The following is a 228028-nucleotide window of genomic DNA, read 5'->3' as shown; positions in this document are numbered from 1 at the left end:
CGAGAACCTCGACGTCGACCGCAGCGTCCTGGAGAACATGAAGTCAGCAGCGCCCGAGCTCGGGGAGACCGAGGTCCGCAAGGTGCTCGGCTCGTTCCTCTTCTCCGGTGACGACGTCGACAAGCCCGCCGGCGTTCTCTCCGGTGGCGAGAAGACGCGACTCTCGCTGGCGCTGCTCGTCGTCTCGAGCGCCAACGTGCTGCTGCTCGACGAACCGACGAACAACCTCGACCCGGCCAGCCGCGAGGAGATCCTCGGGGCGCTCAACAACTACGAGGGTGCCGTCGTGCTCGTCAGCCACGACGACGGCGCCGTGGAGGCCCTCAACCCCGAACGCATCCTGCTCCTGCCGGACGGTGTCGAGGACCTGTGGGGTCCGGACTACGCCGACCTCGTCTCCCTCGCCTGATCGACGTGAGACCGTTCGCATGCTGAGGTCAGGAGCCGCGCCGTGTCGATGATGGGCCCGGGCTGGCAGATGATGCGCTCGATGTCGAAGGACGCCACGGTCAAGGACCAGCGCCTGGCTCCGGGCACGGTGCGTCGCGTCGGCGGATACGCCACGCGATACACCTCGACCATCGCGGTCTTCCTCGTTCTCGTCGTCGTCGACGCGGTGATGATCGTCGCGACGCCACTGCTGCTCAAGCACATCGTCGACGACGGTGTCGTGCCGCGCGATCGGCAGGTCGTCGTCACCCTCTCGCTCGCCGTGGCGGCCGTCGCAGTCCTCGGCGCGGGAGTGACCGTCGTGCAGCGATGGTTGTCCGCGCGCCTGGGCGAAGGACTCATCTTCGACCTGCGCGCCGACGTCTTCCGGCACGTGCTCGCCCAGCCCATCGCCTTCTTCACGCGCGCCCAGACGGGTGCGCTCGTCACGCGCATCAACAGTGACGTCGTGGGCGCTCAGCAGGCGTTCACGACGACGCTGTCGACGGTCGTGAGCAACGTCGTCAGCCTCGCCGTGCTCCTCGTCGCCATGACGTCCCTGTCGTGGCAGCTCACGGTGGCGGCGCTCGTGCTCGTGCCGCTGTTCCTCCTCCCGACGCGCCTGTTGGGCCGTCGTCTCGCCGGTCTGACCCGCGAACAGATGACTCTCAACGCCGAACTGGGCGCACGGATGACGGAGCGCTTCAACGTCGCCGGCGCCCTGCTCGTCAAGCTCTTCGGCCGGCGCAGCGACGAATCGGCGCAGTACGACGCCCGCGCCGCCCGCGTGCGCGACATCGGCGTGTCCATCGCGACGCAGCGCAGCATGTTCCTCGTCGCCCTCACGCTCATGGCGTCGCTCGCCACCGCACTCGTCTACGGCGTCGGCGGTCTGCTCGCTGTGGACGGCACCATGACGGTCGGCACGCTGCTCGCCATGGCCGCCCTGCTCGGACGGCTGTACGGCCCGCTCACCGCTCTGTCGAACGTGCGCGTCGACGTCATGGCGGCCATGGTCTCCTTCGAGCGGATCTTCGAGGTGCTCGACCTGCCTCCGCTCGTCCGTGAGGCGGATGACGCGGTCGCCCTCGGGCCGGGCCCGCTCGGCGTCCGCTTCGACGGTGTCTCGTTCGGTTACCCCAGCGCCGATGACGTGTCGCTCGCATCGCTCGAGACGACCTCGAGCGGTGATCGCGACGCCGGTGAGCTCGTGCTGCGCGACATCGACCTCGACGTCGCACCGGGCAGCGTCGTGGCGCTCGTGGGTCGCAGCGGTGCCGGAAAGACGACGCTCACCTCGCTCGTACCCCGGCTGTACGACCCGACGAAGGGGCGCGTCCTGGTCGGGGACCTCGACCTCACCGGGGTGAGCCTCGAGTCGGTCGCCCAGCGCATCGGCGTCGTGACTCAGGAAGCGCACATGTTCCACGACACCGTGCGGGCCAACCTCCTGTACGCACGCCCCGACGCCACCGACCGCGATCTCGAGCAAGCCCTTCGCGCGGCGCACGTCTGGGCCCTCGTCGAACGTCTGCCGCACGGTCTCGACACCGTCGTCGGCGATCGCGGACACCGGCTGTCCGGGGGAGAGAAGCAGCGGTTCGCCATCGCCCGGCTGCTGCTCAAGGCCCCCGACGTGGTCGTGCTCGACGAGGCGACGGCCCACCTCGACAGCGAGTCCGAGCGCGCGGTGCAGGCGGCGCTGGCGAACGCGCTCGTGGGGCGCACGGCGCTCGTCATCGCCCACCGCCTCTCCACCATTCGCCGCGCCGACAGCATCGTCGTGCTCGACGGCGGGCGCATCGTGCAGCAGGGAACGCACGCCGAACTGCTCGCCGCGGGCGGCCTGTACGCCGACCTGCACGCCACGCAGTTCAGCGACGACTGAACGCCGGTCGCCGACGCCCGGGCATCTTGCCGCGTACGCGTTCACCCGGTGGTGACGGGGCCGTCATGACCACCGCCCATGAGCAACGAGGGTTCGCGGCTCGCCAACGACCCGCCATGGGGGCGCCGGCCCCAGGCGGGGAAGCGCCGTCAGAGGGTGCGCAGAGATCCGCCGTCCACCGGTAGGGCGATGCCGGACAGGTACGACGCCGCCGGGCTGGTGACGAAGGCGGCGACGCGGCCGAACTCCTCCGGCGTGCCGTAGCGACCCAGCGGAATCGCGCCCTCGTTCTTCGCACGCGTGGCCTCGGCGTCACCGCTGCCTGCGTCGAGCGAACGGACACGGTCGGTGTCGATACGCCCCGGGAGCAGGACGTTGACGCGGCCACCGCGCGGGCCGTATTCGTCAGCCAGCGTCTTCGCAGCCATGGCGAGGCCGGGACGCAGACCATTGGAGATGGCGAGCCCCGGAATCGGCGACTTCACCGAGGACGATAGCACCATCGTCACGGCCATCTGAGCCTCCGGCTCGAAGGGTTCGTCGAGCACCGCGCGTGCCATGCGCAGACCGCCGAGGAACACGCTGTCGAAGGCTGCGCGCCACTGCTCCTCGGTCGTGTCACCGAGTTTGCCCGCGGGCGGGCCACCCACCGAGACGACGGCGCCGTCGAGGCGGCCGAAGCTCTCCTTGGCCACGGCGATGAGGCGAGCGGGGGTCTGCGGGTCGGCGAGGTCAGCCGCGACCGCGCGCACGTTCGCGCCCGTCGGGAGCTGCTCGGCCGCCGCGGCGATCCGCTCCTGGTCTCGTGAGGCGATGACGAGGTCAGCGCCGTCCGCCGCGAGCACCTTCGCCGTCGCGAGGCCCAGGCCGCCGGAGGCGCCGGTGACGATGTACGTCCGTCCGTTCAGTCCACAGTCCATGGCTTCATCCTGTCACTCGTCCTCTTCGTCCCAGATCCGCTGCTTGCGCTTCTTCTCGCGCCTCGGACGCGCGGCAGTCGCGCCCTCGTGTGCCTGCACCTCGCCGGCGGACGCGGGATCGGCCGTCTCGAGGCCGTCGAGGTACTCACGCCGGGCGCGCATCAGGACGAAGGCGTATCCGGCGACGATGCCGAGCCACCACTGGATGGCGTAGCTCAGATTGATGCCGGCCGCCATGCCCTGCGACGGCCGCTCCAGGGCCTGCGGTCGCGGGGGAGTCGTCCCGTCGGGCATCGACTCGGTGCGCATGCGGACGTAGCCGTCGACGAGTTGCTCACCCGTGGCCTTCTCGGCGTCGGCCGTCGAGATCGAGGAGAGCTGGCCTTCGACCGGCGGCCGGCCGAGGCTCTTCTCGCTCGGTCGCACCCAACCGGTCACCGTCACCTGGCCACGCGGCGACGCGGGAACAGAACTTGGCTTCGCCGCGCTCGAGCCGTTGGTCACCCACCCGCGGTCGACGAGCACTTTGATGCCGTCGACGGCGAAGACGTCCACGGTCTCGTAGCCGAAATCGCCGCCGGGCCCCGGCCTGTTGCGCACCATGTGGACATCACCGAGATAGGTGCCGGTTCCGCGAACCTGCTTCCACTCGTCATCCTTGGCGGGGGCCCGGCCGTCCTCGAGAACGTCACCGAACGGGACGGGTCGGGCGTCGTAGTTCGTGTCGATCCGCTCCTGGATCGTCGACTTCTCCTGCCAGCGATTCCACTGCCAGCGCCCTGCGACGAGGCAGATCGTGGCCCACAGTGTCGCGACGAGCAACCACGTGAGCCAGCGTTTGGTGGAGAGCAGTCGAAGCACCCCACCAGCCTAGTAGGGCTGTTCGCCGCCCTGACGCCGGGCATCAGGGACGAGCAGGTTCCCGCGAGGCGCCTCAGCCGTCGTGCGGATCCAGGGCGTCGGGCCGGACGCTGTCCCGGTAGAAGCCGCGCAGAGACAGGAAGTCGCGCAGCGTCACCTCGTGCTCGTCGCACGCGAGCCAGACCTTGCGTCGTTGCGCGTCGTGCAGCTTCGGGTTGTTCCACCGCAGAGCCCACGTCGCGTGGCGTCGGCACCCCTTCGCGCTGCAGATCAGCTCGGCGGGGTCATCGCTAAGAGCGGTCCGCAGATCCATGGATCTCCTTGGGAGGCACCGGAGGGGGAGTGACGGCACCCATGCGGTCGATGCGCCGCTTGCCCGTCGCGTTGGCGTACACGACGGCCGCGTAGGGCAGTACGGCAGCGAGAGCGAAGCACACGACACTGAGCGGGCGGCTGACCTGCCAGGTGGCGACGGCCGCGATGAAGCAGACCGTCCGGATGGCCATCGAGATGAGGTAGCCACGCATTCGGCGGTTCTGGTCGTCCTCGGCCGACTCGGGCAGGCTCGTCGCCGAGAGGCGGGGCTGTTCACCCTTGCCCGTCCGCGAGGAAGCTGCTCGTGCCATGGCTCCAGCTTACGACTCACCACGATTCGTCCCAATTGGAGTACCCGGGGGTAGTGGATACGTTGCTGAGCGAGGTTGATTCCGGCGCGCCCGCGCCCGACCACACGACATGCTGCGAACGAAGGACAGGGTGAATGACGAGCCGCAACGTACTGGTGACCGGAGGCAACCGAGGTATCGGTCTGGCCATCGCCGAGAGGTTCCGTGACCAGGGGGACGCCGTCGTCATCCTTTCGCGCGCCGGTGAGGACGTCGCGGGCATGCCCGCGGTTGCGGGCGACGTCAGCGACTCCGACTCGGTGAAGAAGGCGTTCAAGGAGGCCGAGGAGAAGCTCGGCGGCCCCATGGACGTCGTCGTCGCGAACGCCGGAATCACCGACGACGGTTTGCTCATGCGCATGAGCGACGAGTCGTTCGACCGTGTCATCGACACCAACCTCGCCGGTGCGTTCCGCTGCGCCCGCGCCGCGACGACCGGCATGATCCGCCGCAAGGGCGGGCGCCTCATCTTCGTCTCGAGCGTCGTCGGACTCTACGGGTCTCCGGGCCAGGCCAACTATGCGGCGAGCAAGGCCGGTCTCGTCGGTCTCGCCCGCTCCGTTGCCCGCGAACTCGGGGGCCGTGGCATCACGGCCAACGTCGTCGCGCCCGGCTTCATCGAGACCGAAATGACGTCCTCGCTGCCGGAGGACCGGCAGAAGGCCTACAAGGACGCCATCCCCACCGGGCGCTTCGCCCGCCCCGAGGAGGTGGCAGCCGCCGTCACGTTCCTCGCCTCGCCGGAGGCCGCCTACATCAACGGTGCTGTCGTACCCGTCGACGGCGGCCTCGGCATGGGCCACTGACCACTGACCCAGCCCGCATCCTCCACTCCGCTCCGCCCCGCACGAAAGGCACCACCATGGGTCTGCTCGAAGGTAAGAAGCTCCTCGTCACCGGCGTCCTCATGGACTCCTCGATCGCCTTTCACGTGGCGCGCCTGGCCCAGGAGGAGGGCGCCGAGGTCGTTCTCACGAGCTTCGGCCGCACGATGAAGATCACGCAGATGATCAGCCGTCGGCTGCCCGAGCCCGTCGAGGTGGTCGAACTGGACGTGACGAACACCGAGCACCTCGAGACCCTCGCCGAGCGCCTCAAGCCGATCATCGGTTCGCTCGACGGCGTCGTGCACTCGATCGGCTTCGCACCGCAGGGCGCGTTCACCTTCATGGACGCCACGTGGGAGGACGTCTCGACGGCACTGCACGCCTCGGCGTATTCCCTCAAAGCCCTCGCGAAGGCTGCCGAGCCCCTCATGAAGGACGGCGGCGCCGTTGTCGGGCTGACGTTCGACGCGAAGTTCGCCTGGCCCGTCTACGACTGGATGGGCGTGGCCAAGGCTGCGTTCGAATCGACGAACCGTTACCTCGCACGTGACCTCGGCCCGCAGGGGATCCGCTGCAACCTCGTCGCCGCCGGCCCGATCCGCACCACGGCGGCCAAGTCGATCCCGGGCTTCGAGCAGTTCGAGGAGACCTGGAACAACCGTGCTCCGCTGGGTTGGGACGTCTCCGACGCGGTGCCCGCCGCGCGCGCCTGCGCGGCACTGCTGTCCGACTGGTTCCCGGCGACGACGGGCGAGATCGTCCACGTCGACGGCGGCGTCCACGCGATGGGTCAGTAGGCGTCCAGCCCGTGTCGGGCGGATGCAGGTGAAGCACACCCGTTCTAGGGTGAATTTCATGACTGCAGACGGCACGCAGGCCGCAGGTGTCCGCCTGCTCGGCAACCGCGTTCTCGAGGGCCCGAACCTCTACTTCCCGCGCCCCGCGATCAAGACGACGATCGACGTCTCGGGGTGGCTGAGCAGTGAACCGGAACAGCTGAGCGAAGCGTTCGCCCTGCTTCGCGCGCGCCGCCCGCGACTCGGCGACGAGGGTTCTGCCGTCCGCGACCGCGCCGTCATGCGCCTCGTCGAGGTCGTCACGCGTCGTGTTGCCGCTGCGAGCGGCACGGGTCAGCTCGGTGTCCGGGTTCGCCACGGCGAGGAACCCTCGGAGTACGTCGTGGCCTTCCCCTGGAAGCACCTCGAACGCGGCCGCGCGTTGGGCCGCGCCGTGGCTGCGGCTCTCACCGATCTGCTCGACCCGGTGTCCTCCTCCGACGCCGTTCGACGTGCCGCCGACGCGGTTCTCGCCTCCGAACCGGGCCCCGCCGGAACCATGTCCAAGCCGAAGGTTCCGGTCATCTCGATCACCGGAACGAACGGCAAGACGACGACCACGCGCCTCGTCTCGCACATCTCGATGACCGCAGGGCGCAAGACGGCGTGGAGCTCCACCGACGGTGTGCTCGTCATGGGCGAACACGTCGAGAGGGGTGACTACTCGGGACCCTCGGGTGCTCGCACCGTGCTCGCCACCCCCGGCCTCGAGGTCGCCGTCCTCGAAACCGCGCGAGGCGGCTTGCTCAACCGCGGAATGGGTGTGCCGTACAACGACGTCAGCGTCGTGACGAACGTGTCGCCCGACCACCTCGGTACCGGCGGCATCGACACCGTCGACCAGCTCGCCGAGGTCAAGGCCATCATCACCAAGGTCACCCGACCGAGCGGTTGGTGCGTGCTCAACGGTGACGACCCCCGTGTCTGGGCGATGCGGGTCGGTACGCCCGCGCAGATCATCACCTTCACACTCGACCCGGAAGCGCCCGGCATCCGTGAGGCACGGGCCGCACACGGCAAGGCGTTCACCGTCATCGACAACGACATCGTGTGTATCGACGACTCGGGCGTGGACTCTCTCGTCTCCCTCGACGACGTGCCCATGACGATGGCCGGGCTTTCCGCCCACAACATCGCGAACGCTCTCGCCGGGGCGGCCGGTGCCCTGGCGCTCGGACTTCCGCGCAGCGCCGTCGTCGAGGGGCTACGCACGTTCTCCCCGGACGCGAACCTCAACCCGGGCCGCATGAACGTCTACACCGTGCCCAAGCCGAGCAGCCCCGACGAGTCGGTCACCGTCATCATCGACATGGCCCACAACGAGGGAGGTTTGGAGGCTCTCCTCGCCGTGGGTCGTGGTCTCGTCGCGCCCGGGGGGCGACTCCTGCTCGGCCTCGGAACCGGCGGGGACCGCAGCGACGAGATCCTCGCCAACCTCGGCGAGCTCGCAGGCCGTGGCGCAGATCTCGTCCACGTGGTGCACAAGGAGCACTACCTTCGCGGTCGCTCGATGGAGAACCTCGAAAGCCACTTCCGTGACGGTCTCGCGCGCGTCGGGGTGAGCCCGGAGGCGAGCCACCGCACCGAACTCGACGGCGTGCATGGCCTCCTCGACGCGGCACACGGGGGCGACGTCGTGGCGGTCATGACCCACAGCCACCAGGCGGAGATCCACTCCTGGTTGACCGAGACGGGCGCGTCGATGGACGACGCACGAACCATCGCCCGCAAGGCACGCACCGCTCGCGGTGTACCGAACGAGAAGATCGAGAACACCGGCTTGCCCGACGACGTTCAGGGCCACATCGGTGACGCCGTCGCGTCATTGCGTCGGGTGACCGCCTCCGGCCACGCACCCGCAGCACTAGTCGACGCTCTGGACCTGCTCACCTCACTGCCGCACCGCGAGTCCTGACACGCTCGCCGATCCGGCCTCGTCCCGACGACCAGTTGGCCCCTTCCCACCGCAGCGGTGGGAAGGGGCCAACGCGTTCGTTCCTCAGCCCTGAGTGTCAGCCGGGTTCGGCGTGACCGCCTCGGCCGCGGCGTCGTCCTCCTCGGCGCTGGCGAACCGCTCGTCCGGGCTGAAGTCGGGGTCGCCCGGCTGTTCCTCGTGGGTGTGCGCGCCCGGCGTCGCGAGGTGGGTGCGCTCCTCGACCGTGGCCATGACCCGGGCGTGCTTGTCGGCGCAGATGACGATGACGTCGTTGGGCCGCGCCCGATCGAGTGCCTTCGTCGTCGCCTCGAGCTCGTCGAGGACGGTGACGATCTTCGTCGCGCGGCCACCGTCGGCAGCCACGGCTCGCGCACCCTCCTCGATGATCCTGGCCGCTTCGCCGACCTCGCGGCGGCGCAGGTTCTCGTCCTCACGGATGATGACGGTGTCGAACCACTTGGCCGCCAGTTCACCCATCTCACGGATGTCCTGGTCACGACGGTCGCCGGCAGCTCCGACGACGACGGTACGGCGCACCCTCTGGGCACGGTTCTTTCCCGCGACATATCGGTCGACGAACTCGCCGAGCAGGTCGAGGCCCGCCGGGTTGTGGCAGTAGTCTACGAACACCTCGGCGTGGTCGACCTCGATGCGGTTGAGGCGACCGGGGGAGAGGTAGTAGCTCGTCGTGAAGGTGCGCAGGCCCTGACGGATGTCGTGCAGCGGCACACCGGCGGCGAAGGCCGCTCCCGCCGCGGCGAGCGAGTTGGCGACGTTCATGCGTGCGGCGCCGTTGAACGTGCTCGGCAGCAGGTGGGTCCAGGCGAGCTGCATCGAACGGCGGCCCTGCTTGAGGACGATCATCTCGCCCTTCTCCGTCGGCTCGAGGACGACGGCGCGGTCACCGCGAACGCAGCGCTCGTCGATGAACTGCCTGACGCGGCTGTCCGGGGCGTCCATCGAGAACCACACGATGGTTCCACGGCACACGTGGCGCATACGGCGCACGTACGGGTCGTCGGCGTTGAGGACTGCGAAACCGTCACGCGGCACGGCCTCGACGACGACCTGCTTGACGTCCGCGAGGTCCTTGAGGGACTTCACACCGCGCATGCCGAGGTGGTCGTTCTGGATGTTCGTGACGATGGCGATGTCGTTACGGTCGTAGCCCAGGCCCTCGCGCAGGATGCCGCCGCGGGCGACTTCGAGGATCGCGAAGTCGACTCGCGGGTTCTGAAGCACCATCTTGGCCGACTTGGGGCCCGACGCGTCACGGGTGATGAGCAGACGCTCGTCGACGATGATGCCGTCGGTCGAGGTCATGCCGACCTTCTTGCCGAGGCCCTTCATGACGTGCGCGAGCATGCGCGACGTCGTCGTCTTGCCGTTGGTACCCGTCACCGCGACAATCGGCACACGCGACGGCGTGCCGGGCGGGAAGAGCAGGTCGACGACCGGTTTGGCGATGAACTGCGGTTCCCCGACCGTCGGGTGGGTGTGCATGCGGAACCCGGGAGCGGCGTTGACCTCGCAGATCGCGCCGCCGGACTCACGCACCGGCACCGTGATGTCGGGGCAGATGAAGTCGATGCCGGCGACGTCGAGTCCGATGAGGCGCGCGGCCTCCTCGGCGATCTCGACGTTGTCCGGGTGGGCATCCATGGTGCGGTCGATGGAGATACCACCGGTCGACATGTTGCCGGTGAGGGCAAGCTTCACCATGACGCCAGCCTCAGGCACGGCGTCCATCGCGTAGCCCTGTTCCTCGACGAGTTCGCGGGCGGCGTCGTCGACCTTGATGCGCGTGAGCACCTTCTCGTGACCGTATCCACGACGCGGGTCGGCGTTCGTGATGTCGACGAGTTCGGCCACCGTGTGCTCGCCGTCGCCCATGACGTGGGCGGGCACACGCTCGGCGATGGCCGCCATCCGGCCGTCGATGATGAGGCAGCGGTAGTCCTTGCCCGTGACGAAGGACTCGACCTGCAGCACGCCGCGGCGCGACTGGGCCAGAGCGATCGGGTAGGCCTCGCGGACGTCCTCCTCGTTCTGCAGGTTGAGGCAGACACCACGGCCGTGATTGCCGTCGAGCGGCTTGACGACGACCGGGAAGCCGATCTCCTTGGCCGCCTCGACGGTGCCCTCCATCGTGCGCACGACGTCGGACTTCGGCACCGGCAGACCGGCCGACCCGAGCAGCTTCACCGTGAGGTTCTTGTCGCCCGCGATGTCCACCGCGAGCGCGGGGGTGCGCGACGTCATCGTGGCGCGGATGCGCTGGGCGTGGACGCCCTGACCGAGTTGGACGAGCGAGGCGCCGTTGAGACGGGTCCACGGGATGTCGCGCGAGACGGCCTCTTCGATGATGGCCTGCGTCGACGGGCCGAAGGCCTTGCGCTGCACGAGGTTGTGGAACCGCTCGAGCTCTGCCTCAACGTCGAACTCGGGGTTGTTCTGCACGAGGTGATTGACGATGTTGACCGCCAGTTCACCGGCTGCGAGACCGACGCTCTCGTCGAGGAAGGCGAAGATGACGTTGTACCAGCCCTCGCGGTCCTCGACACCACGCGTCTTGCCTCGACGGACGTCGTGGCCGGCCTCCTGCTGCAGCTGCAGCGCGAGGTGCTCGGCCACGTGACCGAGCCAGGTGCCCTCGTGGAGGCGCTCGATGAAGCCACCCTCACGCCCGCGCGAACACGAGTGACGCTGCAGACCGGGGAAGAGCTCGACGAGAGCCTCGGTGAAACCGGGCAGCGCGTGCGTCGGGTAGTACTCGAGCACGCCCAGATCGAGCACGAGGTGAATCGCCGGCTCGTAGGACCACACGTTGGGGCCGCGGTAGACACGCGTGCTTCGGATGCGCAGGCTCGGCTCGATGGGCCCGGGAGCTTGCGGGATCTCGACGACGGTCATGGAGTTCTCCCTCGTGGAAGGCACAGCGTCTCAGTGACGCAGTGCGGCTGCCGCCGTGGCGGTGTCGTGCTGATCCTTCGCGGCCGTGACGGCCACGTCGGCGTTCTGCTCGACGAAATCCGTCAAGGTCGCTGTGGTCAGGTCGAACGTCGCTCCGTACGGGAGCGAGTGAACGACCGCTCCCGTGACGAGCAAGGGCGCGTCACGGCGGGCTTCATGGGCGTCGGTCTGCGCCCGTCGGGCATCGACGATGAAGACGGCACCGGATCCGACGATCGTCATCTCGTGCCCGTTCGTGATCTCGGCGGCCGTGTCCTCGTCGATGCCCATTCCGAGCAGGCTGGGAGAACCGGCGACGAGCGAGAGCAGTCGGCCGTAGCGCGAGCGCTGGTCGAAGTGCTGGTCGATGATGACGCCCGGCACGAGGCCGAGACCCTGCGTGAGCTGGCTGGAACGCTGGCGAGGGGTGACGCCTTCCTCGCCCATGGAGATCATGAACTGGCTCATGATCGAGGCGCCCGCACTCGTGCCGGCGATGACGGCGCCACGCTCGTAGGCGCGCAGCATGGCGTCGCCGAGCGGGGTGCCGACGATGAGCTGGCTCAGCTTGAGCTGGTTACCGCCCGAGATGAAGACACCCGTGGCGTTGTCGATGCGCTCGACGAGCTCCGGCGACGACGACTCGAGCCGCGTCTGCGGGTCGACGCTCGAGACCTCGGGGCACCCCAAGCGCGAGAACACGGTGGAGTACACCTCGATGACCTCGGACGCCAGCGACGATGCCGTCGGGATGACGACGATGTTCGACTTGCGGCCCCCGGCCAGACGCACGAAGCGGCGCAGGATGGTCACGCGGCCGATCTTGTCCTCGGCCCCACCGATGATGAGCAGGGATCGACGGGGCTCGCTGTTCTCAGGCATGGGGGCTATGTTAGGCGCCCGTTCCGCTCATCGCAGCAGAGTCCACGTCGAGATTGTCGGCCTCTTCGATGTCCTCGCGGCTGATACCGAGCAGGAACAGCACACTGTCCAGGTAGGGCACGTTCACGGCGGCATCGGCCTGAGCCCGCACAACGGGCTTGGCGTTGAACGCAACGCCGAGACCGGCGAGCGCGAGCATGTCGAGGTCGTTGGCTCCGTCACCGATCGCGACCGTGCGTTCCAGGGGGAGACCTTCGTTCTGCGCGAAGTGCGCGAGAGCGCGTGCCTTGCCCTCACGATCGACTACCTCGCCGAGCACCCGCCCGGTGAGCTTGCCGTCCGCCACCTCGAGTGTGTTGGCCTGGGCATACGTGATGCCGAGGTCGTCGGCCAGGGGGCGCACGACCTCGATGAAGCCACCCGAGACGACGCCGACGGTGAAACCGAGACGCTTGAGGGTGCGCACCAGCGTGCGCGCGCCGGGCGTCAGGCGAATCGCGGCGCGGACGTCATCGAGCACCTCGACCGGAAGCCCTTCGAGAGCGGCGACACGTGCGTGCAGGGACTCGGCGAAGTCGAGTTCGCCGCGCATGGCCCGCTCGGTCACCTCGGCGACCTCGGCCTCACGGCCTGCGTGGGCCGCGAGCATCTCGATGACCTCGTCCTGGATGAGTGTCGAGTCGACGTCCATGACGACGAGACGTCGCCCTCGCCGCGCCAAACCGGCAGCGGCGACACTCGCGTCACAGCCGCTCTCCGCCGAGACCTCGGCCACGCGGCGTCGCAACTCGACGACCTCGACACCGGACACATCGAGCTCGATGGCCGTCACGGGGGTACGGGCGAGACGACGCACCCGGTCGATGTTTCCGCCGTGGTGCACGACTTCGGCGGAGATCTCGGCCAGTGCCTCGGCCGGCACGGTGTCCGCCAGCAGCGTGACGACGGCGCGCCCGGGCAGGCGGTGCACGTCATCCGCCATGCCGGGCGTCAGCGTGAGCGAGAGGCCACGCAGTTCGGCGAGGCGGCGCATCTCGACCTCGAAGTCCTCCGGATGCTGGGAGGAGACGAGGAAGGACAGCGTGATGCTCCCGCCGAGCACGGCCTGCCCGACGTCGATGATCTCGACGCCGAACCGGGTCATCGCATCGGCCAGTTCGTGGAAGAGCCCCGGGAAGTCGGTGCCCTGGAACGTCAGGCCGATGAGGTCGGTACGCGGGTTGTCGTTCGTCACAACCCCATTCATAGCGTGAACCACTCTCGCGTGCATCCGCCGCTCACGACGTGATGACCGTGCCCTTGCCGACGACGACAATGCCCGACTCCGTGACGGTGAACCCGCGAGCGCGGTCCTGCTCGTGGTCGAGGCCGATGTGCGTGCCCTCGGGCAGGTGCACGCCCTTGTCGATGATGGCGCGTCGGATGATGCACGAGCGGCCCACGTCGACGCCGTCGAGGAGGATGGACGAATCCACGTCGCTGAACGAGTGAACGCGCACGTTCGGCGAGAGCACCGACCGACTCACCGTGGCGCCGGAGATGATGCACCCGGGGGAGATGAGCGAGTTCACGCCCGTACCCGTGCGTCCGTGCTCGCCGTGGACGAACTTCACCGGCGGGAGGCTCATGCCCGACGTCGTGTGGATGGGCCAGTCGTCGTTGTAGAGGTTGAAGATCGGGTGGACCGACACGAGGTCCATGTGCGCGTCGTAATAGGAGTCGATGGTGCCGACGTCGCGCCAGTAGCCGCGGTCACGGTCCTCTGCGCCGGGGATCGTGTTGTCCTTGAAGTCGTAGACGTAGGCCTCGCCCCGGTCGACGAAGGCGGGAACGATGTCGCCGCCCATGTCGTGCTTGCTGCCCTCGAGGTCCGCGTCGCGGGTGACGGCATCGATCAGTGCGTCCGCCGTGAAGACGTAGTTGCCCATCGAGGCGAGCACCTCGTCGGGGCTGTCCGGCAGGCCCTGGGGGTCGGTGGGCTTCTCGAGGAAGGCCCGGATGCGCGACGGGTCCTCGGGGTCGACGTCGATGACGCCGAACTGGTCGGCCAGGGAAATGGGCTGACGGATCGCGGCGACGCTCGCCTTGGCGCCGGAGGCGATGTGCGCCTCGACCATGTCGGCGAAGTCCATGCGATAGACGTGGTCGGCGCCCACGACGACGACGTAGTCGGGCTTCTCGTCGTAGATGAGGTTGAGGCTCTGGTAGATCGCGTCGGCTGAACCGAGGTACCAGTTCTTGCCCACGCGCTGCTGTGCCGGGACGGGCGTGACGTAGTTGCCGAGCAAGGAACTCATCCGCCACGTCGTCGTGATGTGGCGGTCGAGGCTGTGCGACTTGTACTGGGTCAGCACGACGATCTGGAGGTAGTCGCTGTTGACGAGGTTGCTCAACGCGAAGTCGATGAGTCGGTAGATTCCACCGAACGGCACGGCGGGCTTGGCCCGGTCCGCGGTCAGGGGCATGAGGCGTTTGCCCTCGCCGCCGGCGAGAACGATGGCTAGGACCTTGGGGCCTCCACGATTTGGCATGCGACTGACAATAGGCGGATCGTGTCTTTCATCACACCCCCGGAGGGACTACCGTCTTGTCCCGTGAGAGTCGACATCCTGACGAAGGAATACCCGCCCAACATCTACGGCGGCGCCGGGGTCCACGTCGCCGAACTCGTCAAGGCCATGCGAGTGACAGGCACGCAGACCAAGGTGCGGGCGTTCGGCGAACCGGTGGGGGAGGCCGACACCGACGGATTTCCCGATCTGCCGCAGTTGGCCGAGGCCAACGGCGCGCTGAAGACACTCGGGGTGGACCTCACGATGGTGCCGGCCACCCAAGGTGCCGACATCGTCCACTCGCACACCTGGTACGCCAACTTCGCCGGGCACCTCACCTCGATGCTCCACGGCGTCCCGCACGTCGTGACGGCGCACAGCCTCGAGCCCATGCGCCCGTGGAAGGCGGAGCAACTCGGTGGCGGCTACGCACTCAGCTCGTTCATCGAGCGCACCGCCTACGAGGGTGCCGCCGCCGTCATCGCGGTCTCCGACGGCATGCGACGCGACGTGCTGCGCAGCTACCCCCAGCTCGACGAGAGCAAGGTCCACGTCGTCCACAACGGCATCGACGCAGACGCCTGGGCGCCGGATCACTCCGAGAAGGCGCTGGAGATCGTGTGCGGCCACGGCGTTGACACCGGCCGCCCGAGCATTGTGTTCGTCGGTCGCATCACCCGGCAGAAGGGCCTGCCGTTCCTCCTGCGCGCCATGCGTGACGTTCCCGCCGACGTGCAGCTCGTGCTGTGTGCCGGCGCCCCGGACACCCCCGAGATCCTTGCCGAGGTCGAGGGCCTCATCGCCGAACTGCGTGAGAGCCGTGACGGCGTCGTGTGGATCCCCGACATGCTGCCCCGCCACGAAGTCGTCGCGCTGCTGTCACAGGCCACCTGCTTCGTGTGCCCGTCCGTCTACGAGCCGCTCGGCATCGTCAACCTCGAGGCAATGGCGTGCGAGGCGGCCGTCGTCGGCACGGCCACCGGGGGAATCCCCGAGGTCGTCGTGGACGGCGAGACCGGTTGGCTCGTGCCGATCGAGCAGGTGAACGACGGAACGGGTACGCCCGTCGACCCCGATACGTTCGTCGCCGATCTGGCCCGCGCCCTCACCGAGGCGACCTCCGACGTCGAAGAGGCCCGCCGACGGGGTCGAGCCGGGCGTCAGCGCGCCGTCGAGCACTTCGGGTGGGACGCGATCGCCGAGCGCACCCAGCAGGTCTACGCGACGGTCCTCGAAGGCTCCCCTACGGCCTGATACATCATTGCCGGAGACACTCCGCTCTGAGCACACCGCAACGCGTGATCAACGTTGCCCGTCCTCATCGAGGGCGGGCAGCGTCGTGTGCGAGGCCGATGGCAGCCGCCGTCGCGGCCTGTGCGAGAGCGAGTTCGGCCTCGTCGAGCAGGGAGCGCAGCGTGCGCTCGCGCGCTGCGACGCTACCCGCGTCGAGGCCGCCGCTCGTCGTCAGCGCCTCGTCGAGGGCGGCGACGACGAGGCCGGCCGTCGTGATGATGCGCATCGCCCGCGGGTGCAGGCCCGGTGGCAACGCCCAGCGCGCGCCGTCGAGGCGTTCGTCGACGCGCTCGCGGGCCGAGGAGCCGAGGAACGGTGCGATGTGCAGGGATTCGAGCACCCCGACGTGCGCCAGCAACGCCTCGCGGAAGCGTCGGTCGATGTCGGCCAGTGCGAGTGCCTCGAGGCGGTGGATCGGCACCGGGTCGCTGTCGTGCGGTTCGAGCGTGAGCTTGAGGCCCTCGTCGCCGGCCGGCCCGTAATACTCCAGCCGCGGCACGAGCACCCCGCCGAGCGACGGCACGAACAGGCATTCTCCGACTTCGATCGCAGCCTGAGTCGCGGGTCCGCCGGGCGGCAGCAACCCGCCGTGGACCCCCGGGCGGGGCAGGTCGACGCAGACGATGCGTTCGCCGAGGTCACGCCACAGTTCGAGGCGCGGCAGGCCACCCTCGACGGCGTCGACGTCGGGCAGCGCGGTGCCGATCGCCTCGCTGAGCGGGCGATCGGCGGCGATGGCGTGCGTGGCCCACAGGGCCAGACGCACGGAGGCAGGCAGTTCGTACACGATCGCCCAGCCTAGTGGCGACGGGTCAGTGCGCCAGAGCCGTCGGAAGGTGCTTGCGCGAGAACATCAGGACGACGCCGAGGCTCAGCGCGGCGAGCACGACGCCACCGACGAACATCATGGGGTAGCTCAGCCAGTGGCTGACGACGGCGAGCGCGGCGGGCACGAAGAAGCCGAGGTAGGTGATCGAATAGTAGACAGCCGTCAGCCCCGCGAGGTCCTCGGGACCGGCGATGCGCTGCACCTCCTGCAGGCCGGAGACAAGCAGCATGCCGTAGGCGAGACCGAGGACGGCGGCCGCGACGAGCGCGAGCCACGGGCTGACGAGGCGCGCTGCAAGTGCGGCGATGCCGAGGCCGGGCAGCGTCATCGTCAGGGCGATGATGATGGCGCGCGCGGAGCTGACATCGTCGAAGCGCTTGCCGACCTGCTGGATGAACAGCCCGCAGCCGAGCGCGACGAGGCACAGCAGGCCCGAGAAGGCGATGCCGAACGAGCCGGTGCGATCACCCATGACGGCGGGCAGCACGGCATAGGCGCATCCCGCGCAGCCGAACACCCACGGCGCCATCGGCAGGACGACGAACAGGAAGCGACGGTGGCCCGCAGCGGGCACGCGCAGGTCGTCGAGGAAGCGTCCCGGCATCTCTTGCGCGGCATGCGTCTCGGGGGCGCGCGTCAGGAGCACATAGCTCGCCGCCGTGATGACGAGGTGGACGAGGTAGCACAACTCTGCGGGCAGCGGCGCGAACTGCGCGAGCGCCGCTGCGGTGGCGGCGCCGAGCGCGAATCCGGCCGTCAGGCTGATGGAGGCGCGACGCGCGCCCGCGGCGGCGTCGGCCTCGGCGTCGAACGGGGGGTTCGACAGTTCTTTGATCCACGAGCCGCCGACAACCATGGCGAGCCCGAGCGCCAGGCCGGAGAAGATGCGGCCGACGAAGAGCACGGCCGGCGAGCCGGAGCCGACGGCGAGCAGCACCGACGCGATGATCGCGAGGATCGGCGCGGGCAGCATGAGCGGGCGACGGCCCCAGCGGTCCGAGGCGGGCCCGCCGAGCAGCAGCGCGGGCATGATGCCGAGGACGTACGCACCGAGCAGCAGGTCGACGGCGCCCGTCGAGAGCGCGTCGATGTCACGGTAGAGCCCGAGCAGCGGCGTGAACTGATTGCCACCCCACGCGACGGTGAACATCGCCGCCCCGACCGGCAGCCAGGCGGCACGCGCGCCCCCGGCGCCGGCGCGCTGGGGGCTGTCGACGCTCGTCGTGACGCGTTCGTGGCTGGTGGTGCGGGTCGGGGTGTCGAGTGACACGCGGAGGCCTTTCGTCGGGTGTGGGTGAGTGGTGCGAAACTCGTGTGGTCGGAGGGCTCAGGGGAGCAGTCCGTCGTAGGAGTGGTGCAGGTGCGCCGTCAGCTCCTGCTCGAAACCGGTCGCGTCTCCCGCGGCGACGAGGTCGACGAGGCGGGCGTGGGCGGTGAGGACGTCGCGGCAGCGGCGGTCGTCCTTCCACAGGATGCGCGCGGCCATCCGGCGCTGACGTTCCCCGAGACGCTCGTAGAACTCGGTGAGGATGGCGTTGCCGCCGGCGGCGACGAGGTGGGTGTGGAAGACGCAGTCGGTCTCGGTGAAGTCGTCGTGGTCGCCGGTTTCGAGGCTCTGGCGCTGACGGCGCAGGATCTCGCCGAGATCGATGGCGACGTCGCGGTGCTCCTGCGCCTCGACGACGCTGCGCGCCGCACGCGACTCCACCGCGATGCGCGCCTCGACGATGTCACGCACCTCGCGCGGTTCAACGGCGCGCACGAGCGCGCCGCGCTTGGGGTACAGCGTCATCCACCCCTCGGCCTGCAGCCGGACGAACGCCTCGCGCACGGGGGTGCGGGAGACGTCGAGCAGCTCCGAGATCTCACCCTCGCTGATGAGGGCGCCCCCGGCGATCGAGCCGTCGAGGATGCAGCCCTTCACCTCGCGGTAGACCGCGTCGGCCGCGGAGATCTTCGGCTCGCTCATGCTCGCTCCTCGTTCAAGTGGTCGATGTGCTGCCCACGCTTGCAGGCGTTCGACGCAACATAGATACAAGTTGTAGCTTACACCCGTGTCGGCTGGGCGTCAGGCGCGTCCACGACGTCATCCGTGCCGTGTCGCGTAGCATTCGACCCCGTCGAGTCAGTAGGGTCACGGGTATGAGCGATGTGTTGTCCTTCTCCGGGGTCGGTGTCACGCGCGGCGCGCATAAGCTGCTCGACGACATCAACTGGGACGTCGAGGAGGGCGAGCGTTGGGTCGTCGTCGGCCCCAACGGCGCCGGTAAGTCGACGCTGCTGTCCATCGCGTCCGGGCGGATGCACCCGAGTGCCGGTGTGGCCGGCATCCTCGGCGAGGTGCTCGGCGCCGTGGACGTGTTCGAACTGCGTCCGCGTATCGGCCTGTCGGCCGCCACGATCGCCGACCGTATTCCGAACGCGGAGAAGGTTTCCGACGTCGTCGTCACGGCCAGCTACGGCATGGTCGGACGCTGGCGGGAGAAATACGACGAGTTCGACCACGGCCGTGCTGCGGAACTGCTCGAGGAGATGGGTGTCTCGCACCTCGCCGAGCGTCGCTTCGGGACGTTGAGCGAAGGTGAACGCAAGCGCGTTCTCATCGCCCGCGCTCTCATGACCGACCCGGAGCTCATGCTCCTCGACGAACCCGCCGCAGGGCTCGACCTCGGCGCCCGTGAAGATCTCGTCGGTCGCCTCAGCACACTCGCCGAGGACCTCGACGCTCCGGCGCTCGTCCTCGTCACGCACCACGTCGAAGAGATCCCGCCGGGCTTCACCGACATCCTCATGCTGCGCGAGGGGCGTGTCGTGGCGGCCGGACCGATCGAGTCGACCCTCACGGCGGAGAACCTGTCGGAGACCTTCGGCATGCCGCTCGAACTCGAGCAGCACGGTGAACGCTGGAGCGCCCGAGCCGCTCGCTGATTTCTTGGTGCGAAGGCCGCCCGCCTTCGTCCGTGTGCGGCACCCACGGCCCAACCGTGCCCACGCGCCCCTCCTCGTGGCCGTGAGAAGGATGTCGACATGGGTCTGTGGGAAGCGCTCGCCATCATCGCGGCGGGTATGGCTGCCGGCATGATCAACGCGGTCGTCGGTTCCGGCACCCTCGTCACCTTCCCTACTCTTCTCGCCCTCGGGTACCCGGCCGTCACGGCCAATATGAGCAACACGATCGGACTCGTGGCCGGCGGCATCACGAGCACTCTGGGTTACCGCGAGGAACTGCGCGGCAAGGCCGCCCGCCTCAAGCGGATCGTTCCGTTCTCCTTCTTCGGTGCCGTGGTCGGCGCGCTGCTCCTGCTCGTACTTCCCGAGTCGGCCTTCGACGCCATCGTCCCGGTGCTCATCGCGCTGGGCGTGCTCCTCGTGCTTGCCGGACCGTGGCTCAACAAGAAGGCCGCGAAAGCACACGAGGACGCCGACCCCACGCGTCCGCTCGCGGGGCCCCGCCTCGTCGCGCTGGCCGTCGGAATCTTCGTGGCCGGTATGTACGGCGGCTACTTCGGCGCGGCCCAAGGCATCATCCTCATGGGCCTCATGAGCGTTCTCCTGCCTGATCCGCTGCAGGAGATCAACGGCATCAAGAACGTTCTCGGCACGGTGGTCAACGGCGTCGCAGCCCTGACGTTCATCGTCGTCGCGACCGACCAGATCGACTGGGTTGTGGCGGCCCTCGTCGGCATCGGCGCCCTCGTCGGCGGCTTCGTGGGAGCGCGCGTCGGGCGCAAGCTCAACCCGTGGGTCCTGCGCGTCCTCATCACCGTCATCGGCATCATCGCGATCGTCAACATCCTGCGCTGATCCCGCCCGCGTACCCTTGTGCGGTGCCGATCGAGATCACGAGCCCCGACGACGAACGCGTCGCCGACTACTTCCGCCTCACCGACGTCGCGCTGCGCAAGAAGCTCGAGACCGAGCGTGGCCTCTACATCGCCGAGAGCGAGAAGGTCATCCGCCGGGCACTCTCCCGGGGTGACGTTCCCCGCAGCTTCCTCATGGGCGAGCGCTGGCTCACCGACCTGGCAGACGTCGTCGCCGACGCCGAGGCCCAAGGCGTTCCGGTCTACGTGGGGGAGGCCGACGTCATCGAGTCGATGACCGGCTTTCACCTCCACCGCGGAGCGCTTGCGTCGATGAATCGTCCGGCCCTCGCCGACCCCGCGGAGTTGCTCCGTGGGGCCCGCCGCGTCGTGGTGCTCGAGGACATCGTCGATCACACGAAGGTCGGTGCTCTAATTCGTAATGCCGCCGCGCGACTGGCGTCGAAGCGTTCCTCGTGACTCCACGTTGCGACGACCCGTTGTGCCGACGAGCAATCCGAGCCTCGATGGGGACCGTCTTCCAGTTCTTGCGGCCTCGTCTCCTCGAGCCGGCCTCGCTGGCGAGCTCGGTGCGGAGCTGGCTGACCGATTGCCAGTCAACCTCCATGACCAGTTCGCCTCGGCTGCCGCATTTGCTGAGGGTGACGACCCAGCGCGGTGGGCGCGCCGGGCGAGCAGCCTGTTCGACCTGATCAAGAATCCAGGCCGGGTACTGGCGGAGCTCGGCAAGGCTCAGCACCGACAAGTCTGAGCTTGAGGACATGGCCAGAGAAAATCCCCCAAGTGCGCATCGTGGAGAGGCGTGGGGGATGAAGTGCTCTCAAGTTAGCACAGGCTGGTCCTGGTCGACGCGGCATCAGCCCGATGTGCTCGCGCCTTCCGACGACCCTGAAGCTAGCTCTCTGGTGGAGCCTCAGGTCGGCAAGACTCTCGGGGAAGACCGAGGATTGGACCGTCCAGACGCCTGATCTGTCGACGAGGCCGAGGAGCACGAGGTCCGGACCTCAAGTCAGCTGGAGGGCGGTTAGGCAGGTGGGGTCGTCGAGGCGGGTCGAAATGTCCTGCTTCGCGGTGCGGTCTTCGGTGCTGACCGTGAGCGTCGCGTGAATGCCGCGGGGCAGCCAGAGTCCGATGAATCCGTTGTCGTAAGTCGTGAGTGTTGCGTCGAGGATGGTCTTGCCGGATGCCGCGTTGACCACTGTGACGTCGACGTCAGTGTTGGCGAGCTCGCCGAGGCAGGTAGTGAGGCTGTGGAAGTAGCACTCGTGGGTCTGCTCGGTATATGGGGCGACTGAGACGTAGAAGTCTTCCTTTGGCATCGGCAGCGTGGTTTGGTTGTTCTGATTGTCGGTGAGGACGAGTTCGTCGGTTTTGATCGAGGCCATGAGTTCGGTTGAGCGGTCTGTGACCGGCATCGTGTCAAGGCGCTTGATGATTTCCCGGGCGTCCAGGCCATCGAGGCCGTGCTCGATCAGCAGGGACTGATCGGATCCTGCGGAAGAAGAGGGACCGGGGTCAGCACCGGCGCAGCCGCTGAGTAGGAGGACGGCGCTGGCTGCCATCGCGGTTATGGTCGCGCCGAGTCCCTGCCGGCTTCTGGGAGGCCGGTTCGGTGCGGAAAGTGAAGGGAACATGTCGAGCTCTTCTCTCGGGTAGATCGTGTTCATGACGTCAGGCCCGATCTCCGCCTTCGCGATCGCGCCCAGGGGCCGAGGGCAAGGCGAAGCGCAGCTCACTACTGCGCGAGGCTGAATCCGATGGCGTCAGGAGCGGACGAGCCGGTTGATAGCATCGGTGGCTTCTTGGATCTTGGCGATGGCCGCGTCCTCATCACCTTGTTTTGCGGCGTCGAGCACGCAGTGCTTGAGGTGGTCATCGAGCAGGCCGGTCGCCACCCCCTGAAGGGCCCGGGTGAGGGCAGAGACCTGGGTGAGGATGTCGATGCAGTACTTCTCGTCGTCGATCATCTTCGTAATGCCGCGGGCCTGGCCCTCGATGCGCTTCATGCGGTTGCGGTAGCGGTCCTTGTCGCTGATGTAACCGTGCTGGTGGGCCCCGGTGTCGGTGCCGGTCTCATCGGTTGCAGTGTCGTTGGTCATGGGCGTGGCCTTCACTTCTGGCGCTCCAGGACAGAGCGGGTGCTGGCTTCGGGGGTGAGGTCAATGCGGCGCAGCAGCTGGGCGTTGAGCGCGACGACGACGGTGGAGATCGACATCAGTATCGCGCCGACCGACATCGGCAAGACAAAGCCGATAGGTGCGAGCACGCCGGCCGCGATCGGTACAGAGAACAGGTTGTACCCGGCAGCCCACCACAGATTCTGCTTCATTTTACGGTATGCGGCACGGGAGAGCTGGATAACTGAGAGCACGCTGCGCGGGTCGGAGCTGGCGAGGATGACGCCCGCCGAGGCGATGGCGACGTCGGTGCCCGCGCCGATGGCGATGCCGACGTCGGCCTGCGCCAGCGCCGGGGCGTCGTTGACGCCGTCGCCGACCATGGCGACTTTCTTGCCTTCGTCCTGAAGCGCGGCGACCTTTGCGGACTTGTCTTCGGGGCGGACGCCGGCAAAGACACGGTCGATGCCGAGTTCGCGGCCCACCTCGTTCGCCACGGCCTCGGCATCGCCGGTGATCATGACGACCTCAACGCCGAGCTCATGGAGGGCGTCGACGGCGTCGCGGGACTCGGGCCGGACCTCGTCGGCGAGCTTGAGGCCGCCGATCACTTGGCCGTCGCGGAGGACGTGCAGGATGATCGCGCCCTCGGCCCGCCACGCGTCGGCCGCGTCGATCTCGTCCTGCCCGGTCTCCTCGAGCAGACGAGGTCCGCCGACGCGGATCTCCTGGCCGGCCACAGTCGCGGTGACGCCGACCGCCGGGGAGGAGGTGAATCCACTGGCCGCCTCGATAGCGAGGCTCTTCTCCTTGGCGGCAGCGACGATGGCCTGGGCGAGCGGGTGCTCGCTGTCGGCCTCGGCCGCGGCGGCCAGGGCGAGGACCTGGTCGGCATCCAGCGCACCGGTCGGCTCGACGCCGGTGACGGTGGGCTCGCCCTTGGTCAGAGTGCCGGTCTTGTCGAAGAGCACCGCGTCGACCTGACGCATCGACTCCAGGGAGAGGCGGTCCTTGACCAGGACGCCGCCACGGGCGGCGCGCTCGGTGGCGATGGACACGACCAGCGGGATCGCCAGACCCAGCGCGTGGGGGCACGCGATGACGAGCACGGTGATGGTGCGAATGACCGCGTCGTCGGGCAGCCCGAACAGCGTCCAAACGACTGCGGTGATCAGGGCCGCACCGAGGGCGAACCAGAACAGCAGGGCGGCAGCGCGGTCGGCAATGCGCTGGGCGCGGGAGGAGGAGCCCTGCGCCTCGGCCACGAGCCGGTTGATGCCGGCCAGGGCGGTGTCGTCGCCGGTGGCGCTGATCTCCACGCGCAGGCCGGAGTCGGTGGCCACGGTGCCAGCAGTGACGTTCTCGCCTTCGCCGCGGGCGACGGGGCGTGATTCGCCGGTGATCATGGACTCGTCCATATCGGCGCGGCCGTCGACGATGGTGCCGTCGGCGGGGACGCTGCCGCCGGGGCGGACGATGACGAGGTCACCGACGCGGAGGTCGGCGGGGTCGACCTTGACCACGTCGTCGCCCTCGACGCGCTCGGCCTCGTCAGGCAGCAGCGCGGCCAGGGAGTCCAGCGCCGAGGTCGTCTGGGCCAGGGAACGCATCTCGATCCAGTGGCCTAGCAGCATGATGACGATCAGCAGCGCCAGCTCCCACCAGAACTCGAGCTCGTGGTGGACGAGCCCGAGAGTGGCGGCCCAGGAGGCGAGGAACGCTACGGTGATGCCGAGCGCGATGAGCAGCATCATCCCCGGCTGGCGGCTCTTCAGCTCGCTGATCGCACCGGTGAGGAACGGGGTGCCGCCCCAGGCGTACATGACGGTGCCGAGGACTGCGGCGACCCAGCCCGCCCAACCGGGCACCGAGTAGCCCAGGAGCATGGCAAACATCGGGGAGAACGCGACCACCGGGACGGCGATGACGAGGTTGATCCAGAACAGTCGACGGAACTGGCCCACGTGGTCACCGTGGCCGGCATGACCGCCGTGGCCGCCGTGCGCTGCGTGGTCGTCGTGCTGGCCGTGGCCCTCGTGCTCGCCGTGGCCCTCGTGCTCGCCGTGCGCGCCGTCCCCGTGGCCGAGCTCGGTGGTCGCGACGGCGTCGTGGTGATGTTGGTGCGCGTTCGGGTCCGTCATTGCTCTTCGCTTCCCCTCGTTCTTCCCCGGTCTTTCCTTCGATCGGGTCGTGTCTCGCCGCGGACCTTGAATGGGCCCGGGGCGACCGGCTCAGGAGGCCGGCTTGATCTCGCTCTCGACGACCCACTTGTGGTTGGTCATCGTCATGCCGTCGGACTCGTAGTCGACCATGTAGACGGTCTCGTCGGTGGAGGAGGCGATGGTCGCCTTCGCGCCCTTCATGCCCTCCATGTGCTCGGCCTCCAGGGTGACTTCGGTGCCGTCGGCGATTCGCTGGTCGCCGGCGTCCTCGATCTCCTCCTGCACGACCCACTTGTGATCCTTGACCGGATCCCCGCCGGTGGTGGGCGTGAAGTTCACCGCGTAGGTATACGTGTCAAAAGCGCCGGCGATGGTGGCCGGTGCGCCGTCCATTCCCTCCATGTGGTCGGCGGTGAGCGTCACCTCGGTGCCGACCGGGTACTTCGGCGACGCAGCCTTCTCGATGCCCTCGGGGGCGGGGCCGCCGTCCATCGGATGCTCCATCCCGCCGCTGTCAGAACTGCCGCCACTGCTCCCGTGGCCCTCGTGCTGACTGGTCGACGAGGGGGTCGCTTGGTCCTGATCCCCTCCGGTGCTGCAGCCGGAGAGCACGAGTGCTCCGCCGAGCACTCCCGCGGCGACGGTGGTCATGAGGCGCTTACGCATAAAATCTCCTATTCATTCTGGCCCGATCAACATTATACCCCTCTGGGGTATGGGTCAAATGTCGATCGGTGGGCGTGGAATCGCTCAGCTATGCTTTAGTCGCCCCGGGGCGGCAGCAGTGATGCTGCAGCCCCGGGGCGTCGAAGGATCAGGCCATGTTGGCGGCGTACTTGGCTGGGTCGGAGTCGAAGGTCGGTCCGCAGCCTGGGCAGCAGAGCCAGTAGCGTTGCCCGTCGAAGTCGCGGAAGAGGTCCTTTTCTTCGGCGTCCTGTTTGTTGACCGGATTGCCGACCATGACGGGGCAGGTGGTCACGTCGTCGCTTCCTTCGACGAGGAGGTTTTCGCGATGGCCGGAATCGGCGGCGTGGTTCTCTGCGCCGGTCGTGCCGCAGCAGCTGGAACCGTCGCTGACAGGTTCCTCGGCTGCGGATGTCTCGGTTGCAGGGGAGGTGCTGCAGCAGCTGGTGAATGCCTGGTCTTCGTTGCTCATTCTCGGTGAATGCCTTTCGTGTATTCGGATGATGGTCGATTCTGCGGCGTCACTGCCTGGCAACGCTGCGGAACCCGCGCAGGCGGAGGCTGTTGCCGACGACGAAGACGGACGAGAACGCCATCGCCGCGCCTGCGAGCATGGGGTTGAGCATGCCCAGCGCCGCGACCGGAATGGCCGCGACGTTGTAGGCAAACGCCCAGAACAGGTTGGTCTTGATCGTGCCGAGGGTCTTGCGGGAGAGTCGGATCGCGTCGACCGCGGCCCGCAGGTCCCCGCGCACGAGGGTGATGTCGGAGGCTTCGATGGCGACGTCAGTGCCGGTGCCCATCGCCAGGCCCAGGTCGGCCTGGGCCAGCGCCGGGGCGTCGTTGACGCCGTCGCCGACCATCGCGACGACCTTGCCCTCGTCCTGGAGTCCGGTGACGACGTCGACCTTGTCCTTGGGCAGGACCTCGGCGATGACCTTCTCGATGCCGACCTCGGCGGCGATCCGGCGAGCCACGGCCTCGTTGTCGCCAGTGAGCAAGACCGGGGTGAGGCCCATGTCCTTCAGGCCCTGGATCGCCTCGGCGCTGGTGGCCTTGACGGCGTCGGCGACAACGAAAATCCCGCGGGCCTGTCCGTCCCAGCCGACGGCGACGACGGTCTTGCCCTCGTCCTCGGCTGCGGCCTTAGTAGCAGCGACGTCGCCGGAGAGGTGCTGGGACCAGTCGGCCAGCAGGGACTCCCGGCCGACGAGCACGCCGCGGCCGTCGACGACGCCCTGGACGCCCTTGCCCTCGATGTTGGCGAAGTCCTCCGGGGAGGGCAGCTGGCCGATCTCCCCGACCGCGCCCTTGGCGATGGCCTGGGCGATCGGGTGCTCGGAGGCGTTCTCCAAAGCGCCGGCCAGGCGAAGCAGCTCGGTGCGGTCAGTGCCCGGCTCGGTGATTGCGTCGACCAGGGTCATCTTGCCGGTGGTGACGGTGCCGGTCTTGTCGAGGACGACGGTGTCGACCTTGCGTGTGGATTCGAGGACTTCGGGGCCCTTGATGAGGACGCCCATCTGCGCGCCGCGGCCTGTCCCGACCAGCAGTGCTGTCGGGGTGGCCAGGCCGAGGGCGCAGGGGCAGGCGATGACGAGGACCGCGACCGCTGCGGTGAAGGCGGCGGAGACGCCGGGTCCGAAGATCAGCCACGCGCCGAGCGTGCCGAGGGCGATGACGATGACGATCGGCACGAAGATGCCCGAGATCCGGTCGGCCAGGCGCTGGACGGCGGCCTTGCCGGACTGGGCGTCCTCCACCAGTTTGGCCATCTGCGCCAGCTGGGTGTCCGAACCGACCCGTGTCGCCCGGACAACAAGACGCCCGCCAGCGTTGACCGTGGCCCCAGTCACCGCGTCGCCTGCGACGACCTCGACGGGAACGGACTCGCCGGTGAGCATGGAGGCGTCCACGGCCGAGGTGCCGGAGACGACGGTACCGTCGGTGGCGATCTTCTCGCCGGGACGGACGGCGAACTCGTCGCCGACGGCCAACTCTCCGGTCGGGATCTTGGTCTCGACGCCGTCACGCAGGACGGCGACCTCTTTCGCCCCGAGGTCGAGCAGGGCGCGCAGCGCGGCACCGGCCTGTCGCTTGGAGCGCTTCTCGAAGTAGCGTCCGGCGAGGATGAACATCGTCACACCCGCGGCAGCCTCGAGGTAGATGTTGCCCGCGCCGTCAGACGGCGCGATGGTGAACTCGAAGGGATGCGTCATCCCCGGCATGCCGGCATGGCCGAGGAACAATGCATAGAGCGACCACAGGAACGCCGCGCTCGTGCCCATCGAGACGAGCGTGTCCATCGTGGCTGTGCCGTGCTTGAGGTTGGTCCATGCGGCCTTGTGGAACGGCCAGCCCGCCCAGACGATTACCGGCGCGGCCAGAGCCAGCGAGGCCCACTGCCAGTAGGTGAACTGCAGGACCGGAATCATGGCCATCGCGATTACCGGCACGGTGAGCACGATCGACCCGATCAGCCTCTGCTTGAGCGAGGTCAGTTCGGGGTCATCGGCTGGGTCCTGATCGTTGCCTTCGGAGTCCGTCGTCGCGGCTTCGGGCCGGGGCAATGCCGCGGTGTAGCCGGTCTTCTCGACCTCGGCGACCAGAAGAGCCGGGTCATAGCCGGCGGGCACGGTGACCTTGGCCTTTTCGGTGGCGTAGTTGACGCTCGCGGTGACGCCGTCAAGCTTGTTCAGCTTGCGCTCGATCCTGTTCGCGCAGGAGGCGCAGGTCATCCCTCCGACTTCCAGCTCGATGCCCGAGTCCGCGCTCAGTGGCGCTGGTGCGCTCATGCTGTTTCCTTCTCTCTGCTCTGCCGCGGCAGTGCAGTGCAGTGGGCCGCGAGGCTGGCCGGGGCTTTCATCAGGCGCGCACGGCCGAATAGCCGGCCTCTTCGACGGCGGCCAGGACCTGTGCGTCGTCGATCTCGCCGGAGGTGGTGATCACGAGCCTTCCCGTCTGGGCGCTGACCTCGATGGCGGTGACACCGGCGATCTCGCCGACCTCCTCGCGGACTGACGCCTCGCAGTGCCCGCAGGTCATGCCCGTCACTTGGTACTCGCTTGCAGTCATCGGATAGCCTCCTCTACTTGGATACCCCCGGTGGGTACTCTTTTGAGAACCTTATACCCGCACAGGGTATTCCCGCAAGGTCGGCCGGGATCGCTTCTGAACGGACCCGTCGTTTCGAAGTGATACGCCACCGGGGTATGCTGTGGCTGTGAAGTGCGCGACTCCTGAACCCTGCCGCGGCCGGCAATGGCTGCAGCTGGTCGTTCTTACGGTGCTGCTGATCACGGGTCTTCTCGGCATGCACGCGCTGGTCGGCGGCCCGGCAGCGGCGACGGCCTCGATGGCGTCGCCGGCTCACGCATCCCCGTCCTCGCCCGGCATGACGGGCATGTCGCCTACCGCCTCCATGTCGGCCGCGGCCGGAGCGCAGGGCCTGGTGCACGGCTCCGGCGGCTGCGCAGACGCCATGAACAGCGGCGACTCTACCTGTGTCTCCGCGCCCACGGCCGAGAGTATTCCGGCCCTTCCCGTTCCGTCCGTCGCGGATGTCCTCACGCCCGTCTCTGCGCCCCTGCCGACGCCGCTATCGGAGACGCCTCGCAGGTTTGCGCTGACGCATCTGGAACTGTCGATCTACCGAACGTGAGCAGACGGGAGCGCCGATGCTGCGCTCCTCAGTCAGCCACCTCGGCGGGTCCACTACCCTGCCGTGCCTGCCACGACACCGTGTCCCACAACGATGGCCCCCCTTCTGGGCTCATGCTGACCTGCGCCTCCGACCATCCGTGATCGTCGAGCGCGCAAGCGCGATGCCGTGGCTCCGCTCACTACCGACACACAAGGACATCACCCATGCATTCCACCCTGAACCGTCGACAGTTCCTGTCCGTCGGCGCACTGACCCTCACCGCCGCCGGCCTCGCCGGATGCAGCACCACTGCCACCAAAACAACCTCATTCGTGAGACCCAGCAGCACCGCGGTCACCGCCGCGGAGGCGAAGCGCCGCAGCACCGGTGCTGTCGTGCACCGCGCGCTGACCGCCGAGCCGGTCACCCTCGACCTCGGCGGGAAGACCGCGAAGACCTGGGCCTACCGGGGAGCCTCGGCGACCCAGCCGCTGCGCGGCAACGTCGGCGACACCCTGAAGGTCGCCTTCACCAACGATCTCCCTGATCCAACCAGCGTCCACTGGCACGGGCTGGCGCTGCGCAACGACATGGACGGCGTGCCGAGTCTCACCCAGGATGCCGTGAAGCCCGGCGGGTCGTTTGATTACGAGTTCACACTGCCCGAATCAGGCACATTCTGGTTCCATCCCCACGTCGGCACGCAGCAAGACCGTGGTCTGTACGCGCCGCTGATCATCGATGACCCGAACGAGAAGGGCGACTACGACAAGGAATGGGTCATCGTCGTCGACGACTGGCTCGACGGCATCACCGCAACACCGGACGAGGTGATGAAGGAGCTCGGCCAGGGAATGATGGACCACGATAGTGGGGGACACGGTGACATGGACATGGGCCCGATGCGAATGGGCAACACCCTCATGGGCGCGACCTCGCCTCTGCTCGGCGGCGACGCAGGCGACGTCTACTACCCCCTCTACTTGATCAACGGCAAGCCCGCCAACGACCCGCAAACCTTTGCCGCCAAGCCTGGAGAGCGGATCAGGCTGAGGATCATCAATGCTGGCGGCGACACCGCCTTCCGCTTCGGCGTCACCGAGCACGAGATGACGATCACGCACTCCGACGGATTCCCCGTCAAACCCCTCAAGGCAGAGAGCCTCGTTCTTGGAATGGGGGAGCGCTACGACGCAGTCGTCACTGCCGGCGACGGCGCATTCGCAGTCATCGCCGAAGCCCTTGGGAAGCAGAACCAGGCCCTTGCTATTCTGCGCACTGGGTCGGGAAGCGCGCCCGCGATGGACGTGAAGCTGCCCCAGCAGAAGACCCCCGCCACCGCGGACAGCCTCAAAGCAACCAGTTCAGTCGCTCTGCCGAACCGCGCTGTCGACCGCACCCTCTCACTTGAGCTGACCGGTGGCATGGAGAAGTATGACTGGGCGATCAATGGCAAGCGCATGAACATGGACAAGCCGATGCGCGACGCCCTCGGTATCGTCGAAGGGGAGCGGGTCGCCCTCGAGTTCAAGAACTCGACTAAGATGTGGCACCCGATGCATCTGCACGGACACACCTACCAGCATTCCGGGGGAGGGCCGCGCAAGGACACCTCGATCGTTGTTCCCGGCACAACGTTGCGGGTCGAGTTCGATGCCGACAATCCCGGACGGTGGCTCTCGCACTGCCACAACGTCTACCACGGGGAAGCCGGTATGATGACGACGATCGCCTACCAGGTGAACTGAAGCATCGGGGCCGCGCGCCTTACCGGCGCGGCGCAGGTCATCGCTGCTCCTCCCGGCCTGGGCAGAGAAGATCTCCGAAGTGCGCTTCGAGGTTGGTTCGGGAGCGAGCAGCCTGCGACGATAGTGGTATGCAAGGTGAACAAGTCGTCAAAATTCGCACGTCATATCGGTCCCTCCGAATAGCGAGCCCTCCTCCGTCGGCAGAGCGCGTATTTTAGAACACCCGACCAATGTCGGTGCCATCTTCCGTTCCGCTGCGGCACTCGGCGTCGATGCCGTGCTAGTGACGCCCCGGTGCGCCGACCCGCTCTACCGGCGCTCGATCCGCGTCTCAATGGGCACGGTGTTCCAGGTGCCGTGGACCCGCATCGAACCGTGGCCGGGCGGCATGGACGCGTTGCGCGAGCAGGGTTGGGCCTTCGCCGCGATGGCTCTCGGCGACGACTCGGTAACGCTCGACGAGTTGGCGGCCCGCGCGCCGGAGCGGCTGGCCCTCGTCATGGGTACGGAGGGCGACGGCCTCGGCAAACGAACGGTGGCCGGCTGCGACCTCACGGTGCGGATTCCCATGGCCGGCGGCGTCGACTCGCTCAACGTCGCCGCGGCGTCCGCCGTCGCCATGTACACGTTGCGCGCCTGACGTCGAACCCGCGCCGCACCACGGCCCCCCGGCCCAGCACTTCACTGGACAGCATCGACGACGCCCCACTCGAGCTTGGCGGGTTCTAGCAGTCCTCGCAACACCCAGACTTTTTGGGAGTTGCGAGGACTGTGTCGGTTGACGGGGTGAAGGCAGCGTTCCTGGCTGCGATGGATGCCCATGATGGGAACGTGTCGGCTGCTGCTCGCGCGGTCGGTGCGAATCGGAACTCGGCGTACGCGTGGGCGCGCCAAGCGGGCCTTCGCGGGCGTGGGAAAACCGGGGCCGGTCCGCACCCGCGCCGTGGTGAGTACGACTTGTTACGTGCTCGTGGAGTCTCGCGCCGGGAGGCTGCCGCCCTGGTCGGCGTGCATGCGCGCACAGCTCATGACTGGGATCGGGGGATTCGTCAGATCGGTCATAGCCGCCTGCACTCCGATGGGCGCCTGGTCGACTATCGCACTGGTACGACGACGATGGTCGGCATGGACACCTTGACGCCGACGTTGGCGGCGTTATCACGGCCCCTACACCCGCGATACGTGACGCTCGAAGAGCGGGAGAAGATCGCGGACATGCGCCGGGAGGGAGCATCATTGCGCACGATCGGGCGCGCACTGGGACGGCCTGCGTCCACGATCAAACGTGAGATCGACACCTACACCGATGAGGCGGGCCGCTATCGCCCGTATGCCGCGCACCGGGCGTGGACGCAGTCGCGGGCCCGTGCGAAGGAAGCGAAACTCGCCCAGCCGGGCCGGCTGCGTGACTACGTGATCGCGAAGTTGGGTGTGAAGTGGTCGCCCGAGCAGATCCACAATGTCTTGATCAAGGAATTTCCTGACGATGAGGACATGCGGGTGAGCACCGAGACGATCTACCAAGCGATCTACGTGCAAGCCCGCGGCGGATTGAAGCGTGAAGTCACAGCGGCGTTGCGCACGGGCCGCGCCCGCCGCCGCCCGCACCGCAGCCCGGATCAGCGCGCGAGCCGGTTCGTTGATCCGATGGTCATGATCAGCGACCGGCCACCCGAGGTCGCTGATCGTGCGGTGCCCGGGCATTGGGAGGGCGACTTGATCATCGGAAAGGATGGCGCGTCAGCGATCGCGACACTGGTGGAGCGTCACACCCGGTATGTGATGCTCGCTCATTTACCTGGTGGCGCGCATGACGCGTTGACCGTCAGGGACGCGCTCATCGCGACGATCGGTGGGTTGCCACAGCATTTGCGGGCGTCGTTGACGTGGGATCAGGGCGCGGAGATGGCGTTGCACAAGCAGTTCAGCATCGCGACCGGCACCAACGTGTACTTCTGTGACCCGCATTCACCGTGGCAACGCGGCAGCAACGAGAACACGAACGGATTGCTGCGTCAGTACTTCCCAAAGGGCACTGACCTGAGCGTGCACGGGCCCGCCGAACTGGAACTCGTCGCTGCCGAGCTCAACGGGCGCCCACGCAAAACGCTCAACTGGGACAACCCAGCCGAGCGCCTGCGTGATCTACTTCAAACCACGTGATCAATCAGGTGTTGCGAGGACCACGAGAATCAGCCCAAGCTCGAGTGGGGCGTCGTTGTGAGCCGGATCAGTGACCGTAGGTGGCCGTGATCGTTGCGCGCGCCGCGGTCTGGAAGACCGCGTTGAAGCTGAGGACCGCGGGGGTGACGCTGTCGTCGATGGCGAGCGGGTCGCCCTCGATGGCGTGCACCGCGAAGATGTAGCGGTGGGGACGATCGCCCTCGGGCGGAGCGGCGCCGGCGTAGCCGCGCGAACCCGTGTCGTTCGTCAGCTGGAAAGCACCTTCGGGCAGGTTCGTGCCGTCACCGGCGCCTTCGGGCAGTTCAGTGACGTCGGCGGGGATACCGGCCACGGCCCAGTGCCAGAAGCCGGACGGTGTGGGGGCGTCGGGGTCGAAGCACGTGACGACGTAGGAGGTCGTCGACTCCGGAGCGCCGCTCCAGCTCAGCTGAGGGGAGCGGTTGCCACCGGTGAAGCCCCAGTCGTCGAAGACGTGCGCGTCGGCGAGCGTGTCGCCGTCGGCGAAGTTCTCGCTCGTCACGGTGAACGACGGAACCTCGGGCAGGAGGGAGTAGGGGTCGGGTGCGACGGGTCGTTCGAGAGTCATGTTTCGACCCTATGCCGCGACCTCGGGCGTTGTCAGCCGCCCGACGGGGTGACGAGGCGCGACACAAGCCGATCGAGGGTGAGTGCCGGATCGTCGGTGACGCCGCCGTGCAGGGGGCCGGGCTGAAGGATCGTCGAACGAGGGGCGGTGATCCATCCGAAACGCTGCCCCAACTTCGGCATCGCCGGTCGGCCGGCGCAGGCCTCGCCACGCACAGCGGCACACATACCCTCGAGCGCGGCTTCGACATCAGCCGGGTCGAGGTGCGGTGCGAAAGCTTCGAGGCGCTGCGGCGCGAGATCGAAGCGGGCGTCGAGGAAATCGGCCATCTGCGCATAGACGACGACGCCGACGTTGAGGAACTCCTCGCGCTCGATCGACGGCACGAGACGCAGGAGGACGTACTGGTAGCCAATGCCGCTCATCGCGCACCCTCCGCGTGGGCGGGCGACCAGGCCTGCGGTGAGGCCAGCCGCGCGAGAAGGTTCTCGACGTAGGCCCCGCGGACGTCGGTCGGCGTCGGCATGGCATCGGTGGCTTCGAGCCACTCGTCCGGTACGAGGCCGAGGATGCGCTCGAGGAGCTGTGCATCGACCTGGGCGCTGAGCCGTTCGTGCGTCGCGGCGGCTTCGGTGGCCACGCCCCACATGATGTGCGAGGTGGCCTCGAAGCGTTGCGCGGCGAACCGCTCCGGGTTGGAGCCCTTCGACGGCCACGAGTAGTGGAAGTAGAGCGCTGCGCCGTGATCGATGCACCACGTGTTGCCGTGCCAGCGCACGAGATTCGGGTTGTGCGGCGTGCGGTCGATGTTCGCCGTGAACGCATCGAGCCAGAGGATGGTGGCGGCTTCGTCGGCGGGCGGCGGCTGCGAACCGTCGTAGGCGAACGCGCCGGGCAGCAGGTCCACCCCGAGGTTGAGCCCGAGGCTTGCCGTGAGCAGGTCCTGTACCTCCTCGTCCGCCTCGTACTTCGCGATGGGTTCGGGGAGCTCGACGAGCTTCAGCGCAGGAACCCGCAGGCCGAGGGTTCGTGCGAGTTCACCGACGACCACCTCGGCGACGAGAACCTTGAGCCCCTGACCGGCTCCGCGCAACTTGACGACCCACGTGCCGTCGTCACTTCCCTCGACGACGCCGGGCAGCGAACCGCCCTCCTTGAGGGGGACGACGTACCGCGTCGCGGTGATGGTCTCGAGCACCGCAACAGGGTAGCCGGGCCACTAGGCTGACTGCATGGAACCGGTCTACACCTCCGTCATCGGCCTGGCCCGCACTCTCTTCGCCGGCCAGGGCCTGAAGTTCACCCTCCTCGGCGAGGACAACGTGCCGCGCACCGGCGGCGCCGTCGTCATGATGAACCACCTGTCGTACATGGACTTCACATACGCCGGCTTCCCCGCGCGCAAGCACAAGCGCCTCATCCGCTTCATGGCGAAGAAGGAGGTCTTCGACAACAAGATCTCCGGTCCGCTCATGCGCGCCATGAAGCACATCGCCGTCGAGCGCGGCAACGGAGCGGCGAGCTACCGTGCAGCGGTCGACGCTCTCAAGGCGGGAGAGATCGTCGGCATCTTCCCCGAGGAGACGATCTCGCGCTCCTTCGAACTGAAGTCCTTCAAGTCCGGTGGCGTCCGCATGGCCAAGGAGGCCGGCGTTCCGATCCTTCCCATGATCATCTGGGGCTCTCAGCGCGTGTGGACCAAGGGCAAGCCCAAGCGCATGGGCCGCACGAACACGCCCATCACGGTCGCCGTCGGTGAGCCGATGCACTACGACGAGGCGCTCAGCCCCGAGGAGAACACCGAGCGTGTCAAGGGCGTCATGAAGACCATGCTCGACGAGATCCGCGCCGCCTACCCGAAGCTCAGCGGCAGCGACCTCGAGTTCCTACCGGCCTCCATGGGCGGAACCGCCCCGACGCTCGAGGAGGCCGAGGCCGAGGACGCCCGCGTCGCCGCCGAGCGTCGCCGCAAGTTCGTCGAGAAGCAGCGCGAGAAGCGCGACTGATCTCGGGCAGGTGCCGAGCGAGGCGCTGGCAGCCCCGGATTTCCGGGGTTGTCAGCGCCTCGCCCTAGGGTGAGGACATGTCGATCGACCACGTCGCCACTCGCGTCCTCGAAGCGCTCGCCGGCCCAGGTGCCACCCTCCGCGACGATCAGCGCACCGCCGTCGAAGCGCTGTCCCGTCCGGGTGCCCGCGTCGTCGTCGTGCAGGCCACAGGCTGGGGCAAGTCCGCCGTCTACTGGGTCGCCACGGCAGCCTCCCGCGAACGAGGTGACGGTCCCACCCTCGTCGTCTCGCCGCTGCTCAGCCTCATGCGCGACCAGGTCGCCGCCGCCTCCCGTGCGGGCCTGCGCGCCGCGGCCATCCACTCGGGCAACCTCGACTCGTGGAGCGAGATCGAGGCAGCCGTGGCCGCCGACGAACTCGACGTTCTCCTCGTCTCACCCGAACGCCTCGCGAACCCGACCTTCGGCAAGCGCGTCATGCGCGGCCTCGCCGGGCGCCTCGGTCTCCTCGCCATCGACGAAGCCCACGCAGTCTCCGACTGGGGCCACGACTTCCGGCCCGACTACCGCCGCGTCGCCGACGTCCTGCGCGAACTGAACCCCCGCACGCCCGTGCTCGCCACCACGGCCACCGCCAACGAGCGCGTCACCGAGGACCTGGCCGCCCAGCTTGGGGAGTCGTCCCTCGTGCTGCGCGGTCCGCTCGCCCGATCGTCCCTCCACCCCGCGGTGCTCCCGGAGATGACGGCGCTCCAGCGCTACGCGTGGGTCGTCGATCACCTCGCGTCACTGCCGGGCAGCGGCATCGTCTACACCCTCACCGTCGCGGACGCCGAGCGCCTGACGGCCGCCATCAAGGCGGCCCACGGCGATTCCCTTCCCGTCGAGGCCTACACAGGTCAGCTGGAAGCCGGTCAACGCGAGCACCTCGAGGACGCTCTGCGGCGCAACGAGGTCAAGGCCCTCGTGGCCACGTCGGCCCTCGGGATGGGCTATGACAAGCCCGACCTCGGCTTCGTCGTCCACCTCGGCGCACCGGCGTCGCCGGTCTCCTACTACCAGCACATCGGGCGAGCCGGGCGAGCCATCGAGCACGCCGTCGTCGCGCTGTTGCCAGCGGCCGGTGACGAACACATCTGGGATTACTTCGCCACGGCCACCATCCCGCGCAAGGACCAGGTCGAGTCCCTCCTCACCGCACTGCGTGCCTCCGACGGGCCGATGAGCGTTCCGGCCCTCGACGCCGAAACAGGCATTCGCCGTACCCGCGTCGAACTGCTGCTCAAACAACTCGCTGTCGACGGTGTGGTCGAGCGCAGGGCCGACGGATGGAGCGCCACCGGCGCCCCGTGGACGTTCGACGAGCAGCACTACAAGGGCGTCATCGCCACCCGTGAACGCGAGGCCGACATCATGCGCAGCTACATCGCAGGCCGCGAATGCCTCATGAAGCTGCTGCGCACGGCCCTCGACGACCCGCAGGCCGAGAACTGCGGCCGCTGCTCCGTCTGCCTCGGACATCTGCCCGAACCGCTGAGCGCCGACGTCGACGCCGCCACGGTCGAGCGCATCGCCGCCGTGCTGCGCGCGGAGACCATCACGCTCGAACCGCGCAAGATGTGGCCAGGCGGTCCCTTCGGGGCGCGCGGGCGCATCCCGGCGGAGCTGGGAGCAGATCCGGGGCGGGTCATCATTCACGCCGACGCTGCCGAGTGGGAGGACGAACGCCGCGAGGATGCCCGCGCCGGTGGAAGCGAGCCACCCTCGCAGGCGCTCCGAGACTCGGCGGTGCGTGTCCTCGCGGCCTGGGCGTCCACCTGGCGCCGCCGCCCGAGCTGCGTCATCGCGCTTCCCACACGCACCGCATCGGCCGCCGTCGCCACGGCGCGCGTCGAGGGCCTCGCCGAGCACCTGGGCGAGGTAGGCAAGCTGCCCGTGGCGACGTGGAACGGCGTCCCGCCGGACACCCAGGGTCTCTCCGGAGCACAGGTCGCTGCGGCGTGGCGCGACGCCTTGGCCACGACGGGTTTCCCCGACGTGGCCGGCGCGAGCGTTCTCCTCGTCGTCGACACGACAAACACGATGTGGGAGCCCACCGTCGCCGCGGCGAGCCTGCGCGAAGCCGATGCCGATGTCGTCCTTCCGCTAGTCATCCACCGCGCGGTCGGCTGACGTGGCGTGCGTCGAATCGCCGGTCGCCCGGCCTCGGTTCTAAGGTGACGTTCATGCGTGCACTCACCGTCGTACCCCTGAAGGCCGACTCCCTCGCCGTCACCGACATGCCCGACCCGAGCCGTGGTGACGACGAGCTCCTCGTCGAGGGCCTCGCGCTCGGCGTGTGCGGCACCGATCACGAAATCTCCGAAGGCGCCTACGGCTGGGCCCCCGACGGTGCCGAGCGCCTCATCCTCGGCCACGAGTCCCTCGGACGCGTCCTCGAGGCTCCCCAGGGCAGCGAGTTCGCACCGGGTGACCTCGTCGTCGGCATCGTGCGTATGCCCGACCCCCAGCCCTGCGTCGCGTGCGCCCACGACGAGTGGGACATGTGCCGCAACGGCGAGTACACCGAGCACGGCATCAAGCAGATCCACGGCTTCGGTTCGAGGCGCTGGAGCATTCCCGCCGAACACGCCGTGAAGCTCGCACCCAACCTCGAGAAGGTCGGTGTCCTTCTCGAACCGACCACCGTGGTCGCCAAGGCGTGGGAGCAGGTCGAGCGCATCGGCTCGCGCGCCTACTTCGACCCCAAGAGGGTTCTCGTCACCGGCGCCGGCCCCATCGGTCTCCTCGGCGCCCTCATCGGCGTTCAGAAGGGCCTCGAGGTCTACGTCCTCGACCGCGCCACCGAGGGCATCAAACCCGAACTCGTCGAAGCGCTCGGCGCGCACTACGTCACGGGCGATGCCGTCGAGCAGATGACCACCATCGCCCCCGACGTCGTCATCGAAGCCACCGGTGCCGTGCCCGTCATCTCGGCCGTGCTGGCCAACAACGTGCCCTACGGCATCGTCTGCCTCACCGGAATCTCGGCTCCGCACGAGTCCGAGGTCGACCTCGGGTTCATCAACCGTGACCTCGTGCTCGACAACGGCGTCGTCGTCGGCTCCGTCAACGCCAACCGCCGCCACTACGAAGAGGCCGCCGCAGTGCTCGACCGTGCGGACAACGCGTGGCTCGAGCGTCTGATCACGCGCCGGGTGCCGCTGGAGGACTTCGCGCAGGCCTTCGAGCGTCAGGACGGCGACGTCAAGGTGGTTCTCGACCTCACGTGAGAAGCGACCCCAGCATTCTGCACGTCGACCTCGACGCCTTCTTCGCGTCGGTCGAACAGCGGGACAAGCCCAGTCTGCGTGGGCGACCTGTCGTCGTCGGGGGCACGGGGATGCGTGGGGTCGTCTCGACGGCGTCGTACGAGGCCCGGGTCTACGGTGCCCGCAGTGCGATGAGCACGGCGGAAGCTCGGGCGATCTGCCCCGCCGGAACGGCGTTCCTCTCGCCGCGCTTCGAGGCATACCGCAAGTCGTCCCTCGTCGTCATGGATCTGCTGCGTGAGCTGTCGCCGCTCGTGGAGCAGGTCTCCATCGACGAGGCGTACGTCGATCTGCGGGGCGCCGACCTGGAGGATCTGGAGGTCGACACCGTCCGGAAGCGACTCGAGCGCCTCGACGCCGACATCCGGGAGGCAACCGGCGGCCTCACGGCCAGTGCCGGTGCGGCCACCTCGAAGATGCTCGCGAAGATCGGCTCGGACCTCGACAAACCGAACGGCATCACGATCGTCGCGCCGGGGGAGGAGGAGAGCGTCCTCGAACCGATGAGTGTGCGGGCGATCAGCGGCGTGGGGCCGGCCACGGCGGCCCGGCTGCGGACGTTCGGGGTCGAGACGGTCGGCGACCTGCGGCGCATGACCGACACCGACCTCGTCAGCGTGTTCGGCGAACGGCACGGGCGCTCCCTCTTCTCGCTGGCGCGGGCCCGGGACGACCGCGAGCTCACGCTCTCGCGCGAGGCCAAGAGCATCTCGAACGAGGAAACCTTCGAACGTGACGTGCACGAGCGTCACGTCCTGCACCGCGAGATCGAGCGCATCGCCGAATCGGTCGGGGCGCGCGCCGAGAAGGCCGGTGTCTTCGGCCGAACCGTCCACCTCAAGGTGAGGCTTCCCGACTTCACGGCCCTGACGCGCAGCTTCACGACCACCTCACCGACACGGGACGCCGACGTCATCGCGCGAACCGCCACACGCTTGCTCGACGGGCTCGATCTGCCTCAGGGTGTGCGCCTGCTCGGCGTCGGTCTCAGCGGGTTCGTAGCGCACGCCCAGACGGGACTGTTCGATCTCGAGACCTCGGCCGACGACGAGACCGAGTACCCGGAGGTCTTCGCACCGTCACCGCAGGACGAACCCGCCCCCGGCAGTGACGCCATCGATCTCTCGACACGCTTCAGCCCGTCGCCAGAGCGCCGCTGGCGTACCGGAATGGACGTCCACCACCCCGATCACGGCAACGGCTGGGTCTGGGGCTCCGGGCGCTCGCGCGTCACGGTTCGCTTCGAGGGGCCGACCACCCCGCCGGGACCGGTGCACACCTTCGCCGTGGACGACGAGGCCCTCTCACCAGCAGAAGCGCCGAGCTGGACGTAGATCACGTCTCAGCTGGGCGCTTCGCCGGTTGTTCTTCGGACTGTCAGTCGGCAGTCACGCCCAGGGCCGCCGCCAAAGCGGCCGGAGCCTTCGCCTCCTCCGCGCGCCCCTGCCGCTGCAGCGTTCGCGCGAGAAGCATGGCGGCGTAGCCGTTCGTCGGCTGATCGCTCATGACGGCACGAGCGGTGCTCTCGGCGAGATCCAGCCGGGCCGAGTGGTAGTAGGCGCGGGCGAGCAGTTCACGCACGTCACCGAGCCCGTGGCGGTGGTCGACCGGCTGGCCCAGGATCCATTCGAGCCGCTCGGCGGCATCGACGTAACGGCGGCGTTCGAAGTCACGCAGGGCACCCTTGTACTCGACGCGGGCGTCGGTGCGCACGGGGGTTAAGTCGCTCCACGGGTAATTCGTCATCGAAGGCCTCCTGACCGATCGGTCGATGTTCTGAGATGTAAGACAATCGTTAGGGTTTCGCATTCCCGACCCCAGTCGGACCACGTACGGTGGGCCGCAAGCGCATTGACGGCCAACCCTTGGGAGCGGAACACGATGAACGGCAGTGCATGGCTGATGTGGCTCGGCGTCGCGCTCGCGATGGCGGCCGTGGAGGCCGTCACGGTGGACTTCGTGTTCATCATGCTCGCGATCGGCGCTCTCGCCGGCGCCCTGGCCTCCTTCCTCGGCGCAGGGTTCGTCCTCAGCGCGGTCGTCGCGGTCGCTGTCGCAGTGGGCCTCCTGTTCACGCTGCGCCCGGCCCTGCGCAAGCGTCTGCGCCCCAAGCGTGACAACAGGGACATCGGTCCGACGTCCGTCGTCGGCCTCACCGGCTACGTCGTCGAGCCCGTGTCCGACACGGCCGGCCTGGTCAAGGTCCACGGTGACCTGTGGACCGCGCGTACCGACGTTCGCACGACGCTGCCGCTGGGCTCGTCCGTTCAGGTCGTCGAACTGCAGGGCGCCACCCTGCTCGTCGACCCGGCCAGCCCCGGCGCCCACTACTGATCGCGCGCCACCACAGTCCGAAGCACACACACTGCCGGGCACCCGAACCGGCGGGGGAGGGAACACCATGTCACCAGGACTCATCGCCGTCCTGCTGCTCGTCCTGTTCGTCGTCGTCGTCCTCATGCGGACGGTGCGCATCGTGCCGCAGCAGACGGCGCAGATCATCGAGCGCCTCGGTTCGTACAACCGCACCCTGACCGACGGTCTGCACATCCTCGTGCCGTTCATCGACCGCGTCCGCGCGAACATCGACCTGCGCGAGCAGGTCGTCACCTTCCCGCCGCAGCCGGTCATCACGAGCGACAACCTCGTCGTGAGCATCGACACCGTCATCTACTACTCGGTGACCGACCCGAAGTCGGCCGTGTACGAGATTGAGAACTTCATTCAGGGCATCGAGCAGCTCACGGTCACGACGCTGCGTAACGTCATCGGTTCGCTCGACCTCGAGCAGACGCTGACCTCGCGCGACCAGATCAACGGCCAGCTGCGCGGCGTGCTCGACGAGGCGACCGGGCGCTGGGGCATCCGCGTCAACCGCGTGGAGCTCAAGGCCATCGACCCGCCGGCTTCGGTGCAGGACTCCATGGAGAAGCAGATGCGCGCCGAGCGTGACCGCCGCGCCGCCATCCTCAACGCCGAGGGTTTCAAGCAGTCGCAGATCCTCACGGCCGAGGGTGAGAAGCAGTCCTCGATCCTCAAGGCCGAGGGCGAGGCCCAGGCGGCCATCCTCAAGGCACAGGGTGAGGCCCGCGCCATCCAGCAGGTGTTCGACGCCATCCACCGGGGCAAGCCGACGCAGCGTCTCCTCGCTTACCAGTACCTGCAGACACTGCCGCAGCTCGCTCAGGGCGACTCGAACAAGATGTGGGTCATCCCTTCCGAGGTCACGGACGCTCTGCGCGGCATCTCGAGCGCCCTCGGCGGCGACGCCGGTCGCCCGGGAGACAACGACGACGAGGAATGGGTCGACCCCGGCACGAACGACACCAACGCGTTCGCCGACACCACCCTCGAGGACCCGGAGGTCGCTCTGGCGAACGCCCGCGGTGAGGCCAACCAGGCCACGACCGAGGCAGAGCGCAACACGCAGACGGCCGCTCGCCCCGTGCGAGCTGCTGCTCCGTCAGCCGCCGAAGATGCCCCGAGCGAAGTCGAGCGCCCGCAGATCGCGCCCTCGCCGCACGTGGCTGCTCCCACGTTCGACGAGGCTGCTGGCTCGCCGGAGCCGGCACCGCAGGAGGTGCGCGAGGAGCGTCCCGTGCGCGCGCCGCTGCAAGGTGTGAACCGCGACGAGCAGGGGAATCCCAACGCCTGACGTATGACGTTTCGACGTCGTCGGCACGCGAACGGCCCGCCGACATCACCGTGTCGGCGGGCCGTGGCGCACCCCCAGGATCTCGATGTGCATTCGCCGGAATCGCCTGGTAGTGTTTTCCCTCGTTGGAAGGACGCGGAAGCGGCCGGAAAACACCACCTGTCCGGGTGGCGGAATGGCAGACGCGCTAGCTTGAGGTGCTAGTGTCCTTTATCGGACGTGGGGGTTCAAGTCCCCCCTCGGACACACCGCGAAGCGGCTCGATGAGAGATCATCGGGCCGCTTTTTCGTGCCCGGAAACGGGTGGCAGAGTAGGAGCATGACTTCTGCAGCCGCCGAAAGCGACGTCCTTCGTATCTGCCGTGACCTCATTCGCATCGACACGAGCAACTACGGCCCCGGGGTCGAGGGGCCGGGGGAGCGCGAGGCGGCCGAGTACGTCGTCGGTCAGCTGCAGGAGGTCGGCCTCGAGCCCGAGTTGTTCGAGAGCGAGAAGGGCCGCGCTAACGTCGTCGTCCGCATCCCCGGTGAGGACTCCGAGCGCGGGGCTCTCGTCGTCCACGGGCACCTCGACGTCGTTCCGGCGGAAGCGGCCGACTGGACCCACGACCCCTTCGCGGCAGACCTGGCCGACGGGTGCGTCTGGGGTCGCGGCGCCATCGACATGAAGGACATGGACGCCATGATCCTCGCGACGGTGCGTGACTTCGCCCGCCGCGGCGTCAAGCCGTCGCGTGACCTCGTCGTCGCCTTCTTCGCCGACGAGGAAGCCGGGGGAGTGCTCGGCTCACACTGGGCCGTCGACAACCGCCCCGAGCTGTTCGACGGCGCCACCGAAGCTATCAGCGAGGTGGGCGGCTACTCCGTCACCGTGCCGGCAGCCTCCGGTGGTGACCAGCGGGCCTACCTGCTCCAGACCGCGGAAAAGGGCATCCGGTGGCTGCGCCTCACCGCCCACGGACGCGCCGGACACGGCAGCGTGCCGAACGATGAGAACGCCATCGTTCGACTCGCGCAGGCCATCACGCGCATCGACGCCCACGTGTGGCCGCGCCAGTACATCGCGAGTGTGCGCGCCCTCCTCGACGGTCTGTCGACCACCACGGGCATCACGTACGCCGACGACGACAACACCGCCCTGCTGTCCACGATCGGCGGGGCTCGCGGCTTCGTCGAAGGCACCCTGGCGAACACGTCGAACGTGACGATGCTTGCGGCGGGGTACAAGCAGAACGTCATTCCTCAGACGGCATCGGTCAACGTCGACTGTCGCTTCCTGCCCGGCCACGAGGACGAGCTCATGGCGGTCATCGAGGAACTCGCCGGCGAGCACGTGACGGTCGAGACGTTGCATCGGGACATCGCGCTCGACGCACCGTTCGAGACGGACCTCGTCGATCGGATGAAGTCGGCTCTGCGCGCCGAGGACCCGGGATGTGAGGTGCTGCCCTACTGCCTCTCGGGCGGCACGGACAACAAGGCGCTCAAGGAACTCGGCATCACCGGCTACGGGTTCGCACCCCTGCGTCTGCCGGCCAACCTCGACTTCGCCCCGATGTTCCACGGCATCGACGAGCGCGTGCCGGTCGAGAGCCTGGAATTCGGTCAGCGCGTCCTGGCGCGCTTCCTCACCGACTGCTGAGCGGCTCGCGGCTCCGCCCGACACGACAGGAGTCAGAGCAGGCCGCCGGGGGACTCGCGGCGCATGCGAATGATGCGCCGGCGCAGCCAGACCCGACGCATTCCGCCGAGGTAGAGGCGCGTGCGCGCGAGTTCCCAGTGCCCGTACTCCGCCTCATCGGTGAGGGCCTGTCGGATGTCTCCGCGGCTGGTGCCGCGCTCGAAGGTGAGCGTGCGGTATTCGTACTCGGGCATCTGCACATTCTGCCGCGTTCGCGGTAGCGTTTTCCACATGACCGCAGACCCGCGCGCAGCTCTGGAAACACTCACGAGCGCCTTCGAACGTCACCTCGAAGCATGTTCCGGACGACGGGGAGAGAACGACCCCGCGGTCGTCGCCGCCTACCAGGCGTTGGCCGATGCCTTCGAGGACTACGACGACGCCCTCATGGACGCCTTCAACGAAGTCACACCGCTCGAGGTGTACTCGGAGGAGGACTTCGACGAGGAAGACGACGAAGATGACGACGACGAGTACGACGAGGAAGACCTCGACGACGAAGACGAGGACGACGAGCACTGAGCGGCGCGCGTCATAGTGCAATGACGCTCCGAACATGAGCAAGGCCCGCCGGCAACGGCGGGCCTTCCTCATGTCTAGTGTTGCGAGGCGACTCAGCGGGTGCGCGAGACCTCGTCGAGGACGGCAAGGATCTCGTCGGGGACGACGAGTTGGCCCGCACGCAGGAGCACGCGCATCTGCGCTGGTGTTCGCGCACCGACCATGAGGGCGTCGAGTCCCTCCTGCCGCAACTGCCAGGCGAGGGCCAGTTCGCTCGGGTGCACGCCCAGCCCCTCGGCGGCGGTGGCGAGCGACTCGACGACGGAACGCGCCGAGGCACCGAAGTGACGGGGCTGGAGCGGGACGACACCGGCGGCCCTGCGCGAGTCCGCCGGGGTTCCGTGGCGGTACTTGCCGGTCAAGGCCCCTCCCGCGAGAGCGCTTCCGCCGAGCACACCGTGGCCCCGAGTCCGAGCTGCGTCGACCACGTCGGTGTCCGCAGAACGCTCGAGCAGGCTGTACTCGGTGGCGTGCGCCGCGAGACGGATGCGCCGCGTGGCCAGTTCGTGGCTGAGATCGACTGCGCGCCAGGCCGGTACATCACCGACACCGACGTAGGTGGCGCGCCCTGAGGTCAACGCCCACTCCATCGTCTCGGCCACCTCGGCGCTCGGCGTCACGCCGTCGAAGCCGTCGACCAGCCACAGGTCGAGGTGCTCAGTGCCGAGGCGGGCCAGCGACGCGTCGAGGCCCGCCATGAGCGCCCGACGCGACGTGTCGCCGCTACTACCGGGCACCGGCACACTGTGCGAGCCGCGCCCGGAACGTCCGATGAGAAACACTTCGTCACGCGCATGGCGGCCGCCGACGATCTCACCGAGAAGTTCCTCGGCCACGCCGCCGTCCGTGTCACCGACCTCGAGGGTGAAGCCACCGGCGTCACGGTAGGTGTCGACGACCTCGGCGCCCCGTTCGGCGTCGACGCTGCCGCCCCACCCGGAGACACCGAGGACGACACGACTCACCCGGGCGCCGCTCGCGCCGAGGGTCGCGACGTCCACGTGCGGTCGGTCGTCGTGCAGGTGCGTCAGTGAGCTCACAGCCATCCTGTTCTCTTGAAGGTGCGCCACAGGAGCACACACGCGGTGACGAGGACGGCGAGCACGACGTAGTAGCCGTAGTAGAACTCGCTGCCGCCGACATTCACCGATGCTTCCAGCTCCGGCATCGAGTGGAAGTTCATGCCGTAGATGCCCGCCAACATCGTCGGGACGGACGCGATCGCAACCCAGGCCGAGATCTTGCGCATGTCGTCGTTCTGGCGAACCGAGACCTGCGCGAGGTGGGCCGACAGGACATCCGACAGGAGCCGGTCGTAGGTCTCGATGTGCTCGTGGACGATGAGGAGGTGATCCTGGATGTCACGGAAGAATGGCGAGAACTCGTCGGGCACGAAGCGTGCCGCGAGCAACCGCCGAGCGGGCTCGATGAGGGGCTGCACGGCCCAGCGCGCTTCGAGCAGTTCGCGCTTGAGCGCGTAGATCTCACCGACGTCCGTCGTCAGGCCGGGGGTGAACACGCGGTGCTCGATGGCGACGACGTCGTCACTCAACTCCTCGTCGATGGTGCGGTAGCGGTCGACCACCGCGTCCATGACGCTGTAGAGCACAGCCATCGGCCCCTTCTCGAGCATCGTGGGGTCGTGTTCGAGCGCAGATCGCACCTGCTCGAGGGGCGCGGGTTCACCCCGTCGCACCGTGACGACGAAGTGGGGGCCGACGAACGCCATGAGTTCACCGGTTTCGACGTCGGAACTCTCGTCGATGTAGCGCAGGGTGCGCATGACGACGAACGCCATGTGGCCGTAGATCTCGAACTTGGGTCGTTGGCCGCCCTTGAGGGCATCCTCGACAGCGAGGGGGTGCAGCTCGAGTTCACGGGCGAGGTGTTCGAACTCGTCGGCCGTCGGATCCTTGAGGCCGATCCACAGGAAGCTGGACTCGTCGTCCCCTCGGGCCTGGAGTTCAGCGAGTTCGTCGCTGATGTCACCGCAGGGCAGGCGTTCGCCCCGGCGGTAGACGGCCTGGTCGATGATCACGGGCTCATTGTCCTCGACCATCCGGCCCGGCGCTGTCATTAGGCTGGCGGCGTGGCGACCCTCATCCTGCTCCGACACGGACGTACGACGGCCAACGCTTCAGGTGTTCTGGCCGGCTGGACGCCCGAAACCCACCTCGACGACACCGGCCGAACGCAAGCCTCCGCCATCGCCGAGTCGATCTCCGCGGCAACGACTCCCGTACGCCTCGTGACGTCGCCGCTCGTGCGCTGTCGCGAGACGGCAGCCCCGCTCGCGGAGCGCACCGGCTTGGTGCCCGAGGAACACGACGGCATCGGCGAGTGCCACTACGGAGCGTGGACGGGGCGCCCACTCGTCGAGTTGGCGAAGGAACCGCTGTGGAAGGACGTCCAGGAGGCCCCCTCCGGCGTCACCTTTCCGCCCAGCGACGCGTTCGAGCACGAGTCGATGCGCGACATGCAGCGTAGGGCCGTCGAGACCGTCCGTGGGATCGACACCGGGGTCGAGCAGTCCCACGGCGCGAGTGCCACGTGGGTTGCCGTGAGCCACGGCGACGTCATCAAGGCGGTGCTCGCCGACGCTCTGGGCACACCGCTCGACGACTTCCAGCGGATCGTCGCCTCGCCCTCCTCGGTCAGCATCGTGCGCTACACGTCGTCGCGGCCGTTCGTCCTCCTCATGAACCACACCCACGGCGGGCTGCGTGACGTGCTCACCCACCAGGCGACGAGCGGCTCGGACGCCACCGTCGGCGGATCGAGGGGCGTCACGGACACCGCGTCTGGACAGCGCAATTAGGCTGGAGCCATGCCAGTGCTCGAGTTCGTTCATCCTCAGCGCTTCGTCGCCGGTACGGTCGGCGAGCCGGGGGCCCGTGAGTTCTACCTTCAGGTGCGCGACCCGCGCCGCGTCGAGGGCGTCGCCATCGAGAAGCAGCAGGTGGAACTCCTCGCCGAGCGTGTTGCCGAACTGCTCGACGAGGTGGGAGCCGACCGGGACGTTCCTGCTGCGCCGCAGGACAACGACCCCCTCGAGCTGCCTGTCGACCCGATCTTCCGGGTCGGCAGTATGAGCGCCGCGTGGAATCCGACGACGCAGTTGCTGAGCATCGAGTGCCACGACCTCGAGCACGAGGTGGGCGCCAGTGACGAGACCGACGGCGAGCAGACGACTCTGCGCGTCGTCATGACCCCCAGCGTGGCGCGAGAGTTCTCCCGCCGCTCGATCGCCCTCGTCGCGCAGGGCCGACGTCCGTGCCCGCTGTGCAACGAGCCGCTCGATCCCAGCGGTCATGTCTGCCCTCGAGCCAACGGGTACCGCCGCCGTTGAGCGAACCCAAGGAATCGGGAGGTTCGCTCCCTGAGCACGCTCGGTGGACGCTCGAAGGCCGTCTCGTCGAGGCGTCCAACGTCGTCCTGCGCATGGCCGACGTGAGTTCACTCGCCGAGGTGCCGGACGACCCGAGCGAGCTCCCGGACCACGCGGCCCGCGCCGTGTTCAAGCCCGTGGCGGGCGAGCGTCCGCTGGCCGACTTCCCCCGAGGCACCCTCGCGCACCGGGAGGTTGCGGCGTCCCTCGTGTGCGCCGCGCTCGGCTGGGATCACGTTCCCGAGACCCGGTGGTTCGAAGACGACCTGGGCGAAGGCTCACTGCAGCGCTGGGTGGGTCCCCTCGTCCCGACGGAGCAGGCACACGTCGCGCTGCTCGACGAGGAGGAGTTCGTCTCCCAGCAGGGGTCGGTCCACCCGATCGCCGCGTTCGAGGGTGAGGAGGGACCACTCGTCCTCGTCCACACCGACACGCCCGCCCTGCGGCGAATCGCCGTGTTCGACGTCGTGACGAACAACGCAGACCGCAAGGGCTCCCACCTCATCGAGACACCCGAGGCACTGTTCGCCATCGACAACGGCCTCACCTTCCACACCGACGACAAGCTGCGCACCGTCCTGTGGGGCTTCGCCGGTGACCCACTGGAGGAGCCGATCGAGACGGCGCTTCGGCGCCTCGTCTCGGCGCGAGGGGAACTCACACAGGGGTTGGCCCCGCTCCTCACACCGGCCGAGATCGAGGCGCTGCACGCGCGCACCGACGCACTGCTCGAAGCCGGCACCTTCCCGGACCCACCCGAGGAGCGCTACGGCCTGCCCTGGCCGCCGCTGTGAGCGCGTTAGGCTGGGCGGCGTGAAATCGTGGTCCGCGCCCTCCCTGCCCGCCGTCTCGACCACCGCAGGAGCGGACACGCCGTTCGCCCTCTTCGACACGGCCGCCGGGAAACCCCTTCCGATCGAGCCCGCCGAAGCAGCCGGCATGTACGTCTGCGGCATCACTCCGTACGACGCGACGCACCTCGGTCACGCGGCCACCTACGTCACCTTCGACCTGGCCCACCGCGTCATGCGGGACATGGGCATGAAGGTCACCTACGTCCAGAACGTCACGGATGTCGACGACCCACTGCTCGAACGTGCCACCCGTGACGGTGTCGACTGGCGCGACCTCGCCACGAGCGAGATCGAGCTCTTCCACGGCGACATGGAAGCCCTTGCCGTTCTGCCGCCGCAGCACTACATCGGCGTCGTCGAGTCCATGGGCTCACACGCCGCCAATGTGACGAAGCTCGTCGAGTCCGGCGCGGCCTACGCCTCGCCGGTGCCCGAGGGTGAGGACGTCGCCGACGGCGCGGCGGACATCTACCTCGACCTCGCGCAGCAGCCCACGTTCGGCGACCTGTCGCACTGGAGTCGCGAGGAGATGCTCGACGTCTACGCCGACCGTGGCGGTGACCCCGAGCGCCCTGGTAAACGCGACGCGCTCGACCCGCTCCTGTGGCGCGCCGAGCGCGCGGGGGAGCCCGCCTGGAACGGCGGTTCGGTCATCGGACGCGGTCGCCCCGGATGGCACATCGAGTGCACCTCGATCGCGCTCGAGCACCTCGGTTCCGGTTTCACTCTGCAGGGCGGCGGCACCGACCTCGTCTTCCCGCACCACGAGATGAGCGCGGTCCAGGCCGTCGCGCTCACCGGCCAGGTGCCCTTCGCCCGTCACTATGCCCACCAGGGCATGGTCGGGTACGAGGGCGAGAAGATGAGCAAGAGCAAGGGCAACCTCGTCAAGGTCTCCGTGTTGCGCCGTGAGGGCGTCGACCCGATGGCCATTCGTCTCGTCATGCTCGCGCAGCACTACCGCAGCGACTGGGAGTACACCGACGCCATGCTCGAGGCGGCCAAGGAGCGACTGGCACGCTGGCGTGCCGCCACGTCCAACGATCGTGGGGACGCCGAGGCCGTCGTCGCGGATCTGCGCCGGGCCCTGCGCAACGACCTCGACACCGCATCGGCGCTCGCCGCCGTGGACGCTTGGTGTGAGACCGCGGAGAACGAGGCCATCGGTTCCGGTGGCCAGGTCCGCGAAGCGGTCGAGGCCCTGCTCGGCGTCCGCCTCTGAGTCACACTCCGACTCTCGCGAGGATCGGCCCGTCCCCACGTGGGGGCGGGCCGGTCCTTGTTCGTGCGCTCAGAGCTGGTCGTCGTCGCGGCGGCGCAGGAACTGCTCGAACTCCTGCGCGATGGCGTCTCCCGACGCCTCGGGCAGTTCGGTGACGTCGACGGTGTTCTCGAGCGTGTCGACGTAGGACGCCATCTCACCGTCCTCCGCCACGAGGTCGCTCACACCCCGTTCCCACGCGCGCGCCTGCTCCTCGAGATCGGCCAGGGGGAGCGGCGTCTCGAGAAGGCGTTCCAGCGCGCTGACGACGGTCAGGGAGACCTTCGGCTGGGGCCCACCGAGCGCGTATCGAGGAACGGTCACCCACATCGAGAGCGTCTCGTACGCAGTGCGACCGAGGGCATCGACGAGCACCCCGACGATGCCCGTCGGTCCGATGTAGGTGGGTGTCCGTGCGTCGTGGGCCGCCCGGGTCACCGGCTGAGGGGACGTGAAGGCGACGGGGAACGGACGCGTGTGGGCCACTTCGCCGTCGAGCACGCCGCACAGGACCACGCGACGGGGGTTCACGTCGTCGAGCATCGTGAGCAGTTCGTCGAGGAACGCCTTCCAGCGGAACGACGGTTCGATGCCCTTGACGAGCAGCACATCGCCCACCCCGGCCATCACCGCGTGGTGGACCTCGGTCGTGCGCCAGATGATGCGACGCTCGCCGTCGACGACGTCGACGCGCGGCTGGTTGACCTGGAAGTCGTAGTAGTCCTGAGGATCGATGTCGGCCCACAGCCGAGCCTTCGTCTGGGTGACGAGGTGGTCGACGGCGTCCAGGGCCGCACCGGACACGTCGTTCCACCCCTGGAACGCGACGATGACGGTGGGCGCGGTCTCGGTGACGAGTTCGAAGTGACGACGCACTGCGGGCACCCCTTCGGGTCGAAAGATCGGCAAGCGTTCCAGTATGCGGCCACGAGGCTGCGCGCACCAAGGCCGGTACCTCGCTCCCGCTTAGCATGTGGCGTTCAGACCATCTTCGGTGAAGGGACGTCACGTGAGCAGCCGCTCCAAGACAACGACCGACCAGGACGAGTTCGTCACGACCAGCACGGATCGCACGGACGAACTCAGGCGCCTCCTGAGCGATCGCCTCCTCATCATGGACGGCGCCATGGGAACGATGATCCAGCGCGCCGGGCTCACCGAAGCCGACTACCGCGGCGAGCGTTTCGCCGACTACCCGAGCGACCTGCGGGGCAACAACGACCTGCTCTCGCTCACCGCGCCCGACGTCATCGAGGGAATCCACCGCGAGTACCTCGAAGCCGGCGCCGACATCGTCGAGACGAACACCTTCAACGCCCAGCGCATCTCGCTCGCCGACTACGACATGAGCGACCTCGCGTACGAGCTCAACGTCGCCTCGGCGGAACTCGCGCGCAACGCCGCCGATGCCGTCGCCACCGACGAGCGTCCCCGCTTCGTGGCCGGCGCCATCGGCCCGACGAACCGCACCGCGTCCATCTCGCCGGACGTCAACGACCCGGGCAAGCGCAACATCTCCTTCGACGAGCTCGTCTCGGCTTATCTCGAGCAGGCCGAAGGACTGGCCGACGGCGGCGTCGACATCATGCTCGTCGAGACGATCTTCGACACCCTCAACGCCAAGGCGGCTCTGTTCGCACTCGACGTCCTGTTCGAGCAGCGCGGCCGCCGTTGGCCCATCGTCATCTCGGGCACGATCACCGACGCCTCGGGACGTACGCTGTCGGGCCAGACGAGCGAGGCGTTCTGGAACTCGGTGCGCCACAGCAAACCGCTGGCCGTCGGCCTCAACTGTGCACTCGGCGCGGACGAGATGCGACCGTACGTCGCCGAGATCTCCCGCATCGCAGACTGTTTCGTTTCCTGCTACCCGAACGCGGGGTTGCCGAACGCCTTCGGTGAGTACGACGAGACGCCCGACGCGATGGCGGGGGTCGTCACGACGTTCGCCACCGACCGACTCGTCAACATCGTCGGTGGATGCTGCGGCACGACCCCGGACCACATCGCGGCCATCGCGGAAATGATCGAGAAGCTGCCGCCACGTCCGGTGCCCGAGATCGGTTCTGCTCTAAGGCTTTCCGGCCTCGAGCCCTTCACCGTCGACGACGACTCGCTCTTCGTCAACGTCGGTGAGCGCACGAACATCACCGGTTCGGCTCGATTCCGCAAGCTCATCAAGGACGGCGATTACCCCACCGCCTTGTCTGTGGCTCGTCAGCAGGTCGAGAACGGCGCTCAGATCATCGACATCAACATGGACGAGGGGATGATCGACGGCATCGAGGCGATGGACCGCTTCTGCAAGCTCATCGCGTCCGAACCCGACATCAGCCGCGTTCCGGTCATGGTCGACTCCTCGAAGTGGGACGTCATCGAAGCCGGACTCAAGTGCATCCAGGGCAAGTCGATCGTCAACTCCATCTCGATGAAGGAGGGCGTCGAGCCGTTCGTCGAGCAGGCGCGACTCGTCAAGCGCTACGGCGCTGCGGCCGTCGTCATGGCCTTCGACGAGGACGGCCAGGCCGACACTCTCGAGCGGCGCAAGGACATCTGCCGACGCGCCTACGACATCCTCACCGGCCCCGAGGTGGGCCTGCCGGCCGAGGACATCATCTTCGACCCCAACATCTTCGCCATCGGTACGGGTATCGAGGAACACGCCAACTACGGCGTGGACTTCATCGAGGCCACGCGCTGGATCAAGGAGAACCTGCCGGGTGCCCTTGTCTCCGGCGGCGTCTCCAACGTCTCGTTCAGCTTCCGCGGCAACAACCCCGTGCGCGAGGCGATCCACGCTGTCTTCCTCTTCCACGCCGTCTCCGCGGGGATGGACATGGGCATCGTCAACGCGGGCGCGCTCGTCGTGTACGACGAGATCGACCCCGAACTGCGCGAACTCGTCGAGGACGTCGTGCTCAACCGTCGACCCGACGCCACGGAGCGCCTCCTCGAGGCCGCCGAGCGCTTCAACACCGGCGACGCCGTCGCCGAGACGAAGTCCGAGAGGTGGCGCGAGGAGCCGGTGCGCGACCGCATCACGCACGCCCTCGTCAAGGGCATCGACGACTTCATCGAGGACGACACCGAGGAAATGCGCGCGGAGCTCGAGGCCGAGGGCAAGCGCCCGCTCGAGGTGATCGAGGGCCCGCTCATGGACGGCATGGGCGTCGTCGGCGACCTCTTCGGTGCCGGCAAGATGTTCCTGCCCCAGGTCGTGAAGTCGGCCCGGGTCATGAAGAAGGCCGTCGCGTACCTCATCCCCTTCATCGAGGCGGAGAAGGTGAAGAGCGGCACGACGGGCAAGCAGACGAACGGCACGGTCGTGCTCGCGACGGTCAAGGGCGACGTCCACGACATCGGCAAGAACATCGTCGGCGTGGTGTTGCAGTGCAACAACTACGAGGTCATCGACCTCGGCGTCATGGTGGCCGGGCAGAAGATCCTCGACGCTGCCCGTGAGCACGAGGCCGACATCATCGGCCTGTCGGGCCTCATCACGCCCTCGCTCGAGGAGATGGTGAACGTCGCGGGGGAGATGCAGCGGCAGGGCTTCGACCTGCCCCTGCTCGTCGGGGGCGCCACGACGTCGCGCGCACACACCGCCGTCAAGATCGATCAGCGCTACGACCAGCCCGTCGTGTGGGTCAAGGACGCCTCGCGCTCCGTACCGGTCGTTGCCGCGCTCCTGTCGAAGGGCGCCCGTCGCGAGGCGCTCCTCGCGGACGTGACGGCCGACTACGACTCTCTGCGTGCGCGCCACGCGGCCAAGCGTGACGACCGCCCGCTGCTCAGTCTCGATGCGGCTCGGGAGAACCGCCCGATGCTCGACCTCGGTGCTGTGCCCGCAGCGCCGGCACTCGCCGCGGACGGGGCGCCGGTGACACGCACGTTCACCGACTACCCCGTGAGCGAGCTGCGCGAGTACATCGACTGGCAGCCCTTCTTCGCCGCGTGGGAGATGAAGGGTCGCTTCCCGGACATTCTGAGCAACCCCGCCCAGGGTGAGGCAGCACGCAAGCTCTACGACGATGCGCAGGAGATGCTCGACCGCGTCGAGGCCGAGGGCTGGCTCCACCCGGCCGCCGTCATCGGCTTCTGGCCCGCCGCGGGCGACGGCGACGACACCGTCCTGTTCACCGACGCCGAGCGTTCCGACGAGCGTGCTCGTCTGCATCACCTGCGCCAGCAGGGTCAGCACCGCGAGGGCGTGCCGAACCGTTCCCTGGCCGACTTCGTCGCGCCGCAGGGCTCCGGCGTGGACGACTGGGTCGGCGCCTTCGCCGTGACCGCCGGTACCGAGCTTCCGGCTCGGATCGCCGCGTTCAAGGAGGAACTCGACGACTACTCCGCGATCCTGCTCGAGGCCCTGGCCGACCGATTGGCCGAGGCGCTCGCCGAGCGCATGCACGAGCGCGTTCGCACCGAGTTCTGGGGTCACGAGGCAGGGGAGAACCTCTCCAACGAGGACCTCATCGCGGAGCGCTACACCGGCATTCGCCCCGCGCCGGGCTACCCGGCGTGCCCCGAGCACACGGAGAAGGACACCCTCTTCGAGTTGCTCGATGTCACGCGTGAGATCGGTGTCGAACTCACCGAGTCGCGTGCGATGTGGCCGGGAGCGTCGGTGTCCGGGTGGTACTTCGCCCACCCCGAATCGCGCTACTTCGTCGTCGGACGGATCGGGCGCGATCAGGTGGAGGACTACGCTGGGCGAAAGGGCTGGTCGGTGAAGGACGCGGAGCGTCATCTCGCCCCCAACCTCAGCTACGACCCGGAAGACTGACCGTGAACCCGACGCCCCACCTCACGCGCCTCGAGCAGCGTGTCACGCACGCCCCGACGAGGCCTCACGGCGTGCTATGGGACATGGACGGAACACTCATCGACACCGAGCCGTACTGGATGGAGGCCGAGAACGACCTCATCGAGTCGCACGGCGGCACGTGGAGCGACGCCCAGGCGTTCCAACTGGTCGGCAACGCGCTCATCGTCTCGGGGCGCATCATCAAGGAACAGACCGGCATTCCCCTCACGCCGGAGGAGATCGTCGACGCCCTGCTCGAACGTGTCGTCGTCAAGCTGCGTGAGCACGTGCCGTGGCGACCGGGGGCCCGCGAGCTCCTGCTCGCGGCGCGCGACGCGGGTCTACCGTGCGCCCTCGTCACGATGTCGTACGAGTCGTTCGCCCGGGTTCTCGTCGATTCCCTGCCTGCGGGGACGTTCGAAGTCGTCGTCACCGGCGACATGGTCGAACACGGCAAGCCGCACCCGGAGCCGTACCTGCGGGCCGCACACGACCTCGCGCTCGCGCCCGAGCAGTGCGTCGCGATCGAGGACTCCGCCACCGGCGTGCGCTCCGCCGTCGCGGCCGGGGTGCCGACGCTCGCCGTGCCGCACCTCGTCGAGATCCCGCAGCTCGACGGCCTCGTCGTCGTCCCCGACCTCGCCGCCGTCAGCCTCGACGACCTGCCGCGTCTGGCGGAGCAAGCTCGCGCGACGGGCTGACGCTCGAGCCGCCCCGGCAGGCCGTGGCACAGGCGAATGTGACCGAAAAGCGCAGATGGGTACGCCGTTCGCGAATGTGGACGTAGATCGCAGATGGGGCGGAGACAAGAGTCGGTGAGGGGCGGAGTCGAGTTGCTTCACCCCCCACCGTTGCGAACCCGTCAGTCCTGGGGCGTGGGGGTTGCCAAGGCGTGGGCGGTGTCGGGTTCGACGTAGACGCTGCGTCCGAGCTCGACGAACGTCTTCGACATCTGCTGCATGCCCTCACGGGCCTCGCTCTCGCTGACGACGCGCTGCTGGGCGCCGGCGTCACCGAAGCGGTGGCGCACGTCCTGGCTGATGCGCATCGAGCAGAACTTCGGCCCGCACATCGAGCAGAAGTGTGCCGTCTTCGCCGCCTCGGCGGGCAGCGATTCGTCGTGGAACTCGCGCGCGGTGTCGGGGTCGAGCGACAGGTTGAACTGGTCGTTCCAACGGAACTCGAAGCGCGCCTTGCTCAACGCGTCATCCCACGCCCGCGCGCCGGGGTGGCGCTTCGCGACGTCGGCGGCGTGCGCCGCGAGCTTGTACGTGATGACGCCGGTCTTGACGTCATCACGGTTCGGCAGCCCGAGGTGCTCCTTCGGCGTGACGTAGCACAGCATCGCGGTGCCACCCATCGCGATCGTCGTCGCGCCGATTGCGGAGGTGATGTGGTCGTAGCCGGGTGCGACGTCGGTGACGAGCGGGCCGAGCGTGTAGAACGGCGCGCCGTCACACCACTCCTGCTGCAGGCGCACGTTCTCCTCGACGAGGTCGAGCGGCACGTGCCCGGGGCCCTCGACCATGACCTGAACGTCGAACTGCCATGCCCGCTTCGTCAGCTCGGCGAGGGTGCGCAGCTCGGAAAGCTGCGCCTCGTCGTTGGCGTCGGCGGTGCAGCCGGGGCGCAGTCCGTCACCGAGGGAGAAAGCGACGTCGTAGCGGGCGAAGATCTCGCACAGCTCGTCGAAGTGGGTGTAGAGGAAGTTCTCCTCGTGGTGCGCGAGACACCAGCCGGCCATGATCGAGCCGCCGCGGCTGACGATGCCCGTGATGCGCTCGGCCGTCATCGGCACGTAGCGCAGCAGCACGCCGGCGTGGATCGTCATGTAGTCGACGCCCTGCTCGCACTGCTCGATGACGGTGTCGCGGAAGATCTCCCACGTCAGCTTGTCGGCCTCACCGTTGACCTTCTCGAGGGCCTGGTAGATCGGCACAGTGCCGATCGGGACGGGGGAGTTGCGGATGATCCACTCACGCGTCGTGTGGATGTCGTCACCGGTCGACAGGTCCATGACGGTGTCGGCGCCCCACGTCGTAGCCCACGTCAGCTTGTCGACCTCCTCGGCGATCGACGACGTCACGGCCGAGTTGCCTATGTTCGCGTTCACCTTGACGAGGAAGCGGCGCCCGATGATCATCGGCTCGCTCTCCGGGTGATTGACGTTGGCCGGGATGATCGCGCGCCCGGCGGCGACCTCGTTGCGCACCAGTTCGACGGCGCAGTTCTCGCGGGCGGCGACGAATCGCATCTCGGGGGTGATCAATCCCCTGCGGGCGTAGTGCATCTGGGTGACGACGGCACCGCCCTTGGAGCGCAGCGGTGCGCGACGTTCGCCGCGCCACTCGCGGCTCGCCTCACCGCGTCGGACGGCCGAGCGGCCGTCGTCGAGCAGGGTGCGTTCCCGACCGGCGTAGGTCTCGACGTCGTCGCGCTCGGCGATCCACTCGGCGCGCAGCGGCGGCAGCCCGACCTCGGGGTCACTGCCCGGGCCGGAGGTGTCGTACAGCTCGACGGGAGCGTTGGCCGCGCCGGTGCCGGGGGAGTTGTCGAGGATGACCTCGGTGTAGGGCACGCGCAGGCCGTCCGCGTCGCGGTACTGCTTCCGGCGAGCGTCCGATCCGTCAGCGGGGGTGGTTGCGCGCGTCTGAACGGGGGCCGACGTCGGCGACGTGGCTGCTCGGTCGGTGGTGGCCGCGAGCTCGCGGGAGTTGAACGTCGTCATGATGGTGCCTCCTTCGGATCGGGCGAAGGCACGGCAAGACCCCACGCAACAGATGTCGACGAACGTCGGCACCGAACGGAGGATGAGCGACCACGAGGTCTCCTTGGCTGCCTGCGCCGGCATGATCCGGGTCAGGTCGGGTAGCGGTCGGAGCAGTATCAGCTCCCTCTCAGCCCTGTTCTCAGGACTCCCACGAAGGACGCTTCCGACTATGGCACATCCCGGCAGACGAACGTGACGAAGGGGTCCGTCAGGTTCATGACGAACCTGACGGACCCCTTCCGGTCACGAGTCGTGCTCAGCCGCGCAACATCTCTTCCATCGTCGGCACCGCGACGAACGGATCGCGCGCCCGATTGCGCGTATCGGCAAGCGTACGAAACGATTTCGACGATGTTCTCGGCGCTTCTTCAACCTTGGACGAGCGCGCCTCAGAACTGCCGTTCACCGCCACGTCCGCTCCGCCGAGCCCGCGCTCTAGCTGCTGCGTCAACTCATCGGCAGCCTCGCTCGCACGCGCTTCCAGGCCTCGCCCGGCCCAGTCGTCGGGCGAGGCGTAGACGGCCGTCGGCATGACGAGCGCCTTCATGTACGCGAACAGCGGGCGCAACGCGAAGTCCGTGACGAGCGAGTGCCGGGCCGTGCCGCCGGTGGCGGCGACGACGACGGGCACGCCCGCCATCACGCCGTCCGGCGTCACGTCCCAGAAGCCCTTGAACAGACCCGTGTAACTCGCCTTGTACGTCGGCGTCACCGCGATGACGGCATCCGCACGACCCAGGGCCTCGTACGCCTCGTCGAGGTGGCCCGTGGCGAAGCCGGTCAGCGACGCCGACGCGATCTCCTGCGAGAGGTCACGCACGTCGATACGCACGACATCCGTCGTCAGACCGGCCTGATCGGCCCGGGTGACGACGGCCTTCGTCAGACCGTCGGCCAGACGGTGCGTCGTCGACTCCTCGCTCAGGCCGCCGCTGACGACGACGAGCGTCTTGTTCTCGCTCATGTCCACTGCCTTTCTCGGGTCGTGAATCTCGCTCAGCGGTCCTCGGCGCGCGAGCCGGTGACCTCGTCACGGGAGACGCGCGTCTCGTCCTCGACCTTCGCGCCACCGGCGGCGGCGACGAGTGAGGCGTGCGTCGGGGCGTCCGGCACACCGGCGGCGCGGCGCTTGGCGAACTCCTCGCGCAGCACCGGGACGACCTTCGTGCCGAGCAGCTCGATCTGATTGAGCACCTCCTGGTGAGGGATGCCGCCGTGGTCGACGAGGAACAGCTGGCGCTGGTAGTCGCCGACGTACTCGCGGAAGCCGAGCGTGCGCTCGATGACCTCGTCGGGGGTACCCACCGTCAGCGGCGTCTGCGTCGTGAAGTCCTCGAGGGAGGCGGCGCCGCCGTAGACCGGGGCGTTGTTGAAGTACGGACGGTAGGTCTCCATCGCCTTCGACTTCGAGTCAGCCATGAACACCTGACCACCTAGACCGACGATGGCGTCCTCCGCGCGACCGTGACCGTAGTGCTCGAAGCGCTCACGGTAGAAGCGCACCATCTGAGCCGCATGCTCCGGCGGCCAGAAGATGTGGTTGTGGAAGAAGCCGTCACCGTAGTAGGCGGCCTGCTCGGCGATCTCGGGGCTGCGGATCGAACCGTGCCAGACGAACGGCGCGACGCCGTCCATCGGACGCGGGGTCGAGGTGAAGCCCTGCAGCGGCGTGCGGAACTTGCCCTCCCACGTCACGTTCTCCTCGCTCCACAGCTTGCGCAGCAGGGCGTAGTTCTCGATGGCCAGCGGGATGCCCTCACGGATGTCCTTGCCGAACCAGGGGTAGACCGGTCCGGTGTTGCCGCGTCCGAGCATGAGGTCGACGCGCCCGTCGGCGAGGTGCTGCGCGTAGGCGTAGTCCTCGGCGATGTGCACCGGGTCCGTCGTCGTGATGAGCGTCGTCGCGGTCGACAGGATGATGTTCTTCGTCACCGCGGCGAGGTTGCCCATGAGGACGGGCGGGCCGGCGGGGGCCACGAAGGGCGGGTTGTGGTGCTGACCGGTGGCGAAGACGTCGAGACCGACCTCGTCGGCGACCTTGGCCATCTCGACGGTGTTCTTGATGCGCCGGTGCTCGCTGACCGTGCGACCCGTCGTCGGGTCCGTCGTGACGTCGCCGACCGTGAAGATTCCGAACTGCATGACGACCATCCGAAGTAGTTGAAAGTGAAACTACTCCAGGAACGGCGCCCGGTCGAGTTCTATTCCCCGGAGCGACAACGCGGACGGGGGGCGCGCCCTTGTCGTCCGCGGGCGTCCACCACCGAGCCACGAACCTTCCGACCGCGTACGACGTCCGGCGGAGCAAGTCCGCACGACTCCATCACACGCTGAAGGGCTGGCCGTAAGTCGCCGTCGACATCTCCCAGGTCGGCGCTCGAGTGCGGGTCGAGGGCGAGCACGCCGGCATTGTCGGGCAGCGGCGGGGGAGTGCCGCCCCAGGCGGGACACAGCGCCTTGTGGTCGCACCAGCCGCAGAGGAACGACTTGCGTGGACGCCAGTCACCCGTCTGCGCGGCGCGCTCGATGGCTCGCCACAGAGCCGTGATTTTGCGCTCGAGAGCCCGCAGGTCGTCCTCGTCGGGTTGGTAGCGCACGAATTGGCTGTTGCCGAGGTAGACGAGCTGGAGCATGAGCGGCATGACGCCTCGAGTTCGCCAGATGACGAGCGCGTAGAACTTCATCTGGAACAGGGCCTTGCCCTCGAAGAGCTCCGACGGTGAGCGCCCCGTCTTGTAGTCGACGACGCGGATTTGCCCGCCGGGTGCTACGTCGAGCCGGTCGATGTACCCACGCAGGGTGAGGCCGTCGAGGTCGGCTTCGACGTAGAGCTCGCGTTCGGCGGGTTCGAGGTGCTGCGGGTTCTCCAGGTCGAACCACTTCTCGACGAGCTTCTCGGCGTCGCGCAACCACGTCGCGAGGTCGTGGGGCGTGCCGCCCGCGAGTTCGGCGAGTTCGGGTTCTTCGGCGAGCATGTCCTCCCACGCGTGCGGGACGAGGGAGAGCGCGTGCTCGAGTGTTCGCTGCGGCGCCTCGACGTCGAAGATGCGCTCGAGCACCGAATGGACGAGCGTGCCGCGCGCCGCGGCCGGGCTCGGCGGCTCGGGTAGCTTGTCGATGACGCGGAAGCGGTAGAGCAGCGGGCACTGCATGAAATCGGACGCTCGTGAGGGGGACAGCGCGGCGACCATTCGGCGAGCCTATCGCGCGTAACTCACACCGCCCGAGCGACGCCGAGCCACGCCGCCTAGGCTTTCCTCATGCCGTCGACGTCCCCGGGTCTCAAGATCGCCACGCTGCGCGGCGTGCCCGTCTACATCGGCCGATCCTGGCCGATCATCGCCCTCGTCATCGTCGCGCTCTTCGGCCCGCAGGTCGCCCGACTGCACCCCGAATGGGGAGCCGGCGCCTACCTGCTCGCGGCCGCGTACGCCGTGCTCCTGCTCGTCAGCGTGCTCGCGCACGAGGCTGCTCACGCCGTCGTCGGCCAGGCCTGTGGTTACCGCGTCAACCGCATCGTCGCCGACCTGTGGGGCGGCCACACGGCCTACGACTCACCCGACGCGACACCCGGGCACTCGGCGCTCGTCGCCGTCGTCGGGCCCCTGACGAACCTCGTCCTCGCCGGCGCCGGATGGTTCGCCCTCACCCAGTCGAGCGGTGACGGCGCGGGCCATCTGCTGTTGCTCGCGTTCACCTTCAGCAACGGCTTCGTCGGGTTGTTCAACCTCCTGCCCGGGCTGCCTCTCGACGGCGGGTTCATCGTCGACGCCCTCGTGTGGAAGGTCACCGGTAGCCGGGCCAAGGGCATGAAGGCCGCGGGCTGGTGCGGCCGAATCGTCGCTGTCGCCGTCGTGCTCTGGGCCCTCGTGCCGGTGCTTCGCGGCGAGGGCTCGACGTGGAACCTCATGTGGTTCGCGCTCATCGCCATGTTCCTGTGGCGAGGTGCCAGCACCGCCGTCACCGTGGGCACGAACCGGGAATTCCTCTCCGGCATCCGAGTGGCCCAGGTGATGCGCCCGGCAGTGTCAGCCGCCGCCGACACGCCCGTCTCGGCACTCCCCGAGGGGCCGGACCCCGTCGTCCTGCTCGGAGCTTCCAACGAACCCGTCGCCGTCGTCCCGCCCGGCGCTCACGTGCGGGTTCCGCTGGAACAGCGTGACCGCGTGCCGGCCAGTGCGATCGCCGAAGCCATCGTTTCCGGCGCCACCGCCATCGTCGCCGACACCCAGGCTGACATCACCGCCGTCCTGCCGGGTTTCGAGGGCGACACGACGCCGCAGCTCGTCGTCGTCACGCAGCCCGCGCCGGCCGCCGCGCCGCCGCACGGCGAGCAGGTCATCGGCGTCGTCCTGCTCAGCGATCTCGAGCGCGCCCTGCAGGCGCACGCGGGAGCGCAAGGCCGCGACCTGCGTACCACCTAAACTTCTCGGCATGACCGACGCCGATCGCCCGTCCGACCTTCCCGCCGCACCCACGGGAGCCGAGTACCGCCGCGGCCCCTTCCGCGAGGGTGAGCGCATCCAGCTCAGCGACCCCAAGGGCCGCATGCACACGATCACGCTGACGCCGGGCAAGCAGTTCCACACCCACCGCGGCTTCGTGCGCCACGACGACCTCATCGGCTCGCCCGACGGCGTCACCATCACGAACACCGCCGGCGTCGAGTACCTCGCCCTGCGTCCTCTGCTGTCCGACTACGTCATGTCGATGCCGCGCGGCGCCGCCGTCGTCTACCCCAAGGACGCCGGCCAGATCGTCACCATGGCCGATGTCTTCCCCGGCGCTCGCGTCGTCGAGGCCGGTGTCGGTTCGGGCGCCCTGTCGATGTCGCTGCTGCGTTCGGTCGGCGAGCACGGCCGTGTCTACTCGTTCGAGCGTCGTGAGGACTTCGCCGCCATCGCCGCCGGCAACGCGCGCGAGTTCTTCGGCACCGACCACCCGGCCTGGAGCATCACGATCGGTGACCTCGTCGACATGCTCCCGCAGACCGTGGAGGCCGGCACGATCGACCGCGTCGTGCTCGACATGCTCGCGCCGTGGGAGTGCCTCGAGGTGGCCTACGACGCGCTCGCCCCCGGCGGCGTCCTCATCTGTTACGTGGCCACGGCGACCCAGTTGTCGCGCGTCGCGGAGGCCACCCGCGAGCACGGTGGCTTCACCGAACCGCAGGCATGGGAGAGCCTCGTGCGCGGCTGGCACCTCGAAGGTCTCGCGGTGCGCCCCGAACACCGTATGCACGCCCACACCGGCTTCCTCATCTCCACGCGCCGTCTCGCGGACGGCGTCGAGGCCCCGCTGCGCAAGCGTCGCCCGGCCAAGGGCGCCTACGGCGAGGACTCTGCCGGAGGCGGCGCCACGGACAACGGCAACCCGCCGCAGACGCCGGACGACGCGTGGACCCCGGACGCCGTCGGCGAGCGCCCCGTCTCCGACAAGAAGATGCGCAAGCTCGTGCGCTCCTTCGAGAACACCCCGACCGCGCAGGCGCTCGCAGCCGAGTCGGGCGCGTCCATCGACGACGAGCCGCGTGACGAGGCCGACGCGACGGACGGCGTCGTCACCGACCAGGACTGACGCGTCCCCGCCGAGGTTCGTCGGCTGACCCCAGCGAAACCCCCGGATGCCGCACGTCGGCGCCGGGGTTCGCTCTACCCGGCGAGCCCTGCTCGATAGGGTGGGCGAAAAGGCGCGCTCGACGCGCCACCCCGGCTTCGAAGGAGGACGAGCGGCGATGAGCGTCCCGCAGTTCGACCCGAGCGACACGTCAAAGCCCACCGACGCCGACGTGCGTCAGTTGCGCTCCAACCTGTCGACCATCTCTGCGCAGAACGAGCGCCTCGTGCGCACGCTCAAGGACGCCCGCGAGCAGATCTCCTCGATGAAGAGCGAGATCGACCGGCTCGCGCAGCCGCCGAACAACTACGCGACGGTCATCGCCGCCCACGGGGACGGCAGCGCCGACATCTTCTACATGGGCCGCAAGATGCTCGTCTCGTACTCGCCGACCCTCAAGGCCGAGGACCTTCGCCCCGGCCAGGAAGTCATGGTCAACGAGGCCATGAACATCGTGAAGGTGCTCGGATTCGAGAAGGCCGGCGAGATCGTCACGCTCAAGGAGACGCTCGAGGACGGGCGTCTACTCATCTCCACGTCGAACGACGAGGAGCGCGTCGTGCGCACCGCCGGCCCGCTGGCCGAGCTCACGGTGCGCCCCGGCGATGCCCTTCTGTTCGAACCGAAGAGCGGTTTCGTGCTCGAACGCGTGACGAAGGCCGAGGTGGCCGACCTCGCACTCGAAGAGGTGCCGGACATCGGCTACACCGACATCGGTGGCCTCGCGGGACAGATCGAGACGATCCGCGACTCCGTCGAGCTGCCGTTCCTGCACTCCGACCTCTACACCGAACACCACCTGCGCCCGCCCAAGGGCGTCCTGCTCTACGGCCCGCCCGGATGCGGCAAGACGCTCATCGCGAAGGCCGTGGCCGCGTCCCTGGCCAAGCAGGTGGCGCAGCGCCAGGGCACGAGCGACCAGGCGAGCTACTTCCTCAACATCAAGGGCCCGGAGCTGCTCAACAAGTACGTCGGTGAGACCGAGCGTCACATCCGCGTGCTGTTCCAGCGCGCCCGCGAGGTGGCGAGCTCGGGTACTCCGGTCGTCGTCTTCTTCGACGAGATGGAGTCGCTGTTCCGCATCCGCGGCGCAGGCGTGAGTTCCGACGTCGAGACGACGATCGTGCCGCAGTTGCTCGCGGAGATCGACGGTGTGGAGAGCTTGGAGAACGTCATCGTCATCGGTGCGAGCAACCGTGAGGACATGATCGACCCGGCCATCCTTCGCCCGGGCCGTCTCGACGTGAAGATCCGCATCGAGCGTCCCGACGCCGATGCGGGCCGCGACATCTTCGGCAAGTACCTCACGGCCGCGTTGCCGTTCCACGAGAGCGAACTCGCCAAGCACGACGGTGACGCGGGCGCGACGGCCGAGGCGCTCATCGACGCCGCGGTGGGGGAGTTGTACGCCCGCGACGACGCCCACGCCTATCTCGAGGCCACGTACGCCGACGGCAGCCGCGAGACGCTCTACTTCGCGGACTTCGCCAGCGGCGCGATGATCCAAAACATCGTCGACCGCGCGAAGAAGTTCGCCATCAAGGCGCTCATCACGAACGGCGAGCGCGGCATCACGCGCGAGTTCGTCCTCGCCGCGTGCCACGACGAGTTCCGAGAGAACGAGGACCTGCCGGGCACGAGCAACCCCGACGACTGGGCGCGCATCTCCGGCCGTCGCGGCGAGCGGATCGTCGACATCCGCACCCTCGCCGACAAGAACTGACCGGCGCCTTCCCGGAACGCAGTGAACCTCCCCGACCGTCCGTGGTCGGGGAGGTTCACTGTTGTCGAGCGGCTCAGGCGTGGGCGCGGCGACGCTCGAGGAAAGCGACGGGGGCACGCCAGCCGAGCATGAAGAACCCGTTGAAGACGAGCGAGACGATGACGAACGAGATCGCGGTGCCCTGGTCGCTGAGCTGACGCAGCAGCATGCCGACGACGATCGTCGAGAGCCACACGACGACGCCGCCCGTCAGGGCCTTGCCCGCGAGCAACGAACGTCGGGCGACGAGCACGATGGCCCACCCCACGCAGGCGCCCACGAGGAAGGGCCATGCTGTCGTCAGTACGCCCTCGAGCGCACCCGTTTCGCCGTGGTTACGTCGGCCGGTGGCCGAGAAGACGAGAACGATGACGAGGTCGAGAACCGGAGCGAGGGCGGCAGGCATGGCCTCACGCTATCGCGACCGCTCGTGCCGCCTTCGGCCTGTCCGAGCGTGAGCTGAGCCTCGTTCCGTCCCGCCGAGATGACACGGGCTCCCCACCCTTTTATATTGATTATCAATACGCCACCACCGATGAGGAGCCCTGTGACCGCCCGCCACGCCGCAACGGCGAGATCCACCCGCCAAAGTCTCGTCGTCGCCGTGTTGTGTGTGGCCGGCACGGTCGTGGCGCTCCAGCAGACGCTCGTCGTACCGCTCATCCCGGAGTGGCCGACGTTGCTCGACACGAGCGCGGAGAACGCGGCCTGGCTCGTCACCGCAACGCTGCTCGCAGGAGCCGTGGCAACGCCGATCCTCGCGCGCCTGGCCGACATGGTCGGCAAGCGGCGCATCATGCTCGTCTCGCTCGGGTTCGTCATCGCCGGATCGCTTCTCGGCGCCCTGGGTGACGGTCTCGCCGCCCTCATCACAGCTCGCGCCCTCCAGGGTGTGGGCGCCGCGATGATTCCCATCGGCATCAGCATCCTGCGCGACGAACTGCCCCGCGAACGCGTCGGGGGAGCGGTCGCCACGATGAGCGCCACCCTCGGCATCGGCTCCGCCATCGGTCTGCCGCTGGCCGGCGTCCTCGTCGAGCACTTCAGCTGGCACATGGTTTTCTGGGTCTCCGGTGCGTCGGCCGCCCTCATGTTCCTCGGCGTCGTGCTCGTCGTGCCCGAATCCAAGGTGAAGTCATCGGGCTCGTTCGACCTCGTCGGTGCGCTGCTCCTGTCGGCTGCGTTGCTGTGCCTCCTCGTGCCCATCACGAAGGGCGGACACTGGGGATGGACGAGCGAGAAGGTGATCCTCGGGCTCGCCGCAAGCGTCGCCATCCTCGCGGCGTGGGCGCCCTGGGAGCTGCGTCACCGCTCACCGATGGTCGACCTTCGCACCTCGGCCCGACGCCCCGTACTCCTGACCAACGCGGCGTCCCTGCTCATCGGCTTCGCCATGTACGCCAACATGATGACGACGACGCAGCAGTTGCAGATGCCGGAAGCCACCGGTTACGGCTTCGGCCTCTCACTCATCGCCGCGGGCATCGCGATGCTGCCGGGCGGTCTCGCCATGGTCTTCCTGTCGCCCGTGAGCGCCGGCATCACGAAGCGCTTCGGGGCCCGGACGACGCTCATCGTCGGTGCCACGACGCTGGCGCTCGCCTACGGCATGCGCGTGTTCCTCACCGGCTCCGTGTGGCAGATCGTGCTCGGTGCGACGCTGTGCAGCGCCGCCACCGCCATCGCCTATGCGGCGATGCCGACGCTCATCATGCGCTCGGTGCCGATCACCGAGACGGCCGCCGCGAACGGTCTCAACACGCTGCTGCGCTCGATCGGCACCTCGACGTCGTCGGCCGCCGTTGCCGCGGTGCTCACGAGCATGTCGTTCTCGCTGGCCGGCCACGAGGTGCCGAAACTCGACGGCTTCAAGACGGTCTTCGTCATGGCTGCACTCGCCTCGCTGGCGTCGGCGCTCGTGGCCGGCTTCGTGCCCAAGGCAGCCGTTGCGCCGCGGGCCGTGCCCGCGCGCGAGGAGGGGGCCGCGAGCGCCGAGGCGCCCACGCGCGCCACGAGCAGCGATGTCCGTGCGGGCGACAACCGCGACGTCGTCGCCTCCGGCGTGCTCACCGACCTGGGCGGGCGTCCCCTGCGTCGCGGCGTCGTCACAGCCCTCGCCCCCGACGGCGCCCACCTCGACTGGGGCCGCGTCGACGAGGACGGCCGCTACCGACTCGCCCTCCCGGGGGCCGGTCACTACGTCCTCGTGGCGTCGGCCGACGGGTGGGCCACGCGCTCGCAGTTCGTCGACGTCACGGGACCGGAGCTGCCGCAGTTCACGCTGTCGCGGCCACTGCTGCTCACGGGCACCGTCGTCTCCAGCGGCGGGCCGCCCGCCGACCTGCCCGTGACGCTGCTCAAGCACTCGGGCGAGTATCAGGCGGCCACGCGCACTGACGCCGAAGGCCGTTTCGAGATGTCGCTGCCGCCGAGCGGTCGCTACGTCGTCACCGCGCTCTGCGAGGAGCGAGGGGAGTCGGCGGCGCGTGGCCTCACCGTCCTGACACAGCCTCAGGACATCGAACTCGAGCTCGCGAGCAGCCACCGTCTGCACGTCAACGCGACTGCGTGACGTTTCGCGCCGGCCCCCGCCGCGAGATGGGGCCGGCACTAGGGTTGATCCCATGACCGTTCAGCGCATCATGGGCATCGAAACCGAGTACGGCGTCCTGCGTCCGGGGGACACGCGCACGACGCCGATGGTGCTGTCCGGGCAGGTCGTGCGTGCCTACGCCGACGCCGTCGGGCTCAACGCCGCGCAGAGCCGCTGGGACTACAGCGACGAGTCGCCGCTGCGCGACCAGCGCGGCTACGACATCGCCCGCGAGGTGGCGCACGAGAGCCAGCTGACCGACGAGGCCGACCCCAGCTTCGCCAACGTCGTGCTCGCCAACGGCGCCCGGCTCTACGTCGACCACGCGCACCCCGAGTACAGCTCGCCGGAGGTCTCGAACCCGCGTGACGCCGTGCGCTACGACCGAGCGGGCGAACTCGTCATGCGTCGCGCGGCCGAACTCCTCGCGGAGCACCCGGACGGCGCAACGCAGCTCTACAAGAACAACGTCGACGGCCAAGGCGCCTCGTACGGCACCCACGAGAACTACCTCCTGCGCCGCGAGGTGCCGTGGGCGCGCGTCGTCGCCGGCATGACGCCGTTCTTCATTGCCCGGCAGGTGATCACCGGAAGCGGTCGTGTCGGTATCGGCCAGGAGTCGGAGCGTGCCGGTTTCCAGTTGACGCAGCGCGCCGACTACTTCGAGACCGAGGTCGCCCTCGAGACCACGCTGCGCCGCCCGATCGTCAACTCGCGCGACGAACCGCACGCCGACCACACGAAGTACCGGCGCCTGCACGTCATCGTCGGCGACGCCAACCACGCCGACGTCGCGAACCTGCTCAAGATGGGCATGACGAGCCTCGTCATCGGCGCCCTCGAGGACGAGGCGCTGCCGGGCGTCATCGTCAAACAGCCGGTGGCGACCCTGCGCGCCGTCAGCCACGACGTGTCGCTCGCGCAGGAGTACGAACTCGTCGACGGGCGCACGGTCACGGCCCTCGACCTGCTCGAGATGTACCGCGACGCAACCCACGCATGGTGGACCCGCCGCGGCAACGACCCGATCGCCGACGCCACGAGCGAGGTCTTCGAGCACTGGACGCGCGTGCACGACGCCCTGCGCGCCGACCCGATGACGCTCACGAAGGATCTCGACTGGGTCGCCAAGAGGAGCGTCATGGAGGGCTTCATCGCGCGCCACGGCACAGGCTGGGACGATCCGCGCCTGCGCGCTCTCGACATCCAGTGGTCCGACGTTCGCGCCGACAAGGGCGTGTTCCACACCCTCGAACGCGGCGGGCGTTTCACCCGCCTGTTCTCCGACGACGAACTCGCCCAGGCCGTCGTCGAACCGCCCCGCGACACGCGAGCGTGGTTGCGCGGCAAGAGCATCGAGGCCTTTGGTGACGACGTGGCGTCGGCGTCCTGGGACGCGATGGTCTACCGCACCGCGCAGCCGTCGAGCTACACCCGCGTCACGATGCCCGAGCCCTTCGCCGGTGACGCGGGCTCGACCGACGGTTGGTTCGACGGGGGCGTCGCCGAGCTGCTCGAGCGGGTCGGCGACGACAAGGTGGTGCGCTGAGGGTTACCCCTGCCCGCGCCCCTGCGGCGAACTAGGGTGGTGGCGAAGCGACCACAGACGCGCCACGGCCACACGGCGTGAGCGCGGCCGGCGACGAAGGAGTACACGATGAGCGACCAGCAGCAGTTCGGCAAGCGCGGCGGCAGCGGCGACGACTTCGACGGCGCCGACGAGGCCGGTCAGGCCCAGGTGACACGGGAGTCGAACACGAGCGACATCGACTCGATGCTCGACGAGATCGACGGCGTCCTCGAGTCGAACGCGAGCGAGTTCGTCTCCGGCTTCGTCCAGAAGGGCGGCGAGTGACGGCTCGCTGAGCCCCCTCACCTCCACCTCGCACGCACCCCGGGAGCACCCATGGAACGCCGCATCTACGGCCTCGAGACCGAGTTCGGGGTCACCGCGACCACGAACGGCCAGCGTCGGCTCACCCCTGACGAAGTGAGCCGCGCCCTGTTCCGCAAGGTCGTGGCCTGGGGGCGTTCGAGCAACGTCTTCCTCGACAACGGCTCACGCCTCTACCTCGATGTCGGTGCCCACCCCGAGTACGCGACGGCCGAGTGCGACACGCTGCTCGACCTCGTCGCCCACGACCGCGCGGGTGAGCGCATCCTCGACGACATGACGAGTGAGGCGCAGGAGCGCCTCGCCGAGGACGGCGTCGAGGGCTCGATCTACGTCTTCAAGAACAACACCGACTCCGCGGGCAACTCCTACGGCTGCCACGAGAACCTCCTGCTCGAGCGCAGCACCGACATGAACCGCATCTCGGAGGTGCTCGTCGCGTTCCTCGTCTCGCGCCAGCTCATCACCGGCGCGGGCAAGCTCCTGCAGCGCGACGGACGCACCGTCTTCAACCTCACCCAACGCGCCGAACACATCTGGGACGGCTTCTCGAGCGCCACGACCCGATCACGGCCCATCATCAACAGCCGCGACGAACCGCACGCCGACTCGGCACGCTTCCGCCGCCTCCACGTCATCGTCGGCGACTCGACGATGAGCGAGACGACGACGCTGCTCAAGGTCGGCGCCGCGCACCTCGTCCTGCGCCTCATCGAGGCAGGGGAGTCGTTCCCGCGCATGCACCTGGCCAACCAGGTCAAGGCCATCCGTGACGTCTCGGCCGACCCGACCGGCCAGGCCGTCATCGACCTCCAAGGCGGCACCTCGATGACGGCGCTCGCGATGCAGCGGCTGTTCCTCGAACGCTCCAAGGCGTTCGTCGAGCGCGAAGGCGACCCTGACCCGTCCGTCGAGCTCGTGCTCGACCTGTGGGAGCGCGCTCTCGACGCCGTTGAGAGCCAGGACTTCTCGAGCGTAGAGACCGAGATCGAGTGGGTCATCAAGCGTCGGCTGCTCACCGACTACGCCACGCGCCACGGCCTCGAACTCGACGACCCGCGCATGGCACAACTCGACCTCACCTTCCACGACATCCGTCGGGGCCGCGGCCTGTTCGGCATGCTCGAGAAGGCCGGGCGCGCGCGTCGCCTCGTCGATGACGAGCGCATCGCCGCCGCCGTGACGACGCCGCCCCAGACGACGCGCGCCAAGCTGCGCGGCGACTTCGTGCGCGAGGCCCGTGCGGCCGGGCGCGACTTCACCGTCGACTGGGTGCACCTCAAGCTCAACGACCAGGCCGGGCGCACCATCATGTGCAAGGACCCGTTCCTCGCCGAGGACGCCCGCGTCGAGCGCCTCATCGACAGCCTCTCCACGCCTCTGTGACGGCCCACGCACAGGTCGTCGCGAGGTCCACGCGTTATCGTGGGCCGGACTCACTTCCCACTGCTAGGACTTTTCTGCGTGTCTTCCCCCAAGCGTCTGTTCGCCCTCGCCGTCCTCCCGGTCGTCTTCCTCGCAGGTTGCGGCGACGACTCGTCCAAGGCTTCCTCGTCGGGTTCGGGCTCCGGTAGCTCGTCGGCATCGTCGTCGCCCTCGTCCTCCTCGTCGTCCGGCCTCGCCTCGCCCGCGACGAAGGGCAACGTCTCCGACGTCAAGGTCGACACGAAGAACGCCAAGAAGCCCACCGTCTCCATTGCGAAGGACAAGCTGCCCTTCGGCACGAAGTCCGCGACGACCAAGGTGCTCTCCGAGGGCAAGGGCAAGGCCATCGGAGACAAGGACTTCGTCAAGGCCGACTTCGTCATGGTCAACGGCACCACCGGCAAGACGCTCGGTTCGACGTTCGGGGAGACGGTGCCGAGCTTCAACATGGCCGACAACAACAACCTCCCGGGCCTCCTCACCCAGCTGAAGGGGAAGAAGGAAGGCTCGAAGGTCGTCATCTCCCTGCCGTCCGGGCAGGCGTTCGGCAAGGCCGGTAACCAGAACCTCGGCATCGGTTCCAACGACAACCTCGTGCTCTACATGGACATCAAGGGTGTCGACACGCCCCTGACCGAGGCCAAGGGCACGAGCAAGCCCGCAGAATCCGGGATGCCGACCGTCAAGGTTCCCGCCGGTGCGGGCAAGCAGGCGGCCATCACGATGCCGAAGGGCGCCAAGGCACCCACGTCACTCAAGACCTCGACGCTTGTCGAAGGTGAGGGTGACACCGTCAAGTCGGGCGACTCCATCGCGGTCACCTACACGGGCCAGATCTGGGGCAAGAACACCGTCTTCGACGCCACGGCCAAGCACCCCGACGCGCCCAACCCGTCGGTCTTCGTCATCGGCAAGAAGCAGGTCATCACGGGCTGGGACAAGGCCCTGGTCGGCAAGAAGGTCGGCAGCCGAGTGCTCGTGGTCGTGCCGCCGGCCGACGGCTACGGCGCTCAGGGCAACCCGCAGGCGGGCATCCAGCCCACCGACACCCTCGTCTTCGTCGTCGACATCCTCGCGGCCAACTGACGCATCATCACGAACGGACTCAAGGAGATTCACATGGGCTTCGACCCGAACACCGAAAAGCCGGAGATCGACTTCCCGGGTGACAACCCGCCGAGCGAGCTCGTCCTCGAGGACATCTGGGAGGGCGACGGCGCCACCGCAGAGCCCGGCAACATCATCAAGGCGCACTACGTCGGCGTCTCGTGGTCCACGGGCGAGGAGTTCGACGCCTCGTGGAACCGCGGTGAGCCGCTCGAGTTCCAGGTCGGCGTCGGCCAGGTCATCCAGGGCTGGGACCAGGGCCTGCTCGGCATGAAGGTCGGCGGTCGCCGCAAGATCACGATCCCGCCGCACCTCGGTTACGGCGAGCGCGGCGCGGGCGCCGCGATCAAGCCCAACGAGACGCTCATCTTCGTCGTCGACCTCGTCTCGACGAACAAGCCGGGCGCCGGTCGCTCGTTCGGCATTCGCTGAGCGAAGCACTCATGACGAGGCCCCGTTTCCGCCACGCGCGGAAACGGGGCCTCGTCGCACATGTGTGCGAAAGAACGAGTATCCTCACTCGGTGTGACGCGCCTGCAGCCGTCACGAGACCTCGGCAGAAAGGTGGCACGCGGTGGCCTCACGCTCGACGCCCGAAGCCAAGACCGAACGCCTGCTCAACCTCGTCATCGCGTTGCTCTACACGCGCCGCGCGCTGACGAAATCGGCCATCCGGCAGGCGGTGCGTCAGTACGCCGACGCGCCCAACGACGAGGCCTTCGACCGCATGTTCGAGCGCGACAAGGACGAGTTGCGCGATCTCGGCATCCCGCTGCGCACCGAGCACATCGACACGTTCTTCGAGGACGAGACGGGCTACCGCATCGATCGGCGCGAGTACGAACTGCCCGACCTGCACTTCGACGCCGACGAGCTCGCCGTCCTCGGTCTCGCCTCACGCGCGTGGCAGCAGGCGAGCCTCGCCGGCCCCGCCGCGGCGGCCCTGCGCAAGCTCGAAGCGCTCGACATCGAGCACGACGCCGCTTCCGTGGTCGGGCTGGAGCCGCGCATCCGCACGGCCGAGCCCGCCTTCGAGGCCGTCAAGGACGCCGTCATGGAGCGGTGCGCCATCACCTTCGACTACCGCAAGGGTGGGGGAGAGTCGACGCGCCGCTCGCTGCAGCCCTGGACCGTCACCAACCGCAGGGGCCACTGGTACGTCACGGGTTTCGACACCGACCGTGACGCACCCCGCGTCTTCCGGCTCTCCCGGATCGACGGCGCCGTGCGCAAGGTCGGCAAGCCCGGTAGCTACGAGGTGCCCGCCGATCACGACGCGCACTCGATGATCGCCGGCACCGAGCGCGTGGCCGACTGGGCGCCCGCCGTGCTGCGGGTGCGCATCGAACGCGGTCACTCGCTCGTGCGTCGCGCCCGCACCGTCGGCGTCGTCGACGACGAGTGGCAGCTCGTCGACATCGAGTACGCCGACCTCGGTGTGCTGGCCGACGAGGTGGCTTCCTTCGGCGCTGACGTGCTCGTCGAGCAGCCACTCGAGCTGCGCGACGCCGTGATCCGCCGCCTGACGGGCGCGCTGCAGGCGATGACGAGCGACGCGACGTCGAGCGAGGCAACATTCGCCGCTGCGGATCACCAGGAGGAGCGGGTATGAGCGAGTCCACCACCCCCATGCCGATCTCCGGCGAGGCCGCAACCACCCGTCTCGCGCGCCTGCTGACCATGGTGCCGTGGCTCATGGGCCGTCAGGGCATCGACATCGAGCAGGCGGCACGCACCCTCGGCGTGAGCCGCAAGCAGATCGAGGCCGACCTCGCCCTCCTCTTCGTGTGCGGCACACCGGGCCACATGCCCGACGACCTCATCGAGGCCGAATGGGAGGAGGGCTACGTCTACGTGCGCAACGCCGACACGATCGCCAAACCGCTGCGCTTCACGCGCGACGAGGCACTCGCTCTCACCGTCGGTCTGCGCACGTTGCTCGATGTTCCCGGCCTCACCGAACGCGACGCCGTGGACCGTGCACTCGCCAAACTCGTCGAGGCGACGGGGGAGAGCGGCGATCCGAGCAACCGGGTGCGCGTCAGCCTCGAACGCGACGGCGACGAGGTGCTGCGCCTGCTGCGCGAGGCGCTCGACGCCTCCCGACGCGTGCACCTGCGCTACGTCGTACCGTCCCGTGACGAGATGACCGAGCGCGACGTCGACCCGATGCGGCTGCTCAACACCGAGGGTCATTGGTACCTCGAGGGCTGGTGCCACCGCGCGCAGGACGTGCGCATGTTCCGTCTCGACCGGGTGGAGTCGGTCCAGGTGCTCGACGCTGCCGCAACGGTGCCCACCGACGCCGCCACGACGGACCTCTCGCGTGGATTCTTCGCCCCCAACGACTCCGACCCGAGCGCTCGCATCAGGCTCGCGCCCGAAGCGGCCTGGGTGGCCGACTACTACCCGTGCCACGACGTCGAGCGCTCCGGCGAGTATCTCGACGTCACGCTGTACGTGGGTGACGGCCGATGGCTGCGCCGCCTGCTGCTGCAGCTCGGCGGTGCCGCCCGCGTGCTGCGTCCCGCCTCGCTCACGGACGACGTCGCCGACGAGGCTCGCCGCGCGCTCGAGGCCTACGGTGTCGACCCGTCCCAGACGGCGCGGGCGCTGTGACGTGGTGGTCGTGGATCATCTTCTGGGTGATCTTCTGGGCCGTGGCCTTCGCCTACCTCGCGAGACGCGTGTGGAAGGTGTGGCCCCACGCACGTGACTTCGGTCGCACCGTGAGTGACGCGCTGGATCGCACCCAAACCGCCCGCGACGAGGCGGACAAGGCTCGCGCCGCGGTGGCCACACGGGGGAGCGGTGAGCTCGTGGTTCGTTCCGGGGCCGACGAATTGGCGTGGGACAAGCCCGCCTCCCATTGGCGCGACCAACTGCGCAGAGCCCGTGAGCGGCACAAGGACGAGCGCCTCGACGACCACACGCAGGTGTGGGCCAGTTGGCGTCGTCCTCTAGACTGACCATCAGACCGGGTGGCCCCGCGCCGCTGTGGCACTCTTCGTAAGGACGCTCATGTTTCGCTCTCTCTTCGACAACCCCGTGATCCTGCTCGTACTCATCGTGCTGATCGTCGTGCTGCTCGGCTGGAAGCGTCTGCCCGACATGGCACGGAGCCTCGGCCGTAGCTCCCGCATCCTCAAGAGCGAGATCGACGAGATGAAGACCGAGAAGCAGTCGAAGGCCTCCTCGGAGACCGTCGAGGGCGAGGCCACGCGTCGCGACGCCGCAGCTCCGCGCGACAACGCTCCGCACGACGGCGCCACCCGCGCCGACGAGCGCCGCGACTACTGAGCACGGGCACCGCACGCACATCGTGGCTCGATTCGGTCGACGCAAAGACAATCCCGAAGCGCGGATGTCCCTCGGGGGGCACCTGCGTGAGTTTCGCAACCGCGCGATCGTCTCCGTCATCGCGATCCTCGTCGGCTGCGTGGTCGGTTGGATCGTCTACCAGGACGTCTACGACTTCCTGAAGCAGCCGATCACCGACATCGCCGCTCTTCACCCCGGTTCGAACATCGACGTCAACTTCAACGGCGTCACGGCCCCCTTCAACCTCAAGTTGAAGGTGTCGATGTGGATCGGCTTCATCGTGGCCAGCCCCGTCTGGCTCTGGCAGATCTGGGCGTTCCTCGTGCCCGGCCTCACGAAGAAGGAAAAGCGCCTGGGGCGCATCTTCATCGGTGCCGCCCTCGTCCTGTTCGCCGGCGGTGTCTACATGGGCACTCAGACGTTCACGAACGCGGTCGAGTTGCTGCTGGGAGCCACACCGGACAACGCCTCGAACCTGCCCAGCGCGACCGAGTACTTCTCGTTCGTCACGCGCTTCATTCTCGCGTTCGGGCTGTCGTTCATGCTGCCGATCCTCCTCATGGCACTCAACGTGCTCGGCATCCTCTCGGGCCGCATGATGCTCAAGGGTTGGCGCTTCGCCATCATCGTCATCGCCACCTTTGCGGCCATCATGACGCCCACCCCGGACGTCTGGACGATGTTCCTGCTGTCGGCACCGCTGCTCGTCCTCTTCTACGGCTCTGCCGGACTCGCCCTCGTCCTCGACAAGATTCGAGGCCGACGGGAGGCGAAGTCCCGTCCGGAGTGGATGGAGATCAGCGACGACAAGGCCTCCGCACTCTGATCGGGCGCGGCACGAACACTCGACACAGGCGGGCTACCGAGCGGTGGCCCGCCTGTGTCATAGCCTGGTGACCATGTCGTCTCCCGCCGAGAAGTTCGCCCAGGCCGCGTCACGCCGGAAGTTCGACTCGAGTCACCTCGGCCACTTCATCGAGCAGCTGCCCTACCCGCTGGACGAGTTCCAGCGAGCGGCTGCACAGTCGGTCCAGGAGGGGCACAGCGTCCTCGTCGCGGCCCCCACGGGTGCGGGCAAGAGCGTCGTCGGAGAGTTCGCCTGCTACCTCGCCGTCCACACCGGGCGCAAGGCGTTCTACACGACGCCGATCAAGGCCCTGAGCAACCAGAAGTACGCCGACCTCGTCGAACAGCACGGCGAGAAGAACGTCGGCCTGCTCACCGGTGACACCTCGCACAACGGTGAGGCACCCATCGTCGTCATGACGACCGAGGTGCTGCGCAACATGCTGTACGCCGGCTCCTCGACGCTCGCCGGTCTCGGCTTCGTCGTCATGGACGAGGTGCACTACCTCGCCGACCGTTTCCGCGGCGCCGTCTGGGAGGAAGTGCTCATTCACCTGCCCGAGTCGGTGCAGGTCGTCGCCCTGTCGGCCACGGTGAGCAACGCCGAGGAGTTCGGCGACTGGATGCAGCAGGTGCGCGGCGACACCGACGTCGTCATCACCGAGCACCGGCCGGTGCCGCTCTACCAACACATGATGGTCGGGCACTCGATGTACGACCTGCTCGTCCAGGACGACGAGAAGCGCCTCAAGGTGAACCCGCGGCTCCTGGAACGCATCAGTCTCATCACACGCGGACCGCGCGGTGGACGCCGCTTCGACGCGGGGGCTCCGTCCGGTCGCCGCGGGCGCGGTCGGCGTCCGGCACCGCAGAGCAAGCCGGGGGAGTCATTCCGCCCCGCGCACCGCGCCGACGTCATCGACTCCCTCGATCGCGCCGGGTTGCTCCCGGCCATCACGTTCATCTTCAGCCGCAACGGCTGCGAGGCGGCCGTCGCCCAACTCCTCGGGTACGGCACGCAGCTCGTCTCACCCGAGGAGGGGGAGTCGATCCGCGCGTACGTCGCCGAGCGCGTCGCGAACATCCCGACGCAGGATCTCGCCGTCATCGGCTACCACGACTTCGTCGAGGGCCTCACACGCGGCTTCGCAGCCCATCACGCCGGCATGCTGCCGACGTTCCGCGAGATCGTCGAGGAGCTGTTCGTCACGGGTCGGATCAAGGCCGTCTTCGCGACGGAGACGCTGGCCCTCGGCATCAACATGCCGGCGCGCAGCGTCGTGCTCGAACGCCTCGTCAAGTACAACGGCGAGTCGCACGTCGACATCACGCCGGCCGAGTTCACGCAGCTCACCGGACGTGCGGGCCGTCGCGGCATCGACGTGGAGGGCCACGCCGTCGTGCTCTACAACCGCGGTGTCGAAGCAGAGGCCGTAGCCGGGCTCGCGTCACGGCGCACCTACCCGCTGCGCTCCAGTTTCCGCCCGACGTTCAACATGGCCGTCAACCTCGTCCACACCGTCGGGCGCGAACGTGCCCGCGAAGTGCTGGAGTCGTCGTTCGCGCAGTTCCAGGCGGACCGCAGCGTCGTGGGACTGTCGCGCAAGCTGCGTCAGAACGAGGAGGGCCTCGAGGGCTACGCGGAGGCCATGCAGTGCCACCTCGGTGACTTCACCGAGTACGCGGGCATGCGCCGGCGTATCAGCGAGCTGGAGAAGAACGCCGCGAAGAAGCGCGCTGCCGCCGTTCGGGCGGCAGCTGATCGGTCCCTCGGCGAACTCGCCCCCGGCGACGTCGTGCGCATCCCGAGCGGCCGGCGTGAGGGCCTCGCCATCGTCGTCAAGGCCAACCGTGGCGGTAAACGCGAGGGCCCGTCACCGAGCGTCATCACGGCCGACGGACAGCTGCGCCAGGTGACGTCGAGCGACATCGACGCTCCGCTCGACCCGCTCACGCGACTGCAGATCCCCAAGGGCTTCACGACGCGCTCGCCCAAGTCGCGCCGCGACCTCGCCGCAACGCTGCGGGCCAAGGTGCCACACGACCCGCCGAAGCCGATCCGTCGCACGAGCATCGAGCCCGACCGTGCGATCACGGCCGAGATCGAGGAGTTGCAGCGCCGCCTGCGGGCGCACCCGTGCCACACGTGCGAGTACCGCGAGGACCACGCGCGCTGGGCCGAGCGCTGGTGGAAACTGCGCCGCGAGACCGACACGCTCGTCTCCAAGATCAACAACCGCACGCACACCGTCGCCAAGCAGTTCGACCGCATCTGCGACGTGCTCGTCGAGTTCGACTACCTCGAGCCGAACGACACCAAGCACGGCGGGCTCGCGCTCACCGAGCGCGGAACGTCGCTCATGCGCCTGTACTCGGACAAGGATCTGCTCACGGCCGAGTGCCTGCGCGCCGGCATCTGGGAGAAGCTCGACGCCCCCTCGTTGGCTGCCGCCGTCTCGGCGCTCGTGCACGAGTCGCGGCGCGACGTCGTGGGGGAGGCGCCACGCATGCCCAACCGGGACGTGGCGGACGCACTCGAGGAGACGCACAACCTGTGGTCGGTCATCGACGACGCGCTCGTGCAGCACCGCCTCACCGAAATGGCGGCTCCGGACGCGGGCCTCGCGTGGGCGGTTCACCGCTGGACGGCGGGCCAGGGGCTCGAGGCCGTTCTGCGCGACGAGGAACTCACCGCGGGTGACTTCGTGCGACGCTGCCGTCAGCTCGTCGACCTGCTCGATCAGATCGCGGGTGCCACCCACCACGAGGGCTTGACGAAGACGGCCAAGGCTGCCATCGCCGGCATTCAACGCGGCGTCGTGGCGGCCGACCGTCTCGACTGAACCCGTCAGGTGGAGCGTGCGTCAGCGCGTGAGCGCGGCGGAGAGTCGCTCCGCGCTGCCACCGAGGTCGTAGCGGGCTGCGAAGTCGGCGAACCTGTCAGGCTGTGCAACGCCGTCGGGCAGGGCCGTGACGAGGTCGCCGGGCACCTCGACGTCCAGCGCCACATCGACGACCTTCGGCGCCACATCGAGATAGTCATGAGCGGCTTCCAGCCGCGTTCGGCGCGCTCCCTTGATGCGGGGATCGCCGTTCGCCACGGCCCCACGGATCGCGGCGAGCGTGCCGAACTCGGCGAGCAGCCCGGCCGCGGTCTTCTCGCCGATGCCCGCGACACCAGGCAGTCCGTCACTCGTGTCGCCGCGCATGACGGCAAGATCGGCGTACGCGCGCCCGCCTGGCACGCCGTACTTCGTCATGAGGAAGCTCTCGTCGACGAGGTCGGGGGCACGCACGCCGCCCTTGGCCGTGTAGAGCACGCGAACGCTCATGGCGTCGTCGACGAGTTGGAAGAGGTCACGATCGCCGGTGACCACGTCGACCGGGCCCTGGCCGGTGAAGCGGTGTGTCAGCGTGCCGATGACGTCGTCCGCCTCGTAGCCGTCGACGCCGAGGCGGGTGATGCCGACGAGCTCGAGCATCTCGCGGATGAGCGGCACCTGCGGCGTGAGTTTCTCCGGTGACTCCTCGGAGCCGTCGGTGCCCTCGAGCACGCGGTGCGACTTGTACGACGGGATGGCCTCGACGCGGAACGCGGGGCGCCAGTCGTTGTCCCAACACGCCACGAGGTCGGTGGGCTCGTAGGTGCTGACGAGCGTCGCGATCATGTCGGTGAAGCCGCGCAGCGCGTTGTTGGGGGTGCCGTCCGGTGCCTCCCGCTCGGGCACACCGTAGAAGGCCCGGAAGTACAGGCTCGCGGAATCCAGCAGCATGAGTCGACGCGGCGTCATGAGCGTCATCGTGCCACAGCGCTCGAAGCGTCGAGCCTCAGCGCGCGATCGGGGCGAAGCGTCCGTGAACGTTCTCAACGAGGTCGGCCGGCGCCAACCCGATGTCGAATCCGCGCCGCCCACCCGAGACGTACACCGTCGCCAGGGCTTCCGCGCTCGCGTCGACAACCGTGGCGAGGGCGGTGCGCGTGCCGACGGGGGAGACGCCTCCGAGCACGTACCCGGTGAGACGTTCCACGTCACGCGGTTCGGCGAGGCGACACTTCTTGGCGCCGAGCCCTGCGGCCACGGCCTTGAGGTCGGCCGTCGTCGAGACCGGGACGACGGCGACGCCGAAGGATCCCGAATCCAGCGACACGACAAGGGTTTTGAACACGTGGCTGGGGTCGAGACCGAGAGCTTGCGCGGCTTCGTCACCGTAGGAGGTCACCGACGGATCGTGCTCGTACGGCAGCCCTTCGTACGAGACACCTGCCGCGTCGAGCGCGCGCGTCGCGGGGGTGGTCGGGCCGGTGTTCACGTTTCGAGACGCCATGATCACTGTCTATAGCGCAGTTCGAAGTCGCCCCGAAAGACGACACGCCGCACCTCTCGGGAGTTTCTGCGGCAGGGCCGAAACGCCGACCCAAGGGGCCCGAATCCGATCCTGACGATCACGTTGAAGGCCCGCCCGTGCGTGGCTATCTTTGCTTGAAGCACGTGACGCGATCGCGTGCGACTACGGACGGGTCTCACACCTAGTAGAAAACTTCCGGCTCCGGCTGGTCGGCCCCAACGGTGTGAGCCCGTCCGTCACACTTTCCCCGCTGACTTATGCTTGTGCGGTGCTCCCTCGTCGCTTCCTTCGCCTGGCCGCCGCAATGGTGGCCGGCCTCGCGCTGTGGCTCGCATTTCCCGATCACGGGCTGTGGTGGACGGTCCCGATCGCCCTGGCACTCTTCGCCGTCAGCGTCCTGCACGTCCGTGCCCGCTGGGGAGCTCTGCTCGGTTTCGTCTTCGGCATGGCGTTCTTCGCGCCGGTGCTCTCGTGGTCGGGTGTGTACGTCGGCACGTTCCCGTGGATGGCGCTCGCCGTCCTGCAGTCGTTGTACTTCGCCGGCATGGGCGCGCTCATCGCGTCCTTTCAGCGTCGACGCCTCGCGCCTGTGCTGGGCGCGGCAGCGTGGGTGACACAGGAGTGGTTGCGCGGCACCACGCCGTTCGGCGGCTTCCCCTGGGCCCGCCTCGCCTTCTCGCAGGCCGACGCCCCGTGGGCGCCCCTCGTCGCGTGGGTGAGCTCACCAGGCCTGACGTTCGTGCTCGCCCTCGCCGGTGGCGCACTCGCCGGGCTGGGCGTGTGGGCGTTCACCTCATGGCGGGGCGTCTCCTCCCGCGAGACGACACAGGCCGATGCGGGTAGCCGCTTTTCCAGCGCTTCCGCCGTCGGCGCAGTGGCTGTCGCCGCCGTGGCCCTTCTCGCGGGCTCCGTCATCACACCCCCGACGGAGGGGCGCACCATCGACATCGCCGGCATCCAGGGCAACGTGCCGACCGCGGGTCTCGACTTCAACGCTCAGCGCCGCGCCGTGCTCGACAACCACGTGCGAGCCAGCGAGAAGCTCGCCGACGCCGTCGCGGCCGGCGCCACACCCAAACCTGACATCGTCGTGTGGCCCGAGAACGCCTCCGACATCGACCCCAAGCGCAACGCCGACACCCGTGACGAGATCGCGGGCGCGCTGCGCCGACTGGACGCGCCGCTCGTCGTCGGAGCGGTCCTGTCCGAGCCGATGCCGAAGGTCTCGAACGCCTCGATGCTCTACCTTCCGGGCAAGGGCCTGAGCGACACCTACGTCAAACAGCACCCGGTGCCGTTCGGCGAGTACATCCCGTACCGCTCGTTCTTCCGCACGTTCTCCAAGCAGGTCGATCTCGTGCGCGCGGACTTCACCCAGGGACAGAAGGTCGGGGTGTTCTCCGTGCCCACGAAGTCCGGCGCAGTGAAGGCGGCACCGATCATCTGCTTCGAGGTGGCCTACGACGACCTCCTGCGCAAGCCGGCGAACCGTGGCGCGCAGCTCTTCCTCGTTCAGACGAACAACGCGACGTTCGGCTACACCGCCGAGTCGACGCAGCAACTCGCCATCTCGCGCCTGCGCGCGCTCGAGTACGGCCGCTCGATCGCGCACGTCTCCACCGTCGGTGTGAGCGCGCTCATCACCCCGGACGGCGTGACGCACGAACGCACGTCGCTGTTCACCCAGGCGGTGCTGACGGGGGAGTTGCCGCTGCGCTCGCAAGCCACGCTCGCTCAGCGTCTCGGCCGCGCGCCCGAGATCGTGGCGACGGCGGCCTGCGTCATCGCGTTCGCGCTGAATCTGCGCCGCGGGCGGAAATCTTCGCGCGCCGTCGTTCGTTGAACCTGATGTGACTACCTACTCGAGTCGTCCTCGCCGCAAGGGCTGGGCGCGTTGGCTGATGCTGGCGCTGCTCGTCGTCCCCGTCATCGAGGTGTTCATCATCATCAAGATGGGGCAGACGATCGGCGGATGGCCGACGTTCGGCCTCCTCGTCCTGTGGTCCGCGCTGGGTGCGTGGATCGTCAAGCGTGAGTCGGGTCGTGCCTTCGGGGCGCTGCGCCAGGCGTTCGGTTCCGGACGGATGCCTGCGCGAGAACTCTCGGACGCTGCCCTCATCCTCGTCGGCGGCACGCTGCTGCTCGCACCGGGTTTCTTCACCGACTTCCTCGGCCTGTTCTTCCTCCTGCCGTTCACGCGTCCGTTCACGCGCAAGCTGCTCGAGAAGGTCGTGGCCGCCAAGCTCCTCGGCTCGGTCCAGGTGGCGAGCTTCGGCCCCGGCGGCTTCTCTGCCACCCGCGGGTTCGGCGGGCCGGATCCGCTGAGCCGGCCGTACCCGACCTCGGACAGCTTCGGCGGTTACGGGTCGACCTCCTCGACGCACACCTCGTCGCGTCGGCGGACTCGATCTGCGTCCGACGACGTCGTCGAGGGCGAGATCATCGACTGACGCGCTCACGCGCCACACACGAAGGCCGGTCACCCTCTCGGGGTGACCGGCCTTCGTGGTGGACGAGCGCGGCTCGTCAGGACTTCTTCTTGCGCGGCTTCTCGCCACGCGACTCGCGCAGGAGCGTCAGACGCTCGTCGAGCAGTTCCTCCAGCTCGGGAACGGAACGACGCTCGAGGAGCATGTCCCAGTGCGTACGGGCCGGCTTGACGGGCTTGCGCTCCGGCTCGGGGCCGTCGATGAGCTTGGCCTCGAGGCCGCAACGGCACTCCCAGAGCGCCGGCACGTCGGCCTCGACGGAGAAGGGCAGTTCGACGACGTGCCCCTGCTCGCAACGGTAGCTGACCATCTGACGCTCGCTGAAGGCGATGCCCTCGTCCGTCTCGAGAGAGAGGGTGCTGAGGTTGGTACCTCGCAGAGAACGTTCGGCCATGGATGTCTCCCAACTTCACACGTACAGCGCGTCTGTTTGGTGAGAGCGCTCACCGCGCTGCTTCACGCAGAACAACGCCACAGACGTGACAAATGTTCCATCTGTCATCGTATGGCCTCAAGCGGCCCGCGACCAAAGCGTCAGCCCTGGCCAGCGCGCGCCATGCCGCGCTCGACGTCGACGCGGGAGAGCAGGTAGGCGCCGAGAGCGAAGAACATGACGAGCGCGACGATCGACAGACGGTAGGAACCGGTGAGCTGGTGGACGAGGCCGAACGTCAGGGTGCCGAACCAACTCGTGCCGCGTTCCATGGCCTGGTAGAGGCTGAAGTACTCCGACTCTCGCCCGAGCGGTACGAGCTTGCTGTAGACCGAACGGCTGAGCGCCTGCGAACCACCGAGCACGATGCCGATGCCGACGCCGAGGCACAGCCACAGCGCGAACTGCTTCTCGGGCAGGAAGAACGCGACGGCGATGACGAGGGTCCACAGGCCGAGCGAGAGCAGGATGGCCTTCTTGGCGCCCATCACGGCCGCGAGGCGGCCGAACAACAGGGCGCCGAGGAACGCCACGAACTGCACGAGCAGGATCGTCACGATGAGCTGGCTGTCGCCGAAGCCGAGCTCCTCCTTGCCGTACAGGCTGGCCGAGACGATGACCGTCTGGATGCCGTCGTTGAAGAAGAGGTAGGCGAGGAGGAATACGAGGGTGTCGGGGTAGTGCTTGAGTTGACGGAACGTGCTCGTGAGCTGACGCAGGCTGCCGCGCACGGTTCCGGCGTCACTCGCCGCCGCGGGGCGTTCGGGGTGGCGCACGTCCTTGAGCCCGAGCACGGGGATGAGCGTGAAGATCGCCCACCACAGGCCCGCGCTGAGGAGGCTCACGCGGACGGCTTCGCCCGTGCTGAGGCCGATCTTGTCGTGCAGCGTGACAACGGCCAGGTTGGCCGCGAGGAGCAAGCCACCGCCCAGGTAGCCCAGAGCCCAACCGCGCGAACTGACACGGTCACGTTCCGACTCGTCGCTGATCCGCACGAGCAGGCCGTCGTAGACGACGAGGGAAACACCGAGGCACTGGTTGGCGATGATGAGGAGCACCACGCCGAGCTGCCAGTTCGTACCGGTGACGAAGAACATCGCCGACGCCGCGGCTGCGCCCACCCAGGCGAACGCACCGAGCAGGCGCGAGGGGCGCTGTACCCGGTCGGCGATGGCGCCGACGAGAAGCAGGAGGACGGCGCTCAGGATCGTCGAGACGGTGATCGTGTACGGCGCGAGCGAGCCGGGGGAGACCGGGATGCCGAGCACCGAGAGATTCGCGTGACATGCGACGTCCGTGGGCTGATCAGGGCAGGCCGCCGCTTTGGCGACGGACGTGAGATAGGGCGAGAACAGCACCGTCGACGTCGTCGTGACGAAGGCCGAGTTGGCCCAGTCGTACCAGTACCAGCTGCGTTGGCGACGGGCGCGCGTGGCGGCGTCGGGCGCGAGAGGCGAGGCGGCTTCGGTGTTCACGGGTGAAGCGTGTCACATCCGCGGCTCGTGCGGACGTGACTGTCCCCAACCCGCATTGACGGTGGGGAAAGCGACCGCCCCGGGGCACCGTTCGGCGTCTCGGGGCGGAGCGTGTCAGCTGCTCAGCGCTGCTTGTCGATGAAGCGGTCAGCGGTGCCGGTGGCCTTATCGATCTTGGCCGTGTGCTTGCGGCCCGTCCTGGAGTCGACGAACGAACCGGCGCGCTGCGTCGCCTGACGCACCTTCTCCGGGTTCTGTCGCACGTACTTGCGGCCCTGGGCGATCGCCTGGGTCAGGAGGTTGATCTTCATGGCCTGAATCCTAGTCGAGGGGTCTCGACGCGCCCGGGAGCAGAAGGGCCGCAAGGTCGTCGACCGAATCGACGACGGCGGCGGCGCCCGCGTCACGCAGTTCGTCGGGTGCGGCGTAACCCCACGAGACGCCGATCGTCGCGATGCCGTGCTTCGCGGCGCCCTCGACGTCGTGCAGGCGGTCACCGACCATGACGACGTCCGCATCCGGTTCGCGCTGCAGGTGGGCCAGGGCTCGAGCGATGACGCCGGCCTTGGTGTCGCGGGGGTTCGTCACGTCGGCGCCGAAGACGCCCTCGAGGCCGCCTGCAAGGTGCGGCGCGAGGCCGAAGTGCTCGACGATTCGTCGCGCCGTCGCCTGTGGTTTCGAGGTGGCCACGGCCACGGTCGTCCCGGCGTCCGCGAGCCCGGCGAGCACGTCACGGATGCCGGGGTAGAGCTCGTTTTCGAACAGCCGGCCTGCCTCGTAGTCGCTGCGGTAGGTGGTGACGACCTCGTCCACGCGTTCGGGTGGCAGACCGATTCCTTCGAGCGAGACGCGAAACGGCGGCCCGACGAAGGAGTTGAGGACGTCGTCGCTCGGCACCTCGAGACCGTGGTGGGTCAGGGCATGCCGCATCGAGGAGGTGATGCCGGGCGCCGAGTCGGACAGCGTGCCGTCGAGGTCGAACAGCACGAGGCTCACTCGGGTTCCGGGGCTCCAGCGCGTCATGCGCCCATCCTCACAAACACGCCCCGTGCACGACGAAACGGCCGCCTCACCCGAGGATGCGACGGCCGTTTCGTGCGAGCAGAGGGTCAGACGCGCGCGTACTTCGACCGTGCCGCCGAGTACACGGCGAAGGCCACGAACCCGATGCCGATGACGGCCACCATGACGGATCCGAGCGGCTTGTCGAGCAGCGACTTCAGCGCCGTGTCGAGGCCGCCCGTGTCCTTCGGGTCGTGCGTGATGGCGCCGTTGACGAAGAACACGCCCGTGAGGACGAGGGCCAGACCCTTGAGCGAGTACCCGATGACGCCCGACCACTCGGCCCACTTGCCCGGGTTCTTCTGCAGGTCCTCGAAGAACTTCTTCTTGACGCCCTTGACGACGTGGTAGATGCCGACTGCGACGATCACCGCGCCGGCCAGGCCCACGAGGATGACTCCGGCGGTGTTCTCCATGAGCTTGCCGGTCATCGAGGCGTTCTGCTGCTTGCTCGAACTGCTCTGGCCGCGCGCGAGCGTCATGATGCACATGCCCGAGAGCACGGCGTACGTGCCCGCTTTGGCCGCGGCCTTGAGGCGCGTCTTCGTCTCGTGGAAGGAGAGGCACGCCTCGCCGATCTGCCAGAACGCGAGCGCCGCCCAGCCGAACGCGCCGATGCCGAGCAGGACCTTGCCCCAGGTGTTCTCGGTCAGCATCCCCAGGGCGCCGCCCTGGTCGGCGGAGCCACCTCCGCCCGTGGCCAGACGGACGGCGACGATGCCGATGAGCAGATGCATGACGGCGTTGGCCGCGTAGCCGATACGTGCCGCGCGCTCCACCCACGGGTGGTTGGCGGCGTCGTTGATGGCCTCCTGTGCGTCATCGGCGATGTCGGGCTTCTTGTCGCCCATGCGCTGAGCTGAAGTGTTCACGACGTCTCCTCGGTCATGGCCAGGGTGAGCACCTCGGCCTGGGGCAGCCCGGCGAGCTCCGCAGCGTCCACGATGATCTTGGCGCCGCGCACGCCGCCGCCGACGAGCACCTCGCCGCGTTCGACGACCCGCTCGTCGATGAGGAGCTTCCAGTCGCTCGGCAGGCCGACGGGCGTGATGCCGCCGCGCACCATGCCGCTTTCGACCTCCGTCTCGCTTTGGTCGGCGAACGAGATCTTGCGCGCCCCGAGGTGGCGACGCACGACGCCGTTGATGTCGGCCTTGTCGGTGGCCAACACGAGGACGGCGGCCGTCGTCTTCGTCTCCCCGCGCCGGCCCGTCACGACGACACAGTTGGCGCTCGCGGCAGGGTCGACGTCGTAGGCGTCACAGAACGCAGCGGTGTCGGCCAGGTGCGGGTCGATGATCGCGACGCGCGCGCTCGGCACCGTGTTCACCGCGTCGGCAACGGGTTTCGCGACGTCGTCGAGGCGCTCGGCGAGGGGCGCCCACGAGAGGTTTCCTTCGAGTGATGGCATGTGCGGATGCTACGACGGATGCGGCCTTCTGGGGTCGAGGTCAGCTGCGGCGCGCGGATGCGCGTCAGGTCGCGTCCCCAAGGGTGAGTTCTCGGCGCGAGGTGAACACGCGAGTGCGCCCGTCGAGGGGATCGACGAACTCGAGGCGTCGCGCCAACAGCTGCAGGGGAGTGGAGTAGTCGTCGATGTCGACGGCGAGCTCGCGTGGATAGAGCGGGTCGCCGCAGATCGGTACACCGAGCCCGCTCATGTGGACACGCAGTTGGTGGGTGCGACCGGTGCTCGGTTCGAGCCGGTAGAGGCCGATCTGGTGGACGCGTGCGTCGTCCTCGTCGCCCGCCGTGACAACGCGCCGCTCCTCGAGGTGGACGTCGGTGACGGCGTTGATCGCCGCGCCCGCCACCTCGTACGCCTGCGCAGTGCCGTGGTCCTTGCGGATGTGCGATTCCACGCGACGCGGAAGTTCCAGGTCGTCACGCAGGGGAGCGAGCGCCTCGTACGTCTTCGCCGGGACGCGGGCTTCGAACATGCGCTGGTAGGGAGCTCGCCAACGCTGTTCGGTGGTGAGGACGAGTACCCCCGCCGTCAGCCGGTCGAGGCGGTGGGCCGGCCCGAGTTCGGGCAGGCCGAGCATCTCGCGCGCCTTGACGACGACCGATTGCGTGACGTGGCGACCACGGGGGATCGAGGCCATGAAGTGCGGCTTGTCGACCACGACGATCCGCTCGTCGACATGCAGGACGTCGAGCTCGAACGGAAGCTCCGGCTCGGGCTGCAGGTCACGGTGGAAGTGCACGAACGTGTGGGGACGGTAGATCTCGTCACCGTTCCAGGGGCGTCCGTCGTCGTCGACGAAACGCCCGTCGGTAAGCATCGCGTCGACGTCGACCTCTTCGGGCAGCTTGTGGCGCAGGAAGTCACGCATCGATGCCCACGGCATCGGGTTCGCGGGGTCGCGATCCGGCGTGCGCACCCACGCGGCCCGCAGCCCGTGACGCATAGGCAGCGGGGAGTGCGTTGGCATGGTGGGTGACTCAGCTCCGCTCTGCGGCAGCGGCGAGTGCGGCCAGGCCCTTGTCGAAGTCCTTCTCCACCCTCTTGTTCATGCGGAACACCGTGAAGAAGATCTTCTGCGCGACGCTCTGCGGACCGGTCATCGTCCAGCTAACGTCCGTGCCGCCGTCGGCGCTCGGACGAAGGTCGAAGACGGTCGTGTTGTCCGACGAGAACGGCTCGGTGAACGTCAGCGCGACGGTGATGCGCTGCGGCGTCGACTCGGTGATCTTCATGTGCCCGGAGCCGGCCTTCTTGTTGCCCTTCCAGGCGTAGCGGCTGCCGACCCCCTGCTCGGGGCCCTCGTACGTGCGCGTCATGTTGTCGTCGAGACCCTCCCACGGCGACCACTGCGTCCAGTTGCGGAAGTCGTCGATGAGAGCGTGGACCTGCGACGGTGCGGCGCTCGTGTGACGCGCTCGGCTGACCGCGAATTCACCCATGCGCACAGGGTAAGCGGATGCGGAGCAGAACCCGCCACGGCGCAGTGCACCGGACTACCGTGTCGAGCATGGCTCTCATCAACGCACTCACCGGCAACGCCTCGCTCATGAAGGAGGAGAAGGCGCGCGAGCAGTACGGGCCGTGGCTGCTCGAGAACGAGCGCCTCGAGGGCGCTTTCGAACTCGTTCTCGACTCGTTCTGCCTGACGAATCTGCGCCTCATCGCCCTCGACCGGGAGGGGCCGGTCAACCCGAAGGTCGACGTGCGTTCCATCCCGCTCGCGTCGATCGTCGACGTGACTGCTCGGACGGCAGGCATCGGCATCGACGACTCGGATCTCACGATCACCTACATCACGTCGCCCCGGCTGCGAGCACACACGGTGGAGTACAGCACCATGACCTTCACCTTCAACAAGAGCTTCGACATTGCCGGTCTGTACCGCCACCTCATGACGATCGCGCAGCGCAACTACGCGTCGCTCAACGACGCCTGACGCCTACGCTGGGCCGATGCCCGCACGAGCCGATCTCATTCCTGACGCCTTCCGCGCTCGCGTCGCGGGACGCCCGGCCGACGCCGACGGGGGAATCGACGGCGACACGTGGCTCGCGTCACTGCCGCGTCTGCTCGACGAGTGCCTGTCGACGTGGAAGGCACAGCCCGAGGGCCCCACCGCGTTCGGTGAGTGTGCACTCGTCGTCCCGGTCAGGGTCGGCAAGGAGCGCGCGGCGTTGAAGGTGACGTGGCCCCACGCGGAGGCTCGTCACGAGCACCTCGCTCTGCGCGCGTGGCGCGGTACGGGCGCCGTCCGCATGAGAGCGGCCGATCCCGCGCGGTGGGCCTTGCTTCTCGAGCGCTGCGAGCCTGCCGTGCGCCTTCACGAGATGTCGGCTCTCGACGCCTGCGAGATGATCGGACTCATCCACGCCCGGCTCACCCACCCGGCATTGCCACAACTCGACACGGCCAGTGCGTGGTGCGCCCGCATCCGGGAGCGCCTCGAGTCGTCACCACCGCCGATGCCGCGGCGGTTCGTGCAGCAGGGCATCGCACTCGCCCGCGACCTGCCGCAGGCTGATCGAATCGACGCCACCCTCGTGCACTCCGACCTCCACGACGACAACGTCATGCAGACCCGGCGGGCGGGCACGGTGGACGGGTTCGTCGCCATCGACCCCAAACCCGTCGCGGGAGAGCCGGCGCTCGCCGTCGCACCACTGCTGTGGAACCGCTGGGACGAAGCTGCCGGGGCGTACAACCTGCGCAACCACCTGCGTTTTCGCGTCGACTACGCCTGCGACCCCATGGGCGTCGCACCCGAACGTGCGCGCGCCTGGAGCATCCTGCGGCTCCTCGACAACGCGTGGTGGGATGCCCACGCAGCGCTCCGGCCCGGAGCTGCGGCTCCTGACCTGACGAAGGCCGTGTCGATCATCAAGGCGATGCAGGGCTGACGGCGTTCTCCACCTCCGCGGTCGGTACGTGGGCCACGGCTTCAGCCTCGGGAAGGCTGTCCCAGTGCAGAGCGGGAACGGGCACGACGCACCGGGCCGGACGATGGTCGCCGAGCCACGCGCGGTACACGGCGTCAACGCGTGGCCACAGTTCGACGTCGGTGACGTAGACGCGCACCTGCGCCAAGGCGTCGCGTGGTGCACCTGCCGCCGCGAGCACCCGGTCGAGGTTGGCGAAGACAAGTTCGGCTTGCCCCTCAAGGTCCAGGTCAGTGCGCGGGGTGCCTGTCTCGTCGAGGGGGAGTTGACCCGACAGGAAGAGCAGGTCGCCGACGCGGGCGGCATGGGAGTAGTGCCCCTTCGGCGTCGGCAGATCGACGCCGCTCATCCGCCGAACACCTCCACCATCCGGGCGGCGGACTTGTGACCCGAACCGAAGAGGGATGTCGTAGGGGCCTGCGTTCTGACCGGGTCCGCCGAACCACGTCATCGTCTCCGCAACGCATCCCTTCGCGGCGAAGAGTCGCGCACGGGGGTCATCGAGACGGCCGCTCGAGCCGGCGACCGTGAGAACACCGACGCCATTGGGCACCTGCGGCCGAATCCGAAAGCCCGTACCGTCCGAGAAGGGTTCACGCGTCGGTTGGTGGCCCATGGACAGACGGTAGCCGAGGGCACCGTCCGGACTTTCCTGATTTTGTCATCGCGACCCGCCTCGCTTCTCTACCTTCGTGCCCATGGGAATCTTCCAAGGCCTCGCAGGCAACATGCAGCAGATGGACCCGCAGCAAGCACAGGCGGAGTACGCGCCGTGGCTGTTGCCGGGTGAGCAGATCCACAACGCGTTCAGGATGCTGCGTGACGGTTTCTGCATCACGAACCTCCGCATCATCACCCTCGACCACCAGGGTGCGACGGGCAAGAAGACGCGAGTGAAGTCGATCGCCCTCAACACTATCGTCGACGTGACCGCCGAGACCGCCGGCGGCGGGATGGACGACTCGGAGATCACGATCACCTTCGTCACGACACCGAGGCTTCGTTCCCACAACCTTGCCTACGACTCCTACCGGTTCGAGTTCCCCAAGAACTTCGACCTGCCCGGGCTGTACCGCTACCTCATGGGAGTGGCACAGGAGAACGTCCGCTTCATCAATCAGGACTGAGTCGGCCTCCGCGGCACGTCGTCGCGGGGAGAAGGTTCACCGTCAGGTCGGGACCGGAGTGCGGATGTGACTGCGGCGCCGGGCAACCGAGGATTAGTGTCGGGGTTCCTGTCGTCACGCCCATGATCCGGCGGGGGGAGAGGTGGCAGCACATGAGACCGGCTCGACGCGTGTGGGGGTTCGTGGCTGCACTGGCCTGGTTCGGGGTGGCACTCGACGTGACGTTGTCCGCAACCGACAACTACTCGCACGCAGAAATCGCAGCACACGCCTACGGGAACAACCCGACAGGTGCGGCCGGCGCTCTGCCGCGCGTGGTCGACACCCTGAGCTACTTCACGGTGTGGTCGAACGTCGTCGTGGCCCTCGCGTTCACGCTGCTCGCGTTGCAGGTAGGGCGAGCCACCGCGACGTCGGGGGACAGACCGACCGGGGACCGCTTCTCGCGCCTGGCTCGCGTGCTCCTGCTCGACGCGCTCGTCATGATCACCGTGACCGCGATCGTCTACCAGGTCGTTCTCGCGCCGGACGCGAATCCGACCGGCGTCGCTGTTGTCACGAACTTCCTCGAGCATCAGGCGGTTCCGGTGCTGTCGGTGCTCGCGTGGCTCGTCGTCGGGCCACGGCGTGCCTTCGATCGTCGGACGTTCAGCCTGTTCCTCGTCGCGCCGGTCGTGTGGGTGATCTACATGCTCGTTCGCGGCGCGTTCATCGACGCGTACCCCTATCCCTTCGTCAACGTGTCGACGAACGGATACGCCTCGGTGGCGGTGGCGTTGTGCGCGATTCTGGCGTTCGGCCTCGCTCTGGCATCGCTCTACACCGGGCTGGACAAGGTGCTCAGCCGGCGGCGCTGACCGTCGGCAACTATCTCGATCGTCTATGCAATTTTAGGGGAGTCACGCCGCCCGGGTTGGGGCGTAAGTTGGCTCCATGAGCACTCAGGACATCGACAAGGAAATGCTGAAGGCGGATCTCGTCAAGCACCTCAAGGAACAGGCGGACGCGAACAGCGAAGCCGTCGCGTTGGAGAGCCACGAGGCGCAGGCCACGGAGACCGACGAGGTCGACGTCGACGATATCTCGCACGAGGACGAAGCCGGCGACCTGCACGCGATGTACCAGGAGACCGACGACCGCCAGCAGGAGCTGATCACGACGGCCGAGAACCTCGACGTGTCCGCAAAGGAGACTGTCGAGCCAGGCGCCGTGGTGAGCTTCGGCGACGAGGTCTACCTGGTGGGCGTCGCCGTGAGCGAGTTCGAATCACAAGGCCGTAGCTTCTCGGGCATCTCGACGGACGCACCGATCTACGACGGCATCAGCGGCAAGCGCGCAGGCGACACGTTCGATCTGAACGGCACGACGCAGTCGATCACGTCGGTGCAGTAACGCCACGCAGAAGGGGCTGACGAAGCAGGTGCGCAAGCACTGTTCGCTCTAACTGATAGTTGCCACTGAGCTCCGATGTCCTAGGCCTAGTGGCACTATCTATTGAGACGTCGAATGGCATTTGCGTCTCACTCTTCCTTGCCAGACTGGATGAATCGTTCGTGGCGCATCGGGGTCTTGTCGGTTACTTCAAGGACCGCCCCGCCTGTTACTTGAGGATTTCGGTGCCTCCGTAGGGTTCCTACGGAGGCGGGTGTCACACGTCTGTGGTTGGCTCGACACGTTCAATCAAATCCACACCGGGAAATGACCCCGCCTTCCAAAGGATCAACGCGCCAGTCATGACACAGCTACTCACCCTCCGCGCCCAAGCGGCGCTCCTGCACCTCGCAACCGTTGGTGCAGGACGGCCACACATGATGCCCGCTGAGGTCGTCCCAGAGGCAGAGCAACACCTCGTCCATGAGGAACTGGCCGACGCCGGGTACGTCGAAGCGCCGGAACCTACCCTCACTGAGGACATCGACTTTTCCCTCACCGCAGCCGGGGCACTCCACGGCAACAGCATCGCCCGCTCCTACCAACGTGACGTGTGGCGCAAACGCATCCTCGAAATCGTCGGTGAAAGCGGTGAGGCCATCGTCTCCAACCTTCTGGATGATCCCGGCTGCCCCACAGACGACTACGAGCGCGTGACCGGCGACATTGAGCAGTTGCACGATGAAGCGCTCATTAGCGGTCACTTCGCTAATGGGGGCAACTTGATCCGTGGACGGCTCACCGATCTGGGGGAGGACTGCCTTGCCAGTCGATACGGACCATCAGCGTTCGTACGCAAGCAGACGATCGGTACGGCCAACGTGCAGGACAACCGCAATTACGGCATCACCATCACGGACAGTCCCGGCGCGGCCGCGACCAGCGGCCCCGGCCACGCCACGACCGCGAACAACACGATCACCGTCACCAATGTGACTCCGTTTGACGCACTGAGCGTTGGCCTAGACGACCTGGCCATCGAAGATCACGACGTGGCCAAAACAGTTCGTACCCAGGTACGGTCGTTGCGTCAGAAGGCGGCCGACAACAGCGTCGAAATCACCAAAGGTGTCATCGCCTCGCTCATCGCCGCGGCTTTCGTCGCCTACGGGCCTGACGCCCTCGCCCTGTTTGCTGAGTTCGCACATCACCTGGGGTTCTGACAGATGCTCACACCTCTCACCCTTACGGCTCAGGCGACCCTCCTATGGCTCGCAGACTCCGACCGGACACCATGCGAGCAACCTCCCGAGGAAGTGCTCCCGCGCATCAAACATGCGAGAGTCCACGCCGAGCTGCTAAACGCCGGACTTATCCGCACCTCCGGCCGGTTCGGCAACCCGCACGTCTTCGACCTCAACAGCGCCGGACACGACCGCGCCGAACAGCTCGCCCCCGCCTATCGCCGCAAACGCATGGAATACCGACTGCTCCGAGCCGTGCAAACCGGGCAGATCACCCGCTCCGCCGACCTGCCCACCAGCGACACCGATAACCCGGCTTACACCGAGACCGAACTACGCCGCGCAGCACGCAAACTCCGAGATGGCCAGTTCATCCACCGGGGCGGCACGAACCCATCGGACCTCCTTCGAACCGAACCCACGCCACTAGGCGAAAGTGCGCTAGAACACGACTATGCGCCCGACGACTACCTGCAACGATCCGTCAGAGGAACCGTGACCCAAAACTTCGACCACAGCATCAACATCACCGGCAGCCCCGGCGTTGCCGCAGCCACCGGCTACGGCAACGCCGTCAGCCACAGCAACACAATCAGTATGAACAGCATCGACCAATTCGACGCGATCATGAGTCAGATACGCGAACACCCCATCCTCAACGCCGAAAGCGCCGAGGTGGCCTCTGACTCTGAGGACAGTATCCGTGACGAACTCGTACGCGGTAGCGGCCGCATCGCAGAAAACACTGTCAACCAGTTCATCAGTAACCTCATCACTACTTACGGTCACCAGGTCATGGCGCTTGCGGGGCAACTGCCAGGCATCCTCGGCTAACAGGGTGTGATGTTTGCGAAAGTGGCAGTGATGTCTGAGACCGAACAAGCACGCGTCGTCAGCCCCCTTCGACGCTCCAGTCATTTGCCGATAATCTAAATTATGTAAAGTTAAGTTGAGGAAGCCCTCTTCCACCCGAGGCTCCCACCTGCACCGCCACACCCACACATGAGCGTGAGGCGCGCCTCACGTTCATGCTGTTGAGCTCGGGCCGTCAGCATTCGGCGTCAAAACCGAGCAACCCGGGCGCTAGCTGTCACGAGTGGGCGCCCCTCACGACCGATTCCCACGGTGGTGAGGGGCGCTCACGTGTTCTATTGCGCATGCGGGCGCGAACATAGCTGAGGCACAGGAACGAGCCAGGTACGCCATGGCTACCCCCGGTTGTCTGGTCACCATCACCCCAGGCACGTTCCGAGGAGCACCCCATGCGCACCACCACGATCGTCGGCATCACCGCACTCACCACGGCAGCGCTTGCCGCCCCGGCCGCCGTCGTGGCGCACGACAACCTCGGTGATCTCCTGCCGGTGACGCGCATCGCGGGCTCGTCGGGAACGAGCTTCCTTCCCGACAGCTCCAGCGCTGGCAACGGCTGGAACGGCGACGACGGAGCGTCCGGTACGAGCGCCAGCTCGACGAGCGGCACGTCCACGACCGCTACCGAGGCCCAGCAGCGAGGCGTCGTCATGATCGACACCGTGACGACGAACGGCGAAGGCGCCGGCAGCGGCATGGTGCTGCGCTCTGACGGCACCGTCCTGACGAACTACCACGTCGTCGAGGGCTCCACCCAGATCCGCGTCACGGTGCCCGGCGGGCAGAAGTACACAGCCGAGGTGGTCGGACATGACGCGTCACACGACATCGCCGTGCTCAAGCTCAAGGGCGCAAGCAACCTGGCCACCGTCCGACTCGACACCGACGGCGTGAAGGTCTCCGAGAAGGTACTCGCCGTCGGCCAGGGCGGTGGCGAGGGCGTGCTGTACGCCGCGAGCGGACTCGTCACCGCCACCGACCGCTCGATCACGGCGAGCGATTCGACGGCGCTCGACTCCTCCGAGGAACTGACCGACCTCATCCAGACGAGCGCACCCATCGTCGGCGGCTATTCGGGTGGCCCGCTCTTCGACGCGGACGGCGAAGTCATTGGCATCGACACCGCCGCTGCCTCCAGCAACTCCCTCACCGCCTACGGCAACGGAAGCTCACGCAGCGCCGAGGGCTATGCCATCCCGATCACGCAGGCGAAGTCGCTGGCCGACACCATCCTGGCCGGAACGAAGACGGCGACGAACCACATCGGCACCCGAGCCGCTCTGGGTATCGCCGTCGTGCCGAGCAGCTCGAGCCGCGGCGGGATGGCGCCCTATGGCGGGTCGAGCGGGGTCACGGTTCAGAACGTCCAAAGTGGGTCGGCCATGGCATCCACGGGCCTGGCGGCCGGCGACGTCATCACCGCCTTGGACGGTACGACCATCTCCGACACCGGCGATCTGGCCGATGTCATGGACGGCCACTACCCCGGCGACTCCATGAAGGTGACGTGGACCGACACCTCCGGCGCGACCCGCACGGCAACCGTCACGTTGCAGAAGGCGACGACGAACTGAGGGCCCGGGAGAAGCAGGCGGGCCGTTTCGACGGTGCCCGCGCGCTCAGCAGCGAGGCATGGGAACCCCCGTCGATCCAGTACCGTTGTGCCATCGACCGTTCCCCCACCGTGAGGCATTCTCGATCATCATGGGCCCAGCCCTTTCCCTTCTCGCCGGCATCGTGATCGTTCTGATCATCACCGCGTTCACCGGCTGGTTCGTCGCCCAGGAATTCGCGTTCATGGCCGTCGACCGTTCCCGCACCGCAGCACGAGCCAAGGGCGGCGACGACAAAGCCGCCAAGACGCTCCAGGTCACCCGCAGCACCTCGTTCATGTTGAGCGGCGCTCAGCTCGGCATCACCGTCACCGGTCTTGTCGTCGGTTACGTCGCCGAACCGCTCATCGGTGGCGCGATCCGCGACATGGGCTCTGCAGCCGGCATATCGAAGGCGTTCGCCGCCGTCGTCGGTGCCGTCGTCGCGCTCCTGCTGTCGACCATCATCCAGATGGTGCTCGGCGAGTTGTTCCCCAAGAACTACGCCATCGCACGCCCGGAGCAGGTCTCCGACCGCCTCGCCGGTTCGACGCTCGCGTACCTGCGCGTCTTCAAGCCGCTCATCTGGCTCTTCGATCGTGCCTCCGAGGCTCTGCTCAAGCTCCTGCGCATCGAGCCCGTGCACGACGTCGAGCACTCGGCGACCCTGCGCGACCTCAAGCACATCGTCGGCGAGTCCCGCGGCTCCGAGCTGCCCGAGGAACTGTCCGACATGATCGACCGCGCCCTCGAGTTCCCCCAGCGCCCCGCCGGTCACGCAATGATCCCGCGTGCCCGCGTCGACGTCGTCCAGGCCGACACCCCCGTCCGCGAGATCCGACAGCTCATGGAGGGCGGCCACACGCGCTACCCCGTGCTCGACAACGACGACGTCGTCGGAGTCGTCGAACTCCTCGACGTGCTCACGCTCCCGTCGGACGACGAGCGCGAGGTCAGCGAGATCATGCGACCCGCGTTCCTCATCTCATCGTTCACCGTGCTCCCCGAGGCGCTCGCGGCCATGCGAGCCGAGCGCCGCACCCTCGCCATCGTCGTCGACGAGTTCGGTGGCTTCGCCGGTGTGCTGTCGACCGAGGACCTCGCCGAGGAGATCGTCGGCGAGATCGAGGACGAGCACGACCCCGACGACCTCACGGCCATCGTCGAGGACGAGACCGGTGACGACGACGCGTGGATCTGCCCCGGCGGCACGCCCACCGACGAGGTCGAGCGTTCGCTCGACATCCTCATGCCGCCCGGCGACTTCGAAACCGTCGGCGGCGTGGCCATGGCCTACAACGGCGGCTTCGTCGAGGACGGCGTCACCGTCGAGGTTCCGCTGCCCGTCGACCCGGGCGAGTACGCCTCCGACGACGCGCCGCCTGAGCGTTTCCTCGTCATCCAGGTCATCGACACCGAGAACCGCGTGCCGCACACGGTGCGCCTCACCCTCGAAGCACGCCACGAGACGGAAGGTGACGACGCATGAGCACCCCCGCCCTCATCCTCATCAGCGTCGCGATCGTGGCGCTCAGCGCCTTCTTCGTGGCCGTCGAGTTCTCGCTCATCGCAGCGAAGCGCCACCGCTTCCAAGAACTCGCCGCCACCTCCCGCAGCGCCCGCGCCGCTCTACGCAGTTCGGGTGACCTGACGCTGTTGCTCGCCGGCTCCCAGCTCGGCATCACCCTGTGCACCCTGGCACTCGGTGCCCTGTCGAAGCCGGCCGTGCACCACGCACTGACGCCGCTCCTCGCTGACCTCGGCCTGCCCAGCACTGTGGCCGACGTCCTCGCGTTCGTGCTTGCCCTGTTCATCGTGACGTTCATCCACCTCGTCGTCGGCGAGATGATGCCGAAGTCGTGGGCCATTGCTCACCCGGAGCGTTCCGCGATGCTCCTCGCGCTGCCCATGCGCGGCTTCATGCTCTTCACGCGTCCGCTGCTCGTCGTCCTCAACGGCGCCGCCAACTGGCTTCTGCGCCGCATGGGCGTCGAGCCGGCCGACGAGGTCGCCGCGGCCCAGGACCCGGAGGGCCTGGAGCAGCTCGTCGAGCACTCGACGGAGACCGGCACGCTCGACCCGGTCTCGAGCAGCCACATCCGGGGTGCTCTGTCGCTGCGGGAGATGACGCTCTCCGATCTCGTGCGACCCGACCACGCCATTACCGCGGTCTCGAAGGACGCCACCGCGGCGGACGTCTGGCACACCGCCCAGAAGGCGGGACACCTGCGTGTCCTCATCGGTTCGAACGGCCACTACGAAGGCGCGGTTCACGTCCGAGACACCGTCTCGCGCGAACCGTCGGCACCGATCGCCGACCTCGTCCACCCCACGGCAACGTTCGATGAGAGCACGCCGGTGACGAAGGCGATGCATGCAATGCGCGAAGGCCGCCAGCACCTCGCCCAAGTCACCCGCGAAGGCTCCTTCGTGGGCGTCGTCACGCTCTCCGACACCCTGCGCGGTCTGTTCCCCGCGGAGGTGGGCACCCGCGCTGAGCCTGCGACGAGCGACGTACCGTTGGACGCATGAAAGCCTCCCCTCGCGCTGTCGACCTGACGATCACCGGCCACGTCCAAGGCGTCTCGTTCCGCGCCTACACGGCCGACCGAGCCCGCGAACTGGGCCTCGTCGGCTGGGTGGAGAACCTCGACGACGGCTCGGTGCACGTGCGTGCCCAAGGTGATCCCGACGCCGTCGAGAGCCTCGTCGACTGGTGCCACGACGGTCCATCCGCGGCACGTGTCGACGACGTCGAGGTGCGCGATGTGGCGCCCCAGTCCGTCGACGACTTCTCCGTGCGGCGCTGATCGCCCCCTCGATGGAGTGCGTCTACTTCGACCGGCATCTGTGCCGCTCGTGCACCCTGCTCGAAACTCCCTACGCGGAGCAGCTTCGCAATAAGCAGGCTCGGGTCGCCGAAACGCTGGCCACGCGGATCCCCGACGGTGTCTGGCTGCCCGCGCGGGCGTCGGCCGAGACGCGGTTCCGGTCCAAGGCGAAGCTCGCCGTCGGCGGCACCCTGCAAGCGCCGACACTCGGCATCACGGACGCAGATGGAACCGGGGTCGACCTGCGTGAGTGCGGTATCCAGGACGCAGCCATTTGGGACGTCGTGCCCGACCTTGCAGGCTTCGTCACGTATGCCCGGCTGCGGCCGTACGACGTCGCAGAGCGCGAGGGTGACCTCAAGTTCGTTCTCGTCACCGCGAACACCGACGGCGAACTCATGGTGCGCTTCGTCCTGCGCAGCGAGGACGACGTATCGCGTCTACGCGAGGCGTTGCCCGCTCTCCTCGAGCGCCTCCCCCAGGTGCGCGTCGTCTCGGCGAACATCCATCCCGAGCACAAGGCCGTGGTCGAGGGCGACCTCGAGATCCCACTGACGCCGGAGCAGACCCTGCGTCTGCCGGTGGGCGACGTCACGCTGCACCTGCGTCATCGCAGCTTCCTCCAGACGAACACCGACGTCGCCGGCGACCTGTACCGACAGGCCGCCGCCTGGGCCGACGCGGTGCACGCGCGCAACGTCCTCGACCTGTACTGCGGGGTCGGCGGGTTCGCACTCCACCTCGCCGGCGAGCACCGGAGGGTGCACGGCGTCGAGATCGAACCCACCGCGGTGGAGAGCGCGCGCCTGGCTGCGTCGGAGCGAAGCACCGCAGGGGATGTCACGTTCGAGGTCGGTGATGCGAGCGTGCTCGACGTGCCTGCGGAAGACTCCGCCGACCTCGTCGTCGTCAACCCACCACGACGGGGTATCGGCGAGCACCTGGCTCGTACGCTCGACGGCAGCGGCGCGCACACCGTCATCTATTCGAGCTGCAACCCGACGACGCTCGCGGCCGATCTGGAACACCTCGCCTCCTTCGATGTCACCGCCGCGCGCCTGTTCGACATGTTCCCGCACACCCACCACGCCGAGGTGGCCGTGCTCCTGCGCCGTCGCCTCTGAATGCGGTCGACCGCATAACCATTCGGACACAAAGCTCCTGCGCCCCGAACCGCTGCGCCGATTCAGGGATCGCCAAGAATAGATTGAGGGGTCTTTCACCCACGTCACACCTGGGAGCCCTGAGTGCCCGAGAACTTGCCCGCTGACGCCCGCGACGCGTCAGAACCCTCCGCGCCTTCGACCTCGACGCCGAAGAAGGATCGCAGCCACTGGCTGTACATCGCCGTCATCATCGCCGTGATCGGCGGCATCATCTTTGGTCTCGTCGCTCCCGACGCGGCCAAGGAGTGGAAGCCTGTCGGCGAGATGTTCGTCGATCTCATCAAGATGATGATTTCGCCGGTCATCTTCTGCACCATCGTCCTGGGTATCGGCTCGGTGCGGAAGGCTGCCACCGTCGGTAAGGCCGGCGGTCTGGCCCTCGCGTACTTCCTCACGATGTCGACCTTCGCACTGGCCATCGGCCTCGTCGTCGGCAACATCATCCAGCCGGGACACGGGCTCAAGATCACCCCCGGTTCGGCTGACAAGTACGTCGAAAAGGCGTCGGAGTCCGACCACGGCCTCCTCGGGTTCATCGCCGACATCATCCCAACAACTCTGTTCTCCCCTCTCACCGGCGACAGCGTCCTGCAGACCCTGTTCGTCGCCCTGCTCGTCGGCTTCGCCATCCAGAAGATGGGCGCCGACGCCGAGCCGGTGCTGCGCGGTATCACCTACCTGCAGAAGATCGTCTTCCGCGTGCTGACGATGGTTCTGTGGCTCGCCCCGATCGGTGCATTCGGCGCCATGGCTGCGGTCGTCGGAGAATCCGGAGCCAAGGCCGTCGGTGAGATGCTCAAGCTGATGTTCGGGTTCTACGTCACCTGTGCTCTCTTCATCTTCGTCATCCTCGGCGCACTGCTGTGGCTCGTCGCTCGCGTCAACATCTTCAAGCTGCTCAAGTACCTCGCCCGCGAGTTCCTCCTCATCGTCGCGACGTCGTCGTCCGAGTCGGCCCTGCCGAACCTCATGGCGAAGATGGAGCACGCCGGCGTCGACCGCTCCACGGTGGGCATCGTCGTACCGACCGGCTACTCGTTCAACCTCGACGGCACGGCCATCTACCTCACGATGGCGTCACTCTTCATTGCCGACGCCATGAACATGCCGATGTCGATGGGTGAGCAGATCGGTCTGCTCCTGTTCATGATCGTGGCGTCCAAGGGGGCCGCAGGTGTTACCGGTGCGGGCCTCGCGACCCTTGCCGGCGGCCTGCACGCGCACAAGCCCGAACTCGTTGACGGCGTCGGCGTCATCGTCGGTATCGACCGCTTCATGTCCGAGGCTCGCGCGCTGACGAACTTCGCGGGCAACTCCGTCGCCACGGTTCTCGTCGGCACGTGGACCAAGTCCATCGACCGCGAGCGCCTCAACATCGTCCTGGACGGCAAGGAGCCGTTCGACTACTCGACGATGGACGATCACGGCAGCAAGGCTTCAGCGCGTCACTGATCGGTTCTCCCCGGTTTCGATGCGATCCCGTCACCCGCGAAGGGTGGCGGGATCGCATCGTTATGGAACCTATATGCGCACCGCGGGTGTCGACGACGTGGGCCACGCCACACCGCCCGTAGGGTCGCGGGATACCCCTACTCCCCCGACGACGTCCGAAAGGCGGCCACGTGTCGAGCCCAGTCGCACCACAGAACGAGGAGGTGGCGGGCGAACAGCTCTCCCGCGGCCTCAGCAATCGCCACATCCAACTGATCGCCATCGGCGGAACGATCGGCACCGGCCTCTTCATGGGCTCCGGCCGCACGATCAGTGCCGCCGGCCCGTCGGTCATCCTCGTCTACGGGATCATCGGCTTCTTCCTGTACTTCGTCCTGCGCGCCATGGGCGAACTGTTGCTGAGCAACCTCGAGTACAAGTCGTTCGCGGACTTCGCCGGTGACATCCTCGGCCCGTGGGCCGCGTACTTCACGGGGTGGACGTACTGGTTCTGCTGGATCGCCACCGCGATCGCCGATGTCGTCGCCATCGCAAGTTACGTCGCGTTCTGGTGGCCTGATCTCCCCCTGTGGATTCCCGGCCTGGCGCTTATCTTCCTTCTCCTGGCGCTGAACCTGCCCTCGGTGAAGTCCTTCGGTGAGCTCGAGTTCTGGTTCGCCCTCATCAAGATCGTCGCCATCGTGGCGCTCATCATCATCGGCCTGTACATGGTGTTCACTGGCTTCTCCTCCGGCGGTTCCAAGGCCGCGTTCTCGAACCTGTGGGACCACGGCGGCTTCTTCCCCAAGGGCTTCATGGGCTTCGCGGCCGGCTTCCAGATCGCCGTGTTCGCGTTCGTCGGTGTCGAGCTCGTCGGCACGGCAGCCGCCGAGACGAAGGACCCGCACCGCAACCTCCCCCGCGCGGTGAACTCGGTGCCGATCCGCATGCTGCTGTTCTACATCGGCGCCCTCTTCGTGCTGATGTCGGTTCGTCCCTGGACGGAGTTCAAGGCGGGCGAGTCGCCCTTCGTCAAGATGTTCGCGCTCGCCGGTCTCGCGGCAGCCGCGGGTGTCGTCAACTTCGTCGTCCTCACCTCGGCGGCGTCCTCGGCCAACTCGGGCATCTACTCGACGTCGCGCATGATCTACGGCCTCAGCCGTCAGGGGGACGCACCCCGGGCGTTCTCGAGCCTGTCACGCAACAAGGTTCCGGTCGCGGCGCTCCTGTTCAGCTGTGTGTTCCTGCTCATCGGCATTCCGCTGCTCTACGCCGGTGGCGGTGTTGCCGAGGCCTTCGACATGATCACCACCGTGTCGGCGATCTGCTTCATGTTCGTCTGGACGATCATCCTGCTCAGCTACATCACCTACCGCCGCCGTCGTCCTCACCTGCACAAGGAGAGCACCTTCAAGATGCCCGGCGGCATCGGCATGTGTGTGGCCACGATGGTGTTCTTCGTCTTCGTCCTGTGGACCCTGACGACGCAGGAGAGCACCCTCACGGCGCTGCTGTGGACGCCCCTGTGGTTCGTCCTCATCGGGATCGGTTACCTCTTCGTGCGCAACACGCCGGAACACCGCGTCCTGCGTGGCCAACACGCCGACAAGGTCGTGGCCGAGAAGCGGGCAGCAGCAGCACACCGCTGACCTCTTTCTGCTCGGACCGACGACGGCCGTCCGCTCACTTCGGTGGCGGGCGGTCGTCGTCGTATCGCGAGCGCTGAATCGCCAGCTCCGTCCACAGGTGTGACGGCCGTTCGGGGCTGTGGACGGCCCCCGGCACGCTCGGTGCGTTTCGGCGCACGCTGAAGGCATGACGATCAATCCAGCCCACGCCCCCATCACCTCCCGATCGACGCTCACGGCGTTCTGGCAGAACGTGCTCGGTGCCAGCCGGCCACAGGGGCGCAGCCTCTGGCTCGCCTTCCACGACGAGAACGGCCGCGTCCACAAGGCACTCACCCAGATCGACGGCCTCGCCCTACGTCCCGACGCGGACGCCGTCGCCAACCTCGCGCTCGTCGTCAGTTCGATCGCTGAGGAGTCGCCGGACATCACCGGAGCGCTCGTCCTGCTCGAACGCGGCGGAACGAGCGGAGCCTCCCCGTTCGAGGAATCGTGGGCGGACGCCCTCACCGTCGCCCTGGAGGGGTACCTGCGGTGGCCGGTCATGGTCGCGGCACCCGGCAAGCTGGCGGAGGTGCCGCTCTGGACGAGCGCGGCGTGATTCCTGCTTCCCCGTGATCCTGTCGGCACGAACGCCAGGCGTGTCCACGGCGTGAAACGATGGCCTCATGAAATTCTCAGAGAACGTCGCCGACCTTGTGGGCAACACCCCGCTCGTCAAGCTCGGCCCGGTAGCACGTGAGGCGGGCGTCGAATGCACCGTCCTCGCGAAGGTCGAGTACTTCAACCCCGGAGGCTCGGTCAAGGACCGCATCGCCCTCAAGATGATCGAGGCCGCAGAGGCCTCGGGCGAGCTCAAGCCCGGTGGCACCATCGTCGAGCCGACGTCCGGCAACACCGGTGTCGGCCTCGCGCTCGTCGCTCAGCGCAAGGGCTACCGCTGCATCTTCGTCTGCCCCGACAAGGTGGCCAAGGACAAGATGGACGTTCTGCGTGCGTACGGCGCCGAGGTGGTCGTGACGCCCACGTCGGTGGCTCCGGATCACCCGGATTCGTACTACTCGGTCTCCGACCGCATCGTCGCGGAGACGCCGGGCGCGTGGAAGCCGAACCAGTTCTTCAACGAGTTCGGCCCGCAGTCGCACTACGAGAGCACGGGCCCGGAGATCTGGCGTGACACCGAGGGCAAGGTGACGCACTTCGTCGCCGGCGCGGGTACCGGCGGCACGATCACCGGCACGGGTCGCTACCTCAAGGAGATCAGCGCCGACCGTCCGGAGAGCGAAGGCGGGCGCGTCCGCATCATCGGTGCCGACCCCGAGGGATCGATTTACTCGGGCGGCAGCGGACGCCCGTACCTCGTCGAAGGTGTCGGCGAGGACATGTGGCCGGGCGCGTACGACCCGTCTGTTCCCGACGACGTCATCGCCATCAACGACCAGGACGCCTTCACGATGACGCGAGCTCTCGCCGAGAAGGAAGGTCTTCTCGTCGGTGGCTCGAGCGGCATGGCCGTCGTCGGTGCTCTGCGTGTGGCGAAGGACCTGCCGGCCGACGCCGTCGTCGTCGTCCTGCTGCCCGACTCGGGCCGCGGCTACATGTCGAAGATCTTCAGCGACGAGTGGATGAACTCCTACGGCTTCGTCACCGGCGGCGACGAGAAGACCGTGGGCGAGGTGCTGCGCCAGAAGTCGGGAGACCTCCCCGACCTTGTGCACACGCACCCCACGGAGACGATCCGCGACGCGATCGACATCATGCGCGAGTACGGCGTGAGCCAGCTGCCCGTCGTGGCTGCCGAGCCGCCGCTCATGCTCGGCGAGGTCCGCGGCGCCGTCAGCGAGCGCACGCTCATGGATCTGCTTTTCGCCGGCAAGGCGCAGTTGGCCGACTCCGTGGCCGATCACCTCAGCGAAGGTCTGCCCCTCGTGGGCCGGGGCGAACCGCTCTCGGCCGCCCGTGAGGCGCTGCAGGAGGAGGACGCTCTCCTCGTCGTCGAAGGTGGCCGTCCCATCGGGGTCCTGACGCGCTTCGACCTGCTCGAGGCCCTCGCCAAGTAGTTCCCCGAGATGTGACGAAGGCCCCGCAGCCGACGCTGCGGGGCCTTCGTCATGTCCCGGTTGCTTCAGGCGCGCACGCGTTCCGCACCGGCATACACGTTGAAGTGGTCGCGGCGCATCATGCCGACGAGCACGAGCCCGTACTCCTCGCAGAGATCGACGGCCATCGACGACGGCGCCGACACCGCGACGATGCCGCTCACGCCCGCGGCGACGGCCTTCTGCACGATCTCGAAGGACACACGTCCCGACACGACGAGCAGACGGTCGCGCGCAGGGAGCAGCCCGTCCATGAGTGATCGGCCGAGCACCTTGTCGACGGCGTTGTGACGGCCGACGTCCTCGCGAACGACGTCGATCCGCCCGTCGTAGGTGGCGAGCCCGGCGGCGTGGAGACCTCCCGTGCGTTCGAACGCCCTTTGCTGTTCGCGGAGGGTGTCGGGCAGGTCGCGTGCGACGTCGACGTCGAGCACCTGAGCCGAGCGCGGCCCGACGGCGCCGAGCGTCAATTGGTCGGCACTACAGACGCCGCAGGCCGCGCCGGTGACGAAGGATCGGGGGCGCGGTGGTGTCGTGTGCGGCGCGAGCGCGATCTCGATGACATCGACGTCGTTCTTCCAGCACCCGCGCAGCTGCGTGACGTCGGCCGGAGCTTCGACGCCGGATTCGACGAGAAGCCAGCCGGCAGCGAGTTCCGTGTCGTGCCCCGGGGTTCGCATGAGCACGGCGAGCGTCGTGTCACCGAGGTGGAGTTCGAGGGGCGCCTCGACGACGAGGTCGTCGGCGCGTCCGGTCATGCCACCGGGGTTGACGCGGTGGACGCGGCGACGGGCTGTCATCTGCGACACCCGGAAAGCGTACAGTCGCGAACATGGCTGACGTGAGAACCCATGTGAAGGAACGCACTTCGGCGCCTGAGGGCTTCTTCGAGACCGAGGCCGCCGGGTTGCGGTGGCTCGGTGAGGCAACGGCGAGTGGCGGAGCGGACCTCGTCGAGGTGCTCGACGTCGATTCGCGTTCGCTCACCTTGGCTCATGTCGAGTCGGCCTCCCCAAACGCCGAAGCGGCTCACGCCTTCGGCAAGGCGCTTGCCGCGACGCACGCCGCCGGAGCCCCCGGCTTCGGCGCCCTTCCGCCGGGCGCGGGTCACTACTATTTCGGTCCGCTCGATCAGCCGATCTCGCTACCCACGGACGTGTACGACGACTTCGGCACCTTCTACTCACGTGCCCGCCTGCACCCCCTGGCGGAGCGCGTCGACCTTCCCGGGCGGGAAACTCGCCTCCTCGACGATCTCTGCAGGGCACTGGAGAACGGCGCAGCCGAGTTCGGCCGTTCCGCCGTCACGCCGGCACGGGTGCACGGCGACCTGTGGAGCGGCAACGTCATGTGGTCACCGAACGGCGTGGTACTCATCGACCCGGCAGCTTGCGGCCACCACCCGTTGGCGGACCTCGCGATGCTCATGATGTTCGGCGCTCCGCACGTCGAGGAGATTGTCGCGGGCTACGAGGCGGCGCGACCGTTGCGCAGCGGTTGGCGTCAGGAGATCCCCCTGCACCAGCTCTTCGGCTACCTCGTGCACCTTGATCTCTTCGGTGGCGCCTACCTCTCCCCCACGACTGATGCGCTACGAGCAAGTGCCGAACTCTGCGGCGTCTGAGACGGAACCGATGTGACTGCTCTCACGTCGTAGTGCTGGCATATCAACCACGGGGCAGGGGAACATCATGTGCGAGCACGACGCCTTCACTCACACGCCAGGATCGGGCCACGGCACGACGCGACGAACGTTACTCACTGGCGCCCTCGCCGCGCCGCTCGTGGCGGGTGTCTCCGCCGGATCGGCCACGGCAGCCACCACGGTGACGCGCTGGGTGAAGCCGCCGTACACCGACGCCTACCCGGCGATGCAGGTCAAGAACGCCGTGGGCCGTCTCGGTGAGGCGGTGCCGGTCACCGGCTACTTCGTCAACACGACGTGGTTCAAGATCACCACCGGCAAAATGGCGGGTACGTACGTCTCCGGTTCGGGGCTGACCACGACGAACCCGGCCACCCAGACTTTCGCCTACCCCTCACCCGACCCGTTCTCGCTCCCCCCGGTTGGCTCCCGCCTCACGCGTTACGTCATCAGCCGCGACTTCTATGTCAGCACCCGCGCGTCCGCGTCCTTCTCCGCCGCGCGCAGAACATCGATCGCGCCCCGCACGAAGGTCACCGGCAAGCTCGTCTCGAGCGACTGGGTGAGGCTGGACGACGGCCGCTACATCACGACCGCGCTGCTCGCCACCACACCGGTCGTCCGTGCCTTCAACAGCCGCGTGCCGAGCGGAAGGCTGCGCGCGTTGCCCGCCTACCTACGAGCACCGTCGGCCGCCGCATCGTCCCTCGAGCGCGTTGCGGCCATGCAGTTCATCCGGATGGGCACGGCGTTCGCGAAGGTCTTCGGCTACCACATCACCGTCGAAAAGGGCTACCGCTCGCTGTACTGGCAGAAGCACTGGTACGCCCAGTACGGCGCGCCTCGCGCTGCCTATCCGGGTACGTCGAACCACGGCATGGGGCTGGCCGTCGACATCCGAAGCGGTGCCGGATCGCCCTTCACCTTCGGTACAGCTGCCGACAAGTGGCTGACCGCGAACGGCGCAGGTTTCGGCTTCCACCGCTCGTGGTGGCTCGACCAGGGCCGCCCGAACGCCGAGTTCTGGCACTACAACTTCATCGGCTGACAGAGACGGCGAACCTCAGGCGAGGTTCGCCGTCCACCACTGCGCGAGGTCGCGGGCCGAGGTGTCGACGGCCGTCGCCCAGTCGAGCGCCGATTCGTCGGCGTCGTCGGAGACGTGCTTGACCACGCGCACCGGCACCCCAAAGCTTTGGCACGCCATGACGACCGCGTACCCCTCCATGTCGACGAGCGACGCGCGCTCGGCGAGCACGTCACGCACCGCAGGGTCGCTGACGAACAGGTCACCGGTGGCGAGAACGAGCTCAGGGTCGCCGAAACCCGTCGTCAGTCGCTCACGCGGGTCGTAGCCGAGCGCACGGATGGCGTCGGCACTCATGTCGTGGTTCAGCACGACGCCTGGCTCGAAGGCGCCGCGAAGACCGGGCCGGAGCGCCCCGCAGCTGCCGAGGTTGACCACGGTGAGCCTCTCGCGACCGGCTTCCCCGCGCTCCGCAAGAGCACGCGTCGTGGCAATCGCCGCCGCCGTCTTCCCGAGCCCGGTGATGACGACCTCGACATCGTCGGGCAGATAGCGCGTCTCGCTGCGCGCCGCAGCAATGACGAGGAAACGCTCGCTCATGCCTCGAAGCGCTCCGTGTCACCGGAACCCACACGAACGACCTCCGGGTAACCCTCGGTGAAGTCGACCACCGTCGTCGGACGAGGCTCCACCGACTCCGCGTCGATGACGATGTCGACGAGGTGATCGAGTTCCTCCTTCACCGCCCAGCCGTACGTGAACGGCTCTTCCTGATCGGGCAGGATGAGCGACGTCGACAGCAACGGCTCCCCCAACGCCTCGACGATGGCACGCGCCACCGGGTGAGTGTCGAGACGCACGCCGACGGTCTTCTTCTTGGGGTGGACAAGCTTGCGCGGCACCTCGCCCGTCGCCGGCAGGATGAACGTGTACGGCCCGGGCGTTGCCGCCTTCACCGCGCGGAACGCTGCGTTGCTCAACTGCACGAGCTGCCCCATCTCCGCGAAGTCACGGCACACGAGAGTGAAGTCGTGCTTCGCGTCGAGCTTGCGGATCCGAATTATCCGCTCCTTCGCTTCGGCATTGCCGAGCGTGGCACCGAGCGCGTAACCCGACGACGTCGGGTAGGCGATGAGCGCGCCGTCACGCAACGCGTCCACGACCTGCGCGATGAGACGCGGCTGCGGGTTCTCGGGGTGGATGTCGAGGAAAGTTGCCATGCCTCACGCTACGCCGCGCTGCTGCTCCCCGTCGATGCGTGGATCCTGGTCGAAACCCCGCCGTCGGGTGTGCAGAACGTACGCCGCCATGATCAGGGGCCACTGCTCGTACGCCGCGCGGAACGCCGCGTTCGCCTCGCGCCATCCGTCGTGCTCGAAGTGCACCCGACTCCCCCAGTCGTTCTCCGAGAAGCGCACGGACACGTGGCTCGGCGCATCCTGTTCGCCCTGCCACCAGCACCACCACGTGACCTGCTCGCCGGGTTGGAGCACCTTGATTCGTCCCCACACGTCCACCCCGCCATCGGACGACGTCCACGTGACATCGGCGCCTGCGACACCGCCCAGTGAGGCGCTTTCGAACGCCAGGGGGTCACGGCTGAACTCACGCGGCCACCATCGGGAGAACTCGTCGACGAAGAGAGCAAAGGCGAGCGACTGCGTCACCGGGACGTCGTACGTCAGCCGGATGGGATCCACGAAACGTCGCCCCCTTCTCACTCAACGGTCGCTCCATCTGACCACAGCGGCTCCGTGTGTCGGGGGTTTGGGCGCACCCGTTCGTCGTCAGGATTCGACGTGCATCCGAACCTCGGTCGGAAGGAGCACCGTACGGCTCACGGTGCACAGGCGTTCGTGCGAGAGCTCCACCGTCTCCGGGTACACCTTGCGAGCAGCGTCGCCCGCTTCACCCTCCGGGAAGCGCACGGTGAAGGTGACGTCGATCGGACCCATGTGGTTGCCTTGCTCGTCACGCAGCTTGTCGCCCTCGGCTACGACGTCGAACTGCTCGGGCTCGCTGCGGCGCGAGGTGAAGATGTCGACGTCGATCGCGCTGCACCCGGCGATGGCCGTGAGCAGGAGCTCGACGGGCGTGAACTGCTCGTCCTCGCCCGAACCGAAGTCGAGCGTGCCGCCGCGCGCGTTCGTCGCGGTGAAGCGACCGGCGCTCGTACGGGTGAGGGAAACACTGCGGTGGGCATCGGTAGAAGTCATGGGGCCATGGTGCCACTAGGCTCTTCGGGTGCCCCTCGTCACCGCTCCTCAAGGTCCCCCGCCCGGCAAGGGCCAGCTCGTCCTCGTCCGTCACGGCGAAACCGAATGGTCGCGCGACGGGCGTCACACCGGCACCACCGACCTCCCACTGCTTCCGGCCGGCGAAGCCGTTGCACGCGCGGCGGGGCAGGCGCTCGCCGGTCGTCACTTCGTCGCCGAGTTCGTCTCACCGCTGACCCGGGCGCTGCGCACCGCCGAACTCATCGGCCTGAAGAACCTCGAGATCGACGAGGACCTGCGCGAGTGGGATTACGGCGGCTACGAAGGCAAGTCCACGCCGCAGATCCGTGACGAGGTCGGCTACGACTGGGAGATCTTCAGCCACGGCGTCGTGCCGGGTGAGACCCCGGGTGAGACGGTCGAGGACGTCGCGGCCCGCGCCTCGCACGTCCTGAACCGCGTCATGCCGTTGCTGGAGAGGGGCGATGTCATCCTCGTGGCCCACGGCCACCTCCTGCGCATCCTCGCAGCCGTCTACCTTCGGCAGGAGCCCCGCTTCGCCGCCCAGCTCATGCTCGACGCCGGCGCGGTATGCGCCCTCGATCACCACCACGACGTGCCCGGGATCCTCAGCTGGAACACGACGCACCTGCCGTCGGCATGACCTGCGGGATCGGGTTGTCGGTGGTCGCTCCTAGGGTGTGAGCCATGCGCATCCTCCACACCTCCGACTGGCATCTCGGCCGGTCCTTCCACGGTGAAGGCCTCGGCGATGCGCACGCGCGCTACCTCGACCACCTCGTCGAACTGACCCGCGCGGAGAAGGTCGACGCCGTCGTCGTTTCCGGTGACATCTACGACCGGGCACTGCCGAACCCGCGCACCGTCGAACTGCTCGACGACGCCCTCGTGCGACTGCTCGACACCGGGAGCCGCGTCGTCGTGACCTCCGGCAACCACGACTCGGCCACGCGCCTCGGGTTCGGATCCCGCGTCATGGAGCACTCCGGGCTCCACATCCGCGCCGCCTACGAAGGCATCGCGCGCCCCATCGCGATACCGCGGTTGGGCAGCCAGGACACGGCAGGACATGTTGTGGCGCTTCCCTACCTCGAGCCGTCCGTTGCGGCGGGGAGGTTCGACACAGAGTCGACGCACCGGGCCGTGCTCACCGAGGCGGTGACGCGCGGTCGCACCGCGCTACCTGACGACGGGCTGCCGGTCGTCGGCATGGCACACGCCTTCTTCGCAGGCGCCACGACGAGTGAGTCCGAACGCGACATCTGCGTCGGCGGTCTCGGCGTCGCGCCCCGCTCCGTCGTCGACGCCTTCGACTACGCGGCACTCGGGCACCTCCACGGCGCGCAAACCCTCAGCGAGTCGGTGCGCTACAGCGGCAGTCCGGTCGCCATGTCGTTCAGCGAAGCGGCCCACACCAAGGGCACGTGGCTCGTCGACGTCGCCCGCGGCAGGGTCTCCGCCGAGTTCATCGAGGCACCGATCCACCGTTCGCTCGCCATCCTGCGCGGCGAACTCGACAACCTGCTCGCCGATCCCAAGCTCGAACACGCCGAATCGGCCTGGTGCCAGGTCACGCTCACCGACGAGATCCGGCCTGCGGCGGCCATGGAGCGCGTGCGAGCGCGTTTCCCCCACACCCTGCGCCTGATCTTCGACACGCCTCGCACCGAGGCCCAGCCGATCACCTACGCCGAGCGACTCAAGGGCCGTGACGACGTGGAGCTGTGCTGCGACTTCCTCGCCCACGTACGTGGCGGGCGCGGCCCCAACGCCACCGAGCGCACCGCTATCGGCAAGGCCGTCAGCGCGGCTCTGCGACGCGGTGACGAACCGATGGCAGACGACGGCTCGATGTTCTCCCTCGAGGATCTGCGATGAGACTTCACACCCTGCGCCTGGAGGCGTTCGGGCCCTTCCCTGACCGTGTGGACGTCGACTTCGATGAACTCGACCAGGGCATCCTGCTCGTCAACGGCCCCACCGGCTCGGGCAAGAGCTCGCTCCTCGATGCCGTCGCGTTCGCGCTGTTCGGCGACGTTCCGGGCAGTCGACGCAGCCTGCGCAACGCTCTGCGGAGCCACCACGCCGCGCCAGAGACGGCGCCCTGGGTCGAACTCGAGTTCAGCGTCGGCCCCGAGCGCTGGCGCGTACGCCGGGCACCCGCGTGGGACGCACCGAAGCGCCGCGGTTCGGGAACCACCACGCGCCCCGCATCGGTGAGGCTCGAGCAGTGGCGGGAGGGCCAATGGCACCTTGTCTCGTCCCGTATCGACGAGGCGGCCGACATGGTCACCGACACGCTGGGCATGGGTCTCGAGCAGTTCGCCCAGGTCGTCCTGCTCCCCCAGGGCGAGTTCGCCCAGTTCCTGCGCGCCAAGCCCGAAGACCGCCGGGCCCTGCTCGAGCGGCTCTTCGACGTCGCCCGCTTCGACGCCGTGGAGCGATGGTTCGCTGAGACGAAGAACGAACGCCTCCGTGCGAGTGAGGCCTCGCTCGAACACATCCGGGGTCACATGACGGTCGTCACCGACACGCTCACGCGTCTTGACGACGACGAGTTGCCACCGGCCGTCTGGTCCGACGAGAGCGTTGCCGACCTTCCCGAGGTGTTGCGGACCCTCCTCGCCGCCCTGCGCGGGCGCCGTGACGACGCGGGCACGCGGGCGGCCGAGGCGGCGGCCGCAGCCAAGCAGGCCGAACGCGCCGTCGAACGCGCCGGCGCGTTGCTGGCCCTGCGTGAGGCCCACGAGCGGGCGCGCACCGACCTCGACGCCTGGCCCGCCGAAACCGTCACCCAGATGAAGAATGACGCGGACGCCGCCGATCACGTGGCGGGCGTGCTTCGCCTCGCGCAACGCAGTGGACGCGCCGACAAACAACTCGAGCAGGCACGTGCCCGGCGCATCGAGACCGCCGGAGCACTCGTGGAGATCACCGGGCTCGAGGCGCCTGGCGAACGTCACGATGCCGACGCCGTTCTCCCGGCCGAGGCGCTGAAGGCTCGGTCACAAGCGCTTCACGCGCTGCAGTTGCACCTGCCGCGAGCCCTGCGCGCCCTCGACGACGTCGCCGCCGCTCGGCGCCATGCGTCAGCGGCCGAGCAGAAGGCCGTCGCCACGAGGGAGACGGTGGGGACGGCGAAGGAGGAGGGCGAACGTGCCGACGAAGCTGTCGTCGTCGCGGAGGAGACGCTCAGCTCGCTGCCTGACGTGCGAGGCGCCCTCAACGCCGTTCACGCTGCGCGTCGGATTCTTCAGGAAGTCCCTGCACACAGCAGGGCCGTGACCACAGCAACCGAAGCGCGCGACGCAGCAGTGGCCACCTTCACCGAACGTGAGCACGACGCGGTGGCCCTGCGTCTGGCGCGGTTAACCGGTATCTCCGCCGAGATCGCCACCGATCTCACGCCCGGCAACCCGTGCCCCGTGTGTGGCTCGTGCGAACACCCGAACCCTGCGACTGCGTCACCGCAGGCACCCGGCCCGCAGGCGATCGAGGCGGCGGAACGGGCTGCCCGGGATGCTGACGAGAAGCGTCGCCGTGCCGAAGCCACACTCGCCGGCGCCGAGCAGGCCTGGGCGAGCCACCTCGCGCACCTGCAAGCCCGCCTCGACGACGTCGTGGCCGCTGTGCCGGACGGGGAAACATCCCCTGCGGGGAGCGATGACCCAGCCGAAGCCCTCGTTGCCGCCGATCTCGTCGATGACGACAGCGCGCTGCGTCAGACCGAGCGCGACCTGAACGAGCGAGCCCAGCGTCGGGAAGAAGCGGCCGTGACGCTGGAAAAGGCTCGATCAGCACAGACGCGAGCCCACCGAGGCATAGCAACCGCGGAGAAGGACGCTGCCGCCGCCGTTGCACGCCGCGATGGCGCGAAAGAAGCACTGGCGGCTGCCCTCCAGCACCTCGCGGAAGCCGAGTCGTCCACCCTGCAGTTCGTTTCGGACTACACCGACTCCAACAACTCCCCCGTGCTGCGCGGCACCACGCTGCCCGAAGGTGCCACCGACGGCACGAGCGTGGTTGCCACGGCCACCGGCGACGATGACGCTGCGCAGAACCTCGCGGACGAGGAGCACGAGGAGGCCGTGCGCACCCGCGTCCAGCAGCTCGCTCGGTCGGTCGACGACGCGCGTCGACAGCTGACTGCGATCGACCGCGCGCGTGACGCCTTCGCCCGCGCGGACGCGACCTTCCGTACCGCAGCCACGCAGAGCGAGAGCGCCCACGCCGAACTGTCCGACGAACTCGTCGCCAAGGGTTACGACGACGTCGAGGCGGCCTTCGCCGTCGCCCTCGACGAGGACGAGCTGACGAGTCTGCGCGCCACGTGGCAACACGCCATCGAGGTCCGCGCTGCCGCGGGCGCCACCTTGGCCGACGACACCGTGGTGTCTGCGGCGCACTCCCCCGCTCCCGATCCCGCGCGGCTGCGGCGGAGGGCCGACATCTACGCACGCCGCGCGAACGAATCCTCCACCGAGGCGTCCCGATGGGCGCGGGCCTACGAGATCCTCGACTCGATGCGTGACCGCATCGCCGACGCCGTGCGCGAGCACCTCCCTGTCGCTCAGGCAGCCCGGGAGATGAGCGACCTCGCGAGCACGTTCTCCGGTATCGGCGAGAACACTCACCGCATGAGGCTCACGAGCTACGTGCTCGCCGCCCATCTCGAGACCGTCACGGCGATGGCGAACGAGCGCCTGCACCACATGACCGACGGGCGCTACCAGCTGAAGTACACCGACGAGCGGGCCAAGGGCACCGCCCGCAGCGGACTCGGTCTGGTCGTTGTCGATGCCTGGACCGGCCGCAGCCGCGACACCGCCACGCTCTCCGGCGGCGAGGCCTTCATGGCCTCCCTCGCCCTCGCGCTCGGGCTCGGTGACGCCGTGCGTGCCGACTCCGGCGGCATGGAACTGCACACCCTCTTCGTCGACGAAGGGTTCGGCTCGCTCGACCAGGACACGCTCGAGCAGGTGATGGAGGTACTGGACGGGCTGCGCGAAGGTGGGCGTCTCGTCGGCGTCGTCAGCCACGTCACCGAACTGCGCGCCCGAATCCCCTCTCAGATCGAAGTTCGCAAGACCTCCGAGGGTTCCACGGTTCACCCGATCGTGTCCGGATTCGACGTGTCAGGCGCGGTCTGAGCGCCGCCCTGTGAAACGCTGGGCGCATGCGTGCGATCCGTCAGTCCAAGAAGCTTCAGAACGTGCGTTACGACGTGCGCGGTCCGATCCTCGAAGAGGCCCAGCGCCTCGAGGCCGAGGGCCACAAGATCCTCAAGCTGAACATCGGCAACACCGCCCCGTTCGGCTTCGAGGCACCTGAGGCAATCCTGGCCGACATGAAGCACCACCTGCACCACGCGCAGGGCTACAGCGACAGCCGCGGCATCTACTCGGCGCGCACCGCCGTCGCGCAGTACTACCAGAGCCGCGGCCTGCGCGAGACGCTCGTCGATGACGTCTTCATCGGCAACGGCGTCTCGGAGCTCATCAGCATGGTGCTGCAGGCCTTCGTCGACGACGGTAACGAGATCCTCGTTCCCGCCCCCGACTACCCCCTGTGGACGGGTGCCGTGACGCTCACCGGCGGCAAGGCCGTGCACTACCTGTGCGACGAGGAGAACGGGTGGAACCCGGACCTTGCGGACATCGAGAGCAAGATCACCGAGAACACGCACGCCATCGTCATCATCAACCCGAACAACCCCACGGGCGCCGTGTACTCCGAGGACGTCGTCAAGGGCCTCGTCGACATCGCACGCCGCCACAACCTCGTCGTCATGGCCGACGAGATCTACGAGAAGATCCTCTTCGAGGACGCGGTGCACCACCACGCCGCCACCTACGCAGGTGACGACGTGCTGTGCCTGACCTTCAGCGGCCTGTCCAAGGCCTACCGGGTGTGCGGCTACCGTGCCGGCTGGGTCATGATCTCCGGCCCCAAGCACCTCGCGGCCGATTTCCTCGAGGGGCTCACCCTCCTCGCCAACATGCGCATGTGCGCCAACGTCCCTGCCCAGCACGCCATCCAGACTGCCCTCGGCGGTTACCAGTCGATCCAGGAGCTCATCGGTCCGGAAGGTCGCTTCTACGAGCAGTCGATGCTGGCGTGGCGCATGCTCAACGACATCCCGGGTGTCAGCTGCGTCAAACCGATGGGCTCGCTCTACACGTTCCCGAAGCTCGACCCAGAGGTCTACCCCATCGAGAACGACCAGGACTTCGTCATCGACCTGTTGCGCGCGAAGAAGATCCTCGTGACGCACGGAACCGGGTTCAACTGGGTCAAGCCAGACCACTTCCGGCTCGTCACGCTGCCCGACGTCGACATGCTCGAAGAGGCCATCGGACGTATCGGAGACTTCCTTGAGGACTACCGCTCCTGATGCCCGGTGCGGGTCGAACCTCCGCCCCTGAGCATGGAACGAAGCCCCATCGCCTTCTCGGCAATGGGGCTTCGTTCGTTCTCCGTCACACGGTGAGGATCAGTCCTCGAACGCCTCGGGCGGCGGGCACGAGCACACGAGGTTACGGTCGCCGTACGCACCGTCGATACGACGAACCGGCGCCCAGTACTTCGCGCGCGGGTCGGTGCTGCCCGGGTAGACGGCCTCGCGACGTTCGTAGGGGTGGTCCCATTCGCTCGTCAGGGACAGCGCGGTGTGCGGTGCGTGACGCAGGGCCGAGTCCTCGGCCGCGACCTTGCCGTCGATGACGTCCTGGATCTCGGCGCGGATGGCGAGCATCGCCTCGACGAAGCGGTCGAGTTCCTCGAGCGACTCCGACTCCGTCGGCTCGACCATGAGTGTGCCCGCGACGGGGAAGCTCATCGTCGGGGCGTGGAAGCCGTAGTCGATGAGGCGCTTCGCGACGTCGTCGACCGTGACGCCGGATTCCTTCGTCAGGGCGCGCAGGTCGAGAATGCACTCGTGCGCGACGAGACCGTCGGTGCCCGCGTAGAGGACCGGGTAGGCCTCACGCAGACGTGCGGCGACGTAGTTGGCGTTGACGACGGCGAACTGCGTCGCGCGCGTCAGACCCGCGCCACCCATGAGGCGAACGTATGCCCACGAGATCGGCAGGATGCTCGCCGAACCGAACGGCGCCGCTGAGATCGGACCGACGCCCGTCGCCGGGCCAGCCTCCGCGAACAGCGGGTGGTTCGGCAGGTGCGGAGCGAGGTGCTCACGCACTGCGACCGGGCCGACGCCGGGGCCACCGCCCCCGTGCGGGATGCAGAACGTCTTGTGCAGGTTGAGGTGCGAGACGTCGCCACCGAACTGCCCCGGCTGGGCGAGGCCGACCATCGCGTTGAGGTTGGCGCCGTCGACGTAGACCTGGCCGCCCGCCTCGTGCACGAGCGAGCAGATCTCGCTGATCGTGTCCTCGAAGACCCCGTGCGTCGAGGGGTACGTCACCATGATCGCGGCGAGGTTCTCGCCGTGCTCCTTGAGCTTGCCCTTGAAGTCCTCGAGGTCGACCTCACCCGAGGCCGCCGTCTTGACGACGACCACCTTGAGGCCGGCCATGACGGCGGACGCCGCGTTGGTGCCGTGCGCCGAGGCGGGGATGAGGCAGATGTTGCGGTGCCCCTCGCCGTTGGCCTGGTGGTAGGCGTGGATGGCGAGAAGGCCGGCGAGCTCACCCTGGGAGCCGGCGTTCGGCTGCAGCGAGATGTCGTCGTAGCCGGTGATGTCGCACAGCCACTGCTCGAGGTCGGTGATGAGCTCGCGGATGCCCTCGTTCTGGTTGGCCGGAGCGAACGGGTGAAGGTTTGCGAACTCGGGCCACGTGATGGATTCCATCTCCGTCGTGGCGTTGAGCTTCATCGTGCACGAGCCGAGCGGAATCATGCCGCGGTCGAGCGCGTAGTCGCGATCGGCCAGACGACGCAGGTAACGCAGCATGGCCGTCTCGCTGTGGTGGCTGTTGAAGACGGGGTGGGTGAGGTACTCGTCCTCACGCACGAGCGCCTTCGGCAGAGCCGACGCCTCGCCCGCCTCGCGGGTGCGGAAGCCCCACGCGGCGCCGAGAGCGTCGATCTCGCCTTGCGTCGTCGTCTCGTCGAGGCTGATCAGGACGGTGTCCTCGTCGGCCTTCCAGACGTTGACGTCGTGCTCGAGCGCGGAGTCGACGAGCGCCTGCGCGCGTCCCTCGCTGCGGACGGCGAGCGTGTCGAAGAAGGTGTCGTGGACGACCTCCAGGCCGGCCTTCGGCAGCGCAGCGGCGACGAGACGCGCCTTCGCGTGAACGTCCTCGGCGATCTTCGCGAGCCCCTGCGGGCCGTGATAGACGGCGTACATCGACGCCATGACGGCGAGCAGCACCTGCGCGGTGCAGATGTTCGACGTCGCCTTCTCACGGCGGATGTGCTGCTCACGCGTCTGCAACGCGAGGCGGTAGGCCTGGTGGCCGTCGGCGTCGAGCGAGACACCGACGAGGCGCCCCGGCATGTTGCGCTCGAGACCGGCGCGCACCGACATGTAACCGGCGTGCGGGCCGCCGAAGCCCATCGGAACACCGAAACGCTGCGAGGTACCCACTGCGACGTCCGCACCCCACGAGCCGGGCGACGCGATGAGCGTCAGGGCGAGCAGGTCAGCGGCAGCCGTGACGAGCGCACCGTGCTCGTGGGCGGCCTCGGTGAGCGCCTTCCAGTCGACGATCTGACCGTCGGCGCTCGGGTACTGCACGATGACACCGAAGACGGACTTGCCACCCGCAGCTTCGACGAGCGCGTCCGCGTCCTTGACGTCGCGCAGGTCGGCGACGACGACCTCGATGCCGAGCGGCGTGGCACGCGTCTGCGTCACGGCGATGCTCTGCGGCATGACCTGCTCGTCGACGACAAGCACGGCGTCCTTGGCCGACTTGCTCGCACGGCGCATGAGCGTCATGGCCTCGGCGACGGCGGTGGCCTCGTCGAGCAGCGACGAACCGGCCGTCGTGAGACCCGTGAGGTCGGTGACGACGGTCTGGAAGTTGAGCAGCGCCTCGAGGCGACCCTGGGAGATCTCCGGCTGGTAGGGCGTGTAGGCCGTGTACCAGGCCGGGTTCTCGAGAATGTTGCGGCGAATGACGCCCGGCGTGTGCGTGCCGTAGTAGCCGAGGCCGATCATCGACGTCAGGACGCGGTTGCGGGAAGCCTTCTCACGCAACTCGGCGAGCACCTCGGCCTCTGAACCGGCGGCCTCGAGGGCGAGCGGCTCCTTCTGGGCGATGGCCTGAGGAACGGCGCGGGCCACGAGGTCGGCGACGTCGCTCGCGCCGATCGTGGAGAGCATGTGCTCGAGGTCGGAGTCGCCCGGGCCGATGTGGCGGGCGACGAAGGGGGCGAACGAATCGCTTGTCATGGGTGACTCCCTGACGCGTGTCGGTGGGCGACGGCCGACGGTCTGGTCGGCTGCTCCCCCTCTGTCACGCACGACGGCGCTTCAGAGTTGCTTCACCCGATGGTCCACTTCGCCTGAGAGGTTGCGGGGAGGCTTGCCCCTTCGGCGCCCCGGCTCGCGGCCGGAGTCTCTCCCACCGGATTCGACAGCGAGCACAACAGTACCCGACACCGCCGTTGCGGTGTCGGGTACGAGAAGGCTGGTGGAAGCGGTTCAGCCGGCGCGCTTCGCGGCGCGGCGCTTGCGCAGTTCGTCGCCCGGGTGCTCGGCGATCTCGGTGGCGTCGGGACGCTCACCGGGGAGTTCGGCAAGGGTGCCTTCGACCTCGGCCCAGACGCTTCCGAGTGCGATACCGAACACGCCCTGGCCGCCGCGCAGAAGGTCGATGACCTGGTCGTCGCTCGTGCACTCGTAGACCGACGCCCCGTCGGACATGAGCGTGATGCCCGCGAGCTCCTTGACGCCGTGGTCGCGCAGCGCGGCCACCGCGACGCGGATCTGCTGGAGCGAGACACCGGCGTCGAGCAGGCGCTTGATGACCTTGAGGACGAGGACGTCGCGGAAGGAGTACAGGCGCTGGTGGCCGGAACCGCTGACGTTGCGCACCGACGGTTCGAGCAGGCCGGTGCGGGCCCAGTAGTCGAGCTGGCGGTATGTCACACCGGCAGCGCGGCAGGCAGCCGGGCCGCGGTAGCCGAGCATCGCGTCGTCGATCTCGACCTCGCGCGTGACATCGGCGTCGATCGGCGCGGGAGCCTCGGAGTGAGACTCGGGCGCTTTGCCGGTGGAAACCACGGCGACCTCCTGGAAGAAACAAGGCGTGAGCACGTTGACCCGCGCCCTCTTGACTCCTCAAAGGTAGAGCCGATTCAGGGTCCGATCAATGACAGCGCGCACGACACGCCGAATAAATTTCCCGAAATTTCGCGGATCACGACTCGATCACAAACACTAAAGATCCACTTAACGCTTAGTTCTATCGAATCATTCGGGGGTCAACCGACACTTCACTCTTCGGGTTCTTCGAAGTCCTCTGCGCTGACGTGGTCAAGGAATTCGCGGAACTTCTCGACCTCTTCCTCCTGCTCGTCGGCGACCTGAACGCCCACTTCGTCCACGATGGCGTCCGCGACGAAGATGTCCACAGAAGCGCGCATCGCGAGAGCGACGGCGTCGCTGGCGCGGGAATCGACGCGCCCACCGTCGTCGAAGACGAGGCTTGCTTCGTAGACGTCGTCGCGTAGCGCCGTGATCTCGACACGTTCCAGCGAACGGCCCGCCGCGCCCGCAACGTCGAGGACGAGATCGTGCGTGAGGGGCCGCGGGGAATCAACACCCTCGGCGAACAACGCGATCATCGAGGCCTCGGGCGAGCCGATCCAGATGGGTACGTGCGTCACTCCACCTTCGATACGCAGAAGGAGGACGGGGCTGGTCGTCGGCAACTCGACTCGGATGCCGGAAACTTCGGCGCGCTTCACATGTCCACGCTACCGCGCAGCCGCGACCGGGAGCGACCTGCGGAACACGTCGGGTGCCACCGACCGGCGACACCTGCAACGTCAGTGACGCAGGCCGGCCTTCACGAGGGCCACGTGCAACGCGAGGCAGCGCTGAGCGATGACGGCGCGCTGCGACTCGTCACGCAGTGGAACCTGCTCGACAAGACCGATCTCGCGGTCTGCCGCCAGGCGGAAAGGACGCAGATGACGGCCCTGAACACCGAACTCGGCAAGAGCGGCTGCAGCCGTCGCCACGGCGAGAGCCTCACCGTCGAAGTGCCCGTCCGCGCCGGGGCGCACGAGACCGAACGTTTCGAGCTCGGCGATGAGGGCGTCCGTGCCGCCGGCCCCACGAGCAAGCTCTTCGCGGGTGAGCGAGAGTGTCTCGTTCGCATCCGCGGCGAGCGTCTCGACATCAGGCACGTCGGGGTCGGCCGTCGGCGTCGGAACGCTGGGAACGGCGCTGACGAAGTCGGCGTCCTGCGGGGTGAGGCCACGGTCGTAGGCGTCGAGCGCCTCACGGATGACCTTGAGGGGCCAGAAGCGATCGCGCTGGGCCCGCAGGACGAAGCGCAGACGCTCGACGTCCTCGTCGCTGTAGCGGCGATACCCGGAGTCGGAGCGTTTCGGGGAGACCAGACCTTGGGCGTCGAGGAAACGAACCTTCGAGACCGACAGGTCGGGGAACTCCTCGCGCAGGGTCTTGAGAACCGCGCTGATCGTCAGGCCGTGCTGTGCCATGGAGCGGAAGTGCCTCAGCTCTGCTCGGGTGCGGAGTGTGCGGCGGCGTAGTACGTGAGTCGGTACTTGCCGATCATTACCTCGGCGCCGGTGACGAGCGGCAGATTGTCGACGAGCTTTCGGTCGACGTAGGTGCCGTTGAGCGATCCGATGTCCTGCACGCTGTAGCCGTTGCCGGAGCGAACGAAGATGGCGTGACGGCGCGAGACCGTGATGTCGTCGAGGAAGATGTCGCTCTTCGGGTGACGCCCAGCGCTGACCTCGTCTGCGTCGAGCAGGAATCGCGCACCGGAGTTGGGTCCGCTCAGCGCGATGAGCAGCGCGGTGTTCGGGCGCAGCGCCTCGACCATCGCCTGGTCGGCCGGCGAGAGCACACGGGGTGCCTCGTGCGACAGCTCACGCGGCTCCCAACCAGCTTCGCCGGGCACGCCGATCGTCGTGGCATCACCGGAATAGCCGTTGTACTCGTCAGCCATGGTGTACCCCATCCCCTGCGCCTTGCGGCGCCGTGTCGTGAGCGGCTCGTCCGCACGGGGCGAGCCGTTCGATGTGGTGGTCAGACTACCGTCACCCGACGGAACCGAGGAACCGCCGGGTGACGAGAAGGCTTACAGGACGTGTCAGTCGAGCGAGCCGGTGTAGGCGTCGGCGTCCATGAGGCCGTCGATCGCAGAGGCATCGCTGGGGCGGATCTCGAACATCCAGCCGGAGCCGTACGGGTCGGAGTTGACCGTGCCGGGCTCGGCGTCGAGCGTGTCGTTGACGGCGACGACCTCACCGTCGAGCGGCGAGTACAGGTCGCTGACGGACTTCGTCGACTCGACCTCGCCGCAGGACTCGCCCGCCGTGACGGAGTCACCGACGGACGGGAGGCTGACGTACACGACGTCGCCGAGGGCGTCCTGGGCGTACGCCGTGATGCCGACGCGCACGACGCCCTCGCCCTTGTCTGCGACCCACTCGTGGTCTTCGGTGTAACGAAGGTCGGCCGGGTACTGCAACTCGCTCATGGTTCTCCTCGAGTCGGTCGGTGAGCAGGCGTCTGGTCAGTCTCTTCGGTGCAGCGAGGTGATCTGCATCGAGGTTTCCTCGGAGACCTTAACGCGAGCGCCTGCTTGTGTCAGCGTATCGGTCACACCGCCCGGAATGGCCATCGCGGTGCTCATGGTGTGCGGATCGCCGATGGCGCTGATCGTGAACTTCTCCGGCAGGCTTCGGCCTTCGACGCTCGGGCGGCCGTCCACGTCGGTGAACCAGGACGACGCGACGATGCGGTTGCCACCGACATCGATGGACTCGGCGCCGGCGTCGCGTAGCTCCTGGACGGCGTCGAGGATGTTGGCCGCTGTGACGTCGCCGCCGGCGGAATCGACCTCGATGATGATGCCGGGGCCCTTGACCTGCACCGTTCCGTTGAGGATGGCGAGTTGGTCGAGACGCTTCTGCGCGTCGGCCACGGCTGCCCGGTCTCCGCCGCGAGCGAGCTGTTCCTTGCTCGTCGTGAGGTCGTCGAGTTCCTTCTCCAGGCGCGCGGACTGGTCGTTGACGTTGCCCAGGAGCGCCACGAGGTCGGCCTGCGAGAGGTTGTCGAGGCCGGACTTCTCGTTCTGCTGCACCTGCGTCATGACAGCGAAGCCGAGGCCCAGGGCGAGCACCGCCGCCGTCAGACCGCCCGCGAGGGAACGCGGACCTCCGAAGGCGTAGCGTCGCCAGGGTTGGGCGGGAGCCTCGTGCCCGTCATCGGGCGTCGCGTCGGACTGCTCAGCCGAGGTCGCGATCGACGGGGAGGTCTCGGCGCCTTCCTCAGGAACGTGCTTCTCCCCCGGCAACGCCGCGTCCTTGGCCGGCTCCGACGACGCCTCAGCGGGGTCGATTTCGGTCGGTGCGTCGAGGTCTGGCGCCTCGGGCGTCTTCTTCTGCTTCTTGCTCATGCCTTGAACACGTGTCGGCGGATCGAAGCGACGTTGGTGAAGATGCGCAGGCCGAGCACGACCACGACGCCGGTGGACAGCTGGTTACCGACACCCAGTTGGTCGCCGAGGAACACGATGAACGCGGCGACGACGACGTTCGACAGGAACGAGACGACGAAAACCTTGTCGTCGAACAATCCGTCGAGGGCTGCACGGATACCGCCGAACAGCGCATCAAGCGCGGCGATGACGGCGATCGGCAGGTACGGCTGCATCCACAACGGAACGTCGGGGTGCAGCCACAGGCCGAGCACGAGGCCGATCACGAGGCCGATCACGAGGCCGATGGCGGGAATCACGTCAGCTCCTAACGAGGGGAAGGGCGAAGTCAGCGCACCGGCTGAGCGTGGGCGATACGGATGGTTCCTTGCGCAGGCACCGTGACGTTGCCACGGGAGGTGGATATGGTGAAATCCGACTTCCGCAGCGACGTGAGGTAGTCCCCCGAGAACCCGCTCTCGAACTTGTTCTGCATGTCGCTCGGACCGATCGCGGTGACGGTGTACGGCGTCGCGAGCGGACGGTAGTTGACGAGGATGGCCGAGCCGGCGAAGCGCACCGCGCTGAGTGATGTGATGCGCTGACCGTTGACGCTGACGGCGGTCGCCCCCGAGGACCACAGACCGTTGATGACGTGCTGCAGATCGCTCGAGGTGAGAGCGTTCTCGTCCTCACCGGTGCGCGGATCGCTGTCGGCTGCATCGGGCTCGGCGTCCTCGGGGTTCTCGATGACGACGGTGAGCCCGGGCCCGCTGACGGCGGCCGCTCCAGCGGTGCGCTCACCGGCCGTGAGGTCGGCGCTCAGGTTCGAGCGCTCCTGGCGGGTCAACGCTGACGAACGGTTCGAGTCCAGTTCCGTGCGTAGTGCCTCCACCTCGGCGGCGGAGTCGTCGTTCGCCTTCTGTTTCGCCTCGACTTGTTCCACGAGTTGCGCGTGACGATCGGCCTGCACCGAATCCGGCACTCGCAGGGCATGGGCCGCCGCGCCGAGGAGGAAGCCGAGTGCGATGACCGTCACGACGAGCAGCGGCGAACGGCCCGGACGACGAACCAGCCCCTCACCCGTTGCCTCGCGCTTGCGGGCCACGTCTTCGTAGAGGGGGTCGATCGGCCGCTTCATGGCGTCGAAGATGAGCGCCATGCTCGCGGCCGGGTCCTGGACACGTACCTCGCGCGTCGTTCCCGGCGAGCGCGGCTTGCGTCGGATGAGTCGGTGCGGTGCCATCACACCGCCCGCGCGCGAACGACCTTCAGCATCTCGCGCACCTGGACGGCGTACAGCAGGCCGGCGAGCCAGTACAGGCACACGCCCCACAGGACGAAGGCCCAGGCGGTCGGGCGCGCCAGGTCACCGGCAGCGCCCTCGATCTCGGCGAGCAGGAGAAGGGGGAAGGCGTACAGAAGGTTGAAGGTGGCCGCCTTGCCGATGAAGTGCACCGGCGGCAGCGGCAGGTTGTGCCGGCGGACGGTGGGCGCCATCGTGAGGATGAAGACTTCGCGCAGAACCAGGGCGAGCACCACCCACATCGGCAGGATTCCACGCATCGCGAGGCAGACGATCGTCGCGACGATGTAGAGCCGGTCAGCCATCGGGTCGAGGATGGCTCCGAGACGCGACTGCATGTCGAACTTGCGGGCGATCTTGCCATCGAGGTAATCGGTGAACCCCGCCACCATGAGGACGACGAGGGCCGTCTTGTCCCACTCCGAAAGGATCAGCCAGACGAACGCCGGAACACCGACGAGCCGCAGGAAGGACAGCACGTTCGGCACCGTCCAGATGCGGCTCGAAAGCTCCGGTTCAGCGGTCGTCACAGGCCAAGACTAGGCGATGGCCCCGCGCGGCGCGCACCGACCGTCGAGCCCGCGGCCCCTAGCATGGAGCCGTACTGCACCGACCCCGAGGAGCTCATGTCCGCCGCACGCAACACCCTGTTCACCGCGCTCGTCTGCCTGAGCGTGTCCGCCGCCTCCCTGACGGCGCCGGCGTCCGCGCAATCACCCGCTGAGGCCTCTGCCCCGGCGAGCGCCGCGACGACGACCGCCACCGGCCTGCGCGCCGCGTCGAACGCCCTGTACGAGAACTGGGCCGGCTACCAGGTTGCGGCGAAGAACCCGACGCAGGCCCGGGGTTCGTGGACGGTACCGAAGGCGTCGTGGCCCGGACGTGACGGCTACTCGAACATGTGGGTGGGCCTCGGCGGCGGAAACCGTGCGCAGGGCCAGCTCATCCAGGCCGGAACGGAGCACGACTCGAAGTGTGTCGCCCTCCGGGCGGGCAAGTGCTCGAAGTGGAAGAACGACTACTACCTGTGGGTCGAGACGTTCCCTCAGCGCTCTCAGGAACGCATCACGAATCTGCCCGTCTCTCCCGGTGACCCTGTCCGGGTCGCGGTGCGCTGGTCGGCTCGGGACAGCCGTGCCTACTTCACGCTGTGCAACGAGCGCCTCCAGCGCTGTGTCGTGACCTCCCGCGCCACGAGCGCGCCGAAGGGCGTTGCCGAGTTCGTGCTCGAACGCCCGAGCCGCGCCGACGGACGCCCGCTCGCCCTCGCGAACACGGGCACGGTCTCGTTCCGTCAGCTCAGCGTCACCGACGCCTCGGGCACGCGGGTGCCGAAGAAGATGGCCCACACGCGCATCTTGATGTTCAACGGCAACCTGCTCGCATCGCCGGGCGCGTGGTCGGCGAGCGGCAACGGCTTCCCGGTGACGTTCAAGCGCGCGGCCTGACGCTGCCGGTTCAGCCCGCCTGGGGTTCGATCCGGCGGATGGTGTCGTCGCCGTCGTCCGCGCCAACCGCCGAGGGCTTGAGCAGCTGCTGGAGCCGCAGCGGGAACTTCATGGCGACGAGGAGGATGACGATTCCCGTGAACGAGGCGGAGAGCACGATGATCGCTCGACCGAGCGACATCGTCTCCGCGAGCGCGGCTCCGACGACGGGCGACACCGCTCCCCTCCACCGAGTGCGCCGACGTTGTAGGTGAAGCCGAGCGCTGCGGCGCGCTTCTCGATGGAGAACCAGCTCACCATCCACTTGGGCACGAGGCCGCCGACGCCGGCGCCGAAGCACTGCTGGACGAACAGCAGCAACCCGATGAGGGGCGCGTGGTCCGAGGTCAGCGTGAAGATCGGCCACAGCAAGGGTAGGGAGATGAGCAGGCTGCCCCAGTAGGCGCGAGTCGTGCCGAAGCGGTCGCCGGTGAAACCGGCCAGGATCGCACCGAAAGCCGTACCGAATCCGCTCCAGAAGAGGATGTCGCTGACTTCTCCGGGCGAGAGACCGAGGTCGGTCTTGAGGTAGGTCGGCAGCAGGGCCGTGATGGGCCAGGCGAAGAAGAACACGGTGAAGACCACGACCGTCACGGCAACGGCGGTGGGCCAGCGCTGAGGCTCGAACTGCACGAGGAACCAGACGAACACTGCCGTGATGAAGACGGACATCGGTGCGACGGTCCCTGCGCCGTGGACGTAACCACCGAAGATGGCGAGGAGAACCGCGAACGTCGCCAGGGTGAGGAGGACGTTGAGAATGCGGTGCGGGCCGCGGTAGAGCGTCGTGAACATGTCAGGCGTTGCATCCACCCGACCGGAGTCCTTCGCCCGGCGGAAGTCCTCCGGTTCGGGCAGACCACGGCGCAGCCAGAGGGCGAGCACGATCGGCACGAGAACGATGGCGAACAGCGCTCGCCAGCCCCACGCGGGCACCACGAAGCGGTAGACCTGAGCGACCAGCACTCCACCGATGGAGAAGCCGCTGATGAGGAAGGCGCTCGCCTTGTTACGCAGGTGCTGCGGCCACGACTCGATGACGTAGGTGGCGCTCGCGGAATACTCCCCCGCCATGCCGAAGCCGATGAGAAGGCGTGCGGTGAACATCATGACGTAGCCGGTGGAGACTGCACACAACAGTGAACCGAAGGAGAACGTGACGATGGCGAGCACCATGGCGTCACGGCGTCCGAGGGTGTCGGCGATGGCGCCGAGCACGAGACCTCCGAACCAGCGGGAGACGAACGCCGCGCTGATGAGGGTGGCGGCCTGGACGCCGTTGAGGTCGAACTCGTCGGCCACCTCGGTGAGGACGAGCGTGATGATGACGAAGTCGAAACCGTCGAGCAGGTACCCGAGCCACGCGGCCCAGAAGGACTTTCACTGCGTCGGGCTGACCTCGCGATACCAGGGCACGGTGGCAGCGTTCATGTGTGCCTCCTCATCCGGTTGTGCTGCTCACGGTTCTCCGGCACCTTATAGAGATTCGATGCGTCGCAGGCTGAATTCGCTCTGGGCACGGTGCCGGCCGAGCGTTAGGGTCGAAGCATGAACGGCATCGAGGTACTCAAGGATCTGGCGGGACGAGCCGCGGAGGTGGCGGGTTCCCTGCGGGACGTTCCGGCCGAGCGACTCAACGCTCACCCGGGGCACGACAACTCGATCGCGTGGCTGTTGTGGCATGCAGCTCGAGAGATCGACGTGCAGGTCGCGCAGCTCTCGGGCGAACAACAGGAGTGGACGCGAGGGGGCTGGGCGGAGAAGCTCGGCGTGGACCGCGGTGCGGACGCGATGGGCTACGGCGATTCCTCCGAGCAGGCGCGCGCCCTCGTGGTGAACGACGCGAACGCCCTCGTCGATCACCTCGAGGCCGTGACGGCTGCGCACGTGGCCTACCTCGACACCCTGACGGACGCGGACCTCGACGATGTCGTCGACGAGAACTGGGATCCGCCGGTCACCCGCGGCGCCCGCCTGGTGAGCGTCAGCGAGGATGCGCTGCAGCACGTCGGCCAGGCGAGCTACCTTGCAGGCATGAAGGATTCCGCCTTCGAGTGAGTCGCGTTCCGACGCGACGCCCGGTCGTCAGCGCACGTATCGTCGAAACATGACCATCAGCAGCCAGGACATCGACGACTTCTTCGGTCGCTATGCGGCGGCGCTCACGAATTTCGACGCCGGGGCCGCGGCGGACCTGTGGGCGACACCCGGCACGATCGTGGACGACCGGGTTCTCCGGCGTCCTCGACTCACGGGACGCGATGGTGTCAGGGCTCGAGCAGTCCTAGCCGGTCTACAAGCAGCTCGGTCTCGCGTCGGTGGCGTACGAGATCGTCGATCAGCGCCACTTCAGTGACCGTCTCGTCCTCGTCGCCGTCCGCTGGACGTTCTTCGACGCGAACGGGGACGCCCTCACGGACAGCAGCCCCTCCTACCTCCTGCGTCGCGAGGATTCCGGTCTGCGGGCGACCGTATGCATCCAGACCGACGACGTGGAGAAGCTGCAGGCACTCGCCGAAAGCCGCGGGGTGGATCTCGCGTCCCGCAGCGAGTGACTCTCACCGCGTCCGGCGAAACGAGCACGAAAAAGCGGGAGGGATCGCACGATGCGATCCCTCCCGCTGGCCTGTCGGGCTGACAGGATTTGAACCTGCGACCCCTTGACCCCCAGTCAAGTGCGCTACCAAACTGCGCCACAGCCCGTTGCGCCCGAGAGCGCAAGCCCCGAAGGGCGAAATGAACCTTACCCCACGGTGGCGGGCGCCTCACAATCGGGTGACGCGCGCCCCACTCGCAGGGGTCAGCGAGGCTCAGAAGTCGAAGATGTCCCCCGCGATGTCGCCGATGGCGTCACCGACGGAACCGAAGATGTCGCCGAGGCCGCCGGCCATGTCGCCGAGGTCGAACAGGCCCGCACCGTCGCCGAGAAGATCAGCCAGTCCGCCGATGGCCTCGATGCCGAGATACGCAATGTCGTCACCGAAGAACAGCCAGAAGAACGGGTCGGATGCCAGGCCGCCCATGATGTTGCCGTAGCCCTCGAGTTGGGCCGCCTTGGCGACGTCGCCGATCACCGACGCCCAGCGCTCGGTCAACCCGAAGATCATGGCGTACGGCAGGTAGCGGCTGAACAACCCTGCTGCCTCTTCGTACTTGATCTGACTGGCCTCCGCCGTCGCGATGTACTTGCGGAAACCGAGCGTCTGGATGCGAACGGCCGTGCCGTCGGCCGTACGCGGCGAGCGGCCGGCGAGGCCGAAGAAACCCTTGCTGCGCGGGTCACGCTCGTACCAGCCGCGCTCCATCGTCTCGCGGTACAGCGAGTCCGTGATGTGCCGCAGCGGCCCCCGCAGCTGGCGCTTCATCTGCTCCAGCCCGACGTATTTCACGCCGGGCGGGAAAAGCGCGTTGAGGAAGTCGGCCTCCACCTGCGTGATGATGTCGTCGCGCGGGAACTCGTTCTGCACGAACAACCACGAGTCGTCCTGCTTGTCGATGCGGAACCACCCGCGAAGGGACAGATCGATCATCATGGCCCCGATGTCACGCGGGTCCACCTTGCCGTCCACCACGGTGCCCGCGAGAGCCGCGCTGACGCCCTTGGGCGGCGAGAACTGCACGGCGGCCTCACCGGCCCACTCCTTGCGCCCCTTGACGCGGCGGACCTCCCCCGTGCCGGCAGCCGGCGTGAGACCGGGCGTGACGCCGACGTACTCGTAATCGTGGTTCCAACCGAACATCGATGACCTTTCGTTCGCGGGGCGCTCACAGCCTAGCCACCGCGCTCAGCCTCTGGCAGACCGGCTCAGCGATCTCCGGGGAACTTCGCGCCGTAGTTTCGCGCCACGGCGAGTACATACAGATCGTCGAGCGAGAAACCGCCCGATGACGCAGCAGCCATGCCGACCAGCATCGGGTTGCGGTGCATCTCGGCGAGCATCTGCCCAGCCGCGGACGTCGGACGTCCCGTCTGGGCGGTGTCGAGTTCCTTGGACCACGCACCGACGAGTTCGAACGCCACCGCGTAGGCGAGCTAGCCGCCCACGAAGCCCTCGCTCTGATCGTTCGCGAGCTGCTTGCTTTCGACCTTCGCGAGGTAGTGCTTGAACGACGCCGCCTCCCGCTTGAGACGCTCGCCGTCGGAGCTCAGCCACGACCCCCGGCGCCCCAGCATCCCGCGGGACGCCGGATTGCGGGTTGCGACGCCGTGGGCCACCATCTCGTCGCCCAGCGCCGTCGCCACCTCCTCGACATGCCCCCTGGAGGCGGTGCTTGAGCGACGACAGAGACACGTCCTGACGCGGCACGGCGTCACCGGGCGTCTGCGACAGGCCGGGCCGGAAGAGAGCATCCATGAGGCCGTCTGGTTGGCGTCCTGCGACGGTTGGTCCTTGTGCGAGCGGCTGAACATGGTGACCCCTTTTGAGTGTGTGCTGGCTCACCATAGGCGACGGCCGCCGTCTCGAACAGAGACGGCGGCCGGTCGTGGCCACAGCTGGATCAGCGCTGCTTGCGCTTCTCGCGCACGCGCACCGAGATCTCGATGGGCGTGCCGTCGAAACCGAACTCCTCGCGCAGGCGACGCTCGATGAAGCGGCGGTAGCCGGCCTCGATGAAGCCGCTCGCGAAGATGACGAAGCGCGGCGGACGCGTCGAGGCCTGCGTCGCGAACAGGATGCGCGGCTGCTTACCACCACGCACGGGGTGCGGGTGGGCTGCCACGACCTCGCCGAGGAACGCGTTGAGACGGCCCGTCGGGATGCGCTGGTCCCACGAGTCGAGAGCTACCTCGAGCGCCGGGACGAGACGGTCCGTGTGACGCCCCGTGGCGGCGGAGATGTTGACGCGCGGCGCCCACGGCACCTGCACGAGCTCGCGCTCGATCTCCTTCTCCAGGTAGTAGCGGCGCTCCTCGTCGAGCAGATCCCACTTGTTGTACGCGACGACGAGGGCGCGGCCTGCGTCGATGACCTGCTGGACGACACGCACGTCCTGCTCGGCGATGCTCTGCTCCGCGTCGATGAGGACGACGGCGACCTCCGCCTTCTCCAGCGCCGTCTGCGTGCGCAGGGACGCGTAGAAGTCGGCGCCGCGGGTCTGGTGAACGCGTCGGCGGATACCGGCGGTGTCGACGAAGCGCCACGTCTTGTCACCGAGTTCGATGTATTCGTCGACCGGGTCGCGCGTCGTACCCGCAACGTTGTCGACGACGACGCGCTCGGAGCCGGCGAGCTTGTTGAGCAGCGACGACTTGCCGACGTTCGGGCGCCCGAGCAGCGCGACGCGACGGGGGCCGCCGCGCGGGTAGGCGCCGGCCACGGCCGACTTGTCCGGAAGCTCGTTGATGATGGCGTCGAGGGCGTCACCCGTGCCGCGCCCGTGAAGGGCCGAGACCGGGTAGGGCTCGCCGAGTCCGAGCGACCACAGCATCGCGGCGTCCGCCTCGGTGCGGTTGTCGTCGACCTTGTTGGCCACGAGCACGACAGGCTTCTTCGAGCGGCGCAGCAGCTTGACGACGGCCTCGTCGGTGTCGGTGGCACCGACGGTGGCGTCGACGACGAACATCACGGCGTCGGCGAGTTCGACAGCCACCTCGGCCTGCTCGGCGACACGCAGGTGAATGCCCGTGGCGTCGACCTCCCATCCGCCGGTGTCGACGAGCGTGAAGCGGCGCCCGACCCACTCGGCGTCATAGGCCACACGGTCACGCGTCACACCCGGAACGTCCTCGACGACGGCCTCACGGCGGCCGAGGATGCGGTTGACGAGAGTCGACTTGCCGACGTTGGGGCGTCCGACGACGGCAACAACAGGGCGCAGGTCCGCCTCACTGAAGCCCTCGTCGTCACCGCCCTCGCCGCTGAGGAGGGCGCGGTCCTCGTCGCTGAGGTCGAAGTCCTCGAGCCCGACCCGGAGGGCCTGCTCGACGGACTCGTCGCCTGGGAAGTTCTGCTCGTCGCTCACGCGTCATACCTTCGAATGTCGGAAAGTTCTGCGCGGTTCGCTCGTCGATCGGAGTCTGATCCGTGTCGCGCCGCGCCATGACGCCGAACGGGCGTCAGACACCATTCTCGCGCACTTGGGCGAAAAGTCAGATTCGGGCAGCGCGCACGTGCTCCGCGAGGCGCACACGCAGCGCCTCGGTGGCCACGGCAACACGCTCGCGACCGGTGACGGCAGCGACGTCGGGCACGCCTGCGAGGTCGAACGGTTCGCCGAACGTCACCGACAGGCGTGAACGCACGCGCGGCAACGCACCCTTCGAGCGACCCGCCGTTCCCGACAAGGCAACCGGAACGACGACCGCCTTCGTTCCCAGCGCAAGGAACGCGGCTCCCTGCTGGGCGCTCGCCACCTCGCCACTGCCGCGCGTTCCTTCGGGGAACACGCCGACGACCCCGCCTGCGCGCAGGACCTCCCGTGCGCTGGTGAGCGCCTCACGGTCGGCGCTGCGCTGCGTGATCGGGATCTGCCCGACGCCGCGCAGGAGCCAACCGACCGGCCCGACGAAGTACGCCCGCTTGACGAGGAAGTGCACCGGTCGCGGGGACGTGATGAACCCCAGCGGCCCGTCGATGAAGCCGACGTGGTTCGCGACGAGAATGACCGGCCCACGCGAAGGCACGTGCGCTTGACCCGTCACCCGTGCGCGGTACAGGAGCCGCAGCAGCCCGACGCCCAGACGTTGGCCTACTCGTACGCCTCGATCAGCGTCCACGGGACGCGGCAGCCGAGAGGCCAGCCGCTCGTCCAGGTGTTGCGCAGCGCTGCGCAGACGCTCAGGCGGTTGCACGCTCGACGAGGGTCAGCACAGCTTCGACGGACTGCTGGAACGTCAGTTCGCTCGTGTCGAGTGTGACGACACCGTCAGCGGCGGTCATGAACTGGGAAACGGTCGAGTCGGCCTTGTCGCGGTCGACGATCTGGGCGCGCGTCGCGGCGAGCATCGACTCGTCGGCACCACCGTGAACCTCCTTGGAGCGACGAGCCAGGCGGGCCTCCTCGCTCGCCACCATGAGGATTCGCACCTCCGCGTCCGGCGCGACGACCGTGGTGATGTCGCGGCCCTCGGCCACCACTCCCCCTTGGTCGGCGGCGATCTGCGCCATGAGCTCGCGCTGACGCTGCTGCAGCTTGGGGCGCACCGCGAGGTTCGTCGCGACCTTGGAGACCACCTCGGCGATGCGCGTGGTGCGGATGTCGGAATCGATGGGGTTTCCGCCCATGGAGATGCTGGGAGCCTTCGGATCGGTACCCATCTCGAGTGGCATCGCGGCGACGGCGTCGGCGACGGCCTCGGTGTCGTCGAGGTCGATGCCCGCGTCGAGGCAGTACCACGTGAGGGCCCGGTACATGGCGCCCGTGTCGAGATAACCGATGCCCAGGTGCGCTGCGACCTTCTTGCTCACGCTCGACTTGCCGGAGCCCGAGGGCCCATCGATGGCGACCCGGAAACCGCTGCTCGTACTCGTCATGCGGGGATTCTAGTGCGTCTCGAGCACATGAACCGACCAGCCCTTGGCCGCCAGGGCCTCGCGCAGCACCTCGGCCCGGACCGGCAGCACGTCGATCTCCAGCAGACCTGCGGCGACCGAGGCGTCGTGCTCGAGGCGCAGGTCCTCGACGCTGACGCCGCTCTCCCCGACGACGACGAAGAGTCGCCCGAGAGCGCCAGGCTCGTCAGGGACGACGACGGCAACGGTCGCGTAGGTCGTCGGCGGCGTGCCGTGCTTGCCGGGAATGCGCGCCTGCCCGTCCTGGCCCGCCGCGATCGTGCCTGCGATCACAGCGCGGGGGCCCGGCCCGAGGCCGTCACCCGCCGCAGGCGAGTTTGGCTGCTCGACGGCACGCAATGCATCGCGCACTGCGGTGAGTTCCTCGATGAAGCGGTCCACGACGGGGCGCACGGCGCGCGCGTTACCCGCGAGGATCTGCGTCCAAAGGAGCGGGTCGCTCGCGGCGATGCGTGTGACGTCACGGACGCCCTGGCCGCTCAGCCCGACAGCGGGTTCCGACAGCTCGCGCAGTTGCGCCGCGACGAGGCTGGCGGCCAGCTGCGGCACGTGTGAGACGGCCGCGACGGCGGTGTCGTGCTCCTCGGGCGCCATCGTCACTACGCGCGCGCCGACGGACTCCGCGAGCGAGATGACATCACGCACCCGCTCCGCCTCGGCACCGTCGGGGCACACGACCCAGGTGCGGCCCTCGAAGAGGTCGCTGCGCGCGGCGACGGCGCCGCTTCGCTCACGTCCCGCCATCGGGTGCCCAGGAACGTAACGGGCAGCGGCGTCGGCGCCGGCGAGCTCTCGCACCGCGACGACGACGGCGTTCTTCACGCTCGCGACGTCGGTGACCGTGGCTTCCGGCCAGCGTTCGAGTTCGGCCGTAATGACATCGGCCGTGACGTCCGGTGGGGCCGCGACCACGACGACATCGGGCGCTGCATCGTCATCCGACGCGAGACGACCGCCGCCCATGTCGGCGGCCAGAGCCGCGGAAACCGGCGAGGTGTCGGTCAGCGTGACGTCGACACCCCGCACCCGCAGCGCGAGCGCGATCGACGTACCGAGCAGCCCGGCGCCGACGACGCGTACACGCTGCGGAACGCTCACAGCCCGGCGGTCTTGTACAGCGCCGCGACCTCGCGCTTGTTGAGCGGGCGCATCTTGCCCGGGCGAAGGTCGCCGACCTTGACGGGGCCGACCTGCGGGCGGGCGAGCGCGATGACCGGGTGGCCGACGGCCTCGAGCATGCGGCGCACGATGTGGTTGCGGCCCTCGTGAATGACGACCTCGACGAGCGCCATACCCGGCTGGCTGTCGACGACCTTGAACGAGTCGACCTTGACCGGCCCGTCCTCCAGTTCGATGCCTTCACGCAGGCGCTTGCCCAGGTCGCGCGGCACCGGACCCTGGATCGTGGCGAGGTAGACCTTCTCCACGCCGTAGCGCGGGTGCTGCAGACGATTGGCGAGATCGCCGTCGTTCGTCAGCAGGAGAAGGCCCTCGGTGTCCTGGTCGAGGCGTCCGACGTGGAAGAGGCGCTCGGTGCGTCCTTCGAGGTACTCCCCCACGGACGGGCGACCCATGTCGTCCTCCATCGTGGAAACGACGCCGGTGGGCTTGTTGAACGCGATGTAGACGAGCGTGTCGTCGAGCTGGATGCGCGCACCGTCGACGTGGATGACCGAGGTCTCGGGGTCGACACGCGTGCCGAGCTCGCTCACGATCTGACCGTCGACCTCGACGCGCCCTTCGGCGATGAGGTTCTCGCAGTGACGGCGCGAGCCGACGCCGGCCTGCGCGAGCACCTTCTGCAGGCGCGTTCCCTCGTCGACGTGCACGTCGCGCTGCGCAGCCTTCTTGGGCTGACGCTCGCGCGGCGGAGCGACCGGCTGGCCGTCCTTCGTCGTGCCGATGCCGAGCACGTCGGCCTCGTAGCGGCTGACCTTGCCGCCGGAGCCGCGGTTGACGCGGGTGCTGCGCTTGTCGCGCGCACCGGGGCGGGGCTTCTTGTTGTTCATCCGTGTCCTTGTTCCACTAGTTCGTCGATGATCGCAGCGTCCGGCAGGTAGGGCGCCAGCGGCGGGAGCTCGTCGAGCGAGCCGATGCCGAGACGCTGCAGGAAGTACGGGGTGGTGCCGTAGAGCGTGGCGCCGCCCTCGGCGTCGGAGCCGACCTCGGTGATGAGGCCGCGCGTGACGAGCGTGCGCGTGACGCCGTCGACGTTGACACCGCGGATCGCGCCCACGCGCGAACGCGAGATCGGCTGGCGATACGCGATGACGGCGAGGGTCTCCAGGGCAGCCTGTGTGAGCTTCGCCTGCTGGTTGCCGAGAAGGAACTTCTCGACGGCGTCGGCGTAGACCGGGCGGGAGTACATCCTCCACGAGCCGTCGACCTCACGCAGGGTGAAGCCGCGCTGCTGGGCGCGGTACTCGACCTCCAGGCCTTCGAGGTTGGCGCGGATCTCGCTCTCGCCCACACCGAACGCGGACGCGAGATCGGGCACCGAGACGGGCTCGTCGACGACCATGAGAACGGCTTCCAACGTCGAGCGCAGGCCGCCCGGAAGGTGGTGCACGACAAGGGGTTCGTCACCGTCGCGCGGTGCCGCCCGGTCGGGCTGCTCCTGCGGCATCTCAGTCATCTCCACCTCCGTTCACTCCTTCATTGTCCCAGGGCTCACCGTCGAACTCGTCCGAGACGACGATGCGCGCGTCGGGGTCCGCGCTCCAGCGCACGCTGAGCGGCTCGAGATGGGCCTCCTGCTCGAACGTCACGGCGGATTCCTTGAACAGTTCGAGCACCGCGAGGAAGCGCGCCACGACGACGAGCGTGTTGTCCGCGTCGGCGACGAGCTGCGCGAACGTCAGCTGCTCACTGCGTCGCAGTTTCGACGTGACGATCGTGGCCTGCTCGCGCACGCTCACCTGCACGGCGTGGAGGTGATCCACCGCCACAGTCGGCGGCACCTTCGGCGTCAGTGCCCGCGCCGCGACGACGGCGAGTTGCTCCGGCGTCGCCGTCATGACGAGTTCGGGCAGGAGCCCCGCGAAGCGCTCCTCGAGTCCGGCCTGGCGCGCGACGAGGCGGCCGTGGGTCTGCATCCGCTCGTCGAGGAACGTCGCCATGTCCTTGAACGCCCGGTACTGCAGCAGCCGGGCGAAGAGCAGATCGCGGGCCTCGATGAGTTCGAAGTCGTCCTCGTCGGCGGTGAGGCTCGGCACGAGCCGCGCGGCCTTGATCTCGAGCAGGGTCGCTGCGACGAGGAGGAACTCGCTCGCCTCGGACAGATCCCACTCGTCGCTCGCGGCGCGCGCACGACGAATGTGCGCGATGAACTCGTCGGTGACCTGCGAGAGCGAGATCTCCGTGACGTCGAGACGGTGCTTTGAGATGAGGCCGAGCAGGAGGTCGAACGGGCCGTCGAACACCTCACCGAGGTGGACGTGGAACGGCGTCGTCGCGGCCCGCCTCGTGAGAACTCCGCCGGGTGTCTCCTGCGTCTCCTGCGCCTCAGGTGCCGACGCGGTCGGCGCCTCGTCGCTCACCGGCGTCTCGGTCAGGGTGCGCCGCCGCGCGAGATGAGCTCACGCGCCAGCTGACGGTAGGACTCGGCCGCACCGTGGTTCGAGGCGTACTGCGTGATCGGCTCCGCGGCGAGCGTCGCGTCGGGGAACTTCACGGTGCGCGAGATGACGGTGTGGAAGACCTTGTCACCGAAGTGGTCGACGACCGAGCGCACGACGTCGCGGCTGTGGAGCGTGCGTCCGTCGTACATCGTGGCCAGGATGCCGTCGATCTCGAGGCGCGGGTTGAGGCGGTCCTGAACCTTCTCGATCGTCTCCACGAGCAGGGCCACACCGCGCATGGCGAAGAACTCGGCCTCGAGCGGAATGACGACGCCGTGCGACGCCGTGAGCGCGTTGACCGTGAGCAGGCCGAGCGACGGCTGGCAGTCGATGAGGATGACGTCGTACTCGTCCTCGACGCCCCGCAGCACGCGAGCGAGAACCATCTCGCGGGCCACCTCGCCGACGAGCTGGACCTCGGCGGCCGACAGGTCGATGTTGGCGGGCAGAACGTCGAGGCCCGCCATCTGGGTGTGCTGGATGACGTCGTGAATGTCGTGGTCCTTCTCGACGAGAAGGTTGTAGATCGTCACATCGAGATCGTGCGAGCGCACGCCGAGGCCGACCGACAGCGCACCCTGCGGGTCGAAGTCGACGAGCAGCACCTTGCGGCCGTACTCGGACAGAGCCGCGCCGAGGTTGATGGTCGAGGTCGTCTTGCCCACGCCACCCTTCTGGTTACACATCGAGATGATGCGCGCCGGGCCGTGCGAGTCGAGCATCGGAGGCGTCGGGAAGCCGGGCAGGGGTCGCCCGGTCGGTCCCCACTGCCCCGTCGCGTCGATTCCGGGCAAACGGTCAAGTTGACCTTGAGGATTCGCCGCCTTGGGCGTGCCGTCGGACGTCACTCGCAAGCCTCCAGTGATAGTTGAACGTTTGGCATCTCGCCAATCCCCTCAAGACTAGCGCGCGGCCTCGCGCCATGCCCAAACGAGCGGCGGATCAGCGGGCTCGCGGGTGCGCCGCGGCGAAGGTCTCGCGCAGCTGTTGCACCGAGACCATGGTGTAGATCTGCGTTGTCGTGACCGACGCATGCCCGAGCAGTTCCTGCACGACCCGGACGTCGGCGCCGCCCTCGAGCAGATGCGTGGCGAACGAGTGACGCAGGGTGTGCGGCGATATCTCCCCCGTGAGCCCGGCGGTCTCGGCGCTGCGACGAATGACATCGAACACGCTCTGGCGCGTGAGCCGCGAACCGCGCTGGTTGAGGAACACGGCCGGCGTTCCCTTGCCCTTCTGGGCGAAGCTCGGCCGCTCGCGGGTGAGGTACGCGGTGAGGGCATCAGCCGCGTACGAGCCGAGCGGGACGATGCGTTCCTTGCTGCCCTTTCCGAACAGGCGCACCGACTTCGTCGTGAGGTCCACGTCGTCGACGTCGAGGCCGACGAGTTCGCTGACGCGCGCGCCCACACCGTAGAGAACTTCAAGCAGGGCACGATCACGCAGACCGCCGGGGTGGCCCTCTCCCCCCGTGGCCTCAAGAAGCCGCTCGACGTCGCTGACGGGAATGGCCTTCGGCAGCTTGCGCGCCGGCGTGGGTGGTGCGACGTCGGCCGCCGCGTCGTCGCTGCCCGTCTCCAGCGACGTGAAGGTGTGGAAGCCGCGCACGGCCACGAGGGTGCGGGCAGCCGAACTCGCAGCCAGCGGCTTGTGCTCCGCATCCCCCTCACGCAGGTGACGAAGGAAGGCCTCGACGTGCTTCTCCTCGATGCCCTCGGGCGAGTTCACACCGTCGGCGGCGAGGAAGGCGAGGTAACGGGCGACGTCCCGGCGATACGCGGCCAGTGTGTTCGCCGAGACGCCCCGCTCGACCTGGAGGTGGTGCAGCCACGCCGTCGCGGCGTCACGCAGCGCGGCGGGCGCCTCGTTCATGTCGCCTCGTTCGTTCCTCAGCCGGGCAGGTGCAGCGTCGGCTGCGCGTCCTCGGCCGGGAGCGTCCACGTGTGGCGATCGGCGTCGCTCTGGTCGCCGGAGCGCAGATCCTTCACCTGATCGGCGTTGGGAACGCCGTCGCTCTCGCCGCCGAGGAACCACACGAAGGGGATGCCGCGACGGTCGGCGAACTGGATCTGTTTGCCGAACTTGGCTGCCTTCGGCGAGACGAGCGTCGGGATGCCACGAGCGCGCAGTGCGGCCGCCACGCGCATGCTCTCGTCACGCGATGCCTCGTCCGTCACGGCGACGAGCACCGCGGTGGGCGTCGGGCGCGTGGCGGCGAGGCCCCGCTCACCGATGAGCTTCGCGAGCAGGCGTGAAACACCGATCGAGAGGCCCACACCCGGGTAGGTCTTCTTGCCGTCGCTGGCGAGCGCGTCGTAGCGGCCACCGGAGCAGATCGAGCCGTACGCCTCGTCACCGACGAGCTGCGTTTCGTAGACCGTGCCGGTGTAGTAGTCGAGACCGCGCGCGATCTTGAGTTCCGCGACGAGCAGACCGGGCGCGTGCTCGGCCGCGGTGTCGATGACGGCCTTGAGCTGCGCCAGCCCCTCGTCGAGAATCTCGTGCTCGACGCCGAGAGCGCGCACCTTCTCGACGAAGCTGGAGTCGCTCGTCGAGATCGCGGCGAGGGCGAGCACCTTGTCGGCGTTCTCGTCGCTGACGCCTTCGGCGACGAGCAGTTCCTTGACCTTCGCCGGTCCGATCTTGTCGAGCTTGTCGACGATGCGCAGCGTGCCGGTGATGTCGTCGATGCCGAGGCCGCGGTAGAAGCCCTCGGGGATCTTGCGGTTGTTCACCTGGATGCGGAAGTCACCGATGGGCAGGCGCTTGAACACGTCGGCGATGACGAGCGGGAGCTCGACCTCGTAGTGGAAGGGCAACTCCCCCGCGTCGACGATGTCGATGTCGGCCTGAACGAACTCGCGGTAGCGCCCCGCCTGCGGGCGCTCGCCGCGCCAGACCGGCTGGATCTGGTAGCGGCGGAACGGGAACGTCAGCTTGCCGGAGTTCTCGAGCACGTACCGGGCGAAGGGCACCGTGAGGTCGAAGTGCAGGCCGAGTCCGGCCTCCTTCGCGTCGCTCTCGTCGGCAGCCAGGCGGGAGACGGCGTAGATCTCCTTGTCCGCATCACCGCCCTTGCCGACCAGACGCTCGACGGGCTCCACGGCCCGCGTGTTGATCGGCTCGAAGCCGTGGAGCTCGAAGACCTCAGCGATGACGTCGAGCACCATCTGCTCGGCGTAACGCTGTGCGGGAAGCCATTCGAGGAAGCCGGAGATCGGCGTGACCTTGCTCATGAGGTGAGTCCTTGGAGATACGGGTTGGTGGCGCGCTCACGCGCGATCGTGGTAGCCGGGCCGTGCCCGGGAAGAACGAGGGAGGAATCGGGCAGCGGAAGCACCTTGTCGCGCAGGCTGCGCTGCATGGCTTCGGCGCTGCCGCCGATGAGGTCGGTGCGGCCGATCGAGCCGGCGAACAGGACGTCACCGGTGACGACGGTGCTCGTCACCGACGCCGCCGTGGCGTCGTCGAGCCCCTGGGGAACGTCGTCGATCGTGAACATGACCGAACCCTCCGTGTGCCCCGGCGCATGGGTGACGCCGAACGTCAGGCCGGCGAGCTCAAGCGGGGCGCCCTCGTGGATCGAGACGACCTTCTCGGGCTCCTGCCACGTGGCGGCCTTGCCGAACGACTGCTCGAGCATGCCGCGAAGCTGCGGGCCGAGCTGGGCGTACGGATCGACGAGGCGGTAGCGGTCGTCCTCGTGGATGTGCGCCGCGATCGTGCCGCCGCACACCGGCGTCACGGAGAAGGTGTGGTCGAGATGGCCGTGCGTGAGCAGTACCGCGGTCGGCTTGAGGTCGAGTTCGGCGAGCACGTGCTCGAGCTGGTCGGTGACGCCGATGCCCGGGTCGACGACCACACACTCGGAGCCGCGCTCACGCGCGACGACGTAGCAGTTCGTGCCCATCGCGGCAGCAGGGAAGGAAACGGTCAGCACCCGCCCAAGCCTACTGGCCGCGGCCACTCGGCTTTCGCGCGTACCTCAGTACCGTGAAGTGTGTTGCCCGTCCGGGCGTGACATTGGCCGCATCCCACCTAGACTGATCGGGTTGCTGCCGGGGTGACGCATGACCGATTCCCCGGCTACGTCGAGAAAAAGGCATGAACGTGTCCGAGGACTCCACCACTCCCACCCCGACGCCCGGTTCCATCAAGCCGAGCGCAATGCCGAAGCCCACCGCGGTTCCGGCCGCCGCCGAAGCGTCCGGGACGCCCGCTGCCGCTCCTGCAGCGCCCATCGCCCCCGTTGCCGAGTCCACGTCCAACGCGGCCTCGTTCGGCCGTGTCGGCGAGGACGGCACGGTCTACGTCAAGACCCCGGACGGTGAGAAGGCTGTCGGTTCCTACCCCGGCAAGAGTGAGGACGAGGCGCTCGCCTACTTCGCGCGCAAGTACGACGAACTGCACGCCAGCGCAGCCCTGCTCCTGCAGCGCGTCACGCAGACTGACGTTTCGGCCCACGACGCCACCGAGTCGCTGAAGAACCTGCGCAAGCAGGTCGGCGAGGCGAACGTCGTCGGTGACCTGCCGGCGCTCGACGGCCTCGTCGAGGACATCTCGACGGCGCTGCGCGTCAAGGCGCAGGTCGAGGGCGAGCAGCGTGCCGCCGCGAAGGCCGAGGCGCTCGAGCAGCGTGAGGCTCTCGTCGCCGAGGCCGAGCAGATCGCCGCGCAGGACCCGGAGAAGGTGCAGTGGAAGAAGTCCACCACCCGCATGCGTGAGCTCCTCGACGAGTGGAAGGCCCACCAGAAGGGCGGCGCGCGCCTCGACCGTGACGTCGAGTCGACGCTCTGGCAGCGCTTCTCCGCGGCCCGCAACGGCTTCGACAAGACGCGCCGCGCGCACTTCAGCAAGCTCGACGAACAGCACGGTGCGGCGAAGAAGGAGAAGGAGCGCCTCGTCGCCGAAGCCGAGAAGCTCCAGAACTCCACCGACTGGGGTTCGACGGCGTCCGCGTTCAAGCGCCTCATGGGTGATTGGCGTGCCGCCGGCCGCGCGTCGCGCGCCGACGACGACGCGCTGTGGCAGCGCTTCAAGGCCGCGCAGGACGCGTTCTTCGCGGCCAAGGACGAGGTCGTCGCCGAGGAGAACAAGGAGTTCGAGGCGAACGCCAAGGTCAAGGAGGAGCTGCTGGCCGAGGGTCAGAAGATCCTGCCGGTCAAGGAACTCGGCGCCGCCAAGGCGCAGCTGCGCGCGCTCCAGGAGAAGTGGGACGCCGCGGGCAAGGTGCCGCGCAAGGACATGGACCGGCTCGAGAAGGGCATGCGCCGCATCGAGAACGCCGTGCGTGACGCCGAGCAGGCGCAGTGGAAGAAGTCCGACCCCGAGGTGAGCGCCCGCGCCAACTCGATGGTCGCGCAGTTGGAGTCGGCCATCGCCGACCTGCAGGCCGACGTCGACGCCGCCGAGGCGTCGGGCAACTCCAACAAGGCCAACAAGCTGCGTCAGGAGCTGAACGCGAAGCAGTCCTGGCTCGACCAGGTGCGTTCCACCGCCAGCGAGCTCGACGGCTGAGAGGTGTGATCTGATGTTCGGATCCGGTCGGTTCACGACGGATTCGGCCGCCGAAGGGCTGGTCGCTTACCTGAGCACCAGCCCTTCGCCGTTCCACGCGGTCGAGTCCACGGTACGTCTGCTCGAGGAGGCGGGCTTCGTCCGTCTCGACGAGGTCGACGTGTGGCCCACGGCGCCAGGGCGCTACGTCACGACGCGGGGCGGTTCGCTCGTCGCGTGGTCGAGCGAGCAGGTGGGTGAAGGCGCCTTCACGAAGGCTTCGGCGGAGGGGGTGCCCGGCTTCCGCATCGTCGGTGCGCACACCGACTCCCCCAACCTGCGCATCAAGCCGCGCCCCGATCACGAGCGCGCCGGATGGCAGATGCTCGGTGTCGAGCCCTACGGCGGCCTACTGCTCAACTCGTGGCTCGATCGCGACCTCGGCCTTTCGGGGCGCGTCTCCGTTCGCCAGGTCGACGGTTCGGTCGGCACGCGCCTGTTCCAGTGCGACGAGCCGCTGCTGCGCGTCTCCCAGCTCGCCATCCACCTCGACCGTTCCACGAACGACGGGCTGACGCTCAACAAGCAGGCCCACATGGAGCCGCACTGGGCGCTCTCGCAGGTGCCGACGTTCGCCGAGTGGCTCGCCGACCAGGTCGGCGTCGAGCCCCTCGACGTCCTCGCGTGGGACGCGATGACGCACGACACGCAGGCTCCGGCCCGCACGGGGCTGCACCACGAGTTCGTCGCCGGCGCCCGTATGGACAACCTTGCCACGAGCTTCGCAGCGACGATGGCGCTCCTCGACGCGGTGGAGAACCCGGCGGACGAGCCCGTCATCCCCCTCATCGTGCTGTTCGACCACGAAGAAATCGGCTCGATGTCGGAGCGGGGCGCGTTCTCGGCGTACCTGCCCACCGTTCTCGAGCGCATCGTCTCGTCGCTCGGCGGGTCACGCGACGCCCTGCACCGTTCCCTCGCGCGCACCGTCATCGCCTCGGGCGACATGGCGCACGCCACGCACCCCAACTACGCAGACCGTCACGAGCCGGCGCACCACATCGCGATGAACGGCGGCCCGGTGCTCAAGGTGAACACGAACCTGCGCTACGCGACGGACGCCGTCGGGGCGGCGCACTTCGCCGCCGCGTGCCGTCAGGCGGGCGTGCCCATGCAGGAGTTCGTCGTGCGCTCGGACCTGCCGTGCGGCTCGACGGTCGGCCCGATGACGGCGGCCCTCTCCGGTGCGACGACGGTCGATTTCGGCGCCCCCACGCTCTCGATGCACTCCATCCGTGAACTCGTCGGTGCGGCCGACCAGGCGATGTACGCGGCCGCGCTCGCGGCCTTCCTCGCCCCACGAGGTGCGTGAGACGCGGGCTGCTGCTCGACTGACGAGGAAAGTGCAGGTTGTGCGTGATATTTCACGAACAACCTGCACTTTGTTCATCAGTCATTGAGCGGGCGTAATTCGGTTGCGTCGAATTGGCGCACCGGCATCAACTGGGACGATGTTTGAGCACCTCGCACTTCGTCCGCTCCAGGTCAGCGACGCAGCCGACATGTCCGAGGTGCTGTCGGATCCCGAGCTCTATCGGTTCACGGGCGGTCATCCCCCAACGACGGGCGAACTGGAACGCCGCTACGCGGTTCAAACCCGAGGTGGCTCCCCCGCCGGCCTCGAGATCTGGATCAACGAACTCGTCTTCGCCCGGACTGACAGCGGCGAGCGGCCAGTGGGCTTCGTTCAGGCCACCATCCCTGTCGACACCGGGCCCACAGAGATCGCCTGGGTGATCGGAGTCCCCTGGCAGGGAAACGGTTACGGCCACCGCGCAGCCTCGCTCCTCATGGAGCAGCTTCGAGAACGAGGCATCACCGACGTGATCGCTCACATCCATCCCGACCACACGGCGTCACAGCGGATCGCGCAGCGGCTTGCGATGGAGCCGACCGACATCACGATCGACGGCGAGACCCTGTGGAAGGGCACGACTCCCGAACCAACGCGAGGTTGACTGAAGCTCTCTGCGCGCCCAGGTCGAACGGGTCAGTTCTTCTGTGTCGCTACCCCGGTCTCGTCGGCACTGTCGCCCGGCTCCCCCGGCTGGTCCTTGGCCTTCGCTCCCGTGCCCGTCAGTCGGTAGACGTCGAAGACGCCGCTGACGCGCCGGACGGCACGCATGACGTGGTCGAGGTGGCTCGCATCGCCCATCTCGAACGTGAACTTGCTGACGGCGACGCGGTTGCTCGCCGTCGTGAGGGCCGCCGACAGGATGTTGACGTGCTGGTCGCTCAGGGCGCGTGTGATGTCCGAGAGCAGACCGTTGCGGTCGAGCGCCTCCACCTGCAACTGGACGAGGAAGACGCTCGCCTGTCCCGGCGCCCAGGCCACCTTGATGAGGCGCTCCGGTTGACGCTTGAGGTCGTCGATGTTCGTGCAGTCGCTGCGGTGTACCGACACGCCGCGACCCGTCGTCACGAAGCCGACGATGTCGTCGCCCGGCACAGGCATGCAGCAGCGCGCGAGCTTCACCCACACGTCGTCAGTGCCGACGACGGTGACACCCGGGTCGGCCTTCATCCGCGGACGGCCGGTGCGCGGCGTCGCCGCCTCCGCCATGTCCTCGGTGGTCGCCTCTTCCCCACCGAGCGCCGAGACGAGCGAGCGCACGACCGCCTCGGTGGAGATGTGCCCGTCACCGATCGCGGCGTAGAGCGCGTCGATGTCGGCGTGGTTGAGGCGCGTGGCGACGTCCGTCAGGCTGTCGTGCGACATGAGCCGCTGCAGCGGCAGACCCTGCTTGCGCAGCGTCTTCGCGAGGGCGTCCTTGCCCTTCTCGATGGCCTCCTCGCGGCGCTCCTTGCTGAACCACTGCTTGATCTTGCTCTTGGCTCGCGGCGACTTGACGAAGCCGAGCCAGTCGCGGCTCGGACCCGCGCCATCTGCCTTGGACGTGAGCACCTCGACGACGTCACCCGTGGCGAGGGTCGTCTCCAGCGTGGCGAGTCGTCCGTTCACCCGGGCACCGATGCAGTGGTGCCCCACCTCGGTGTGCACGGCGTACGCGAAGTCGACGGGCGTCGAACCCGCCGGCAGCGCGATGATGCCGCCCTTGGGTGTGAAGACGTACAGCTCGCGGCTGCCGACCTCGAAGCGCAGCGACTCGAGGAACTCCCCCGGATCCTCCGTGTCGCGCTGCCACTCGAGCAGCTGTCGCAGCCAGGCCATGTCGTTCGTGCCGGCAGCGGGCGACGCAGCCGGGCCGGCGTTCTCGACGCCACGCTTCGCGTCGTCCTTGTACTTCCAGTGCGCGGCGACACCGTACTCCGCGCGACGGTGCATGTCGTACGTACGGATCTGGATCTCCACCGGCTTGCCGCCGGGGCCCACGACCGTCGTGTGCAACGACTGGTACATGTTGAACTTCGGCATCGCGATGTAGTCCTTGAACCGCCCCTGAATGGGCGTCCATCGCGTGTGCAGGGTGCCGAGCACTGCGTAACAGTCACGTACCGACTCGACGAGCACGCGCACGGCGACGAGGTCGTAGATGTCCTCGAAGTCGCGCCCCCGCACGATCATCTTCTGGTACACGGAGTAGTAGTGCTTCGGGCGTCCGGTGACCTCACCCTTGATGCGCGCCGCGCGCAGATCGCTCGCGACCTGCTCCTTCACGGTGCGCAGGTAGGACTCGCGAGCCGGCGAACGATCGGCCACGAGACGCACGATCTCGTCGTAGATCTGCGGGTACAGCGTCGAGAACGACAGATCCTCGAGCTCCCACTTGATCGTGTTCATCCCGAGGCGGTGAGCCAGCGGAGCGTAGATCTCGAGCGTCTCGGTGGCTTTGCGCTGGGCCGAGGCTTGCGAGACGTAACGCCACGTGCGCGCGTTGTGCAGACGGTCGGCGAGCTTGATGACGAGCACCCGGATGTCCTGCGCCATCGCGACGACCATCTTGCGCACCGTTTCGGCCTGCGCAGCGTCGCCGTAGGTGACCTTGTCGAGCTTCGTCACGCCGTCGACGAGGCGGGCGATCTCGGGGCCGAAATCCTTCGTCAGCTGGTCGAGGGAGTAGTCCGTGTCCTCGACGGTGTCGTGCAGCAGCGCGGCGGCCAGCGTCGGCGGCGTCATGCCGAGTTCGGCAAGGATCGTCGCGACGGCGAGCGGGTGCGTGATGTACGGGTCGCCGCTCTTGCACACCTGGTGACGGTGGCAGCGCTCCGCGACCTCGTACGCCCGCACGATCAGCGCGGTGTCGGCCTTGGGGTGGGTCTCGCGAACGGTGCGAAGCAGCGGTTCCAGAACGCGGTTGTTGCTCGGGCGCGGACCGCCGAAGCGCACCAGCCTCTGGCGCACTCGCGACGACGAACTCGAACCGGACTGCTCAACCATGGGCCGATAGTAGTGGCAAACGCCACTCAGCCGACGACGAGGCCCGTGTGAACGGGCCAACGCTCCAGGCGTGCTCGGCCGTCGAGGAAGGCCAGTTCGACCAGGACGTCGAACCCGACGACGCTTCCGCCGACCTTTTCGACGAGCTCGCACGACGCCACAGCCGTGCCACCGGTGGCGAGGACGTCGTCGATGACGAGCACTCGCGCGCCCGGCTTCACGGCGTCGGTGTGCATCTCGATGGTCGCCGAGCCGTACTCGAGGTCGTACGACTGCGCGACGACCTCACCGGGCAGCTTGCCCTTCTTGCGAATCGGGACGAATCCGACGCCCATGCGCTGGGCCAGCGGTGCCCCGATGACGAACCCACGCGCCTCGACGCCCGCGACGACGTCGACGCCGCCCTCGTGACGCTCCGCGAGGAGATCGAGCACCGAACCGAAAGCCGCGGCGTTCGCGAACAGCGGCGTGATGTCCTTGAACACCACGCCCGGCGTCGGGAAGTCAGCGACGTCCCGAGTGTGCCGAGCGACGAGGCCGGCCACCCGCTGCTGGTAGTCCGTCATCACTCGTCTCGCTGAGCAGCCGGGTGTGCACCACGACGACGCATCGTCGCCGAAGCGCCGCTCGCTGCACCGGAGGCAGCCCGGCTCGTCAGCACACCCGAGGAGTCGGCGCCGTGGCCGGCGTCCTCGTCACTGTCACCCGCGGCCCGCTTCTGGTAGGCCTTGGCGCGACGCGCCAGCTCCTGCACGCCCTTCTCACGGCGACGCAGGTCGGTGAGCGCCGGCGTCGCGATGAAGATCGAGGAGAACGTACCGACGGCCACACCGATGAACAGGGCGACCGCGATGTCGAGCAGCGTGCTCGGGCCGATGAAGAAGACACCGACGACGAGGATCGCCGCGATCGGCAGGAGGGCCACGACCGAGGTGTTGATCGAACGCACGAGCATCTGGTTGACGGCGTAGTTCGCGGCCTGGTCGAAGCTGCGGCGTCCCGTCGCGAAGGCCTCGGACGCGTTCTCGCGCACCTTGTCGAAGACGACGACGGTGTCGTAGATCGAGTAACCGAGGATCGTGAGGAAGCCGATCATCGTCGCCGGCGTCACCTCGAGACCCGTAAGGGCGTAGATACCGACGGTGAAGAACAGGTCGTGGATGAGGGCGATGAGCGCAGCAGCCGCCATCTTCCACGTGCGGAAGTACAGCGCGAGCACGACCGACACGAAGGCGAGGAAGACGAACAGGGCGACGATGGCCTTGTTCGTCACGCTTTCACCCCAGGAAGGGCCGATGAACGAGGTCTCGGCGCTCGTGGCCGGAACGTCGAACTCCTTGGCCAGGGCGTTCTTGACGGCCTCCGTGGTGGCCGGGGTGCCGTCGCCGAGCTTCTCGGCCTGCACGCGGACCGTGCCCTCACCGAGCTTCGAAACACGCAGGTTCGATTCGGTCTTCGTCACCGCCGTGACGGCGTCGGCAGCACGCGTGTCGTAGCTGGCCGTGTTCGAGATACCGGGAACGCGGATCTCGGAGCCACCGGTGAACTCGAGGCCGAAGTTGAGGCCACGACCGAACAGACCGGCTGCGGCGAGGACGAGCAGCACGGCGGTCAGGGCGTACCAGCGCTTGCGCTTGCCGATGAAGTCGAACTGACGACGACCCGTGTAGAGGTCGTTTCCGAACGTTGCGAAGCTGGCCATCAGGCGGTGCCCTCCTGAGCTGCGCGGCGACGGTCGGCCAGCGTCACGCGGCCGCGACCCGCGTACGTGGCGGTGCGCGCACCGAGACGCTCCGGGTCGAGACCCGAGGCCGGGTGGCCGTTACCGAAGAACTTCGTACGGGCGAGAAGTGCCACTACGGGGTGGGTGAACAGCATGACGACCAGGAGGTCGATGAGCGTCGTGAGGCCGAGCGTGAACGCGAAGGCCTTGACCGTGCTCTCCGACAGGACATACAGCACGGCGGCCGCGAGGAAGTTCACCGCGTCCGAGATGATGATCGTGCGCTTGGCCCGGGCCCAACCGGTGTCGACCGCGGCTCGTAGTGGCCGTCCCGAGCGCACTTCGTCTCTCACGCGTTCGAAGTACACGATGAACGAGTCGGCGGTGATACCGATCGCGACGATGAGGCCCGTGACACCCGCCATGGACAGACGGAAGTTGTTGACCGAACCCAGCAGCGTCACGGCGAGGTAGGTCATGGCCGCTGCGACGAGCAGGGACGCGACCGTCACGAGGCCGAGCGCACGGTACTGGAAGAGCGAGTACAGGACGACGAGGCCGAGACCGATGGCGCCGGCGATGATGCCCTTCGTCAGCTGGTCGGAGCCGAGCTCCGGGCTCAGCTGATCGGACGTGAGTTCCTTGAACGACATCGGCAGCGCACCGAACTTGAGGGAGTCAGCGAGCAGCTTGCCGCTCTCGGCTGTGAACCCACCCGTGATCTGGGCCTGGCCCGACGTGAGCGGCTCACGGACGTTCGGGGCCGAGATCGACTGACCGTCGACCGTGATGGCGAAGCGGTTGCGCGGCTCCTGAAGGAGCGCCACTCGGCGCGTCACGTTGGCGAAGGCCGTCTTACCCTCACCGTTGAGCTTGAGGTCGACGGCGATCTCACCCGTCTGGTTGCCCTGCTGGTTCGTGGCCATACCGCTGCTCGCGTCCGTGAGATCGGCGCCCTTGACCTCGACCGGTCCGAGCAGCAGCTTCTCGTTGCCCTCCTTCGAACAGACGACAACCGGCTTGTTCGCAGGGATGCTCGCCGCGACCTCCTGGTAGGAGGGCGTGCAGGCATAGACCTGGAGCAGCTGGTTGTACGTCATGTTCGACGAGGCGATGCCGGCCTTGACCCACGCGGCGTCGACCTTCTGCTCGCCCCACGCGGTGTCGCTGGCGTTCTCCGGGCCGACCTGCTTGTAGGCCGAGGGCAGTACGTCCTTCGACGAGCTGGAACTCGACGGTGCAGGCGACGACGATCCACCCGAGGAGCTCGCCGACGGGGAGGTCGATGCCGAACCCGAGGGCGTCGCCTGGTTCGCGCCGGAGCTCTTGATGACCTCGGGCAGGCGGTAGGGCGACTGTCCCTGCTTCGAGCCCTGGGCCGTCGCGACGACGGCGCGGAAGTCGAGCTGCGAAGAGCGCGACAGGGAGTCGAGCACCTGACGGCTCGGGTTGCCCGGAATCGACACGACGATGTTGCGCGCACCGAGCGTCGTCACCTCGGCCTCGGCGGTGCCGGACGCGTCGACGCGGTTACGGATGATGTCGACGGCCTGCTTGACCTGCGACTCGTTGACGGACGAACCGCCGGTGACGACAGGTTCGAGGACGACCTCACGGCCACCCTCGAGGTCGAGACCGAGCTTCGGCAGCCAGCTGTCCGTTGCCGCGATTCCGCCGATGAGAGCCAGGAACACGATGAGGAGGCCGGCGAGGCTCTTCTTCGGGCTGGACGGCGGAGTCTTCTTCGCCTTCGCGCGGTTCGGGCGGTTCGAGTCGATGTTGTGCGGCGCGCCGGTCGGCGTGCTCATCGTGCGTCGCCCTCGGCGCCTGCGGCGTCGTCGCGTCGGTTCTCGTCCTGAACCCGACCGGAGACCGGGTCGACATTGGCCGGCAGCAGCGCGCGGCGGTCGAAGCGGATCACCGTGCCGGGCGCCACCTCGACCTCACCCGTGGCGTCGTCGAGGCGACGCAGCGTGCCGTACATTCCACTCGTCGTGCAGACCTCGTCGCCCACGCTCAGCGCAGCCTGCGCCCTCTGGGTCGCCTGGGCTCGCTTGCGCTGGCTGAAGAACATCAGCGCAATGAGGAGGAAGGGCAGGAGCAGCAGGAGCATCGAGAAGCCGGAGCCTCCCGACTGCGATGCGGCAACCATGTTCGGCATGAAGGTCCTCACGTAGTTCTCGGGTCTGCCGGGGTCCGCATCCACGTCAGGTGCCGGACCACTGGCCGCACCACCCTACCCGGTGAAGCGCCCGTCCCCACCCTCGGCCGGGTCGAACAGCGCGCCGCCCAGGGACGATTCCGGTGGGGTGAGCCCGAGGTGGCTCCACGCGAGCGGCGCCGCAGCGCGCCCTCGCGGCGTGCGGATCATGTAGCCCTCGCGCACGAGGTACGGCTCAGCCACGGTCTCGACGGTGTCGGGCTCCTCACCGACGGCGACGGCGAGTGTCGACAGGCCCACAGGCCCACCACCGAACCGGCGGCACAGGGCCTCGAGCACGGCACGGTCGAGCCTGTCGAGGCCGCTCGCGTCGACATCGAAGAGGTCGAGCGCGGCTCGGGCCGACCCCAGGTCGACGACCTGACGGCCGTGCACCTGCGCGTAGTCACGGACGCGGCGCAGGAGTCGGTTCGCGATGCGCGGGGTACCGCGCGAGCGACCGGCGATCTCCTCGATGCCCTCGCGTGTCGCGGGCACGCCGAGCAGGTCGGCGTTGCGCGCGAGGATGGCAGCAAGATCGCTCGCCTTGTAGTAGTCGAGGTGGCCGGTGAAGCCGAAGCGGTCACGCAGCGGCGCGGGCAGCAGCCCCGCACGCGTGGTGGCGCCGACGACGGTGAACGGCGGCAGTTCGAGCGGGATGGCCGTTGCGCCCGGCCCCTTGCCGACGATGACGTCGACGCGGAAGTCCTCCATCGCGAGGTACAGCATCTCCTCCGCCGGGCGCGCCATGCGGTGGATCTCGTCGAGGAAGAGCACCTCGCCCTCGGTGAGAGAGCTGAGGATGGCCGCCAGGTCACCCGCGTGCTGGATGGCGGGTCCGCTCGTGATGCGGATAGGGGCCTCGAGCTCGCTCGCCACGATCATGGCGAGCGTCGTCTTGCCGAGCCCGGGAGGGCCGGAGAGCAGGACGTGGTCCGGCGGCGCACCGCGTCGGCGCGCGGCCTCGAGCACGAGACCGAGCTGATCACGCACCCGCTCCTGACCGGGGAAGTCGGCCAGCTTCTTCGGCCTCAGGGCCGCTTCGAGCTGCTGCTCGTCCTCAGAACCGTGCGGGTCGACGAGGCGCGGCGAGATGTCGGCGCTGTGGTCCTCGAAGTGTGCCGGACTCATCGGCCGAGCTCCCGTAGGGCCAGGCGCAACAGGACGGGCGTCGTGGCGCCGTCGGCCTCGGGCAGCTTGGCGACCTTGGCCACGGCGTCATCGGCCTGCTTGGCGCTCCAGCCGAGCCCCACGAGCGCCTCTGCCACCTGCGAGTCACCCGGTGTCGTCGCGGCAGGTACCTCGGGCGTGGCCTCTGTTTCGCCCGTACCGACGGGCACGACCTTGTCGCGCAGTTCGAGGACGATGCGCTCGGCGCCCTTCTTGCCGATGCCGGGCACCTTCGTCAAGGCGGTGACGTTGCCTGTCGCGATGGCCGACGACAGCTGCGCCGGGTCGTGAACGGCCAGCATCGCCAGGGCGAGGCGCGGCCCGACACCACTGACGGTCTGCACCTGCTCGAACAGGGCGCGTTCGTCGTCACCGGCGAAGCCGAAGAGGGTGAGCGAGTCCTCACGCACCACCAGCGACGTCGCCAGGCGCATCGACTCCCCCGGGCGCGCCGAGGCGGCCGTCGCAGGCGTGGTGTGGACGAGCAGCCCGACTCCCCCGACCTCGAGGACCACGGTGTCGAGCGTCGCTGCTGCGACGGCGCCGGTGAGGCTGGAGATCATGGACGGGCTCCTCGGGTGGGGGCGTCGCGGGAGGCGGACGAGCGCAGCGGCTCACGATACTGCTTGGCCGCCGAACGGGATCGACGCGCCGCAGCAGCTTCTGCGGCACGGTACTGGGCCGCCGCCGGGGCGAACGGACGCTCGCCGTCGGTGTTGGCCCGACGGGCGGCACCCGCACCACGCCAGTGGTGACAGATGGCAAGAGCCAGAGCGTCGGCGGCGTCAGCGGGCTTGGGGGCGCTCTCGAGACCGAGGATGCGCGTCACCATGGCCGTCACCTGAGCCTTGTCGGCCCGCCCGTTGCCCGTGACAGCTGCCTTCACCTCGGACGGCGTGTGCAGACCGAGCGGCAACCCGCGCGACGCAGCAGCGAGCATCGGAACGGCGGAGGCCTGGGCGGTGCCCATGATGGTCGAGACGTCGTTTCGGGCGAACATGCGCTCGACGGCGACGGCGTCCGGCCTGGTGCGTTCGAAGACGGCCTCGAGTTCCACCTGCAACTCGTGAAGACGCTCGTGCAGTGGGGTGTCCGCACCGGTGCGGATCACGCCGACCGTGACGATCTGCAGGCGACCGCCGGGAGCGCCCTGAACCACTCCGACGCCGCAGCGCGTCAGACCGGGGTCAACGGCGAGCACACGCATGCGCAACGCTCCTTCCGCTGACGGGACCGCCCCGGCACCTGACCAACAAGATGACAAGACGATGAGTCGATGCGAACACCTGTTCGCACCCGATCACTCTACCGTCGCACACGCCGAAGGCGACCCGACCCGCCGAGGGTCGAGCCGCCTTCCGCTGGTGACGTGCTTGCCGATCAGTCCTCGGCGTCGAGTTCGGCGAGAACCTCGTCCGAGACCTGACCGTTGGCGAAGACGTTCTGCACGTCGTCGCTGTCCTCGAGTGCCTCGATGACACGGAACATCTTCTTCGCGCCGTCCTTGTCGAGGGGAACCTCCATCGACGGCATCCACGAGGCCTCGGCGGAGTCGTAGTCGATACCGGCCGACTGGAGCGCCTCACGCACACCCACGAAGTCGCCCGCTTCGGAGACGATCTCGAAGGACTCACCGAGGTCGTTGACCTCCTCGGCACCGGCCTCGAGGACGATCTCGAGGACGCCGTCCTCCGTCGCGTCGTCCTTGTCTCCCTGGTCCTTGGGCACGATGACGACGCCCTTGCGGTTGAACAGGTAGGCGACCGAACCGGAGTCGGCCATCGAGCCGCCGTTCTTCTGCAGAGCGGTGCGAACCTCGGCGACGGCGCGGTTCTTGTTGTCCGTCAGGCACTCGATGAGCACGGCGACGCCGCCAGGGGCATAACCCTCGTACATGAGGGCCTGGTACTCGGCTCCACCGGCCTCTGCGCCCGAACCGCGCTTGACGGCCCGGTCGATGTTGTCGTTAGGGACCGACGACTTCTTCGCCTTCTGGATGGCGTCGTACAGCGTCGGGTTACCGGCCGGGTCGCCACCACCGGAACGGGCCGCAACCTCGATGTTCTTGATGAGCTTGGCGAACAGCTTGCCGCGCTTGGCGTCGATCGCAGCCTTCTTGTGCTTCGTCGTCGCCCATTTGGAGTGGCCGCTCATGTCTCCCTCTCGCTGGTCCGTCGTGCCGTTCCTCTGGGGTTCTGTCGCGGTGCTCCTTCGCCGAAGGCCCGCGGGGCGGCTCACGACGACACGCGCGCCCACCCGTCAGATCTGTCGGCAGTCTAACGGGGTGCGCTCCTCGCCTCACATCTGCTCAGGTGAACCACAGTTGCCGCGACACGGCACTGCAGGTTCATACTTTCGGACGTGACATCTTCGAACGGGTCCGCGTCGGTCACTGCGGAAACTGACGAGCGGGCCGGCGGGCACCGGAAGAAGGGTGCCGGCGCGCTCGTGCTCGGCGCGCTCGGTGTCGTCTTCGGCGACATCGGCACGAGCCCCCTGTACTCCGTGCAGAGCGTGTTCAACGCCAGCCACAACGCCGTCATCGCCAACGAGGCAGACATCTACGGAACGATCTCCTGGATGTTCTGGTCGCTCACCATCATCGTGACGATCAAGTACGTGCTCTTCGTGCTCCGCGCCGACAACGACGGCGAGGGCGGCATCATGGCGCTCGCGGCGCTCGTGCGCCAGGGAGTGCCCAAGGGCGGCAAGCGCTGGAGCGTCGTCATGCTTCTCGGCGTCATCGGAGCATCGCTGTTCTTCGGCGACAGCGTGATCACCCCCGCCATCTCCGTCATGTCGGCCGTCGAAGGCCTCGAAGTCGTGCGGCCCGGACTCAACCGGTACGTCGTACCGATCGGCGCCGTCATCATCACGATCCTGTTCCTCGTGCAGCGCAAGGGCACCGAGGTCGTCGGCAAGTTCTTCGGCCCCATCATGATCCTGTGGTTCGTCACCATCGCCGCCCTCGGCATCGGCCAGATCGTGCGCGACCCGCACATCCTCAAGGCGTTCCTGCCGAACTACGCCACGCTGTTCGTCGTCGAGCATCCCTTCATCGCGTTCATCGCCGCGGGCTCGATCGTCCTGTGCGTCACCGGCGCCGAGGCCCTCTACGCCGACATGGGTCACTTCGGGCGCGCCCCCATCACCCGAGCCTGGTTCCTCCTCGTGTTCCCCTCGCTCGTCCTCAACTACATGGGCCAGGGCTCGCTCATCCTCACCAACCCGGACAAGATCGCGAACCCGTTCTTCCTCCTCGCCCCCGAATGGGCGAAGCTACCGCTCGTCATCCTCGCGACCATGGCCACCGTCATCGCCTCCCAGGCCGTCATCTCCGGCGCGTTCTCCGTGGCACGACAGGCCGAACGAACCGGTTACCTGCCCCGCATGACCGTGCGTCACACCGGCCAGGAGGAAGAGGGCCAGATCTACATCCCCGGGGTCAACTGGGTGCTCTTCATCGGCGTCATGCTTCTGCTCTTCGCCTTCCGCAGTTCGGAGAAACTCGCCGTCGCCTACGGCCTCGCCGTCACCGGCACATTCCTCATGACGACGACGCTGTTCCTCGTCTACGCCCACAGCACGCTCAAGTGGCGCACCTGGCGCATCGTCACCCTCGGCGTCGCGCTCTACCTCTTCGAAGGCATCTTCTTCCTCGCCAACGTCGCCAAACTGCTGCACGGCGGTTGGCTACCCGTCGTCATCGCACTCGGCATCGGCATGTCCATGCTCACCTGGCAGAAGGGGCGCGCCATCGTCGCCACCCGCCGCCAGAGCATCGAAGGTCCCCTCGCCACCTTCGTCGAAACAGCCCGCAGCGGCGACCTGCGCGAAGTGCCCGGCACCGCCGTGTTCCTCCACCCCGACAAGGACACGACGCCCCTCGCCCTGCGCGAGAACGCCAACTTCAACCACGTCATCCACGAGAACGTCTTCATCGTCAGCACCCTCAGCGCCAACGTGCCCCACGTCGCCCCCCAAGACACCGTCATCCTCGACCAACTCGGCAACGACTACGACCGCATCACCCACCTCACCCTCAAGTACGGCTTCCAGGACGACCAAGACGTCCCCGCCGCACTGCGCATCGCCAAGGAACAAGGCGTCGACATCGACCCCGACACCGCCTACTACTTCGTCTCCGAAATCGGCCTCCTCGACACCGGCCGCCCCGGCATGAACAAACTGCGCAAACTGCTCTTCATCGCCATGACCCACAACGCCGCCGTCCCCGCCGACTACTTCCGCCTCCCCAAGGAGCGGACGGTGATGATGGGAGCGCAGATCCTTTTGTAGGGCGCTCGCGCCCTACAAAAGGATCTGCCTGTCTTTTCCCTTGCGCTGTCGCACCGAGCGCCGGTCCGAGCTTGCGAGGACCGACGCTCGGTGCGACAGCGCTTCGGGGGCGTCCGCTTCCAGCCGGGTTCGGTTCTTGAAGAGCGTTGTGGCTTGGGTGCTTGCCTGGCTTTTCAGGCGGCGATTTCTGGGTTGGGTTTTCGAGGAGCGAGAGTGCTCAGCGCCAGGCGGATGTCGTCGTCAGGCCCTCGACGTGGTCGTCGAACTCCACCGGGCGCGGCAAGTGGGTGCGACCCGCCAAGTGCAACGCCCGCACCACCGGCTTCGCACGCACCCGACGGACATCCGTCACCGCCTCGTTGTGGAACCGGTGCGCCAACTCCACCCGCTCACACGCGTCAGCCAACCGGCGCCGCACCTGCGTGCCCGCCGCCGACGCCGGAGCCCAGTCCTCGACCACCGCGCCGAGGGCCGCCGTCAGCTCCCCCTCGATGAGCGCCCGTTCCTCGGGCACGCCCACCTCCTGCACCTCCGCGGTGATCTGAGCGCCTTCAGACGCCTCGAGCGACGCACTCGCCGCCGACGCCAGGAGAAACGCACTCGCAGCATCGAGGTCGGCGCCGTTCGCCAGTTCCAAGGCCACCTCCGCGCGCCGCACCAACTGGGCGTCGAGCGCCGCGAGCGACCCCTCGACCCGTGCGTGCAAACGGTCGAGCCGGGCAGCCGTGTAGCTCAGGTACCACGCGACGGCGAGCGCTCCCGCGAGGAGCAACGCAACAACGGTCCACTCCTGCACGACTACAACCTCCTCGCGATGCGCAACGTCCGCTCACTCACCTCGTGCGAGCTCGCCACCGTCTCGTAGGCCGTGAGGATGTGGCGTGCGACGGTGCTCCAGTCGTAGATTCGGGCGCGCTCCGCGCCCCGACGCGCCAGGTCTGCGCGGCGGTGGGGGTCGTCGAGCAACGCCGTCACACGGCGTGCGAGGTCGCCCTCGTCGCCCGTGCGGAACAGGACGCCGCAGCGCCCACCGTCCAACACGCGCGCGAACGCCTCGAGGTCGCTGGCCACAACCGGCACCCCGGCACTCAATGCCTCCACGAGGATGATGCCGAAACTCTCACCGCCGGTGTTCGGCGCGACGTAGAGGTCGACCGAGCGGAACAGCGACGCCTTCTCCGCGTCGGAGATCATGCCGAGCAACTCGATGCGCTCACGCATCTGCTCGGGAACGGCCTTGATCACCTCGTCGCGCTCCCCCGGCCCGGCGACGAGCAGCCGCACACCCGGGTAGCTGCGGGCGATCTGCGGCAGAGCGCGCACGAGGACGTCGAGACCCTTGCGCGGTTCGTTCATCCGCCCGAGGAACGCGATCGTCGGGCGCTCGTCCGTGCCGCGCCACGCAGGGTTCTGGGGTGCCTGCGCAAATTGGTCGACGTACACACCGTTCGGGACGACGACCGCGTCACCACCGAGGTGACGCGCCACCGTCTCACGCGCTGCCTGCGACACCGCGATGCGGCCCGTGATCTTCTCCAGGCCAGGACGAAGCAGCGGGTGCGCGGCGTGCAGCGCGCGAGAACGCACGTTGGAGGTGTGGAACGTCGCCACGACGGGTCCGTCATACGCCCACAGGGCGAGCATCGACACGCTGGGGCTGACCGGCTCGTGCGCGTGCAGGACGTCGAACTGACCGCGCTCCAACCAGCGGTTGACGCGGGCAGCCGTCAGTGGGCCGAAGGCGAGGCGCGCCACGGAGCCGTTGTAGCGAATCGGCACGGCACGCCCGGCGCTGACGAAGTAGTCGGGCATGTGCGTCTCGTCGTCCGCGGGCGCGAGGACGCTCACGTCGTGGCCGGCGCCGATGAGGTACTCGGCGAGGTCGCGCACGTGCAGCTGCACGCCGCCGGGCACGTCGAACGAGTACGGGCTGACGAGACCGACGCGCATCGTGTCAGTTCCCTCGCGGCGCGCGGTTGCCGAGGTCGTCGACGAAGACGCGCTGCATCATGTGCCAGTCCTCGGTGCGCTCGACGATCGCCGTCGACAACGCATCGACGCACTGCTGCGTGGCCGCGAGGACGTCGGCGCGCATGTCCGGCGACGAACCGGCATCGACAGGGTCGTGGAAGCGGATCTCGATGCCTCGCATCGCGCGACCCCTCGGAGGGTCGTAGGTGATCGTGACGGGGTACAGGCGAGCACCCGTGCGCCGGGCCAGAATCGCGGGCCCGGCGGCGACCCGCGCGTCGTGTCCGGCGAGCTTCACGGTGACGCCACGCTGCGTGAGGTCACGGTCCGACAGCAGCGGCGCAAAGGCGCCCGGCACCCGCAGCGCCGCCTCGACCTGACCCATGACGTCGACGCCCTGCGTCAACGGGATGATCGTCATGCCGAGGCCCTCACGGAACTCGAGGAACGCGCGGAAGAGCTCGTCGGGTTCGAGACGTTCGGCAACGGTCGTGACGTGCGCGAGCTCGGTGGCGGACCATGCGCCGGCGAGATCCCAGTTACCGAGGTGGCCGAGGTAGAGGACGATCGACTCCCCCGCCGCAAGGTCCGCCCGCACCTGGTCGATGGCACCGGTGGTGCGCACGAGCGAGCGCAGATCGTCTTGCGAGAGCGACTGGAGGCGGAACGCGTCGCACCAGTAACGGAAGTAGGAGCGCAGGCCCTCACGGGTGAGGTCGTCCAGGGCTGCGGCGTCGAGTTCCGGGCGGACCCGGGCGTAGTTCGAGCGCATCCGCTCGACGTCCTTGCCGCCGCGACGGTGAAGGACGTCCGCGATCTTCTCGAAGAGCGCGTACGCAGCCGGCTCGGGCAGGGCGCGCACGGCACGCCATCCGGCCTTGAAGGCGAGAACGGTGGCGGCGTCCTGCGCTCGCTTGCGGTAGGGAGCGGGCCGAGCCATCAGTTCGCGAGAGCCTTGCCGAGCGCCTGGCGACGCACCATGAGCATGCGCTGCAGCACGGTGATGAACGAGGCCACCGCGAGCAGGGCGAGCACGATCGTCAGGACGATGTACGGCAGGTCGAACAGGCCCGTGAGGCCGGTGGTGACGAGAACCGCGACGAGACGGTCGGCGCGTTCCGCGATGCCGACGTTCGCCTCCATACCGAGACCCTCGGCGCGAGCCTTGGCGTACGAGACGACGGAACCGAGCACGAGACAGGCGAGCGCGAGGCATGCCATGAGGAAGTTGTCGCCCTGGCCGGCGAAGTAGAGCACGAGGCCACCGAAGATGGCGGCGTCACCGACGCGGTCGAGCGTGGAGTCGAGGTAGGCGCCCCACACCGACGAGCGACCCGACAGGCGGGCCATGTTGCCGTCGAGCATGTCGGAGAAGACGAAGGCCGTGATGAACAGCGTGCCGACGAGGAACTCGCCGCGCGGGTAGAACCACAGCGCGCCGAACGAGACACCGAGCGTGCCGACGATCGTGACGACGTCAGGGCTGATGCCGAGGCGCAGGAGCAGCTGCGCCAGGGGGCGGAAGATCGCGGAGAAGAAGGCGCGCGCGTACTTGTTCAGCATGGTGACTCAACTGTAGCGGTTCGATACGTCGAGCCGAGGTGCGCGCCGCGCCGGACGAGTCACATCTCACCCCGCGTTCACGAGCCGCACGCCCCGCGAGGTCGAGGCCGTCAGTCGGTTGGCCAGGACGCCGCGATGCGCTGACGGCTGTCCTCGAGAAGCACCGGGAGAGCCTTCGTCTGGCCGACGATCGGCATGAAGTTCATGTCGCCACCCCAGCGGGGCACGATGTGCTGATGCAGGTGCGCAGCCACGCCGGCGCCCGCGACATCGCCCTGGTTCATGCCGAGGTTGAATCCGGCCGGGTTCGACGCCGCCTTGAGCGCGCGAATGCCCTGCTTCGTCAGCTTCGTGAACTCCTCGGTCTCCGCGTCCGTGAGGTCGATGTAGTGCGGCACGTGACGGTAGGGGCACACGAGCAGGTGGCCCGGGTTGTACGGGAAGAGGTTCATCACGACGAAGCAGTGCTCACCGCGGTGCACGATGAGGCCCTCGGCGTCGTCCTTGCCCGGCGCCGCGCAGAACGGACAGCCGTCGCCGGCGTCCCTCGAGGGGCGGTCGGCCTCGATGTAGGCCATGCGGTGAGGCGTCCACAGTCGGCCGAACCCGTCGGGCTCCCCCGCGAAGTCGTGCTCGGACTCGGCGTGCTCGGGAGTGAAGTCCTCGTTCTGCGTGACCATGCGCCCCATCCTAGGGAAACCCGCGCGCCGGGTCAGACCGGAGCGATCTCGGCGAGTTTCTCCACGAGCCGCTCGTCGCTCGCAGCGCCCGCGTGGGCCAGGCCGCCCACGCGCTCTGCCACTTTCTGTGCGACGGCTGCGGCATCGCCTTCACCCACGACGGCGACGGCGCTCGCGAGTCCGCCGAGGCCGCTTGCGGCGTCCTCGAGGTCGAGCCAGTCGTCGTCGGTGAGTTCCGCTGTCACACCCGCCCACACGACGCCCGCGGCCATGACGCCACGTTCGGCCAGCGATCCGACGCTCTCGCGCGGCAGCGAGCCGTCCTCACCGAGGTAGAGCACGACGGCGTTCGCCGCCGGCTTCGACGGGCAGGCGATGCAGCGCTCGCGCTGGTCGAGGGCCCAGATGATGTCGCTCATCGCTGCTCCTTCGTGGCCGCGAACGGTGCGTCGCGGTGCATGTGTCGCTCCTCCGGGGCACCGAGTCCGAGACGCTCGTACAACGGGCGCGCCTTCGGACGCGTGTTGAGCAGCATCCGCTCGACGCCGCGCGCGTCCGCCCAGGCGTCGACGGTGCGGAGCATGCGTTCGCCGAGTCCCGCGCCACGCTCGTCGGGCACGACGAAGACGAACGCGACGTACAACCACGGCTTGGCGCCGCGCGCGAGCGTCGGCATCCGGTGGACGAGGGCGCACTGCACGATGCCGACGACGGTGCCGTCGGAACGGGTGGCGATCCACGTGGGTACCTCGTCGAAGGCCGAGAGGAAGTCGTCCGCGTACTCGGTCACGAAACCGGCCCGATTCAGGTGCCCCTCCTCGAGGTCCGAGCGCAACCGAAGCGCTGCACAGGCGAAGGCGTCGTCACGCCTGGCCCGGGCGATGGTGATCGTCATGGCGCCAGTCAACCACGGCTTGACCCTTCGGCAAACGCCCCGCGCCGCACGGCAAACCACGATGTGAGACACGAGTCCCGCCCCTCGATACCGCCCGGGATATCCTCGGACCAGGTCACGAGCGCCAGCGTCAAACCCCGGTTTGCTGGCCGGCAACCCTCCCACCGCGGCGGGGTGCTCCGGGTGACGACCTGGCCCGGCGTCGGATACGCCCGGGCAAGCGCGGAAGCAGAGCTTCCGGCGCACCCCGCGTGCGAGGTTCGCGCACGGGTAGCGACCTTTCGAGGAGTTGTCATGAGCGCTCAGGACTGGGCTTTCGAGACCAAGCAGATCCACGCCGGCCAGGTGCCGGACGGGGACACCGGATCGCGCGCGCTGCCGATCTACCAGACGACCTCGTTCGTCTTCGACTCCGCCGAGACGGCGGCCAACCGCTTCGGCCTGTCCGACCTCGGCCCCATCTACACCCGCATCGGCAACCCGACGTCGCAGGCCGTCGAGGAGCGCATCGCGGCGCTCGAGGGTGGCGTCGGCGCCCTGCTGCTGGCCTCCGGCCAGGCCGCGACGACGTTCGCCATCCTCAACGTCGCGCAGGCAGGCGACCACGTCGTCGCGTCGCCCGCTCTCTACGGCGGTACGTACAACCTGCTCAAGTACACGCTCAAGCGTCTCGGTGTGGAGACCACCTTCGTCGAGGACATCGGTGACCTCGACGCGTGGAAGAACGCCATCCGACCGAACACCAAGCTCCTCTTCGGTGAGACGCTGAGCAACCCCGACCAGAAGGTCCTCGACGTCGCGGGTGTTGCCGCTGTCGCCCACGACGCCGGCCTGCCGCTGTTCGTCGACAACACCGTCGCGACGCCGTACCTGCTGCGCCCGATCGAGCACGGCGCGGACGTCGTCATCCACTCGGCGACGAAGTACCTCGGCGGCCACGGCACGTCGATCGCCGGCGTGCTCGTGGACGCCGGAACGTTCGACTACGCCAAGGAGCCGGAGAAGTTCCCGCAGTTCAACGAGCCGAGCGAGAGCTACCACGGCCTCGTTTTCGCCCGCGATCTCGGCGTCGGTTCGGCGCTCGGCGCGAACCTCGCATTCATTCTCAAGGCGCGCGTCGAACTGCTGCGCGACCTCGGCTCCGCCGTGTCGCCGTTCAACGCCTTCCTCATCGCGCAGGGCCTCGAGACGCTGTCGCTGCGCGTCGAGCGTCACGTGGAGAACGCGGAGAAGGTCGTCGCTTACCTGAGCGAGCACGCGCAGGTCGAAAAGGTCTTCTACGCCTCGAAGGACGACAGCCCGTACAAGGAGCTGGCCGACCGCTACCTGCCCACCGGTTCCGGTGCAGTGTTCTCCTTCGAGATCGCCGGCGGCATCGACGCGGGCAAGGCGTTCGTCGACGCCCTCGAGCTGCACTCGCACGTGGCCAACATCGGTGACGTCCGCTCGCTCGCCATCCACCCGGCGACGACGACGCACAGCCAGGGCAGTGACGACGACCGCCGCGGCGCCGGCGTCACGCCCGGCCTCGTGCGCCTGTCGGTCGGCATCGAGAACGCGAACGACATCATCGCCGACCTCGACAAGGGCTTCGCAGCCGCGAAGGCTGCCTCCGCCTGATCGCCCGCACCGCGGAGACTACGACGAAGCCGCCACCCCAAATCGGGGCGGCGGCTTCGTCGTATGTGGATCAGGCCTCGGCAGGTGCCTCGGCCGCCGTGGGCGACGTGTTGTTGCGCGAGGCGATGTACGCGGCGATCTCGGCCACGGCCTCGTCGACCGGCACGCCGTTCTTCTGCGAGCCGTCGCGGTAACGGAAGCTCACGGCTCCGTTGTCGCGGTCCTCCTCGCCGGCGATGAGGATGAACGGCGCTTTCGACTTCGAGGCGTTGCGGATCTTCTTCGGGAAGCGGTCGTCGCTCGTGTCGATCTCGACGCGTACGCCGGCCCGACGCAGCTTCTCGCCCACCTCGCCGAGGTAGTCGTAGTACTCCTCCGCGACCGGAACCCCGAGCACCTGAACCGGTGCGAGCCACGCCGGGAACTGCCCCGCGTAATGCTCGACGAGCACACCAAGGAAGCGCTCGATCGAACCGAACTTCGCCGAGTGGATCATGACCGGCTGCTGACGCGTGCCGTCCTGAGCCTGGAACTCGAGGCCGAAGCGCTCGGGCATGTTGAAGTCGTACTGGATCGTCGACATCTGCCACGTACGGCCGATGGCGTCACGTGCCTGCACGGAGATCTTCGGGCCGTAGAAGGCTGCGCCGCCCGGGTCGGGCACGAGCTCGAGGCCCGAGGCGTTCGCGACGTCGGCGAGCACCTGCGTCGCGACCTCCCACTGCTCGTCGGTGCCGATGAACTTGTCCTTCTTGTCGCCGGCCTCGTCACGCGTCGACAGCTCGAGGTAGAAGTCGTTCAGCCCGAAGTCACGCAGCAGCCCGAGGATGAAGTCGAGCAGGTGCTTGATCTCGCCCGGCGCCTGCTCCGGCGTCACGTAGGAGTGGGAGTCGTCCTGGGTGATCATGCGCACGCGCGTGAGGCCCGAGAGAACGCCGGACTTCTCGTCGCGGTAGACCGTGCCGAACTCGAAGAAGCGCAGCGGCAGCTCACGGTAGGAGCGTCCGCGCGAACGGAAGATCTCGTTGTGCATCGGGCAGTTCATCGCCTTGAGGCGGTACTTCTGCCCGTCGAGGTCCAGCGGCGGGAACATGCCGTCGGCGTAGTAGGGCAGGTGACCCGAGGTGTAGAAGAGGTCTTCCTTCGACACGTGCGGCGTGCCGACGTAGCTGAAGCCCTCTTCGATGTGGCGACGGCGGACGTAGTCCTCCATCTCCCGCTTGATGATGCCGCCCTTCGGGTGGAACACGGGCAGGCCGGGGCCGATGTTTTCGGGGAAGCTGAACAGGTCCATCTCCGCGCCGAGCTTGCGGTGGTCACGCTTCTCGGCCTCGGCGAGGCGCTCGAGGTAGGCCTTGAGCTCGTCCTTCGTGGGCCACGCGGTGCCGTAGACGCGCTGCAGCTGCGGGTTCTTCTCGCTGCCGCGCCAGTAGGCCGCAGCCGAACGCATCAGCTTGAAGGCGTTGCCGAGCACCTTCGTCGACGGCACATGCGGGCCGCGGCACAGGTCGCCCCAGGCGACGCTGCCGTCACGACGGACGTTGTCGTAGATCGTCAGTTCACCGCCGCCGACCTCGGCCTCGGCGCCCTCGGCGGCATCGGCCGCGTTGCCCTTGAGGCCGATGAGCTCGCACTTGTACGGCTCGTCCTTGAGCTCCTCGAGGCCCTCGGCGTCGGTGATGACGCGACGACGGAAGGTCTGGCCCTCGTTGACGATCTTGAGCATCGCCTTCTCGAGCTTCTTGAGGTCGTCGGGGGTGAACGCCTCGGCGACGTCGAAGTCGTAGTAGAACCCGTCGGTGATGGGCGGACCGATGCCGAGCTTGGCGTCGGGGTTGGCCTGCTGCACGGCCTGGGCGAGCACGTGTGCGGCAGAGTGACGCAGCACGGCGAGGCCCTCGGGCTCCTGTGCCGTGACGGGCTCGACGACGGCGCCGGCCGGCACCTCGCGGTGCAGATCCCACAGGTCGCCGTCGACCCGCATGACGAGGACGGCCTTGTCGTCGCCGAACAGGTCCGTGCCCGTCGTCCCGACCTCCACCTCGCGCTGGTCACCGGCGACGGTCAGGGTGATCTGTTCGGACACGGGAGGTCTCCTTGGAAGTCGGGATGGGGGCGCACCTGCGCCGACCCGATGCAAGGTTACCGGCTCCCCGAAGTGCCGGGCGAGCCGGTTTGCCGCGCGATCAGAGGCTGTTGACGATGACGGCGGCGAGGCCGCTCGCCACGAGGACCAGGACGACGAGGACCGCGACGAGGAACGTCGACATGCCACCGCCGCTCGGCGCGGGACGCGGCGCCGGTCTGGCGCTGGCGACACGTGCAGGGGACGCCTGATGCGCGCGCGGCGGGGCACTGGGTCGCGACGGCGCCGGTGCGGGGCGTCCGGAGCCGCCGGCCGCAGCACGACGGCGTTCCTTCTTGATAGCGGCGATCCACTCGCCCGCCGACGGCGGACGCTCGGCAGGGTCCTTGCGCAGCGCCCACCGAATAGCGGCGTCCACGCGCGGCGTCACCCCGTCGACGCGTCCGACGAGCGACGGGGCCTTCGCGTGGCGGTGGGCCTGGCGCAGCTCCTCCAGTTCCCGCCCAGCGAAGGGCGGTTCACCCGTGAGCGCGTAGTAGAGGACGCAGCCGAGGGCGTAGACGTCCACCGCGGGCCCGTCCTCGGATGATGCGGTGAAGCGCTCGGGCGCCATGTAGGCCCACGACCCGAGAATCTGCGAGCCGGCCGCCACCTTGTGCCGGTCGACGACGGCGATGCCGAAGTCGGCGAGGTAGACGAATCCCTTGCGGTCGACGAGGAGGTTGGCGGGCTTCACATCGCGGTGGACGACGCCCGCGGCGTGCGCGTCGTCGAGGGCCGAGGCAGCCTGCTCGACGATCTCGATGGCCGTACCGAGCGATGCCGGCCCGAACTGCCGCACGACGCCCGAGAGGGAGTGCCCGTCGACGTAACGCATGTCGAGGTAGGCCTGGTCGTCGATCTCGCCGTAGTTGTGGATCGGCACGATGTGCGGTGAGTTCATACGCCCCACGAGGTCGGCCTCGCGGCGGAAGAGCTTGAGGTAGTCGGCCTCGTCGGCCTCCTGGTCGGCAATCACCTTGAGCGCGACGACACGGTCGTAGCGCGTGTCGCGGGCCCGCCAGACACGCCCCATGCCGCCCTGCCCGATGACGTCGAGCAGTTCGTACGGTCCTAGGTGTTGCACGCGGACACCTCCCCTTTCTCGCGGCGAGGCCAACCTTACGGTCTCGTCCTGCTTCGCCTCGCGTGTACGCGCCAAACGCCGGGTCACCCCCTACTTGCGGGTGACCCGGCGTTCGCTTCGACTCGTTCGCGGGTCAGTCGGTTCCGAACTCCATCGCCGCTTCGTCGAGGGCGATCGCCTCGGCGTGCGCATTGGGGTTGGACGCGATCTGCTTCGCGCCGCCCGGCTCGAGCTGGCCGACGAGGTCGGTCTGCGCGCGGCCCAGGCCGCCCGAGGCGGCGTAGAACTCGAGCTTCTCGCGGGTGTCGGCGATGTCGAGGTTGCGCATCGTGAGCTGACCGATGCGGTCGACGGGACCGAACGCCGCGTTCTCGGTGCGCTCCATCGACAGCTTCTCCGGGTGGTAGCTGAAGTTCTCGCCGACGGTGTTGACGATGGAGTAGTCCTCACCGCGACGCAGGCGCAGCGTCACCTCACCGGTGACGGCGGTGGCGACCCAGCGCAGCAGACCCTCGCGGATCATGAGCGACTGCGGGTCGAACCAACGGCCTTCGTAGAGCAGGCGGCCGAGGCGACGACCGTCGTTGTGGTACGCAGCGATGGTGTCCTCGTTGTGCACGGCGTTGAGCAGTCGCTCGAAGGCCGTGAAGATGAGCGCCATGCCGGGGGCTTCGTAGATGCCGCGCGACTTGGCCTCGATGATGCGGTTCTCGATCTGGTCGCTCATACCGAGGCCATGACGACCACCGACGGCGTTGGCTTCCTGGAACAGCGCGACGACGTCGCCGCCGAAGTCGTCGCCGTTGATGGCGACGGGCAGGCCGCGTTCGAAGCGAACGGTGACGTCCTCGGTCTCGATCTCGACGGACGGATCCCAGTGGGCCACACCCATGATCGGCGAGACGATCTCCATCGACTCGTCGAGGTGCTCGAGGGTCTTGGCCTCATGCGTGGCGCCGAGGATGTTGGCGTCCGTGGAGTAGGCCTTCTCGGCCGAGTCGCGGTAGGGCAGACCGTGCTCGGTGAGCCACTCGGACATCTCCTGACGGCCACCGAGCTCGGTGACGAAGTCGGCGTCCAGCCACGGCTTGTAGATGCGCAGCCCCGGGTTCGCGAGCAGACCGTAGCGGTAGAAACGCTCGATGTCGTTGCCCTTGAAGGTGGAGCCGTCACCCCAGATGGAGACGCCGTCCTCCTGCATGGCGCGCACGAGGAGCGTGCCCGTCACGGCGCGGCCCAGCGGCGTCGTGTTGAAGTAGGTGCGACCGCCCGAGCGGATGTGGAAGGCACCGCACGCGATGGCGGCAAGACCCTCCTCGACGAGGGCCTTCTTGCAGTCGACGAGACGCGACAGCTCGGCACCGTACTGCCCGGCGCGGCCGGGGATGCCCTCGATGTCGTCCTCGTCGTACTGGCCGAGGTCGGCCGTGTAGGTGCAGGGAACGGCGCCCTTGTCGCGCATCCACGCCACAGCGACGGACGTGTCGAGGCCACCGGAGAACGCGATGCCGACGCGCTCGCCGGTCGGCAGTGAAGTCAGAACCTTGGACATGCCGCCGACTCTATCGGCCCAATGACTAGTTATGCAAAACAATCGCATACCTACTCATTCGCGCGTTCATGGGCGCGTTCCAGACTATCGGGGGCGCCGGCGCTTGCGGGCATGATGGGGGCATGGATACCGCTGCGGGACAGGCCGGAACGAGCTTCGACGCGGTCGTCCTCGTCGGCGGCCGCGGTTCGCGTCTCGGCGGCGTCGACAAGGCCGCTCTCGACCTCGGAGGGCACCCACTCGTCGACGCCTCGCTGAACGCTGCTCGGGGCGCGCGGACGCTCGTCGTCGTCGGTCGAACCTCGGCGCCACTCCCCTCACGCGCGGTCCTCACCCAGGAGGAACCGGCCGGATCGGGCCCCGCCGCCGGGTTCGCCCGAGGCCTGACATCGATTACCGACCCGGCCTCCTGGACACTGCTCCTGGGCTGCGACGTGCCGGGGGCTGGCGACGCGGTGCGTCGCCTGCTCGACGCCCGCGCAGCTGGTGGCGACGCTGATGGCGTCGCTGATGTTGACGGGTTCGTCCTCACCGACGCCGACGGGCGCGCGCAGTGGATGCTCGGGCTATACCGGACGGCCGCGGTGCGCGCCGCCGTCAACGCATCCGCCGCGACGAACCTCTCGATGCGTGCGCTGTTCGCCGGGCTCGATCTCGTCCTCGTACGTCCGGCAGGCCCGGAGTGGCACGACATCGACACGTGGGCCGACCACGCCGCGTGGACCGAACGCCTCGACCCGCAGCGGCCGGCCTGACTCCCGTCCCGATGTCGCGGCGGTCGCTTGGGCCGACTCTCCTGCGCTTGGGCCGACTCGGCCTCGGCCCAACCGCGTCGAAGTCTGCCCACCGGGATGACGACAGTGCGCTGACATCATGGTGACCCATGAGCACCCACCCCGAGCAGTGGACCCGCTGGGTCGAGAAGGCCTGCACCGCGCTGGACCTCGACCCGGCAGATATCGACATCGATCTCGTCCACGAGCTGTCGAAGAACGTCTCGCACGAGGTGACGCGGCCACTGGCGCCGGTCTCGAGCTACCTCCTCGGCATCGCCGTCGGGCGACGCCTCGAGCGGGGCGAGCCCGTGGACGCCGCGGCTCAGCGCGAAATCGCGGACCGGGTTCCGCTCACCGACTGACGTCGTGCGCTGATCGACTCAGCCGCCGATGGCACTCATCGGGCGTGGCGGCTGCAGGAAGCCTGGCTCGTTGATGCCGTGTCCGGGCAGCTTGCTTGCGAGGCACTCGTGGATCTTCGCGGTGATGTCGTCGTCGCTCGCGCCGGAGCGCAGGATGTCGCGCAGGTTCGTCTCCGTGCGCGAGAACAGGCACGAGCGCAGCTGGCCGTCGGAGGTGAGGCGCAGGCGGTCGCACGCCCCGCAGAACGGCATGGTGACGCTCGCGACGACGCCGACGCGGGCGGGTCCGCCGTCGACCTCGAACAGTTCGGCCGGTGCGGCACCGCGGCCAGGCACCTCCGTGAGCGTGTGGTGCGCGCGCAGGGCATCGAGGATCTCGGCGCCCGTGATCATCTCGGTCCGCGACCAGATGTGCCCGCCGTCGAGCGGCATCTGCTCGATGAAGCGCAGTTCGTAGCCTTCACGGATCGCCCACTCGAGCAGGTCGTTCGCTTCGTCGTCGTTCTCACCGCGCAGCAGCACGGTGTTGACCTTGATCGGCTCGAAACCGGTAGCGCGGGCGGCGTCGAGACCGGCCATGACGTCGTCGAAGCGGCCCCGACGGGTCATCGTCTTGAAGCGCTCCGGGTCGAGGGTGTCGAGGCTGACGTTGAGCCGCGCAAGTCCCGCTTCCCGAAGCGGTTCCGCGAGACGGGCAAGGCCGATGCCGTTCGTCGTCATCGAGATCTCGGGGTGCCCCTCCGGCCCCTCGAGTGCCGCGAGACCTTCGACGATGGCGACGATGTCGGGGCGCAGAAGCGGCTCTCCCCCGGTGAGCCGGATCTCGGCGATGCCGGCCTCCACCGCAACGCGCGCGATGGTGAGCATCTCCTCGAGGGTGAGCAGCGTCGGTTTCGGTGCGAGCGGCACACCGTCCGCCGGCATGCAGTAGGTGCAGCGCAGGTTGCACTTGTCCGTGAGCGAGATGCGCAGGTCGCGGTGGACGCGCCCGAAGGAATCGACCAGCCCGTGGGTCATGTCAGGCCCGACCAGACGTCGTCGCCGTCGGTGTTGTGCTGGTGCTTCCAGATCGGCAGGGAGCGCTTCACCTCTTCGACGAGTTCGTTGCACAACGCGAACGCCAGGGCCCGGTGCGGTGACGACACCGCTGCGACGATCGCGATGTCCCCGACGCCGAGGCGTCCGACCCGGTGCGTGACGGCGATGCGGGCGACACCGTCAGGGTCGAGCCGCGCGGCTACGTCGGACGCGATGTGCGCCATCGTCTCGCTGGCGCTGGGGTGGGCCGAGTAGTCGAGGTGCGTGACCTCACCGTCGATCTGCGGGTCGTGGTTGCGGACCGCTCCGACGAAGCTCGCGGTGGCTCCCTGACGGGCGTCCTCGACGGCGTCGAGGTGGGCCTGCAGATCGAGCGGCGCGTCGACGACGTCGGCGATGAGGACCGGCATCAGCGCCCGCCGCCAAAGATGCTCGAACGGTGACAACGCATTGCATCAGGCTATCCCAGCCAGTTCAACGCCCGGTGGCCCACACCTGGGTAAGCGATGGGTACCAAAAACGCGGAACCCGAAGGATTCCGCGTTATCTATGGTGGATGTAAAGGGACTCGAACCCCTGACCTCTCGCGTGTGAAGCGAACGCTCTAACCAACTGAGCTATACATCCGTGTGGTGCGCGGGAAACATTAGTCGAACTCCTGCCCGACACCAAACCGGCCACGGGCCGCTCAGCCCAGGCCGGGCACCTTCGCGAGGAGGTCCTTGGCGAAGTCGGGGAACCAGCCCGGCACGCCGGAGACGGCGAACATCGCCCAGAAGATGGCCAGCACGAGCGCGAACGTCAGAAGACCTGCGATGGCCTTGGCCCATAAGCCCTTCTTCTCGAGCCAGTCCCACCAGGCCTCGACGGTGCCGCGCACCCACTTGAGCAGGTTCTGGGCCCACTCGAACTCACTCGCCCAGATACCCAGCCCGATGAAGATGATGACCCAGCCGGGCCCCGGGAACGGCAGCAGGATGATGCCGATGAGGACGACGATGAGACCGAAGATGGCCACCGCCATCCGGTAGATCTGCGCGCTTCGCGGGTTGGCGCGGATGCGTCGTCGCCACTCCCAGCGATCGCGATCGCCTCCGTCGACGGGCGTCGCCCCGTGTGCCTGCTCCTCGTGCATGGCAAGGAAGCCTACGAGGCGCAGCGCCTTCGTGCACCTTGACGGGTGAACAGCGTGTCAGGAGAGGAGCTCGTCCTGACGCTCGGAGAACACCTCGGCAAGTCGTGCGGTGACGCGGCCCGGCGTGCCCTCCTCGCCCAACTGCCGTTCGTTGATGGCGTGAATCCCCTGCACGTTTCGCGTCGAGGACGTGAGGAACGCCTCATCGCATTCCGTGAGGACATCGAAGCTCAGCGGCTCTTCGACGATCTCGATGCCGGCCTCACGGCCCCAGCGGATGACGAGGTCACGGGTGATGCCTGCGAGGGGGCCGTCCTCGAGCGGCGGCGTGACGACGCGCTCCCCCAGTACGACGAAAATGTTGGAGCCCGTGCCCTCACACAGGTTCCCGAGGGTGTTCGCGAAGATCGCCTCGCTGCCACCGTTCTGCTTCGCGGCGGCCAGTGCGACGACGTTCTCGGCGTACGAGGTCGTCTTGAGTCCGGCGACCGCCGAGTTCTCGTTGCGCGTCCAACGCACGGTCGCGATCTTGGTCGTCGGCGCCGGGCGCGGTACGGCGGAAGCGGTGACGATGTGGGTCGGCGGGGCGTCGCCGCGGTCGGAACCGAGCGGCCCGACGCCGCCCGTCACCGTGTAGCGCAGACGCCCGAAATCGATCTGGTCACCTTCGAGCACGGCGGCGATGCCGTCGTCGACCTTGGCTCGGTCGAGCTTGGGCAGCCCCAGGCCGGCGAGCGAGCGGTCCATGCGGTCGTGGTGCATCTCCAGCGCGAAGACACGGCCATTCTCCACCTTGGCGGTCTCGAAGACGCCGTCCCCGACCGTCACGCCGTGATCGATCGGCGAGATGGCGGCACCGTCGTCGACGCGTCGACCTTCGACCCAGATTCGGACGCTCATGCATTCCTCCTAGTGTGTCGGCCATCAGCGATGCCCAACAGTCGACGTGCCTTAAGTTCGGTCTCGTGCCACTCGGTGCCGGGGTCGGAATCCCAGGTGATTCCCGCACCCGCACCGAACGACACACCACCAGAGACTATCGGCCCGGAGGCCGATTCGTTTCGGTGTATTTCGCGACCGTTCTCGCGCCAAAACGTCCGGATTCCGACGGCGAGTTCAGCCTGCCCGGTTGTGCCGTCAACCCACCCGATCGCGCCGCAGTAGGGGCCGCGCGGGGCGGTCTCCAGTTCGGCGATGACGTCCAGCGCACTGCTCTTCGGAGCGCCCGAGACCGACCCTGGCGGGAAGGTGGCGTCGAAGACCTCGGGCCAGCGGACACCGTCGCGCATCTGCCCACGCACGGTCGACACGAGATGAACGAGCCCCGGGTGGTGCTGGGCCTCGAGCAGACCGTCGACGCTGACCGTTCCCGGCCGACAGACGCGCTGCAGATCGTTGCGCACGAGGTCGGTGATCATGATGTTCTCCGTGGCGTCCTTCGCGAGCATGCGCTCGAGCGTCGAGGCGGTGCCCTTGATCGGTGCCGACGTCAGCGCGCTCCCCTCACGCGCCAGGAAGAGCTCGGGCGAGGCGCTTGCGATGTCGACGTGCCCCTCGACGTCGATGCGGCACGCGTAGGGCGCCGGATTGTCGACGAGGAGGTCTGCGAAGAGGCGATCGAGATCGTCGCGTTCGGCACCGTCTGCGCCGTCCCGCTCGAGAACACGGCAGAGATTGACCTGGTAAACGCGGCCCCGTGCGATGTCGTCCCGGATCGCAGCGACGCCGCGTTCGTAGGCCCCGCGGTCGAGGCTCGTGCTCCAGGCGCCTTGCGCCACCGTCGATGCCTGGTGATCGGGCTCATCGCTTCCCAGTCGCGCCTCGAGAGCCCCTGCCCACGCGCGATCTTCGTGGTGGACGACGTGACGCAACCGCGCCGCCGTGACCCGGCCCTCGAAGGTGACGACCAGCGCGTGGAACGCCGGCTCGTCGAGCACGGCGAGGTCGTCGTGGACGGACTCCACACCCCACGCACTCACCGCGCGGAACAGGGCGCGTTCGCCGTGCGCCTGCTCGATACCGTCCATCACGCCGCAAGGCTAGAACATACGAAAACACCCCCGGCGCTCGGCCGGGGGTGTTTCGTGGTGGTGGGCGATACTGGGTTTGAACCAGTGACCTCTTCCGTGTCAAGGAAGCGCGCTACCGCTGCGCCAATCGCCCGAGAACGGGATTGGAGCGGACAACCGGGCTCGAACCGGCGACCTCAACCTTGGCAAGGTTGCGCTCTACCAACTGAGCTATGTCCGCCTGTTTCCTCGACCTCATGGTCTCGGCAACGACGAGAACGTTACCCGGTTCATCGATCGTTCACCAAATCGCGGGTGTGCGCAGCGCTCAGGCGGCTTCGCTCACTCCTCGACGACGTGGATCGCCGACTCCTCGGCGCTCTCGTCACCGCCGGCGTAACCCTCGTCGGACGCAACGAGGTCCTTCTCCTCGTCCTCTCGTTCGCCCTCGTCCGGGGCGACGAGACGACCGGCCTCGCGTGCGTCCACCTCCTCCGAGACACCGTCGGGGTTGCCGTACGCGGAGTCGGGGTCGACGTCCGGCGTTTCCTCGGCCAGGCGCTCGTCGAGGGTCTCGGTGCCGCCGTGGTCGGCCCAGCGGGGCTCCTTCTCAGGGGCCGTGATGCCGGCGTCGAGGGCCTCTTCGTACTCGCGGCCGCTCATGTCGTCCGCCGCCGAAGCCTGGTCGGCGAATTCGCTCAGGGTGCCTTCGTCTTCGTGGTTAGTCATGGGGCCATCATGACAGGCGGCTCCGGCGGATCGACGTGGGAGCCGGACCGAAACGCGAACGATCCCCGCAGCGGAAGGGCTGCGGGGATCGTCATCGAACTGGTGGGCGATACTGGGTTTGAACCAGTGACCTCTTCCGTGTCAAGGAAGCGCGCTACCGCTGCGCCAATCGCCCGAGGTGGAGACGGGATTTGAACCCGTGTAGACGGCTTTGCAGGCCGTTGCCTCGCCTCTCGGCCACTCCACCACGCGAGTAAAATCTCGCACGTGTCCAAGAAGACACAGAGCGGACAACCGGGCTCGAACCGGCGACCTCAACCTTGGCAAGGTTGCGCTCTACCAACTGAGCTATGTCCGCCTGAAGCTTCGCGCAGTGCGCGTCGCAACGAGGTGAAACTCTAACCCATCCCTGTCGCGGGCGCCAACTTGTCGCAGGCGCAGGGGGCCTCGGCCCAGGGCAGGCACCGCCGCGGGCACGAGATCGCCTCGTCCACCGCCCGCACTCACCGGCAGCTCAGGCCGAGCGACGCTCCGCGTCGTCCTGCGTTTCAGTGCCTGCGGCCTCGTCATGGGCACCGTCGGCCGCCGTGAGCCGCGCGGGGGTTCGCTCCCCCTCGGGACGCACGTGGCTCGCGCCGAGGGAGTCGAGGTCCTCCTGGTCGTACGGGCGATCACTCGTCTCGAGGACGCGGGAGCGGACCCTGGCCACCTGCTCCTCGATGAGGCCCTTCGTGCGCGCACGCACGCCCTTGGGCGCCGAGGCAACCGGCCACAGGCGCGCGACGGCCGAGTTGAGGGCCGCGCCGATGAGCACCGAGATCGCGAGGAAGTACAACCAGATGAGCACGATGATCGTCGCGGCGAGGGGCCCGTAGATCGAGATGCCGCCCACCGAAGCCGACAGCCAGTTACGCAGGAAGACCGAGATGACGACCCACGCGACGAGCGTGAAGGCGGCTCCGGGCAGGTCGCGCACCCACGGCGTCCGGATCGGCGTGGCGATGTAGTAGAGCGTGGCGAAGGCCACGATCGTCAGGCCGCCGACCACCGGCCAGTACAACGACAGAAGGAACAGGAAGCCCGGCGGCAGGAGGCGTCCGAGCAGGTCCGGGCCGAGCACGATGAGCGGCAACACGACACCCATGACGAGCAGCGCGCAGAAATAGAGGGCGACCGAGAGCATGCGCGTCCGCACGATGCCGCGCTCCCCACCCTGGCCGTACATGATCGAGACGGTGTCGATGATGACGTTCACCATGCGCGAACCGGACCACAGCGAGATGAGGAACCCGATCGAGACGACATCGGGGCGGCCGCCGTCGAGGGCGTCCTGCAGGGTCGGCATGAGAACGTTCTGCAGGGCCTCGCCCGACAGCACGCTCGCCATCGAGGCCTCGATGGAGCCGGTGATCTCGTCGACCGTTCGGCCGCCGAGCGCCTGACCGACGTAACCCATGACGCCGAGCAGCCCGTAGACGAGGGGCGGGAACGACAACAGGGCGAAGAATCCGGCCTCCGAGGCGAGACCCGTCACGCGGTAGCGCATGCACTGGCGCACCGTGACGAGCACGAGGCGGATGAGTGCGTAGAGGCCCGGCACACGGCGGGCCCAGGTGCGAGCGAACGTGCGGAATCGGGAGGGCTCCTCCACGACCGGTTGCTCACTCACGCCGCAAAATTAGCGACCCAACGGCCCGAATTCGTGCTGCCACGCCCGAGCGTCCACCCGAAAGTACTCGAATCGAGGGTTGTCCCCTGCTCGTGGTTAGGTAAAGCCCATGGATATCTGGCCGGGCAAGCCCTACCCCCTCGGTGCCACGTTCGACGGCACCGGCGTCAACTTCGCGATCTTCTCCGAGGTCGCGGAGAAAATGTACCTCTGCCTCATCGACGAAGATCTCAAGGAGCAGCGCATCGAACTGACGGAGGTCGACGGCCACGTCTGGCACGCCTACCTGCCCGGCGTCCAGCCCGGTCAGCGTTACGGCTATCGCGTCGAGGGCCCCTACTCCCCCGAGGACGGTCAGCGCTGCAACGTCAACAAGCTGCTGCTCGATCCCTACGCCAAGGCCATCGACGGCCAGATCGACGGCGACGAGTCGCTGTTCAGCTACTACTTCCTCTCGCCGGAGAAGCGCAACGACGAGGACTCGCTCGGCCACACGATGTTGAGCGTCGTCATCAACCCGTACTTCGACTGGGGTCACGACCACCCGCCGCAGCACGAGTACCACGAGAGCGTCATCTACGAAGCCCACGTCAAGGGCCTGACGATGACGCACCCGGACGTGCCCGAGGAGATTCGTGGCACGTACGCCGCCGTCGGTCACCCCGCGATCGTGGGCCATCTCGTCGACCTCGGCATCACGGCCATCGAGCTCATGCCCGTGCACCAGTTCGTGCAGGACACGACGCTGGTGGAGAAGGGCCTGACGAACTACTGGGGCTACAACACGATCGGCTTCCTGGCGCCGCACAACTCCTACTCGGCGTCGGGGTCGCGCGGCCAGCAGGTCACCGAGTTCAAGGCGATGGTCAAGGCCCTGCACGAGGCCGGCATCGAGGTCATCCTCGACGTCGTGTACAACCACACCGCGGAGGGCAACGAGAACGGACCGACGCTCGGATTCCGCGGTCTCGACAACGAGGCGTACTACCGCCTCGTCGACGACAACAAGGCGCACTACTTCGACACCACCGGCACGGGTAACTCGCTGCTCATGCGCAGCCCGCACGTGCTGCAGCTCATCATGGACTCGCTGCGCTACTGGGTGAACGAGATGCACGTCGACGGCTTCCGCTTCGACCTCGCCGCCACCCTTGCGCGTCAGTTCCACGAGGTCGACCGCCTGAGCGCTTTCTTCGACATCATCCAGCAGGACCCGGTGATCAGCCAGGTCAAGCTCATTGCCGAGCCGTGGGACGTCGGTGACGGCGGCTACCAGGTCGGCAACTTCCCGCCCCTGTGGACGGAGTGGAACGGCAAGTACCGCGACACCGTGCGCGACTACTGGCGCGGCGAACCGGGTTCACTCGGCGAGTTCGCCTCACGCCTCACGGGTTCGAGCGACCTGTACGCCCACTCGGGTCGCCGCCCGATCGCGTCGATCAACTTCGTCACGGCGCACGACGGCTTCACGATGCGCGACCTCGTGTCGTACAACGAGAAGCACAACGACGCCAACGGTGAGGACAACAACGACGGCGAGAGCCACAACCGGTCCTGGAACTGCGGCGTCGAAGGCGAGACAGACGACGAAGGCGTGCTCGCGCTGCGCGAGCGTCAGATCCGCAACCACCTCACGACGCTGCTCCTGTCGCAGGGTGTGCCGATGGTGCTGCACGGGGACGAGCTCGGCCGCACCCAGGACGGCAACAACAACACCTACTGCCAGGACAACGAACTCTCCTGGATCGACTGGGATCTCGACGAGCGCCGCAGCTCACTGCTCGAGTTCACCAAGCAGCTCATCGCGCTGCGACGTGAGCACCCCTCGTTCCAGCGTCGTCGCTTCTTCGCCGGTGAGGCGCAGCACGGCGGACGCAGCGAGTGGGGCGACATCGTGTGGTTCCGCGCGAGCGGCGAGGAAATGCAGGACGAGGATTGGACCTCCGGTGCCGGCACCCTCATGGTCTACCTCAACGGCGACGCCATCCACACGAACGACGCCAAGGGTCAGCCGGTCGTCGACGACCACTTCCTCATGTTCTTCAACCCCGGACACGAGGAAGCGGAGTTCACCATTCCCGACGTCGTGCGCGAGGCGGACTGGAGCTTCGCCATCACGAGCTCGCAGGACGACGAACAGGAGAACAGCGAGTGGAACGAGGGCGAGCAGGTGAAGCTGCCGGCGCGCACCGTCGCCGTGCTGCAGGCACCGCGCGATGCCGAGTGAGCGTTCGCTCCTTGAGCTGAACGCGACGAAGGCCGTCACCGTCCACTTCGGACGGCGACGGCCTTCGTCGTTTCGGCGCTGACCGGTGTCCGCTCTCACAGCTGCGCGAGCGCGGCCTTCTGCTCCTCGACGTCGAACGTCGCTTCGGGCCACGTGAGGTCGAGCGAGCGCAGGTGCTCGAGGAGCAACTGCTGCACGGCCAGGCGCGCGTACCACTTGTTGTTCGCCGGAACGACGAACCAGGGCGCGATGTCCGTCGACGTGCGCTCGAGCACTGCCTGGTAGGCATCCTGGTACTCGGGCCAGTAGGCGCGTTCCTTGAGGTCGCCCGGGTTGAACTTGTAGAACTTCTCCGGGTTGTCGAGTCGCTCGGCCAGCCGCGCCTTCTGCTCGTCGGCGTCGATGTGGAGCATCACCTTGATGATCGTCGTGTTCTTGGCGACGGTCGACTCCTCGAAGGCGTTGATCTGTCCGTAGCGACGCATCCAGACCGGGCGCGAAACGAGGTCGTGGACACGCACGATGAGCACGTCCTCGTACTGGCTGCGGTCGAAGACGCCGATGTAGCCGGGCTTCGGCAGAGCGTTGCGGATGCGCCAGAGGAACGGGTGAGCCTGCTCCTCCTTCGTCGGTGCCTTGAACGACGTGAGCTCAACGCCCTGCGGGTCGATGCTGCCGATGACGTGGCGCATGATGCCGCCCTTGCCCGAGGTGTCCATGCCCTGAACGACGAGGAGGACGCTCCGACCGTCGGGGTGACGCTCACTGGCGTAGAGACGCTCTTGCAGGTCGGCGAGTTCCTCGCCGGTCTTGCGCATGAGCTTCTCGGCCTTCTTCTGGTCGCCGTCGAACGCGGGGGTGCTGCTCGCGTCGAGGTCGGCCAGGGAGAAGCCGGGCGTCACCTTGAGCGCCGAGGTGAAGTCGCTCAGCTGCGCCGTGTGCTTCTTCTTCGACTTCTTCGACTTCTTCGTCGACTTGTCCTTGCCGACCTTCTTCGCGGCCTTGACTGCCTCGTCCTTCTTGGCCTTCTTCGCGGCTTCGGTGGCGGGCTTCGACGAGGCCTTCTTGGCGCTGCCCTTCTTCTTGGCAGGAGCCTTTTCGGCCTTCGCCTTGGCCTTCGCGGCCTTCTCCGATGCCTGCTCGGCGACCTTCTTCGTGTCGCTCGAGGTCAGTTCGTCGTCACGCTTCTTCGACTTCGTGTCGGCGTCGGCCTTGGCGGACGCGTTGTCCTTGTTCTTGCCCATGCTTGTCATCATCACAGAACGCGACGTGTCTCGCTATGGTTCGGCGCTCAACCGGCGTCATCTTCGTGCGGTGATTCGCCGACTCTCGTTCGCGCGCAGAAGGCCTCGGCGTCCGTTGAGGTGGGCAGAGCCCCGGCTCGTCAGGCGAGGTAGTCGCGAACGACCGTCTCCCAGCGCTCCGGGTCGGTGTTCCACTCGCGCACGTGTCGCGCGACCTCCCAACGTTCCCAGCGCACGAGATCCGGGCGCGCCGCAGCGACGGCCGCGCTCGGCCCGTACGGCACGAACTCGTCGTCGACGGAGTGGATGACGAGCATCGGCTTGACGAGTTCGTCGGCGCGCTCGACCCAGTTCGTCAGCTTGATGTCGACGGCCTCGCTCACCCCGATGGTGTGCCGGCTCGTGCGGCTTCCGAGGAGGAACCCGGACAGCGTCGCGAGGCTGGGGTGCACGCGATTGGCACGCGCGTGGTGGAGCATGACATCAGCCCAGTCGAGCACCGGACCGTCGAGCACGACCTTGTGCACGAACGGTGCGAATTCGGAGCGTGCGAGGAACTGCATCGTAATGGCGCCACCCATGGACCACCCGAGCAGATCGACGCTCGTGGCGCCGTGCGCGAGGGCGTACTGAACGGCGGTCTCGACGTCCTTCCACTCGGTGAGTCCGAGGCCGTAACGCCCGTCGAGGCTCGGCGGGCCCTCGAAGTCGTTGCGGTAGCTCGTGACAACGCAGGTGATACCGAGGTCGTGAAGCACCGGTACGGCACGCAGGGTTTCGCCGCGACGCGCGCCACGCCCGTGGACGAGAACGGCCCAGCGCTGACCGTCCCCGGCGTGTGTCACCCATGCGGGCGCGGGCCCGTACTCGGTTTCGAGGACGACGTCTTCGGTCTCGATGCCGTAGGCGTCCTGGGGTGACCCGTCGACGTACCAGCCGCTCCACCGGGCGCGCCCGGGTGCGAGGTCGCCGCGGGTGACCGAGTCGACGCGACGGATGATGTCGCCGTGCTCGGTCTCGCCGAGCACCTCGCCGATTCGGGCGTGACCGCGTTCGTTGTCCCAGAAGAGCCCATAGCGGCCCGGGGCGCGGGACTCGACGGTCGGGGCGAAGACCGCGGAGGTGACACGTCCGTCGCGGCCATGTCTGACGGTGAGCACCATTGCGTCATCCGGACGTTCGCGCTCCGGCGTGACGAGTTTGCGCGCGAAGAACGCGGCAACGGCCACGGACGCGAGCGAGGTCGTGGCAGCGAGGGAGCCACCGACGATCGCGCCGATGGCCAGGGAACGGCGAGCAGATGGACGTTGCACGTTCCCATCCTTTCACCGGCGCGCGAGAATGGTCGGCATGGATCTGCCTCTCGATCTCCCCGTCGCGCCGATGCTGGCCAAGGCGGCGACGCGCGTGCCCACCGACGCCGGCTACACGTACGAGCCCAAGTGGGACGGATTCCGTTGCATCGTGGCGCGGGACGGCGACGAGGTCGAGTTGCAGTCACGCGGCACGAAGTCGCTCACGCGCTACTTCCCCGAGGTGGTGGAGCACCTGCTCGGGGTTCTGCCGGAGCGGATCGTTCTCGACGCGGAGATCGTCGTGACGAGCGGCGAGCCGGGCGCGCAGCGCCTCAACTGGGACGCGCTCGGTCAGCGGATTCACCCTGCGGCCTCGCGCATCGAGAAGCTGTCCACCGAGACGCCCGCGCAGGTGATCGCTTTCGACCTGCTCGCACTGGGCGACGAGGATCTCACTGCCCTGCCCTACACCGAGCGCCGCGCACGGCTCGAGGCGGTGTTCGCCGACTTGCCGGACTCGGATTCGCTGTTCCTCACCCGCACGACCGACGACCCTGCCGAGGCGCAGCGTTGGTTCGAGGAGTTCGAGGGCGCCGGGCTCGACGGCGTCGTTGCCAAGCTCGACGACGGCGCCTACGAGCAGAACAAGCGCACCATGATCAAGGTCAAGCACAAGCGCACCGCGGAGGCCGTGCTCGTCGGGTATCGGGTGCACAAGAGCGGTTCGGGTGTCGGCTCGCTCTTGTTGGGTCTCTACGCCGACGACGGAAGGCTCTACAACGTCGGCGGTATCAGTGCGTTCACCGGGAAGCGGCGCCAGGAACTCGTCGAGGAGTTGGAGCCGTTCGTCGTGCGCGACGAGGAGGGTGGCGCGGTGACCGGTGAGACGGACCGTTCACGCTTCAGTGCGTCGAAGGACGTCTCCTTCGTCAGGGTGCGCCCTGAACGGGTCGTGGAGGTGGCGTTCGACCAGTTGGAGGGCCACCGCTTCCGTCACGCGGTGACGTTCCTGCGGTGGCGCCCGGACCGGGAGCCGGAGTCGTGCACCATGGACCAGGTCGATCGAGCACCGGCCTACGACTTGGGGCGGGTGCTGCGCTCCTCCTGACGCGCGGCCGTCACTGTGTGGCGGAGCCGACGCGGGGCGCTCAGTGAATCGTTTTTCGCCCGAATGAAGCGGGGGCGTCAGACGCTGATCGCGACGTCCTCGTCGACGACGGGCGCGGGCGCCTTCTTGCCGAAGCGCTGCTGCGCGGCCTGCTTGCTGATGCCGAGGCTCGACCCGATCTGCGACCACGAGTCACCCTTGGCGCGTCGCTCGGCGACGACCCACTTGATGGTGTCGCTCATGAGGTTGTTGAGCATCGCGAGGCCCTCGAGCTCGTCCTTGGTGAACAGGTGCGTCTGCACACGGAAGCCTTCCATGATGCGAGCGGCCGCCTCCTCGACGGACTTCTCCGAGATGCCGCGCAGTTCCTGCGGCAACGGCTTGCTGATCTTTGGCATTCCATGATCGTAGGAGCGGCCTCGCACCCATGTCAATCTGACTTGACTGAACTCACGCGCCGCCGGCTCCCCTGATGGGCTAGGACCCAGAGCCGGGATCGCGCTGCGCCGGTAGGCAGACCCATGAAAGGAGAGGGCATCGCCGAGCCAATGCGTGCAGGCCTAGCGTCGTCAAGCTCCTGGACCCTTGGGCGGCACGCCCCGCTCGAGGTCCCATATGAAAAAGCCCTAACGAGCAAGCGCGACCGCCGCTTGACTGGTATGATTTTCAATCATTTGCACAGGACCTTTGGGGCATCAACATGGCGACCAAGACCGAATCCCAGAGAATTGGCGCCGTGGCGTTCTCGATCGCTGAAGCGTTCTTTGAACGCGCCGGGTGGAATGTTATCAATGTCGACGGCACCAAGGACTACGGGACCGACGCGATCGTCGAGATTTTCGTGGGCGGAAAACTCGAGCCCCTCATGTTTAACGCTCAGATAAAAGGAACAACCGACACAGCAAGCAAACGTTCCGTTCCAATTAGAATTGAGACGCTTAATGATTGGACGGAGAGGTCCAGAACCCATTCGCCCACACTCATAGTGCTAGTGGACATTGAGACCTCCAAGCTCTACGGCAGGTGGGCAGACCACCACGACACGTACCCCAATTACCCGGCAGCCTCGAGCACGATGTCGTTCGACGAGAGTGACGAGCTTAACGACGTTAGCGGCATTCTGGGCCACGTCAAGACGTGGCTATCTGTGCGGAGGCGCGAGAACCTGCCCCCAACCGTCTCTGCGAATTTCGACCCATCCTGTCCTGCGCGGCGGGAGTCCGATCTTCTTCGCGCCCTTTTCGGTGAGAATGGCGGGCCGGCCACTCCCGTCCCGAAGGGTGGGAATTTCCACATCCTTGTCAGCGAAAAGGATGTGCGCCTGGAAGCCCCGGGCGGGCTGGCGTCGATAACTTTGCACAATTACGAGATATCGCCGGAAACAACGCTTCTCGACATGTCACTGTCCATTGCATTGCTCCTGCTGGCTCTGGGGCGACCAGCCGAGGCGTATCAACTGGCACGCGAATCTGCGAACGCCCCCATTCTATGGTCCCCCGATATTCGTGGCGGGCTCGCGGACATTTACGATGCAAACTCGGACATTTCGCGCCTCTGTGAACTAATTTGCCTAGACACTGAAGAATCGAATCTCTTCGTGGACGCGCTTATCGCTCTCTCGGCGGTGCGCCTTTTTACGTCGGGCGTCCTCTCTGGTGAAATATCGCCCAATCACACGTATGAGGGGGCATTGCTTCTAGCGCGACTGGTTGACCTGCACACGTTAGCCCAGGAGACTCATAATGATGAATTAAGATTCATGGTGGATTGGGCCTTCGGTTGCGCGCCACATCTCATCCAAGACGCCGTAACGCATCTTGACGCGGCCGCTTCAGTCCGCCCGGAGATGTTAAAGGAAAAATTTTCTTACGAAAAACGCGCCCTAGCGGCGGATATCACTGGGCGTGTCCTTGAGCTTGTCGAAACTTACGAGCGGTGGCTAGAGAACTGCCCAGATTCATTTGACGAGGTCAGGGGACGATATCTGGACTCGCTCCTCCAGTCGGGGCAGTTTGAAACAGCGGTTACCGAGTACCAGCGCATATTTCCTGAAGACGCCTCACCCGCAAGTGAGGACGAGGCACTGGGCTTACTAGTTCGATTGGCCTGCTGCCAAGTAGTTGAGGTCTTAGAGGTCACAGCCCAGCACAGAGAGGGCGCCGCCAACGATGATCCAGCGACAGTTGAGGTGACTGCAGAGCGGGCGGAAAGGCACTTGAAGGAACGAGATGCGTTGTCCCTGCCCCACTGGATAGCACTTAAGCCTGAGCCCGAGCCAATCTTTGTTTTTTTATATTTGCGCAATAGCGCGCCGCTATGGGCGCACTTTTGCATGGAGGTCGCCGCGCGCTATGGAGTTGATTCTGATGCGCAAGACCAGACATCTAAAACTCTTGTCGACCTAGCAGTGATCCTAGGAATCAGCAAGAACCCGCAGGAATTCATGAGAACGATCGTGAGAGAGGCTAGCTCTACAATCCGGAAAAAAATCTCAGAACGCGTAGACGCCCTCCTCACAAGCCTGTCGCGACCGACTCAAAAATGATGGCCTATTATCGACCGTCCCAGCAAATTCCAAGGTAAATTTTGCCAGTCAATTCATTAACTGTCGACGTAGACGATCTGGAATATTCTGCTCTATTCGTTTCCCGTATGGTCGCCCTCGGTGCTGTCTGCAGTAGCGAGCCCTCACGCAACCCACCGATGGCGTTGGTCTTTTCGCGTCGCTCCTCCGTTTGGTTCTCACACCGCGGGCTTTCGACCGCTCGCCTTCCTCGCGCGGCTCGGCTGCACGCGCGGAGGCTCACCGGGCATCTTCGGGTAGTCGGGTGGGAACGGCATCTCGGGCAGGCCACGCTCGACGTCGGCGTCCCACAGCGCGATGGCAGCCGCCACATCGCCGACGTGATCGTTCATCGAGGCGCCGCCGGTGGGCGCCCACGCATCCCCGCGTTCGGCGACGATCTCCGGCACGGTTCGGACCGTGAAGTCGCTCGGCCTCACGTCGCGAAGCTCGGACCACATCACCGGCATCGACACCGGCGCCCCGGCGAGCGGGCGCGGCGAGTAGGCGGCGGCGATCGTGCGGTCGCGGTTGGCCTGGTTGAAATCGACGAACACCTTCTCGCCGCGCAACTCCTTCCACCACTCGGTCGTCACGAGGTCAGGCAAACGCCGTTCTAGCTCCCGTGCTATTCCGATGACGCCGTGGCGAACGTCGAGGAACTCGTGCGTCGGCGCGATGCGCGAGTAGACGTGGACACCGCGGTTGCCGGACGTCTTGACGAACGGAGTGAACCCGAGCGACTCCATGAGTTCCTTGAGCGCGAACGCCGCTTCGACGGCGTCCGTGAAGTCACGACCCGGCTGCGGGTCGAGGTCGATGCGCAACTCGTCCGGGTTGTCGTTGTCCTCGGCCTTCACCGGCCACGGGTGGAACGTCACCGTGTTCATCTGCGCACACCACGCGAGCATCGCCGGTTCGTCGAGCACGAGTTGCTCGTGCGCCCGCGCGCTGGGGTAGGTGCACATCACCGAACGCGCGTAGGCGGGTGCGCCCTTCGGCGGGTTCTTCGAGAAGAACGGCTTCTCCCCGAGGCCCTTCGGGTAGCGCTCCAATGCGATGGGCCGGTCACCGCTCCATCGCAGGAACTGCTCCGCGACGGCGAGCAGGTACTCGACGACGTCGAGCTTCGTCACCCCGTCGTCGGGATAGACGAGGCGATCGGGACTCGAGACCTTGACCTTGCGGACCTCGTCGTCCGGTCCGGGAACCTCGAGGACGACGGCTGCAGCGCTCATGTTCGCCACCCTAAGCCGATGATGAGCGGTCGCCGCGTCACCGATGCCGCGTTTCCCAGGCAACATCGGGAAGGTCTGGGCAGCGCCCGACGTTGAACTTTGCACCCCACCCGCGAAGGAGCGACATGAGCGACCTGCCCCGCACCATGAACGACACCACCGACGAGCAGTGGCGCGAGAAGCTGACGCCCGAGGAGTACGCCGTCCTGCGCCAGGGAGGCACCGAGCGTCCGTTCGTGGGTGAGTACACCGACACCGAGACGGCGGGCACGTATCGCTGCCGTGCCTGTGGCGCAACGCTGTTCACCAGCAAGGAGAAGTTCCACAGCCACTGCGGATGGCCGTCCTTCTACGCGCCCGAGGACGCCGAGAACGTCACGCTCCTCGAGGACCGCAGCATGGGGATGGTGCGTACCGAAGTGCGGTGCGCGAACTGCGACAGCCACCTCGGCCACGTCTTCCGCGGCGAGGGCTACCCGACGCCGACCGACGAGCGCTTCTGCATCAACTCGATCAGCATGACGCTGGAGCCCGCCGACGAGAACTGAACAACCACGACACATCGGGCCCCTCCACGTGCACAGTGGAAGGGCCCGATCTGTGTGGGCGAGCATGGTTCAGCCTTGTGCGCCCAACTCGTTCTTGCGGATCTTGCCGGTCGGCGTCATGGGCATCGCCTCGATGACGCGGATCTCGGGAACCTTGTAGGCAGCCAAGCGCTCAGCAGCGAACTCACGCAGCCGGTCGGCATCGACCGCCTCGGTGACCGTGACGAACGCGACCGGGCGCTCCCCCGTCTCGTCGTCGGGCTTTGCAACGACGGCGCACGCTACGACGGCAGGATGAGCCGCCACCGCCATCTCGACCTCGGCCGGGAACACGCTCATCCCCTTGACCTTGATCATCTCCTTGTCGCGTCCGAGATAGTGCACGAAGCCCTCGTCGTCGATACGTCCGTTGTCGCCGGTGTGGAGCCATCCGTCGACAAGCTGACGTCGGGTGGCTCCCTCGTTGCGCCAGTAGCCACTCGTGACCGACGGGCTGCGGACGATGATCTCGCCCGTCTCGCCCACGGGCACCGGTGTCTGCGTGCCGAATTCGACGACGGCGATGTCGGTTCCCGGCACGGGCAGGCCGCAGAAAACGGGCTCGGCACGCAGGTCCATGTCGTCTGCGTGCAGCCCGTAGGGGCTCGTGTCCATCGTGTGCGTCTCCGTCATGCCGTAGGCGGCCTCACGAAGCACACCGCCGTCCGGGACGGCAGCCGTCCATGAGGCACGCACCTCAGGAGTCATCTTGCGAACGAACGAGACGGCCTGCGGATCGGTGAGCGACGACAGATCGCGCGAGCCGATGTCGTCGCGCGCCATGAGTTCGAGATAGTTCTCGACCGTGCCGACCATGACCTGGACGTGGTGCTCTTCAATGGCATCGAGCACGGCGTCGGCGTTCCACCGCGACAAGAGAACGCTCGTACCGCCGAGGACGACAGGGAGCAGGATGCCGAGATCCTCCCCGGCGATCCAGAAGATCGGCAGGTAGCACAACGCCGTGAAGTCACCGTGGGCATCGAGGCCGTTCGCCTGTGCGGTGCTCGCCGCTGTGTAGACCATGTCCCCCTGCGAGTGACAACAACCCTTCGGCAGACCCGTCGTGCCACCGGTGTAGTTGAGCGCCGCGAGGGCATTCCACTCCCCTGCGTCTTCATCCACGCGCGGCCCATCGGTCATCCGGGACGAGCCATCGTCGACCACCACGACCTCGCACTCGTGCTCCACCTGCGCCGCACCGTCACGCGCCGGCTTCTCGGTGACCGACGACGTCACGATGATCCGTGCCTCGCTGTCGCGCAGCTCGTGGGCCACCTCGTGGGCGCTGAACATCGGGTTCACCGGCACGTGCACCGCGCCGAGACGCAACACCGCGAGGAACGTGACAACGAATTCGTGTCGGTTGCCCAGGTGCACTGCAACTCGGTCACCCTTCGTCACGCCGTGCTCCCGAAGCCACCCGGCGACACGACGATGGGCGTCGTCGAGTTCGCGGTACGTCATCGTCGTCGGGCCGTCGACGAGGGCGACCCGATCCGGTCGCTCCCCCGCCCAGTGCTCAACGTGTGCGGGCAAGGTCACCCGACCGATCGGGTAGTCGACCTCGTCGCTCCACCCCGACCCGCGGTGGCGTGACTGCCGCGCCCTGACGTCGTCAAGGTAGGCCTCCAGTGTCATCGTGTTCTTCCCCATGTTGTGCTCCTTCACCAGGTGTCGATGTGCGGCCGTGTCGAGCGCTCGCCCGGGAATCCGCCGATGAGCTGAAGAATGCGCTCACGGGTCTCGGCGGGGTGGATGATCTCGTCGATCTCGTCGAGGCGTGCCGCGTTGAGCGCCTTGCCCTGCTCGTACTGCTGCGCGACGAGTTCCTCGAACCGCTCCTCACGAGCCGCAGGGTCTTCGATGGCGCCCAGTTCCTTGGCGAAGCCGAGCCGCACCGCTCCTTCGAGTCCCATGGCTCCGATCTCCGCCGTCGGCCAGGCGAGTGTGGCGGACGTTCGTCGGAAGCCCCCGCACGCCATCGCCATCGCCCCGAGGCCGTAGCCCTTGCGGGTGATGACGACGATCGTCGGCACCGTGAGGCGCGCACCTGCGACGAACATCCGGCTCACGTGCCGTACCGTTCCCTCGCGCTCGGCGTCGGGGCCAACCATGAATCCCGGTGTGTCGCAGAGGGAGACAAGCGGGATGCCGTAGCCCTCGCACAACTGCATGAAGCGCGCGAACTTATCGCCGGCCGCCGCGTCGATAGCCCCGCCGAGCACACCGCAGTCGTTGGCCATGACGCCACAGGTGCGTCCGCCGATCTGGACGAGCGCGGTGACAGCATTCGGCGCGAATTCGGGCCGCAATTCGAGGATGAAGCCGTCGTCGGCGAGCGTCTCGATGGCCGTGCGGATGTCGTAGACGAGCTTGCGGCGCTGGGGCACGAGCGTCGTCAGCACGTGTTGGTCGGGCGCCTCGCCCGTGCCAGGGAGTCCGGAGAGCAACCAGAGGTAGTCGCGCGCCGCTTCGACGGCCTGCGCGTCATCGTCGACAACGAGATCGACGACCCCGTTCGGGGCCTGGACGCTCATCGGCCCGACCTCGTCTGCCGCGACGCGGCCCAGTCCGCCACCCTCGATCATCGCGGGGCCCGCCATACCGATCGAGCTGTCGGCCGTCGCGATGATGATGTCGCACGTGCCCGCCATGGCCGCGTTGCCGGCAAAGCAGCGGCCGGTGACGACGGCGACCGTCGGGACGAGGCCGTTGAGCGCACCGAGCGCCGCGAAGGTGCCGAGGTCGAGGCCCGTGGCGCTGACGAGCATCGCGTCGACGTCACCGGGACGCCCGCCGCCGCCCTCGGCGAAGAGCACGACCGGCAGTCGGCGCTCGCGCGCGACCTCGAGTGCGCGGTCGGTCTTCTTGTGGTTGAAGTAGCCCTGCGTTCCGGCGAGAACGGTGTAGTCGTACCCGAGCACTACGCAGGTCAGCTCACCGCCGTCGACCGGTACCCGCGCCACACCCGTCACCATGCCGTCGGCGGGCGTCGACGCCTTGAGGTCGTCGAGGTCGCGGCGTGAGCGTTGGGCGGCGATGGTCGCCGAGCCGTACTCGTGGAACGTTCCGGCGCCCACGAAATCTCGAATGTTCTCGCGCACCGAGCGGTGGCCGGTGGCGGCGCGCTTGGCCATGGCCCCGGGGCGAGCCCCATCGGCGATCCGGGCGCGGTGCTCGTCGAGTTCAGCGGCGAGCGGGTTCTCCTCGGGCCCACCGTCCCCTTCCACGTGTGTCACGTCACACACGCTAAAGGCTGAGCCATCCCCTGCACGTCGATCGCGAACAGCCGATTTTGTAGACGTTCGGCGTCACATACGACGCGCAACGTCTACAGAATCAGACATCGTCGTCAGGCGTAGGCGGCGCACAGGGACGCCGCTCCGGCGCGCCCCTCGTCGATCGCTTTCTCGTACGGCTCGCGCAGCATGAGCGCCATGGTTCCCGCGTACGTCACCATGAGGGCAGACGCCAACGCTTCGGCTCGTTCGCCCGCAATGGGGGTGGCCGTCTCGAGCAGCCTGTCACGCAACAGCGCCGTCTCGAGGTCGAGGATCTCCCGCAGTTCCGGCGCCGGGTCGGGGAACGCCGCAGCCGTACCGGTGAAAGCGCACCAGCGCTCCGTCATCCGCTCGGATTGGTAGGTGCGCAACGCGTTCCACAGCGCGAGCACGCGCCCTGCGTCGTCCGGGGCTGCGGCGATCTCGTCGTCCCAGACCTGCTTCCACACCTCGTACCGACGATGCAGAGCCGCCGCGATGAGGCCTTCCTTGTTCCCGAAGTGCGAGTAGAGGCTGGGCGGCGACGCCCCCGCGGCCTTGAGGATCGTGTCGACGGGCGTGGCGAAGGCACCCTCGACGAACAGCAGCGCGTCGGCAGCGTCGAGCAGGCGCTCGCGAACGGGTTTGCGGGGTTCCATGGCGCCAGAATATAACGTGCGTTATCGTTGGTCTAGAACGAGCGTTCATCACGACGATCAGTGAAGGAGTGACCGTGCCCAGCATTTACATCGATGGCGCGTGGGTCGAGGCCGCATCCGGCGAGACCCGTGAGATCACCTGCCCCGCCGACGGATCCCACGTCATCACGGTGAGCGAAGGCGCCGAGGCGGACGCGCAGAAGGCCATCGCGGCCGCCCGCCGCACGTTCGACGACGGCGCCTGGTCCGCGACGCCCGCCAAGGAGCGCGGCGCGATTCTCGACAAGCTCGCCGACCTGCTCGAGCGCGACAAGGACAAGGTCGCCCGCGTCGAGTCGCAGGACACCGGCAAGCGCTTCGTCGAGTCCCAGTACGACATGGACGACATCATCGGCGTCTTCCGTCACTTCGCCGCTCTGGCCGACAAGGAGGCCGGCCGCGTCGTCGACACCGGCATGCCCAACGTCGCGAGCCGCGTCGTCACCGAACCGGTCGGCGTCTGCTCGCTCATCACGCCGTGGAACTACCCCCTGCTGCAGACGGCCTGGAAGATCGCCCCGGCCATCGCTGCCGGCAACACCTTCGTCCTCAAGCCCGCCGAGCTGACGCCGCAGAGCTCGATGTGGCTCATGGACGCCCTCGCCGAGGCGGGCCTGCCCGCCGGCGTCGCGAACCTCGTCACCGGGCCCGGCGCCACGGTCGGATCCGAGATGACGACGAACGAGGACGTCGACCTCGTCAGCTTCACCGGCGGCCTCGTCACCGGCCGCGCGATCATGGCAGCGGCCGCACCGACCGTCAAGAAGATCGCCCTCGAACTCGGTGGCAAGAACCCCAACGTCCTGTTTGCCGACGCCGACATCCCGGCCGCCATCGACAATGCCCTGACGGCAGTCTTCCTCGACTCCGGCCAGGTCTGCTCGGCCGGAACGCGCCTCGTCGTCGAGGAGTCCATCCACGACGAGGTGGTCACCGAACTCGTGCGCCGCGCCGAACTCATCCGCCTCGGCGGCCCGTTCGACGACAACGCCGAGACCGGGCCGCTCATCAGCGAAGCCCACCTCGAGAAGGTCGCCACCTACGTCAAGGAAGCCATCGAGGACGGCGCGAAGCTGCTCACCGGCGGCAAGCGCGGCGAGGGCGAGCTCGCGAAGGGCTCCTACTACCTGCCGACGATCCTCGACGGTTGCGACAGCTCGATGCGCTGCGTCCACGACGAGTCCTTCGGCCCCGTGCTCACCGTCGAGACGTTCTCCGGCGACGACGCCAAGGCCGCCGAGGACGCCGCCGTCGCCATCGCGAACGACACGATCTACGGCCTGGCCGGCGCAGTCTGGACGGAGAACGCCGGGCGTGCCGAGCGCATGGCGCGCCGCCTGCGTCACGGAACCGTGTGGATCAACGACTACCACCCCTACGTGCCGCAGGCCGAGTGGGGCGGCATGAAGCAGAGCGGTATCGGCCGCGAGCTCGGCGAGCACGGACTCGGCGAGTACCTCGAGACCAAGCACATCTGGCACAACATCGACCCCGCACCGGCCGACTGGTTCAGCGGCCGCGAGGGCTGACCTGCCGCGCCCGCCTCGGGCCGAGCAGCACACATATCGCTCCCGGTGAGGTTCGCCCCGGCGAACCAACCATCCGCTTTCAGGTCCTCGAACGAACTCTGTGGGGCAGGGTTCGTTCGAGGACGACCATGTGAGAACACAAGGAGATTCATCTCGATGAAGAAGCGTTACGACTACGTCATCGTCGGTGGCGGCTCGGCCGGCTCCGCGCTGGCCAACCGCCTCTCGGCCGACTCGAACACGAGCGTTCTCGTGCTCGAGGCCGGGCGCGCCGACTTCAAGATCGACCCGCTCATCCACATGCCCGCCGCGCTCATGTTCCCCAGCGGCAACCCGCTCTACGACTGGCGTTACGAGAGCGACCCGGAGCCCTTCATGGGTGGTCGGCGCGTCGCGCACACCCGCGGCAAGGTGCTCGGTGGCTCCAGCTCGATCAATGGCATGATCTTCCAGCGCGGCAACCGAGGCGACTACGACAAGTGGGCCACGTTCGCCGGCATGGAGGACTGGGACTACGCCCACTGCCTGCCCTATTTCAAGCGCATGGAGACGACGCTCGCGGGCGCCGACGCCTGGCGCGGCGGTTCCGGTCCCCTCACGCTCGAGCGCGGCCCGGCTACCTCTCCCCTGTTCCAGGCCTTCTTCGAGGCCACCCAGCAGGCCGGCTACGCCCCGACGGATGACGTCAACGGCTACCGCCAGGAGGGCTTCGCACCCTTCGACCACACGACGAAGAACGGCTCGCGCATGAGCGCGTCCCGCTCCTACCTGTGGCCGGTCAAGAACCGCAAGAATCTCGACATCGCGACGCTCGCCTTCGTCACGAACTTGCGCTGGGACGGCAACCGCGTCACGGGCGTCGACTTCGTGCGCGGCGGTCGCCGCAAGCACTCCGTCGAAGCCGGCGAGGTCATCCTGTGTGGTGGCGCGTTCAACACGCCGCAGCTGCTGCAGCTCTCGGGCGTCGGCAACCCCGAGGTCCTCGCGGCCGCGGGCGTCGAGACCCGCGTCGACCTGCCGGGCGTCGGCGAGAACCTCCAGGACCACCTCGAGGTCTACCTCCAGCACGAGTCGGTGCAGCCGGTTTCCATCCAGCCCTGGCTCAAGAAGTGGAAGGCGCCCTACATCGGCGCGCAGTGGCTCTTCGCCAACACCGGTGTCGGCGCCTCGAACCACTTCGAGGCGGGCGGCTTCATCCGTACGAACGAAGAGGTTCAGTACCCGAACCTCATGTTCCACTTCCTGCCGGTCGCAGTGCGTTACGACGGCACGGGCGGCGGTCACGAGCACGGCTACCAGGTGCACATCGGCCCGATGAACTCCGACGTGCGCGGCCACGTACGCATCACGAGCAACGACCCGAAGAAGCACCCGAGCATCCTGTTCAACTACCTGTCGACCGAGCGCGACCGCCGCGAGTGGGTCGAGGTCGTGCGCGCCGCGCGCCACATCCTCAGCCAGCCCGCGTTCTCGCCGTTCGACGGTGGCGAGATCTCCCCCGGAAGCGCCGTCCAGACGGACGAGGAGATCATCGACTGGATCGCGAAGGACGCCGAGACGGCCCTGCACCCCTCGTGCTCGGCCAAGATGGGCACCGACGAGATGTCCGTCGTCGACCCGAACTCGATGCGCGTGCACGGCACCGAGGGCCTGCGCGTCGCCGACGCGTCGGTCTTCCCGAGCATCACGAACGGCAACATCTACGCGCCGGTCATGATGGTGGCCGAGCGTGCCGCCGACCTCATCGCCGGCAACACGATGCTCGCGCCGGAGAACCCGCCCACCTACCGCGCCAAGGCCGGTATGCCGCTCTACCCCGAGGGCGACCCGCGCAACGACGCCTGGGACGCCAAGAGCGAGATCCCGAGCGCTGCCGCCATCGTGGGAGAGCCGCGATGAGCTCGGTGACGCCCGCCCCCGACACCGAGGTCGAAACACCCGGCGAAGCCCGGATCAAGCCTGTCGTCCTGTGGACCACGGCCGTGTTCATCGCGGTCGTGGCCGGGTGGGCCCTCATCGACCCGAAGGGCGCCGAGAGCCAGCTCGGTACCGTCGTCGAGTGGATGGGTGGCTGGTTCGGCTGGTTCTACATCGCCCTGGCGACGATCGTCCTGTTCTTCGTCGTGTACCTGGCACTGCGCTTCGGCCGCATCCGTCTGGGGCACGACCACGACCGTCCCGAGTACTCAACGTTCGCCTGGGCGAGCATGCTGTTCGCCGCCGGCATCGGCACGGACCTCATGTTCTTCGCCGTCGCCGAACCTGCGTCGCAGTACCTCGCACCGCCGCAGGGCAAGGGCGAAACGCTGGACGCCGCGCGTGAGGGCACGGTGTGGACCCTGTTCCACTACGGCATCACCGGCTGGGGCATGTACACGCTCATGGGTATCGCCCTCGGCTACTTCGCCCACCGCAAGGGGCTGCCGCTCGCGGTGCGTTCGGCGCTCTACCCGCTGTTCGGCAAGCGCATCAACGGCGGCATCGGCAACGCGGTCGACATCGCCACCGTGCTCGGCACGATCTTCGGTGTGGCGACCAGCCTCGGCATCGGCGTCGTCATGCTCAACGTCGGTCTCGACCTGCTGTTCGGCATCGACCAGGGCGTGCCCGCTCAGATCGGTCTCGTCGTCGTCGCCGTCGTCACCGCGACGATCTCCGCGACGTCGGGCATCGACAAGGGCATCCGCATCCTCAGCCAGCTCAACGTCCTCCTCGCGCTGTTCCTCGCGGGTTGGGTGCTCGTCTTCGGCGACACCCGCTTCCTCCTGCGCGCGGCGACGATGAACGTCGGTGACTTCGTCAACCTCTTCCCGGGCATGACGCTCGACACGATGGCGTACGACTACCCGGGCGAGTGGATGAACCTGTGGACCCTGTTCTTCTGGGCCTGGTGGATCGCCTGGGCAAGCTTCGTCGGCATGTTCCTGGCCCGCATCTCGAAGGGCCGCACGATCGGCCAGTTCGTCGTGGGCACGCTGACGATCCCGTTCCTTTACATCGTCATGTGGGTGACGATGTTCGGTAACACCGCGATCAAGCGGATCATGGACGGTGACAAGGCCTTCGGCGACGCCGCGGTCAACACGCCGGAATCCGGTTTCTACCAGCTGCTCCAGCAGTTCCCGGCGGCAACGTTCATCATCGGTCTGGCCACGTTCGTCGGCCTGCTGTTCTACGTGACGTCCGCCGACTCCGGCGCCCTCGTTATGGCGAACCTCAGCTCCGACCTGCCGGACGCCGAGACCGACGCCAAGCCGTGGGTGCGTGTCCTGTGGGCCGCCGCGACCGCCGTGCTGACCATCGCGATGCTCATCGTCGGCGGTATCACCGCGCTGCAGTACGCGACGATCGTCATGGGTCTGCCGTTCGCTTTCGTCATGATCCTCGTGATGATCGGTATCCACCGTGCGCTGACCGGCGAACAGCGGCACGCCAGCGCGATGCTGGACTCGCTGCGCTCGGGCACGATCGGTGCGCCGCCGACCGCGAACGGCTCGTGGAAGAACCGCCTCGCGCGTCAGTTCGGCAGTGTGTCTGCGAAGGCCACGGAGGAACGCATGGACGAGGTCGTCGTCCCGGCTCTCGAGGAGGTCGTCGCCGAACTGCGTGAGCGAGGCGTCAACGCCGAGCTCGAGCACCTGGCGCAGCCGACCAAGCAGCTACGCCGTTCGGTGACCCTCACCGTGCACGCGGCCGACCCGCGCGCCGAGGACTTCCACTACACGAGCCAGATCCGCAGCATCAAGGTCGCGTCCTACGGCGCGCGCATGATCGAGGCGGACGACATCTCGTGCCAGCTCGAGGTCGTTGTCCCCGGCGGTGGCGCGTACGACGTGCTCACCTACTCCAAGGAAGAGATCGCGCACGACGTGCTCGACCACTACACGTGGTGGCTGAACACGAACGCCACGGTCGCCCAGGAAACCGAGTGACCATCGGCTGACGCACTAAGGCGGCGGGTACCGGATCTGATCCGGTACCCGCCGCCTTTGTCGTGCTGAACAGGCTCGGCGGGTCAGCGCATGCGCGCGACGAACTCGCTCATCGTGATCTGCGGGCCGGAGAAGAACGGCGTCTCCTCGCGCACGTGGCGACGAGCCTCCGTGTACCGCATCTCGCGCATGAGGTCGAGGATGCGGTACATCTCGTCTGCCTCGAAGGCGAGGATCCACTCGTAGTCACCCATGCCGAACGAGGCGATCGTGTTGGCGCGCACGTCCGGGTACTCACGGGCGGCCATGCCGTGGTCGTGAAGCATCTTCTTGCGGTCCTCGTCGGGCAGCAGGTACCAGTCGTAGCTGCGCACGAACGGGTAGACGCAGATGTACTTGCGCGGCGTCTCCTCGGCCATGAACGCCGGAATGTGGCCGCGGTTGAACTCGGCCACGCGGTGCATCGCGACGTTCGACCAGTACGGCTCGAGGTGACGGCCGAGGTCGGTGGCGAGAAAGCCCGAGTAGGCCTTCTGCAGCTCGTCGATCGACTCGCCGTGCCACCAGATCATGAGGTCGGCCTCGGCGCGGAAGCCGGAGAGGTTGTACGTGCCGCGCACGGTCACGCCCTTGCCCGCGAGCGAGTCGAGGTACTCGTCTGCCTCACGCGCCATGGCCTCACGGTCGCCGTCGACCTTGTCGACGATGGTGAAGACCGACCACATCGCGTAGATGCGGGAAGCGTTGATGCGGTCGACCGTGACGTGCTTCGGCTCGGGGCGCGAACTCGTCTTCTCGGGGTTCTGCGGGTTCTCCGGCTGCGGGGTGGTCACCGTGATTCTCCTTCGGGTGCGTGCTTGTTCGGAACAGGTTCGGGGGCTCAGGCGAGCGCGTCTTGAGCGGCGAGGTCGTCGAGGACGCGGTCGGCGGCGGCGCGCGCCGTGGCGACACAGGCGGGGATGCCGACGCCGTCGAGGGCCGCCCCGGCGACGTCGAGGGCGGGCAGCCGCGTGAGGTCGTCACGGATGCGTCGGACACGCTCGACGTGGCCGAGGGCGTACTGCGGCAGACCGTTCGCCCAGCGCTGGACGTGGGCGTCGAGCGGGGCGGGAAGGTCGAGACCGGTCGCCTCGCCTAGGTCGTCCAAGCCGAGGGCAAGGAGTTCGTCGTCGGCATGATCGAGGACGGCCTCGTCGCGATGGCGCCCCATCGACACGCGTACGTAGGCCACGTCCGGCGCGGCCTCGGCGAGCCACGGCCACTTGACGCTGGAGAAGGTCGAGGCCTTGATCGTGCGTCCGTCCACCGGAGGGACGAGGAAGCCCGTTCCCTCGGGAAGGCCAGCGTGGACGGAGGCCGGGAAGGCGTAGGTGACGATCGCCATCGTGGCGTACTCGATGCCGCCGAGCGCGTCCGAGGCTTCGGGCGCGATGGCCGCGAGCAGGCGGGCGGCTGCGGGCGCCGCCGTCGTGACGATGACGCCGTCGGCCTCGTGCGGTTCGGGCAGACCGTCCCGTTCGACTTCGAGGTGCCACGTGCCGCGATGGCCGAGCGAGCGGCGCAGCTCGGTGACGCGCGCACCGGTGACGACGTCCACGCCGCGATCGGCGAGACCGGCGCGAAGCGCTTCGGGCAGCGATCCCATGCCGTCAGTGGGCGCCCCGAACACCTGCCGTGTGTCGTTCGACGAGACCGCCGACGAAGCGGCCCGGGCGGCCTCGGTCAGGCGCCGGCCGTCGCGCAGGGCCTTGAAGAGCGGAGGCACACAGGCACGGGCCGAGAGCTCGCGGGCGTTGCCTGCATAGACCCCGCCGAGCAGTGGCTCGACCATGCGGTCGACGACGGCGGCGCCGAGGGCCTGCTCGACAGCGTCACCGACGCTGATGTCGGCCAGGTCATCTGCGTTGTCACCAGCTTCGGAACGGGGCACCGAGATTTCGACCGGACGCTCGTCGGCGGCACGAGCCACCTCGTCGTCGGAGAGCAGCCCGCGGGCCGACTCGGGGTCTGACGGAATGCCCATGAGTGTGCCTGCAGGCAGCGCCTCGAGCGAGCCGCGGGACCACAGGAGGGCCGGGAAACGTTGGGGGTGAACGGCCTCGACGCCGAGCTCGGCGAGCAGGTCGACCACCTCGGGGCGGCGCCAGAGGGCCGACTCGGCACCGACATCGACGCGGTGCCCGGCGATCTCCTCCTGGCGCAATTTGCCGCCCACGCGCTCGTCGGCTTCGAAGACGGTGATCTTCCACGAGGGCGCCGTCGTCGCGAGATGCCACGCGGCGACGAGACCGCTCACTCCACCACCGACGATCGCGACCGACTTCATGCTCCCAGTTTCCCACTCTCAGCGCGGGTGGGGGTCGCCGGGGCGGCGCGTTGGGGGCAAGTCGTGACGTTGGTCCCGACTCGGCGGCAGCGACCCACCAGGGGGCGACGGGTGCGGCTACTCCCCCGTACTTCCGTCGACGGCCTGACGCAGGAGGTCGGCGTGACCGTTGTGCCGCGCGTACTCCTCGATCATGTGCACGAGGATCCACCGGAGGCTCACTGTTCCTTCGTCCTCCCGAGGGTTGACGGCGAGAGCGTCCAGACCGGCGTCGTGGGCGAGGGCTGCGTCGACGATACGGTCACTGACCGCGACGGCGTCGTCGAACCACGCCCACAGCTGTTCCTGGGCGTGATCGGCCGCGTGCTCCCATGCCCAGTCCACACCGGCTCCGTGGGAGTGCGCGAGCCAATCGGGGCGCTCGATGCCGCCCGCGAAGGTGAGGTTGAACCAACCTGCCTCCACCATCGTGAGGTGCAGCATCAGCCCGGCGAGCGTCATGTCCGTCGGGGGCAGGGCCCGACGCAACTGCTCGTCGTCGAGGCCGGAGCACTTCCACCGCAGCGTGTCGCGGTGGTGCTCGAGCATCCCGCGCAGCGTGGCGACCTCGTCGCCCTGCACCGGCGCCCAGCGCCTTTCGTCAGCCGACATCGCTGAACCACCTGTCATCTCGGGCGCTCCGCTCTCCTCGTCAACGACGTCACCCTACGTGCGGGAGGCGAGCGAGGCGTTGACCTCAACGAGAACGTCTGCGGCGCGCCGCAGATCGTCCTCAGCCAGCGTGAACGGAGTCCGAAGTCGCCCTTCGAGGCCACGTCCGTCGAGGGAGAACGCACTGCCCGGCGTGAGGGTGAGACCACGCAATGCCGCCCGTCGCACGATCTCGCTCGACTGCGCGCCCGGCAGCCTCCACCACAGCGACAGGCCGCCGTCGGGAAGGTCACAACTCCACCCCGGGCAGGCCCGGGCTATGGCGTCGCGCAGGAGAATTCGTCGACCGGCCAGCTCTGCGCGACGCTCGTCGTCGAGGCCGGATTGATCACGCAGCAGGCCGGCGAGAACGATCTGTTCGAGCACCGGCGCTCCGAGATCGAGCGTCACGCGCGCCGACGCGATGGCACCGATGTAGCGGCGCGGCGCGCGCACCCATCCGAGGCGCAGTCCGCCCCAGTACGTCTTGCTCGCCGACCCGACCGTGATGCACTCGGGAGCAAACGCCGCCATGGGGCGAACGCGTGGCGCCGCGTCGAGCCACAGGTCGGCCAGGGTTTCGTCGACGATGCCGACGATGCCGTGCTTCGCCCACAGGCGCGCGAGGTCATGGCGGTCTTCCTCCCCCATGAACCGGCCCGTCGGGTTGTGAAAGTCCGGGATGACGAGCATCGCCTTCGGTGCCCGGCGCGCGAAGGTTTCGGCCGTGGCCCGCATATCGAGGCGACGCTCGTCGACTGATTCGACGGCGGGTACGAACCGCGCGCCCCGGCTTCGCAGCGACGCAAGCGAGTTCGGGTAGCCCGACGGCTCGACGGCCACGGCGTCTCCCGGTGAAACCAACGCCAATGCCGTAGCGGCCACACCGGCGAGAGCGCCCGTCGTCACGAGGATCTGATCGGGCGTCGTCGGCACGCCCCGCGCGGTGTAGCGCTCAGCGAGGGCATCACGGAGGTCGGGCACGCCGTCGCGGAAGTACCCGCCTTCGTGGGTGTAGGCCGCCAGGTGCCGCGAGGCCTCCGCGAACCGTTCGGCGAGGCCGCCCACTGCGGCTGGAGCCGTGTTGGTGAGGTTGATTCCTCCCTGCGGATCGAACCCGCCGAGCACGCCGCTCACGGGTTCGCCACCGCCCGAGACGGGGCCACCGGGGATGCGCACGCGCGTTCCGGAGCCGCGGCGGGCTTCGGCGAAGCCACGCTCGCGCAGCAGTGCGTACGCGTGAGTGACCGTCGTGCGCGACAGGCCGAACGCCACGGCAGCATCACGCTCGCTCGGCAGGCGGGTGTCGTGCGTCAGCCGGCCGTCGGCCACGAGACGTTCGATGCGGTCGCTCAACCAGACATACGCCGAACCTCGCTCGGGCGGTCGGCCGACGAGGCGCGCGAGGGCATTCGCCCCGATCCTGCGTTCCATGGGGCCACTGTGTTCGAATTGGCTATACGAGACAAGGCCACTTCTGCTGCACTCTGGTTTCATGAGCACCATGTCGACGGCCCAGCCTCAGCCCGACGCGGCCGCGCGTCCTTCGCGTGGATCGCGCCAGCTGGCCAATCTGACGCCGATGGGTCAACTGCGTGCCGGCAAGCTCGGTCGTCGGCTGCCGCAGCTCTTCATCGGCCTGACGCTCTTCGGTGCCGCGATGGGCCTGTTCGTGCGAGCGAACGTCGGCCTCGAGCCCTGGGGCGTCTTCCACCAGGGCGCCAGCCTGCACACCGGCTGGTCGATGGGCACCGTCACGATCGTCGTGTCTTTCATCGTGCTGCTGCTGTGGATCCCCATGCGTCAGTGGCCCGGTCTCGGCACCGTGGCGAACGCGGTGTGGCTCGGTTTCGTGCTCGATGCGACGATGGCGCTCGTCTCCGAGCCGAACTCCATCGTGGCGCGCTCGGCCCTCTTCGCCGTCGGCCTGCTCGTCAACGCCATCGGCGGCGCGATGTACATCGGAAGCCAACTCGGCCCCGGCCCCCGCGACGGTCTCATGACGGGCCTGCACCGCATCACGGGCCTCAGCGTCCGCCTCGTGCGCACGAGCATCGAGGTTGTCGTCCTCACTTCGGGCTGGCTGCTCGGCGGTGGCGTGGGCGTCGGAACGGTGCTCTATGCGCTGCTGATCGGCCCGCTCGTGCAGTTCTTCCTCCCGTGGTTCACGGTCGAGTTGGACGGGCACCGAGCCGAGGGTGCCAAAGCGCCTGAGGGCCCGGGGAAAGAGAACGCCACATACCCCGAGGGTGACTGAGCTTTGCCGACGCAGCTGAACGGCGTCAGGCGTCGGCGACGGGTCGCGAGTCGCCGGCCCTGACGCCCCGCACGATCGTCAGTCCGAGGACGACGAGACCGGCCGCGAGGAGAGATCCGCCGGCCATCTCCGAATCGAGGGGCGCGAGGAACGCGAGCGCCGCTCCGAGGAAGATGGCCCTGCGGGTGCGACGACGCTCGAGCAGCAACAGCGCTGCGGCCGGCACCACGGCGAGTGCGTACCAGGACTGCACGACCGGTGCGAGGAGCACCACCGCAGCGAACACCCCGATGCACGTTGCGAGTCCCGACGTGGGGTCACCCGTGGGCCTCGTGAGGGCCAGGACGATGACCAAGGCGACGGCGAGCGCCATGCCGAGCGCACGCACGACGGGCACGGCGTACATCTCGAGGCCGCTGCCGGTCTGTGCGAGCAGCCATTCGAGCACGACGCCGACGGCGGTGGGCGCGGACGCCGGGGTGACGACGACGCCCGGCACGCTGAGCACCTTGACCCATCCGAGCCCGAGCCCGTAGGGAATGCCGCTTGCCGCGACGGTGGCGGCGGCGATGAGGCCGCCGGCAGCGAGCCTGAGGAATCGTCCGGGTGCCCGCACTGCCCCGGGCAAGGAGACGAGAACGACGGGAACGACCGCCACGACGGCCGTGAACTTCACCGCAGCGGCAAGACCGACGAGCACGACGCCGAGCACCCACCGTCGTTCGGCGGCGAACACGAGCGCCGCGGCCACGAGGCCCATGACGAGGGCGTCGTTGTGCAGCCCGCCGACGGCGTGGACGAGGACGAAAGGTGACGCGATCGCGAGCGCCGTCGCCCTCGCCGGGTCGATGCCGAGGTGGCGGGCGAGGCGCGGAACGGCCCACGCAGTGAGGCCGAGCCCGATCAGGGCGGGCACCCGCTGGAGCAACAGCAGGAGCGTGGGGTCGCCGAACACCTCGCGCGTCAGAGCACCCCAGATGATGGGGATCGGCCCGTACGGCGTGGGGGTGTAGCGCCAGATCGGGTCGACCATCGAGGTGAGTAGTTCGGGCATCTCGCCCGGGGAGATCGTGTACGGGTCACGCCCGGACGCCGCGACGGCGCCCTGGGCCATGTAGCTCCACCCGTCGTGGGAGAACAGCGGCGGCGCGATGAGCAGGGGCGCCATCCAGCGCATCGTCACGGCCCGTACGTGACGGATGCGTTGGTCGGCCGATCCTTCCGCCGGGGTCCGCACGAGGCTCACCCATGCGTGCGTGAGCAAGGCGACGCCGATCAGCGTGAAGACGAGGGCGAGGAAGCGTCCTGGCGCGTTCGTGCCCAACCACTGCAGCGGGGCGACGAGGAAGCGCACCGGGCTCGGAGGCAGCTCGTTGAGGACGAGCCCCGCGAGGAGCAGGAGCACCGAGCCGCACACACCCCGGCTGACGAGGGTGCCGGGCAACGTCGGAGCACGCATGTGCCGGAGCGTCAGCGAGCGGAGATCTCGTGAACGCGGGCGACGACGCGCGTGATGACGTCGGGGTCGGTGCTCGGCAGGACGCCGTGGCCGAGGTTGAAGATGTGGCCCTTCGCGCGACGGCCCGCGGCGACGATCTCGTCGACCTTGGCCTCGAGGGGCTCCCAGGGAGCGAAGAGGAGCGCGGGGTCGAGATTGCCCTGGAGAGCGTACTGACCGCCGGTGCGTTCGCGGGCGGCGTCGAGGTCGACGCGGAAGTCGACACCGACGACGTCGGCGCCCGCCTCGCCCATGGCGGAGAGCAGTTCACCGGTACCGACGCCGAAGTGGATCTTCGGCACGTCGAGCCCCTCGACAGCGGCGAGCGCCTGACGTGAGTGCGGCTGGACGAAGCGCAGGTAATCGGCAAGCGGGAGGTTGCCGACCCACGAGTCGAACAGCTGGACGGCACTGGCGCCGGCTTCGGCCTGCACGCGCAGGAACGCACCCGAGATCTGGGCGAGACGAGCGCACAGGTCGTTCCAGAGCTCCGGGTCGCCGTACATGAGCGCCTTGGTGTTCTCGTGGTTCTTCGAGGGCCCGCCCTCGACGAGGTACGAGGCGAGCGTGAAGGGTGCACCCGCGAAACCGATGAGCGGCGTGCCGCCGAGTTCGGCGGTGAGCAGCTTGACCGATTCGGTGATGTCCGGGACGGCGTCGGGCGTCAGCTCGGGCAGGCGGTCGAGGTCGGCGCGCGTGCGGATCGGCTGCGCGACGACCGGGCCCACGCCCGCGACGATGTCGAGGTCGACGCCGACAGCTGCGAGCGGCACGACGATGTCACTGAAGAAGATGGCGGCGTCGACGTCGTGACGACGCACGGGCTGCATCGTGATCTCGGTGACGAGGTCGGGTCGGCGGCACGACTCGAGCATCCCGACTCCCTCGCGCACCTTGCGGTACTCGGGCAGCGAACGGCCGGCCTGGCGCATGAACCACACGGGCGTGTAGGGCACTTCTTCGCCGCGGGCAGCCTTGACGAGGACGGAGTTGCGCGGGTCGACATTCGTTTCGCTCACGCTCGAAATCCTCTCATGCGCACCTGGCTTCGGCAGCGGCGAACCACCCGGAGGACCCTGGTCGATCTGACAGGGTGAAGCCATGGCCTCCCCCGCCGAAACCCTGCACACCGAACGCCTCGTCCTTCGCCGCTTCGCACCCGATGACGACGCCGACCTCGAGTTCGCTCTCGAGCTCCATGCGAACCCCGATCTGGCCCGGTTCATCCCGTCGGCCGTTCTCACCACCCGCGAGGACGCGGCCGCGTGGTTGCGCCGGATCGACGGCAACACCTCCCCGGGACGCGGCTGGTGGTGCGTCGAGGCCGAGGGCGCGCCCGTCGCGGCCATCCTGCTCAAACCGCTCCCTTTCTCCGCCGGGTACACGAACGCGACGACGGAGGATGTCGAGATCGGGTGGCGCGCCACGAGCACAGCCACCGGGCACGGCTACGTCACGGAAGCGGCCCGCGCCGTTCTCGACGCGGCGCTGGCCGGTGGCCTCGACCGGGTTGTCGCCGTCACCGACCCGGCCAACGTCGCCTCACGACGGGTGACCGAGCGTCTCGGCATGACGCACCTCGGAGGCACCGATCGCTACTACGACGCGTCGCTCGAACTGTTCGTCGCGCGCAGCGACCGGTCGGCCTGAGCCGTCAGATCGACACGAGGCACACGCCCACGACGGTGAGTGCCACACCCGCCAGCTGAACCCCGCGCATACGCTCGCCGAGGAAACCGCGGGCGAGCAGCAGCGTCGCGACCGGGTAGAGCGAGCCGAGCACGGCGACGATCGAGACCTGCCCCTGGGCCGAAGCCGCGGCGAACAGCAGGTTCGCGACGAGGTCGCCGATGCCGAGCAGCGGCAGCGCAAGAATGAGACGAGGCGTCAGGGGTTCGCTGGCCACGTTCCGTGAACGCAGGACGAGGAACGTGGGGATGAGCAGCGACAGGCTGCCGAACCGCATGGCGAGCATGGAGCCGGACAGGTCGTGCCGCGCCCCTCCGTCCATGAAGTACAGGGACAGCCCGAACGCGACGGCGGCGATCGCGGCGAGCGTGACCGGCCTGCGGCCCACCTCACCCGACAGTTCGGGTCCACTTGCGAGCACCGCACCCACGAGGGCGACGACAAGGCCCACCCCGACGATCGTCGTCCACGCGTCGCCGCGGAGGAGACCGAGCGTGACGGGCACGATGGCACCGAGGGCCGTGATGGGCGAGACGACGCCCATCGTCCCGGTCGACAGCGCCGCGTACAGGCACAGCAATCCCACGGCGCCACTGAGCCCCGCCGCGATGCCCCAGAGCGCCCACGCCGTGACGGGCGATTCCCCGTGCGAGCCCCACAAACTCACGGACAGGAAGAACACGAACGCCGCAGCGAGGCCACCGAGCTGAGACAGGGTGACGACCTTGACCGGATGCATCCGCTTCGTCAGAACGCCTCCGGCGAAGTCTGCGCTACCCCAGACGGCGGAGGAGAGAAGGGCCAGGAACGTCACCACATGCGCAGGGTAGGACGCGCGGCGTGCCTCCCGTGAATTCGCCCCTTTCCGGCCTAATCTTCTGGCCATGGGGATGCAGACATTGAAGCGCGACGACGCCGAGCACTTCGCCGACGTGGTCGATGCCGTCAAGGCCGCGCGGGTGCGTCCCGAACTCTCCCTCACCGAGGTGCCCCCACCGCGCCGTATCGCTCCCCACGCCGTCGCTTTCTCCGCCGAGGTCGTCGACCCGCGTGACGACGACGCCGTTCTCGGCACCGGACGTTTCGTCCTTCTGCACGACCCCGCGGGCCCCGAGGCCTGGCACGGCACCTGGCGCGTCGTGACGTTCGCTCGCGCCGAACTCGAATCCGAGATGGCCACAGACCCGGCGCTCGGCGCTGTCGGCTGGTCCTGGCTCGTCGAGTCCCTCAAGGACGCCGGCGCCACGTACACCGCGGAAGCCGGCACCGTCACCCGCGTCGTCAACGAGAGCTTCGCCGGCCTCGCCGAGCGTCCCTCGAGCGTCGAGCTCGAAGTGCGTGCGTCGTGGACCCCGGACGGCAACGACATCGCCGCCCACCTGCAGGGTTGGGCCACGCTCATGTGCACGGTCGCCGGCCTGCCGCCGCTGCCCGAAGGGGTGTCCGCCCTGCCGGGGCGCTTCTGATGACGTCCGACTCCCCCGCCGGCGATAACGCGTCGCTCGAGGACGCGCAGCCGACCGACGACAAGCCGAGCTATCCCCTGCTCGCCGAACCGGCTGACGGCGTTCCCGAGATCGTGACGACGGCCGCGCGCCTCAAGGAGTGCTGCGCCGCCATCCGCGCCGGCTCCGGGCCCGTCGCCATCGACGCCGAACGCGCGTCAGGCTTCCGCTACGGAAACGACGCCTACCTCGTCCAGCTGCGGCGCAAGGGTTCGGGCACCTGGCTCATCGACCCGGTGCCGTGCAGCGATCTCAGCAGCCTGAATGCCGCCATCGGCAAGGCCGAGTGGGTTCTTCACGCCGCAACGCAGGATCTTGCCTGCCTCAAGGCCCTCGGTCTGTACCCGAAGGCGCTGTTCGACACCGAACTCGGCAGCCGCCTCGCCGGCCTCGCCCGCGTCGGGCTCGCCGCCGTCACGGAGCACTACGTCGGCGTCACGCTCGCCAAGGAGCACTCGGCCGTTGACTGGTCGACGCGTCCGCTGCCCCACGACTGGCTCGTCTACGCCGCGCTCGACGTCGAGCGCCTCGTCGAGGTGCGTGACGCCCTGGCCGCCGACCTCGAAGCCCAGGGCAAGGGCGAATGGGCCCGTCAGGAGTTCGAGGCGCTGCTCGACTTCGAGGGCCCGACGCCGAAGAAGGACCCCTGGCGTCGCACGTCCGGTCTACACGCGCTGCGCGATCCGCGCCAGGTCGCCCGGGTGCGTTCGCTGTGGCAGACGCGCGAGGACATCGCCCAGCGCCGCGACACGACGCCGGGTCGCGTGCTGCCCGACGCACTCATCATCGATCTGGCCCGCCGCAACCCCAACGACCTCGCCGGTCTCGTCGGCCCGCCCGCCATCCGCCCACGCGTCGGTGACGGCTCGGCCCGACGCCGCCGTCCGCGCCCCGCGCACCGTGGACTCGCGCGCTACGGCGAGCGCTGGCTCAACGCGCTCAAGAACGCCGACGCCCTGCCGCAGCGCGAGCTGCCGCCCCTCACGATGCGTACGAACGCTCCCCCGCCGATCCGGGCGTGGGCCGATCGCAACCCAGCTGCCGCCGGTCGTCTCGACGACGTCCGCTACGGCCTCCAGCAGTTCAGCGAGAAGCGCAACGTGCCCGTCGAGAACCTGCTGACGCCCGATCTCCTGCGTCGCACCATCTGGTCGCCCCCCGCCGATCAGAGCGAAGCCGGATGGCGTGAAGCCCTCGCCGCCGGGGGCGCACGCCCCTGGCAGTGCGACATCGTCGCGCCGCTTCTCGCCGAAGCCGCGCTCGATCACCCGACGAATTGATCGACCCGCGTACTCACGGGTAACCGAACGGGTTAGCCTGGCCTAGTCAGCTTTGTCTAACTTCGGGAGGCAACGTGCCCCGCACGCTCCATGAGGTCGTCTTCGTCGACGGTGTTCGTACGCCGTTCGGCAAGGCCGGTGAGAAGGGCATGTACGCCCAGACCCGCGCCGACGACCTGGTCATCAAATGCATCCGTGAACTCATGCGTCGTCAGCCGAACCTCCCGCCCGAGAGCGTCGACGAGGTGGCCATCGCCGCCACGACGCAGATCGGTGACCAGGGCCTGACGATCGGCCGTATGGCCGCTCTCCTGTCGGGTCTGCCCAAGTCCGTTCCCGGTTACGCCATCGACCGCATGTGCGCCGGCGCCATGACGGCCGTGACGACGACCGCGTCCGGCATCGCGTTCGGCGCCTACGACATCGCCATCGCCGGCGGTGTCGAGCACATGGGCCACCACCCCATGGGTGAGGGCACCGACCCGAACCCGCGCATCGTCGCCGAGAAGCTCGTCGACCCGAGTGCCCTCGTCATGGGCAAGACGGCCGAGAACCTGCACGACCGTTTCCCGGCCATCACCAAGGAGCGCTGCGACGCGTTCGCCGTCGGCTCGCAGAACAAGCTCGCCAAGGCCTACGCCGAGGGCAAGATCCAGCAGGACCTCGTGCCCGTCGCCACGCGTCACGCCGAGAAGGGCTGGGGCCTGGCCACCACCGACGAACCGCCGCGTCCGGGCACCACGGTCGAGGACCTCGCCGGTCTCAAGACGCCGTTCCGCGCCCACGGCAACGTGACCGCCGGTAACGCCGCCGGTCTCAACGACGGCGCCACGGCCTGCATCCTCGCCTCCGAGGAGAAGGCCAAGGAACTCGACCTGCCCGTCGGCATGCGCCTCGTCGGCTACTCCTTCGTCGGCGTCGACCCCGAGGTCATGGGTATCGGCCCGGTCCCGGCCACGGAGAAGGCTCTCAAGCAGGCCGGTCTCACGATCGACGACATCGACCTGTTCGAGCTCAACGAGGCCTTCGCCGTCCAGGTGCTCGCCTTCCTCGACCACTTCGGCATCGACGCCGACGACGAGCGCGTCAACGCCTACGGTGGCGCCATCGCCACGGGTCACCCGCTCGCCAGCTCCGGCGTGCGCCTCATGACGCAGCTGTCGCGCCAGTTCGCCGAGAAGCCCGAGGCCCGCTACGGCCTCACGGCCATGTGCATCGGCATCGGCATGGGTGGCGCTGTCATCTGGGAGAACCCGAACCACCCCGACTACGGCAAGGAGAAGGTGGCCTGATGAACGACGCATCGAAGAACCAGGCTCACGACGAGGTCGTCACACACGCCCACGCGCAGGACATCCAGCTCCCGCGTCACGACGGCACAACGTCCGGCACCTTCGTCCTCATCACGCTCGACAACGGCTTCGACCACACGAAGCCGAACAGCTTCGGCCCGCTCGGCCTCGCCGAGCTCGAGGCTCAGCTGGACACGGCCGCCGAGCGTGCGGCCAAGGGCGAGATCGTCGGTCTCGGTGTCACCGGGAAGCCGTTCATCATGGCTGTCGGCGCCGACCTGACGGGCATCCCCGCGATCACGAGCCGCGAGCAGGCCGTCGAGATCGCCGAGCAGGGCCACCGCGTCTTCTCGAAGATCGCCGACCTCGACATCCCGACGTTCGCGTTCGTCAACGGCGCGTCCATGGGTGGCGGCGTCGAGATCGGGCTCTACTGCGACTACCGCACGATGTCCGCGGACGTTCCGGCTTACTCGCTGCCGGAGTGCTTCCTCGGTCTCGTGCCCGGCTGGGGCGGCACGTACCTGCTGCCGAACCTCATCGGTGTCGAGAACGCGCTGCAGCTCATCATCAGCAACCCGCTGTCGAACAACAAGATGGCCACGGGTGCTCAGGCGTTCAAGCTGGGCGTCGCCGACGAGCTCCTCGCGCCTGTCACGTTCCTCGAGGACTCGCTGCGCTTCGCGTCCGACGTCATCTCGGGCGAGAAGAAGGTCGAGCGCCCTGAGGTCGACAAGGACGAGTCGACGTGGAAGGCCGCGTGCGAGAAGGCCCGCGCCTTCACCATGCAGAAGACGGGCGGCGCTGCCCCCGCTCCGCTGCGTGCGATCGACCTCGTCGAGGCTGCCCGCACTAATACGCGCGAGCAGGGCTTCGAGGGCGAGAACGAGGCCCTCGGCGACCTCATCATGAGCGACGAACTGCGCGCCGGTCTGTATGCGTTCGACCTCGTCCAGAAGCGCGCCAAGCGCCCCGCCGGTGCGCCGGACAAGGCGCTCGCACGCAAGGTGACGAAGGTGGGCGTCGTCGGTGCCGGTCTCATGGCCAGCCAGCTCGCGCTGCTGTTCATCCGCCGCCTCGACGTGCCGGTCATCATGACCGACCTCGACCAGGCGCGCGTCGACAAGGGCGTGGAGTACGTTCACGCCGAGATCGACAAGCTCCTCGAGAAGAAGCGCGTCTCCCCCGACAAGGCGAACCATCTCAAGGGTCTCGTCACGGGTTCGACGAGCAAGGACGGCTTCGCCGATGCCGACTTCGTCATCGAGGCCGTCTTCGAGGAGATGGGCGTCAAGAAGAAGGTGTGGTCCGAGGTCGAGGCCATCGTCACGCCCGAGTGCGTCCTCGCGACGAACACCTCGTCGCTGTCGGTGACGGAGATGGCGGAGGACCTCGCGCACCCCGAGCGCGTCGTGGGCTTCCACTTCTTCAACCCGGTCGCCGTCATGCCGCTGCTGGAGATCATCCGCGGCGATAAGACGGACGACGCGACGCTCGCCACCGCGTTCGCCACGGGCAAGCAGCTCAAGAAGACCTGCATCCTCGTGAAGAACTCGCCGTCGTTCGTCGTCAACCGCCTGCTGGGCCGCTTCATGGGCGAGGCGGGCAAGATCGCGGACGAGGGCACGCCGGTCGAGACCGTGGAGAAGGCGTTCGCCGGCATCACGCCGATGCCGCCGTTCATGCTCATGTCGCTCGTCGGCCCGGCAATCGCGCTGCACAACAGCGAGACGCTGCACGGTGCGTTCCCGGATCGCTTCTACGTCTCGCCGAACCTGGCGAAGGTCGTCGAGGCGAAGATCCCGGGCTTCTACGGCAAGGACGGCAAGCTCAACGAGGAGGTCTTCGCTCAGTTCGAGAAGACCGGCTCCACGGAGCTCACCGCCGAGCAGGTGCGTGACCGCGCCCTCGAGGCCCTCGCCGACGAGACGCGTCGCATGCTCGACGAGGAGGTCGTCGCGGCTCCGATGGACATCGACCTCGCGATGATCACCGGTGCGGGCTTCCCGTTCTGGAACGGTGGCGTCACGCCGCTGCTCGACCGCCTCGGCATCTCCGAGAAGGTCACCGGCCAGCGCTTCCTTCCGAAGGGCGCTGCCAGCGTCGCCGGCTGATCCCGCTTCGCGCAACAGAACGCGCGGGGAGAGCATCTGTGCTCTCCCCGCGCGTTCTGTGTGTCCTCGAGCGCGTGCGACTCGCCGTTCTAAGCCGGACGGTTGATCGCGAGGAGTGAACGGGTATCGTCGAGAAATACGCCACGTGGTGAACGCCACGCGGTGGACGGTTCTTTATCTCATACATGAGATATAGCATGGAGAGCATGGTTCAACAGCAGCTTGTACGGATCGGTGGCACCATCCGTGAAGCCCGGCTCGAACGCGGTCTGACGCAGAGCGCCCTCGCGGCGCAGGTCGGCACCTCGCAGAGCGCGGTCGCCCGCATCGAGCAGGGCGGCCAGAACCTCAGCATGGAAATGCTGACCAAGATCAGCAGAGCACTCGATTCGGAGATCATCACCGTGGCCAGTAGCAACCTCCCCCTGAACATGCGCATCGAGGGCGGCAAGCAGCTCTCCGGTTCGATCGACGTCCGCACGAGCAAGAACGCTGCGGTCGCCTGCCTGTGTGCCGCCATGCTCAACAAGGGACGCACGACGCTGCGCAACCTCGCTCGCATCGAAGAGGTCAACCGGATCACCGAGGTGCTCAACTCCATCGGTGTGAAGACGCGCTGGCTGCCGGACTCGAGCGACCTCGAGATCACGCCGCCGGAGAAGATCGACCTGTCGACGATCGACGAGGTCGCCGCGCGCCGCACCCGCACGATTCTCATGTTCCTCGGCCCGCTCATGCACGAGTTCGACACGTTCGAACTGCCGAACGCCGGCGGCTGTGACCTCGGTGCGCGCACCGTCGAGCCCCACCTGCACGCGCTGCGCGCGTTCGGCATGTCCGTCGAGGCGTCGAACGGCTACTACCACGTGTCCGTCGACAACTCGGTGCGCCCGACGAAGCCGATCGTCCTCATCGAGCGTGGCGACACCGTCACCGAGAACGCGCTGTTCGCCGCCGCTCGCTACGAGGGAAAGACGATCATTCGCAACGCCTCGAGCAACTACATGGTGCAGGACCTGTGCTTCTTCCTGCGCGAGCTCGGTGTCTCCATCGAGGGCGTCGGCACAACGACCCTCGAGATCCAGGGCGTCGGCGAGATCAACAAGGACATCGAGTACTTCCCGAGCGAAGACCCGATCGAGGCCATGTCGCTCGTCGCCGCGGCGATCGTGACGAAGTCGGAGATCACGATCAAGCGCGTGCCGATCGAGTTCATGGAGATCGAGCTCGCCATTCTCGAGGAGATGGGCTTCCGCTACGAGATCACCGAGGAGTACACGTCCGCCAACGGCGAGACGCGCCTCGTCGACCTCACGACGAAGCCGGGCCCGCTCAAGGCGCCGACGGACAAGATCCACCCGCTGCCCTTCCCCGGCCTCAACATCGACAACCTGCCGTTCTTCGCCGTCATTGCGGCGTGCGCCGAGGGCCAGACGCTCATCCACGACTGGGTGTACGAGAACCGCGCGATCTACCTCAACGAGCTGACGAAGATCGGCGCCACGGTGCACCTCATGGACCCGCACCGCGTCATGATCGAAGGTCCCGCCAAGTGGCGTGCGGCCGAGGTGATGTGCCCGCCTGCGCTTCGCCCGGGCGTCGTCATCCTGCTGGGCATGCTCGCGTGCCCCGGCACGTCGATCCTGCGCAACATCTATGTCATCAACCGTGGCTACGAGGAGCTCGACGAGCGCCTCAACGCGCTCGGCGCCGACATCACGAGCTTCCGCGACGACGAGTTCAGCAACTGAACCTGACGCGCTGAGTCGCCTCGACGACGAGCCCGCCCCGTCACCACTCGGTGACGGGGCGGGCTCGTCTCATGTGGCAGCTCTCGCCTGTCGGCGATGGCATAGCCTCTCGTCATGGCCCTGCACGCATTCCCCGAAGCACTCGCCCACCGAGGTTTCTCGGGCGGCGACGGTCACACCCTCGAGAACTCGATGTCCGCGTTCGACGCGGCTGTGAGGCTCGGGTATCGCTGGGTGGAGACCGACGTGCACGCCACCGCCGACGGGGTGCTGCTCGCGTTCCACGACGAGACGCTCGACCGGACGACGGACGCCCGCGGCGTCATCGCGCAGCTCCCGTGGACTGTGGTCTCGAAGGCTCGCATCAACGGCGTCGAGCCGATCCCCCGCCTCGACGATCTGTTCACGCGTCACCCGCAGCTGTGCGTCAACATCGACGTCAAGGCTGCCGGGGCGATCGAGCCACTCATCGCGTGCATCGAGCAGCACGGAGCGCACGATCGGGTGCGGGTGGCGTCGTTCTCGGAGAAGCGCCGGCGGGCGGTGCTCTCGGGCCTCAGCCGACCCGTACGCAGTTCGCCCGGGCAGGAACTCATGACGGCGCTGTGGGTGAGCGCCCACGTTCCCGTTGTGGGCCGGATGCTGTTCAAGCGGCTCGCGAAGGGCATCGACGCCCTACAGATCCCCGAGCGCCACGGACGGGTGCGCGTGCTCGACCGGTCGCTGCTCAACGCCGCGCTCGCGGCCGGCGTCGTGGTGCACGTGTGGACCGTCAACGAGCGCTCCGACATGGAGCGGCTGCTCGACTTCGGCGTCGACGGCCTCGTCACCGACCGAGCCGACACCCTCAAGGACGTCCTCGTCGCGCGGGGTGACTGGCCCGACGTGCCCGCCAACTGAGCGGGGTCCAGGGCCGTCGCGCAGGAGGGGAAGGATTCTTCCCTTCTTGCGTATAAGGGCCCGGCTTGGGCACAAGAAGGGAAGATTTCGCACTCTCTTGCGTCTCCATGGCCCGCGGTATCCCTCCGGCCGGGGCGTCAGGCCTGGCGCTGCCCCTCGAGGATCTCGTCTACCTCGCGGATGAGTGCGGCACCCGTGCGGCCCCACGAACGCAACTCGGCGTCGCTCGCTCGCGTCAGCGCCCGGCGCCAGCTGAGCACGCGGCTCATGCGACCCAGGAGCAGGGCGTCGTCGACGGCGCGGTGCAGGACGCTCGAACCGAGCGCATCGCCCCACCCGCTGGAGTACGCCCGCAGCAATCGCGCCCGCGCCGCGGCGGCAGCGGCGTCGTCGAGGCCCTCGGTCGTGGCGCGCAGCGGCTCGTACAACGACAGCAAGGGATGACCGACGTACGCGTGCATCCACTCCGTGATGCGGGCCTTCGTCAGACCCGCCGTGGTGCCGTCGGCGAGAACCGTGCCGGAACGCAGGTCGTCGTGCTGAACCGTGAGCGGCAGGCCGAGTTCTTCGAGGCGGCGCGCCGTGGACGACAGCGCCGACCAGTGGTTCGGCGACAACCCGAGCCGCCGCCACTGCTTGACGATGTCGCCGGGTGTCAGCTTGAGGACGCCGTCGCGCACCATGTCGTCGGCGACGGCAGCCGAGGCCCGCTGGATTCCGGCGTAGCGGCGCAGCACCCCCGACATGAGGCTGAGGCGTGACTCCTCGGTCTCCACCTCACGCAGGCTGCCACTCTCGGCGGGCGTGAGGAACCAGCGACGCTCTCGGTCGGCGGCCCAGATCGACGGCACGGCGTCGGGCACAACGGTGGCCAGGTGCCCCATGAGCACCGACTCCGAGGTCGTCTCCGGAAGGCCCGCCACCATGCGCACGCGCCCGTGATCGGTGTCGGCCACGAGGCGCGTGAACCACGGCGTCAGTGTCGGCTGCTTCGGCGTCGTCGCGTCACGCGTGACACCGCGACGCTCGAGCACCTCGTCCATCCAGCGGCTCGCGTCCCACATCCAGTCCTTGCTCGCCCACACCTCGGTGGCGGGGCCGGGGACGAGTGCGCCGGGAAGTGGCGGAAGGTCGTCGTACCGTGCCACTCAGGCGACGTCCTTGCCGTTTGCCAGGCGGGGGCGTAGGTCGGCGGTGATGGCGTCCGCCGTCAGGCCGATCTCGGTGAGCACCTCACCGCGCGAGGCGTGCAGGAGGAACTCCTTCGGGATGCCGTACGTGTCGACGCCCGCAGCGACGCCGGCCTCACGGAAGGCGCGCGCACACGCGGAACCGACACCGGCCTCGACGAGGTTGTCCTCCACGACGACGACGTGCTTCGCGCGAGCAGCCAACTCGACGAGCTCCGGGGCGACCGGGAAAACCCACCGCGGGTCGACAACCTGAACGGCGAGTCCGTCCGACTCCAGGGTCTGCGCCACGTCGAGCGCGACACCGACCATCGAACCGACACCCACGACGAGCACGTCCGGGTTCTCGGCGTCCTTCATGACGTCGAGGCGCCCGATGCGACGCTCGGCGACGAGGGGCTCACCGACGTCACCCTTCGGGAAGCGGATGACGCTCGGCGCATCGTCGATCTCGACGGCGTCGCGCAATTGCTCGCGCACCTGGGCGCCGTCACGCGGCGCGGCGAGGTGCAGGCCGGGCACGATCGAGCAGATCGACATGTCCCACATGCCGTTGTGCGAGGCGCCGTCGGAACCGGTGACACCCGCGCGGTCGAGCACGAACGTCACACCCTGCTTGTGCAGCGCGGCGTCCATGAGGAGCTGGTCGAACGCGCGGTTGAGGAACGTGGCGTACACGGCGACGACCGGGTGCAGACCGCCGTAGGAGAGCCCGGAGGCCATCGTCACGGCGTGCTGCTCGGCGATGCCGACGTCGAAGACGCGCTCGGGGTACTTCTTCGCGAAGTCGTCGAGGCCGACGGGAATGAGCATGGCCGCGGTGATCGCGACGACGTCGTCACGCTCGCCGCCGAGCGCCACCATCTCGTCACTGAACTCGTCGGTCCAGATGCGCCCGGAGACCTCGAACGGCAGCCCTGTCTCGGGGTTGAACTTGCCGATGCCGTGCCACTGGTCGGCTTCGTCGGAGTAGGCGGGCTTGTAGCCGCGCCCCTTCTGCGTGATGACGTGCACGAGCGTGGGGCGGCCGTAGTCGCGCGCCCGACGAAGGGCCGTCTCGACGGCCTGCTCGTCGTGGCCGTCGATGGGGCCGAGGTACTTGATGCCGAGGCTCTCGAAGACGCCCGTGTCGGGGTAGACCATGTCCTTGAGGCCGCGCTTCACACCGTGCAGCGCCTCGTACATCTTGTTACCGACCTTGGGCGTGCTCTGCAGGCGGCTCTTGCCCCAGTCGAGCACCTGGTCGTAGGTGTGCATCGTGCGCATCATCGCGAGGTGCTGCGCCATGCCGCCGATCGTCGGCGCGTACGAGCGCTCGTTGTCGTTGAGCACGATGACGAGCGGCAGGTCGGGGTCGGCCGAGATGTTGTTGAGCGCCTCCCAGGCCATGCCGCCGGTGAGTGCGCCGTCGCCGATGACGGCGACCGTGTGCCGGTCGACCTCGCCGCGCAGACGGCGCGCCTTGGCGATGCCCTCGGCCCACGACAGCGAGGTGGAGGCGTGCGAGTTCTCGACGACGTCGTGCTCGGACTCCTCACGGCTCGGATAGCCCGAGAGGCCGCCCGACTTCTTGAGCTTGCTGAAGTCGTGACGCCCGGTGAGCAGCTTGTGCACGTAGCTCTGGTGACCGGTGTCGAAGACGAACGTGTCATGCGGCGAGTCGAAGACGCGGTGCATGGCGATGGTCAGCTCGACGACGCCGAGGTTGGGGCCGAGGTGGCCCCCCGTCTTGGAGACGGAATCGACGAGGAACTGCCGGATCTCGGCCGCGAGGTCATCGAGCTTGTCGACCGGGATGCGCTTGAGATCGTCCGGCCCCGAGATGGTTTCCAGCAGGGTCACGTCTGAATCAGCCTTTCGAGAGTGCAGTCTCTTGAGTCTAGGTCGTTCGCCTGCAAGGTTCCATGCGAGCACACCCCCATGACGTTCGGACGTTACCGAAGAGTCACTTCCTCCCTTCACAACCGCGGCACGAACGTCTTGCCGCGCATCGCCTCATGGACGAGACGCACGGCGTGCGCCGTGGCGCGCAGCCGCAGCCCCTCGGCCGACAGGTGCTCCATCACCTGCGGAACGGCGCGCGGGGGCAGCTCGTCGGCCAGGTCGACCCGAATACGTCGGTACGACTCGCGCATCGCGTTCAGCTGCGCGTCGACGTGCCACGTGGCCACCCAGGCGAGCGCCACCGGATGCCGACGCCACGCGTCGTAGGCGCGGAAGTCGGCCGGGCACTGGTCGAGGAGCCACTGCGTGGCAGCCTGCTCCCACCCCGGCGCTCCTGGCGGCGGCACTCCCCTCGGCCACCCCGGAGGGCCGGCCTGCACGACATCGGACATGGCATCAGCGTACGCCATTTTTCGAACATACGTTCTACTGTTTCGCAGTGGCTCGACGCCGCGCCACTGCACTCACGCCGAGCACGAGCAGGCCGGCGATCACACTCCAGAAGGCAGAGCCGACGCCACCCAGCGTCACGCCCGAACCGGCGACGACGAGCGTCACCGCGGCCGCCTCGCGCGTCGCGACGGGCTCGAGTGCCGACGCAGCAGCTGCGGCGAAGGTGCCGAACAGGGCCACCGCAGCAACCGCCGCGAGCAACCCCTGCGGCGCCACGAGGGCCACTGCGACAACGGCGGCCGACGCCGGCGCCAACGCAACGTAGACCACGCCGCACGCGACACCCGCGATCCACCGACGATCCCGATCGGGATGCGCTTCGGGGCCCGCCGCGAGCGCCGCGGAGATGGCGGCCAGGTTGATGGCGTGCGCACCGGCGACCGAACCGGCAACACCCGCCGCGCCCGTGTAGAGAAGCGGTTTGCGCAGGCCGAGGCGGTACCCGAACGACGCGAGCACCGCGACGCCCGGCAGGTTCTGGCTCGTCATCGTCACGAGGAAGAGCGGCAGCGCGATGGCGACCATCGCCGTCGCGTCGAGGTGGGGCGCGACGAACTCAAGGTGGGGCGCGAGCGTCGTCACCCCCGTTCGCGAGAAGGCTCCGTCGACGCCCATGACGATGAGCGCCGCGGCGAGCGCGGCCAGCACCGCCCACCGCCGCGCGAACGCCGTCGTGACGAGCCAGGCAAGCAGGACACAGCCGATCTGCCACGGAGCACGGGGCAGGTCGACGAACGGCTTCGCGCAGATCGTGAGGAGGATGCCCGCGAGCATGGCGCTGGCGAGAGCAGCGGGGATGCGTTCGACAAGCTTCTCGAGCCACGGCACCGCACCGCACAGGGCGAGCAGCACGCCACAGACGGCGAATGCTCCGACAGCTCCGGCGAACCCGCCGGCGGTAGCGCCGGTCGTCGCGAGGAGCGCCGCGCCCGGAGTCGACCACGCCATCGTCACGGGCATCCGCGTGCGCAGGCTGAACACGATGCAGCCGAGCCCCATCGTCAGACACAGGACGAGCAGGCCACTCGCCGCCTGCGCCTGCGTCGCACCGACGGCCCGCAGGCCCGCGAGGACGACGGCGAACGAGCTCGTGAAGCCGACGACGGCGCACACGAGACCGGCCGTCACGGCCTGCAGATCGTCGTGCCCCATCGTCATCGGCTCAGCGTACGAGCGCTTCACGCCGATGGCTCGCGCCTGTCCACGGATGCGGTGCCGACGGCGATTCGCACCCGATTCTCCGAAGTCGCCACGCGGCAACTTACGCATCGGCAACTTGAGACGTGGACCACATAGTCAACCGAAGGAAGAATATATTCTCCGCACGCCGCACCACGTCCGTCGCCGTTGCCGCAGCAGCTCTCGCAGGCGCGACGACCCTCACGGCCACCGGCGCTCAGGCTGCCGAATCGCAGCCGAAGGACACCGTCTGGAACCTCGGCTACGACGTCGCCGCCACGACGAACGTCAAGAAGATGAACCAGAGCTCGTCGACGACCGGTTTCAGCTTCTCCACCGTTCACGTCGAGAAGGGCACGCTGAGCTCCGACCTCATGCTCAAGGACCTCAAGACGCCGGTGAAGCTCGGCGGCCTCCAGATCGGTTACGCCACGATTGCGGTCGAGCCGGTCGGCAAGGCGACGGGCACGATCGACGCCACGACGCACAAGGTGACGCAGACGCAGAAGGCGTACCTGCACATCAAGGATCTCTCCCCCGCCGGTCACGGCCTCATCAACCTCGTGGGCAAGAACTGCAAGACGTCGGCGCCGGTCGAGATCCCGGTGAGTGGCACGATGAAGGGCGGCTTCGACCCCATCGCCCTGAGCGGCAACTTCACTATTCCCAGCTTCACCGGCTGCGGAACCGGCGGAACGCTCAACAAGCTCGTGACGAAGCAGGTCAGCGGACCGGGCAACACCATCACGTTGAAGCTCACGCCGCGCGCCTGACTCGCGCAGCTCTTGACGTGGGGCGGACCGTCATTGCCGACGGTTCGCCCCACGTCTGTGTCCGCGCTCGCGTGTCCGCGCTCGCCCCGAGCCGCAGCGTGCACAATGGCCGCATGGGTACCTATGACGCATGGCTCGAGCAGGCCTCCATCGACGACGCCGTCCGCGATCTTCGTCCGGACTACCGGGCAGTGCTCGTCGTCGCCGAGGGGTTGAGCGGCGGCGAGTCGAACGAGGCGAGCGAAACGCTGCTGTTCGCCGCTGAGGAACACGTGCGCCCGCTCCTGGAGCACACGAAGGTCGAGGAACTCCCCCACATCGCCGCATGGCGCGAGGCGTTCCGCGCCTTCGGCGCCAAGCCCCAACGCACCCGCAACTCCGCGGAGGCGCTCATGCGTCGAGCTGACGCCCTTCCGCGCATCAACGCGCTGGCCGACGCCTACAACGCCGTCTCCGTCCGCTTCCAGACGCCGCTCGGCGGCGAGAACCTGGCCGCTTACGACGGGCCCCTGCGCCTCGTACGCGCGACCGGGGACGAGGAGTTCGGCACGCTCGCCTCGGGCGCCGAGACGGTCGAACACCCCGAGCCCGGCGAGGTCGTCTGGCGCGACGGCGCCGGCGTCACCTGCCGCCGGTGGAACTGGCGCCAGTGCTACCGCACGCGTCTGACGGAGGAGACGACCGACGCCGTCTTCATCTGCGATGTCCTCGACGTCGAACCGGGCGACGGCGAGCAGCGAGCCCAGGACGTTCTCGGCGCTCTCACCGAGGCCCTCGAGGCCGTCAGCCCTGGCGTGAAGCTCACCTCACGCATTCTGTGATCCAGCGGGCTCCCGTCGTCCGATCTCGGACGAGAAAGCGCCGCGACGCCCGCGCCCCACATGCCGCACCGCAATGGGTAGCGTGACTCGCATCACACGAAACCCGTAGCGAGGTGCTTCATGCCCAACGTCGCCGTGCCCATCTGGACGCACGCCGCCCGCAACCCCGACCACCCGGCCGTCCGCAGCCTCGACAAGAGCTGGTCCTACGAGGAGCTGCGCTCCCACGTCGCCGCGTGGGCTGGCGCGCTGCGTGAGGCGGGCATCGAACGCGGTGACCGCATCGTGCTCATCGCGCCGTCGGTGCCCGAGTTCGCTGCCGTCTACCACGGCGCCCAGGCTGCGGGCATCGTCGTCGTGACGCTCAACGTCATGTCGACGCCCGCCGAGATCGGTTACGTGCTGGGCGATTCCGGAGCCCGACTCGTCATCGCGTGGCACGCAGCGACGACGGCCGCCGAGCGCGCGGGCGCCGAGGCAGACGTCGACGTGTGGAGCCTGGAACCCCACGCCCCGGTCACCTGCGAGACGCCGCTGTCCGAGCCCGTGGAGCGCGACGCGTCCGAGACCGCTGTGCTCCTCTACACCTCGGGCACGACGGGTAAGCCCAAGGGCGTGCAGCTCACCGTTTCGAACCTGCTCGAGACGGCCGAGATCTTCATTCGCCAGCTCGAACTAGAGCCGACGGACGCGTTCGGCACCGGCCTGCCGCTGTTCCACGTCTTCGGTCAGTGCATCTGCATGAACACGATCCTCGTCGGCGGTGCGAGTCTCTCCCTGCTCAGCCCGTTCGAACCGCAGGCCATGGTCCGCATGATCCGCGACCACGAACTGACGATCGTCGCGGGCGTTCCGACGATGTGGAACTACCTCCTGCACGTCGCCGGCGACTTCGGCCCCGCTGACTTCGCCAATCTCCGCCTGGCTGCCTCCGGCGGCGCGAGCCTGCCGGTGGAGGTCATCCGCGCGTTCGAGACCCGCTTCGGCTGCACGATCCTCGAGGGGTACGGCCTCACGGAGACCACAGGCGCGGCGACGTACCACTCCCCCTTCATCGAGCAGCGCGTCGGCACGACGGGTATCGCTCTGCCAGGTGGCGCGGTCGAGGTGCGCGGCGCTGACGGGCAGCCCGTCGCCCTGGACGAGGTCGGCGAGGTCTTCATCACCGGCCCCATGGTGATGAAGGGGTACTGGAACCGCCCCGAGGCCACCGAGGCAGACCTCGTCGACGGGTGGTTCCGCACCGGAGACCTCGGCGCGCTCGACGCCGACGGGTATCTGCGCATCGTCGATCGCGCGAAGGACCTCATCATTCGTGGCGGCTACAACGTCTACCCCCGCGAGGTCGAGGAGGTGCTCTACGAGCACCCGGACGTCGTCGAGACGGCCGTCGTCGGCATCCCCGACGACACATACGGCGAGGAGGTCGGGGCCGTCGTCGTGTTGCGACCTGACGCGTCCCCCGACCCGGAGGCGTTGCGCGCGTGGCTCAAGGAACGGCTTTCCGCGTACAAGGTGCCGCACCTGTACCGGTTCGCGGACGAACTGCCCAAGGGCGCGACGGGAAAGATCCTCAAGCGCGCCATCGAGTGGACCCACGACGAGGAGAAGAACGATGACTGACGTCCAGACCGTCAAGGGGGTCGTCGACTCCGGCGACCTCGGTGCGACGCTCGTCCACGAGCACGTCTTCGTGCTCGGCGAGGAGTACCGCGTCAACTACAGCGAGTGGGACGAGGACGCCCGCGTCGCCGATGCGTCCCGCCAGTTGCAGGAGCTCAAAGAGCTCGGCATCGACACGATCCTCGACCCGACCGTGCTCGGGCTCGGGCGCTACATCCCGCGCATCCAGAAGGTGGCCGAGGGAACCGACCTCAACATCGTCGTCGCGACGGGCGTCTACACCTACGACGACGTGCCGTTCCAGTTCCACTACACGGGCCCGGAGACCCTCTTCGGCGGTCCGGAGCCGATGACCGAACTGTTCCTCAAGGACCTGCGCGAGGGCATCGCCGACACGGGCGTGCGCGCTGCGTTCCTCAAGTGCGCCATCGAGGAGAAGGGCCTGACGCCCGGTGTCGAGCGCGTCATGCGGGCGGTCGGCGCGGCGAGTGCCGAGACGTCGGCTCCGGTCACCGTGCACACCCACGCGGGCAGCGAATCCGGACTCGTGGCGCAGCGTGTGCTCGCCGAGGAGGGCGTCGACCTCGGTCGCGTCGTCATCGGCCACAGCGGCGACTCGACCGACCTCGATTACCTGTGCAAGCTCGCCGACGCCGGAAGCTACCTCGGCATGGACCGCTTCGGCATCGACGTTCTCCTGCCGTTCGAGCAGCGCGTCGACACGATCGTCGAGCTGTGCCGTCGCGGTTACGCCGAGAAGGTCGTCATCGCCCACGACGCGTCGTGCCTCATCGACTGGTTCCCCGAGGGACTCATCCCCCAGGCCCAACCGAACTGGAACTTCCGGCACATCAGCGAGGACGTGCTCCCTGCGCTGCGCGAGCGCGGCGTGAGCGACGCGGACATCCACACGATCCTGGTGGACAATCCGCGTCGCTACTTCGAGTAAGTTGGCCGCCGTTCGGCGGGCGAAGGTCAGTTCGCCGAGGACGTCATGGAGTCGGAGCTCTTCATGTCCTTCTTCATGTCGCTCTTCATCTCGGTGCTCGTCGGCATGTTCGACGACGAGTTGCCGGAGCCCTGGCCGTCGTTGTTGCAGGCGGCAACGCCGAACACGGCGCAGGCGGACAGGGTGATGGCGGCAAGGCGCTTCATGATGGTTCCTTCTCTCTCGCAAACGGTGTGCATGAGGCATTCGGCCCTCTCACCCGAATGGATGGGAGACGGGGTGTGGCCTACCTCACACCGACCGCGACGGTGTGCCATCCCGAGGCGCCGTCGGGCGTCACCTCGGCTTCCTGCGATGTCTGCACCTTGCCGTCGGCGTACCGGCAACGGGCCTTGATCGTGTGCTGCCCCTTGGGCGCGTCCCAGGACAGCCACCACTGCCGCCAGTAGTCGATACCGACATTCGGGCCGAGCTTCGCCGTCTGCCATTCGCCGTCGTCGATCTGCACCTCGACCCCGACGATGCCCTGGTGCTGGGCCCACGCGACGCCGCCGATCGCCACGCGTCCGGCGTCGATGGTGCGGCCGGCGCGGGGTGTGTCGATGCGCGTCGAGGGCTTGATCGGACCCTTCTCGCTCCAGCCGCGGTCGGTCCAGTACGCGCGGTGCTCGGCGTAGGTGGTGACCGTCAGCTTCGTCACCCACTTCGTCGCCCCGACGTAGCCGTAGAGGCCCGGCGTCACGAGACGCGCGGGGAAACCGTGCTCGCGCGGCAGCGGCTCCCCGTTCATCCCGACGGCCAGGAGAGCCTGACGGTTCTTGTCCTGGAAGGCCTCGATCGGCGTCGAGCAGGTCCACCCGTCGTCGGAGACGGAGAGCACCTGGTCGGCGCCGCTGCGCGGACGCGCCTTGGCGAGCAGGTCGCGCACCGGGACGCCGAGCCAGCGGGCGCCGCCCGCGTACTCGCCGCCCACCTCGTTGCTCACGCAGGTGAGGGTGACGTCGGCCTCGACGAGCGGCATGGCGAGGATGTCGTCGTAGGTGAACTCGAGTTCCTCCTCGACGTCGCCGTCGATGACGAGTCGCCACCCGCCCGCGTCGACGTTGGGCACGACGAGCGCGGTGTCGATGCGATAGAAGTTCGAATTCGGGGTGACGAGCGGCGTCACTCCCCTCACGGTGCGCTCCAGCCCGGCTGGCATGGCGGGCAGCGAGTGGCTCGGGCGCGGCAGGGCGCGCACCATCTGCGTCACCTGCGAGCCGATCTTCTGTCCCATGCCCGCGGCCACGGCTCCGAGCCCGGCAAGGGCTCCCGCGCTCAGCATCGTCCGGCGCGTCACGTCACCGGAGGCCACGCCAGGCGCGATGCTCGACGAACCGGACGCCGACGACATCACCGCCACGAAGCTTCCTACCCCGACGAAGGCCGTCGCGAGCGACGGGATGACGGCGAAGACTCCCCCGCCCGGCCGGGCCCACGCGGCAAGGCCGGCGAGCGCGACGAGGACACCGAGCAGCGCAACGCCGCGCACGAGCCGCGTCCGAGCGAGCAGCCCCGCGAGCGCGCCGAGCAGGCCGGTGACCACCGCCACGGAAGCGAGCAGGACGGGTTTGTCAGCGGTGCCGAAGGTCGCCACGGCGAAGTTCTTCAGCCACGTCGGAGCCGCATCGACAACGGCCGAACCGACCGCGAACGGCGGCGAATAGCTCGGCCCCGTGATCGCCGCGACGAGGTGCCCTGCCCCCGCGCCGGCGATCGTCGAAGCCAGGCCGACGAACGCTGCTTGCCCCTTGCCGAGGTGCGCGGCCGTCACAGCTGCACCGAACCCAGCATCTTCGAGGTCGGCTGGGCCGAACCGCCGGCCGGTTCCATCGACACGGCGACCTCGCGGGCGGTGCCGGCGTCACCGTGCAACGGCATGGCGATGAGCCCGTCCTTCTCCGGCTCGGGCAGCAGGCCACCGGAGACCATCTTCCCGGAGGAGTCCTTGACCCACATCTGGTACGCCATGCCGTCCGGGGCGCGCCCCATCGTCGTCGACGTGACGACGGCCTTGTCCATACCCATCGAACGGGTGACGGTGATCTTGTGCTCGCCCATGTCGATGACCGACTCACGGGCGTCGTCGGCGTGCATGACCTCCGCGACTGGTGCCGGCATGGAGCCGGCGTCGTCGCTCGCGATCCGTACCCCGGCCACCGCGATGACGATGGCTGCGGCGGCAGCACCGAGCCACAGAATTGCTCGCCGGGCCGCGCGTGGCGTCTGGGAACGCTCCGCGGCGACGGGCACGACGGGTGGCAGCGGACGGGTGCGAGCCACCTGGGCGAGGAGCTCACTGCGCACGTGAGCGGGCGGCGTCAGCTCGGGGGCGGGCAGCGTTGCCGCCGCTTCCTGCAGGGAGAGCACCTCGTCAAGCGCCTCGGGGTGATCGCGCAGGTAGGCCTCGACGGCCCCACGCTCCTCGGGCGTCACGGCGTCCACCGCGTACGCTCCGATGAGTCCGTAGGCGTCGCCCGGTCGAACGTTGCGCTTCATCGTTCACCTCCCATGGTGTCGCGCAGGCGGATGAGTCCGTCGCGGATGCGTGTCTTCGCCGTTCCGAGCGGCAGGTCGAGCAGGGCGGCCACCTCGGTGTGGGTGTGTCCGCCGAAGTAGGCCGGTTCGAGCGCCTCGCGCTGAACCGGGGTGAGCGTCGCCATCGCGCGCCGGACGCGCTCGGCCTCGAGGCTGCTCACGACGGCTTCGCTCGTCGTGTCGAACGCGACCTCGCGTTGTTCGACGGCGTACCGCCCTTCCCGGGCGCTCGCGGTCTCGGCGTGGCGCACTCGGTCGACGGCCCGCCGGTGCGCGATCGTCATCATCCAGGACATGGCGGACGCCTGCTTCGCGTCGTAGCGAGCCGAATGGCGCCAGATGTCGAGGTAGGTCTCCTGGAGAACCTCCTCGGACTGCGCCGGGTCGCGCAGCACGCGCACGATGAGACCGAAGACGCGGGCGCTCGTGTCGTCGTACAGCTGCGCGAACGCAGCGTCATCACCTCGCGCGCAGCGTTGGACGAGTTCCTCAGCGCGCATCGGAGCACCTGACCGATCCGGTGCAGGAGCGAGCGACGCGGCACGGGCCGCACGGGCGGACGACGTGAACCGCACTCACTCCCCCTGCTGACGTTGGTTGTTCCTCATGACCGGCGTTCGGAGCCCAGCTGCGATCGGATGGGTCGGACCGCGCACATTCTTCCGAAGCGCCGTCCCGGTCGGCCTTCACCCGAGAAAGTCGACAACGCCGTCGGCCCGGCTCCCTGAAGGGAACCGGGCCGACGGTGTTCAGCTACCTGCTGTTACCGCGTCACGCACTCTTGACGATGTTGCGCAGCACGTACTGCAGGATGCCGTCGTTGCGGTAGTAGTCGGCTTCGCCGGGGGTGTCGATGCGGACGACCGCGTCGAACTCCACCGTCTCGCCGCCGTCCTTCGTGGCGACAACCTTGACCGTCTTCGGCGTCGTGCCCTCGTTGAGGGCCTCGATGCCGGTGATCTCGAAGGTCTCCGTGCCGTCCAGACCCAGGTCGTCAGCCGTCTTACCGGCCGGGAACTGCATCGGCAGGATGCCCATGCCGATGAGGTTGGAACGGTGGATGCGCTCGAACGACTCGGCGATGACAGCCTTGACGCCCAGCAGACGCGTACCCTTCGCAGCCCAGTCACGCGACGAGCCCGAACCGTACTCCTTGCCGGCGAGCACGACGAGCGGCGTACCGGCCTCGGCGTAGTTCATCGCGGCGTCGTAGATCGTGTTCTGCTCACCGTTGTTCGTGAAGTCGCGCGTGAAGCCACCCTCGACGCCGTCGAGGAGCTGGTTCTTCAGGCGGATGTTCGCGAACGTACCGCGCACCATGACCTCGTGGTTACCGCGGCGCGAACCGTAGGAGTTGAAGTCCTTGCGGTCGACGCCGTGCTCGGCGAGGTACTTGCCCGCGGGGCTGTCGGCCTTGATGTTTCCGGCCGGGGAGATGTGGTCGGTGGTGACCGAGTCACCCAGCTTGGCGAGCACGCGGGCGCCCTTGATGTCGGTGACCGGGGTCAGCTCCATCTTCATGCCCTCGAAGTACGGGGGCTTGCGAACGTACGTGGACTGGTCGTCCCAGTCGAACGTGCCACCGGCCGGGGTCTCGAGACCCTGCCAGCGCTCGTCACCGGCGAAGACGTCCTTGTACTGCTCGAGGAACATGTCGCGGTTGATCGAGGAGGCGATCGTCGAGTCGACGTCCTGCGCGCTCGGCCAGATGTCCTTGAGGAAGACGTCGTTGCCGTCCTTGTCCTGACCCAGGGCTTCGTTCTCGAAGTCGAAGTCCATCGTGCCGGCCAGCGCGTAGGCGATGACGAGCGGCGGGGAGGCCAGGTAGTTCATCTTCACGTCGGGGTTGATGCGGCCCTCGAAGTTGCGGTTACCCGACAGGACGGAGACGACGGCGAGGTCGTTCTCGTTGACGGCAGCGGAGATGTCGTCCGGCAGCGGGCCGGAGTTACCGATGCAGGTGGTGCAGCCGTAGCCGACGAGGTGGTAGCCGAGAGCCTCGAGCGCCGGCCACAGACCAGCCTTCTCGTAGTACTCCGTGACGACCTTCGAGCCCGGCGCCATCGACGTCTTGACCCACGGCTTGACCTTCAGGCCCTTGTCCGCGGCGTTCTTCGCGAGAAGACCGGCCGCGAGCATGACCGACGGGTTCGAGGTGTTGGTGCAGCTCGTGATCGAGGCGATGGCGACATCACCGTGGTCGATCTCGAAACTGCCACCGTCACGGTTGACCGTGGTCGGCTTGGAGGGGCGCTCGCTCTTGCCTGAGATCGGCGAGTTCGTCGGGGCCGAACGCGGGTCGGAGACCTGGTCGGCACTCGTGTTCACCGAGTCGGACGCCGGGAAGGTGCCCTCGA

The 228028-nt window shown here is 68.0% G+C and carries 213 protein-coding genes, 8 tRNA genes, 3 pseudogenes and 3 riboswitches (2 of these 227 cut by a window edge); of the genes and pseudogenes, 96 read left to right on the top strand and 128 right to left on the bottom strand.

Annotated elements, in window-relative coordinates:
• Positions 1–409 carry the final stretch of an ABC-F family ATP-binding cassette domain-containing protein gene (locus tag K9D12_RS01625; protein WP_223059273.1) on the top strand. 1190 nt of this gene lie to the left of the window's left edge, so 409 of the gene's 1599 nt are visible here — the last part of the coding sequence; its start codon lies beyond the left edge, outside the window; it ends in the stop codon at positions 407–409.
• Positions 410–460: 51 nt separating this feature from the next.
• Positions 461–2317, top strand: a complete 1857-nt coding sequence (locus K9D12_RS01620) for an ABC transporter ATP-binding protein (RefSeq protein WP_047312894.1) — start codon at positions 461–463, stop codon at positions 2315–2317.
• Between the two features lie 149 nt (positions 2318–2466).
• Here the strand turns inward: K9D12_RS01620 and K9D12_RS01615 are convergent, their stop codons facing one another.
• The 4 genes from K9D12_RS01615 to K9D12_RS01600 all read right to left on the bottom strand — a co-directional run bounded on the left by K9D12_RS01615 (position 2467) and on the right by K9D12_RS01600 (position 4724).
• Entirely contained in the window at positions 2467–3237 is a 771-nt protein-coding gene (locus K9D12_RS01615; protein ID WP_223059272.1) for an SDR family oxidoreductase, read from the bottom strand.
• 12 nt (positions 3238–3249) lie between these two features.
• Positions 3250–4098 carry an SURF1 family protein gene (locus K9D12_RS01610; RefSeq protein ID WP_223059271.1) on the bottom strand — a complete coding sequence of 283 codons (849 nt, stop codon included), beginning with the start codon at positions 4096–4098 and terminating at the stop codon, positions 3250–3252.
• A 73-nt stretch (positions 4099–4171) separates the two neighbouring features.
• A complete protein-coding gene (locus K9D12_RS01605) occupies positions 4172–4411 on the bottom strand; it encodes a hypothetical protein (protein ID WP_187034991.1) in 240 nt (79 codons plus the stop codon).
• Complete coding sequence (locus tag K9D12_RS01600; protein ID WP_187034993.1) at positions 4389–4724, bottom strand: DUF3099 domain-containing protein; 336 nt, start codon at positions 4722–4724, stop codon at positions 4389–4391. The genes K9D12_RS01605 and K9D12_RS01600 overlap by 23 nt, the downstream gene beginning before the upstream one ends.
• 134 nt (positions 4725–4858) lie before the next feature.
• Between K9D12_RS01600 and fabG the strand changes: the two genes are divergently transcribed.
• The 3 genes from fabG to K9D12_RS01585 are packed head-to-tail and all read left to right on the top strand — an operon-like array spanning position 4859 to position 8341.
• The gene (gene fabG / locus K9D12_RS01595) at positions 4859–5569 is read left to right on the top strand and encodes a 3-oxoacyl-ACP reductase FabG (protein ID WP_223059270.1); all 711 of its coding nucleotides are present in this window, start codon (positions 4859–4861) and stop codon (positions 5567–5569) included.
• Positions 5570–5625: 56 nt separating this feature from the next.
• Positions 5626–6387, top strand: a complete 762-nt coding sequence (gene fabI, locus K9D12_RS01590; protein ID WP_223059269.1) for an enoyl-ACP reductase FabI — start codon at positions 5626–5628, stop codon at positions 6385–6387.
• 58 nt (positions 6388–6445) lie between these two features.
• On the top strand, positions 6446–8341 hold the full coding sequence (locus K9D12_RS01585; protein ID WP_225910764.1) for a Mur ligase family protein: 1896 nt from the start codon (positions 6446–6448) through the stop codon (positions 8339–8341).
• Positions 8342–8425: 84 nt separating this feature from the next.
• On the opposite strand, the gene cphA is transcribed toward K9D12_RS01585, so the two are convergent.
• From cphA to glgC, 4 genes are read right to left on the bottom strand one after another with little or no spacing between them, the layout of a single operon-like run.
• A complete protein-coding gene (gene cphA, locus K9D12_RS01580; RefSeq protein WP_129663495.1) occupies positions 8426–11275 on the bottom strand; it encodes a cyanophycin synthetase in 2850 nt (949 codons plus the stop codon).
• A 30-nt stretch (positions 11276–11305) separates the two neighbouring features.
• Positions 11306–12196, bottom strand: coding sequence for a cyanophycinase (locus K9D12_RS01575; protein ID WP_047312799.1), 891 nt, complete (start codon positions 12194–12196; stop codon positions 11306–11308).
• A gap of 10 nt (positions 12197–12206) precedes the next feature.
• Entirely contained in the window at positions 12207–13430 is a 1224-nt protein-coding gene (gene serB / locus K9D12_RS01570) for a phosphoserine phosphatase SerB (protein WP_129663497.1), read from the bottom strand.
• Positions 13431–13473: 43 nt separating this feature from the next.
• A complete protein-coding gene (glgC, locus tag K9D12_RS01565) occupies positions 13474–14727 on the bottom strand; it encodes a glucose-1-phosphate adenylyltransferase (protein WP_047312801.1) in 1254 nt (417 codons plus the stop codon).
• A 63-nt stretch (positions 14728–14790) separates the two neighbouring features.
• Between glgC and glgA the strand changes: the two genes are divergently transcribed.
• Positions 14791–16002: a glycogen synthase gene (glgA, locus tag K9D12_RS01560; protein ID WP_223059268.1), complete on the top strand. Its 1212-nt coding sequence runs from the start codon at positions 14791–14793 to the stop codon at positions 16000–16002.
• A gap of 64 nt (positions 16003–16066) precedes the next feature.
• Here the strand turns inward: glgA and K9D12_RS01555 are convergent, their stop codons facing one another.
• Genes K9D12_RS01555 through K9D12_RS01545 form a run of 3 tightly spaced genes read right to left on the bottom strand, consistent with a single transcriptional unit; the run spans position 16067 to position 18839 of the window.
• Positions 16067–16828: a hypothetical protein gene (locus tag K9D12_RS01555; RefSeq protein ID WP_223059267.1), complete on the bottom strand. Its 762-nt coding sequence runs from the start codon at positions 16826–16828 to the stop codon at positions 16067–16069.
• 25 nt (positions 16829–16853) lie between these two features.
• Complete coding sequence (locus K9D12_RS01550) at positions 16854–18140, bottom strand: MFS transporter (RefSeq protein WP_223059266.1); 1287 nt, start codon at positions 18138–18140, stop codon at positions 16854–16856.
• Between the two features lie 57 nt (positions 18141–18197).
• Positions 18198–18839 carry a GntR family transcriptional regulator gene (locus tag K9D12_RS01545; RefSeq protein ID WP_047312804.1) on the bottom strand — a complete coding sequence of 214 codons (642 nt, stop codon included), beginning with the start codon at positions 18837–18839 and terminating at the stop codon, positions 18198–18200.
• A gap of 173 nt (positions 18840–19012) precedes the next feature.
• Here K9D12_RS01545 and K9D12_RS01540 point away from each other — a divergent pair, with 173 nt between their 5' ends.
• The 3 genes and pseudogenes from K9D12_RS01540 to K9D12_RS01530 form a co-directional block, all read left to right on the top strand.
• On the top strand, positions 19013–19798 hold the full coding sequence (locus K9D12_RS01540) for an ABC transporter ATP-binding protein (protein ID WP_047312805.1): 786 nt from the start codon (positions 19013–19015) through the stop codon (positions 19796–19798).
• A gap of 99 nt (positions 19799–19897) precedes the next feature.
• A complete protein-coding gene (locus K9D12_RS01535) occupies positions 19898–20674 on the top strand; it encodes a sulfite exporter TauE/SafE family protein (RefSeq protein ID WP_047312806.1) in 777 nt (258 codons plus the stop codon).
• A gap of 23 nt (positions 20675–20697) precedes the next feature.
• A pseudogene (locus K9D12_RS01530) lies at positions 20698–21218 on the top strand (TrmH family RNA methyltransferase); the annotation flags it as partial.
• A gap of 480 nt (positions 21219–21698) precedes the next feature.
• On the opposite strand, the gene K9D12_RS01525 reads toward K9D12_RS01530, so the two are convergent.
• The 7 genes from K9D12_RS01525 to K9D12_RS01495 all read right to left on the bottom strand — a co-directional run bounded on the left by K9D12_RS01525 (position 21699) and on the right by K9D12_RS01495 (position 28729).
• Positions 21699–22361: a CueP family metal-binding protein gene (locus K9D12_RS01525; protein ID WP_225910763.1), complete on the bottom strand. Its 663-nt coding sequence runs from the start codon at positions 22359–22361 to the stop codon at positions 21699–21701.
• Positions 22362–22457: 96 nt separating this feature from the next.
• A complete protein-coding gene (locus K9D12_RS01520; RefSeq protein ID WP_225910762.1) occupies positions 22458–22793 on the bottom strand; it encodes a metal-sensitive transcriptional regulator in 336 nt (111 codons plus the stop codon).
• A gap of 11 nt (positions 22794–22804) precedes the next feature.
• On the bottom strand, positions 22805–24952 hold the full coding sequence (locus K9D12_RS01515) for a heavy metal translocating P-type ATPase (RefSeq protein WP_223059265.1): 2148 nt from the start codon (positions 24950–24952) through the stop codon (positions 22805–22807).
• Between the two features lie 90 nt (positions 24953–25042).
• Positions 25043–25639, bottom strand: coding sequence for a YdhK family protein (locus K9D12_RS01510; RefSeq protein WP_047312809.1), 597 nt, complete (start codon positions 25637–25639; stop codon positions 25043–25045).
• A gap of 148 nt (positions 25640–25787) precedes the next feature.
• A complete protein-coding gene (locus K9D12_RS01505) occupies positions 25788–26129 on the bottom strand; it encodes a hypothetical protein (RefSeq protein ID WP_187035011.1) in 342 nt (113 codons plus the stop codon).
• A gap of 49 nt (positions 26130–26178) precedes the next feature.
• Positions 26179–28449 (bottom strand): cation-translocating P-type ATPase, encoded by a 2271-nt coding sequence (locus K9D12_RS01500; protein ID WP_223059264.1) that lies wholly within the window; start codon positions 28447–28449, stop codon positions 26179–26181.
• 70 nt (positions 28450–28519) lie between these two features.
• Complete coding sequence (locus K9D12_RS01495; protein WP_129663512.1) at positions 28520–28729, bottom strand: heavy-metal-associated domain-containing protein; 210 nt, start codon at positions 28727–28729, stop codon at positions 28520–28522.
• Between the two features lie 148 nt (positions 28730–28877).
• Here K9D12_RS01495 and K9D12_RS01490 point away from each other — a divergent pair, with 148 nt between their 5' ends.
• The 4 genes and pseudogenes from K9D12_RS01490 to K9D12_RS01475 all read left to right on the top strand — a co-directional run bounded on the left by K9D12_RS01490 (position 28878) and on the right by K9D12_RS01475 (position 33208).
• The gene (locus K9D12_RS01490) at positions 28878–29315 is read left to right on the top strand and encodes a DUF6153 family protein (RefSeq protein ID WP_047312813.1); all 438 of its coding nucleotides are present in this window, start codon (positions 28878–28880) and stop codon (positions 29313–29315) included.
• Between the two features lie 206 nt (positions 29316–29521).
• Positions 29522–31045: a multicopper oxidase family protein gene (locus K9D12_RS01485; RefSeq protein ID WP_129663514.1), complete on the top strand. Its 1524-nt coding sequence runs from the start codon at positions 29522–29524 to the stop codon at positions 31043–31045.
• Positions 31046–31256: 211 nt separating this feature from the next.
• Positions 31257–31685 (top strand): annotated as a pseudogene (locus K9D12_RS01480) (TrmH family RNA methyltransferase); the annotation flags it as partial.
• A gap of 476 nt (positions 31686–32161) precedes the next feature.
• The gene (locus K9D12_RS01475) at positions 32162–33208 is read left to right on the top strand and encodes an IS30 family transposase (RefSeq protein WP_225910816.1); all 1047 of its coding nucleotides are present in this window, start codon (positions 32162–32164) and stop codon (positions 33206–33208) included.
• Between the two features lie 67 nt (positions 33209–33275).
• Here K9D12_RS01475 and K9D12_RS01470 read toward each other — a convergent pair whose 3' ends face one another.
• From K9D12_RS01470 to K9D12_RS01460, 3 genes are read right to left on the bottom strand one after another with little or no spacing between them, the layout of a single operon-like run.
• A complete protein-coding gene (locus K9D12_RS01470; RefSeq protein WP_129663516.1) occupies positions 33276–33815 on the bottom strand; it encodes a YbhB/YbcL family Raf kinase inhibitor-like protein in 540 nt (179 codons plus the stop codon).
• Positions 33816–33847: 32 nt separating this feature from the next.
• The gene (locus K9D12_RS01465) at positions 33848–34240 is read right to left on the bottom strand and encodes a DUF3037 domain-containing protein (RefSeq protein ID WP_118912388.1); all 393 of its coding nucleotides are present in this window, start codon (positions 34238–34240) and stop codon (positions 33848–33850) included.
• On the bottom strand, positions 34237–35013 hold the full coding sequence (locus K9D12_RS01460; RefSeq protein WP_129663518.1) for a HipA family kinase: 777 nt from the start codon (positions 35011–35013) through the stop codon (positions 34237–34239). Before K9D12_RS01460 ends, K9D12_RS01465 begins: the two co-directional genes overlap by 4 nt.
• 34 nt (positions 35014–35047) lie before the next feature.
• Here K9D12_RS01460 and K9D12_RS01455 point away from each other — a divergent pair, with 34 nt between their 5' ends.
• The 4 genes from K9D12_RS01455 to K9D12_RS01440 all read left to right on the top strand — a co-directional run bounded on the left by K9D12_RS01455 (position 35048) and on the right by K9D12_RS01440 (position 40468).
• Entirely contained in the window at positions 35048–35821 is a 774-nt protein-coding gene (locus K9D12_RS01455) for a 1-acyl-sn-glycerol-3-phosphate acyltransferase (RefSeq protein WP_129663520.1), read from the top strand.
• 77 nt (positions 35822–35898) lie between these two features.
• Entirely contained in the window at positions 35899–37995 is a 2097-nt protein-coding gene (locus K9D12_RS01450) for an ATP-dependent DNA helicase RecQ (protein ID WP_223059263.1), read from the top strand.
• A 53-nt stretch (positions 37996–38048) separates the two neighbouring features.
• Entirely contained in the window at positions 38049–39095 is a 1047-nt protein-coding gene (locus K9D12_RS01445; protein ID WP_129663524.1) for a glucose 1-dehydrogenase, read from the top strand.
• Positions 39092–40468 carry a DNA polymerase IV gene (locus tag K9D12_RS01440; protein WP_129663526.1) on the top strand — a complete coding sequence of 459 codons (1377 nt, stop codon included), beginning with the start codon at positions 39092–39094 and terminating at the stop codon, positions 40466–40468. Before K9D12_RS01445 ends, K9D12_RS01440 begins: the two co-directional genes overlap by 4 nt.
• A gap of 43 nt (positions 40469–40511) precedes the next feature.
• Here the strand turns inward: K9D12_RS01440 and K9D12_RS01435 are convergent, their stop codons facing one another.
• Positions 40512–40880: a tetratricopeptide repeat protein gene (locus K9D12_RS01435; RefSeq protein WP_129663528.1), complete on the bottom strand. Its 369-nt coding sequence runs from the start codon at positions 40878–40880 to the stop codon at positions 40512–40514.
• 135 nt (positions 40881–41015) lie between these two features.
• Here K9D12_RS01435 and K9D12_RS01430 point away from each other — a divergent pair, with 135 nt between their 5' ends.
• From K9D12_RS01430 to K9D12_RS01415, 4 genes are all read left to right on the top strand, one after another.
• Entirely contained in the window at positions 41016–41468 is a 453-nt protein-coding gene (locus K9D12_RS01430) for an NfeD family protein (protein WP_047312822.1), read from the top strand.
• A 67-nt stretch (positions 41469–41535) separates the two neighbouring features.
• A complete protein-coding gene (locus K9D12_RS01425; protein ID WP_129663530.1) occupies positions 41536–42789 on the top strand; it encodes an SPFH domain-containing protein in 1254 nt (417 codons plus the stop codon).
• A 161-nt stretch (positions 42790–42950) separates the two neighbouring features.
• Positions 42951–43035 (top strand) — tRNA-Leu (locus K9D12_RS01420).
• 73 nt (positions 43036–43108) lie between these two features.
• Positions 43109–44431: a M20/M25/M40 family metallo-hydrolase gene (locus K9D12_RS01415; protein WP_129663532.1), complete on the top strand. Its 1323-nt coding sequence runs from the start codon at positions 43109–43111 to the stop codon at positions 44429–44431.
• Between the two features lie 32 nt (positions 44432–44463).
• On the opposite strand, the gene K9D12_RS01410 is transcribed toward K9D12_RS01415, so the two are convergent.
• Positions 44464–44664 (bottom strand): DUF5703 family protein, encoded by a 201-nt coding sequence (locus K9D12_RS01410; RefSeq protein WP_047312900.1) that lies wholly within the window; start codon positions 44662–44664, stop codon positions 44464–44466.
• A 37-nt stretch (positions 44665–44701) separates the two neighbouring features.
• On the opposite strand from K9D12_RS01410, the gene K9D12_RS01405 reads away from it, so the two are divergent.
• Positions 44702–44992 (top strand): primosomal protein, encoded by a 291-nt coding sequence (locus tag K9D12_RS01405; protein WP_118912380.1) that lies wholly within the window; start codon positions 44702–44704, stop codon positions 44990–44992.
• 92 nt (positions 44993–45084) lie between these two features.
• Here the strand turns inward: K9D12_RS01405 and K9D12_RS01400 are convergent, their stop codons facing one another.
• On the bottom strand, positions 45085–46071 hold the full coding sequence (locus K9D12_RS01400; protein ID WP_165357864.1) for an aldo/keto reductase: 987 nt from the start codon (positions 46069–46071) through the stop codon (positions 45085–45087).
• Positions 46068–47069 (bottom strand): magnesium and cobalt transport protein CorA, encoded by a 1002-nt coding sequence (locus K9D12_RS01395; protein WP_223059262.1) that lies wholly within the window; start codon positions 47067–47069, stop codon positions 46068–46070. Before K9D12_RS01395 ends, K9D12_RS01400 begins: the two co-directional genes overlap by 4 nt.
• A gap of 51 nt (positions 47070–47120) precedes the next feature.
• On the opposite strand from K9D12_RS01395, the gene K9D12_RS01390 reads away from it, so the two are divergent.
• The 4 genes from K9D12_RS01390 to mshC are packed head-to-tail and all read left to right on the top strand — an operon-like array spanning position 47121 to position 50495.
• The gene (locus tag K9D12_RS01390; RefSeq protein ID WP_129663538.1) at positions 47121–47849 is read left to right on the top strand and encodes an MSMEG_4193 family putative phosphomutase; all 729 of its coding nucleotides are present in this window, start codon (positions 47121–47123) and stop codon (positions 47847–47849) included.
• Positions 47850–47858: 9 nt separating this feature from the next.
• On the top strand, positions 47859–48380 hold the full coding sequence (locus K9D12_RS01385) for a DUF3090 domain-containing protein (protein WP_118912377.1): 522 nt from the start codon (positions 47859–47861) through the stop codon (positions 48378–48380).
• Entirely contained in the window at positions 48377–49213 is an 837-nt protein-coding gene (locus tag K9D12_RS01380; RefSeq protein ID WP_205744854.1) for an SCO1664 family protein, read from the top strand. The genes K9D12_RS01385 and K9D12_RS01380 overlap by 4 nt, the downstream gene beginning before the upstream one ends.
• 19 nt (positions 49214–49232) lie before the next feature.
• Positions 49233–50495 (top strand): cysteine--1-D-myo-inosityl 2-amino-2-deoxy-alpha-D-glucopyranoside ligase, encoded by a 1263-nt coding sequence (mshC, locus tag K9D12_RS01375; protein WP_129663540.1) that lies wholly within the window; start codon positions 49233–49235, stop codon positions 50493–50495.
• A gap of 69 nt (positions 50496–50564) precedes the next feature.
• Here the strand turns inward: mshC and K9D12_RS01370 are convergent, their stop codons facing one another.
• Complete coding sequence (locus tag K9D12_RS01370) at positions 50565–51443, bottom strand: PAC2 family protein (RefSeq protein WP_225910760.1); 879 nt, start codon at positions 51441–51443, stop codon at positions 50565–50567.
• A 100-nt stretch (positions 51444–51543) separates the two neighbouring features.
• Between K9D12_RS01370 and metH the strand changes: the two genes are divergently transcribed.
• Positions 51544–55320, top strand: coding sequence for a methionine synthase (gene metH / locus K9D12_RS01365; RefSeq protein WP_223059261.1), 3777 nt, complete (start codon positions 51544–51546; stop codon positions 55318–55320).
• Positions 55321–55322: 2 nt separating this feature from the next.
• On the top strand, positions 55323–56042 hold the full coding sequence (locus K9D12_RS01360) for an HAD family hydrolase (RefSeq protein WP_369798823.1): 720 nt from the start codon (positions 55323–55325) through the stop codon (positions 56040–56042).
• Between the two features lie 161 nt (positions 56043–56203).
• Here K9D12_RS01360 and thiC read toward each other — a convergent pair whose 3' ends face one another.
• The 4 genes and pseudogenes from thiC to K9D12_RS01340 form a co-directional block, all read right to left on the bottom strand.
• The gene (thiC, locus tag K9D12_RS01355) at positions 56204–58069 is read right to left on the bottom strand and encodes a phosphomethylpyrimidine synthase ThiC (protein ID WP_047312904.1); all 1866 of its coding nucleotides are present in this window, start codon (positions 58067–58069) and stop codon (positions 56204–56206) included.
• Positions 58070–58158: 89 nt separating this feature from the next.
• A riboswitch (TPP riboswitch) is annotated at positions 58159–58273 on the bottom strand.
• Between the two features lie 94 nt (positions 58274–58367).
• A complete protein-coding gene (locus K9D12_RS01350) occupies positions 58368–59075 on the bottom strand; it encodes a CE1759 family FMN reductase (protein WP_047312905.1) in 708 nt (235 codons plus the stop codon).
• A gap of 32 nt (positions 59076–59107) precedes the next feature.
• On the bottom strand, positions 59108–60253 hold the full coding sequence (locus K9D12_RS01345; protein WP_223059260.1) for a CE1758 family FMN-dependent luciferase-like monooxygenase: 1146 nt from the start codon (positions 60251–60253) through the stop codon (positions 59108–59110).
• A gap of 230 nt (positions 60254–60483) precedes the next feature.
• A pseudogene (locus K9D12_RS01340) lies at positions 60484–61302 on the bottom strand (RecB family exonuclease); the annotation flags it as partial.
• 69 nt (positions 61303–61371) lie between these two features.
• On the opposite strand from K9D12_RS01340, the gene K9D12_RS01335 reads away from it, so the two are divergent.
• The 3 genes from K9D12_RS01335 (at position 61372) to arc (ending at position 65450) form a co-directional block, all read left to right on the top strand.
• The gene (locus K9D12_RS01335) at positions 61372–62535 is read left to right on the top strand and encodes a site-2 protease family protein (protein ID WP_052947153.1); all 1164 of its coding nucleotides are present in this window, start codon (positions 61372–61374) and stop codon (positions 62533–62535) included.
• A 10-nt stretch (positions 62536–62545) separates the two neighbouring features.
• On the top strand, positions 62546–63688 hold the full coding sequence (locus K9D12_RS01330) for a tRNA (adenine-N1)-methyltransferase (protein ID WP_047312832.1): 1143 nt from the start codon (positions 62546–62548) through the stop codon (positions 63686–63688).
• Positions 63689–63845: 157 nt separating this feature from the next.
• Positions 63846–65450, top strand: a complete 1605-nt coding sequence (gene arc, locus K9D12_RS01325) for a proteasome ATPase (RefSeq protein WP_047312833.1) — start codon at positions 63846–63848, stop codon at positions 65448–65450.
• A gap of 73 nt (positions 65451–65523) precedes the next feature.
• Here arc and K9D12_RS01320 read toward each other — a convergent pair whose 3' ends face one another.
• Entirely contained in the window at positions 65524–65895 is a 372-nt protein-coding gene (locus tag K9D12_RS01320; protein WP_047312834.1) for a DUF3054 domain-containing protein, read from the bottom strand.
• 141 nt (positions 65896–66036) lie between these two features.
• Between K9D12_RS01320 and K9D12_RS01315 the strand changes: the two genes are divergently transcribed.
• From K9D12_RS01315 to K9D12_RS01260, 12 genes are all read left to right on the top strand, one after another.
• Complete coding sequence (locus K9D12_RS01315) at positions 66037–68061, top strand: MFS transporter (protein WP_370633432.1); 2025 nt, start codon at positions 66037–66039, stop codon at positions 68059–68061.
• Between the two features lie 52 nt (positions 68062–68113).
• Positions 68114–69631: a depupylase/deamidase Dop gene (dop, locus tag K9D12_RS01310; protein ID WP_129663562.1), complete on the top strand. Its 1518-nt coding sequence runs from the start codon at positions 68114–68116 to the stop codon at positions 69629–69631.
• A gap of 108 nt (positions 69632–69739) precedes the next feature.
• Positions 69740–69937: a ubiquitin-like protein Pup gene (locus K9D12_RS01305; RefSeq protein WP_129663564.1), complete on the top strand. Its 198-nt coding sequence runs from the start codon at positions 69740–69742 to the stop codon at positions 69935–69937.
• Positions 69938–69988: 51 nt separating this feature from the next.
• Complete coding sequence (pafA, locus tag K9D12_RS01300) at positions 69989–71362, top strand: Pup--protein ligase (RefSeq protein ID WP_118912368.1); 1374 nt, start codon at positions 69989–69991, stop codon at positions 71360–71362.
• A 78-nt stretch (positions 71363–71440) separates the two neighbouring features.
• Positions 71441–72487: an FKBP-type peptidyl-prolyl cis-trans isomerase gene (locus K9D12_RS15170; RefSeq protein ID WP_129663566.1), complete on the top strand. Its 1047-nt coding sequence runs from the start codon at positions 71441–71443 to the stop codon at positions 72485–72487.
• Between the two features lie 33 nt (positions 72488–72520).
• Positions 72521–72940 (top strand): FKBP-type peptidyl-prolyl cis-trans isomerase, encoded by a 420-nt coding sequence (locus K9D12_RS01290; RefSeq protein ID WP_047312839.1) that lies wholly within the window; start codon positions 72521–72523, stop codon positions 72938–72940.
• A gap of 142 nt (positions 72941–73082) precedes the next feature.
• Positions 73083–74120, top strand: coding sequence for a YafY family protein (locus K9D12_RS01285; RefSeq protein WP_129663568.1), 1038 nt, complete (start codon positions 73083–73085; stop codon positions 74118–74120).
• Positions 74117–75127 carry a YafY family protein gene (locus K9D12_RS01280; RefSeq protein ID WP_225910759.1) on the top strand — a complete coding sequence of 337 codons (1011 nt, stop codon included), beginning with the start codon at positions 74117–74119 and terminating at the stop codon, positions 75125–75127. The genes K9D12_RS01285 and K9D12_RS01280 overlap by 4 nt, the downstream gene beginning before the upstream one ends.
• Positions 75124–75477, top strand: a complete 354-nt coding sequence (locus tag K9D12_RS01275) for a hypothetical protein (RefSeq protein WP_129663570.1) — start codon at positions 75124–75126, stop codon at positions 75475–75477. Before K9D12_RS01280 ends, K9D12_RS01275 begins: the two co-directional genes overlap by 4 nt.
• A 52-nt stretch (positions 75478–75529) precedes the next feature.
• Complete coding sequence (gene tatA / locus K9D12_RS01270) at positions 75530–75808, top strand: Sec-independent protein translocase subunit TatA (RefSeq protein ID WP_129663572.1); 279 nt, start codon at positions 75530–75532, stop codon at positions 75806–75808.
• 64 nt (positions 75809–75872) lie between these two features.
• Positions 75873–76655 (top strand): twin-arginine translocase subunit TatC, encoded by a 783-nt coding sequence (gene tatC, locus K9D12_RS01265; protein WP_047312844.1) that lies wholly within the window; start codon positions 75873–75875, stop codon positions 76653–76655.
• Between the two features lie 73 nt (positions 76656–76728).
• Positions 76729–79518, top strand: coding sequence for an RNA helicase (locus K9D12_RS01260; protein ID WP_129663574.1), 2790 nt, complete (start codon positions 76729–76731; stop codon positions 79516–79518).
• 21 nt (positions 79519–79539) lie between these two features.
• Here the strand turns inward: K9D12_RS01260 and K9D12_RS01255 are convergent, their stop codons facing one another.
• On the bottom strand, positions 79540–80466 hold the full coding sequence (locus tag K9D12_RS01255) for a 5'-3' exonuclease (protein ID WP_047312911.1): 927 nt from the start codon (positions 80464–80466) through the stop codon (positions 79540–79542).
• Positions 80467–80503: 37 nt separating this feature from the next.
• A complete protein-coding gene (gene ybaK, locus K9D12_RS01250) occupies positions 80504–81001 on the bottom strand; it encodes a Cys-tRNA(Pro) deacylase (protein ID WP_047312912.1) in 498 nt (165 codons plus the stop codon).
• 289 nt (positions 81002–81290) lie between these two features.
• Here ybaK and lnt point away from each other — a divergent pair, with 289 nt between their 5' ends.
• Positions 81291–82865 (top strand): apolipoprotein N-acyltransferase, encoded by a 1575-nt coding sequence (lnt, locus tag K9D12_RS01245; RefSeq protein WP_241510808.1) that lies wholly within the window; start codon positions 81291–81293, stop codon positions 82863–82865.
• Between the two features lie 7 nt (positions 82866–82872).
• Complete coding sequence (locus K9D12_RS01240) at positions 82873–83472, top strand: FxsA family protein (RefSeq protein WP_240730118.1); 600 nt, start codon at positions 82873–82875, stop codon at positions 83470–83472.
• 76 nt (positions 83473–83548) lie between these two features.
• Here K9D12_RS01240 and K9D12_RS01235 read toward each other — a convergent pair whose 3' ends face one another.
• From K9D12_RS01235 to K9D12_RS01200, 8 genes are all read right to left on the bottom strand, one after another.
• On the bottom strand, positions 83549–83905 hold the full coding sequence (locus K9D12_RS01235) for an RNA polymerase-binding protein RbpA (protein WP_047312847.1): 357 nt from the start codon (positions 83903–83905) through the stop codon (positions 83549–83551).
• 140 nt (positions 83906–84045) lie between these two features.
• Positions 84046–85419, bottom strand: a complete 1374-nt coding sequence (locus K9D12_RS01230) for an MFS transporter (protein ID WP_223059258.1) — start codon at positions 85417–85419, stop codon at positions 84046–84048.
• A gap of 122 nt (positions 85420–85541) precedes the next feature.
• Positions 85542–85730 (bottom strand): antitoxin, encoded by a 189-nt coding sequence (locus K9D12_RS01225; protein ID WP_223059257.1) that lies wholly within the window; start codon positions 85728–85730, stop codon positions 85542–85544.
• Between the two features lie 10 nt (positions 85731–85740).
• Positions 85741–86442 carry an HAD hydrolase-like protein gene (locus K9D12_RS01220; protein WP_223059256.1) on the bottom strand — a complete coding sequence of 234 codons (702 nt, stop codon included), beginning with the start codon at positions 86440–86442 and terminating at the stop codon, positions 85741–85743.
• Between the two features lie 86 nt (positions 86443–86528).
• Positions 86529–87353 carry a DUF1206 domain-containing protein gene (locus K9D12_RS01215; RefSeq protein WP_187035071.1) on the bottom strand — a complete coding sequence of 275 codons (825 nt, stop codon included), beginning with the start codon at positions 87351–87353 and terminating at the stop codon, positions 86529–86531.
• The gene (locus tag K9D12_RS01210; protein WP_187035073.1) at positions 87350–87892 is read right to left on the bottom strand and encodes a YbaK/EbsC family protein; all 543 of its coding nucleotides are present in this window, start codon (positions 87890–87892) and stop codon (positions 87350–87352) included. Before K9D12_RS01210 ends, K9D12_RS01215 begins: the two co-directional genes overlap by 4 nt.
• A gap of 64 nt (positions 87893–87956) precedes the next feature.
• A complete protein-coding gene (locus K9D12_RS01205) occupies positions 87957–88916 on the bottom strand; it encodes a pseudouridine synthase (RefSeq protein WP_223059255.1) in 960 nt (319 codons plus the stop codon).
• 10 nt (positions 88917–88926) lie between these two features.
• Positions 88927–89388: an SRPBCC family protein gene (locus tag K9D12_RS01200; RefSeq protein WP_187035077.1), complete on the bottom strand. Its 462-nt coding sequence runs from the start codon at positions 89386–89388 to the stop codon at positions 88927–88929.
• A gap of 68 nt (positions 89389–89456) precedes the next feature.
• Here K9D12_RS01200 and K9D12_RS01195 point away from each other — a divergent pair, with 68 nt between their 5' ends.
• Positions 89457–89885, top strand: coding sequence for a PH domain-containing protein (locus K9D12_RS01195; RefSeq protein WP_187035079.1), 429 nt, complete (start codon positions 89457–89459; stop codon positions 89883–89885).
• 16 nt (positions 89886–89901) lie between these two features.
• Entirely contained in the window at positions 89902–90846 is a 945-nt protein-coding gene (locus K9D12_RS01190; RefSeq protein ID WP_223059254.1) for an aminoglycoside phosphotransferase family protein, read from the top strand.
• Here the strand turns inward: K9D12_RS01190 and K9D12_RS01185 are convergent.
• Entirely contained in the window at positions 90827–91234 is a 408-nt protein-coding gene (locus K9D12_RS01185) for a RidA family protein (protein WP_223059253.1), read from the bottom strand. The two genes, K9D12_RS01190 and K9D12_RS01185, sit on opposite strands and share 20 nt — an antisense overlap.
• Before the next feature lie 349 nt (positions 91235–91583).
• Here K9D12_RS01185 and K9D12_RS01180 point away from each other — a divergent pair, with 349 nt between their 5' ends.
• From K9D12_RS01180 to K9D12_RS01115, 14 genes are all read left to right on the top strand, one after another.
• A complete protein-coding gene (locus tag K9D12_RS01180; protein ID WP_118912351.1) occupies positions 91584–92012 on the top strand; it encodes a PH domain-containing protein in 429 nt (142 codons plus the stop codon).
• A 152-nt stretch (positions 92013–92164) separates the two neighbouring features.
• Positions 92165–92869, top strand: a complete 705-nt coding sequence (locus K9D12_RS01175; RefSeq protein ID WP_223059252.1) for a Pr6Pr family membrane protein — start codon at positions 92165–92167, stop codon at positions 92867–92869.
• Between the two features lie 76 nt (positions 92870–92945).
• Positions 92946–93404, top strand: coding sequence for a hypothetical protein (locus K9D12_RS01170; RefSeq protein ID WP_223059251.1), 459 nt, complete (start codon positions 92946–92948; stop codon positions 93402–93404).
• Positions 93405–93745: 341 nt separating this feature from the next.
• Positions 93746–94606, top strand: a complete 861-nt coding sequence (locus tag K9D12_RS01165; RefSeq protein ID WP_223059250.1) for a hypothetical protein — start codon at positions 93746–93748, stop codon at positions 94604–94606.
• Between the two features lie 93 nt (positions 94607–94699).
• Positions 94700–95461 (top strand): hypothetical protein, encoded by a 762-nt coding sequence (locus K9D12_RS01160; protein ID WP_223059249.1) that lies wholly within the window; start codon positions 94700–94702, stop codon positions 95459–95461.
• Positions 95462–95889: 428 nt separating this feature from the next.
• Positions 95890–97074 (top strand): S1C family serine protease, encoded by a 1185-nt coding sequence (locus K9D12_RS01155; RefSeq protein WP_223059248.1) that lies wholly within the window; start codon positions 95890–95892, stop codon positions 97072–97074.
• A gap of 163 nt (positions 97075–97237) precedes the next feature.
• The gene (locus K9D12_RS01150) at positions 97238–98581 is read left to right on the top strand and encodes a hemolysin family protein (protein ID WP_231579563.1); all 1344 of its coding nucleotides are present in this window, start codon (positions 97238–97240) and stop codon (positions 98579–98581) included.
• Positions 98578–99624 carry a hemolysin family protein gene (locus K9D12_RS01145; protein WP_223059247.1) on the top strand — a complete coding sequence of 349 codons (1047 nt, stop codon included), beginning with the start codon at positions 98578–98580 and terminating at the stop codon, positions 99622–99624. Before K9D12_RS01150 ends, K9D12_RS01145 begins: the two co-directional genes overlap by 4 nt.
• The gene (locus tag K9D12_RS01140) at positions 99621–99902 is read left to right on the top strand and encodes an acylphosphatase (protein ID WP_223059246.1); all 282 of its coding nucleotides are present in this window, start codon (positions 99621–99623) and stop codon (positions 99900–99902) included. Before K9D12_RS01145 ends, K9D12_RS01140 begins: the two co-directional genes overlap by 4 nt.
• Before the next feature lie 11 nt (positions 99903–99913).
• Complete coding sequence (locus K9D12_RS01135; RefSeq protein WP_223059245.1) at positions 99914–101047, top strand: methyltransferase domain-containing protein; 1134 nt, start codon at positions 99914–99916, stop codon at positions 101045–101047.
• A 135-nt stretch (positions 101048–101182) separates the two neighbouring features.
• The gene (locus K9D12_RS01130; protein WP_223059326.1) at positions 101183–102541 is read left to right on the top strand and encodes a cation:dicarboxylate symporter family transporter; all 1359 of its coding nucleotides are present in this window, start codon (positions 101183–101185) and stop codon (positions 102539–102541) included.
• A 170-nt stretch (positions 102542–102711) separates the two neighbouring features.
• Positions 102712–104169 (top strand): amino acid permease, encoded by a 1458-nt coding sequence (locus K9D12_RS01125; protein ID WP_118915104.1) that lies wholly within the window; start codon positions 102712–102714, stop codon positions 104167–104169.
• A gap of 166 nt (positions 104170–104335) precedes the next feature.
• Entirely contained in the window at positions 104336–104749 is a 414-nt protein-coding gene (locus K9D12_RS01120; RefSeq protein WP_047311623.1) for a hypothetical protein, read from the top strand.
• A gap of 67 nt (positions 104750–104816) precedes the next feature.
• Positions 104817–106208, top strand: coding sequence for a cystathionine beta-synthase (locus K9D12_RS01115; RefSeq protein ID WP_223059244.1), 1392 nt, complete (start codon positions 104817–104819; stop codon positions 106206–106208).
• Positions 106209–106273: 65 nt separating this feature from the next.
• Here K9D12_RS01115 and fdhD read toward each other — a convergent pair whose 3' ends face one another.
• Complete coding sequence (gene fdhD, locus K9D12_RS01110) at positions 106274–107047, bottom strand: formate dehydrogenase accessory sulfurtransferase FdhD (protein WP_223059325.1); 774 nt, start codon at positions 107045–107047, stop codon at positions 106274–106276.
• Between fdhD and K9D12_RS01105 the strand changes: the two genes are divergently transcribed.
• Both K9D12_RS01105 and K9D12_RS01100 read left to right on the top strand, forming a co-directional pair.
• Complete coding sequence (locus K9D12_RS01105) at positions 107041–107871, top strand: fructosamine kinase family protein (RefSeq protein ID WP_370633436.1); 831 nt, start codon at positions 107041–107043, stop codon at positions 107869–107871. The two genes, fdhD and K9D12_RS01105, sit on opposite strands and share 7 nt — an antisense overlap.
• A gap of 67 nt (positions 107872–107938) precedes the next feature.
• A complete protein-coding gene (locus K9D12_RS01100) occupies positions 107939–108940 on the top strand; it encodes a M15 family metallopeptidase (RefSeq protein ID WP_223059242.1) in 1002 nt (333 codons plus the stop codon).
• Between the two features lie 15 nt (positions 108941–108955).
• Here K9D12_RS01100 and K9D12_RS01095 read toward each other — a convergent pair whose 3' ends face one another.
• From K9D12_RS01095 to K9D12_RS01080, 4 genes are all read right to left on the bottom strand, one after another.
• On the bottom strand, positions 108956–109519 hold the full coding sequence (locus tag K9D12_RS01095) for a nucleosidase (protein ID WP_047311618.1): 564 nt from the start codon (positions 109517–109519) through the stop codon (positions 108956–108958).
• Complete coding sequence (locus K9D12_RS01090; RefSeq protein WP_047311617.1) at positions 109516–110139, bottom strand: L-threonylcarbamoyladenylate synthase; 624 nt, start codon at positions 110137–110139, stop codon at positions 109516–109518. The genes K9D12_RS01095 and K9D12_RS01090 overlap by 4 nt, the downstream gene beginning before the upstream one ends.
• A 3-nt stretch (positions 110140–110142) precedes the next feature.
• Entirely contained in the window at positions 110143–110619 is a 477-nt protein-coding gene (locus tag K9D12_RS01085; protein ID WP_047311616.1) for an SRPBCC domain-containing protein, read from the bottom strand.
• 87 nt (positions 110620–110706) lie between these two features.
• Positions 110707–111135 (bottom strand): OsmC family protein, encoded by a 429-nt coding sequence (locus tag K9D12_RS01080; RefSeq protein ID WP_129663632.1) that lies wholly within the window; start codon positions 111133–111135, stop codon positions 110707–110709.
• A gap of 28 nt (positions 111136–111163) precedes the next feature.
• Between K9D12_RS01080 and K9D12_RS01075 the strand changes: the two genes are divergently transcribed.
• The 4 genes from K9D12_RS01075 to K9D12_RS01060 are packed head-to-tail and all read left to right on the top strand — an operon-like array spanning position 111164 to position 117550.
• A complete protein-coding gene (locus K9D12_RS01075) occupies positions 111164–111799 on the top strand; it encodes a histidine phosphatase family protein (protein WP_047311614.1) in 636 nt (211 codons plus the stop codon).
• A 44-nt stretch (positions 111800–111843) separates the two neighbouring features.
• Positions 111844–113034: an exonuclease SbcCD subunit D gene (locus K9D12_RS01070; protein WP_129663634.1), complete on the top strand. Its 1191-nt coding sequence runs from the start codon at positions 111844–111846 to the stop codon at positions 113032–113034.
• Entirely contained in the window at positions 113031–116306 is a 3276-nt protein-coding gene (locus tag K9D12_RS01065) for an AAA family ATPase (protein WP_223059241.1), read from the top strand. Before K9D12_RS01070 ends, K9D12_RS01065 begins: the two co-directional genes overlap by 4 nt.
• 26 nt (positions 116307–116332) lie before the next feature.
• Positions 116333–117550, top strand: a complete 1218-nt coding sequence (locus K9D12_RS01060) for a pyridoxal phosphate-dependent aminotransferase (protein ID WP_047311611.1) — start codon at positions 116333–116335, stop codon at positions 117548–117550.
• A 99-nt stretch (positions 117551–117649) separates the two neighbouring features.
• Here the strand turns inward: K9D12_RS01060 and gcvP are convergent, their stop codons facing one another.
• The 10 genes from gcvP to K9D12_RS01010 all read right to left on the bottom strand — a co-directional run bounded on the left by gcvP (position 117650) and on the right by K9D12_RS01010 (position 126587).
• Positions 117650–120517, bottom strand: a complete 2868-nt coding sequence (gene gcvP, locus K9D12_RS01055) for an aminomethyl-transferring glycine dehydrogenase (RefSeq protein WP_223059240.1) — start codon at positions 120515–120517, stop codon at positions 117650–117652.
• 90 nt (positions 120518–120607) lie between these two features.
• Positions 120608–120702: riboswitch (glycine riboswitch) on the bottom strand.
• A gap of 67 nt (positions 120703–120769) precedes the next feature.
• Positions 120770–121351 (bottom strand): MerR family transcriptional regulator, encoded by a 582-nt coding sequence (locus K9D12_RS01050; protein ID WP_370633431.1) that lies wholly within the window; start codon positions 121349–121351, stop codon positions 120770–120772.
• A 212-nt stretch (positions 121352–121563) separates the two neighbouring features.
• Entirely contained in the window at positions 121564–122037 is a 474-nt protein-coding gene (locus tag K9D12_RS01045; protein ID WP_047311609.1) for a bifunctional nuclease family protein, read from the bottom strand.
• Between the two features lie 81 nt (positions 122038–122118).
• Positions 122119–122799, bottom strand: coding sequence for a MerR family transcriptional regulator (locus K9D12_RS01040; RefSeq protein WP_047311608.1), 681 nt, complete (start codon positions 122797–122799; stop codon positions 122119–122121).
• 14 nt (positions 122800–122813) lie between these two features.
• Complete coding sequence (locus K9D12_RS01035; RefSeq protein WP_225910758.1) at positions 122814–123287, bottom strand: FHA domain-containing protein; 474 nt, start codon at positions 123285–123287, stop codon at positions 122814–122816.
• Positions 123288–123419: 132 nt separating this feature from the next.
• Complete coding sequence (gene gcvH, locus K9D12_RS01030) at positions 123420–123809, bottom strand: glycine cleavage system protein GcvH (protein WP_047311607.1); 390 nt, start codon at positions 123807–123809, stop codon at positions 123420–123422.
• Positions 123810–123845: 36 nt separating this feature from the next.
• Positions 123846–124730, bottom strand: a complete 885-nt coding sequence (locus K9D12_RS01025; RefSeq protein WP_129663642.1) for a DUF881 domain-containing protein — start codon at positions 124728–124730, stop codon at positions 123846–123848.
• Complete coding sequence (locus tag K9D12_RS01020) at positions 124727–125071, bottom strand: small basic family protein (RefSeq protein ID WP_223059239.1); 345 nt, start codon at positions 125069–125071, stop codon at positions 124727–124729. Before K9D12_RS01020 ends, K9D12_RS01025 begins: the two co-directional genes overlap by 4 nt.
• 29 nt (positions 125072–125100) lie before the next feature.
• The gene (locus K9D12_RS01015; protein WP_187035146.1) at positions 125101–125997 is read right to left on the bottom strand and encodes a DUF881 domain-containing protein; all 897 of its coding nucleotides are present in this window, start codon (positions 125995–125997) and stop codon (positions 125101–125103) included.
• On the bottom strand, positions 125997–126587 hold the full coding sequence (locus tag K9D12_RS01010) for a CDP-alcohol phosphatidyltransferase family protein (protein ID WP_118913174.1): 591 nt from the start codon (positions 126585–126587) through the stop codon (positions 125997–125999). The genes K9D12_RS01015 and K9D12_RS01010 overlap by 1 nt, the downstream gene beginning before the upstream one ends.
• Positions 126588–126650: 63 nt before the next feature.
• Here K9D12_RS01010 and K9D12_RS01005 point away from each other — a divergent pair, with 63 nt between their 5' ends.
• A complete protein-coding gene (locus K9D12_RS01005; RefSeq protein ID WP_223059238.1) occupies positions 126651–127505 on the top strand; it encodes a G1 family glutamic endopeptidase in 855 nt (284 codons plus the stop codon).
• Positions 127506–127613: 108 nt separating this feature from the next.
• Here K9D12_RS01005 and K9D12_RS01000 read toward each other — a convergent pair whose 3' ends face one another.
• Positions 127614–128846, bottom strand: a complete 1233-nt coding sequence (locus K9D12_RS01000; protein ID WP_370633430.1) for an MFS transporter — start codon at positions 128844–128846, stop codon at positions 127614–127616.
• Between the two features lie 246 nt (positions 128847–129092).
• Here K9D12_RS01000 and K9D12_RS00995 point away from each other — a divergent pair, with 246 nt between their 5' ends.
• Positions 129093–129602 carry a DinB family protein gene (locus K9D12_RS00995; RefSeq protein WP_129663650.1) on the top strand — a complete coding sequence of 170 codons (510 nt, stop codon included), beginning with the start codon at positions 129093–129095 and terminating at the stop codon, positions 129600–129602.
• 260 nt (positions 129603–129862) lie between these two features.
• The gene (locus K9D12_RS14750) at positions 129863–130099 is read left to right on the top strand and encodes a hypothetical protein (RefSeq protein ID WP_225910757.1); all 237 of its coding nucleotides are present in this window, start codon (positions 129863–129865) and stop codon (positions 130097–130099) included.
• A gap of 74 nt (positions 130100–130173) precedes the next feature.
• On the opposite strand, the gene K9D12_RS00985 is transcribed toward K9D12_RS14750, so the two are convergent.
• The 15 genes from K9D12_RS00985 to K9D12_RS00915 all read right to left on the bottom strand — a co-directional run bounded on the left by K9D12_RS00985 (position 130174) and on the right by K9D12_RS00915 (position 142618).
• Positions 130174–130247: transfer RNA gene (locus tag K9D12_RS00985), tRNA-Pro, on the bottom strand.
• Between the two features lie 107 nt (positions 130248–130354).
• On the bottom strand, positions 130355–131284 hold the full coding sequence (locus tag K9D12_RS00980; RefSeq protein WP_129663652.1) for a DUF2207 domain-containing protein: 930 nt from the start codon (positions 131282–131284) through the stop codon (positions 130355–130357).
• A gap of 65 nt (positions 131285–131349) precedes the next feature.
• Positions 131350–131565: a hypothetical protein gene (locus tag K9D12_RS00975; RefSeq protein ID WP_129663654.1), complete on the bottom strand. Its 216-nt coding sequence runs from the start codon at positions 131563–131565 to the stop codon at positions 131350–131352.
• A gap of 12 nt (positions 131566–131577) precedes the next feature.
• Complete coding sequence (locus K9D12_RS00970) at positions 131578–131787, bottom strand: hypothetical protein (RefSeq protein ID WP_129663656.1); 210 nt, start codon at positions 131785–131787, stop codon at positions 131578–131580.
• A gap of 257 nt (positions 131788–132044) precedes the next feature.
• Complete coding sequence (gene der / locus K9D12_RS00965; protein ID WP_047311586.1) at positions 132045–133508, bottom strand: ribosome biogenesis GTPase Der; 1464 nt, start codon at positions 133506–133508, stop codon at positions 132045–132047.
• Between the two features lie 127 nt (positions 133509–133635).
• Complete coding sequence (locus K9D12_RS00960) at positions 133636–134262, bottom strand: lysophospholipid acyltransferase family protein (RefSeq protein ID WP_370633435.1); 627 nt, start codon at positions 134260–134262, stop codon at positions 133636–133638.
• Positions 134263–134323: 61 nt separating this feature from the next.
• On the bottom strand, positions 134324–135019 hold the full coding sequence (gene cmk / locus K9D12_RS00955; protein ID WP_129663659.1) for a (d)CMP kinase: 696 nt from the start codon (positions 135017–135019) through the stop codon (positions 134324–134326).
• A gap of 9 nt (positions 135020–135028) precedes the next feature.
• On the bottom strand, positions 135029–136156 hold the full coding sequence (locus K9D12_RS00950) for a prephenate dehydrogenase (protein WP_129663661.1): 1128 nt from the start codon (positions 136154–136156) through the stop codon (positions 135029–135031).
• Positions 136153–137067, bottom strand: a complete 915-nt coding sequence (locus K9D12_RS00945) for a pseudouridine synthase (protein ID WP_047311583.1) — start codon at positions 137065–137067, stop codon at positions 136153–136155. The genes K9D12_RS00950 and K9D12_RS00945 overlap by 4 nt, the downstream gene beginning before the upstream one ends.
• Positions 137064–137684 carry an SMC-Scp complex subunit ScpB gene (gene scpB, locus K9D12_RS00940; protein ID WP_129663869.1) on the bottom strand — a complete coding sequence of 207 codons (621 nt, stop codon included), beginning with the start codon at positions 137682–137684 and terminating at the stop codon, positions 137064–137066. The genes K9D12_RS00945 and scpB overlap by 4 nt, the downstream gene beginning before the upstream one ends.
• A 1-nt stretch (position 137685) precedes the next feature.
• Complete coding sequence (locus K9D12_RS00935) at positions 137686–138597, bottom strand: ScpA family protein (protein ID WP_165357866.1); 912 nt, start codon at positions 138595–138597, stop codon at positions 137686–137688.
• 11 nt (positions 138598–138608) lie between these two features.
• Positions 138609–139472 (bottom strand): ParA family protein, encoded by an 864-nt coding sequence (locus K9D12_RS00930; protein ID WP_223059237.1) that lies wholly within the window; start codon positions 139470–139472, stop codon positions 138609–138611.
• A 148-nt stretch (positions 139473–139620) separates the two neighbouring features.
• Entirely contained in the window at positions 139621–140550 is a 930-nt protein-coding gene (gene xerD / locus K9D12_RS00925; RefSeq protein ID WP_129663667.1) for a site-specific tyrosine recombinase XerD, read from the bottom strand.
• 17 nt (positions 140551–140567) lie between these two features.
• The gene (gene hisS / locus K9D12_RS00920) at positions 140568–141914 is read right to left on the bottom strand and encodes a histidine--tRNA ligase (RefSeq protein ID WP_129663668.1); all 1347 of its coding nucleotides are present in this window, start codon (positions 141912–141914) and stop codon (positions 140568–140570) included.
• The gene (locus tag K9D12_RS00915) at positions 141911–142618 is read right to left on the bottom strand and encodes an MBL fold metallo-hydrolase (protein ID WP_047311577.1); all 708 of its coding nucleotides are present in this window, start codon (positions 142616–142618) and stop codon (positions 141911–141913) included. The genes hisS and K9D12_RS00915 overlap by 4 nt, the downstream gene beginning before the upstream one ends.
• A gap of 164 nt (positions 142619–142782) precedes the next feature.
• Between K9D12_RS00915 and K9D12_RS00910 the strand changes: the two genes are divergently transcribed.
• The 3 genes from K9D12_RS00910 to K9D12_RS00900 all read left to right on the top strand — a co-directional run bounded on the left by K9D12_RS00910 (position 142783) and on the right by K9D12_RS00900 (position 146192).
• Entirely contained in the window at positions 142783–144195 is a 1413-nt protein-coding gene (locus K9D12_RS00910) for a DUF349 domain-containing protein (RefSeq protein WP_225910756.1), read from the top strand.
• A gap of 13 nt (positions 144196–144208) precedes the next feature.
• Complete coding sequence (locus K9D12_RS00905) at positions 144209–145546, top strand: M18 family aminopeptidase (protein ID WP_129663670.1); 1338 nt, start codon at positions 144209–144211, stop codon at positions 145544–145546.
• A 139-nt stretch (positions 145547–145685) separates the two neighbouring features.
• Positions 145686–146192 (top strand): GNAT family N-acetyltransferase, encoded by a 507-nt coding sequence (locus K9D12_RS00900; protein ID WP_129663672.1) that lies wholly within the window; start codon positions 145686–145688, stop codon positions 146190–146192.
• A 32-nt stretch (positions 146193–146224) separates the two neighbouring features.
• On the opposite strand, the gene K9D12_RS00895 is transcribed toward K9D12_RS00900, so the two are convergent.
• From K9D12_RS00895 to K9D12_RS00855, 9 genes are all read right to left on the bottom strand, one after another.
• Entirely contained in the window at positions 146225–148573 is a 2349-nt protein-coding gene (locus K9D12_RS00895; protein WP_223059236.1) for a bifunctional (p)ppGpp synthetase/guanosine-3',5'-bis(diphosphate) 3'-pyrophosphohydrolase, read from the bottom strand.
• Positions 148574–148599: 26 nt separating this feature from the next.
• Positions 148600–149139 carry an adenine phosphoribosyltransferase gene (locus K9D12_RS00890; RefSeq protein ID WP_047311573.1) on the bottom strand — a complete coding sequence of 180 codons (540 nt, stop codon included), beginning with the start codon at positions 149137–149139 and terminating at the stop codon, positions 148600–148602.
• Positions 149139–150275 (bottom strand): protein translocase subunit SecF, encoded by a 1137-nt coding sequence (gene secF, locus K9D12_RS00885; RefSeq protein WP_129663676.1) that lies wholly within the window; start codon positions 150273–150275, stop codon positions 149139–149141. The genes K9D12_RS00890 and secF overlap by 1 nt, the downstream gene beginning before the upstream one ends.
• Positions 150275–152104 carry a protein translocase subunit SecD gene (gene secD / locus K9D12_RS00880; protein ID WP_129663678.1) on the bottom strand — a complete coding sequence of 610 codons (1830 nt, stop codon included), beginning with the start codon at positions 152102–152104 and terminating at the stop codon, positions 150275–150277. The genes secF and secD overlap by 1 nt, the downstream gene beginning before the upstream one ends.
• On the bottom strand, positions 152101–152457 hold the full coding sequence (gene yajC / locus K9D12_RS00875; RefSeq protein ID WP_129663680.1) for a preprotein translocase subunit YajC: 357 nt from the start codon (positions 152455–152457) through the stop codon (positions 152101–152103). Before yajC ends, secD begins: the two co-directional genes overlap by 4 nt.
• A gap of 75 nt (positions 152458–152532) precedes the next feature.
• Complete coding sequence (ruvB, locus tag K9D12_RS00870) at positions 152533–153627, bottom strand: Holliday junction branch migration DNA helicase RuvB (protein ID WP_225910755.1); 1095 nt, start codon at positions 153625–153627, stop codon at positions 152533–152535.
• On the bottom strand, positions 153624–154229 hold the full coding sequence (ruvA, locus tag K9D12_RS00865) for a Holliday junction branch migration protein RuvA (protein WP_129663682.1): 606 nt from the start codon (positions 154227–154229) through the stop codon (positions 153624–153626). Before ruvA ends, ruvB begins: the two co-directional genes overlap by 4 nt.
• Complete coding sequence (ruvC, locus tag K9D12_RS00860) at positions 154226–154873, bottom strand: crossover junction endodeoxyribonuclease RuvC (RefSeq protein WP_129663684.1); 648 nt, start codon at positions 154871–154873, stop codon at positions 154226–154228. The genes ruvA and ruvC overlap by 4 nt, the downstream gene beginning before the upstream one ends.
• Before the next feature lie 173 nt (positions 154874–155046).
• Complete coding sequence (locus tag K9D12_RS00855) at positions 155047–155820, bottom strand: YebC/PmpR family DNA-binding transcriptional regulator (protein WP_047311566.1); 774 nt, start codon at positions 155818–155820, stop codon at positions 155047–155049.
• A 207-nt stretch (positions 155821–156027) separates the two neighbouring features.
• Here K9D12_RS00855 and K9D12_RS00850 point away from each other — a divergent pair, with 207 nt between their 5' ends.
• Entirely contained in the window at positions 156028–157965 is a 1938-nt protein-coding gene (locus tag K9D12_RS00850; protein ID WP_129663686.1) for a potassium transporter Kup, read from the top strand.
• A gap of 217 nt (positions 157966–158182) precedes the next feature.
• Here the strand turns inward: K9D12_RS00850 and K9D12_RS00845 are convergent, their stop codons facing one another.
• From K9D12_RS00845 to K9D12_RS00815, 7 genes are all read right to left on the bottom strand, one after another.
• Positions 158183–158761, bottom strand: a complete 579-nt coding sequence (locus K9D12_RS00845) for a hypothetical protein (RefSeq protein WP_165357867.1) — start codon at positions 158759–158761, stop codon at positions 158183–158185.
• 2 nt (positions 158762–158763) lie between these two features.
• Positions 158764–159915 (bottom strand): glycosyltransferase family 4 protein, encoded by a 1152-nt coding sequence (locus K9D12_RS00840; protein WP_223059235.1) that lies wholly within the window; start codon positions 159913–159915, stop codon positions 158764–158766.
• A gap of 4 nt (positions 159916–159919) precedes the next feature.
• Complete coding sequence (locus K9D12_RS00835; RefSeq protein WP_129663690.1) at positions 159920–160876, bottom strand: phosphatidylinositol mannoside acyltransferase; 957 nt, start codon at positions 160874–160876, stop codon at positions 159920–159922.
• Positions 160876–161499, bottom strand: coding sequence for a phosphatidylinositol phosphate synthase (gene pgsA, locus K9D12_RS00830; protein WP_129663692.1), 624 nt, complete (start codon positions 161497–161499; stop codon positions 160876–160878). The genes K9D12_RS00835 and pgsA overlap by 1 nt, the downstream gene beginning before the upstream one ends.
• A 110-nt stretch (positions 161500–161609) precedes the next feature.
• Entirely contained in the window at positions 161610–162179 is a 570-nt protein-coding gene (locus K9D12_RS00825; protein ID WP_047311560.1) for an HIT domain-containing protein, read from the bottom strand.
• 32 nt (positions 162180–162211) lie between these two features.
• Complete coding sequence (locus K9D12_RS00820) at positions 162212–162598, bottom strand: hypothetical protein (protein ID WP_047311559.1); 387 nt, start codon at positions 162596–162598, stop codon at positions 162212–162214.
• Positions 162595–163074, bottom strand: coding sequence for a GNAT family N-acetyltransferase (locus K9D12_RS00815; RefSeq protein ID WP_129663694.1), 480 nt, complete (start codon positions 163072–163074; stop codon positions 162595–162597). Before K9D12_RS00815 ends, K9D12_RS00820 begins: the two co-directional genes overlap by 4 nt.
• Before the next feature lie 113 nt (positions 163075–163187).
• Positions 163188–163303, top strand: a riboswitch (SAM riboswitch).
• A gap of 65 nt (positions 163304–163368) precedes the next feature.
• On the opposite strand from K9D12_RS00815, the gene K9D12_RS00810 reads away from it, so the two are divergent.
• The gene (locus K9D12_RS00810; RefSeq protein ID WP_129663696.1) at positions 163369–164694 is read left to right on the top strand and encodes a bifunctional o-acetylhomoserine/o-acetylserine sulfhydrylase; all 1326 of its coding nucleotides are present in this window, start codon (positions 163369–163371) and stop codon (positions 164692–164694) included.
• Positions 164695–164764: 70 nt separating this feature from the next.
• On the opposite strand, the gene thrS is transcribed toward K9D12_RS00810, so the two are convergent.
• The 3 genes from thrS to argG all read right to left on the bottom strand — a co-directional run bounded on the left by thrS (position 164765) and on the right by argG (position 169458).
• On the bottom strand, positions 164765–166780 hold the full coding sequence (thrS, locus tag K9D12_RS00805) for a threonine--tRNA ligase (protein WP_129663698.1): 2016 nt from the start codon (positions 166778–166780) through the stop codon (positions 164765–164767).
• Between the two features lie 100 nt (positions 166781–166880).
• Complete coding sequence (locus K9D12_RS00800; protein ID WP_052946975.1) at positions 166881–167906, bottom strand: serine/threonine-protein kinase; 1026 nt, start codon at positions 167904–167906, stop codon at positions 166881–166883.
• A gap of 133 nt (positions 167907–168039) precedes the next feature.
• Complete coding sequence (argG, locus tag K9D12_RS00795) at positions 168040–169458, bottom strand: argininosuccinate synthase (RefSeq protein WP_129663699.1); 1419 nt, start codon at positions 169456–169458, stop codon at positions 168040–168042.
• Between the two features lie 122 nt (positions 169459–169580).
• On the opposite strand from argG, the gene K9D12_RS00790 reads away from it, so the two are divergent.
• Both K9D12_RS00790 and K9D12_RS00785 read left to right on the top strand, forming a co-directional pair.
• Positions 169581–170213 carry a molybdenum cofactor guanylyltransferase gene (locus K9D12_RS00790; protein ID WP_129663702.1) on the top strand — a complete coding sequence of 211 codons (633 nt, stop codon included), beginning with the start codon at positions 169581–169583 and terminating at the stop codon, positions 170211–170213.
• 128 nt (positions 170214–170341) lie between these two features.
• Complete coding sequence (locus K9D12_RS00785; RefSeq protein ID WP_047311554.1) at positions 170342–170596, top strand: DUF6457 domain-containing protein; 255 nt, start codon at positions 170342–170344, stop codon at positions 170594–170596.
• A gap of 18 nt (positions 170597–170614) precedes the next feature.
• Here the strand turns inward: K9D12_RS00785 and moaA are convergent, their stop codons facing one another.
• The 13 genes from moaA to K9D12_RS00720 all read right to left on the bottom strand — a co-directional run bounded on the left by moaA (position 170615) and on the right by K9D12_RS00720 (position 177176).
• Positions 170615–171613 (bottom strand): GTP 3',8-cyclase MoaA, encoded by a 999-nt coding sequence (moaA, locus tag K9D12_RS00780; RefSeq protein ID WP_129663704.1) that lies wholly within the window; start codon positions 171611–171613, stop codon positions 170615–170617.
• Positions 171610–172044, bottom strand: a complete 435-nt coding sequence (locus K9D12_RS00775; protein ID WP_118913216.1) for a molybdenum cofactor biosynthesis protein MoaE — start codon at positions 172042–172044, stop codon at positions 171610–171612. The genes moaA and K9D12_RS00775 overlap by 4 nt, the downstream gene beginning before the upstream one ends.
• Positions 172045–172184: 140 nt before the next feature.
• Positions 172185–172261 (bottom strand) — tRNA-Val (locus tag K9D12_RS00770).
• 61 nt (positions 172262–172322) lie between these two features.
• Positions 172323–172769, bottom strand: coding sequence for a TIGR02611 family protein (locus tag K9D12_RS00765; protein WP_129663706.1), 447 nt, complete (start codon positions 172767–172769; stop codon positions 172323–172325).
• A gap of 57 nt (positions 172770–172826) precedes the next feature.
• Positions 172827–173669: an aminotransferase class IV gene (locus K9D12_RS00760; protein WP_129663708.1), complete on the bottom strand. Its 843-nt coding sequence runs from the start codon at positions 173667–173669 to the stop codon at positions 172827–172829.
• A complete protein-coding gene (locus K9D12_RS00755) occupies positions 173666–174796 on the bottom strand; it encodes a chorismate-binding protein (protein WP_129663873.1) in 1131 nt (376 codons plus the stop codon). Before K9D12_RS00755 ends, K9D12_RS00760 begins: the two co-directional genes overlap by 4 nt.
• A gap of 61 nt (positions 174797–174857) precedes the next feature.
• Positions 174858–174932, bottom strand: a tRNA-Val gene (locus K9D12_RS00750).
• Positions 174933–174943: 11 nt separating this feature from the next.
• Positions 174944–175019: transfer RNA gene (locus K9D12_RS00745), tRNA-Gly, on the bottom strand.
• A 101-nt stretch (positions 175020–175120) separates the two neighbouring features.
• Positions 175121–175507, bottom strand: coding sequence for a DUF5709 domain-containing protein (locus K9D12_RS00740; RefSeq protein ID WP_129663710.1), 387 nt, complete (start codon positions 175505–175507; stop codon positions 175121–175123).
• A 100-nt stretch (positions 175508–175607) separates the two neighbouring features.
• Positions 175608–175682, bottom strand: a tRNA-Val gene (locus K9D12_RS00735).
• A gap of 1 nt (position 175683) precedes the next feature.
• Positions 175684–175754 (bottom strand) — tRNA-Cys (locus K9D12_RS00730).
• A gap of 38 nt (positions 175755–175792) precedes the next feature.
• Positions 175793–175865 (bottom strand) — tRNA-Gly (locus K9D12_RS00725).
• Between the two features lie 156 nt (positions 175866–176021).
• Positions 176022–177176 carry a YihY/virulence factor BrkB family protein gene (locus K9D12_RS00720; protein WP_223059234.1) on the bottom strand — a complete coding sequence of 385 codons (1155 nt, stop codon included), beginning with the start codon at positions 177174–177176 and terminating at the stop codon, positions 176022–176024.
• A gap of 109 nt (positions 177177–177285) precedes the next feature.
• On the opposite strand from K9D12_RS00720, the gene glgX reads away from it, so the two are divergent.
• The gene (glgX, locus tag K9D12_RS00715) at positions 177286–179403 is read left to right on the top strand and encodes a glycogen debranching protein GlgX (protein WP_129663712.1); all 2118 of its coding nucleotides are present in this window, start codon (positions 177286–177288) and stop codon (positions 179401–179403) included.
• A 95-nt stretch (positions 179404–179498) separates the two neighbouring features.
• Here the strand turns inward: glgX and K9D12_RS00710 are convergent, their stop codons facing one another.
• Both K9D12_RS00710 and K9D12_RS00705 read right to left on the bottom strand, forming a co-directional pair.
• On the bottom strand, positions 179499–180647 hold the full coding sequence (locus K9D12_RS00710) for a PPK2 family polyphosphate kinase (protein ID WP_129663714.1): 1149 nt from the start codon (positions 180645–180647) through the stop codon (positions 179499–179501).
• A 140-nt stretch (positions 180648–180787) separates the two neighbouring features.
• Positions 180788–181960 carry an alpha/beta hydrolase gene (locus tag K9D12_RS00705; protein ID WP_129663716.1) on the bottom strand — a complete coding sequence of 391 codons (1173 nt, stop codon included), beginning with the start codon at positions 181958–181960 and terminating at the stop codon, positions 180788–180790.
• A gap of 37 nt (positions 181961–181997) precedes the next feature.
• On the opposite strand from K9D12_RS00705, the gene K9D12_RS00700 reads away from it, so the two are divergent.
• The gene (locus K9D12_RS00700; protein ID WP_129663718.1) at positions 181998–183050 is read left to right on the top strand and encodes an ATP-dependent DNA ligase; all 1053 of its coding nucleotides are present in this window, start codon (positions 181998–182000) and stop codon (positions 183048–183050) included.
• A 77-nt stretch (positions 183051–183127) separates the two neighbouring features.
• Here K9D12_RS00700 and K9D12_RS00695 read toward each other — a convergent pair whose 3' ends face one another.
• Complete coding sequence (locus K9D12_RS00695) at positions 183128–183448, bottom strand: hypothetical protein (protein WP_129663720.1); 321 nt, start codon at positions 183446–183448, stop codon at positions 183128–183130.
• 302 nt (positions 183449–183750) lie between these two features.
• Here K9D12_RS00695 and K9D12_RS00690 point away from each other — a divergent pair, with 302 nt between their 5' ends.
• Complete coding sequence (locus K9D12_RS00690; protein WP_223059233.1) at positions 183751–185595, top strand: DUF4365 domain-containing protein; 1845 nt, start codon at positions 183751–183753, stop codon at positions 185593–185595.
• 197 nt (positions 185596–185792) lie between these two features.
• Here K9D12_RS00690 and ligD read toward each other — a convergent pair whose 3' ends face one another.
• The gene (gene ligD, locus K9D12_RS00685; RefSeq protein WP_129663724.1) at positions 185793–186851 is read right to left on the bottom strand and encodes a non-homologous end-joining DNA ligase; all 1059 of its coding nucleotides are present in this window, start codon (positions 186849–186851) and stop codon (positions 185793–185795) included.
• Positions 186852–186976: 125 nt separating this feature from the next.
• Here ligD and msrB point away from each other — a divergent pair, with 125 nt between their 5' ends.
• A complete protein-coding gene (gene msrB, locus K9D12_RS00680; protein WP_047311545.1) occupies positions 186977–187399 on the top strand; it encodes a peptide-methionine (R)-S-oxide reductase MsrB in 423 nt (140 codons plus the stop codon).
• 69 nt (positions 187400–187468) lie between these two features.
• On the opposite strand, the gene K9D12_RS00675 is transcribed toward msrB, so the two are convergent.
• The 3 genes from K9D12_RS00675 to K9D12_RS00665 all read right to left on the bottom strand — a co-directional run bounded on the left by K9D12_RS00675 (position 187469) and on the right by K9D12_RS00665 (position 191360).
• Positions 187469–189094: an AMP-binding protein gene (locus K9D12_RS00675; protein ID WP_225910754.1), complete on the bottom strand. Its 1626-nt coding sequence runs from the start codon at positions 189092–189094 to the stop codon at positions 187469–187471.
• Between the two features lie 11 nt (positions 189095–189105).
• Positions 189106–190680 (bottom strand): acyl-CoA carboxylase subunit beta, encoded by a 1575-nt coding sequence (locus tag K9D12_RS00670; RefSeq protein ID WP_240730121.1) that lies wholly within the window; start codon positions 190678–190680, stop codon positions 189106–189108.
• Between the two features lie 113 nt (positions 190681–190793).
• Positions 190794–191360: a TetR/AcrR family transcriptional regulator gene (locus tag K9D12_RS00665; RefSeq protein ID WP_129663726.1), complete on the bottom strand. Its 567-nt coding sequence runs from the start codon at positions 191358–191360 to the stop codon at positions 190794–190796.
• A gap of 74 nt (positions 191361–191434) precedes the next feature.
• Here K9D12_RS00665 and K9D12_RS00660 point away from each other — a divergent pair, with 74 nt between their 5' ends.
• From K9D12_RS00660 to betT, 3 genes are all read left to right on the top strand, one after another.
• Positions 191435–192928 (top strand): aldehyde dehydrogenase family protein, encoded by a 1494-nt coding sequence (locus tag K9D12_RS00660; protein ID WP_223059232.1) that lies wholly within the window; start codon positions 191435–191437, stop codon positions 192926–192928.
• A 156-nt stretch (positions 192929–193084) separates the two neighbouring features.
• Complete coding sequence (gene betA / locus K9D12_RS00655; protein WP_187035240.1) at positions 193085–194827, top strand: choline dehydrogenase; 1743 nt, start codon at positions 193085–193087, stop codon at positions 194825–194827.
• The gene (gene betT / locus K9D12_RS00650; RefSeq protein WP_129663732.1) at positions 194824–196860 is read left to right on the top strand and encodes a choline BCCT transporter BetT; all 2037 of its coding nucleotides are present in this window, start codon (positions 194824–194826) and stop codon (positions 196858–196860) included. Before betA ends, betT begins: the two co-directional genes overlap by 4 nt.
• A gap of 83 nt (positions 196861–196943) precedes the next feature.
• Here betT and hemQ read toward each other — a convergent pair whose 3' ends face one another.
• The 4 genes from hemQ to K9D12_RS00630 form a co-directional block, all read right to left on the bottom strand.
• The gene (hemQ, locus tag K9D12_RS00645) at positions 196944–197585 is read right to left on the bottom strand and encodes a hydrogen peroxide-dependent heme synthase (RefSeq protein WP_129663879.1); all 642 of its coding nucleotides are present in this window, start codon (positions 197583–197585) and stop codon (positions 196944–196946) included.
• A 155-nt stretch (positions 197586–197740) separates the two neighbouring features.
• Positions 197741–199186, bottom strand: a complete 1446-nt coding sequence (hemG, locus tag K9D12_RS00640) for a protoporphyrinogen oxidase (RefSeq protein ID WP_223059231.1) — start codon at positions 199184–199186, stop codon at positions 197741–197743.
• A gap of 117 nt (positions 199187–199303) precedes the next feature.
• Positions 199304–199837, bottom strand: coding sequence for a DinB family protein (locus K9D12_RS00635; RefSeq protein ID WP_223059230.1), 534 nt, complete (start codon positions 199835–199837; stop codon positions 199304–199306).
• Positions 199838–199891: 54 nt separating this feature from the next.
• A complete protein-coding gene (locus tag K9D12_RS00630) occupies positions 199892–201310 on the bottom strand; it encodes a PLP-dependent aminotransferase family protein (RefSeq protein ID WP_223059229.1) in 1419 nt (472 codons plus the stop codon).
• A 61-nt stretch (positions 201311–201371) separates the two neighbouring features.
• Between K9D12_RS00630 and K9D12_RS00625 the strand changes: the two genes are divergently transcribed.
• Complete coding sequence (locus K9D12_RS00625; RefSeq protein WP_370633429.1) at positions 201372–202133, top strand: YitT family protein; 762 nt, start codon at positions 201372–201374, stop codon at positions 202131–202133.
• Positions 202134–202158: 25 nt separating this feature from the next.
• On the opposite strand, the gene mptB is transcribed toward K9D12_RS00625, so the two are convergent.
• A complete protein-coding gene (gene mptB / locus K9D12_RS00620) occupies positions 202159–203592 on the bottom strand; it encodes a polyprenol phosphomannose-dependent alpha 1,6 mannosyltransferase MptB (RefSeq protein WP_223059228.1) in 1434 nt (477 codons plus the stop codon).
• A gap of 11 nt (positions 203593–203603) precedes the next feature.
• The gene (hemE, locus tag K9D12_RS00615) at positions 203604–204734 is read right to left on the bottom strand and encodes a uroporphyrinogen decarboxylase (RefSeq protein ID WP_225910753.1); all 1131 of its coding nucleotides are present in this window, start codon (positions 204732–204734) and stop codon (positions 203604–203606) included.
• Here hemE and K9D12_RS00610 point away from each other — a divergent pair.
• Entirely contained in the window at positions 204733–205281 is a 549-nt protein-coding gene (locus K9D12_RS00610; RefSeq protein WP_223059227.1) for a GNAT family N-acetyltransferase, read from the top strand. The two genes, hemE and K9D12_RS00610, sit on opposite strands and share 2 nt — an antisense overlap.
• Before the next feature lie 4 nt (positions 205282–205285).
• Here K9D12_RS00610 and K9D12_RS00605 read toward each other — a convergent pair whose 3' ends face one another.
• On the bottom strand, positions 205286–206137 hold the full coding sequence (locus tag K9D12_RS00605) for a DMT family transporter (protein ID WP_223059226.1): 852 nt from the start codon (positions 206135–206137) through the stop codon (positions 205286–205288).
• 67 nt (positions 206138–206204) lie between these two features.
• On the opposite strand from K9D12_RS00605, the gene K9D12_RS00600 reads away from it, so the two are divergent.
• The 6 genes from K9D12_RS00600 to K9D12_RS00575 all read left to right on the top strand — a co-directional run bounded on the left by K9D12_RS00600 (position 206205) and on the right by K9D12_RS00575 (position 214162).
• Positions 206205–206786 carry a DUF3000 domain-containing protein gene (locus K9D12_RS00600; RefSeq protein ID WP_047311535.1) on the top strand — a complete coding sequence of 194 codons (582 nt, stop codon included), beginning with the start codon at positions 206205–206207 and terminating at the stop codon, positions 206784–206786.
• Positions 206786–208105: a ribonuclease D gene (locus K9D12_RS00595; protein WP_193643662.1), complete on the top strand. Its 1320-nt coding sequence runs from the start codon at positions 206786–206788 to the stop codon at positions 208103–208105. The genes K9D12_RS00600 and K9D12_RS00595 overlap by 1 nt, the downstream gene beginning before the upstream one ends.
• 74 nt (positions 208106–208179) lie before the next feature.
• The gene (locus tag K9D12_RS00590; protein ID WP_223059225.1) at positions 208180–209397 is read left to right on the top strand and encodes a thiolase family protein; all 1218 of its coding nucleotides are present in this window, start codon (positions 208180–208182) and stop codon (positions 209395–209397) included.
• On the top strand, positions 209397–211511 hold the full coding sequence (locus tag K9D12_RS00585) for a 3-hydroxyacyl-CoA dehydrogenase NAD-binding domain-containing protein (protein WP_223059224.1): 2115 nt from the start codon (positions 209397–209399) through the stop codon (positions 211509–211511). Before K9D12_RS00590 ends, K9D12_RS00585 begins: the two co-directional genes overlap by 1 nt.
• Positions 211512–211717: 206 nt before the next feature.
• On the top strand, positions 211718–213262 hold the full coding sequence (locus K9D12_RS00580; RefSeq protein ID WP_223059223.1) for a UDP-N-acetylglucosamine 1-carboxyvinyltransferase: 1545 nt from the start codon (positions 211718–211720) through the stop codon (positions 213260–213262).
• A gap of 114 nt (positions 213263–213376) precedes the next feature.
• Positions 213377–214162: a glycerophosphodiester phosphodiesterase family protein gene (locus tag K9D12_RS00575; RefSeq protein WP_223059222.1), complete on the top strand. Its 786-nt coding sequence runs from the start codon at positions 213377–213379 to the stop codon at positions 214160–214162.
• Between the two features lie 137 nt (positions 214163–214299).
• Here K9D12_RS00575 and K9D12_RS00570 read toward each other — a convergent pair whose 3' ends face one another.
• The 4 genes from K9D12_RS00570 to K9D12_RS00555 all read right to left on the bottom strand — a co-directional run bounded on the left by K9D12_RS00570 (position 214300) and on the right by K9D12_RS00555 (position 218907).
• Entirely contained in the window at positions 214300–215310 is a 1011-nt protein-coding gene (locus K9D12_RS00570; protein WP_129663758.1) for an aminoglycoside phosphotransferase family protein, read from the bottom strand.
• Complete coding sequence (gene dxs / locus K9D12_RS00565) at positions 215311–217194, bottom strand: 1-deoxy-D-xylulose-5-phosphate synthase (protein ID WP_129663760.1); 1884 nt, start codon at positions 217192–217194, stop codon at positions 215311–215313.
• A gap of 116 nt (positions 217195–217310) precedes the next feature.
• On the bottom strand, positions 217311–217688 hold the full coding sequence (locus tag K9D12_RS00560; RefSeq protein ID WP_225910751.1) for a hypothetical protein: 378 nt from the start codon (positions 217686–217688) through the stop codon (positions 217311–217313).
• Between the two features lie 34 nt (positions 217689–217722).
• A complete protein-coding gene (locus K9D12_RS00555; protein WP_223059221.1) occupies positions 217723–218907 on the bottom strand; it encodes a benzoate/H(+) symporter BenE family transporter in 1185 nt (394 codons plus the stop codon).
• A gap of 125 nt (positions 218908–219032) precedes the next feature.
• On the opposite strand from K9D12_RS00555, the gene K9D12_RS00550 reads away from it, so the two are divergent.
• From K9D12_RS00550 to K9D12_RS00535, 4 genes are all read left to right on the top strand, one after another.
• Positions 219033–219701 (top strand): hypothetical protein, encoded by a 669-nt coding sequence (locus K9D12_RS00550; protein ID WP_129663764.1) that lies wholly within the window; start codon positions 219033–219035, stop codon positions 219699–219701.
• 113 nt (positions 219702–219814) lie between these two features.
• Positions 219815–220522 carry a B3/4 domain-containing protein gene (locus K9D12_RS00545; protein WP_129663766.1) on the top strand — a complete coding sequence of 236 codons (708 nt, stop codon included), beginning with the start codon at positions 219815–219817 and terminating at the stop codon, positions 220520–220522.
• A 120-nt stretch (positions 220523–220642) separates the two neighbouring features.
• A complete protein-coding gene (locus K9D12_RS00540) occupies positions 220643–222145 on the top strand; it encodes a long-chain fatty acid--CoA ligase (protein ID WP_129663768.1) in 1503 nt (500 codons plus the stop codon).
• Positions 222138–223094, top strand: a complete 957-nt coding sequence (locus K9D12_RS00535; RefSeq protein WP_129663770.1) for a phosphotriesterase — start codon at positions 222138–222140, stop codon at positions 223092–223094. The genes K9D12_RS00540 and K9D12_RS00535 overlap by 8 nt, the downstream gene beginning before the upstream one ends.
• A gap of 26 nt (positions 223095–223120) precedes the next feature.
• On the opposite strand, the gene K9D12_RS00530 is transcribed toward K9D12_RS00535, so the two are convergent.
• The 5 genes from K9D12_RS00530 to acnA form a co-directional block, all read right to left on the bottom strand.
• Entirely contained in the window at positions 223121–223300 is a 180-nt protein-coding gene (locus tag K9D12_RS00530) for a hypothetical protein (protein ID WP_047311524.1), read from the bottom strand.
• A gap of 80 nt (positions 223301–223380) precedes the next feature.
• Entirely contained in the window at positions 223381–224907 is a 1527-nt protein-coding gene (locus tag K9D12_RS00525) for a molybdopterin-dependent oxidoreductase (RefSeq protein ID WP_223059220.1), read from the bottom strand.
• Entirely contained in the window at positions 224904–225632 is a 729-nt protein-coding gene (locus tag K9D12_RS00520; RefSeq protein ID WP_223059219.1) for an anti-sigma factor domain-containing protein, read from the bottom strand. The genes K9D12_RS00525 and K9D12_RS00520 overlap by 4 nt, the downstream gene beginning before the upstream one ends.
• Positions 225629–226171, bottom strand: a complete 543-nt coding sequence (gene sigK / locus K9D12_RS00515; protein WP_223059218.1) for an ECF RNA polymerase sigma factor SigK — start codon at positions 226169–226171, stop codon at positions 225629–225631. Before sigK ends, K9D12_RS00520 begins: the two co-directional genes overlap by 4 nt.
• Before the next feature lie 271 nt (positions 226172–226442).
• On the bottom strand, positions 226443–228028 hold the 3' portion of the coding sequence (gene acnA, locus K9D12_RS00510) for an aconitate hydratase AcnA (RefSeq protein ID WP_223059217.1). Its footprint extends 1225 nt past the window's final position; 1586 of the gene's 2811 nt are visible here — the last part of the coding sequence; its start codon lies off the right edge, out of view; it ends in the stop codon at positions 226443–226445.

Origin of the sequence: Dermacoccus sp. Tok2021 (assembly GCF_019895135.1) — a bacterium.
Taxonomy (GTDB): domain Bacteria; phylum Actinomycetota; class Actinomycetes; order Actinomycetales; family Dermatophilaceae; genus Dermacoccus; species Dermacoccus abyssi.
Note: the sequence above shows the minus strand (reverse complement) of the source record. Positions and strands in the feature narration are given on the sequence as shown.

Bases quoted from the DNA above. Each gene is read 5' to 3' on its own strand.
- K9D12_RS01435 (WP_129663528.1), bottom strand. From the start codon at position 40,880: ATGACGAATTACCCGTGGAGCGACTTAACCCCCGTGCGCACCGACGCC.
- K9D12_RS01495 (WP_129663512.1), bottom strand. From the start codon at position 28,729: ATGACTGCAAGCGAGTACCAAGTGACGGGCATGACCTGCGGGCACTGC.
- K9D12_RS01620 (WP_047312894.1), top strand. From the start codon at position 461: ATGGGCCCGGGCTGGCAGATGATGCGCTCGATGTCGAAGGACGCCACG.
- fdhD (WP_223059325.1), bottom strand. From the start codon at position 107,047: ATGACAGCCCGTCGCCGCGTCCACCGCGTCAACCCCGGTGGCATGACC.
- K9D12_RS00820 (WP_047311559.1), bottom strand. From the start codon at position 162,598: ATGAGCGACATCATCTGGGCCCTCGACCAGCGCGAGCGCTGCATCGCC.
- moaA (WP_129663704.1), bottom strand. From the start codon at position 171,613: ATGACCCACGGGCTGGTCGATTCCTTCGGGCGCGTCCACCGCGACCTG.
- K9D12_RS01015 (WP_187035146.1), bottom strand. From the start codon at position 125,997: ATGGCACCGCACCGACTCATCCGACGCAAGCCGCGCTCGCCGGGAACG.
- K9D12_RS00665 (WP_129663726.1), bottom strand. From the start codon at position 191,360: ATGGAACCCCGCAAACCCGTTCGCGAGCGCCTGCTCGACGCTGCCGAC.
- K9D12_RS00760 (WP_129663708.1), bottom strand. From the start codon at position 173,669: ATGAGCGTCCGAATCTGGGTCGAAGGTCGACGCGTCGACGACGGTGCC.
- K9D12_RS01515 (WP_223059265.1), bottom strand. From the start codon at position 24,952: ATGACGGACCCGAACGCGCACCAACATCACCACGACGCCGTCGCGACC.
- K9D12_RS01255 (WP_047312911.1), bottom strand. From the start codon at position 80,466: ATGACGCCGCGTCGACTCATGCTGCTGGATTCCGCGAGCCTGTACTTC.
- secF (WP_129663676.1), bottom strand. From the start codon at position 150,275: ATGGCCAGCTTCGCAACGTTCGGAAACGACCTCTACACGGGTCGTCGT.
- K9D12_RS01155 (WP_223059248.1), top strand. From the start codon at position 95,890: ATGCGCACCACCACGATCGTCGGCATCACCGCACTCACCACGGCAGCG.
- K9D12_RS00545 (WP_129663766.1), top strand. From the start codon at position 219,815: ATGGGTACCTATGACGCATGGCTCGAGCAGGCCTCCATCGACGACGCC.
- K9D12_RS00610 (WP_223059227.1), top strand. From the start codon at position 204,733: ATGGCCTCCCCCGCCGAAACCCTGCACACCGAACGCCTCGTCCTTCGC.
- tatC (WP_047312844.1), top strand. From the start codon at position 75,873: ATGTCCCTCGGGGGGCACCTGCGTGAGTTTCGCAACCGCGCGATCGTC.
- K9D12_RS00555 (WP_223059221.1), bottom strand. From the start codon at position 218,907: ATGACGATGGGGCACGACGATCTGCAGGCCGTGACGGCCGGTCTCGTG.
- K9D12_RS01280 (WP_225910759.1), top strand. From the start codon at position 74,117: ATGAGCGAGTCCACCACCCCCATGCCGATCTCCGGCGAGGCCGCAACC.
- K9D12_RS01510 (WP_047312809.1), bottom strand. From the start codon at position 25,639: ATGCGTAAGCGCCTCATGACCACCGTCGCCGCGGGAGTGCTCGGCGGA.
- ruvA (WP_129663682.1), bottom strand. From the start codon at position 154,229: ATGATCTCCAGCCTCACCGGCGCCGTCGCAGCAGCGACGCTCGACACC.
- ligD (WP_129663724.1), bottom strand. From the start codon at position 186,851: ATGAGCGCTGCAGCCGTCGTCCTCGAGGTTCCCGGACCGGACGACGAG.
- K9D12_RS00695 (WP_129663720.1), bottom strand. From the start codon at position 183,448: ATGCCAAAGATCAGCAAGCCGTTGCCGCAGGAACTGCGCGGCATCTCG.
- K9D12_RS01410 (WP_047312900.1), bottom strand. From the start codon at position 44,664: ATGCCCGAGTACGAATACCGCACGCTCACCTTCGAGCGCGGCACCAGC.
- mptB (WP_223059228.1), bottom strand. From the start codon at position 203,592: ATGCGTGCTCCGACGTTGCCCGGCACCCTCGTCAGCCGGGGTGTGTGC.
- K9D12_RS01180 (WP_118912351.1), top strand. From the start codon at position 91,584: ATGGGAATCTTCCAAGGCCTCGCAGGCAACATGCAGCAGATGGACCCG.
- tatA (WP_129663572.1), top strand. From the start codon at position 75,530: ATGTTTCGCTCTCTCTTCGACAACCCCGTGATCCTGCTCGTACTCATC.
- thiC (WP_047312904.1), bottom strand. From the start codon at position 58,069: ATGACGACGTTCAACTCCCGCGAGCTCGCGGCCACCACCGACCGAGCA.
- K9D12_RS01220 (WP_223059256.1), bottom strand. From the start codon at position 86,442: ATGACGCGCTGGAGCCCCGGAACCCGAGTGAGCCTCGTGCTGTTCGAC.
- K9D12_RS01035 (WP_225910758.1), bottom strand. From the start codon at position 123,287: ATGGGGTACACCATGGCTGACGAGTACAACGGCTATTCCGGTGATGCC.
- K9D12_RS01040 (WP_047311608.1), bottom strand. From the start codon at position 122,799: ATGGCACAGCACGGCCTGACGATCAGCGCGGTTCTCAAGACCCTGCGC.
- K9D12_RS00945 (WP_047311583.1), bottom strand. From the start codon at position 137,067: ATGAACAACAAGAAGCCCCGCCCCGGTGCGCGCGACAAGCGCAGCACC.
- K9D12_RS01260 (WP_129663574.1), top strand. From the start codon at position 76,729: ATGTCGTCTCCCGCCGAGAAGTTCGCCCAGGCCGCGTCACGCCGGAAG.
- K9D12_RS00910 (WP_225910756.1), top strand. From the start codon at position 142,783: ATGAACGTGTCCGAGGACTCCACCACTCCCACCCCGACGCCCGGTTCC.
- K9D12_RS01540 (WP_047312805.1), top strand. From the start codon at position 19,013: ATGAGCGATGTGTTGTCCTTCTCCGGGGTCGGTGTCACGCGCGGCGCG.
- K9D12_RS01425 (WP_129663530.1), top strand. From the start codon at position 41,536: ATGTCACCAGGACTCATCGCCGTCCTGCTGCTCGTCCTGTTCGTCGTC.
- K9D12_RS01415 (WP_129663532.1), top strand. From the start codon at position 43,109: ATGACTTCTGCAGCCGCCGAAAGCGACGTCCTTCGTATCTGCCGTGAC.
- K9D12_RS01605 (WP_187034991.1), bottom strand. From the start codon at position 4,411: ATGGATCTGCGGACCGCTCTTAGCGATGACCCCGCCGAGCTGATCTGC.
- K9D12_RS01195 (WP_187035079.1), top strand. From the start codon at position 89,457: ATGGCTCTCATCAACGCACTCACCGGCAACGCCTCGCTCATGAAGGAG.
- K9D12_RS00520 (WP_223059219.1), bottom strand. From the start codon at position 225,632: ATGAAGCGCAACGTTCGACCGGGCGACGCCTACGGACTCATCGGAGCG.
- K9D12_RS00755 (WP_129663873.1), bottom strand. From the start codon at position 174,796: ATGGACGGTATCGAGCAGGCGCACGGCGAACGCGCCCTGTTCCGCGCG.
- K9D12_RS00675 (WP_225910754.1), bottom strand. From the start codon at position 189,094: ATGGGGAAGAACACGATGACACTGGAGGCCTACCTTGACGACGTCAGG.
- K9D12_RS01430 (WP_047312822.1), top strand. From the start codon at position 41,016: ATGAACGGCAGTGCATGGCTGATGTGGCTCGGCGTCGCGCTCGCGATG.
- K9D12_RS01120 (WP_047311623.1), top strand. From the start codon at position 104,336: ATGACGATCAATCCAGCCCACGCCCCCATCACCTCCCGATCGACGCTC.
- hemQ (WP_129663879.1), bottom strand. From the start codon at position 197,585: ATGTGGTCGGTCTTCACCATCGTCGACAAGGTCGACGGCGACCGTGAG.
- gcvP (WP_223059240.1), bottom strand. From the start codon at position 120,517: ATGACAAGCGATTCGTTCGCCCCCTTCGTCGCCCGCCACATCGGCCCG.
- K9D12_RS01475 (WP_225910816.1), top strand. From the start codon at position 32,162: ATGGTCGGCATGGACACCTTGACGCCGACGTTGGCGGCGTTATCACGG.
- K9D12_RS00775 (WP_118913216.1), bottom strand. From the start codon at position 172,044: ATGCCGGTCCTCATCGCCGACGTCGTCGACGCGCCGCTCGATCTGCAG.
- K9D12_RS00595 (WP_193643662.1), top strand. From the start codon at position 206,786: ATGACGTCCGACTCCCCCGCCGGCGATAACGCGTCGCTCGAGGACGCG.
- K9D12_RS00530 (WP_047311524.1), bottom strand. From the start codon at position 223,300: ATGAAGCGCCTTGCCGCCATCACCCTGTCCGCCTGCGCCGTGTTCGGC.
- K9D12_RS01450 (WP_223059263.1), top strand. From the start codon at position 35,899: ATGTCGATCGACCACGTCGCCACTCGCGTCCTCGAAGCGCTCGCCGGC.
- K9D12_RS00700 (WP_129663718.1), top strand. From the start codon at position 181,998: ATGGATCTGCCTCTCGATCTCCCCGTCGCGCCGATGCTGGCCAAGGCG.
- K9D12_RS01575 (WP_047312799.1), bottom strand. From the start codon at position 12,196: ATGCCTGAGAACAGCGAGCCCCGTCGATCCCTGCTCATCATCGGTGGG.
- K9D12_RS00690 (WP_223059233.1), top strand. From the start codon at position 183,751: ATGGCGACCAAGACCGAATCCCAGAGAATTGGCGCCGTGGCGTTCTCG.
- argG (WP_129663699.1), bottom strand. From the start codon at position 169,458: ATGTCCAAGGTTCTGACTTCACTGCCGACCGGCGAGCGCGTCGGCATC.
- K9D12_RS01005 (WP_223059238.1), top strand. From the start codon at position 126,651: ATGGAGCCGTACTGCACCGACCCCGAGGAGCTCATGTCCGCCGCACGC.
- K9D12_RS01165 (WP_223059250.1), top strand. From the start codon at position 93,746: ATGACACAGCTACTCACCCTCCGCGCCCAAGCGGCGCTCCTGCACCTC.
- hemE (WP_225910753.1), bottom strand. From the start codon at position 204,734: ATGGCTTCACCCTGTCAGATCGACCAGGGTCCTCCGGGTGGTTCGCCG.
- K9D12_RS01305 (WP_129663564.1), top strand. From the start codon at position 69,740: ATGAGCGACCAGCAGCAGTTCGGCAAGCGCGGCGGCAGCGGCGACGAC.
- K9D12_RS01100 (WP_223059242.1), top strand. From the start codon at position 107,939: ATGTGCGAGCACGACGCCTTCACTCACACGCCAGGATCGGGCCACGGC.
- msrB (WP_047311545.1), top strand. From the start codon at position 186,977: ATGAGCGACCTGCCCCGCACCATGAACGACACCACCGACGAGCAGTGG.
- K9D12_RS00540 (WP_129663768.1), top strand. From the start codon at position 220,643: ATGCCCAACGTCGCCGTGCCCATCTGGACGCACGCCGCCCGCAACCCC.
- gcvH (WP_047311607.1), bottom strand. From the start codon at position 123,809: ATGAGCGAGTTGCAGTACCCGGCCGACCTTCGTTACACCGAAGACCAC.
- K9D12_RS00560 (WP_225910751.1), bottom strand. From the start codon at position 217,688: ATGTCCGATGTCGTGCAGGCCGGCCCTCCGGGGTGGCCGAGGGGAGTG.
- K9D12_RS01455 (WP_129663520.1), top strand. From the start codon at position 35,048: ATGGAACCGGTCTACACCTCCGTCATCGGCCTGGCCCGCACTCTCTTC.
- ybaK (WP_047312912.1), bottom strand. From the start codon at position 81,001: ATGGCGTCTCGAAACGTGAACACCGGCCCGACCACCCCCGCGACGCGC.
- K9D12_RS01615 (WP_223059272.1), bottom strand. From the start codon at position 3,237: ATGGACTGTGGACTGAACGGACGGACGTACATCGTCACCGGCGCCTCC.
- K9D12_RS01140 (WP_223059246.1), top strand. From the start codon at position 99,621: ATGAAAGCCTCCCCTCGCGCTGTCGACCTGACGATCACCGGCCACGTC.
- K9D12_RS01330 (WP_047312832.1), top strand. From the start codon at position 62,546: ATGACCGACGCCGATCGCCCGTCCGACCTTCCCGCCGCACCCACGGGA.
- yajC (WP_129663680.1), bottom strand. From the start codon at position 152,457: ATGCCGAACATGGTTGCCGCATCGCAGTCGGGAGGCTCCGGCTTCTCG.
- K9D12_RS00825 (WP_047311560.1), bottom strand. From the start codon at position 162,179: ATGGTCACGCAGAACGAGGACTTCACTCCCGAGCACGCCGAGTCCGAG.
- cphA (WP_129663495.1), bottom strand. From the start codon at position 11,275: ATGACCGTCGTCGAGATCCCGCAAGCTCCCGGGCCCATCGAGCCGAGC.
- hemG (WP_223059231.1), bottom strand. From the start codon at position 199,186: ATGAAGTCGGTCGCGATCGTCGGTGGTGGAGTGAGCGGTCTCGTCGCC.
- K9D12_RS00900 (WP_129663672.1), top strand. From the start codon at position 145,686: ATGTTTGAGCACCTCGCACTTCGTCCGCTCCAGGTCAGCGACGCAGCC.
- K9D12_RS01545 (WP_047312804.1), bottom strand. From the start codon at position 18,839: ATGAGCGAGCCGAAGATCTCCGCGGCCGACGCGGTCTACCGCGAGGTG.
- K9D12_RS01210 (WP_187035073.1), bottom strand. From the start codon at position 87,892: ATGCCATCACTCGAAGGAAACCTCTCGTGGGCGCCCCTCGCCGAGCGC.
- K9D12_RS01335 (WP_052947153.1), top strand. From the start codon at position 61,372: ATGCCGTCGACGTCCCCGGGTCTCAAGATCGCCACGCTGCGCGGCGTG.
- hisS (WP_129663668.1), bottom strand. From the start codon at position 141,914: ATGAGCAAGGTCACGCCGATCTCCGGCTTCCTCGAATGGCTTCCCGCA.
- K9D12_RS01025 (WP_129663642.1), bottom strand. From the start codon at position 124,730: ATGAGCAAGAAGCAGAAGAAGACGCCCGAGGCGCCAGACCTCGACGCA.
- K9D12_RS00995 (WP_129663650.1), top strand. From the start codon at position 129,093: ATGAACGGCATCGAGGTACTCAAGGATCTGGCGGGACGAGCCGCGGAG.
- K9D12_RS00840 (WP_223059235.1), bottom strand. From the start codon at position 159,915: ATGCGCGTCGGTCTCGTCAGCCCGTACTCGTTCGACGTGCCCGGCGGC.
- K9D12_RS01225 (WP_223059257.1), bottom strand. From the start codon at position 85,730: ATGAAGATCAACCTCCTGACCCAGGCGATCGCCCAGGGCCGCAAGTAC.
- K9D12_RS00815 (WP_129663694.1), bottom strand. From the start codon at position 163,074: ATGACGATCACCATCGCCCGGGCCAGGCGTGACGACGCCTTCGCCTGT.
- glgC (WP_047312801.1), bottom strand. From the start codon at position 14,727: ATGCCAAATCGTGGAGGCCCCAAGGTCCTAGCCATCGTTCTCGCCGGC.
- K9D12_RS01500 (WP_223059264.1), bottom strand. From the start codon at position 28,449: ATGAGCGCACCAGCGCCACTGAGCGCGGACTCGGGCATCGAGCTGGAA.
- K9D12_RS00585 (WP_223059224.1), top strand. From the start codon at position 209,397: ATGAACGACGCATCGAAGAACCAGGCTCACGACGAGGTCGTCACACAC.
- K9D12_RS01135 (WP_223059245.1), top strand. From the start codon at position 99,914: ATGGAGTGCGTCTACTTCGACCGGCATCTGTGCCGCTCGTGCACCCTG.
- K9D12_RS00810 (WP_129663696.1), top strand. From the start codon at position 163,369: ATGAGCGCTCAGGACTGGGCTTTCGAGACCAAGCAGATCCACGCCGGC.
- K9D12_RS01525 (WP_225910763.1), bottom strand. From the start codon at position 22,361: ATGAACACGATCTACCCGAGAGAAGAGCTCGACATGTTCCCTTCACTT.
- K9D12_RS00600 (WP_047311535.1), top strand. From the start codon at position 206,205: ATGGGGATGCAGACATTGAAGCGCGACGACGCCGAGCACTTCGCCGAC.
- K9D12_RS00890 (WP_047311573.1), bottom strand. From the start codon at position 149,139: ATGACGGACTACCAGCAGCGGGTGGCCGGCCTCGTCGCTCGGCACACT.
- K9D12_RS01345 (WP_223059260.1), bottom strand. From the start codon at position 60,253: ATGCAGTTCGGAATCTTCACGGTCGGCGACGTCACGACGGACCCGACG.
- K9D12_RS01385 (WP_118912377.1), top strand. From the start codon at position 47,859: ATGCCAGTGCTCGAGTTCGTTCATCCTCAGCGCTTCGTCGCCGGTACG.
- betT (WP_129663732.1), top strand. From the start codon at position 194,824: ATGAGCTCGGTGACGCCCGCCCCCGACACCGAGGTCGAAACACCCGGC.
- K9D12_RS01175 (WP_223059252.1), top strand. From the start codon at position 92,165: ATGAGACCGGCTCGACGCGTGTGGGGGTTCGTGGCTGCACTGGCCTGG.
- K9D12_RS00740 (WP_129663710.1), bottom strand. From the start codon at position 175,507: ATGACTAACCACGAAGACGAAGGCACCCTGAGCGAATTCGCCGACCAG.
- K9D12_RS01115 (WP_223059244.1), top strand. From the start codon at position 104,817: ATGAAATTCTCAGAGAACGTCGCCGACCTTGTGGGCAACACCCCGCTC.
- K9D12_RS01350 (WP_047312905.1), bottom strand. From the start codon at position 59,075: ATGAGCGAGAACAAGACGCTCGTCGTCGTCAGCGGCGGCCTGAGCGAG.
- arc (WP_047312833.1), top strand. From the start codon at position 63,846: ATGAGCGTCCCGCAGTTCGACCCGAGCGACACGTCAAAGCCCACCGAC.
- K9D12_RS00980 (WP_129663652.1), bottom strand. From the start codon at position 131,284: ATGTTCGGTTGGAACCACGATTACGAGTACGTCGGCGTCACGCCCGGT.
- secD (WP_129663678.1), bottom strand. From the start codon at position 152,104: ATGAGCACGCCGACCGGCGCGCCGCACAACATCGACTCGAACCGCCCG.
- scpB (WP_129663869.1), bottom strand. From the start codon at position 137,684: ATGCCGCAGGAGCAGCCCGACCGGGCGGCACCGCGCGACGGTGACGAA.
- ruvB (WP_225910755.1), bottom strand. From the start codon at position 153,627: ATGAGTCCGGCACACTTCGAGGACCACAGCGCCGACATCTCGCCGCGC.
- K9D12_RS01505 (WP_187035011.1), bottom strand. From the start codon at position 26,129: ATGAGCAACGAAGACCAGGCATTCACCAGCTGCTGCAGCACCTCCCCT.
- K9D12_RS00535 (WP_129663770.1), top strand. From the start codon at position 222,138: ATGACTGACGTCCAGACCGTCAAGGGGGTCGTCGACTCCGGCGACCTC.
- K9D12_RS00895 (WP_223059236.1), bottom strand. From the start codon at position 148,573: ATGGTTGAGCAGTCCGGTTCGAGTTCGTCGTCGCGAGTGCGCCAGAGG.
- K9D12_RS00790 (WP_129663702.1), top strand. From the start codon at position 169,581: ATGGATACCGCTGCGGGACAGGCCGGAACGAGCTTCGACGCGGTCGTC.
- K9D12_RS00835 (WP_129663690.1), bottom strand. From the start codon at position 160,876: ATGGCTCGGCCCGCTCCCTACCGCAAGCGAGCGCAGGACGCCGCCACC.
- K9D12_RS00710 (WP_129663714.1), bottom strand. From the start codon at position 180,647: ATGGGCAAGAACAAGGACAACGCGTCCGCCAAGGCCGACGCCGACACG.
- cmk (WP_129663659.1), bottom strand. From the start codon at position 135,019: ATGACGAGTACGAGCAGCGGTTTCCGGGTCGCCATCGATGGGCCCTCG.
- K9D12_RS01070 (WP_129663634.1), top strand. From the start codon at position 111,844: ATGCGCATCCTCCACACCTCCGACTGGCATCTCGGCCGGTCCTTCCAC.
- K9D12_RS01095 (WP_047311618.1), bottom strand. From the start codon at position 109,519: ATGAGCGAGCGTTTCCTCGTCATTGCTGCGGCGCGCAGCGAGACGCGC.
- glgX (WP_129663712.1), top strand. From the start codon at position 177,286: ATGGATATCTGGCCGGGCAAGCCCTACCCCCTCGGTGCCACGTTCGAC.
- K9D12_RS01465 (WP_118912388.1), bottom strand. From the start codon at position 34,240: ATGAGCGGCATTGGCTACCAGTACGTCCTCCTGCGTCTCGTGCCGTCG.
- pafA (WP_118912368.1), top strand. From the start codon at position 69,989: ATGGAACGCCGCATCTACGGCCTCGAGACCGAGTTCGGGGTCACCGCG.
- K9D12_RS01585 (WP_225910764.1), top strand. From the start codon at position 6,446: ATGACTGCAGACGGCACGCAGGCCGCAGGTGTCCGCCTGCTCGGCAAC.
- K9D12_RS00785 (WP_047311554.1), top strand. From the start codon at position 170,342: ATGAGCACCCACCCCGAGCAGTGGACCCGCTGGGTCGAGAAGGCCTGC.
- K9D12_RS01520 (WP_225910762.1), bottom strand. From the start codon at position 22,793: ATGACCAACGACACTGCAACCGATGAGACCGGCACCGACACCGGGGCC.
- pgsA (WP_129663692.1), bottom strand. From the start codon at position 161,499: ATGCTGAACAAGTACGCGCGCGCCTTCTTCTCCGCGATCTTCCGCCCC.
- K9D12_RS00855 (WP_047311566.1), bottom strand. From the start codon at position 155,820: ATGAGCGGCCACTCCAAATGGGCGACGACGAAGCACAAGAAGGCTGCG.
- K9D12_RS00625 (WP_370633429.1), top strand. From the start codon at position 201,372: ATGAGCACCATGTCGACGGCCCAGCCTCAGCCCGACGCGGCCGCGCGT.
- K9D12_RS00580 (WP_223059223.1), top strand. From the start codon at position 211,718: ATGGTTCAACAGCAGCTTGTACGGATCGGTGGCACCATCCGTGAAGCC.
- K9D12_RS01535 (WP_047312806.1), top strand. From the start codon at position 19,898: ATGGGTCTGTGGGAAGCGCTCGCCATCATCGCGGCGGGTATGGCTGCC.
- K9D12_RS01200 (WP_187035077.1), bottom strand. From the start codon at position 89,388: ATGGGTGAATTCGCGGTCAGCCGAGCGCGTCACACGAGCGCCGCACCG.
- sigK (WP_223059218.1), bottom strand. From the start codon at position 226,171: ATGCGCGCTGAGGAACTCGTCCAACGCTGCGCGCGAGGTGATGACGCT.
- K9D12_RS01145 (WP_223059247.1), top strand. From the start codon at position 98,578: ATGAGCACCCCCGCCCTCATCCTCATCAGCGTCGCGATCGTGGCGCTC.
- dop (WP_129663562.1), top strand. From the start codon at position 68,114: ATGACCGTTCAGCGCATCATGGGCATCGAAACCGAGTACGGCGTCCTG.
- ruvC (WP_129663684.1), bottom strand. From the start codon at position 154,873: ATGCGTGTGCTCGCCGTTGACCCCGGTCTGACGCGCTGCGGCGTCGGA.
- xerD (WP_129663667.1), bottom strand. From the start codon at position 140,550: ATGAACGAGGCGCCCGCCGCGCTGCGTGACGCCGCGACGGCGTGGCTG.
- K9D12_RS01485 (WP_129663514.1), top strand. From the start codon at position 29,522: ATGCATTCCACCCTGAACCGTCGACAGTTCCTGTCCGTCGGCGCACTG.
- K9D12_RS00630 (WP_223059229.1), bottom strand. From the start codon at position 201,310: ATGGAACGCAGGATCGGGGCGAATGCCCTCGCGCGCCTCGTCGGCCGA.
- K9D12_RS01445 (WP_129663524.1), top strand. From the start codon at position 38,049: ATGCGTGCACTCACCGTCGTACCCCTGAAGGCCGACTCCCTCGCCGTC.
- K9D12_RS01470 (WP_129663516.1), bottom strand. From the start codon at position 33,815: ATGACTCTCGAACGACCCGTCGCACCCGACCCCTACTCCCTCCTGCCC.
- K9D12_RS01065 (WP_223059241.1), top strand. From the start codon at position 113,031: ATGAGACTTCACACCCTGCGCCTGGAGGCGTTCGGGCCCTTCCCTGAC.
- K9D12_RS01205 (WP_223059255.1), bottom strand. From the start codon at position 88,916: ATGCCAACGCACTCCCCGCTGCCTATGCGTCACGGGCTGCGGGCCGCG.
- K9D12_RS00905 (WP_129663670.1), top strand. From the start codon at position 144,209: ATGTTCGGATCCGGTCGGTTCACGACGGATTCGGCCGCCGAAGGGCTG.
- K9D12_RS01185 (WP_223059253.1), bottom strand. From the start codon at position 91,234: ATGAGCGGCGTCGATCTGCCGACGCCGAAGGGGCACTACTCCCATGCC.
- K9D12_RS01235 (WP_047312847.1), bottom strand. From the start codon at position 83,905: ATGGCCGAACGTTCTCTGCGAGGTACCAACCTCAGCACCCTCTCTCTC.
- K9D12_RS01170 (WP_223059251.1), top strand. From the start codon at position 92,946: ATGAGCACTCAGGACATCGACAAGGAAATGCTGAAGGCGGATCTCGTC.
- K9D12_RS01290 (WP_047312839.1), top strand. From the start codon at position 72,521: ATGGGCTTCGACCCGAACACCGAAAAGCCGGAGATCGACTTCCCGGGT.
- K9D12_RS00635 (WP_223059230.1), bottom strand. From the start codon at position 199,837: ATGTCGGCTGACGAAAGGCGCTGGGCGCCGGTGCAGGGCGACGAGGTC.
- K9D12_RS01080 (WP_129663632.1), bottom strand. From the start codon at position 111,135: ATGACTTCTACCGATGCCCACCGCAGTGTTTCCCTCACCCGTACGAGC.
- fabI (WP_223059269.1), top strand. From the start codon at position 5,626: ATGGGTCTGCTCGAAGGTAAGAAGCTCCTCGTCACCGGCGTCCTCATG.
- K9D12_RS01090 (WP_047311617.1), bottom strand. From the start codon at position 110,139: ATGGCAACTTTCCTCGACATCCACCCCGAGAACCCGCAGCCGCGTCTC.
- K9D12_RS01600 (WP_187034993.1), bottom strand. From the start codon at position 4,724: ATGGCACGAGCAGCTTCCTCGCGGACGGGCAAGGGTGAACAGCCCCGC.
- K9D12_RS01405 (WP_118912380.1), top strand. From the start codon at position 44,702: ATGACCGCAGACCCGCGCGCAGCTCTGGAAACACTCACGAGCGCCTTC.
- K9D12_RS00575 (WP_223059222.1), top strand. From the start codon at position 213,377: ATGGCCCTGCACGCATTCCCCGAAGCACTCGCCCACCGAGGTTTCTCG.
- betA (WP_187035240.1), top strand. From the start codon at position 193,085: ATGAAGAAGCGTTACGACTACGTCATCGTCGGTGGCGGCTCGGCCGGC.
- K9D12_RS01060 (WP_047311611.1), top strand. From the start codon at position 116,333: ATGCGTGCGATCCGTCAGTCCAAGAAGCTTCAGAACGTGCGTTACGAC.
- K9D12_RS01320 (WP_047312834.1), bottom strand. From the start codon at position 65,895: ATGCCTGCCGCCCTCGCTCCGGTTCTCGACCTCGTCATCGTTCTCGTC.
- K9D12_RS01190 (WP_223059254.1), top strand. From the start codon at position 89,902: ATGCCCGCACGAGCCGATCTCATTCCTGACGCCTTCCGCGCTCGCGTC.
- fabG (WP_223059270.1), top strand. From the start codon at position 4,859: ATGACGAGCCGCAACGTACTGGTGACCGGAGGCAACCGAGGTATCGGT.
- K9D12_RS00765 (WP_129663706.1), bottom strand. From the start codon at position 172,769: ATGCACGAGGAGCAGGCACACGGGGCGACGCCCGTCGACGGAGGCGAT.